The organism is Bdellovibrio sp. MYbb2 (assembly GCF_056175685.1).
In genome coordinates this window covers 287,598-514,549 of record NZ_JBJKJI010000002.1, presented here as the reverse complement: position 1 = coordinate 514,549, position 226,952 = coordinate 287,598, and the positions used below count along the sequence as shown (strand labels likewise).

Sequence of the window (226,952 nt, the reverse complement as noted above, 5' to 3'; positions counted from 1 at the left end):
TCGTCGCTTCCACCTACGCCTTCGGCTACGGCGGAGGGCCATCCAGGCCCCGCGAAGGCCGCCCTCCGGCCGGGCAAGGCCTTACTGCCCGGCAAATCGGCTTCGATCAATTAGGGCAGGGGAACTTGGGAAGCTTCTCTTCAAGATCCACGCTTCAAAAACAAAACTTCAAAAGAAGAATTTCCACAAACTGACAATCGACGTCTGCGCCGCGAAGAAAAATTCAGTACAAACATATTTAATGACTTCTTCCGCGCGAATGCGCATCTGCAAATAGAAAAGAATCTTAGAAATTAACGACGAACCCTTTCGAGGTCGCGCAGCGACTCTTCGAATTCTTTTTCTTAAATGTTCCTTGGTAGTTACGAAATTGGGAACAAGGCCGGGGAAGCCCGGCCGGAGTTCGGCCTTCGCGGGGCCTGGATGGCCCTCCCACCGCAGGTGGGAGGCGACGAGGCAGGATGCCGTGCCGAACGGAGCGCCGGGATTCACCGGCCTTGCTCCCAATCCCCGCATCCCGCACGGACCATCACCAGAACGAAAAGGAATTAGAAGAGCGAATCTCCCCAGTCGATGAGCGTGGAGTTGATCCACCCAATCTTTTCCTGGGCCGTGATTCTTCGGCCTTTACTGATATAGTCCAGGGCTTCTTTGCGCATTTCTAGTGCGGTGGGGCCATGCAAAATCAACACTCCGCTTTCGGTGTCGTGGATGAAGCTTCGGCGGTTCATGTTGACGCTGCTGATGAAGCTTAGCTTTTTGTCGATCACCAGGATTTTCGAGTGCATGATCGAATTTGGCTGGGTCCACTCGAAGATTTCCACATTTTTCAAATGCCGGTTGATGCCTTGTTTGTTCACGTCTTCGGCGATCTTTGGTGTGCCATCGCCCGCCAGATGAATACGGGTGATGATCTTTACTTTTACTTTGCGTTGAACGGCGCGGTCCAACGCTGCGCTGATTGCCACGGACGGGCGGAAGTAGGGCGTGGTCAACAGCAGTTCAGACTGGGCTGAATCAATCATGTCGATATAGAATTTTTCCAGCTGATAACCGTCAAAGTAAGGCATCGAAGTGATGTGTCGAACCAGTGGTACGGCATAAGGAAGTGAGCGCAGGCGCGTGACCTGATCTGCGGTGGCTTCTTTAGGCACGTTGATGTTTGTGGACCGGTGGCGCTGGGTTTCTGGATCACGCATCCAGAAGGCCAGCATCTGGGCCATCACGGATTTTACGAATGCATAACCACGGATTTCGATTTCGAAATCGTCATAGTAAACATAAGCCTCTTCGCCGTCGCCGTAGTTCTTCAGGTATTTGTAGGCCTTATAGAAAGGTGTATCACTAAATATATAAGAATCGCGAATGTTGCGACCACCGGTGATCAGGAAGCTGTCTTTGGTGTTGGTGCTGGAATGACCAATGATCAGTTTCGTGTGATTCACACGGTGGAACTTGTCAAACCAGCCGCCGTTGTTTTCATCAGACAGCACATACTTATAGTACTGCACTTTGATGTTCGGCAGGCCCTGTTGCAAGCGATCCAGAATCGCTTTGTCTTTTTTAGTCATGGTCACTTCAGGAACCAGAATGCGAATTTGTGTTCCTTGCTGCCCGTGATAGCGTAGAGCGCTGGACAGCACCATGCCATAGAAATCCGCCGAGAAATTCAAAGAAGAAACCCAGATGATGTCAAACTTCGGAGCTTTCGAAAAATCCAGCTCTGCCAATGGGTTTTTGTTGTTGAAGTCCTTGCGGCTTAACGGGGAGCCGGTCAGTGCCAGGATCTTTTGATTGATCGACACATAGGGATCACGCAAGTTCACAAGTTTATCGAAAGTCTGTGGGCAGGTTGTATAGTTGAAATCCTGCTTCCAGAAGAACGCGGTCACGTCGTTGCCGAAGTTTCCGTCGGGACGAGCACAGATGTCGATCTGATTTGTCAGCTTGATCCACTCTTTAGAGGCGCGCCCCAGATCCACCAGTTGCACACCGTTGGTCCACGTTTTTGATTTTTCTGGATCGTAGAAGGACAGTCGGCAATAGTTGACTCGGGGAGTGAACTTCACCCGTACCCTCTGGCCGTTTTCCTGATTATAGTACCAGTTGAATTCATAGACGCGGCTTTGCTGTTCACTTGAAAAGATCCAGCCACCCGGGTGAATGATGTCACCATCGCATTCAAGGCGTGCCTTCAGAAACTTCTTTCGTGTGTTTTTTTCTTCGCGGAAAGGAGAGTCCGGTACGGGAATATCATTTTCAAAACGCAAGATATAGGTGCCATAAAACTGATGTTCGATGGGAAATGATCCTTGATGTGATGATCCGAACTTAAAATCATCCATGGAACGAATTCTTAGTACCTCTTCTTTTTCAAACAGACGCGGGCGGAAGGTGGCTTCAAACCACGGACCCAGGCCGGACCATTCACGCAGGTAAAGTTTTGAGGACAGCTGGCTGATTTCGGCGTTGCGTTCACTGAGCAAGGCTTCTACGCGGGGCCAGTTTTCATTGGCGTGATCGAGGTCTTTTTGGAATTTCGCGTTTTGCTGGCCTTTTTGGAAAAGTTCCTGGTTGTATTTCCAGTCCTTGTTCCAATAACGGGAAAGCTCGACGTCGATTTCCTGAATGCGGTTGGCGCGTTCATCGTCATACATAACAGAGCTCGGTGCGCGCTGCGGGCCCGTGCATGAAGTCAGTAATGTTATGGCCAGTGCAAGGCCTCCCAAGAGCTTATTCATCAAGTACTAAAACGGCTCGTCACAGCGAAAAGTTAACGATTTTCCTTAAGAAATTTCCAAAAATTAACAACGACCCGGTTTCGTCTCCTGTTAAAAGTTTATACAGGTCCCTGGGGGTTTTGGTTGAGGGCAGGGCGGACCGGGCTTTGCTTGTGTTTAAGGTATGGAAAACACAAGAGCTTCGTCTCAAAATGAGATCCCCGTGAAATGGCTGTCGGTCTTTGTGATCGTAAGTCTGGTGGTCGCCGTACTTAGTTTCGGCTACGAAGTTCACCGTGCCAAGGATTCTGTCCGTCAGTATGTTGGGATCTGGGAAGACGACATCGCCCGCGCCAAATTATTCCAAGGCGACCCAACCCTGCAAAATAAGATTCTGAAGCAGCTTAAAGAAGTTCACACCGCTGTTGTGAAAAGCGAAGTTCAGAACCCTGAATCTTTGCAGTGTCTGGTTTCCACTGAAGTTCCAATCACTTTGAATTCTTTGCCGGCCGGTAAAATGGCGGTGTGTTTTGGTCCGTCTGAACTGGCGGTCAAAGCGCTGACTTCACCGGTTTTCATGCTGGGTGTGGTGCTGGGTTTGATCCTGCTGGGCTTTGGCTATCGCCGTGAATTCCTGGCAAGATTGCACGAACAAAAACTTGAATCCGAACTGGCACGCAATAAGGAAATTTCTGAAATCTCGCGGCAGGTGGCCCATGACATCCGTGGTCCTTTGATGGCTCTGACGACTTTAAGTCAGTTGTCCCATGATATGAGCACGGAAAAGAAAGAACTGTTTGATCACGCTGTGGCTCGCATCAAGGGCATCGCCGAAGACCTGCTGGCCAAGGGCCGCAAACAAAATGCAGGATCCAGTGTTTCCGTCGTTAAAGCATCACAGCAGGATCTGACGACCTTGATGGATTCTTTGTTGAAAGAATATCGTTTCTCGCATCCTTCTGTGAATTTCACATGGCACAAGCACATTCATTCCGATGCGGTGAAAGTGAATCTGGAATCCGTGAAAGTCCAGCGTGTGGTCAGCAACCTGCTGAACAATGCCCTGGAAGCGTTGCCGGAATCAGAGGCCTCGATCAATCTGACATTGATGGAGCGTCAGGATCACTGGCTGCTTCAGATCATGGACAATGGCAGTGGCATTCCAGAGGACATTTTGCCTAAACTGGCTCAAGAAGGCGTGAGCTTCGGCAAAGACAACGGCAATGGACTGGGTCTGTATGATGCCAAGAAAACCCTGGAATCTGTGGGCGGTGACCTGCAGATTCGTTCCCGCGTCGGTGTGGGGACCCAGGTGATTCTGCGATTCCCCAAGACGGTCGAGGCGGGGCTTGACCGCGCGGTGGCGACTCATCATCCTTAATCCATGTACCGCACATGGAAATATCTCGTCGTAAAAAATGAACAGGATCTGAAAAACCGGGCGCGCCTGCAACGGCTGGCAAGGCATCGCGGGCTTCCGGGCTTTTTGATGGTCGTTGTTTTTGCGGCCTGTGCCCTGATCAGTCTGGGACTGGCCGGTTTCTTTGGGATGATGGCTTATTCCCATCAGCTGCCGATGTGGTCTTCGGTGGGAAGTGCGCTGGCGATGCTGCTTTTGGCGGGAACTTTCGTGTTTGGCTCTCGCGTGTTTTTGCGCGAGCGGCAGATGGATGTTTTAAGAAAATTTCTGCGTCATCCGGACAGTGGCAGCTTCGTTGTCGGCAAACTGACTTCTTTCAATTATGTGGCGGGCGATAGCCGCAAGCTTTCGCGCTATTTCGTGGAAGGGGAAGCGGAAGGCCCACAAGGGCAGACTTTGTTTGTCGGGGAATTCTTTGATGCCGACATCTGGCCCTTCACCACGGAAGAAGGCGACCGTCAGATTCAAAAAGACGATGACTGGTATGACCTGAAGGGCAAACGCAGAACTTTGCCGATTCCTGCTTATTTTATCTGTGAGGCGAATGATCCCAAAATCGGGGTGATGGTGGGCATCGATCAGGCGTTGCTGAATGATGCCCTGAAGCGCAGTGAAATGAAGACTGTCTAGTTGTCGATCTCGATTCCCAGAACATTTTCGATGGTCTTTTCGTAAATGTCTTTTTTCTTGGCTTTGACCGGAGCCGTTTCGCGACGGCGTTCGCTGCCAGCACTTGTCGGGAAGGCTGCAAACAGATCGCGCTCTTTGCCGTCCGCGGTGATTTCAAACTTAAATTCACGGTCTTTGCAAATTGCCACCAAGGAAGCGCTGCCACTGAAGGTTTTTGCCGCCGTGATTTGCAGTTCGCTGATATTTAAAGTCGTGATTTTGATTTTCAGATCCTGTTCGCGCGGGTTTTCGATGTTTTCAATCGCGCAGGGGAAGGTCAGCAAAGTCGGATTCTGATGACTTGCAAACACCCGGGCAGGGAAGGACGGTTCTTGTGGATTGGTGCCGGTGAATTTCATTTCACTGACCACCAGGCCCCACGGGTTTTCCAAACTGCGTTCCGTGGTGTTCAGACGGATCTGAGTTGTGGCGAACAGTTGGTTTTTTTGCGTGTCTTCGGTGATCTGAAGTTGCAGCAGGGCCTTATAGCTGCCATCCGCCAGCAATTTCAAGCTGATCAGGCGTCCGATCTGGGACATGTTTTTCTGCTGCACTTTTTCACGCAGACGGCTGACTTCGCGGATGCGTTCTTCGCCCAGTTTAGGTGCCATCAAAAACGCCAGCGACGTTTGCGATTGCCAGAAGTTGTTAGAGTCATAGTTGAAGAAGCGTTCCAGGTACTGGCGCAGGAAGGTCATGCGTTCCATTTCGCCCATCTGGATATTCTGCAGGGATTCTTTCCCGGCATCAATGGTCACGGCAACAACACGCGGATTGTTCTTAAGCTGCCAGTACAGGTAAGTGACGACCGAAGCCCATATCACTGAAGCGGCCAGCAGTACCGACAAGACCCGCGTTTTCATTATTCACCTTTTTCCAAAGGCAGGATTTCGATCATCTGATCGCGGTGGTATTTTTTGTTCGGGCCTTCATCAACCCACTGGTCGATTTTGTAGAGTTTGATTTTGGCTTTGCCGCTTTGGAAGTATTTTTTGTCGGCTTTGCCGGTGGTTTCTTTCAGCAACGTCGCAGGCCCGTTCTGGAAGAAATCCAGTTGTGCCTTCATCTTTTCAGTTTCAAGGCGCATCAGTTCCATGTCTTTTTCATCGTTATAATAGTAATTGGCAGCCACAGCAGAAACGACACCCAGAATCCCACCCCAGTAAAGGGCATGCAGTTCAGGACGTTCATCTTCAGGGGCGGTGGCAGCACCCAGCGCAGCTCCCACACCGATACCGACACCGGTGGCAGCCAGACGGCTTTTTTGGTTGGTGGCACAGGCAGACATCAGCAGGCAGAAGCCAAGAAGCAAACACATTGATTTCATGTAACCAATGTTAAGTTTAAAACCGGGATCAGGCAAACCCTACTTCATGAGATGTTTGTAAAGAGGCAGGTACATGTCGTCTTCCGGAGCAAACTGCAGATCCTCACGACGGGGATTTTCGTTGAAGGTCACCGGAGCATTATAGATCAGGGCCAGCGGACAGCGTTCAGCGGCTTCACCCATCATCAGGACTGCTGAAACAGCCAGACTGTCGGCGAGATTGATCTGGGTCATTTTCAGCTCTCGACCAAAGATGTCTTTTTCACCCACCATGCTGCGAACTGGATCAAAGCCTGCAAAAGACAGCGCAATCCCGGTCACTCCATTACGCAAAGGACTGGTGTGTGAATCCGTCACGATGATACCCAGGTTTTTAAGTCCTGTGCGCTCGCAAAGGGACTGGCGCAGTTTTTCGGCAGAAAGATACGGATCATGCGGGTACAGGATATAATCGCCGTTTTCAGAATTGGATTCATCAATGCCGGCAGCTGGTAAAAGCAGACCTTCTTTGATGGTCAGGGACACGCCGTGACCGATTTCACCCAAATAGTGATCAGCCTCGCGGCGGATCAGGTCTTTTTTGTCGATGCTGTTTAAAGGCACCAGGCGGTTTTCCGCCAAAGAGATGATCTTGGAAGTGATGGCAAGAAGGATCCCTTCCTGCCATTGGGATTTTTCGACATGAGCCAGGATGAACTCCGCCAGATTCCCACCTTGATGGAAGATCGCTGTGCGAACTGGAGAGATCATCAACTGTGTCATATTAGTGGCCCAGGCGCTGGATGATAGCGTCGGTGAAGGATACAGTCGTACCTTTACCACCCAAGTCACCAGTTCTTGCATTAACGTCAGAAAGAGCAGCGATCAAAGCCTTCATGATTGCATCGGCTTTGGCATTTTCGCCCACGTGCTGAAGCATCATCACAGCAGATTGCAGCAACGCAGTTGGATTGGCTTTGTTTTGACCGGCGATATCCGGTGCAGAACCGTGAACCGCTTCAAAGATCGCGTGATTCGCACCGATGTTTGCACCCGGAACCACGCCCAAGCCGCCGACAAGGCCCGCGCACAAGTCAGACAAAATGTCGCCGTAAAGGTTTTCAGTCACGATCACGTCAAACTGCTGAGGTTTGGTCACCAGCTGCATGCAGGCGTTATCAACGATAACGTCTTTGGTCGTGATGGTTGGATACTGCCAGCCCACTTCCTGCGCCACTTTCAGGAACAGACCATCAGAAAGTTTCATGATATTGGCTTTATGAACGATCGCCATGCGAGGTTTGCCGGTTTTTTGAGCCAGATCATAAGCGTAACGGGCAATGCGCTCAGAACCTTTGCGCGTGATGCGTTTGATGCTTTCCGCAGTGTCTTCATCGACCATGCGTTCGATACCCGCGTAAAGGTCTTCGGTGTTTTCACGCACGATGGTCAAATCCACGTCAGAACAAACACACTGAACACCAGGCAAAGAGCGAACCGGGCGCACGTTGGCGTACAGGTCGAACTTTTGTCTCATGGTCACGTTGATGGATTTGTGACCGCCGCCCACCGGAGTGGTCGTTGGGCCTTTGATTGCCAGTTTGGTTTTGTTGATGGAATCAATGGTGGTCTGAGGCAGCAATTCGCCCAAAGAATTCAGAGCCACTTCGCCAGCTTGGTGCTCTTCGTATTCAAACGGAGCGTGTACGTGTTTAAGAACGCGAATGACCTGAGCCATAATCTCAGGGCCGATACCATCACCGGGAATCACTGTCAGTTTCATCATTGGGGAACCTTTCTGGTTGAAAGGTTTTTACTTATCAAAGATGCGGTCTTTTTCCAAGGATTGAACGTCGCGCGCGCGGCTGGCGGGAGGAGCTTTTCTTCAGCTCACCACCAGGGAAGGTAGGATGTGGGATGTGTTGTGTGGACCACTAAGGTTTCCCCGATTGGGGTGGGGTCCGATTGTCTCTATTTGAGACATACTTCCTACTAAAGCAATCGGCGGGCCAGTTTGTTTGGGATCCTTTTGCACCACACTTTGCGGCGAAGGGGTGTTCAAAGCTTATACAGAGAAAACTGCATATAAAATCAAGCACTTAGGCTAAATCCAAGGACCTGTCGCTAAACCTGACGGCTTTTCCTTGGCGTTGGGTGGTTTTAAGGCTGATTCCTGACTCCATTGAATAGGTCAATAAAAGCAGCGGCTTAGGGTGATTCTTCGGTGCCGGCCAAGGTGGCCCTTTCCTTGTAATAGATCAAGGCAGAGGAGGTCGCTCGCATGTGGAAGTGGCTTGGGACCGCATTGGTCCTATCAATAGCATTAGTGGTACAAGCCTGTGCGCCGAAATCCCAGGAAGACTGTGGTTTCGTGCAAAACGTGTATGGCGAACGAATCTCCTGGAAAAGCGATGCTCCAGTGACGATGCAACTGCATACCTCTATTCCGGATTCTATGGTGCCAGCGATCATGCGTGCAGCAGAAACCTGGGAACGCACCGCCGGACGTAAACTTATCAATATCATTCAATACCCGCGCTATAGCGGACCGATTGTTCCCCACAAAGACGGACAGAACATCATCTATTTGATGGATGCATGGGAAAGCAACCGCGCTTCGGAACAGGGCCGGACAAGTGTTTACTGGATCGGGGACCTGATCAAGGAAGCCGACATCCGTTTGAACGGCTATGACTTTAATTTCTATTGGAATAATCAACGTCTGACGACGGCTGTAAACCCCGCACGAAAGTCATCTGGCGAGGTCAATATTGAAGCCCTGGTGCTTCACGAGATGGGACACGTCCTGGGCCTGAAACACAAGGACGGCGCGGGTTCTGTGATGGCGACCTATCTGTCCAGTGGTGATGATCGGGTGAATCTGGCTGAGGTGGATTCGTCAGCCCTGCAGTGCGAGTACTAGCGCCGAGCAGTGTAAAATGTCCATGTAAGTTTATTTAAGTTGTTGGAATTGAAAGAAGCTAACTAGACTTTGATTTCGCGCCTGAGAACGCAGGTGAAGGAGAACAAGATGAGAGTGATCACATTGGATAAAAACGCACAAGTTGAAGCTGTGGTGACTGAGTCTGTTGTTGAATCCTTCTCTCCTGTGGCTCACAAGGCTTACCATGAAATGGCGGATAAACCGGTTGTTGAAGTCGATGCTTTGACTCAGTTGCACGCCAATCTTGAAATGCTTCAGGATCTGCAAACACGTCTTGCGTTTGTGATGCGTGAAGTTCGTTATTTGATGAAAGTCTAAGGAACACCCGTTCCAGCTGATTCCTTCTCTCCACCCCGGGGAGAAGAAAATATAATTTCGTACTGCGTACTTCTGTATGATGACAGTTTAAACAAATTCCGATTAAATTTCGGATATGAAACAACATCCTGAAGAATTTCAAGCTTACTTCAAAACTCATTTCGATAAATGGGGACTTACCAAAACTGAATGTGAAGTCGGTGGTTTGATTCTTCTTGGCCTCAGCCTGCGTGAAATCGCGGACAGAAGGGGCACTTCTGAAACGACAACTCGTCAACAAGCACTGAGCCTTTATAAAAAAGCTTCAGTGGAAGGACGTCATCAGTTGTCGGCTTATTTCCTGGAAAATCTGCTGGCGGCGCAAACGATTGTTAAGCCTTACGTTGAAAGCGGGTCGGGATCCCTTTAGGGATGTGATAGACAACCCAGTCACCATCGCGCTGGCGGGTCATGCCCTCGGTGATGACGGGCTTGTCGAAAGCAAACTCTTCCCGGAATGTCTGGAAGTTAGAGCTGCTGACACTTTTGTTATCTTCTTCAATCTTGTCCTTGAAAGAACGCTGACCTGAAACGGTCGCGCGATCATTCTGAATCGTGACCTTTACGGAATCCTTTTCATGCTCTGGCACAAAGGCGCGCAGAATATAGAAATCAGGATTTTCCTTCATCTGACTGCCACGGTCTTCAACCTTGTAGAACGGGTCAGCTTCTTTTGTCGAATACTTGCTGGCGGCCTTCACAAAGTCTTTGCGGGTTTCAGCCAGTTCACGCACATAGCGTTGCTTTTGAATGTTCAAGGATTCGCGGTTGGCATCTTCCGTGTGCTGGTAAGTGCTTTGGAAGCGGTCGTTCTGGTTGTCCAGAGCGTTTTCGTAAGCGACTTTCTGGTGTTGCAGACGGGAAGAGTACTGCTTGTTCAGATTCCCTTCGCGGGATTCCCATTGGGTCTGCTGCTGGTCATAGCGTTTGGCATAATCACTGTCCTGACGAGCCAGTTGTTTTTGCTGCTTTTCATTTTCAACAACCAGAGCCTTTTCACCGCGCGCACGCAGTTCGCCGTATTCTTTTTCATTGCGGGTGCGCACGCGCTCTTGCACGTTGCGGCCACGATCCACTTCGTTTTTCAGGCTGGCATCGTTCTGGGTGCGCTGCTGCTCCAGGCGGCGGTCGCTGAATTCATTCAGCTGGGACATGTCCTGGTTGTATTTTTCTTTGGCGCCTTTGATGTCATCAGCACTTTTGGTGCGGATGTATTCCACGCGTTCGCTGGCATCTTTTTCAATGCTGGCCACTTTCTGACGGGAATCGGTCTGAGCCTGGGCAATCTGTTCGGTGCGCTTGTTGCGGGTGGAGTTCAGTTTGTCGTCATAGCTCTTTGCCAGTGCCTGGGTTTTGGAATTGTATTTATCAGTCAGGCGCTGGCGGTCTTCCACGGCTTCGGCGGCGGCCTCTTGCTGGCTTTTGCGAATGTGATTGATAGCGGCGTTGTTTTGTTCTTGCAGACCGGACTTCTTGTCGTTGTAGTAGTCTTTAAGATCAGCAAGCTGGGCTTCATTCTCTTTCACGAGCTGCTTTTTTTTGCGCGCGTGATCGGCTTGAAGTTCACTCAAATCCGCTTGCTGGGCTTTTCTCGTGGAATTGTCAATTGACGACATGAAATCAGTGTATCAAATCGACACACAGGTTTTAAGGTGCCGGGTTGGGCTCGGCAGGAATCTGGCCTTTCGGGTTGGGGCAGTGGGGCTGGAAATCACTGGTGCGCCCATAACAGCGCCAAGTATCGATGTAAGTGACCTCTTCATCGGCGGCCACCGGATAGTAATAGCGGTATTGGACGTGATCCAGGGTGCTTTCGACTAGACGGAAGTCTTGCGTCTCGGGTTGTTGTGCCTGAGGGTTGGCGGATCTTTTTGTGATCTTCAGAACAAAGACCCGGTACTCGGCCTGTGCAAAGGCCGGCAGCAGAACAAATAAGAAAGCCGATAAGAAGATCCGATATTTCACAGTTCTTCCTATCGGCTTTGCGGTGGGAATCTTGAAAGACACCAAATCCGACCTCTTCAGAATAGCACTCTGTCGGCACATCGCATTAAATAAGCGCGGTGATGTCGAATTAATACTCTAAGCTTTAGACGAAATATCGAAGATCCCAAATTGGCCGAAGCAAGTCGGGGAAAGTGTGCAAACTTTAAACGAAAAAACGGGAATTTTTAGTTCCCGTTTTCGTTAGTGTGCGTGTTCGTGATTGGCGCGGACCGTGTTTTCCACGATGTGGAAGTAGGCCCTGACCAGCATCTGGTAGGAATCCTGATCCAGTGCCTGCAAATAGGCCATTTTTTCGAAGTAGGTTTTCTTGGCAATCAGCTCTGTCATGACATCCTGGACCTTCTTCATCTTATCAAAGCTGTAGAAGTCCTTATCGTCTGCCACTTCCTTAAGGACCGTGGCGATAGACTTGTTGTCAAAAAGAACATGAACACCCATGGCGGAATGAGACAGCAAAGCTTCCATTCGTTCCAGACTTGTTTCTTCTATGTTGACCAAGAGCGCCTCCTGCTGACGTCTTAAGTTGAATGGTGAGGAATATTGTCCACAGTTGCAAGACCAAAAATGCTTCTATGACAGGGGCCGTCGAGAGTGTCTTTTTTCTAGTTGTTGGCAGAACGGATTGTCTCAATAATAAAAAGGTGAAGGATACGAAACGAATGGCGAAAACAAAGACCCGCGCAAAGAAGAAACCAAGCACCTCCTCTGAAAAAGAACTCATCTTGGTTGATGAGGCTGCTGGACTGATTTTTGAGAATGAAAAAGACCTGTTTGGCTATTTCCAAAGCGCCATCGATAAGCTGGAAGAAGAGTATATTGCTCTGCGTTCGGCCGAGGATTTCACTGACGAAGAGCAAATTGAACGCGAGCATTATTTGGAGTCCACATTGGACGAACCAGATGAAGTTTGGATGGATGACAAGACTTTCGAAGATTTTGCCATCTATCACTTCATTAAAAGTTTCGAAGAAGGTGTAGATGCCTTCAAATATGTCGCTGTAGCTTACGTATCCAGTGAAGACGAGTACCCTTCATTCGTGTTCATCCATTTCCCATCCAAAGACAGCCGCGTGTGGCAGAACTATCAGCGCGGTGAAATGGTTTACGATAAAACCTTTGAAGAAGTTTCCGCTGGATCCGTCGAAGGCGATGCGATGGGCGAGGGAGATCCTTTGGCCATGGGTCTTTACTCCGCCATGCTGAAAGTGCGTGGCGAAAAAGACATTCCGCAGGAAAATTTCAAGGACTTCGCTGAGCTTCGTGAAGAAACCATCGAAAGCGCGGATGAAATCTGGCGCAAGAACGATCTGGATGGAAACATCCTGGTCAGCTTCATCCGCGAATTCCCGGATCACGAAACCACCAAGGATTTGATCTATATCGCGGTCACTCAGGAAGACGAAGACTCCAATGTTCATTCATTGCTGTTCTCGTTCCCAACGACCGACAAGACGCTGGCCGACCGCTACCGCCAAGGCGAAAACCTACAGGCCGAAGAAGTCAGCCAGGAATCCGCCCACTGACGGTCGGTGAAAAAGGCCCATCTGACTGCGTTGTCGGCGGGGCTTCTCGCTTCGACGTGCAGGAGCACGCCTGCGCTGCGAGGACCCACCTCCGCCTTGCATCTGAACCTTTTTGACCAACCGTTAAAATTGCCGTTTTTAAAAACGAAAAAAGCCACTCTGGGGGAAGAGTGGCTTTTTTGCGTTTGGGGGGGGTCTAATTAGAAGCAGTAGTTGTTTGCCATGGACTGGAACTGGGAAGTTGTGAACTGACCAGACTTGCCATAGAACGGGTGCAGCTTCTGCAGAACACCGGCGCGGGTAGAGCCGCCGTCGTTAGCGTAGTCTGCTGGGTTTGCAGAGAACAGTGGCAACAGACCGTCAACTGTGTTGATCGCTTTGTTGGTGGAAGCATCGTAGTTAGAGATCTTCAAAGCATCGTATTCACCATTTGGATCTTTCAGATCAACCAGGATGTTTACATTGTTGAAGAAAGTCTGTGGATCGGTGTAGCCCATGCCGGAAGCAACAGTCACAACATCAGACCATTTCAAAGTCGTCTTCCAGCCAGTCAGGTATTGACCGTTAGCCGGGTTCATCAAAGCGAAGTTCAAAGCGGAAGTGTCCAGGTTTGTGTAACCGGATGGGTTCGCCAGCCATTTCCACAAAGAGATATAAGAGCCACCAGTTTTGAAAGTCGCTGGCAGTGAAGTCAGGCGAAGGTAAACGTATTCCATGCGAACATAGTTGCTGGAATCAACGAAGACCTTCATTTTACCGATGATGTCGTTGCCCGAAGCCTGATTGCAATAAGCCAAAGCTTTAGAAGATGCAGAACCAATATCTGTTACCGGTGTGCGGCTGGAAGAATCCGTAGAGCCTGCTACCTGCTGGCTGGATCCGCAAGCTGTCAACATGGACAGTGCACCGAGTGTAAGAAGAGTTGTGAAGATTTGTTTCGCATTTTTCATAAAGCCCCCTGATGCCAATCTATAAAGCAACAGCGGTGCCATAGGTCAGACTGAGACAAAATAAAAAACCACCTGATTTCAGGTGGTTGCAGATTCCATCATTCTCATGCTGAAACGTTCCCAGAGTGAAACGTCAAACTTCTAAGGGGGTGCCGCGCAACGCGTGTCACTTTGCGCGCACAAATCTCAATTTAATTCAGAGTTACGGTCCCTAAGCAGGTTCGCCGGTTCCATCATCCCTGCCAAATACGGGGCCGTAGGATCCTGAGTGAACGCGTTCCCACCACTGGCCATTTTGGCGCAGGTCTTTGAATTCGCTGAAGCGGTATTCGTATCGTTCAAAACGCAGGTATCTTGGTGAGGTTCCTTTGAAGGGATCCTTGCTGAACAAGGCCATCACGTCGGGGGATTGTTCAAATACGCGGGTTGCGAGGTTCTGCAGCCACATGTTTTCGTTGAAATTTTCAAGAGCTGCAAACCACATCTGCCAGTCCATGCGCGGCTGGTGTGGGGCACACACCGGGGGGGCTTTTTTAAGGCCGCCAGGTTTGAACTGGAATTCATAGTCTTCCCAGTGAAGTCCGTCGTTACTTCCCTGCAGAACCACTTCCGGACGGGTCTTTGTCATCACGGCGAACAAACCATAAGGATTGTTGATGCGGAAAGGGTAAAAGAAGCGCATGTACGGAAGCATGAAGTTTAGCTTCGTGCTGTTTTCAGAAAGTGTTTTTAAAATCCAGAACAGCGATGACGGAACCAAGATCAGAGCCGGAATCACCATTATTGCTGTCGGCAGGGTGGTGGCTTCAACCCAGTTAATTCTGAACCCCCACTCAGAATCCGGCAGTACTGACAGACACAGCCCCAAAGTCAGCAGGTTAAAGAAACCATAGTTGCCCGTCAGTATGATTAAAAACTGCAGAAACAACAAAAGGCCGACAGCGACGATCTGGGTCTTTCCGGGCACCAACATCAGGAACGGGCAGGCTAGCTCGATAAAGAACATGATCACAGTGCTCATTTTTTGGAACCAGCGGGGCATCTTGTGGGCGAAGTAAGCCACGGGTGTTGGCAGCGGCTGTGTCCAGTAATGATAGGTCAAAGCCGTCAGATCCTTCCAGCTGCCATCCTTATGTGTAAGCTTCACTACGCCAGACAAGAACATCAGTTTGAACAACAGGAAAATCACCAACCCCAGCATGATCGGGTGCAGATTGTGCGCCGCCAGCGGAATCCATTCCCACTGCCACGGAGCGAAGAACAGTCCCAGGAAACCAAGTTCCAGCAGCAGACTGTCCCACTGATAACTTAAAAAAATCTGCCCGCAGCTGACAAAAGAAAGATAGCAAATGAAACAGGTCAGAAACATGAAGCTTTGGGAAAACCCCAGAAACGCCAGTGAAGACGCCGTCATGCCGACAAAGCAGAAAAATTTCAAAGTCAGATCGCCAGAAGAAAACCAGAACAGACTGGGAACATGATAGAAGCGTTCGGCTTTTAGTTCTTTGTCCAAAAGATTTAAAAGATGATCAATCGACAAAATGCCTTGTGAACCATAAAGGCCCAACACCTGCGGCAGCAAAGACAAAAAGGCGACAAAGTAAGACAGCGCCAGTGTCTTTGAAATGATCCAGCTTGCGATGTTGTAGTCTTCAATTAACATATTCATTCTTTCTGTCGCTGATTTCCGGCACGCCGATCTGAAATCAATAGCAAGTCCAAGGTGCTTCCTTTTAGCCTGATCCCGGATCGCATACATCAATCATAACCCAGGAGAATATATGAAAGCATTCGTTCTATCTCTCTTTGCAGTGGTGGCCTTGTCAAGTGCCACGTCTTTTGCTGCTGAGGAAGTGGTCAATCTTCAGGAAACTCAAGAAAACTTCGTGGTGGAGCCTATTTTTGAGGCCAATCGCCTTAGCTGCCCATCCGACATGATGCCGATTGCGAAATACTGCTGGAACACCGGCCGGGGCTGTTTTGTGAAGTGTGGAGTGGTCTGTCATCCCAAGCGTGAAACTCCGCCACCAGTTCCAGAGCCTAACTTTGTTGAATAAATAAAAAAAAAGCGCGCCTTTTAAGGGGCGCGCTTAAGTTGCGTCAATAAAGCCGACGTATCGGCTAGGATCTTGTGACGACCCGGTTCACCAGAACCAGAATCACGGCGCCACCAATGCCGATGGCGATGCCTTCCCAACTGAAGGCGTTGTACTTGGGCCAGTGAAAAACCTTGGGCGTCAGGAAGTTCCCAATGAAAGATCCCGCCAGCCCCAAAAGAATTGTCCGAATCCATCCCATGTTTTCGCTGCCGGGGATGATGATCTTGGCAATCACGCCCACACCCAGTCCCAACAGGGACCAAAGCACAAACAGATTAAACCAAGGGTGATTCAAAACCATATTCACGTATGTCATAAAAGGTCCTTATGCTTCGCCGATTTCAACCCACGTGATGCCGTCGCCGCCACCTTCTGGTGAACCTGCCTTCCATTTTTTTACGTAAATGGAACGGGACAGGTACGTGCGCACAGCTTTCTTCAAGGCTTCGGTGCCGTGACCGTGGATGATCTTAATACGATCTTCGCGGGCCTGAGCGGCTTTGTCCAATGCCAATTCAAGTTCCTGCAAGGCATCCTCGACCGTGCGACCGCGCAGATCCAGCGTGCGATCATCGTCAGCCAAAGCCACGGTGATGTTGGAACTTTGACGGATCAGCTGGGACGTCGGATTGGACGGTTTACCCGCAGGCTTCAGGATAGTCCATGGCAGTTGCAAGCGCACAGAGCCTGACAAAATCATGACCTCGCCCTTGGAATTTGGCGTGCTCTGAATAATGCCGTCCTGATTTAAGGTCGGCACATACACTTTGGATCCCGGTGGGAACTTCTTGCCAAATTCTTCGGCGGTTTCCGGGGCGCCTGGTTGCGTGATCGGTTTTGCTTTTACGATCTCTGGCAGTTTGTATTTGATCTCCTGCAAAGCGGTGTGACGTTTGAAGGTCTCATCGGCTTTGGCGTGGGCAATGGCTTCTTCTACTTTGCGTTCGGCTTTTTTCACCGTGCGCTGCAACCATTCGTCCTTGTCCTTGTTGAATTGCTCAAGCATGCCTTCATACTTGCGCTTCATCTCGGTGGCTTTCTTGGTTTCTTTTTTCAGGTGGTCCTGCAAAAGATTGATGTCAGCCTTCAGTTGTTCGATCTGTTCAAGACCTTCCAGACGCGCCCGCGTGGCTGGAGCCAGCACATCCAAAGCGCGCTGAACGATGGTCTGCGCAACGCCCACGCGTTTCGCGGTCTGAATCGCCATGGAATCACCGGGGATACCCGCCAGGAATGAATAAGTCGGGCGGCCGGTTTTCGGGTCGTATTCCAGGCTTCCGTTGTAAACACGGCTTTGCTCGTCCCAGCCGGATTTCAACGGCCCCAAGTGGGACGTGATCACGGCAAAGACGTCGTTGTTAGAGAACTCTTCGATGAAGGCGCGACCCAGGGCGCTGCCTTCTTCCGGATCGGTGGATCCGCAGATTTCATCAATCAGAATCAGGTTGTCGCGGCCTTTGACAGACGCGGCTTTGCCTAAAATTTTCAAGTGTGCCGCAAACGTGGAAAGCTCTTCATCCACACTTTGCGCATCCCCGATGCCGATCAGAACATTTTTAAAGAACGGCAGTTTGGAGGTTTCGCTGGCACAAATTGGCAGACCACAGCGGGCCATTTGCGCCGCCAGACCGATGGATTTCAATAGCACGGTTTTACCGCCGGCATTGGGACCACTTAAAAGCAAAATACTTTTGTGACCTTCTAGCAGCACCGTATTGGCGATCACTTTTTTGCCAGACAGTTGCAGCAGCGGATGGCGAACTTCGATCAGCTCCATGCTGTCATCAGAAAACTCAATCGGGTGGGCTTCCACCTGATTGGCAAACTGGGCTTGGGCAAAACGCACGTCGGCGTCTTTCATCAGCACTTGCGAGCTTTCAATGTCCAAAGACTTGGAAGACAGATAACGGGAAAGTTCCGTCAAAAGTCTTTCGATCTCGTCTTCAATTTCCACCTCGATCTGGCGCAGGCGGTTGTTGGACGGGATTACTTTTTCCGGTTCAATGAACACGGTCTGCTTGGTTTGTGAAGACCCGTGGATCACGCCCGGCAGGTGGTGCTGCATGCCGCTTCGAACCGGCAAAACCCAGCGACCGTCGCGGGTGGTGACGTACTTGTCCTGAAGCACGTTTTCCATCTGATGATCTTTCACCAGACGATCCAAAGTGCTTTGCACTTCGCGCGCCAGACGTTCTTTTTCGCGGAAAAGTCGGAACAGGGTTTCGCTGGCGTCAGATCTGATGTCTCCGCTTGGGGTCAGAATCTGGTCAATGGCGGATACGGGTTCCTCGGCCTTCATCAGGCTTTGGTGAATTCGCTGGGCCCAGTCGTTTTGCACCGGGTGCAGGGCTTCTTTCAAAGCCAGCGCTTCCAAACAGAAGCTTCTGACGTCTTTCATTTCCAAAGTTTTTAGGACCGCATTTTTTTTCAGGCGCAGAATCCAGGTCGAATAAAGATCCAGACTGGTCATGAACGGGCGGATGCCTTGGTTTAAGACTTCCGTGGCGTTGTTGATTTCCTGAAAGCTTGCGTGAGCCTCTTGCGGAGTTTTTAGCGGCTCCGTCTGCATGATGGCTTCACGACCCATGTCACTGGTGGCGTGGGATTTGATTTTTTCTAGAATTTCTATCCAGTCAAGAACGACGAGATCTTGCATTAAGGGCTCCTCGGCCAATCACTGCTCCCAGCACAAGCAAAATAACAATCCAGTCCCAATGACCCCATTGGACAAAGAAAGTAAGGGGAGCGTTTTTAAGATACTTTATCACGAACTGTCCGCTCCATTCTTCATGGAGTGGTGATTTTTGTAGAACGTCACCGTTTGCCAAAACAGCGGTGCTGACCCCGGTGTTAGTTGAACGCACCAAAGGACGGCGCACTTCAATCGCACGAGCCAGAGTCATGTACAGGTGCTGTTGCGGCTCAAAGGTTTTTCCAAACCAAGAGTCGTTGGTCACGTTCACCAGAATATCAGCGCCTTTTTCAGCAAGGCCGCGGGTGAAGGACGGGTAAAGGCCTTCATAGCAGATCTGCCCACCCCAGCGAATTGAACCTTGTGCAGTTTCCCACTTCATCACTTCCGGGCCATGGCCGCGGCCGAAGTTTGAAACAAACGGCAAAAGCTTCAGCAGGAACGGGAACTGCTCGCTCAGTGGCAGATATTCGCCAAACGCCAAAAGCTCGGTCTTGCGGTAAGGTTTGTCCAGATTGTTACCCAGTGGATCCACCAGGAAAAGGGCGTTGTAAGTGGACGTGTCTTGTTTTTCATCGGCCTTGGGATCTTTGGAATAAGCGCCGGTAATCAATGGACGGCCCAGCGGCTGCAGCCCTGAAATCAGGATCTGTGCGTGTTTGCGGTCCAAAAGATGCTGATCCAGATAATCCGGGAAAGCCGTTTCCGGCCAGATCAGGATGTCGGTTTGCGGGTGCTTTTGCATAGCAGCAAAAGACAGATCCAGGAACTTGCGGGTGATGACTTCCTGATAGGCGCGGCCCTGTTCCGCATAGATCTTTTCCAGATTGCCGATGTTGGCCTGAACCACGGTGGCCTTGGTTTCGCCGTCAAACTTGTTCCAGGCTTTGCCGTGCCAGAAGCCCCAGCCCACCAAAGCAGCAAAAGTCAGCGCCAGCAGTGACAGGTGACTTAAGGCTTTTTTGACAAAGCTTTGTTTCAGCCACACGTAACCCATCCAGGCGTTAAAAAGCAATACCACAGCGGAAAGCCCGTGGAAGCCGACCAGATCCGCCAGATGATATATCGGAATTTTCGACCAGATCAGAGTGTAGCCAAGATGCCACTCAAAGATCACCGGCCAGGTTCGCTCCAAAAGTGCATGCAAAAGAGCGATCGTAAACAGCGTCTGTCCGCCGGAAAGCTTGAATCTAAGGCGCAGCCAGGTTCCCGCGGCCACGGCCACCGGGATATACAAATGCATAAACGCACAAAAAAGCAGCAGCGCCAGATAGGACACAGCCCACGGAAGCTGACCGAATTCATGCGCAGTGTAGGCAATCCAATGAAAGCCGATCAAGGTCAGAATGAATTGTGTGATCCATCCGGCCCAGAAAGATTTCTTCACCGACGAGGATTCTTCGGTCACGTAAATCCACAGAGGCGTGTAGCAGAAGATCAACGCCCAAGGAGGAAACGGAATGTAACTTGTGCCGACGAGAATTCCGGAGAGAATCGCCCAACGAAAATCGTAGGCTTTATGCTTGAAAAATTGAAACCATCTCTTCATCATGGTATTAGTAACATAAAGAGTGAGTGAGTCCACGTGAAATTGAAGATCAGATGCCCATCATGCGCGAAATTGTACGAGGTTGAAAACGACGACATCCAGACGGAGTCGCCGCTGTTTCAGTGCATTTCCTGCGAGGGCAGATTTAGTTTCGAATATCCTCCTCAGGATCCGGCGAATGTGATCTGTTTTGCAGTTTCTCTTGAAGCTGAAGAGGCATCACCTGTCGAATCCGCTCCAGAATTGGAGAAAAGCGAGCTCGTTCTTGCTGCTAAGCGACAAGATGACATGGCGATGGAGCCGGGTGCTCAAGAGATGAAGGGCTGCCCGAAGTGTGGGGCTTTGAACGGTCGTCGTGCGAAAGAGTGTTACTCTTGCCATGTGATCTTTGAAAAGCTGGAAGGCCTGCCAAAGGACCCTTCCCTGAAAGCTCAGCCAAGCCTTGTGCGCAAGTGGAAGAACCTGGTTGAAAACTTCGACAACGAAGAGCTTCATGACGAGTTCATCCGTTCCTGTCATGAGCTGGATGCTTTGCGCTTTGCTATTTTGAAGTACGAAGATCTAAAGACCGCGCAAGGCGGGGATCCACAGTGCGATCAGATGATCGCGCGTATCAATTCTTTGATGATGGTGGGTTTGAGCCAAAAGCCGACGGCGAAAGATGCTGGCGTGAAGCCAAAATGGAACAAGTACATGTACTGGGGTCCGTTTGGTCTGAGCGCACTTTTGATTTTGTTGGGCATGATCAATCTTGGTCACCGCAACCTGATTGGGGTGGGCGTGGCGCTGGCGTGTATGGCGGCCGGCCTCATTGTAATGATTAAGGGAAAGATTTCCGCATCCGATTTCTTAGACTGAAACCGTTGAAAAAGGCCCATCTGACTTCGTTGGCGGGCCTTTCGCTTCTCTTCGACGTGCTTGAAGCACGCCTCCGTTTCGCGAAAAACCCTTCGCCTTGCATCTGAACCTTTTTGAACGGTTTTTGTTATAAAGATCGTTCTACAAGCAGTAGTTGTTTTCGTTGAAGTAACGGCGACACATTGATGTGCCGTTTTGGCAGTCGGACGGCATGTTGGATGTGTAGCTGCCGTTTCTGGAGCAGTTTTTTGTGCCGCCGTCTTTGATTTCGGCGATGAATTCCCCAGAGGCTGTCACTTTGCCGTTGGATGTGATTTTGTATCTGACAGTGTTTGTGCCCGGATCCAGAAGCGGGCGTTGTAGTAAGGTTGCGATCCACAGATTGATGGATTTCTTGCTTTGGCCTTTGGCGCTGTCGTAATCAACAGTTTTAGTTCTTTGAGAACCATCCTGGTGCAGGGCTGTCAGTGTGACCGAGTCACCTTTAACTCCCGCAGGGCCAACGAAGAAGTCATATTCCCCGGCTGTTAGAATCTCTTCGCGGCAGACGAAGGAACCATAAGAAGGTCCTCCGGGATTGGAGCCATTGCCGAAGCAGTGGACGACGATTCGGCCTTGAGCAAGAACAGCTGTTTTTTGATTTCCGTTTTTGAAGCCGACTTCGGCGTGGGCAGACAGACCTAGCAAGAAAATGAATACTGAAAATACCGATTTCATAAAGTTCCCCCTGTGCAATCAAGTCTGGCACGATCCAGACTTGAAATGCAAGGCAGGAGAGACTTTTACGGCACAGGGCAGAGATTGTCTTTTTGGCAGTGGATGATTCTGTCGCGCAACTGGGTCATTTCATCCAAGTTGTGCTCAAGCTCTACATCAAAGCCCACGGCCTTTCCGCCTTTTTGCGATACAGAGATGAAATCACGCACATATTGGAATTTGTCATAAGCGTACTTTTCACCAGTGGAAGTGTTGATGAACTCCAAAGGTGCGCCGGATCCCAAATGAGTCAGGAAGCGTTTGCGCTGTTGTTTGGCTTTGGTCAGGCCGTTCTTCAGGTTGCTGTAACATTTTACTTCGCCCACCATCGCAACTTTTTGCGTATTGTGATCCATCAAAACCATGTCCAGTTCGCCCACGGTGCGACCTTTCAGGTTGTAGGCAATTCCCACGATCACTTCGTATTGGGGCGCAGGGTATTTTTCAGAAAACTCAGCACGAGCGACCTCTTCGCAAACCGCACCGGGGTCACGATAGTGGCGGGCCTGATTGCGGATTTTTTCGAAAGTTCCATCCAGGTCCGCAAAGGCAGAGACTGAGGAAAGAAGAAGAACAGCTAAAATAACAAATTTATTCATGGAATGCCCCCGAATGGCGGGGAGTGTGCCACAAGGTAGGGGCTTTTCCCAGCAGCGCAAGACCCCTGGGAAAAACCGACAGGTCTGTCAAGATTCTAGACAGCGGCAGAAGGGCTGGCTTGTGTTTAATTCTTTCTATTGCCGTTTTAAGATCAACGCACTCCGCCCTCGTAGCGAGGGCGGAGTGCGTTAGTTGAGCAGTTCGTTTTGACCTATTTTTTTGGATAAAAAAAAGAGCCTTTGCGGCTCTTCTTTTTTAACAGATGGGAAGGTTTGTATTAGAAGCCTTCGTTCTCTTGTTTTGTACCGAGTTTGCTTGGGCGAACTTTGGTGCCCATGGCATCGATCAGAGACCGGCCAAAGTGGCTCATCTCTTTGGCGGTGGCGTCAACGCCGTCTTCCGCCGCGCGGGAATTCTTGTCGTTAGGGTCCCCACTGAAACTTTTCATATTCGCCGTATTCACGGCAATCACACCTGTGGCGCCCACACCCTGATCCAAGATGGTCAGTGCTTTGTACAGATTCAACTGACGGGAGGTGCGGGTTTTGGAAGCCAGCTGAGACTGGGCATCACCTGTTGCCAGGATGTATTTTTTCACATCGCCCGCCATAAAGGACTGCTTGTGGGCCATCACCAGGGCGGCGGCACCGGTTACAAACGCCGTGGCTTGGGAAGTCCCGGTCATATAACCGTAAGAGTTCCCCGGTAGACAGGACAGAATGTTCTGGCCCGGAGCCGCGATATCCACGGTCTCGACACCATAGTTGGAAGACGCCAGGACTTGCGTGCTTGGGTCAATCGCGGTGACCGAGATAATATTGCTCAGTTTATAATCGGCCGGGTAGTAGTGATGCTGATCCGAGTTCGATCTTTCATTCCCCGCAGCCGCGACAAAAAGGATGCCCTTTTTCTCGGCTTCGGCGATGGCATCATGTTCTTCCTGTGAAAATTCGGTACCACCACCGGAATAGTTGATGATGTGGGCGCCCATTTTCACCGCATAGCGAATGGAGGCGACAGTGTTTTTCAAGTTGTCTGTGCCTGGAACCTTTGGGTCATAGTATTTCAGAATCATCAGGCTGACTTCCGGAGCAATACCAGTGATGCCTTTGCCGTTTCCAGCTTCTGCACCAATAATACCGGCGATATGCGTGCCGTGTCCGTGGTTGTCATCCAGTTTTGGATTGTTGGAAACAAAGTTCCAGCCATAGACGTCATCGACGAAGCCATTGCCGTCATCGTCGATGCCATTGGTGGCTTTGTCGCGGCCCTTGGAATCTTTGCCGGTTTCGCCAGGGTTGCGCCAAAGGTTGCTGGCCAAGTCTTCGTGTTTGATGTCGATGCCGGTGTCGATCACGGCAATCACGATATCACGACTGCCTTTGGTGACGGACCACGCGCGGGCCGCATCGGATTTTTTCAAACCCCAGGCCTGACTGATTGCGGGGTCGTTGAAAAGAGCACTGGGTTCATCGATGACTTTGTCAGTCTGGGAAGTGATGAAGGATTTTTCCAAGGCACGCGTACTGTCTTTTTTGGAGCTTTGAGAACGGGAAGGGGAATGTTCTTCAGAGGAATACAGGTATAGACCCAGTCCACCAAAAAACACCAAACCGGAACAGCCAGCTGCAACAATCATCTTGCGAGAAAACATGAAGTATTCCCCTTTCTCCACAAACACTTATCGGAATTTAAAGGGCTAGCATAAGCACGAAAGGGTTTGATCTCATCTTGAGACAGTCGGTCGGGCCAGTGTAGGCATACATTATATAGATACTGCCGGAATGGTTTAAACTAAAGCCTGGAGGCCCTTAACCGAAGAGAAGAACATGAAAAAGTTTAGAATGTTTCTGACCTTCAGCGCTTTGTTCCTGATCTCGTGCAACCAGACCGTGGGATCGGGCGAATTGGATTTGGGAAGCCTGAGCGAAGACGCCACCTTCCACAATCAAACCGAAACCGGTACTGACACCGGCAGCGAATTTCATTACGTTAAAATGGATCTGAAAGCCAACGGCGACTTTGAACAAACCGAGGCCTTGTTTGACCAGGCCGGTGTCGGCACAAGTTGCGTGATTAAAGGCACTTGGGCCATAGAGCCGGGCGCCGTGGATTCCGAAGTCGGCAACGAACTGGTTGTCACAGTGACTGAGCTGAATGGCGGGGCGGTGACGCTGGAAAAGCGTTACGATCTGCGCGAGCTGAGCTATCAGAGTCTGAAATACAAATGGAATGAAAATTCCGACCTGTTGGATTTGACTAATACCATCTACGCAGACTATCCCGAATACACAGCAGCCCAAGCCGGTCTTGTGGCCAACACATTCTGCAATCGCTAAGTAATTATCAATCTACGATCCTAAGACGGGCGGCACAGATGTTTTCAAAAGACCTTGGGGATGGCTTTTCGGTGAAAGAGGTTTCTGCGGCGGAGCTAAACGCCTGCTTGGATCAGCACTTTGCTTCGGTCTATTCGAACAGGCATGACTCGGGTGCGGTGCCTTTTGATGATCCCCACGCGCAGGTGAAAATAGATGAGCGTCGCAAGTCGGATCAGAGGTACAGACTTCGCTTGGCTGTTTTCTTTGAGGGAAGTATCGTGGGGTGGCATTATGGTCACGCGACTGATGCTGAAACCTATTATATGCAAAATTCAGCGGTGCTGTCATCCTTCCGGGGTAAGGGTCTTTATTCTCAACTCCTGACATGCACGCTTGATAAGCTTCGCGAGGAGGGGTTTCAGGTTATTACAAGCATTCATCACCCCAACAATCCGTCAGTCCTGATTCCGAAATTAAAGGCGGGATTCATCGTAACGGGAATGCAATTTCATGAGCGATTTCGTTCATTGATAGAACTGAAATACATTTTTAGTCCGGAACGCCGAAAGCTGTTTTGTCGGAGCTTGGGATTGGATATCTAAATAAAAAAAAGCCACCTTGTTGGGGGGCTTTTTTATTTTAAGCTATTTGGAAAGCTTCAGCAGTTCTTCCGGGAACAGCGAGCCTTTGTCCTGATGAAGCAGTCTTTGATAGAAGACGTAATTTCGCATCGTCAGTTTGATATAAGACCTTGTCTCTTCGTACGGGACCTCTTCAATAAATTCGACAGAATCATCACGGTAGCGGGTTTTTAGCCAGCCGCGGATCGCACTGTCATTGGCGTTGTAGCCGGACACTGCCAGAATGTACTGATCCTTATATTTGCGCATAAGGTTTTTTAATTCAAAAGCGCCCAGCGGGACGTTGATTTCAGGCTTGTACAGATCAAGAGCTTCTCCATAAGGCAGGCCGTTTTGTTTCGCCAGTTGCTTGGCTACGCTTGGCAGAAGCTGCATCAAACCGAAAGCGTCGACAGGACTGCGTGCTTCCGGATTGAATGCGGATTCTTGGCGGATGATCGAGAAAATAAATTCCTGCGGCACGCCACTTTTCTTTGAAGCTGTAGCTATGATATCGCCGTAGGCTTGAGGGAACAGCAGATCCGGGTGGTCGTTCAAAAGACGATCCTTCACCTGCGGTTCCAAGGCCCCTATGGCCGAGAACAAAGGCAGGTAAAGGCCTGAGCGGGCATAGCCTGAAGATACCGCAAGCCAGGTCTTTTCAGCAGTGACATTACGTTTTTTAAGATCATCCACGGCGATGTTCAGGATCTTTTCCGCAAAGGGCTTTTCGTTCACCGCAATCAGCCATTCGGTTGTCATGCGTGTTTGCACATCCAGTTCTTCAATCGAAAACAGGCTTAAACCCTGCAACTCGTTCACATCCACTTTTAGTGGGGGGAATTCCCAACCCAGTTCGCGGTAAGCCAAGACACCATAGTAACCCAGCGGATCTTCTTTGATCAGGGTTTGCAGTTCGACTTGGGCTTCCGGGGCTTGATCAAGCTTCTTCAGCGTTCGAGCCAGCCAGAAACGGGCGCGCGCCTTGTCGGAAGAATCCTTCACCAGGTCCTTCATTTGCTCAAGACTGCTTTTGGCCTCAGGCCATTGGGAAAGTTTGTAGTAGTTCCAGGATTTCAGCCACGCAATCTTGTCGCGTAATCCAGCAAAGCTGACGGGCTGCTGATAGCTGGCTTCGAAATATTCCAGGGCTTTTTTGAAATCACCTTTTTCTTCGTCGATGCGGCCCAGGATGAAGTAAACCTCATCCATCGGGTAGGACCCACGAAGCAGGCGGTGAGTTTCATTCAATACTTTCACCGCACGCGATGTTTGATCCTCCGTCCACAGGGTTTTTGCAAACAGCACTTGAGAATCATGGAAGCGAGCAATCGAACGGCGGTCTTTTTTGTTTTTCTGGAACTGAGTTTTGGACCAGTTTACAACATCCGCCGTCGCGTTGATGTATTCTGTGCGACGCTGGGCCACCTTGTAGGTTTGGCGGATGTTTTTCAAAGCCTGAAACTGTTCGTCTGCCGTGGCTTCTTTGGACGCTAGAATTTTTTTGTAGGTCGCAAGAGCCTGATCAAATTCACGGTGGAAACGATAATCCGAAGCTACTGCACTGAGATCCTTGTAAGCCGGCAGCGGGTTCAGGCGCGGAGAGTTTTTATATAATTGTGTCTGAATGCTTTGAATGTCCTCTTTTAATTCGAGCTTTTGCGCGATCAAAAGGGCTTTCATGTAGTATTCTTCTTTTTTCTTTTTATTGCTTTCCGCGCGGGCTTTTTCAATGTACGCCGGCAGATCATCCTGAAGTTCTTCGGAAGCCAAAGCCTGTTTCAGTTTGATGTCGATATAAAGCTCGCGGTACCACGGCGCCACGTTTGCGGGAAGTTCTGCCAGGGTGTTAATGCGTTCACAGGACTCGTAGGCACGTAGCAAAGCCAGATCATGCAAGGGGAATTCCGGAATCAAAGAAAGGCGCGTGAAGCCGGCGCAGGCCTGTTGGGGCTGTTTTTCTTTTTTGGCCATGGAAACGGTGTAGGTCTTCCACCACAGAATGTTGTTTTCGTTGGAACCAACTTCCAGTTTTTCCAGGTCTGAAACAGGAGCAGATCTCCATTTAGCCATAAAGTTCGGCAATGGCGGAGTCAGACGCTTGTCGATACGGGAATCAAAACGCGAGGTGGTCGCGCAACCAAGAATCACAGAGAAGAATGTCAGGGCTAGTACTATACGAGGCATACGAAAAGGGTATGCGCATTCAGAGGAAGAAACAACCCCGCAGGGCGGAAAGCCATTCTAAAGTTGGCCTTCCGCTGCAGGCGGTCTTGCTGGTCGTCTTAGAAGCGACCGCGCTGAAGAGCTTCGATACGAACTTCCAGCGGAGGGTGAGTCATGAACAATTTGGCGATTCCACCTTTGTCGCGGTTGGAAATCATCAAAGTGGCAGTCTGACCTTCTTCCGGTGGAATTGGCAGATCATACACAGAACGCAGTTTTTGCAAAGCTGCAACCATGCTGTCGCGGGAAGAATACTTCGCGCCCCCGGCATCCGCACGGAACTCACGTTTGCGAGAGTAGTAATTCACCACGATGGAGCCCAGCATAGTGAAGGCAATATCACCCAGGATCGTCACGGCAAAACGAACGATCTCGCGGTACTTCTCATCCACGTTGGCAGCCACAAGGCCCGCCAGGATACGGGAGAAGAACATCGCAAAGGCATTCACGATACCCTGGATCAGAGTCATGGTCACCATGTCACCGTTGGCGATGTGGGCCACTTCGTGGGCCAGAACGCCGTCGATTTCTTTTTCATTCATTCTTTGCAGAAGGCCTGTGGAAACCGCAACCAAAGAGTTCTTTTTGGAAGGACCTGTCGCAAAAGCGTTGATGTCCACGGATTCGTAGATACCAACCTCTGGCATTTTAGGGAGTTGAGCGCGTCTTGCGAACTCATGAACCTTGTTAACCAGATTGCGAAGTTCCGGATTTGGATTGTTGGCGTCGATGATTTTCACGCCATGGAACATCTTCGCCATCCACTTGGACATCAGCAAAGAAATGAACGCGCCACCCATACCCCAAACGGCACAGAAAGCCATCAGGAACGGAATATAGGAATTCAATCCCGCCATACCCAGGAAGCGGCTGACGATAGACCAAACAATCCCGATCGTGACGATCACAAGGACGTTCGTTAGAACAAATAGACCAATACGTTTCAAAAATGCCATTTATGCACTCCTTCTAGAGTCATCACTAATAATGATAACTCTAAAAGGAATGTCAATGCCATCACGTTGTGACAGGTTGTTTTTGATTTTTTTGACCGCTGCCGCCAGTAGGGGTGGTGCTAAAATGGAACTTGAGCAAATCCTTTTCTAGTTCAACACTTACGCGTCCACCGTCAACAAGACGGCCGAAAAGAAGTTCGTCCACCAAGGCTTTCTTCAGATTTTCGTCCACGCAACGAGCCAAAGGACGCGCTCCGTAAACCTTGTCATAGCCCTTTTTCATTAGCCACTTAATGACATCTTGAGAAACGTTCAGTTCCACTTTTTTCTCAAGCAAAGTCATCTTCAGTTCGTCCACAAATTTCTGAGTGATACGGATGACCATATCTTCAGACAGATCGCGGAAGGCCACCACGGCATCCAAACGGTTGATGAATTCTGGTGCAAACGCTTTTTTGATCGCATCCATCGACAAAGACCCGCGGTTTTCATCGATCAACCCAATCGTGCCACGGGAAGTTTCAAGCGCGCCGGCGTTGGAAGTCATCACCAATACCACGTTTTTGAAATCAGCCACGCGACCATTGCTGTCGGTCAAACGACCCGCATCCATCACTTGCAACAAAATGTTGGTGATGTCCGGATGCGCTTTTTCGATTTCGTCCAGCAACAGAACGCAGTAAGGATGCTTGTTCACGGCTTCCGTCAACAAACCACCTTCTTCATAACCCACGTATCCCGGAGGCGCGCCGACCATACGGGCGACGGCGTGTTTTTCCATGTATTCGCTCATGTCAAAGCGTTCAAAGTGAACACCCATGATCGTCGCCAGCTGTCGACAGACTTCGGTTTTACCGACACCCGTAGGGCCTGTGAACAGGAAGCTTCCGATCGGCTTGTTCGGACGACCCAGGCCGCTGCGCGCGTACTTGATGTTCGCGACCAGGCGGTCAATGGCTTCGTCCTGACCAAAGATAAGGGCTTTTAGTTTTTTATCCAGATCACGCAACTGCGTTTTTTCACTGGAAGAAATGCTTGCCACCGGAAGACCGGTCATTTTGGCAATGACTTCTTCGATTTCAGGGACGCCGATTTTGATGTCTTCCGCATTTTCGTATTTCAGGCGGAAGTACGCCCCAGCTTCGTCCAAAACGTCGATGGCTTTATCTGGAAGCAGTTTTCCGTGAATATGTTTCTGGGAAAGTTCCACAGAGGCCTGAATGGCTTCATCCGAATAAGAAACCTGATGGAATTCTTCATAGGATTTGCGCAGGCCTTTCAGGATTTTCACGCAGTCTTCTTTAGACGGTTCGTGAATGTCGATTTTTTGGAAGCGACGGTTCAGCGCACGGTCCTTTTCAAAGTACTGGCGGTATTCCGTGTGGGTGGTGGAGCCAATGCAGCTGATATCCCCACTGGCTAAAGCGGGCTTCAATAGATTGGAAGCATCCATCGAACCGCCACTGGTCGCGCCGGCACCCACGATGGTGTGGATTTCGTCGATGAACAAGATGGCGTTGGGGTGTTTTTCGATTTCTTTCACGACGGCTTTCAGGCGTCCTTCAAAGTCACCGCGGAATTTGGTTCCCGCAAGCAGGCCGCCCAGATCCAAAGAGTAAATAACGGCATTTTTCAGCTTTTCAGGAACCTGGTTTTGCACGATTTTTTGCGCCAAACCTTCCGCGATCGCGGTTTTGCCCACACCGGGTTCGCCGATCAAAAGCGGATTGTTTTTCGTGCGACGGCAAAGGACCTGAATGGTTCTTTCAATGACGTCTTCACGGCCAATCAAAGGATCTAACTTTCCTTGTTTGGCGCGTTCGTTCAGGTTCACGCAGAAACTTTCAAGCGGGGAGCCACGGGTTTCATCCATGCCCTCGGCCTGATATTCGCCTGAACGTGGAGCCGAAGCCGGTGGGATCTCGTGATCTTTGCCGTCTTTGGTGATCCCGTGCGAGATAAAGTTGATGATGTCAAACTGGGTCAGGCCCTGTCTGGCCAGAGCGAAGGCTGCGTGGGAATCTTGTTCATAGAACAAAGACACCAGCAGGCTGCCTTCAGAGATCTGATTGCGTCCGGCGCTTTTCATTTGGATAGCCGCACGCTGAATCAGTCGGTGGCAGGCGAGGGTGAACTCAGGGGTCCAGGATTCAAAACCTCCATAGGATCCCAATTGTTCATCGGTGATTTGCGGGATGCCGACCTTCAGGTGATCTCGTAAATCCTGTTTTAGTTTCTGCACATTGACTGCGCAGGCTTCCAGGATTTCCACCATGACCGGGGATTCGGACAGAATCAGAAGTATATGTTCCAGAGTCACAAATTCGTGTCGGTTGCGTTTGGCGAGTTCAGTGGCTTCGGCGAGCTTGCGCTCAAGTTCTCGGCTCATCATGCTTCCTCCTCCAGTGTGCTCTTTAGGGGGTACTGATTGAGTTGCGCGAATTGGTTGACCTGCATCACCTTCATCTCGGCAATCTCAAGGCTGAAGACCCCTGCGACACCTGCACCCTTCTTATGAACATCTAACATTATTTCAGTGGCTTGCTCTTCTGTTTTCGCAAAAAAGCGACGCAATACAAGGACGACAAAGTCCATGGGCGTATAGTCATCGTTAAGTAGGATCACCTTATACATCTTCGGAGTGTCCAGTTTTGGGACAAGCTGGACGCCCGCTTCCCCCTCGGGAGATGCAAAAGGATAGTTGCTGTTGCTGTCTTTTTTATTGTTACCCATGTGTTTATTCTACCTTATGACTCAATTTGAGCACTCTTTCGTATCTGGCAAGTCTAGCAGAGGGAAAAAAGCTGGTAATAGGTCGAGAGTGCTATGTGTCCCTTACATAATAAACATGAAACAAATTAGACCGTCTTATTCGAGACAGGACCTTGCAATACTAATTCACTTTTGACACACTTATGTGGGTAAACAGTTAGTAAAAGAACCATGGAGGTCTTTAAATGTTTTCAGTTAAAAGAAAATCTCAAAGCGGTTTCTCGCTTGTAGAGTTGATGGTCGTTGTTGCGATCATTGGTATCCTGGCATCAATCGCCATTCCGTCTATCAACAAGTATATGTCAAAGGCTCGTCAAGCCGAGGCGAAGACAAACTTGTCTTCTCTGTATACTGCTGAAAAAGCATTCGTGGCTGAATTCAATTCATACACTGGTGGCTTTCAAGTTGTAGGTTATAATCCGGAAGGGCAATTGAGATACAATGTTGGTTTCACAGCTGAAGGTGTTGCTTGTGCTACATTGAGAACCTCATACGGATACACTGCGGCTTGTCCAACTTTGCAAACTAATACGAATGCTTATTGCGCAGCCAATACAACCAGATGCTCGCAATTGGCAGACGGTTTGAATGCAAATGGTACGTTGACAGGTGTAGCGAATCCTACAACGAATGCTTTTACAGCGATCGCGTCAGGGAGAATTCGTAATAACGGTCAGCCAGACAGATGGTCAATCAACGAAACTAAGAACTTGATCAATACCAATGATGGTACTCAGTAATCATTTTTCAATTAGATCTATTTTTGTGGGAGTTCCAAGTGTAATACTTGGAACTCTTTCTTTTTTTCTGATCATCAGTACGCAGACTTTCTTTGTTGGTAAGCAACTTGAGGCAAAGGCCTTGATTGAACCGCCTCCGATGATCGAAAAAATGTCTTTTGGCTATGCAGAGGTGATGGCAGATCTTATGTGGATCCGTGCTCTTCAGGATTTTGACTATTGTGATTCTGAAGTTACCAAAGGTATATGTCGTAATAATTCATGGCTTTATAAAATGCTTGATTCTGTGACCGATCTGGCTCCAAAGTTCAGGATGGCTTACGCTGCTGGAGCGTTGGCTTTGACAATCATCATTACAGACGTAGATGGGGCAACAAAGATATTTGATAAAGGCGTTAAAGAGTTTCCTAATGACTGGCCTATTCTTTATCGAGCAGCTTATCACTATATGTATGAGGTTAAAGATAATAAGCGTGCGGCAGAGTTGCTGATTCGTGCCGCGAAGAATGGTGCTCCGCCTTGGTTATTTGCTTTGGCAGGCCGTTTGTATTCGGATTCGGGCAGCACGGAGCTTGCTGATGCTGTTCTTCGTGACATGATTGATACTGAGCAAGACCCAGGGCTGATCAAACGCCTTCAGGATAAGATTGAATCCATGAAGAAGACACAGCCTGCTAAATAATTCAGCGACTATCGCAAGCACAGCCTGGCCCAACGTGGCAGGTTTTGTAATTGGCAATACATGAATCTCCACAAGCTTTCCCTTTTCTGCAGATCTTGCAGCAGTACTGAGCCGGAGACCTCAACGGTTGAGCTTCAATAAGTTTCGCGATATTGAAAACAGGCGAAGTCGACGAAGCCATCTGCGCAGAACTGATAGAACAAACGCCAAAGATCAAAATAAAAATCAGTAACACCCCACGCATACCACCTCCCGAATAATACTCTTCGGAATAATGTAAACATTCTTTAGTTAACTCTATCTCCGCACTTAGACGCTATGCGCACCCGAAAAACCACCGTCAGGCCCCGGGGAGGGCTTCCCTTGCTGCCTGCAAGTTCCGCAGCGAAGCGAGGACTGTCCGAAGCGGGCAGCAAGGGAAGCCCTCCCCGGGGCCGTGTCGCACAAGGTTTTTTCGAGGAAGCCTTGACGGGCGTGGTTTTGACACCCTATTTTGTCATATTCATCACGAAAAATAGCGCACAACGTTAGGTTCCATAAACTATGGCTGGCAAAAGAGATTACTACGAAATTCTGGGCGTCGAAAAAGGCGCTGATCAGGACACCATCAAAAAAGCTTATCGCAAACTGGCGATGCAGCTGCATCCCGACAAAAACCCCGGCAACAAAGAGGCCGAGGAAAAGTTCAAGGAAGCCGCTGGAGCTTATGAAGTTCTGAGCGACGCACAAAAACGCGCGCAGTACGATCGCTTTGGTCATGATGCCTTCACCCGTGGTGGTGGCGGCGGTGGTTTCACGGATGCGGAAGACATCTTCTCGCATTTCGGGGATATTTTCGGTGATCTGTTTGGTGGCGGTGGCCAGCAAAGACAGCGCCGAAACCGCAATGAACCGCGCCGTGGTTCTGACCTTCGTTATGTGACTGAGATCACGTTGAAAGACGTCATCACTGGCATTGAAAAAGAAATCGAATTTGATACCGACAAAAACTGTGACGAGTGCAAAGGCACGGGCGCCGAAAAAGGCTCGCAAGTCAGCACTTGCGGTACGTGCGGCGGCTCCGGCCAGGTTGTGCGTCAGCAGGGTTTCTTTGCGATGGCTTCCACATGCCCAACCTGTCATGGGCAGGGCACGGTGATCAAAAATCCATGCAAGCCGTGCAAAGGCAAAGGCCGCGTGGCTGAACACCGCAAGATCCGTCTGAACATCCCGGCAGGGGTGGACACGGGCACGCGCCTGCGTGTGGCGACGGAAGGTGAGGGCGGTTACATGGGTGGTCCCGCGGGCGACCTGTATGTTGAAATCCGCGTAAAACAACACAACAACTTCGAACGTCGCAACGAAGATCTTTTCGCAGAGCTGTCACTGCCGTACGTGCAGATGCTTCTGGGTGCGGAAATCGAAGTGCCGACGGTGACTGGCAAAGCCAAACTGGAAGTCCCTAAGGGCACTCACAATGGTGACAACGTGAAACTTGCGGGTGAAGGGTTGCCATCACTAAGAGGCAACCGTCGCGGTGATATCTACTTCACTGTGAACGTGCAGTTCCCCGAGAAATTACATAAAGACGAAGAGAAGCTTTTGCGAGAAATTGCAAAGGCACGCGGTCTGAATGTGACATCGGAAGGTGGCTTCTTCGGCAAGAAGAAATAGGATCCCGCAAAAAATTGCGGCCCCGGCGCAGAAGGGTTACGCCAGGGCCTAGAGGGGTCTTGTTTTTGTTTTGTTTTAAGAGAGGAGCGAGGTCACATCATGCCTTCAGCTGCCTCATAACACGAGTTAAAACCCTGTAAGATATTGATATTATTCGTTAAATAATTGTCATAAAAAAGTGAGCCCGTAAGCTTGACGAAATCAGGGTCGGACACACATTTAAATTGCTGAAAACAGCTAATTTTAAGGAGATTTAGGTATGGGTAAAATTATTGGTATCGACTTAGGAACGACGAACTCATGCGTCGCGATTATGGAAGGCGGAGAGCCTAAAGTACTCGTGAACGAAGAGGGCGCTCGTACCACTCCTTCAGTTGTCGCGTACACCAAAGACGGTGACCGCTTGGTTGGCCAAATTGCCAAACGTCAGGCTGTAACCAATCCTGAGAACACAATCTATTCTGCGAAACGTTTCATCGGTCGCAGATTCGAAGAGATTTCTGAAGAAATCAAACTGGTTCCTTACACTGTTGTTGCCAAAGGCAATGACTGTGCGTTCAAGGTTCAGGGTAAAACCGCTTCTCCGGAAGAGATCGGTGCTGCGGTTCTTGCGAAACTGAAAAAAGTGGCAGAAGACTATTTGGGTGAACCGGTGACTGAAGCCGTTGTCACCGTTCCAGCTTACTTCAACGATGCGCAAAGACAGGCGACAAAAGATGCCGGTCGTATCGCGGGTCTGGAAGTAAAACGTATCATCAATGAGCCGACAGCGGCCGCATTGGCATACGGTATGGATAAAAAGAAAGACGAAAAAATCGTTATCTACGATTTCGGTGGTGGTACGTTCGACGTTTCCATCCTTGAAGTGGGTGACGGTGTTGTTGAGGTTCGCGCAACCAACGGTGACACGCACCTGGGTGGTGACAACTTCGATACAGTGATCCTTGAATGGCTGATCACAGAGTTCAAAAAAGATCAGGCTATTGATCTTAAGAACGACAAAATGGCTTTGCAGCGTCTGAAAGAAGCCGCTGAAAAAGCGAAGATCGAACTTTCTTCCGCTCAGGAAACTGAAATCAATCTTCCGTTCATCACGGCGGATCAATCCGGTCCTAAGCACTTGCAGACTCGTCTGTCTCGCGCGAAATTTGACCAGATGACTGAAGATCTTGTGAAACGCTCTATGGAACCTTGCCGTAAAGCTTTGGCCGATTCCGGTTTGAAAGCTTCTGAAATCGACGAGGTTGTCCTGGTTGGTGGTTCCACTCGTATTCCGGCGATCCAGAAAGCCGTTAAAGACTTCTTCGGTAAAGAGCCAAACCGCTCTGTGAATCCGGATGAAGTTGTGGCGATCGGTGCCGCAGTTCAGGGTGGCGTTCTTGCCGGTGACGTGAAAGACGTTCTGTTGCTTGACGTGACTCCACTAAGCCTGGGTATTGAAACCCTGGGTGGCGTGATGACGACTTTGATCGAAAGAAACACGGCGATTCCTTCCAAGAAATCCCAGGTGTTCTCGACAGCTGCTGACAATCAACCTGCTGTGGACATCCACGTATTGCAGGGTGAGCGTAAAATGGCTGGTGACAACAAAACTCTGGGCCGTTTCGAACTGGTAGGCATCCCACCAGCTCCACGTGGTGTTCCGCAAGTTGAAGTTACTTTCGACATCGACGCCAACGGTATCCTGCACGTATCTGCGAAAGACATGTCTTCGGGCAAAACTCAGCAGATCAAGATCACGGCTCAGTCCGGTATGTCAGAGGACGAGATCAAACGCGCAGTGAACGATGCTGAAGGTCACGCAGAGGAAGATAAACGCAAGGCCGAGGCGGCAACACAAAGAAACAACCTCGACAACCTGGTTTATCAGACTGAAAAACTTCTGAAAGATTCCGGTGCTCAGTTGCCAGAATCCGAAGTGAAGTCTGCGAACGAAGCGGTTGCTGAAGCCAAGAAGATCCTTGAAAACAAAGCCGCTTCTGGCGACGAGTTGAAAGGTGCTTTCGAAAGACTTCAGAACCTGACGCACAAACTGACTTCCGAGCTTTACAAAAAGCAAGGTGGCCAGCCGGGTGCTGAAGGTCAACAAGCTGATGCTGGTCAAGAAGGCGAAGCTTCTGCCAACAAAGGCGGCGACGACGTGATCGACGCTGACTACAAAGACGTAAACTAATCAGGGTTCCCTGAAACTAAAAAGCCGGGTTGGAAACAGCCCGGCTTTTTTTATGTCCAAAATCCGGTTTTGTGATTTAATACCAGTATGGAATTCAAAGATCTGTTTTCTCAAGCCGTCGCAAAGAACTTCCGCCGCGGCGACGTGGTGTATCGTGCTGGTGAAACACCCCAGAATATTTATTTTGTCGAATCAGGCCTGGTGGGTCTGGGGCTGTGGGGTGAATCCGGCAAGGATCATCTGGTGCGTCTGTTTCGCGAGAGCCAGATCTTCGGGCACCGCAGCCTGTTTGCCAATGAACCCTATCATGCCACCGCCACGGTGATTGATGACAGTGTCCTGCGGGTCATGAATAAAAATGAAATGCGCCAGCAGATGAAGGGCAATTGTGACCTTGCGGAAAAGCTATTGGAGACTTTGGCAATTGAACTGCGCCGGGCTGAAGCCAAACAACTGACGTTGAGTGAAAAAGACGCTCCGGCGCGTATTGCTGAAGCGGTGGTATATTTAAAAGAACTTCACCCCGATTATTCGTGGACCCGGCAAGAGATCGCCGATTTCTGCGGGACGACCACGCCGACGGTGATCCGCACTCTGGCCCGCTTCGTGGAAGACGGGCTGATTGAGCAGCGCGGACGGGAAATCATCATTCTCGACAAAAAGAAACTACTGGCGCAGGGGTAACTTCAAATACCGTGTGCCATTTTCCTCTGCCGCTGGCAATTGGCCTGCGCGGATATTCACCTGAATGCTGGGCAAAAGCAGCTTCGGGGCCGCCAACGTGGCATCACGCTCTTGGCGGAACTTCACAAAGTCTTCCTTGCTGGTGTGACCCTTCAGTTGGATGTTCTGGTTTTTTTCTTCATTGACGGTTGTTTGATACATCAACGCCCGGCCATTGGGTTGATAGTCATGACCCACAAAAATCCGGGTGTTTTCCGGAAGGGAATAAATTTTTCCAGTGACCGAGTCGTAAAGATTTTCAGCACTTCCCGCCGGGAAGTCGCAGCGGCCCGTGCCGGAATCAGGCATAAACAGGGCATCGCCGGTAAAGATCGCATCCTCAATCAGATAAGACGCGCACGCAGGTGTGTGCCCCGGAGTGAACAGGGTTTTGATTTTCAATGATCCCGCCTGCAGCACTTCGCCTTCTTTTAACAGGATGTCAAAGTCAGAGCCCGATGTGTTCAGGTCATTCATATTGAAGACCTTCTTAAACGTTTTTTGCACTTCAGTGATGCGTTCGCCGATGGCGATCTTGATGTCCGGGAAGAAGTTTTTAAAAAGTTGAGAGCTGGACAGGTGATCCGCATGGGCATGGGTTTCCATGACATAGTGAGGATGCAGTTTCATCTCTTTTACAAACGCCACCACCGGGGCCATGGACTTTGTAGAAAGTTTTCCAGACGCTGGATCGTAATCCCAAACCGGGTCAATCACCACGGCATCCCGTGTGTCCTGATCATAGACCACATAGGTCAGGGTCGAAGTAACGCTGTCAAAGAAGTGCTGAATTTGCAGTTTCATGGAAAACCTCCTGCTGAAAGCCTGTCTCAGGTTTCTGGCTATGATTTATTATAGAACAAAGACCTGCCCCTGAGTTATGTCCTCGGGCATAAGAAAAGGCCTTTCTTTATGTCCCCGGGCATAACATCCAGACCGAGGATAGCCTTAGGATGAAGTCCTGTGAAGCCAAATAAGCGAGGACTGCTATGCGTGAAATAAGCTGTGAACAACTGAAAGAAAGAATGAACGAATTCCGTTTGGTGGATGTGCGCACCCTCGAAGAATACACCGGGGAGCTGGGGCATATTGCGGGTACAGAGCTGCGCCCGCTCGGCCCTGAACTGCTGGAATTTTTGAAAACCCTGAACCCGTCCGAGAATATTGTCTTTGTTTGTCGGAGTGGGGCAAGATCGGGGCAGACCACACTTCTTAGTGAAGAGATGGGATTCACCAGCACCTACAACATGGTGGGTGGAATGTTACGCTGGAATGAAATGGGATATGCAGTGACTAAAGGAGCAGGAAAATGATGAACAGTATTTTGATGGCATTGGCTGGTGGAGCTTTGATTGGTCTTGCGGCCTCCTTGATGTTGGTTCTGAACGGTCGAGTCACCGGGATCAGTGGCATCGTGAATGGATTTATCGGCGATGTTCGCAAAGATCTGTGGCGAGGCGCCTTTATCCTGGGCCTGGTGATCGGCGGATTGGTATTGGGAGTTTTGCAGCCAGAGATGTTTGTGAACACCTCTGGCCGATCTGTGGGCATGGTTCTGATGGCCGGTTTGATCGTGGGCTTTGGCACGGTGATGGGCAGTGGTTGTACCAGTGGCCATGGTGTTTGTGGAATAGCGCGCTTTTCGGTGCGCTCGCTGGTGGCGACGGCGACGTTCATGATCATGGGAATGATGACGGCCACACTCTTTAAGGCATTGGTGGGAGGCTGATATGAATAAAACATCTCTGAAACAGACTGCGGCGGCTTTTGTGGTGGGACTGATATTTGCGATCGGACTGGGGGTTTCGGGTATGACTCAGCCCCAGAAGGTCATCGATTTTCTGCAGCTGGGTGAGGGCTGGGATCCGTCACTTATGTTTGTCATGATCGGAGCCATCCCGGTTCATATGCTGAGCTATCGTTGGATGAAGGGGCATCGCACACCTTTGTTGGATACTCAATGGCATGTGCCTGCTTCCAAAGAAATCACGCGGCCTTTGGTGGTCGGAAGTGCTTTGTTCGGTTTGGGCTGGGGCTTGGGCGGATTTTGTCCGGGGCCGGCACTGACCTCGGCAGGGGCTGGTCAGGAGATGGCAATCTATTTTGTGATCGCGATGTTTGCGGGAATGGGGCTTTATCGCCTGTACGCCCGCTTCACTGTGAAAGGGTGAGATGTTTTATGGAACTGTTGGGTTATTTCGGTGCCAGTCTTGTCGGGATTTCTTTAGGCCTACTGGGCGGAGGCGGTGCAATTCTGGCAGTTCCGTTGTTTGTATACTTCTTTTCGCTGCCGCCGTCTTTGGCCACGACTTATTCACTGTTTGTGGTGGGGGTGTCGAGCCTGATCGGCTTTGTCCGGAATTTTCGTCAGGGGCAGGTGGATATCAAGGCCGGTGTCTATTTTGCGGTGCCTTCTTTTATTGGTGTGCTCTTGGTGCGTCGCTGGCTGTTGCCCGTCATTCCGGATCAGTGGATTTGGGGGCCGGTTTTGTTTAATAAAGAAGTTGTGATCTTAAGCTCTTTTGCTGTGGTCATGGTGATGGCCGCTTTGGCGATGTTGTTGCCTAGAGCTTCTTCGGCGCAGGAGCCGGTGGTTCCCGCTGTGTTTTCTTTGAAGGCCTTGGGTGTCGGGGCCGTGACAGGATTTGTCGGGGCCGGTGGTGGTTTTCTGATCGTGCCTTCCTTGGTAAGAATGTCGGGACTTGGTATGAAAGTCGCCGTTGGTACATCCCTGGGAGTGATTGCCGCCAATTCACTGCTGGGGTTCTTTGGCGATCTTTGGGCCCGGACCCCGATGGACTTCGCTTTGCTCTTCAGGGTCGGAGCCCTGGCTGTGGCGGGAATTTTTGTTGGTTCTTACTGGTCGCAGCACACTTCCGAGGCGCGTTTAAAGCCGGCCTTCGGGATCTTTGTTCTGATTTTGGGTGGAATTATCATTGTGCAACAGGTGCTTAATTAACACTTTTAAATACTTTCCTGGGCGTTAACGTTTGACCTCATTCTCAGTTGATTTACGATTAAATCATTAAGAGGTGAGTATGCACAAAGATCTTTATCCGGTAGACGCTGAAGTGGCCAAAAACGCCCTGATCAACGAAGCAAAGTACAAAGAAATGTATGAGCGTTCGATCAAGGACAACGAAGCCTTCTGGGCCGAACAAGCTGAGCGACTGGATTGGATCAAAAAGTGGGACAAGGTCAAAGAAGTCAGTTTCAAGAAGCCTGTCAGCATCAAGTGGTACCTGGGTGGAAAGCTCAATGTTTCAGTTAACTGCGTGGATCGTCATTTAAAAACCCGCGGCGATAAGACGGCTTTGTTGTGGGAAGCTGACAACCCATCCACACCTTCACGCAAAATCACTTACAAAGAACTGCATCTTGAGGTTTGCCGCTTTGCCAATGTCCTGAAAAAAATGGGCGTGAAAAAAGGCGACGTGGTCACGATCTATATGCCGATGATTCCGGACACGGCCGTGGCGATGCTGGCTTGTGCGCGCATCGGGGCCGTTCATTCCGTGGTGTTTGCCGGTTTTTCTCCGGATTCTATTTCGGATCGTATTTTGGACGGGCAGTGCAAATTTGTTATCACCGGTGATGCCGGCTATCGCGGCAGCAAAGTGGTGGCGCTGAAAGAAAACATCGACAAAGCGCTGGTGAAAACACCGGACGTGGAAAAAGTTCTGGTGGTGAAATACGCTGGCACCTCTGTTGATATGAAGCCGGGCCGTGATCTTTGGTATCACGAGGAAGTAAAAACCGTCAGCGATCAGTGTGAACCAGAGCCAATGGATGCGGAAGATCCATTGTTTATTTTGTACACGTCCGGATCCACAGGAAAACCCAAAGGCGTGATGCACACCACGGGTGGTTATCTGGTTTATGCCAGCATGACCCATCAGTATGTTTTTGATTATCACGAAAACGATATTTACTGGTGTTCAGCGGACGTGGGTTGGGTCACCGGGCACAGTTACATTGTCTATGGTCCACTGGCGAATGGCGCGACCACCTTGTTCTTTGAAGGGGTGCCGAACTATCCAACACCCAGCCGTTTCTGGGAAGTGGTTGATAAACACAAAGTCACAATCTTCTATACTTCTCCCACCGCGATTCGTTCGTTGATGCGTGAAGGGGATGGCCCGGTCAAATCAACTTCAAGAAAGTCCTTGCGCTTGTTGGGCTCTGTCGGTGAACCGATCAATCCCGAAGCTTGGGCATGGTATCACGACGTTGTCGGTGAAGGACGCTGTCCTATTGTGGATACGTGGTGGCAGACAGAAACCGGTGGTATTCTGATCACTCCGCTGCCGGGCGCGATTGCGCAAAAACCGGGTTCGGCGACCTTGCCTTTCTTTGGTGTGCAGCCAAAGCTTCTGACCAACGAAGGTCAGGAAATTCAAGGGGCAGGCGAAGGCGTGCTGGTAATTGCGGATTCCTGGCCGGGCCAGATGCGCACGGTGTATCGCAACCACGAACGTTTCGAAGACACTTATTTCTCGAACTATCCAGGATACTATTTCACCGGCGACGGCTGTCGTCGTGATGCTGATGGGTATTATTGGATCACGGGCCGCGTGGATGATGTGATTAATGTTTCCGGGCATCGCCTGGGGACGGCAGAAATTGAATCCGCGCTGGTGGCTCATCACAAGGTGGCTGAAGCCGCGGTGGTGGGATACCCGCATGATATTAAAGGGCAGGGGATCTATGCCTTTGTGACCTTGAAGGCCGGGGAAAACGCTACGGACGAGCTTAGAAAAGAGCTGATTCAGACCGTGCGTAAAGAGATCGGGCCAATTGCGACTCCGGATCTGATTCAGTGGGCGCCACGCCTGCCTAAGACCCGTTCGGGCAAGATTATGCGCCGAATCCTGCGTAAAATCGCCGAGAACCACCCGGATCAATTGGGGGATACGACAACCTTGTCCGAGCCAGCGGTGGTCCAAGAACTGGTGGACAACCGAATGAACCGGTGATAGCTTGCGCGTCATGAACACACGTATGATGACCCTGATTTTGATGGTAGTTGCAGCGGCTTTCAGCCGTTTGATCCCTCATCCTTGGAACTTCACCGCGATTGGTGCGATGGCTTTGTTTGGTGGGGCTTACTTCCCATCCAAAAAACAATCTTTGTTGATCCCGCTGGCAGCGCTGTTCATCAGTGACTTGGCTTTGGGTTTCCATAACACCATGTTGTTTGTGTACCTGGGCTTCACTTTGGTGGTGATGCTGGGTTGGGCTTTGCGCGATCAAAGAAGCGTTTTCAAAGTGGGCACTTCCGCTTTGGTGACAAGCTCTGTGTTCTTCCTGGTTTCTAACTTCGGTGTTTGGGTGATGGGTACAATGTACGCTCCGACCTTCAACGGTCTGGTGCAGTGCCTGGTTGCTGGTATCCCTTTCTTTGACAACCAGATTTACGGAGACTTGTTCTTCTCTGGTTTGTTGTTCGGTGGCTATGAAGCCGTCAAAAAATACGCGCCTGAATTCGTGGGCGCGGCTGTAAAATAAATAAACCAGTGAAACTGGGTCTGCATCGTCCGGTTCTGGACGGTAAAGTGAACTTCCCGTTGTGTCTGGCCCCGATGGTGGGCCTGACTCACGTGGCTTTGCGCGAAGTCATGCGCGACTATCTTCCGGCGGATGCTTACACCATCTGGCCGACCGAGATGCTGAACTCCCGCCGTATTCCTGGCGAAAATCTGCAAACAACTCCTGAAACCATGCGCGCGGCTTACGAGCCGGGCCTGGTTCCTCAAATTCTGGGTAACGAAGAAGACGCCATCACCGAAAGTGTCAAACGTCTGGTGGAATGGGGTGCGGAAGCCATCGACATCAACATGGGCTGTCCGGTACAAAAAGCTTTGAAGCACAATTACGGTGTGGCGTTGATGGGGGATCCGGCGTATGCCGCCGAAGTGGTGCGCATGACCGTCAAAAATTCCACGGTGCCTGTCAGTGTAAAACTGCGCGCCGTGGGCAGCACCAAAGAGTTCGACGAACTATTGACGTTTGTTTCGGGGCTTCGCAACTCGGGCGCGGCCTGGGTGTGTCTGCATCCCAGAACAGCGGCGCAAAAACGCCGGGGCGCTGCGGACTGGGAACAGATCAAACAACTGCATAAGGCCGTCGACTTTCCGGTCATTGGTAACGGAGATGTTCAGACAGTGGAAGACGCCATCAACATGCTGAAAGAAACCGGCTGTGATATGGCGATGGCGGGTCGTGGCCTTGCTGCTCGTCCGTGGATGATGTGGCAGTTGGGTGAAGAGCTGGGCTTTGCTGCTCCGGCTGGTAAAGAGGGCCAGAAGGCTCCACGCACGTCTGAAGAAGAGGGCGCTGAATACGGTAAATGTCTTTTGAAACTGATTGAACGCTGTCGTTTTTATTTTGGTGATGATCTGGCGATGCGCAAAGTGCGTTTCTATGTGCGCACGACAAGTGTGTGGCTGCCATTTGGTAACACGCTGGTTGGTGTTTGCGCCAAAGCCCGCACGGCGGATGAAATGGTCGAAGGGGTTGCAAAGTTCTTCGAAGGCTCCGTCGAGATGAGTCTGCGCACGGAGCTTCGACAGTAATTCTTACGGACGCCCTGGGAATGGCGGCGTCGGTGGACGAGGGATGTTTCTGAACGGATCTTCCTCACCCCAGGCAGACACCTGCACTTTATAATTCTTGTCAGAAGTCCATACTTTCAAAGTTCCGCTGGCAGGGCCCGGGAACGTATTCCAGTAAGTCACAAAGATTTTGCAGGCTTTGCCCGGAACAAGCTCTTTCGGGCAGTTGTCCTGAGCGCTGAAACCCATACCAGAAATATCCCAAACAATTTTAGTCAGGTTTTTTTCGCCGGTGTTTTTCAATTCCAGTGAACCACGAGTCACACCGTTGTAAGGTGCGCGGCCCAAAGACATATAGATGATTTCATCCTGAGGGATGGCGGCATCGATGACTTCCGCTTGTGCGGCAAATCCGGTGAACAGTAAAGCAGTCAGTACCAAAAGCTTCATGAGGACTCCTTTTATTAACTTTATCAAGTGAAAGGGGCTTACTCTGCCAGCATGGGCATCAGTTTGCCTTCTTCATCCAAAGCTTTCAAATCCGTGTAACCACCGATCAGTTTGCCATTGATCATGATGATAGGGACGGTTCTCCAGCCGGTTTCGTTTTTGATTTTTTCAATCTCTTCAGGTTTGTCGGTCAGATCGACGATATCAAAGGCAATGCCTTTGTCTTCCATAAAGTGGATCGCGCGATCGCAATAAGGACACGGGTTTTTCTTGTAGATTAATACTTTTGCCATAATTCTTTTTGACATAGCTGGGTGGGGGAGACAAGGTTTCATCTAAGATGAACTGCCTGCTCTGTCATTCACCTCATTCAGCGCCCTTCAAAGTGGATAAAAAGCCTGTCCGCAGCTATTTTCATTGCGCAGAGTGTGATTTGATCTTTATGGATCCCGCAGAGCGTCTTGGCCCGCAGGAAGAAAAAGCGCGTTACGACGAACATGACAATTCTCCGACGCCGGCTTATCTGGCTTTCTTCGAACCCCTGATCAGTGGCATCGAACAGCACTTCAAAGCTGCCGGTGTGATGAATCAGCCGCTGACATCTTTGGATTTCGGTTGTGGTCCCACTGCAGTTCTGTCGCAGCTGCTGACGATGCGTGGATTTAAAACTCACGATTACGATTTGTACTATCGTCCGAATCAGGATGAACTTCGGAAGACTTATCATCTGGTGACTAGCACCGAAGTGTGGGAGCACTTGTATAGTCCTCGTACCGAAATCGAACGAATGCTGCGCCTTTTGAAGCCCGGAGGACTGCTTGGAGTGATGACTTCCGGTCATCGTGGTGAAGCTGTCTTCCATGATTGGCACTATCGCCGGGATACGACTCACGTCGTATTTTTCTCAGAGCAGACCATGAACTGGATTGCCCAGACTTATAAAATGCAGTTGATAAAATCCCGAAGCCCGTACTGGATATTCCAGAAATTGTTCTAGCCTTAACGGGTGATACAATAGTTGCCGACTCAAAATGAGAATTTTTTGATCGGCTTTTGACCAAAGACCCATATTCCGAAGAGTTAGGTGAGGAATATGAGTTGGGTCTTCACATAATTGTCACCATCTTAACAATAATCTGGGCCAGTCCTGGCAAAGCGATGCCGAATGTGGCTTTGGCGATGGCTTGTATTAATCAGTCGCAATGCACTGATCAGATAAAAAAAATCCAAAATCAACTGCAGTGGAACTGTGAAGTTGAAACCAAATCCCAAAACTGTGTGAAGCTTTCTGAAGAACATCCTGACTGGGCGCCGTTGATGCGCAAGTGTGATCTGGCTTCGCAGTGTCAGGAACAAAAAGAGTACATGCAAAAAAAATCCCTGGCCTGTCTGCGCGGATATAAAAACGCGATGGTGGATCTGGGAATTTCCTTGAAAGACATGACCGTGTCACTGGCGGGTTTGGTTGAAGACAGCTGGGAATCCATCAAGAAAAACAGTCGTGAGCGTGCAGCGTTCCTCAAACAATGCAACAGCTCCATAGACTGCAAAAAAGATCTGGTGAAAGACGATCACCGCTACAACAAGCTTTCCGATGAAGACCTGAATAAGTTACCGGCGTCCTTCCTGTATGTGCAGGCTCAGGATATGAAGGCTTACATGTCCACGCTGGAACGTATGCGCCCGAAACCTTATGTGCCCATCGCTGAGCGCGCTCGTGATGAGGTCACGCTGACCCCCGAGCAGACGCAGAAGCTGCAAAGTCTGATGAGCATTGCGGGCTCCAAAATCAAAGAGCAGTACGATCGCTACATGTGTTACAACGCTTTGGCGCGCGAAGAGCTGGAGTGTTACGCGGTCGGCACCGTCGTGGATCCGACCCTGCTTGCGGGCTACTTCGTTAAAGGCGCCAGAGCCGCCACGGCGGCCGGTCGATTGATGAAGGCTGAAAAAGAAGTTCAAGCCGGGGCGGAAGTTGCGGCAGCTTCGGCAAAGATTTCCCGCAGTGAGCTGACGGGCCGTTATATCAGTTATTCGCCGACCAGTGTGGAGCAGAACACGGCGTGGATGGCACGGGCTGAAAAAGGGGCTGATTCCAAGGTCACTTTCCTGGATGTTGAAAACAGCCAGATGAAATATCTGAATGACAGCTTGAAAGACAAAAACCTTGTGACGGGACTGACCAACTATCACAAGGAATTGCTGTTTGATAATATCAAGGCGCTGGAAGCCGCGAATCCGGGGCTGGTCATTGATAAGTATTCGGACTTTAAATCCTCGCGTTTTGCGTTCTCGGGGAAGGTGCCGAAGGATATTGATGCTCAGCTGAAAGCCGTTTTTGATAAAACCAACGCCGATTTCAATAAAAAGCTGAAAGAGTCTGACGCCCTGGCGGCAGGTACAAAGACCGAAGACTGGTTCCGGGCCGGAATCGGGAATTCAGCGGATGAAGCCAATATGGCGGCACGGTATTCCAGGCAGCTGGATAAAAATGAAATGCAAAGTTTCAGTCAGGGCGGTTTAAAAACAACCATGCAGCAGAAACTGACAGGCCTTGAAAAACAACGTGTCGAACTGCGACGTGAAGTTGGTGGCACATCCATGGTGGATGGAAACACCTTTGATCAGGATGTGTTTGATATCGTCCGTAAAGGTAAGGGCGACACGGCTCAAGTGCAGCAGGCGCTGAAGAACCGCTATGCTTTAAGTGAAGTTTCCACAGGCACTGTGCAAAAACTGCAGTCCTATGTGAATGCGACAGACGAGTTTTCGCCGGGAATCTATATCGCCAAACGCGAGATCGCGCACTTAAACGCCGCCGATCAGGGTGGTTTGTCGGTGGATATCATCGGACTTGGTTCGGCCAATTTAAAAGGCACGGCCGAAGCTTTGGCCTCCTCATCCAACGTGAACAAAGCCCTTGAGTCCACCCGTGCGGCGGAAAAAGCCGTCACCAGGAAATTCAATGATCAGAAAAAACAGTTCGAAGATGTGCTGACAAGGGCTGTACCATCCGGAAAGCTGAAATCCCTGTGTTCCGGGGATGACTGCGTGGCGGTGGCGGTGAAGCCGCTGAATCAGGCGGAAAAGCAGGACATCCTAAAAGGTCTGGCGAATACAGATTATTCGGGCAGTTACCGACTGGCATTCATCCCGGATGGCGTGCAGAATGTGTCTGCCCGCAATGCTTTGGCCAATCACGGGGAATCGGTTGAAAAAATCCTGCGCCAGTCCTTGGGCTCTGAAATGGAGCCACGAAAACTCAAAGGCCTGACATTCGGCGTGGACATGCGGACTCAGAACTTGAACGAAGGCAGTGTCAAATTGCTGATGGGCGAAGCCAATGGCGTCAACCTGACTGCCCACGAACGCAAACGCATCCAGGAAGCCTTCAAAGCAGCCATCCAAAAATTCAACACCACCACCTCCACCAACTACAACGCCCTCCCTTAAAAGGTGCCTGGTTGTTTTTTCTGGCTACAGCGCAATATCTTGTTTGAAATACATTTATCCTGACAACGGGGACTGAGCTATCGTGAAGGCCTGAGGCCGTGATGAAAAGACTGATCCTGTTGTCCTTTCTTGTTGTGAATATATTTTGCCCACTGGCTGGGGCCGAGGACATCACGTGGATCCGCTGGGATGACCCGCCGATTTTTGTTTTCAGTGGTCCGTTCAAAGGGCAGGGGGTGCTGGACACCGTGGAAGATGAGCTTCGTAAAAAACTGCCCCAGTACCAGCACAAAACTTTGGAAGGCACCGTGCCTCGGGTTTTGAAAGAGGCTGAGAGCAGAACCCACATCTGCAACGCCGGCTGGCTGGCTACACCCGAATGGTCCAAGCTGTTTTATTTTTCAACGCCTGTGTTTGTGATTCCCGCCAACGGCATCTTACTGCCAAAAAGCCGACTGGGCGAAGTTCGAAATTTGGCGCCGTATTCGTTGCAAAAGTTCCTCGATGCCAAGAAATCCTGGAAGCTCGGGGTCGGTCGCCTTTATGGCGAGGGCATCGACGAAGTGCTGACCAAGAACAACTATCAGAAAAACCCTCAGGTGATCACCATTGCCACCAGCCTAAGGGTTCACAAGATGCTTCACGCCAATCGTATTCAGTACACGTTGGGTTATCCATTCGAGGCGGTTTATTACAACGAACTTCTGAACAGCAAGGCCGATTCAGTGGTGCACATTCCGGTGACCGAAAATTCCGCGCGGGTGGAAGTGGTTGTGGCGTGTCCTAAAACACCATGGGGAGCCAAAGTGATCGCCGATGTGGATCGGGCCCTTCAAAACAAAGCATTGCTGGAAAAATTTGAAAAAGGCGTGGATCGCTGGCTCAGTGCCGAGGACCAGGAAAAACTGGCTCCGGCCCGTAAGGAATTTTATCGAAAGAACTATCCTTCACTCAAGTGATCGATACCGCACAAAGCGTGCAGCTTGGCTTTGAATTCTGTTGGTTTTTTAAGAACCTTGATTTCATCAAAGATCGCCTTGGCTTCCTGATTTTTCAAAGACAAAGCCTTCAGCCATTGTTTGGAGCGGGACACAGCGAAATAGTCATTGATGTACAAAGTGCTGGATTCAAAGAACTGCGGCAGCAGGGGACGGGCGCGTTCCCAGCTCATGTCTTCCACGGGCTGTTGATTCAGGCTTTGTTTGATCTGGCTGAAGATGAAGGGATTGCTCATGACTCCGCGGCCGATCATATAGTCTTCACACTGGGTGACTTCCACGCAGCGGTTGAAGTCCGCGACATTCCAGATTTCACCGTTGGCGATAAGTTTAATTTTGGTCTTTTCTTTGATCTTCGGGATCCAGTCCCAGTAAGCCGGTGGTTTATAGCCATCAGTTTTGGTGCGGCAGTGAACCGTCAACCAAGTGGCATTGGCTTCTTCCACGGCCTGGGCAATTTCCAAACACCTGGTCGGATCGTCAAAGCCCAGACGGATTTTTGCCGTCACTGGAACGTCTGCGGGAACTGCTTTGCGAACGGTGTCGACAATGTTAAACACACGATCGCAGGATTTCAGAAGACTGGCGCCGCCATCGTGACGATTGACGGTTTTTGCCGGGCAGCCGAAATTAAGGTCCACACCCAAGGCGCCCAGTTTCACGGCACGCTGGGCATTCAAAGCCAAAGGTTCGGCCTGACCACCCAGAAGCTGCACAAAGACTGGCGTGCCCCAGCGGGTGCGCGATCCGGTTTTCAGCTCGGGGCAGTTTTTATAGAAAACACTTTCCGGGTGCAGACGGTCGGTGACACGCAGGAATTCGGTCACGCACTGATCAATGCCGCTTAAGGAAGTGAGAGTATCACGCATCACCCAGTCGACAACGCCTTCCATCGGAGCCAGAAACAGTTTCATTTCTAAGCGCCACCCAGTTTGGTCAGAATATCAAAGTGCTTTTTTTCGACAGGCTGAATGGAAAGGCGAGAGCCTTTTTGCAAGACCAGCATGTCAGCCAGCTTGGCGTTGTCGCGCAGCTCAGGCAGACTGATGTAGTTTTTAAAGTGCGATACATATTCGACCTGCACGCAGAACCAGATTGGTTTTTCTTTGGTCGCCTTGGCATCAAAGTATTCAGATTTTTTGTCGAACTGCTCTTTGTCGGGCTCAGCCACTTTGGAAATACGGGCAATTCCAGCCACGCCCGGCGGAGTCGCATTGGAGTGATAGAACAGCACTTCGTCGCCGACTTGCATGTCTTTCATCATGAAGTTGCGCGCCTGGTAGTTGCGCACACCGGTCCACCAGGTGGTTTTGTCTTTCTTCAGTTGATCCAAAGAAAAGACATCCGGTTCTGATTTCATCAGCCAGTACTTCATTTGGTTTTCTCCGCTTTGATTTTTCCGGATTTGAAGAACCATTCGCCCGCTTGTTTGCGGAAAAGGCTGACTTCGTGATGGATAAAGTCTTCATCATCGACGTTGTAGTAGGCTTTGAACTCGACAGTTCCTTTGGTGCCCTTTTCTTCGGCGTGAACAATCTCAAGCTTCAGGAATTTTGCACGCTCAGCCCATTCGCGGTTGGCCTCTTCGTCGATTTGATCCAAAGTCTGAGGATCTGTCGTATCCTGCAGGTACTCCATTTGATTCTTGGCAAAAGCGCTGTAACGAGAGCGCATCAAAGCTTCGGCGGTTGGCGCTAAAGCTTTGCCAGAGTGATAAACACCACAACATTCAGAATAAGTTTTCTCAGAACCACAAGGACATGTCATAGCCCGCGAAACTACCAGAATTCCCCCTAAAAGGTACCTGCTTACTTTTTCCGAAGCGTTGCGTTAATTGGCTTGCAGGGGTGCCCTTCCAGAGGGGGGCTGCTATCGTTTTGGGGTGAGGTGAAATGATGGCTAAATGGGCTTTGATTACTGGGGCAAGTTCGGGAATTGGCTGGGCAACGGCGGAAGCGCTGGCAGCGCAAGGATTTGATATTTTCGTGACCGGACGTCGCTATGAAAAACTGCAGGAACTGGAAAAGTCCATCAAAGCCCGTCATCCCGGGATTCAAGTGAAGCTGGCTTGTTTTGACGTGTCGGACCGTTTCGAGGTCAGTGAATTCGTCAAAGCTCACAAAGCGGAAATTTCCGAGGTGGAAATTCTGGTCAACAACGCGGGCCTGGCTCGTGGGGTTGAAAAAATGCAGGACGCCTCTTTGGATGATTGGGAAGTCATGATCGACACGAACATCAAAGGCTTGCTGTTCATGACCCGCGCCGTGGTGGAACACATGGTGAAAAAGAACTCGGGTCATATTATAAATTTAGGCTCGGTGGCGGGCCGCTGGACTTATCCAGGCGGCGGCGTTTACTGCGCCACCAAATTTGCTGTGCGCGCGCTGTCTGAAGGACTGCGTATGGATTTGCTGGGGACGCGCGTGCGTGTGACCAACATTGAGCCCGGCATGGTGAACACGGAGTTTTCCGTGGTGCGCTTGGGGGATCAGGCCAAGGCCGACAAGGTCTATGAAGGCATGACTCCGCTGTCAGCGCAGGATATTGCAGACACTGTTGCATGGTGCGCCGCCAGACCGGCCCATGTGAATATTCAAGAACTCGTTATTTATCCCACAGACCAGGCCCATGTCGGCCAGGTCGCTCGCAAAGGAGTGTAGTGATGGCAGAGGGCGGATTCAGAATCGAAAAAGACACCATGGGTGAAGTGAAAGTTCCCGCAGACAGGTTCTGGGGGGCGCAGACCCAAAGGTCCACGGAAAACTTCCGCATTGGGGGCGATCGTTTCCCACGCGAAATGATCCGGGCCCTGGGGATTTTGAAAAAATCCGCCGCCATCACCAACGAAAAATTAGGCTTGCTTGATCCGAAGAAAGCCACGGTCATTGTGAAGGCCGCTGATGAAGTGATCGCGGGGAAGCTTGATGCGCACTTTCCATTGGTGGTGTGGCAGACTGGTTCCGGCACACAGACCAACATGAATGCCAATGAAGTGATCGCCAATCGTGCGATGGACATGATGGGCATCAAACTTCCCAGCAAGGAAGTTCATCCCAATGATGATGTGAACAAAGGCCAGTCGTCGAATGATACCTTCCCAACGGCGATGCACATTGCCGTTGGCGAGCAAGTTCATCATCGTCTGATTCCCATGCTGGAAAAGCTGCATAAAGCTTTGGAAAACAAACAGAAGGAATTCAAAGACATCGTGAAAATCGGTCGCACCCACTTGATGGATGCAACCCCGTTGACACTGGGACAGGAGTTTTCCGGTTACAGCACCCAGGTAAAACACTCGATCCAAAGAGTGAAAAATACCTTGCCGCATCTGTATGAGCTGGCACTGGGCGGGACTGCCGTGGGAACTGGTTTGAATACGCATCCGAAGTTTGCTGTTGAAGCTGCTGCTGAAATCGCCCGCGAAACGGGGATTGCCTTTGTTTCTGCGGAAAACAAGTTTGAGGCTCTGGCAGCACATGACGCTTTGGTGGAAGTCAGCGGAGCGCTGAACTCGGTCGCGGTGTCCCTGATGAAAATTGCGAACGACATCCGCCTGCTGGGTTCGGGCCCGCGCTGCGGGATCGGAGAGCTGCATTTGCCGGAAAATGAACCGGGAAGTTCCATCATGCCGGGCAAGGTGAATCCCACTCAGAGCGAGGCCATGACCATGGTCTGTGCCCAAGTGATGGGAAACCACGTCGCTGCCACAATTGGCGGGGCGACCGGGCACTTTGAGCTGAACGTATTTAAGCCCGTTATCGTGTTCAATGTTCTGAATTCCGTGCGCTTGCTGGCGGACGCCGCAGAATCCTTTACCGATCACTGCGTGGGGGGCATTGAAGCCAACCGTAAACAGATTCAGAAGCATCTGGAGCAGTCTTTGATGCTGGTGACGGCACTGAATCCTCACATTGGCTATGACAATGCAGCCAAAATTGCCAAAACTGCCCATAAAAACGGCACAACACTGCGCGAAGAAGCCATCAATCTTGGACTGCTCTCTGGCGAAGAATTTGATAAGATAGTAAAACCGGAACAGATGGTTGGCGCCGCGGACGCGGGCAGAGGCGCGTAGGCGCACAGAGTGCAGCGCCCACAGGTGCGGAACTGGAGTAACTTAGAATGAATTCTCTTTTGGCAAAAGCGGACTGGATGAATCGTGACGACATCAGACCCTATGTCTTTGTTCGTCCCGAAAATCAGATCGCCCAGCCCGGATCAGCGCACCGCTTGGACTGGTTCACTCAAGCTCCAGTGATCAAAAATCCCCTGGACGTGAAAGAGCTGGCTTTTGCCGATCGTATTTACTCTTTGGAAGAGCGTGCCTTTGGACCGTCAAACATGGCCATGCCTCGCTGGGTCTTTTATGACTGTGCGGTGATGCCGGGGTTTGTGGCGGGCTTTGCGGCTCGTCCATCGGCTCTTTCTAAGGCGGCGCGTGAGGCGCTGGACCCCAAAAAGTTCCCGGCCAGCCTTTCTCCGATCAAGTCCTCCGGGGTTCTAAAAGAAGTTGAGTCCCTGGATGACATGGACTGGATCCCATTGTCCCTGTTTATCATTATCCCGACGATGCATAAGGGCGAGTGGGTGGCGCACAATCTGTGTTCTGTGAACTCTCTGTTGCCTAAAGAGGAGCAGTTCTACGGTCTGGGTTTCATGTCCAAGGCCTTTGGTCTTTGGTACGCCAACGTGGAGCAATGCTCCGGGATGACCCAGTGGGGAAGTCCGGCTTTGAAGCTGCACTCGCATTATGGTCATTTAGAGGTAATTGGGGCTTACGCTCCGGTGCATTCTCATGCTAAAACTATTACTTACCGCGTACAGGTAAATACCCAGTGCTGGGAAAAGTTCTTCAACAAAGAACCGGATCTGGCCTTCCTGGAAAACTACGGACCGACGGGCACGTTCATCGATCCGAAACAGGAAGTGAGTATGTTGAACTTCCAGCAGCGCATTGAGCGCGGAGAGGGCCCTTTCTACCTGAGTGCAGGGGAGATTGCCCAGAAGAAGCTCGACGAACAATTGATGATTTATAGTTTGAAACAACAATACTAGATAGGAAGATACACATGTCCATGAATGCCCTGCCACCGGTCGCGAAGTCCTTTTTTGCGTTCTGTAAAAAATGTGATGCTGACAGATACCATGTAGTTCTGGCTCACACGACGGCGACTTCCGCAAAGATCAAATGCGAGATCTGCGGTTCTCAGAAGACGTATTCTCTTCCTAAAGCTCAGACTAAAACAGGCAAGCCTTTGACAGGTGCTGCAGCGAAAAAACGTGAGCAGACAATGAGCTCCCGCAAGTCCAGCCACCGCAATGAATACGAAATGCTGATGTCCAACGACGCGGCAGCGACGGCGACTTACAACATGAAGGGCAAGTTCGAAAAGAACACCAAGCTGCAACATCCTAAGTTCGGCCTGGGCTTCATCAAGGACGCCTTGACTGATAAAATTGAAGTTGTGTTCGAAGACGAAGTTCGTACTTTGATCCACAACCGTCAGTAATTTTTTATAGAATCGAAAATTAATGGATTGGTTTAAGGGGCTTAACCCCGAACAACAAAAGGCCGTGAAGCACAACTTCGGGCCTTTGTTGATTTTGGCGGGTGCCGGTTCAGGCAAAACGACGGTTCTGGTTTCCAGAACAGGACGACTGATTTCAGAGCGTGTGGCACAGGCTCAGGAAATCTGCGTGCTTACTTTTACCAACAAAGCCGCGCGCGAGCTGAAACATCGCGTGGGCGCAAAGCTGGGAAGTTCCGGGTCGGGCATGTGGGCAGGGACTTTCCACTCGTTCGGATTGCAGATTTTGCGCCGGTTCCACAAACATGCGGGTCTTTCCCCGTATTTCGGCATTGTCGATCAAAGTGACTGCAATGCCATCGTCAAAGACCTGATCAAAGACATCAAAAACTCGGGCAAAGACAAGTTCGATGCCGACAAGATCCTGAACATGATCAATGACCGTCGCACGGGCATGGCCCCGCAGACGGAAGCTTTTGACGAATACCACGAGATGGTTGAAGTCCTGACGCCGAAATTCACCAAACGCCTGGAACATCTGGGGGTCGTGGATTTCGAAGGTCTTTTGATCAAACCAATTACTTTGTTCAAAGAAAATCCCGAGATTCTGGAAAAAGTGCAGGGCATGTTCACGCAAGTGATGGTCGATGAGTTCCAGGACACGAATCGTCTGCAAATGGACCTGATTGCGCAGATCGTGAAAAGCCACAACAACATCGCGGTGGTGGGTGATGATGATCAGTCGATTTACGGCTGGCGGGGGGCGGAAGTGAAGAACATCCTGAACTTCCCGCAGGAATTCACACCGTGTGAAGTGATCAAGCTTGAACGCAACTATCGTTCCTCCGCCGAAATTCTAGCGGTGGCGAATGCGGCGATTTCCAAGAATAAAAACCGTCACGGCAAGGTCCTGCGCCCGCAGGTTGCTGAAGACACCGGTCAGTTGCCAGAGCTGTTCATTCTGGATCGTGAAGAGGACGAGTGTGAATTCGTCGTCACTGAAATTCTGAATTTCCAAAGACAGGGCTATTCCTATAAGGACATGGCCGTGCTTTATCGTTCCAACACACAAGGGGGCTTGATTGAGTCCTCGTTGCGTCGTGCGAACGTGCCTTATCATATCTCGGGCGGCACTTCGATCTTTGACCGTCGAGAAATCAAGGACCTGATGGCTTATTTAAAACAAGCCCTGGCTCCGAATGAAGTGTCTCTTCGTCGTATCATCAACGTGCCTTCGCGCGGGATTGGTGACACTTCAATCGAGAAATTGAGCGAATTTGCACTGAAAAAACGTATCAACTTTGTCGATGCCTGCCGTTTCTGGCAAGAGGCGGGTGTGCAGGATAAAGCCGGCGCTGCGATCGATGATCTGATGATGTTCATTGAAAATCTTCCGAAAAACATCCTCGATTTCCAGGTGGGTTCAACCCCTGGGGCGAAGATGGTTCAGATCTTCCAGGATATTGGTTACCGTGAATACGTTTATGGAACGGCCGCAGATCCGACCAGTGCCGAGAAAAAATGGATGGTCGTGGAAATCCTGGGACGCATCCTGGATTCATTCCTGGGTCGTCGCTCTTATGACGTTGAAAACATCAAGTCCTTCGTGGACTGCATGCTTTTGCGTGATGATTTGTCCGAAGAAGAACTGGAAAACAAAGTTCAGCTGATGACCTTGCACGCTTCCAAGGGGCTTGAGTTCCCGGTGGTGATTTTGGCGGGCCTTGAAGAAGACCTTCTGCCGCACAAGAATCTGGGTTCTGACATCGATGAAGAGCGTCGTTTGTTCTATGTGGGCGTGACCCGCGCGAAAAAACGTCTGGTGATGTCACGCTGTCAGCAGCGTAAGAAAAACGGCGCTGTTCGTCCGGTGGCACCGTCCCGATTTCTGCTGGAGCTTCCTAAAGAGCTTTACACTGAATTCCCTCTGGGGGCTCGACCTGTGGTCGGGCAGGAACGTGAGGATTTAGTGGCAAGTTTCCTGTCCAAGCTTGATAGTAAACTTGGGACCGCAAAGAAATAAGCGGTTTCCTCTCAAGATCTGAGTATTTTTTAATTTAATGTCTGAGCATCTGTCACTTTCGTCACTGAGAGCTAAGGATGCTCAGTAAAATGCCGATCAAAAAAAGTAATAGTTTTTTTGAGAGGTTCCCATGAAACGTCCAACGCCCACTCAGTCTGAAAGCCCCTTTGGCTTCGATGAATTCTTTTTCTCCACTACCGACAAACGGGGCGTGATCAGGTACGGAAACGATGTCTTCGTGCGTGTCAGCGTTTATCCGAAAGAAACCATGCTGGGGGCCCCGCACAGTCTGATTCGTCATCCTGACATGCCACGGGCCGTGTTTAAGGAATTCTGGAATTTCCTGAATCAGGGAAAAGCGGTGGGTGCTTATGTGAAGAATCTAGCCGGTAACGGCAGCTATTACTGGGTCTATGCTTTCGCGTTCCCGATTGGCGACGGATACCTGTCCGTGCGCTTTAAGCCATCATCCGAGCTGTTTTCGGTCGTGCAGGGGCTTTATGCCGACGTTCTGGCTTTTGAGCAGCAAGAGCACAGCCTGGAGGAATCACATCAGTATCTGCTGGCGAAAATCCAGAAAGCTGGCTTCACGGACTATGAAAACTTCATGATGAAAGCCGTCATGGAAGAACTGAAGTCCCGCGCCGCGCAGGTGCTTGAATCAGAAACCCGCTCGTCCTCGGCTCACGGTGCCGGACAGATTACCGCCGTCACCAGTTCCACCACTCGTAAATTGAATGATGTCTTTGATAAGCTGCGGGATTTTCAAGGCGCTAATCAAAGCCTTGATGGTGCCATGGGCCGACTGGATCAGGGGTTTCAACAGCTGAAGTTTATTTCTATTAACATGAAAATTGCCGCAGCCAAGTTCGGTGAGATGGCGGCAAGTCTGGGCGTGGTTTCTCACGAGTTTTCGGTTTTGTCCGGTACGATTGAAAAACATCTGGGCGGACTTGCGGGCTTTGTCCAGGAGCTGTCGGGTGTGATTCAGAAGTGTGTGTTGCGGGCGGCGGCCTTGAATGTGCAGATGCTGATGGTGGACTTCTTTGTCCGTGAATCGATCGCGAAGCTGGCTTCTTCAGAAAATGCCTTTGACGAAATGCTGCAGAATCAGAAGGCCTTTTCAGATATGTTTGCCCAGTATTGCCAAAATCTGGATAAAGAGTTTTCTGAATTGAAGAAAAGCCTGTCTGCGATTTCCTTTGAAATGCTGGAAGTCGCCAAGTTTGTTACCGGCCTTGAAGTGGTTCGTCAGATGGGGGCGATTGAATCAGCCCGCACGACCGAGATTAAAAACAGCTTCACGCACTATCTGGAAGCCATGGATGATTTTATTCATCTGCTGCGCGAAAGCACCGGCGAAATCGGCCGGGGAGTGACATCGCTGACTTCAAATTCCGAATTCATAGTGTCCTCGATTCGAAATATTTCTGGCAACGTGGATCAGATTTTTGCTCTGGCCTCTTCGTCGCAAGAGCAGCAGAAGGCCGGCTAATCAGCCTTTCAGCGCTTCTTTGAATTCCGGCGGCAGCGGGGCTTCAAAGGAGTGCTTGTACCCATTAATCATGACAGTCATACGTGCAGCGTGCAGAAACATGCGCTTGGTCTGATAGATGTTGGCCATGCGTTCGTTGTACTTGGGATCGCCATAACGAGTGTCACCCACAATGGCATGACGGATCAGAACACTATGCTTGCGAATCTGATGCTGACGTCCGGTGATCAGACGAACTTCCACGAAAGAAAAATACTTGTTGGCTTCAAGGACTTTGTAAAGTGTGCGGGCTTCCACACGGTCTTTTAAAAGGCCTTGTGGATTCTTGCGTCCTTCGGCCTTGTCGGAAATAGGTGTGTTCCATTCCTGCCAATCGGTGCTGACGGGCAGTTCGCCGCGCAAAAGTGCGTAATAAGTCTTTTCAACTTTGTGTTCCTGAAACTGCCCGGAAAGATTGGCAGCAGTTTCGGCATCCAGGCCCACCAGCAACAAGCCGCTGGTTTCCTTGTCCAGGCGATGCACGGGGTGAATGTCCTGATAGGTTCCCGGTGTCAGTTGTTTTTTTAAAAGCGTGCGCACATCGGGTGGGTCATTGTGAACAGAAACGCCCGAAGGTTTGTTGATCACCAGCCAGTGTTTGGATTTTTCAAGGATGGGGATTTGGATCGGTGCAGGCGGGCGGCTCATGGGATCTCCTTCAGGATATCCTGCACCAATTCCTTGGGCAGATCCTGAGTGCTCAGTGGACTTTCAAACAGGGCTCTTTCTTTACGGGAGATCGCCAGTGAATGCACGGAAATTAAAACAATCAGATTGAACAGGAATCCGCCCCAGCTCAAAAACAGGAAAAAAGTTCCCATCAGCAGGATGTTCTTTTCATAGGCTTTCAGATTCTGCTCTTCGGCACCCTCAATGAAGGGCTCGACATCCGAGCGGGACTCGCGCCAGTAAAGTCCGACCTTTTGCAGGTTGTTTTGCAGCTGTCGGTAGGCAGGGGAATTGACCTTTTTTCGGTGCATCCACAAGTGCAGTCCGGTGACGGATGCCGAGGGAATCCAACCGATGACATAGGCGGCGGCAAGTTCGGGTGCCATAGAGGTCCTTTCAAGAGCTTTTAAAGCATATTCCTGTGGTTGATTCTTAGCAAGTCTGGGCCCGGGGGTTTGAGGCAGCAATGGGTTGCGGGGCAAAATACAACAAGGGAGGTTTCTATGAATCCGAACATCAATGAGTTCCTGAATTTCCTGGATAAAGAGGACGACACGGATTATGGCGACTTCAAGCGCGAGGTGGATCTGCATTTAATGCAACTGGCAGAGTCCATGCGCCCCCTAACTAACGAGCAGGTCCTGCAATTGCGCCGAATGCGCGAGCAATTACTCTGGTCTTATAAAGACGATATCGAGGAAATGCGCTCCCTGCTGAAGCAGGAGGTCAGCCACCTTGAGGATTTTGGACCTTCCTAGGTTTTTCGCGCTGCGTGTTTCCAAGCGGAAAACCCCCTTGTACGCTTGAAGGACTGACGGAGGTCCTTCATGTCCACTTTGGCGCAACAGGAGTTTTGCATTACTCTCAGCGATTTGGCCTCGTTCATGGAGATTCCTCCAAATCAAATCAAAGCCAAGGCTGAAAAAACTCTGCAACGAAAAATTAAATCCCCGTGGCTGCTTCCCGAAGAAGCCCGTCAGTTGTTGCTGGCTGAAGGTTACAAATATCCCCACAAGGTGATTTCCATCCAGATGCTCAAGGGTGGGGTGGCGAAGACCACATCCGTGCTGAACATGGGCCTGCGAGCCGCGATGTACGGAGCACGCGTGCTGTTTGTGGATTTGGATCAACAGGCCAATTTGAGTTTTGCTTTGGGTGTCGAGGACGAATCCCTTCCTGTTTGGGTGGATGTCGTCGAAAAAAAGAAAAGCATCGACGAGTGTGTGCGCTTTATCGAGCCGCATGTTGATTTGATTCCGTCCAGCCTGAACAATTCAGTTTTGGACCGGGTGTTGCTGAACTCCAACCGTAACTGGTCTTTGGCGGTGAAATCTCCGCTGGAAAAAATCAAACACCGCTATGACCTGATCCTGATCGACACGGCTCCAGCCCTTAGTGCCACGAACACGGCCGTGACTGTGGCTTCGGACGAGGTGATTTTGCCGGTGAATCCGGACAAGTTCGCCTTTATGGGGCTGCAAAAGAACCTCAGCGAACTGGAAGACATCCGCAGCGACTTCAGTCTGGAGTTCTCGCGTAAAGTTCTCTTTACCAAGTTCGATGGACGTGAGAAGTTCAGTCATGAGCTTTTACAAAAGTGCATAGAGTCTTTTGAGGACTCGCTGATGAAAGGATATATTCGAACATCAGCCGAGGTGAAAAATACCGTGCGCTCCGGTAAAAGTCTTTATGCCGGAAAGTCTCCGATCAAAGCTGACTATGATTTTGTAACCCGCGAAATGTTGGGATTTGTTTAAAAGGAAGTAAACATGCCAGAGATCAAACATTACGACGCAAAGAAAAAGCATCATCATCCAAAAAAACGCCGTCCTCATCACGAGGCTCAGGCTGAAATCGACGAAGCCGCTGAAATTCGTGGTGACGCCGAAGAAATCATCGACGAGGCCCACGCTTCTATGAACGAAGCCCATGCCACAATGGAAGCCGCGGATGAAATCAACACCGAAGCACAAAACGAAGGTGTGAAAGTGGACGAAACCATGCGTGAAGCCAAAAAAATGGTTTCCGAAGGTGCGCCGATTTACTCGGAAGACACTGTGGATTCTGACATTCACCATGCAGAAGAAAAAGTTCACTTGGAATTCTATGGCAGTGAAGTGATCCGCCAAAAAGCCCCCAAAGTGATGGAAATCGCCGACACCGTGGCTGACGAGTGGAAAAAAGACGGGCAGTTTGAAGGTTTGCCAGTCGGAAACCCGATCGCCCAGATGGCCGCCGCAAAAGCTTTGCGCACAGCCAAGGATGTTGATAAGAAGCTTGAAGAAAAAGGCGTCTATGCCATGGCCAAAATGGGCATCGACCTTATCAAATCCAAGATCGAGAAAAGAAATCATTAGAACATGTCCCGAGAGACCCGTATCCGCGAAATCCTAAACCAATCCCTGGCTCCAATCGAGCTGGGGGTTGAAAACGAAAGCCACATGCACTCGGTGCCCCCAAACAGCGAAACTCATTTCAAAGTGCTGGTGGTATCAGAAGCCTTCGAAGGCAAATCCCGCATCGACCGCCAACGTATGGTGAACGATCTATTGAAGTCGGAACTTCAAACAGGCCTGCATGCTCTCACGCAAAAGGCTCTGACTCCGACTGAATGGGCGTCCCAAAAAGACACTCTGAACTTTGTCTCCCCAGAATGCCTGGGCGGCAGCAAGGACGACAAAAAATAAGCACGCAGGTTCATCTGCGGAGCTGTTAACAAGCTCTTCTTCGAAATTAAGACAAAACTAAATCATTTAAGAAGCGAACCCATCCGAACGAAGCAAATGGCCTTGAGGGCGGGATGGGGATGTTTGCTGCGGCAGGGGCCTTTGCCGGCGCCACGATGGCGCGAACTGCCGAAGGCGGCGGCAACTGAGCCCGGACGGCGTGCCCCAGAGCTGCAAGCAGCCCCAGCCCGTCATCAAGGCCATCCCCGCATCCATCGGGTGCCAGTTCTATTCGTCGAATTGATTCAATTTGGATTTAAGCTCGCCAAGAAGACGTTTGACTTCCTGCAGCTGTTCTTCGTCCGGAGAGACCTTGTTGGCCGCTTCTTCAGTCAGAGTTTCCCAGGTGTTCAGGGCGTGCTTCAGGTCAGAGTTCAGGTTGCCGAACAGGGACTTTTTGGACGACGGCTCACGCTTCTCCGGTTTTTCCGGGGAATTCGGCGTGTCAGTATTCGAATTTTGCTGCCGCTCTAGGTTGCCGCCACTCATTAAATGCTTATTTCTGTCCGTAATTTAAGCTCAGTGCTTATTTTTTGTGCCGGAAAACCGGCTTTCTATCAGAAGCGCATCCTGCGCTAGGGGCGATAGTGTGATAAATGGAACTCCATTTGACAAGCGTTTTCGGGCTGGTAAATTACTTCGTTTATAGACGAAGTCAGGGCCGAATCCGGTCTTTTTAGGAGTGTGACGTCATGTCTCAAGAGATTATCTACACAATGAAGGGCGTAAGTAAAGTATATCCTCCACAAAGATATGTGTTGAAGGATATTTATCTTTCTTACTTCTATGGCGCCAAGATTGGTGTTTTGGGTCTGAACGGTTCTGGTAAATCCACTTTGCTCAGAATTATGGCAGGCGTGGACAAGGACTTCCTGGGTGAAGCTTTCCCTTCCAAGACAATGAAAGTCGGCTATTTCGAGCAAGAGCCTCATTTGGATGATGCACTGACAGTGAAAGAAAATATCTTCGCTGGCATGGGCGAACTGCCGAAAGTGATGAAAGAATACAACGCGATCAACGACAAGTTCTCTGACCCGGATCTGGATCCGGACGAGATGAACAAACTGATCGAAAAACAGGGCGCGCTTCAGGAAAAACTGGAAGCCCTTGGTGCCTGGGACGTCGATCAAAAGATCGAAATCGTGATGGACGCTCTTCGCTGTCCAGATGGTGATCTGGCGGTGACAAACCTTTCCGGAGGTGAAAAACGCCGTGTGGCTTTGGCCCGTTTGATCATGTCTGAACCAGATATTTTGCTTTTGGATGAGCCAACGAATCACCTGGATGCCGAATCGGTAGCGTGGCTTGAACAATATCTTTCCAAGTTCCCGGGAACTGTTATCGCAGTTACGCATGATCGTTACTTCCTGGACAACGTGGCAGGCTGGATCCTTGAGTTGGATCGCGGTGAAGGTATTCCTTGGAAAGGGAACTATACCTCCTGGTTGGAACAAAAAGACAAGCGTCAGGCGAACGAAGCCAAAGACCAGGCTCGCAAGGCCCGTACTTTGGAAAAAGAATTGGATTGGATCCGTCAGGGCGCAAAAGCCCGTCAGGCAAAATCCAAAGCTCGTATCTCTAACTACGAAAACCTGTTGAAAGAAGCAACGCCTGAAAAAATCCAGGAGATGTCCATCTACATCCCGCCAGGACCTCGTCTGGGCGATATCGTGGTGGAAGCTCATGGCATCACCAAAGCCTACAACCACAAAGTTCTTTTGGATGACGTGAGCTTCACGATTCCAAAAGGGGCGATCGTGGGTGTGATCGGGCCGAACGGTGTGGGTAAATCCACTTTGTTCCGCATGATCACGGGCAAAGAACAGCCTGATTCCGGCACATTCAAAGTCGGTGAAACCGTGAAGATTGCTTACGTTGACCAGACTCGTGAAACCTTGGATCCGAACAAGTCCATTTACGAGGAATTGTCCGGTGGGGCTGATGTGATCCAGTTGGGCACGCGTGAAATCAATGCGCGTCAGTACGTTTCCTGGTTTAACTTCTCGGGTTCTGATCAGCAGAAAAAAGTCGGTCAGTTGTCCGGTGGTGAACGCAACCGTGTGAACATGGCAAAAATCCTGAAAGAAGGCGCGAACTTGTTGCTTCTGGATGAGCCGACGAATGATCTGGACGTAAACACCATGCGTGCGCTGGAAGAAGCGCTGCTGGAATTCGGTGGATCTGCCGTGGTGATCTCGCACGATCGTTGGTTCCTGGATCGCGTGTGCACGCACATCATGGCGTTCGAAGGTGATTCCAAGATTGAATTCTATCCTGGAAACTTCACCGAGTATGAAGAAGACCGCAAGCGCCGTCTGGGCGAAAATGCGGGACCAAAACGTATCCGCTTCAAAATGGTTTAATATCTGATGAAAAATCAGTGGGTGAGGGCAGGGTTATTCCTGCTCTTTCTTTTTGGCGCATCGAAGGTGGTACCGGCCGGTTCCATCGATCCCTGGGGGCTGTTCCGCCCCCAGAAGATTCTATTTATGTTCTTTGCTCTTTCAACACTGCAGGTGATGGGAAAGGTGTTGTCTTCCTTTGTCGGTCACCGCGCCGGAATGCTGATGACTGGTTTTCTTGGAGGCATGCTTTCAAGTACGGCCACCACGGTGCGACTGGCCAAAGACAGCCATGACACCGAAGGCTCCCAAAGTGTCAGGATGGCCGCAATGCAGGCGGCGATTCTGGCTATGCTGCTGCAGGCGATTGTGCTGGTCGGTGCAGGCAGTATCGCGGCCCTGCAAGTGGTGTCAGTGCATTTCCTGGCACTATTTGTAATAACAGTGGTGATGATCATTGTTCTATGGCGACGACAAAGCCGCCCGCGACATATTGCGACCGGCCCGGAAAAAATTCTGGATGTCTGGGAGTCACTGAAGCTGACTGTCTTTATCGTTCTGATTTTAGCCGCCAGCCGGGGGGCTCAAGCCTGGATGGGCAACGACGGTTTGATGGCATTAACCTTTGTGGTGTCGTTGTTTGAAGTTCATGGGTCATTGATTTCCACAGCCCAGCTTTTGGCAGCGGATCAGGTGGGGCTTGCTCAGTACGAGCGACTTGTCGAGATGTCCTTGCTGGCAAGTTTTGTATCAAAAATGTTTCTTATCTCCATCATGTCCAGTGCCCCATTTAAAAAGAGGGCACTTTTAAGTCTGATGCCCGCTGTACTGTTTTTGGTTTTGCATCTTTTTGGCTGGATTCATATTTAGTTCTGGCACATATATACGACACGAATATCGTAAATGGCATTCCCCGCGGCAGCGACGTCCGTAGAGAAGCCAAATCCACCATTCGCATTGGCAGAGCATGATCCGGGGCATCCCGGATAGACGGATTCATTTGGACCTAACGCAGAAACGTTACTTTCCATGCCCGTAAGAACACTTTTTGAGATGTACCCAACACAAGTTGCATTGGGAACCCCGTCGGTACATTCCGCGGTAATCCAGTTATGAACGTTGTAAGCTGCGACAGTTGTCCCTGTCTGAGTGGCGTAAGAGCAGACGGTCATTCTTCCAATCGGAGCGCTGGTTCCGATTTTGACGGCACCATTGACTTCAAGTTTTACAGTCGGGTTCGTCACTCCAATCCCCACATTTCCATTGTGGTTGATCACCATTTTTTCAGAGGATCCCGAAGAGCCATTGTTCGTGGTCTGGAAGGTGATTTTTGCACCTCCGGCTGATGCCGTGTGAGTCTCTGTCGCATAGAAATTGACAGCGGCATTGCCGCCACTCTGGTATTGTGTGCCGTTATAGGCAAAAGCTGTCAGGCTGGTGATTCCCTGTCCGCTGATGACAGCCGTGGGAGATGCCAGCGTCCCGGCGCTTTGGTAGCCCGAGAATGTAGCCATTTCTATTGCGCTGGAAACAAGGGCGGCAACGCGGCCGCCGACATCGGTGCCTTCGCCGACGGCTTGAATGCCTGCTCTATGCGGATGAACAGTCGACGAAGGTACGCGGGTTGCGACCTGTAAAGGCACGGTGGGCGCGGTCGTTCCGATTCCCACGCTTCCAGAGCCAGTGATTCGCATGCGTTCGGAATCAGTTCCGGCGGCCGCTGTATAAAAACGCAGATTCCCGTTCACCGCGGTTGCAAAGTCCGTTTCCGCACTGGAAGAAATTCGTGCACTATAAGCATGGGTTGCGCCGTCGTAAGCGCGGAAAGCCAGCGTACCGATGGTGTCATTGGCAAGCGCCGGATTTCTGGTGGTGGTGGTGCCGCGTGAGCGGGCCAGACTGATCTGGGGCACAGCGGTTTCAGAGTTCACGGCCTCCATAAAGATATCATCGCCATAATCAGTGCCATCACCAACGATGTGCAGTTTGCGGGTCGGCGCCGTCGTGCCGATCCCCATCATGCCCGAGCTGTCCATGCGCATGCGTTCAGTGCCGTTCACGCTGAAGCCCAGAATGTTGGTGGCGGAGAACATTCCCGTCGTGGTGTAGCTGCCGAAAGCATATGTTGGGTTGGACGCTCCGTAAACCCCACCACCCAGGCGCATGTACGGAGCATAGCTTCCGTTAAGTTGCATGACGTTGTTGCTAAGATCCATGACAAGACTTCCGCTGGAAGTAAATCGCATGATCCCGCCGTTGTTCGAAATCCCGGTGTTGGTGTTATTGGCGAAACTGATGGAAGGAGCACTCCAGGTGCCATCTCCGATAAGCAACTTGCCAGACCCACTGATGTTGTAAGTGGCCATGTTCAAGTTTGCGGTGGCCGTGTGATTTCCCAGATTGTCACCCACAGACGGAAGCAAAGCTGCCGGAACTTTCCCGGTGCCATCAAGTTCCACCAGATTGCCGGCCGCAGTGCCAAAGTCCTTCGCTGCGGCGGTTCCCAGTCCTGAAACCTGCGTGTTGCTGATTGCGATGTCGGCACAAGTGAACGTGTCGGTGATTGCACTCCAGTTCAGGGTTTTGTTTGCGGTCGCACAAGCTGCGGGCATTTGGGTGTTGCCAGTGACGGTTGAGCGCAATTGGCCAAAACCCACGTATTGCACTTTCCATTTCGTGGCATCATGAACCAGCATCTGGCCGGTCAAAGGAGTTGTCGTGTCTATCGCCACACCTTGGATTTTTTCAACCTTGGTGTTGCTAAGACCCGCAGTTGAGGTCACATCGCCGGCGACATTGGCGTAATCTGCCGCGGCCATATTCGAACCACTGGTCACAAGACCTTTGGCGCTGACCACAACGCGGTTGTAGGTGCCAGCCGTCACTCCCGAATCATTCAAAGAAATAGCCGGGGCTGTGCCTCCGGAGCTGGCCAACGGGGCGGAGGCGGTGACGCCGGTCACGGTGCCGCCACTGGTGGTCACGGTTGTCCATGACAATTTGCCAGTGCCGTCGGTTTTCAACAGCTGCCCATCGGTGCCGTCGGCCGCAGGTAATTCGTAACTGGAATTTGCGCTTAAGGCCGGGGCTTTCAGTTCTACATAATTCGAGCCGGAATACACGCGGATCCCGCTGGAAGTCTGAATCAGGCCGCTGGTGTTGATGGCCGTACTGCCGCCGATGGTGCCCGATGTGATGGCACCGCCTGACACTTTGCCGGCTGTGGAAATAGTCGCAAGCTTGGAATCTGCAATCGCCGCCGAACCGGAAATGTCCTCGTTCAAAATCGTGCCGTTCACGATTTTGGCCGTGGTCACCGTGTCGTCGTTCAAAGTCACAGTGGCAGCAGGGCTTCCAGAGGAAGACACTGCACCTGTCAAAGAGGTGATCGCACCGGCAGTGCCGGCATTGTCATCTGCCGGTGCCCAGTTCGTACCGTCAAATTTCAGTACTTTTCCCGAAGCCAGGCCGGAGTTCACCACCGGTGTGCCTTTGATGCGATCCACAGAGGTCGCACTTTGAGTGCCTGAAACATCCCCAGTCAAATTGCCGGTGAAACCCGCGGCACTGCCGCTGATGTTTCCGGTGACGTTGCCTCCGGTGACGGTGGGGGCCGTGCATTCAAAAGTGCCGGCAGGGGCGATGTGACGCAAATAGCTGCCAGCTCCGCAGAAAGGCAAAGAGGCTTTGGCGACAAAGTCACTGGCAACTTGAGTTCCCAGTTTCTGCGCGGTTTGTGCGATTTTGGCGTGACCGGCATAGGGGACGGAGCGGATTTCATTGTCCGGTGTGATCAGTTTCCAACCAGTTCCGTCATGGAATTGCACGCGCAGCAAACGTTTGTCGTCAGCAACCGGAGTGTAGGATCCGCCGCCTTCGCATGGAATTGCCGCCGAGTTGTCAAAGCTGTCCAACAATTTAAAACCAGCCGCGGCAGGATAGTTTTTTGTGCCGGTGCCGATGGGAACGTCAAACACTCCGGAAGAGTTGCGCATATCAATGGCGCCGGAAGTTTCCCGGTAAAGGACGCAGGTGCCGTTTGGATTGGTCACCGAAAACTCAAAGCGAACGCCATTGACCTCAAGTGCATCCCCTTGAGCATTTCTGATGCGTCCTTGATAGGTGAGTGAACCCGGTGTGGCGAAGGCCCCCGACGAAAGAAAAAGCAGGGTGAATACCGTTACGTACAGGTGTTTTTCCATACACGACTTATCGGCATATTACGGGGTCCCATTCAGTATTTTTGCGCAATTCTTTACAAGGCGAGGGGGGCTAGAGTCTTGAATTGAGACGTTTACAGGACGGTCTTGACCAAAGGCATCTTCAAAACCACCCGGGTGCCGCTGGGGTCCGACGAGCTGGTTTCTTCACTTGAGAATATCTCAATGGATCCATTCATCATCTGCAGATACTCGCGAACCAGCGGCATGCCATAGCCTGTGCCTTTTTCCCCTTGGGTGCCCGGACGGGTGGTCTGGGCGTTCAGGTTGAAGATGTTGGCCAGGATCTCTTTCGGGATGCCGATTCCATAGTCGCGGATCTCGATGATCACTTCGGTTTCAGTTGGGTAGGCGCGCAGATCAATGCGTTCGCCGGGGTGAGAAAACTTGATGGCGTTATTGATAAGGTTCTGCAGCACAACACTGCTCAGGATGGTTTTTTCGCCATTGATAGGCATGCGGTCGCGCGAGATATCCAGCTGCATCTTGATGCCTTTTTGCTGGGCCGTGGCGACGGTGTTTTCATAAACCTCGTTCAGCACCATGGTCAGATTCAAAGGTTTCAAGGGCATGGCCGCCTTGCCGTCCTTCACGGACTTCAGATGTCGCACCTGCGCCAGCAGATTGACGATGTCATCCACGGCGCGCTCAATCTTGTCCAGCTCTTGCACGCCGGACAGGTTTTCCTCGCGGTCCTCTTTGGCCTTCACCAGATTGTAGGTCATCGAAGACAGGGTGTTGGCGATATCATGGATCAGAACGCGAAGCAGGTTTTCAACGTCGAGGTTCTTTTCCTCGAGGTTCTTCATCAGAGTCTTTTCGCCGCGGATATAGTAGTGGGTGTTAAAGGCCGAGAACAGCAGGAAGACAACGACATTAAAGAGCTTTTCACGGTTATAATCGCCGTATTCCGCAATGACGTTCGGGCCGAACCCTTGGGTGCGGGCGAACCAGAAGAACCACAGGATCGCAAAGACGATCAGATAGCCCCCAATCGCCCCGGGAACGCCGACCAGGATGCCGCAGACCAAAGGGATGGCCGTCAGCCAGAAGATACCCGGCGCTTCAATGCCGCCCGATAGGTAAAGCAGATAGGCCAGGATCAGCGAGCACATCGTGCCCATAACACAGGCAGAGATCAGATAGTTTTTAAGGAACCTTAGGCAGGCTTGCGGAACAATCAGCAGCACCACCCAGATCGGGATCAGGGCCGAGTTGTAGTCGGCGACCTTATATTGGAAATTGAATTTCACTATATAGACAAGCGAGACCAGGAGGGTCAAAGAATAGATGACCTTGAAATAAGTCAGTCGTTTCTTGTAGGCATCCTCAGATGTAAAAGTCAGGTCTCGCATGGTGCTTTATATTCCTGGTTGCTTCCATTATGCAATATCGGCGATGAAACAAAAGGCCTGAGGGTATTTCAGCAATGTAATCTATGTTTAGCTGAAATTTGTTCGTTCTAGAGTGAGACAAGCGGGCGCAAGGTCTCGTAGTGTGCTTTCAACTCTACGAATTGCGGGGCGTTCCCGCCGTGGTCGGGATGCAGAATCATGGCAGCCTGACGGAAGGCCTTTTTCAATTCGCTTGCGGTAAAGCCGGCGGGAAGGTCAAAGATCCAGCTTTTCAAAAACTCGTAAGCCTGCTGTTGAGACGGGGAAAAACTGTGAGCTTTGCGTTGTGGACGAACTTTAGGGGCAGGATATTGTCCACGTGGGGAGTTGAATTCTTTGCGACCAACCTGACCCATCAAGAAGGCAAGGTGGGAGGGGTCGGCATTTAATAAGCTTTCTTCGGAGGCGTTCACGAAGGTTTCGGAACCCATTTTCTCTCTGAGAATTTGCTTGAAGCTTGCCTGAAAACTCATGCCTTTCTTATCGGTACAAGGGGTAAAAGTCTCAGTCCAGAAGGTCGTTTCCCAGTGAAAAATGGACTTTTTTAGAGGGGAAAAGGGGCCTTTCCCTAGGGGAAAACACCGTTTCCCGAGGGGGGAGGGGGTGGTTTTAGAGGGGAAAACGGGGTCTTTTCCGCTTCCCGTGCGAAAAAAAATGATTTCCCCTGCATTTTTCTTTAGACAAACGACTGGACTTGGATACACACTAAGCTCATTCGAGATAAACAAGACTAAAAACCTAACGGAGGAATTTCGAATGGCAAAAGCAAAAGCTACAAAAAAAGCTACAACTAAGAAAGCAGCTCCTAAAAAAGCAGCAGCAAAAAAAGCAGCTCCAAAAGCAGCTAAAAAAGCCGCTCCTAAAGCAGCAGCAAAAAAAGCAACTCCAAAAAAAGCAGCAGCTCCTAAAAAAGCTAAAACTGCTCGTAAACCAAACGCAGCTTTCATGAAAGCGTTGACTCCATCTGCAGCTTTGGCAGCAGTTGTTGGTGCTTCTCCACTTCCACGTACTGAAGTTGTTAAAAAACTTTGGGCTTACATCAAGAAGAACAACCTTCAAGATGCTAAAAACAAAAGAAACATCAATGCTGACGCTAAATTGAAAGAAGTTTTCGGCGGCAAAACTCAAGTTTCTATGTTCGACATGACTAAATTGGTTTCTAAGCACCTTAAATAGGTCTTAGCCAGTTCAGTTTTTGAACGACGAAAAAGCCTAGGATTATACCTAGGCTTTTTTTTTGCCTTTTTTTCGGGGCTGGTGAAAAAGGCCCATCTCCTGCGTTGTCGGCGGGTCTTCTCGCTACGACGTACCACATGGGTACGCCTCCGCTGCGAGGACCCACCTCCGCCTTGTATATGGACCTTTTTGACCAGCCCCTCGTCCCGTTGTGGGTGGGCTTCCGCTTCGCGGGATCGCCGTTTTGTGGGCTCGACTTCGTCGTCGCCTTTGGGAGGGGTTTGTTAGTTCGATTTTATAGGGGAAACGGCGGCTTTTATCTAAGGTGGGCTTGGATTTTCCCTGCTCGGGGTTTGGGTTTTGGTCTGTTCAAGGGTGGGGGGCTGTGCTATACCATCCTCTATGGGAATTAAGCCGCTTTCTTTGGAAGAAATCAAAAAGATGACTGTTGCCTGCCGTATTGCAGCCGACACTCTGACCTACCTGGATAAATATATTAAAATTGGTATGACCACGAACGAGATCGATGAGCTTTGCTTCGATTTTATGGCTACCAAAGGTGCCAAGTCGGCATGTCTGGGTTATCACGGCTATCCTAAGTACACTTGTACTTCCATCAATGAAGTTGTCTGCCATGGCGTTCCTGATGACAAAACAATCTTGAAAGACGGGGACATTATCAATGTCGACGTGACGGCCTGGATTGATGGTTTCTTTGGGGACACTTCCAAGATGTACATGATCGGCAACGTTTCTGATGATGCCAAAGATCTTATCGAAACCGCCCGTATGGCTCGTGACGTGGGTATCGAGGCCATCCGTCCGAACGGTTATACCGGGGACATCGGTTTTGAAACGAACAAGCTTGTGACTCGCAAGGGTTATGTCGCCGTGAAAGAGATCGGCGGCCACGGGGTGGGCCGTAAGTTCCATGAAGAGCCTTTTGTTCCATCCTATGGCAAAAAAGGCAAAGGCGAGCGCCTGGTGCCGTTCCACTGTATCACCGTCGAACCGATGGTGAATCAAGGGACTGACGAAATCATCGAATTCGACATTCCAGGAAGCAGCATTAAGTACTATCATACTGCAGATAGTCTACTGTCCGCACAATTTGAACATACCGTGCTTGTGACAGATACTGGCTATGAAATCTTGACGCTGCCTTAAGCGGCGAAAGCCGGCAGAGCTGGAGTGCCGGTAGGCACGCAAGCTGAAGCAGATTTGAATTTAGAAACATAACAAGACAAGGACTTCAATCAAATGTCATTGACTACGACGAACGGAAAAACCGCTATGAAGAAAAATGCTAAAATGAAAGCTCCTGCAGCAACTAAAGCGGCTGCTAAAACTCCTGCTGTTGACTACAGAGTCAGCAAAGAAGCGATGGAAAACCCAGAGGTTTTCGCAAAGCTTGCTAAATGGGGTCGTGAAGAAATCAAGATTGCTGAAACTGAAATGCCAGGTTTGATGGCTCTTCGTAAAGAATACAAAAAACAGCAGCCTTTGAAAGGCGCTCGTATCGCTGGTTGCCTTCACATGACTATCCAGACTGCGGTTCTGATCGAAACACTTGTAGAGCTGGGTGCGGAAATCCGCTGGTCTTCTTGCAACATCTTCTCCACTCAGGATCACGCAGCAGCAGCTATCGCGGCAGCGGGTATTCCAGTATTTGCCTGGAAAGGTCTGACTGAGGAAGAGTTCAACTGGTGTATCGAACAAACTATCGTGGGTTGGGGCAAAGAAGGCTACAACATGATCCTTGACGATGGTGGTGATTTGACGAACATGATGCACGAGCCTCGTTTCGCCAAAGAAATGAAGAAAATCATCGGTATCTCTGAAGAGACAACTACCGGTGTTCACAATCTGGAAGTCCTTGTAAAACAAGGTAAACTGAAAGTTCCAGCGATCAACATCAATGACTCTGTTACCAAATCCAAATTCGACAATCTGTACGGTTGCCGCGAATCTTTGGCTGACGGTATCAAACGTGCAACTGACGTGATGGTTGCCGGCAAAATCTGCGTTGTTGCAGGTTACGGCGATGTGGGTAAAGGTTCTGCGCATTCTTTGCGTGGTCTGGGTGCTCGCGTTCTTGTGACTGAAATCGATCCAATCTGCGCGCTTCAGGCGGCAATGGAAGGTTTCGAAGTGACGACTATGGAAGATGCAGCTCCACTGGGTGACATCTTCGTAACAGCGACTGGCTGCTGCGATATCATCACTGACAAGCACTTCATGAAAATGAAAAACAACGCGATCGTGTGCAACATCGGTCACTTCGATATCGAAATCGACATGGCTTGGTTGAACAAGAACTCCAAAATGCGTGAAGTTAAACCACAAGTGGACATCCACACTTTGAAAAACGGCAAACAGGTTATCATCCTGGCTAAAGGCCGTCTGGTGAATTTGGGTTGCGCTACGGGCCACCCAAGCTTCGTTATGTCCAACTCCTTCACCAATCAGGTGTTGGCACAAATGGAATTGTTCATGAACCGTGACAAGTACCAAGACATCGCAGTTTACCGTTTGCCTAAACACTTGGACGAAAAAGTGGCGGCATTGCACTTGGATAAATTGGGCGTGAAGTTGACTAAACTTTCCTCCAAACAAGCCAAGTACCTGCACATGAGTCCTCAGGGTCCATTCAAACCTGAGCACTACCGTTACTAGTCAACCCGCAAGGGAAGAGGGGCTGCCCGAGCCGGAAACGCCCAGACAGTCCTCGCGCTAGGGAGCCTTCGTGGCTCCCTTTTTTTATTTCGAAGGTGCCTGGTTGTTTTTTCTGGCTATGGTGCGACAGATGGGGGAGTAGAGTAGAAGTTCTTTTGTGTTGTTAAGAATTTTTGTGATGTTTTGAATTTGGATTTTTTTGAGGATCTTGAGTTTTTCTTTTTTGAAATCAAGATAATTTAACGGGGTTCTGCCTTAGGTTTCTTTACTGAGGGCCCGATAAATTCTCCCATTAAAGGGAGAATCATGAACGTACGCAGTTTGAATTTTAAAGTGTCGATGATTGTTGGGATCCTTGTGTTTTGTTCTGCTCTCATTGCAGTGATGAGCTGGCGCAGTCTTGGGGATTTGAATTCTACTCTGACTCATATTACTGACGTCACTGTGCCTCGAATTGATCGGGATCACATGATGAAAGAGGTCTTCCTTACTCAGGTCATTAATGAGCGAAACTTTGCTTTGAATCCGGCCGGTAGTCCTGCTCGGGATGTGGCTCGTAAGTTTATTGGTGAACGTCATAAAGAGATGGCCGGGATTCTTGAAGAGCGCAAAGCACTGGCGGATGAAGCCGGGCTGAAGCGTATCGCTGAATTTGAAGCCGTCTATAAAGAATGGACCGACCTGAATCAGCAAGTCACTGAGCTTTATGATCAAGGCCATGACAAGGAAGCTCTTAACATCCTTGTCACCAAAGGTCGTGACGTGCGCGTGCGCGGAACTGAAATTGTCGACAGCATGGTGAAAAGCAATAACGAACGCATGCTGGTTGAGCAAAAAGCTGCGGAAGTGGCCTATGCGCAATCCCGCAATATCCTTGTGGGCACGGTTTTGGGGGCTTTGCTGTTCGGTATTGCCTGTGCATTTTTGGTGTTGCGATCTTTGAGTTTCAGTATCAACCGCGTGATTTCCGATCTGACCGAAAATTCCACACAAGTGTCCGGGGCTTCCCAGCAGATCTCTGTATCTTCAGAACAACTGGCCGAGGCGTCCTCTGAACAGGCGGCTTCTTTGGAAGAAACCGTGGCTACGCTGGAAGAGCTGACTTCCATGATTAAGATCAATGCGGACAACGCTCGCGAGGCGGCTCGTCTTTCAGGTGAAACCAGTCAGGTGGCCAGTCGTGGGGATAAAGAAATTCATTCCCTGATGGACTCGATGCAGGCGATTTCCCAGGACTCCAAACGCATTGAAGAAATCATCAACGTGATTGACGATATCGCGTTTCAGACGAATTTGCTGGCCCTGAACGCGGCGGTCGAGGCGGCGCGTGCGGGTGAGCAGGGGAAAGGCTTTGCTGTTGTGGCGGAAGCGGTTCGCAATCTGGCTCAGCGCAGTTCTTCTGCGGCGAAAGACATCACCGAGCTGATCAAAGGCAGCGTCGAGAAAATCGACCGTGGTGCCAACCAAGCTCAACAAAGTGGCAAAGTGCTGGGTGAAATCGTGCAGTCCGCGCAGAAGGTGTCCAGTCTGAACGCTGAAATTGCCAGTGCCAGTGAAGAGCAATCCAATGGGGTTACTCAGATCAGCAAAGCCATGAATCAATTGGATCAGGTGACTCAAGTGAACGCCGCGACTTCGGAAGAAGCTGCTGCGGCTTCTCAAGAATTGTCCGCCCAGGCTCAGCAACTGGATAAAGTCGTCGACTTGTTGACCTACACCATCAAAGGTGTGCGCCGTGAAATCTCCGCCGCGGTCAGCAGCGTGCAGGCCAAGGGTAAGACCATCGACATCAAGTCCGCCCAAAAACGCCCGGCCCCGGCAGCAGCCCCACGCAAAACCCCAGCAGCTGATTCCATGGACGACTGGGGCAAAGTAGGAACCACCGACGGCTTCTAAAAAAGGTGCCTGGTGACTTTTTACATCTACGCCGCAGCATGAGCGGCGTAGGCATTGTTATCTGCCTTCGCCGTGATAGGGTTTTAAGATATTCAGGAGGACTTATGAAGGTTCTTGGTTTTATCTTAACCCTGTTCATTGCGGCATCCGCATTCGGTCGTCTTTCGGACGGCAAAGCCTCATTCACCGTGAAAGACGGAAAGATTGTCGGCGCCATTCAAAAAGGTTTTCATTTCAATAAAGAAGCCCCTGCCGCTTTCGCTATGAAAGGTGTAGAGATTGCGCCTCTTGTTAAAGAGGAATCTCAGTTGGTCTTTGCTATGCCGACAAAAGAAAACGAAGGCTTTGAGCTTGGCTTCTATGTCTGCGACGACAAAAAAACCGTGTGTGAAGAGCACCGGATCACTTACGTGATTTCTGGCGGAAAGCTAAAACCTGCTAGCGAAGTCAAAAAAGCCGAAGTCGCAAAGCCGGAAGTGAAAGCCACCGCGGGCAAAGTTCACAAGAATAGCCATGGCTTTATCGAAAACGACCTGGATGCTGCCAAAACTTTGGCGGCAAAGCTTAAAAAGAATCTGCTGGTTGATTACGGCGCCCCTTGGTGCCCGGCCTGTGTTCGTCTTGAAACGGAAGTCTTTGGCACCAAGGCCTTTAAAAACGTCACGAAGGATTTTGTGCTGGTCGCTTTGAATGCGGATATGAGTGTCAATAAACCGTTCGGCAAACAATATAATATTAAAGCGATTCCGACAGTGTTGATCTTAAAACCTGATGGCACTGAACTTTATCGCGCCCTGGATTTTGCGCCGGCGGATGTTTATGCCAAACGCATCAAGGATGCGAAAAAGAACCTTCAATCCGCGGCGGATCTTGAAAAGCTGGCACAAGCCGGTGATCAAAAAGCCATCGAGGCTTTGGCCGTCAGTGCCTACAATGCTCTGGATATGGAAACGTCCGTGAAATGGTATCGTCAGATCGATTCCAAGTCCGATCGTTTTGCTTCAGCTGAAACTCAACTGGCGTCTCAGCAGGCCCGTGCCGACAAAAAGTCCGATGAATACCTGGCCATTCTGAAAAAGTGGGCTGATCTGAAGCCGCAAAGTTTCACCAGTGTGACGGCCACCAATGAATGGGCTGAACTCCTGAAAAGTGAAAAGAAGGACCTGCCCGCGGATTTGAAAGAGCGCCTGAAAGCCAATACCGAGTTTTTGCAAAACCTGACCAAGTCCAAAGCCGACACCATCAAATGGGTCGAGGCTTGGGATGTCAGCCCCATGGCCCCGGTGGAAAGAGCCGAAGCCCTTTCCATGTGGAAGGCGTCAGCCGAAGCGCTGGGGCAAAAGGAAGAGATCGTCAAAATTCAGCAGGAACTGCAGGATGAAGTGCGTTCTTTGAAGCTTTCAGAAAAGCGTCCGGGCGAAGTGATGGCGACCCTGTTTTACTTCCGTCAGGCGGGACTTCCTGAAATTGAAGAGTCGTGGTTGCTGAAGCTTGAAAAGGAAAATCCTGACAGCTATGTGCCGCACATGAAGCTTGCCAGCTACTATGTGCGCAACAAGGCCTATGACAAAGCCCTGCCACAGGCCCAACTTGCCGTAGAGCTGGGCGAAGACCTTCGTCTTCATAACTTGAAAACTTTGGCCGAGATCCAGAAGGAACTGAAACAAAAGGATGAAGCCAAAAAGACCATCGAAATCGCTTTGGCTCATCCACAAGTGAAAGAGGATCGCTTCAAGGAAGTTCTAAAGTCCCTGGAGCAAATGAAGAAAGACCTTTAGTCCTTCAAAAGGAAAGTGGCCTTTCTCAGGCTCTTTCCATTTACGAAAATTTCTACGACATGAGAGCCCGGATAAAGCACTCGTGTTGTCACCGGGCGGAAGGAATGCTTTTTGGTGAATTCCATCCGCTCTTTTGCTTTCAGCTCTTTGTTGGCAAGCTTAAAAACTTTGGCTGAATTCGTGCCATTGGCCTTTTTATAATGAATCGCATAGTCCACCACAACCGTGGCGTCCTTGGGGCTTGAAAGGCCAAAGGACATTTCAAGATGACCGCCGGTTTTGACGGTTTTAGGTTTTAATGCCAGATCATGCAGCTTCACCGTGGCCTCAGTGTGATATCCCAAAAGCTTCAAAGCTTCAGGATTGCCAGCCTTCACCTGAGTTCTTAAGGCGTGACGGGTGATCCAGTCGATCTTGGCTTTATGTTCTTTCGGAGCTTCCTTCTGCCAGCGCTTCAGGGTTTTGATCACCACATCCGGATGGGTTTTGGTGATGTCATTCAGGTGATTGGCAACGGACTTGCGTACGTAAAGTTCTTCGTCGTATTTAAGCTCTTCCAAAAGCTTCAAAGTCGGTGCCGGGTCTTTGATGAATTCACGCAGCAGCTCGCCCCACGGCAGGCGGGGACGCGAACCTTCCGAAACCCAACGGCGCACGTGGTGGCTTTCGTCCTGAGTCCAAGCCATCAGTTGTTTCAGAGTTTCTTCCTGACGGTGGATCAGGAACGGACGCACGGCCCATTCAGCAGTGAATTTTTGTGTCAGTGCGTGCAGGCCCTTCATGGATTCATCAAAATGTTCCAGTCCATACACTTGCACAAATTCAGTGAACGCCCACAGGTCAAAACCGGACAGAGGTTCAACGCCGGGTTTGGGTTTGCTGACAGCTTTCAGCAGAATGTTTAAAGCCTTGGTGTAGTCTTTTGGAAGGTGTGATTGCAAGCGACCGCGGATCAGCTGCACGCGGGGTTTCATCTCAAGTGCGGAAAGCTCGCGGGCAAGCTTTTGAAAACTTTTGCTGTCAAAATCAGCGTGGTGATATTGCAGGTGCTCAGCTATGCGGCGTACGAGCGCCTCGTTAATCCAGTTTTTGAAAGCCGATTCGTTTTCAGCGGTTTTTTTCTGCGGCATAAAGCAGCCTTTCCGTCTGATCCGAATCTATTTGGTCGGATCAAACCACAGCTTCTTATTGTCGAAGGGAACCGTTGTTGGCAACAGCGGATTATCAATTCTGAACAGTTTTCTGTTCTTAAGGTTCAGATCCGCGATGACTTTGCCATAGGCCTTGTTAAACATCCGGTCAAAATCACCTGATTCGATCAGTTTTTCCAGGCCGTCTTTAGTTCGGCGTGCAAGTTTTTTGCCCTCGTCCGTTTGTGGGAACCAGAAATAGGTCGGCAGGGGATAGTACAGCAAAATGTTTTCTTCAATCATCAGCTGGGGCAGGCGCTCTTTGCGCGCGTTGAATTCTTCCAGCACTTCCGTCACGCCGCGGGGGAAAGCTGTGGTGTGCGCGCTGAACACAAGGTTTTCAAAGATACGGTCGTAATAAACCTCTTCCAGCACGCGAAAGCCCGCGCTTTCCAGAATGGCATTGTCGCCCCAGCCTTCGCCCTGGCGCATGGGGATTTTTTTCAGCTGATCCAGGGTGGTGATTTTGTCAAAGACGGCCTTGTCTTTTTTATTGATCAGCAGAACGCGATAAGAAATCAGACTTTTATCGATGGGGATGCGAACAGTTTCTAACTGGCGTTCGCGTTTGATCGAGGTTTCACGAATCATCACGGTCAGTTTTTGCGAGTTCGACAAAAGCTCGCGCATCTGACGGTCTTCCGTCATGCGCACGCTGGGCTTTAGAACGTAAGGCCCATATTTATCTTTGGTGATTTCCAACGCCGCCTTCAGAAGATCCCAGTGGTAGGCGTAACGACGATCTATTTCGGACTCTGGCGGATGGTAAATGTAAACCATCTCGGCATTTGGGGTGTTACCACCCAGGCCGGCCAGAGGAAGAAACAGACATAGCAAAAACAGCAGACTTTTGCGCATCATTCAGCTCCTGCTCATGAAAGTAGGGGCCTTTGATTTTCGAGTCAAAAGAAATGAGCATGCGTCCGCTGCCGTAAGATCTGCAGTGGACGCATGAATGCGCTACTTGGTGAAGTGCATTTTATCGGTATAGTGGCGCAGTTCCTGGATGCTTTCGCGGATGTCTTCCAGGGCGCGGTGTTTGTTAGCCTTCTGATAAACGTATTTGAATTTGTTATTGATGATCACTTTCCATGAAGACACATCCACCATGCGATAGTGAAGTCTTCCGGCAAATTCCGGCATGTACTTGTTGATGAAAAGACGGTCTTGCATGATTGAATTCCCCGCAAGAACAGGTTTGTCCTTGGGATCCGGGAAATGCTTTTTAACCATGTCCACAAGCTTGGCTTCAACCTGATCAGCGTCCATTCCGTTAGGCACCTTAGCGGTCAGGCCGGATTTTCTGTGATGTTCCGTGTTCCAGGCGTCCATGCTGTCCAGATACTTCTGGGGCTGTTTCACTACGGTTTCAAATGTTTCCAGTTCTTTGAAGTTCAGATCCGTGACGATGGCCGCCACTTCGATGATCACTTCCTTCTCGACATCAAGACCGGTCATCTCCATGTCGATCCAAAAGAGCTTGTTCATGAGAGTTCCTATTCTAGGGCGCCGTGCGCCCGGATGCTCTCTATGATGATGGATTTGGAAGGGGGAGACAAGACCTTTAGGCCTTCTTTTGCTCCATCCCAGTTTTTAGGGCGCGTTCCACGGTGGAAATCAGCGAGTTTTCATCCCACGGCTTGTCAATAAAGGCATACACGCCCAATCTTTGAGCTTCCAGCACCATGTCCTTCTGGCCATAACCAGTGTGAATGATGAACGGGATCTGCAGGCCGTTTTCACGCATCCACTTTAAAACTTCCAAGCCTGATTTTTTTGGCATCTTTTCGTCAGAAAGGACGGCGTCAAATTGCTGGGTTTTCAGCAGATCAATGCCTTCAATCCCGTTGTTGGCGCGGTGGATTTCAGAGGTGCTGTCTTCAAGGATGGCCGCCAGGACTTCAAGCAGTTCAAATTCGTCATCGATAATAAGCAGGCGACCCTTAGAGGATGCGGAAACTGTGTTAATCATGGGATCATTATGCCAAAGAAGTGCGGTCAGGTCATCGCGCTCGATGGTCAATTTTTTTTAATCGAACCCCCTGAACAGGGGATCCGATGATTCCACAATCTTACTTGGACTTTGAAGAGTTGATGATCTTGTATTCACCGGCTTTTGAAATCGCCGCTTGAATCTGATCTTGAGAAATCGTTGAACCGGCTTTAGGTGAGACAATCACTTTACCGACAGTAACATCGCACTTTTCCAGGCCATCCATTTTGCATACCTGAGCCTTGATGGAGCGGGCGCAGGAGGTGCAGTGCATGCCTTCCACTTCGTAAGTGATTGTTTCCGCCAGGGCGGTTTGGCACAGTAGCAGGGCGGTCGCAGCCAAAAGTTTCTTCATTTTGGGGTCTCCTTGATGGTGCAAAGACAGTATACCCTTCAAAACCGTCCGGCTAGGGCTTTATTTGCTCAAAAAGAGGGCATAGGACGCCATGATATTAAGTTTTTTTAAAAATAATGTTGTCAGGGGTGTCCGACTTGGCTATAAATGATTCTCCGAAACGCCACTGGGGTGGTAGTTAAGTTGGTTATAACGTCCGCCTGTCACGCGGAAGGCCGCGGGTTCGAGTCCCGTCCACCCCGCCATTTTTTCCTAAAAATGGCCAAAATCACCGAAGCTGAGTCTTCGGTTTTTTTATGCCTAAAATCTGCCAAAACCATCACAAAATCTTACTCGCAAGCGATTGCTTGCATCTAAGGCACATGTCGACAACACTATCTGCTATATGGGATTTATCACGGATCGAATGCCTACCTATATGCCAGTTATTGGAATTTCATTCGATCTTCCGGGGCAAAAGCGGCGAGTGAAGTCGCTTCTTCTTATCTTCTTCGTGTTAACCATCAGCCTATGCGCTCAGGCTGAAGATAAAATGATCATTCGAGCCTCCATTCCTGCCGGATTGGCCCCACCTTTGCTGATTGAAAAGGGCGATAAAAAAGAGGGTCTCATTGTGGACTATACCAACGCCCTCGCTGAAATCCTGGGTCGTAAAGCTCAGTTTAGCGTCGTCACCCGCTATCGTCTGCTTGGATACTTGTTAAAAGGGCAAATGGATATCCTCTGCTACACGTCCCCCTTGTGGGACAGTAGTCAGGACAAAATGGATTTTTCAAAAACGCTTTTTATAAAACGGGAGATAGTCATTGGTCAGGCCCCCATGCCCAAGACGGTCGAAGGCCTCAAGGGAAAAACTCTGGGAACTATGCTTCAATATGTCTACCCAACTCTGGATCCTTATTTTTCCACCGGAAAGATAAATCGCGAGGACAACGTCAGCGAGGAAGCCAATTTAAAAAAGCTTCTTCATGGAAGAATTCAATACGTCGTCACCGATCAGATCTTTCTGGATTATTTTCGCTTGAAAAACCCGGACATCACAAAAAATCGGCAGACTATTTTTCTTAAAGACTATCCGATCATATGTTCAACCAGTCGCTTGGGACGAGTCACTAAAAAGGACCTGGACAATGCGATCACAAAGCTAAAGTCTTCAGGGAAGCTTGAACTGCTGTTTAAGAAATATGGCAGCACCATGATTAATGGTGAATAAAAAAAGGGTGTCTGGAAGTTCCCAAGCTCGTCTCAATTTGCAACAAGGCTGCGTATTTCAAATTAAGACATAACAGATTTGGTTGGCGTTTTTGGCGCCTTCGACAGTTCTGACGGCGTGGAATCAAGTTTATCCCACCTGGGGCTGGAATGACCTTGGCAATGTAAATGGCCAGAGGTGCCTTATGAAAAAAGTCTTGTTGGCAACTGTCTTAATTTTGAACTTCTCTGCCTTCCATGCTCATGCGAACCTGCTGCCATTCGCTCAGGATGTCAGTGTAGGTGATTACTCTGTCGCTGTTTCAAAAATTAAATTCAGTAAACGCGCTGACGCCGGTTCCTTTTGTCACACTTTGGGTAAACAACTTGGCTTGAACTTGAAACTGGCGGACCTTGAAGAGGTCATTCAAGTTGCAGCTTTCGGTAAACCGCAATTGGACAGCATGATGGTGCAGATTAAGAAGCAAGATGGCTCTGTTGATACGGCTATCGTCGCTTGGGATAACAAGAAAAAAATCAAAATCGACAAAGAGAATCCAGCGAACGTTGATACTCACCTGGTACTTAGAATTCGTGGCGGCGACGGAGTCGTCAGAGAAACAACCCTCAAAGAACTGAAAGAGCTAGGGGCCGTCGATTATCAGAATAGACCCATTGATAAGCTTCCGGCCTTTTGCATTCACGATATTAAAAAACAATAGTCAGGCTATTTGCAGCGAGCCTTTGAACTAAGAACAAGCGCCCGTGCTTGTTCTTCTGTACTGGCAGTGCCGATCGAGCAGGTATCCGCCCCATCCAAGCGAACCGCATACACGACTTCCACATCTGACGTTCCATCTTCCGTGGCTTCAGACAGGCGATAGATAAAGCCAATCCACTGCAACGATCCGCTGCCGTCTTCCAAAGAATTCGTTTTACGGTACATCCATTCCACTTTAGGTGAAGCCAGGTCATGGAACGAGTACGGGTTATTCAGTGCAATCTGCTGACCACCGTAAGCCAATTCCGGATGATAGCGAAGGTCGCCGCCAGCGATGTTTAGTTGATACCCGCCAAAACCCTTGCATTCAGCATCATAGAAATCAATCGGGGACTGCTCTGTTGCCGCACTGATTTCAACGCACTCGGTGGATAAATTAGTAAACACGCTGCCAACGGAGACCTGACGGCCTTCCTCAGCATAGGCCGTCAAAGTGGTCATTGAAATCATCGAAATCATCGCAATTGAAGAAAGAAACTGTTTCATCGTCCGATCCTTTACTGTTGGTAAGTCACTGACGAACTATTTATTGCGCCCGCTAAGAAAACACGAGCGGAACTTTAAGCTCCTGCCGAGTGACAGCAACATTTTGTATGCTTTGAACAGACTTCAACGGGGGCTTTTTATTTGTCTTCTGGTAATGGTGTCGCTAGAATCCTTCCCAATTAGACCCGTCTAGTAAAGGACCGATATGGAAACGCCCCACGATACAGAGATGGCAGAAAAAGAAGTACGTCGCAAAACCCTTTGGGTGCTTGGCTTGACGTTTATTTTGCCGGTACTAATCACTTTGTGCGGCATCTATTACATCGTGTCCACAGGAAAGTAATTCGCCGGATCATTTCAGGCGTTTCAAGACAGCTTCATTGTTCCACGCTCATTAAAGCTTTGGTGCCATGCAAAGGCCCGCTCAATCACATGAGGTGTATGCCCCCCGCGAGCCAGGGCTTCTTTATAGTAAGCTTTAAGCTGGTCGCGATATTCGGGGTGAACGCAACTTTCAATCACACGTAAAGCACGCTCTCGTGGCGCCAGACCGCGCAAATCCGCCAGTCCCTGGTCGGTGACCAGGATGTCCACGTCGTGTTCGTTGCTGTCGACGTGAGTCACCATGGGAACAACGTGGGAAATGTTGTTATTCTTGGAGGCAGACTGAGTCACGAAAATACTTAGATATGAATTTCGGGCGAAGTCTCCGGATCCACCAATCCCGTTCATCAGTTTGTTGCCACCGATGTGGGTGCTGTTGACGTTTCCATAAAGGTCAAACTCGATGGCTGTATTGATGGCGATGACGCCCAGACGGCGAATGACCTCGGGTGAATTGCTGATTTTTTCCGGGCGCAGCAAGACTTTGCCACGATATTGATCCAGATTCGCAAAGAATTTTTCATAGCAGCCTTCAGTCACGGCGAAAGAACAGGCTGAAGCGAATTTCATTTTGCCGGAATCAATCAGTTCAAAGGTGCTGTCCTGCAAAACTTCGGAATACATCTGCAGATTTTCAAAATTTCCTTTCTTGAAGCCGCTAAAGACGGCATTGGCAATATTCCCAATGCCTGTCTGCAGCGGTGGAAGATTCATGGACAAGCGGCCTTTTTTTACTTCCTGATTAAAGAAATCCATCAGGTGATCAGAGATTGCCTGGGTTTTGACGTCGACAGCACTGAGATCCACCGGGCTGTCTTTGATGTCAGAGATAACAATGCCCGCGATTTTCGCCGGATCAATATCCATTGTTTCAGTCCCGATACGAGAGCTGGGTTCTGTCACTGGAATGATCTGGCGGTGTGGCGACAGACCCGTGGCAAAGATATCGTGGAAGCCGCGAATCTCAAGTGGGATGGTCGTGTTAACTTCCAAAATCACGGACTTGGCGTGCCGGGCATAGGTCAGATTGTTGCCAACCGAAGTCGTTGGCAGGATGGAACCGTCCTCATAAATAGCAGCCACCTCAATAACAGCAATGTCCACTGACGGTAAAAAGCCATAAGCCAGCAGTTCGGCAGTTTCCCCCAGATGAGGATCGGTGAACATCACGTCGCCGGTATTAATTTTTTTGCGCAGCAGGGGATCGGCTTGAAAGGGCATGCGTCGGGCGATCACATCGGCCTCGGCCAGCAAACCGTCCAGATTGTGGCCCAGTGATGCTCCGGTCATTAAATTTATTTTCAGGGGATTCTTTTTTGCTTTTTCAACCAGAGCTTTCAATGTGGCTTTGGCATCGCCTGCTTTGGTGAATCCGCTGGCGCCCACGACCATTCCATCCTTGATAAGTTCAGCAGCTTGTTCCGCAGATATGATTCTATTTCGGTACTTTTCGGCAATGCGGTCGCGGTGCATGGAGCGTTCTCCCAAGTGACGTGGTGAAGGAACCAGTGTCTCATCTTGACATGGTTTTTCAAGCGGGAAGTCTTTTGTTGCTGAACTGAATACGTATTAATAAAAAACTGAAATCTCCACCTATGTGCGATATTCCATGGGTTGCTATTATATCAGCCATGAACATAACCAAGACTCATGGTGCCTTTGTTCTTTCGCTGTTGATTTTGACCGGGTGGAATGTCGGGTGCTCTCCGGCGGCAAGTTTTCATGCGCAGGGGGTGTCGGATGTGGGGAATGCTTTGGCGCAAGCCTCGGTCACCTGTTTGGCTCCTGCAGGGGTGTCGGCAAGGCCTTCCACCATTGAAGACGTTGTCGTTCTGATAAATTCACTGCCAAAGCCCGTCACGCTCAGTTGTTTTTTGGAAAGCCTGGAGCGACCCTTGAACATTACTTTGACCAACAGTCAAATGAGCGCGCAACCGGCGGCAGGCAATCGCAGTCCGCGCGTCTTTATCCTGAACGAAAAGCTTTATATGTCGGTGGTTTCCGAAGGACGGGGTCGCGACTATCTGGAGTTGAGCTATCAGACGACGGCAACGACATCGGTGAAGGCTGAGATTGAGTTTCCCATCATGCAATCGATTTCCAAAAGCAAGCCCTACAGCGGTGTGCGCTTTGGGAACGGTACAAACTGCAGTTCTTGCCACCGCGCTGAAAAACAGATCGGCACCATTGAGGGCGCACCCATGTTTGAATCCTGGGCCTATCAGCCGGATAAAGAGACCCTGGTGGACTTGCAGCAATTTGAAAATGAACTGAAGATCTGCAATTTTTCCAAAGAACCTGAACGCTGCGAAATTATCAGGGCCGTCCTGGGACACGGCGAAGTGCAAAGTCAGGATTTTCCGAAAAGCATGTATTTTAATTTTTCGGTGTGGTGATTATAAAACGCGTTTAAAGGACCGTATAAATCACTTCCAGACAGGTCTCACCATGCTGACGAATTTCTTTGATTTTAAAAGCGGTGTCGGTTTGACGGGCGAAAAGCTTTTTGCCCTGATTTAAAAAGACGGCCACCGTTTGAATGTGCATCTCGTTCAATAGACCCTGGTCGTAAAATTGCCCGGCCAGATCACCACCGCCCACAATCCAGATGTTTTTTCCCTGAGCTAATCTCTGCATTTCCTGATGATGGCTGGCAACGTCGCCCTGAACAAAGCGAATGTCAGCGCCGGCGTAAGGTTTAAGGTTCTGATGGGTGAAGACAAAGCAGGGGACTTTATACGGCCATTCTTCAGCATGCTGTTGCATCCACTTGTAGGTCGATGTACCCATGGCGAGGGCACCCACGGTGTTTACAAAGGTATCTATGAAGCTGATATCCGTGGGGCCATTTTTAAACAACCATTCCAAAGAGTCGTTGGGGTCAGCAATATACCCATCCAAACTAGCCGCAGTGAAATAAATGGTCTTCATCATTGATTGATAACATCCAGAATCTGGTTGTTGCCGTTGATTTTAAGTTTCAACGGCACGCGACCTTCCTGAGACTCTGTCAACAAGTGCAGTTTCGATTCAGGAAAGCTCATTAAATTCTTGATGATCAGAAGCTTTGGCAGACCCACTAGCTTAACCATGGCTTCGTTTTCAATGGCTTCGACGTGTTCAACCACGCCGGTCACGTATAGTTGTGAAGACGCGCCGGCGCTGACCGTGGCGTTCGCCTGTGAGGTCACAACGTTGAAAGCAGTGAATAGAACTACGATTAAAAGATACTTCGCCATAATTACCGTCCTAATCCTTTTACTTGAGATAAAATTAACTGATTATGTCCATAAACGTCTTCCACAAAACGGATAACACCATCCGAGTTCATTTGGGAAGTTACAGGTACTAAATAAACCGGCATGGGTTCTTTCAGATCCACACGGGTTTCCTGATCGACCAATTGGCCTTCTTTAACCACGAAGTTTTCAATCTGCGGTCGGGACCATTGCGTTCCGGCAAGAAGGTATTCGGCCAGATCCAGCGGTTTTTCCAAACGCACGCATCCTGAGCTGCGCAGGCGCTGGGCTTCGCCGAACAAATCGCGCTGGTTCGTGTCGTGCAGATAGATCGCATAGGGATTTGTCATCATGAACTTTACAACACCCAATGCATTGTTATAGCTCGGCTTCTGTCTGATGTAAAAATTCACGCTCGAAGACTTAATCGACTTCCAGTTAATGCTGGTGGGGTCAATGGTTCTGCTGAAATCAGCGGTGTACACTTCAAATCTGTTGTCTGTGAAATACTTGCGAATGCCTTTTGTGTCGAGCTTCTTCAGGATTTCAACCTTATCGTTCAGGAATACCGTGGGCGGAATGGTCCATGTCGGGTTCATCACCAGAAATGTGATACGATCCCGCAGTGTCGGAGTTTTTCGTTCCGCGGTGCCATTGATCGCTTTAAAGCTCATCGAGACATTGTTCTTTTTGTCCGTCATCATGAAGTGTGAAAATGCCGTATTCACGAAAATATGACGGTCTTCAAGATTCTGTGGGAACCAGCGCAGTTGTTCCATGTCCGCCTGCAACTGACTGAGTCGATCTAACAAAGACACGCTGAAGAACTTCCAGGTGCGACCGCCGGGTGAAATCACTCCATCCGGTTTCATTTTAAGGTTCATTTGAATGTCGTTGATCGCAATTAACATGTCCTGATCAAAAGTGTCATTCATGCTGTCGATGCGATAGCCCAGCTGACTCAGACGTTCCTTCAGCTTGATGATGACCGGATCTTTTTTACCCAGGGACAAAGGCTTTTTGGCCGGGGTGATTGTTTCCCACAATCCGGTGTCCTTTAATGGATACAGCTTTTGCATTGCCATTTTTAGGGACTGATAAACGGAAAACTGCGGGGCCATTTTATCAAGGGCCTGTCTTGCGTTGCTTTGGCTGCTCAGGACGACAAGGCGAACTTGTTCGGCCGTCAGGAGGTCCTTCTTTTTGACTTTGATATCTGAAGCCAAGCCCGTCGGATTGACCGAGCCGGCATAAACATCGCGCAGAGCCTTCACATAGACGGCCAGAATCTGACGTCGGTCGAAGTCAGCATCCAGAGTTCCGCGCAGGAAGGACTGCTCAAGATCGCTGCTCCAATAGACCGAGGGATTCAGTCCATGCTGCCACACAGACAACAGAGCTTCGCGGATGGAAGCCGCACTAAGGCTGTCGACAGCGGTTAGATAATCAATCGCACCGGGACCCTGTGTGGGCACCGCTGAAAAATAGGGAGGACTTTGAGCCTTCGCCGTCGAAAGCCCGCCTGCCAAAATCAGGGATGTGATCGCAAGAAATAAGCGAACAGGTTGTGTATCCATTTCCAGTCACCTCGTGGCAACGGGTACTACAAGAACTTTGCCAGCGCCGGAAAGAAACTGAATGTGATTTGGATACTATTTGAGAAATATCTTCATATCAGGCTGTCAGGCAGTGACACTTCTGGTGCCTCGCTCAGTCGCTGGACAGCCGGGGTCAGCTCCAGGCGGCTTATAGTTCTTCTAAGGTTCTGTGGCGTAGGCATAAGACTGGCAAGGGTGTTTAAAGCCTTATGAAAAGACTGTTAGTGCTTCTTTCACTTCTATTGATCAACTGCCAGGAAAGCCCGGAAAGCCTTCAAGGGACAGCCGTGGATTCGGCACAAGGGCAAGGGATTATCGGTGGGGCGACGGTTCCGGTTCAAAGTGATCTGTCGCAGATGGTTGTCAGCGTGCGGACCTACTACAACACCCGTGTTGAGATTATTAACGGCCAGAAGGTCGAAATCAATGACGTGTTTCAATGCACGGGAATTCCACTGAGCAGACAGCTGATTTTGACGGCGGGCCATTGTCTGATGACTCCAGATGGGTATTTACGCACGGTCGAATTTAAAACCAAAGCCGGAGAGCATCTGGCCTATGCAGAAGAAACGTTCGTTTTGCCTGAACAGTACAAAGCCGGAAATCAGGATTTTGATTTTGGGATTTTGAAGTTAAAGAAACAGCTGCCCCAGGACATCATTATCACGCCCCTGATGGATCACTCGGTGGGGGACTTGCGCTCTGTTCTTGCGGCCGGTTATGGGCGCACCAATGGCGTCTGGTCTGATATCAAGGGCGATGGTGCTAACACCCTGCGGTCGGTTCAGTTGAGGGTGTCAGCCTTCTCAAAAAATGAAAACCGTTTCCGTGTCCAGCAGACCCAAGGCAAAGGTTTTTGCCAGGGGGATTCTGGTGGCCCTGCATTTGCCCGAATCAAAGGGCAGACCTATGTGGTGGGGATTGCCTCGAAAACCACCCGTAGCTCGGGGGAACCCGCTACGGCTGATACTGAACGCTGCACCGATGAGGGCATTTATATCAACGTTCAAAAGCAATTTGGTATGATCCTAGAGCTGGCCAGGTCGTTAACCCCGGTACAGGATTAAAGCTGCGTTTAAGCTACGGGAAAGTCGGCTTTTTGCTGGCATCCCATGCCGGATTGGATTGATGGTCGAACAGAGTGGGGTCGACCCCCTTTGGCAGCACCCAACCACTGATATCCTGAACAAACGAATCAGCGCTAAAGAACATCTGTTCCATCGACAACAGACCCGGTGTTGCAAAGATCCAATTTGAAATGTCATGGTTAAAGGCGTCTGCATTCTGGAACATCGAAGACATGTCGGTGACTTTTGATGTATTCCAGTAGTTTCCATTTCTGACCAACGGTTGATCGAAGACCAGGGCCCCCATGAACATAAAGCTCATGTCTGTGACTTTGAAAGTATCCCATTCGCTGATGTCCTGATTGAACGCTTTGGCGTCGCTGAACATGCTGGCCATTGTTGTGGCATTTGCAGTATCCCAGCCGCCGACCGGCTGATTAAAGGCTTCGGCTCCCATAAAGATGTTGCTCATGTCCTGAACATTGGAGGTGATCCAATGATCCACCGGGCTGTTGAAAGCCTTCGCGCCCATGAACATGCCTCTCATATCCGTGACGTTGCTCAGGTCAGGACGATCGATTGCTGAAACCTGCAGGTTCTCGCAGCCGGCGAACATCATCTGGGCAGTGCCCCACTGATTGGTTCCCCATTGTTTGACATCCAGAATTTTCAAGCGGTCGCCACCGCCACCAAAGCGGAAGTAGGGCATGGCTCCTTTGATTTTGATTTCATAGACATCAGGACCTGGATAGCTGTGAATGATGGCTCCCATGCCAGGATTCCAGGTCGCGGATTCAATGTCCTGCCAATCGCCGTCACCCCAATATACGGTGAAGTCATGGCCAGCCCAGCCGGTCAGGGGCAATTCAAACGTGTCGGTTCCATTGCCTTTCGTGGTGTCGACGGTGAAGATAAAGGAGTTTTGGATCGAGGTGTTTGCAGAAGGCCCATATGCCGGAGCCAGCAGGCCGTCGGCGTCTTCGGCTGTGTCAGCCGCGATGGAAATATTTAAAAGACCGTCTCCTGCGCAATCATTGATGGTTACGGTCGGAGTCATGGTCGTGCCATTCGTCACTGCGATGGTGCAGCCAGCCGTGTCGGGCCCACCCAGTGTGATGTCGGTGTCTTTTAAATCGACTGTGGTGGCGTCGTTATAGGTGACTGTATAAACAAAACTTGTGGCGACAGAACCATAGGGCACAGATGGTGCGCTGATGGTCAGTGTCGGACCTGTTGGAGCGGGTGGTGTTGAAGGTGATGGGGATTCTGAAGATACATCAATGCCGGTAGGGACGAGCTGCAGATCCAGCGTGCAGCCCGTTAAACAGAGCGTGGTCAGCAAAAGCATGACGTTCCAGAGTGAGACACGTACCAGTGTTATCATGATGTATATTTCGGAATACTATGAACGACCCTTAAATACATCTTGGTAACAATTGGCGGTTTTACCGTGGATAACGTGGAAATCTTTAAAAAACGAGGTCTGCTCTTTTTTGAGTTGTCCCCCAGCGGGGGGAAATTTTATTTTTCTGAATAGCAGACGCACGGGCTTGCGAATGAAATCTCATGCACGGTCATTTCGCCGGCACCGACTTTTGCCATTTCTTTTTTATGAGCCCAGGAAAATGAATGCATGTGGACCTTCCTTAAAGAGGACACGAAGGTCAGGTGAGAGTGTATTGACTGCCAATTGTTCTGGTCATTATAGTAGGGCTGTGGTCAACTGATTACAGATGAAATAACCCATAGGAAGAGACAATGAAAAATAAAAAATGGTTCGCCGTTAAGACCCTTTATGTAACTCGTGCTGTGGGTAAATCCAGCGCCAAAGGCAAACAAGCCTTCGCGGAACTGCTTGAAGAGCGCGTTGTATTGTTCCAGGCGGCAAATCCGAATGCAGCAGTGAAAGCCGCTGAAAAAGACGCAAAAGAATACAGCCAGTACACTTACACAAACTTCGAAGGTCAGGCCGTACGCACTGAGTACCTGAAGGCTTGTGATGTATTTGAGCTTTATGAAACTCTTGAAAGCGGTGTGGAGCTGTTTGCTTCCACAGAAGTTTTGACGAAGAAAGTTTCCAGCAAAGAGCTTATTTCGCGCAGACTTGGCGTTTTGGAGACAAAAAGCACAATCAAAATGCGCAAGCGTTTCATGAGCAAAGAACTGGGTTCTTACGTTTAATAGCTCAAGCTCGCAGGCCCCGGCAATCGGGGCTTTTTTTACGGAAAGCTGCCGATCAGTGTCCGACAGCGCCTTCAGTGTGCTTAAGTTCGGTAATTTGAAATTTCGCAGACAACAGTAGCGATACCAGAACAAAGATCGCACCGACATAGCCCACAGAGCCAATATGGTTGGTGGACGAAATGCTGCCCAGCAGAGCCCCGCCACCAATGCCGATATTGAAAATCCCCGAATACAGCGACATCGCCACATCCTGCACGTCAGGGGCCTCTTTCAGCACGGAAGACTGGAAGATCAGACACAGAATGGTTAAAGCTGTGCCCCAGATAAAGGCCAGCGCCATCAGCCAGACCTGCGAATGCACGGCCAAGGCCATCAGCAGCAGGCTGACAAACACGACCGCCAACGCGATCCACAGCGACTGCTTGGGATGTTTGTAAATGATCTTGCTGCCCAGGATGCTGCCAAAAATTCCCGAAGCCCCAAAAACTAAAAGTAGAACCACGACAAAATCTGTTGAAATGCCACCAACGGCCAGCAGGAAGGGTTTGATGTAAGTGAAGGCGGTGAAGTGGCCGGTGACGGTCAGGGCGGTCATCAGATAAACCAGCACCAAAGATTTTCGTTTAAACAAAGACGGTACATTTCTGAACGTGGTCACGCTTTGACTCGGCAGCGGCGGAAGCATGCGATACAAAATAATGTAAATGACAAAAGCCACCAGGGCGATCACTGAAAAAGCCATGCGCCAGCCAAAGCTTTGCCCCAGGAACGTACCAAAAGGGATCCCCAGGATATTTCCCAGCGAAGCTCCCATCGCAATGATCGACAGGGCCTTGGCTCGGCCGCCTGCCGGCCCCAGGCGAATTGCCAACGGAATCGCGATGGACCAAAAGACGGCATGGGCGAAGGCCACGATGATCCGGCATATCAGCAGCATTCCGAAGCTTGCCGCAAGACCCGAAGCCAGGTTCGCGACGACAAACGTGCTCAGCAGAATCAACATCAGGCGACGTCGATCCCAGTGAGAACTGACGACTGTCATAGGCAGTGACATGGTCGCAACAATCCAGGCATAGATGGTCATCAATAGGCCCGTGAAGGCCTCGCTTTTACCAAGACCTGCGGAAATTTCTGGAAGCAAACCGACGGGAATAAACTCGCTGGTGACGAAGATGAAACTGGCCAGACTGATGCTGACAGTGGGAAGCCAGGATTTGAAAGAATTTGTGTTCATGACGAGCGCCACCTTAGGGGAATGCGCTCTAGTATGAACCTGTTAGAAAAGACTGGAAAGGGAAAAGCGCAGCCAAAACACAAAACTGACTTTGGCTACGAATCTTAATGAGGGTTACTTAGGTTTTCTGTACTTGTTGCGTACGGCATAGGCGCCATCAACAGAAGCCTTGGCATTAATCAGACCTTTACCGGTCTGATTCGGGATCTCTGTTTTAATTGGAGTCGCTGTGCCTTCCATGATCTGGCGAATTTTCCAGGAAGTGATGCCTGGGACCACGGATCTCATCAAAGCCACAACGCCCGCCACATATGGGGATGCCATGGATGTGCCGCTGAATTCGGCATAGTCTGCCGCCTGAACTTCAAACTGCACAGTCAGATCCGGGTTGTTTGCAAGTTGTGTGATCAAATCTTCACCGGCGGTTTTTTCAACCATGATGACCGGAACTTGAATGTCGTTAGGGTCTTCCGTCAAGGAACCACTGGCCAGGGCTGACTCATTATTGCAAATGATCAAAGCTGCCGCGCCCGCAGACTTTGCATTTTTGATTTTTTCAAGCAGCGGCAGATTGCCACGTTTCACGACAAGAATTTTCCCAGTGGCATTTACTTTCGCCAATTCATCAATGCTGCCGAATTCTGCATAAACGGCAGATTCGTGCAGGGATGCCGTTGGCACGCCGATAAAGGTCACAGAAGGCAGATTTTTGAATGTGCCGCCTGCGGATTCAAAACCAGCAAAGGCATTGCGACCCATCCCCAGAGGAACCGCGGAACGGATGCCTACGCCCGGCGCCATGACGTCCAATGCATGGGACCAATTAGAAAACGCCGCACGCTGGCCGGTGAAATCAACCGCACCAACGCCTGTCACCCCAGGGTAGCCCGCAGGCATTGGAGTGACTTCCTGACCGTGATTTCCCATCGCCGCAACCACAGGCATCTGTGCGCCATCCAGTTGTTTGATCATGAAACTTTCAGTGACACTGCCACCGCCGCCAAGGGACATGTTCACGACATCGACTTTTTCATTCAGGGCCCAGTTCAAGGCTCTGGCAACGGAATCAGTTTTACAGCCTTTTTTTCCGCAGACTTTGGCCACCAGGATTTTTGCTTCTGGAGCCACACCCACGGCTTCCACCGATGCTCGTGCGGCAACAATGCCAGCCACGTGCGTGCCGTGTCCGTCATAGTCTGTTACGTCCAGAACATCTCCGTTGGCATCATCAGTGAAGTTTTTGACTTTTTCGATACGGCCTGCGAATGCCGGGTGCTTTTGGTCGATACCGGAATCAATGATCATGACGCGAGCCCCGGCTCCGCGGGTCATAGGCCACACTTGCGGTGCTTGAATCATTTTCAAGCCTTGGGATGCCGGCAACAAGGCGTTCATAGCAGTCATGCGCACAAAGCCTGAAGAAGGCGTCGGCACGATCTGCACGCGAGGCGGGGCAAAGGTCGTCTGTTTTTCAATGAAGTTGATATCTTGGGCCTTCACAAGATTTGAAAGCTGATTGTGGCTTGTGGCATCAACGATCAGAATTTTAACTTCTGGCAGTTCTTCTTCCAGATGAATGTTCAAAGACTTTTGATTTTTAATCAGAGCTTTGAATTCCTGGGCTGCTTTGGATTCTTTGAAAGACATCATATAAGTGGCGGCGTTCGCGGCAGAAGCGAACAAAGACAGGGCAACGGCTGCGATCCAGATGTTGTGTTTTTGGCAGTTCATTTTTTAGTCCCTATTTTTTAGTGCAGATAAATTTATGACGAACGTTCATTGGAGCTTTGTCGGGGCAAAGAGCGATTGTGATATCATCCATTTCGATTTGATTGCCCACCGGGGTGAACAGCGAGATGGAATCAATGGACAGTGGCAATGAAGGACAGATCGAAGATGAAACTTGAGTCTGAATGCGCGCACGCAGGGTCTGTCCTTCGCAGCTGGTGGTGTAAGTTGTCGGGAACGCGTCGCCTCGGCGGCGGGTTTCAGGAATCCCGTTGGCGATCAGTTTCGTCCCGTTAATGTAATAGACAACCTGGCCTTTTTCTGTGGTCGTTGAAATGGTGAAAGAGTTCACCGGACCGGTTTCGGCGGTGCAGTCAAAATTGCCAGAAAGTTGTGGGCATGACACGGCTGGAACAGCGGAAAACACGATAGACAGAGTGATAAAATATTTAATCATGCGCAGGGACTAAAGGTTTGGCGAATTGAAGTCAATATGTGCCAGCAGAATCCGTGGGATTGAGAAGCAAATGGCAAATGACCGCAACCAAATGTTGCCAGAAATGGCATTGTGAAACTACGCCGCGTTAACGCAGGACTTGATGGAACAGGGAAATGGCGGGATCATTATGTTTTCAGTTAGGGTTCGGGGAGGTTCCGTATGAAATATTTGATGTCGGTTTTGATGCTTCTTCTGGTCAGCGTGTCCTTTGCCAAGGACAAGGAATACACCAAACCTTCCGATGCCGAACTTAAGAAATCCCTGACACCGATGCAGTACCAATGCACACAGCAGTCCGCCACCGAAAAGCCTTTTGACAATGCCTATTGGAACAACAAAAGAGAAGGCATCTATGTCGATATCGTCAGCGGCGAGCCCCTGTTCAGTTCAACCGACAAATACGATTCCGGCACCGGCTGGCCCAGCTTCACCAAACCTATCGATGACAGTTCGCTGGTGACCAAGCCCGATTATGAAATGTCAGTGGAGCGCACCGAACTGCGTTCCAAGAAAGCCGATTCGCACCTGGGGCATTTGTTTGACGACGGCCCCAAAGACAAAGGCGGCAAACGCTATTGCATCAATTCTGCTGCTTTAAAGTTTATTCCCCTGGAAGAGATGCAAGCCAAAGGTTATGGCAAATACCTGTCGCTTTTCCCCAAAAACAAGAAGGAAAAGAAAAAATGACGAATGAAGAAATTGTCCGTGAAGTCTATGCGGCACTTAATCGCGACGACATCCCCGCACTTCGTCCTTACTTTGATTCCGAGGTTCAGCGAATTGAACCCGAGGGTTTTCCCATGTCTGGAACCTATAGCGGCATTGACGCCATGATGAAGCACTTCACCGAAGCCCGTAACACGTGGGCTGAAGGGACGTGTGAGCCGGAGCAGGTGAGGGTTGCCGGGGACAAGGTTTTGGTATCAGTGACCGTTCATGTGCGTCTGAAAAACCGGGAAGACTGGGTCGATGGAAAGGTCATGGATGGTTTCATTGTCCGCGAGGGCAGGATTGTTTATATGCGCACTTTCACCGAGGCACAGAAGGCACTGGAGTGGGCGGGACTGTGAATCTGTGATCTCAGCCTGAGACAGCCCGGGATTGTCCAGGTGTTGCTCAAGGGCGGGCGCAGAATGTCGTTTCACCCGGATCAATCATTCAAACCGTTCTATATTCGAATATGCCGCACTTTCGTTGGCTGCAACCTTGCTTAAAACAGCAGAAGAGGTGGCTATGAAATCAGTTGTGGCATTTTGTTTCCTAGTGGCACTCACCGGAGCAGTACAGGCGCAAGAGTCTTCTGAGCAGGGAACCGTCATCCACTGGAATGCCGACAACCTGCAGTCTGAAAAAGAATGCTTGTTAAAAATTGTGCGAAAGAAAATGGGAGTCACTGATGTGGCGCCTTCTCCACGCTTGCGCATTGAAAGTCAGACGCCGCTGATCGAGTTTCAGGATGCGATGGATAAATGGTGGGGCTTTCGGCCGGATGTGTTCCTGAACGTCTTTGATGCCCCAATGAATACTGTTTATCTGATGACCAATATGAAATACTACAGTGCCCCTCGTACGCCGGTGGATTCCTTGGTGCATGAACTGACTCACTTTGTTCAAGTGAAAGATCTGGGTAAGGACGCCGGCGGAGATGGTGATCAGCTTGAAAGTGAAGCCGTTCAGATTCAAACGTGGTTCCGCGACAACTATTCCCAACATATTATCGATGAAAAATACACTGGACCTTGTGAATAAGGCCCTACTTTTAACACAAGATGCGTAAAACTTCTTAATTCCGCCTTTCACTTCTATAGACTGATTCGTGAAGATCACTTTAACGAAGGAGTCAGCATGGAACTTTCCAAAGGCGGCAGCCAACAATCTGCCAAACACAAAGGTTCAACCGCGCACTCGAAACTGCTGGTGATTGATCGCCAATATAATGTGTCCCTGGAAAAACTGTTTGCTGCGTTTAGCAGCCCCCAGGCGTTGAAAGAATGGTGGTGGCCGGATGGTATTTACACGGATCATGTTGATTGGGAATTCCGCAATGGGGGAAAATACTTTATCAACATGAAAGGGTACGAACAGGGCGGCAGCGGAATGGCCGGGCAGATTGAAGAGGTCGTAAAAAACGAACGCATCGTCATGACTGATCAATTTGCCAATGAAAAAGGTCAGCCGATTTCCGCCAAAGAAGCCAACATGCCCGGACAGTGGCCTGAGAAAGGTTATATTACTTTCGAATTTTATTCCGAGGGTGATGAACGCAGCGGATTTAAACTTTCTCAGGAAGGTGTCCCCAACGAGCTGCAGGCCGACTGCATTCAGGGCTGGTCCCAATCTTTTGACAAGCTTCAGAAGTATCTCGAAGGCGGATCCGCCAAGCATTAATGTGTCTTTTAATTTCCAACTCGCAACACACTGTCACTCGCCGTGAAGTGTGTTTGCGTCACATGCATTTAAGCAGCTGTCTTTTTTATTAGTCGTGATTTCGCGTTCCTCGATTCAGAATCTCAATTCGGGCTAAAGTCATAATTCAAAACCACGAGAGAAAGGAATCTCAATGGAACGTTATTGGTCACAACGAATAGTTGCTTCGGTTCTGGCGCTGCAGTTTGCGGCCGTTGCGCATGCGGAAGTCCAGTTCCCGGCATACACCAGCGGTGCGGATCTGTTTAATGAAACTCAGAACAAACCTCCGTTTGAAGGCATAGGCCGCATTGGGGATGTAACCCGTCAGACGGGTGGCAGTTTATACAGACTTGATCTGGTAAAAGCTCTGCCGCTGACAAGTTTGAAGGCGAAGCCAAGCGCCGGAAAAGTAAAAATCATTGCGGTGACTTTGGTGACCGACAAAGGGGATCGCATCCCGGTGAAGGCGTATAACAATGTTATTATTGCCAGCACGGATCAGCCGCTGGCATCAGAGCTTTTGAACAATCCGGCACCGATCTCTGTTATCGAGGTGCAGGCCGAAGCCATGGGCGGCAAAGCGGGTCTGGATATCAATGCTGTTTCCAACAGCGAGATTCCAAAATTGAATCTGCGTGTTGACGAAGTGGCCTGCAAAAAGAACATTGATGCGACTTTGAAAGAGCATCTGGAAGTGGTGCAGGTCTGGGCCGGTCGTGCGGAAGTCAGTGCGCCAGGCTCCATCCAGGAAAAATACGCCACGAAAGAGTTCAACCGTTATGTGAGCGAATTCATCTCGGTTCTGAAAGCGGACAAAACAGCGTTTGCTTCCACTGAGTACACCGTGACACTGCTGAACTTCTTCGCGGAACGCCACAATACAGCCCGTGCAGAAAGTCCTGCTGATGTGGCTTACAAGAACATGGCGATGGAAACATTCAATTCATTCCTGCTGGCTTTGCAAAGCGATCAGTCCTGCTACAACATTGGCAGTGACGGCCTGATCCGAATTGCAACGGACTTCCAGAAGCGTCTGGAAGGCAACAAACCTGACAGCCGCGCAAGAAGACTGTATGAGGTGTTTGTTCTTGGTGTCGGCAAGCTGATTCCAACTCAGTACCGCAAAGAGCTGGCGGCAAAAAGCCTGAGCTTCCGTAACGCGGATGCCGAAGGCCACAAGTACTATAAACTGGTTACAACCAGCAAGCCGGATAATTTCCTGAAAGGAACTCATCAGGACATGAGCGCTTCGGCTTATGCCGTGGCAGAGCAGGCGCTGGTGCGTGAGGTGAAAACCATGACCAGCGATCAGCGTTATGAGCTGATCGTAGAGTATCAGGCAAAATACAACGATGCTGCCAACTATCCTTCAGAGATCATGATGAAATATCTCGTCATTCTTTCTGAAAGCGGTACTTTGTTCCGTATCTATCGCTAGATTGCAGAATGAAAAAGGCCCGTCGTCGTGACGGGCCTTTTTTTTATTTCTTCTTCAAATATTTTCCGTGAACTTCCTTATAGGCGGGCAGGGCGCCCAGGGCCGAGGCCTCATAGACCCCGCGTGCCACCGCGCGAGCCAGAACGTCGGCTGCGACTAAACCAATACGATTCACGAGATCTGCACGGTTTTCGATATCCTGCCCCCAGGCTCCTGTAGCCACGGCAAACACCGTGTCGCCATCAAACGGCGTGTGCACCGGGCGAATGGATCTTGCATAGCCATCCTGGGCCATGATCGCAATGCGCTGAGCTTCGGCTTTTGTCAGGCGGGCGTTCGTCGCAACAACGCCGATGGTGGTGTTTTCTCCGGCTCTAGGGATCAAGCTGTCCAGAGGTGATCCTGTCCAGGCTTCCTGGGCAGAATTGAAATCAATCGCGGAAGTCGGGATCGGTTGTCCACCCATTTCATTGTTTTGTTCAAATGGCCATGCCCAGAAAGCGGATTGCCCGGGCATGATCGGACTGCCCACGCAGTTGACCGCAACTAAAGCGCCGATCTGCAAGCCGTCTCCAGAAATTGAGGACGCCGTGCCCAGTCCGCCTTTCAAGGGGCCTGCCTTGGCGCCAAAACCGGCTCCGGCATTTCCCAGTTTGAAATCCAAAGAGGCATTGTTCAAGGCCGTGCGCCCCAGTTCCCAGTAAGGGGATTTGTCACCCCAGTTTTTATCGCCACCATTCAGAAGGTCAAACAAAACCGCGCTGGGAACAATCGGTGCGCGCGCAGGACCAATCGGAAAACCAATTCCCCGTGAAGCCAGAATGTCCGTCACCGCGGACGAGGCCCCCAGTCCAAACACCGAGCCACCACTTAAGACGATCGCATCGATGCGATCGACCAGGCAGCTGGGACTCAAAGCATCGGTGTCGCGAGTGCCAGGAGCACCCCCGCGAACATCCACTCCGGCGACGGCGCCATTGTCCAGCAGCATCACAGAGACCCCGGTCCAGACTTTGGAATCTTCGGCCTGACCGACACGGATCGAGTCAATGTCCGTGATGCTGTTGCGCGGACCCGGTTTAAAATTGAATTTCATAGAGTGCTCCTTGGTTGAAACTAAAATCCTAGGGTAAATAACAATTTGTTAGCTGTGAAGTCCGGCAGCAGTGCGTTTATTTCATCATCTCCCATACACATGGACCGTAGGTGGGCAGGCGAGGCACGTTGATATTAAGGCTGGAAGTGTCTTCAGTGTTCCCCACTTTGTCAGTAGTGTGAAAAACCACAGAAGACAGGGGGCGGTTCTGGCTGGGTGTGAATTCGCCGATGAGGTTGTTTCCGTTGCTGGTCAATGAAAAGGGTGATGTTAGGCCTTGAAGCTGGCTGTTCTGCAGTTTCAGGATGAATCCACCCACGACAGCGCCGTGATTTTCTTCAGAACGATTGCGGTCCACCTGCACGTCGACCAGTTTCATGAATGATGAAGAGTGAATACTTCCCTGAAGTACACCCTCGTTGTCATTGACTGAAACACGATTCAGATCCAGGCATCCAGTGGCGCTCCAAATAGCAGCGCCGTCACCGCTATTGTGTTCGAATACGGTATCAGTGGCTTTTACAGAGGTGCCCCACTGGAATAGGGCCGTGCCAGAACCAGCGGCAGTGTTGTTGTGGAAGGTGACATGATTCAGAGTCAGCACGCTATAGCGAGGAGCTGCAGGTCCTGTGGCTTCAATAGCTCCACCGTGAGTCGAGGATTTATTTTCATAGAAGTCTGCATTGGTGATGCCGATTCTGGAACCCTCACTTAGAATATTGATGGCTCCGCCAGCAGGGTAGTCTGTCAGGGTGGCTTTGGTGGAAAATCCGTGAGTGAAGTTGATATTTGAAATATTCACGTTCAAGTTGGATCCGTGGATCATGAAGATGCGGCTTTTGTTTTGAGCATCCACAACGGGGCGGGACACTTTGTTCGTCCCTTGCAGGCTCAGACTTTTATGAATAACGATTTCGTCGTCATCCAAAGTCAGCAGCGTCACATTTTCATCGATTTCGATGGTGTCGCCGGATTGGGCTTCAGAAATCACGGATCGCAAAGATCCCGGGACCGAGTCCTTGCCGGTGGTGACGTGAAGAACATTCGCCATTGCCGCGGTGTTGGACATCAGGATCATCAGGGTCAGAAGGGTGGATTTTTTCATTGTTCACTCCAGTTTGATTGTTATGCCTGAATGTAAAAGCATCAGCCGTGCCGAGGGAAAGCGGAGCCCTAGGGGCATTTATTTCGAGCTGAGCCGGTCTTTGCCGGAATTTCGGCAGGCCCGCTTGCCGGAGAGTCGGTGGCTGCCGAAGGCCCGGCAGGGTGAGTTCCGCCATTCTGGTGTCCTTTTCGGGGGAATTAAGCTATATTGGGCCGTCGATTTATCCCGGAGTTCCCATGAATACCTTTGCTGATTTTGAGCTGCTACCTTCTCTTTTGAAAACCCTAAAGACCCTGAAAATTTCCAAACCCACGGACATTCAAAAGCAGGCCATTCCGTTGATCATGAGTCATCAGGCGGTGGTCGGAGTTTCTGAAACGGGCAGTGGTAAAACTTTGGCGTACGTGTTGCCGATTTTGAATTATCTAAAATCTTTGGAAGACGCCGGCGACCCGGTGAAAGAGGAAAACGCACCTCGTGCTGTGGTCATGGTGCCTTCCCGCGAATTGGGCGAGCAGGTAGCAAAAGTGTTTAAATCCATGACCCATGATACACGACTGCGTGTTCGTCCGGCCTTGGGTGGTATGAGTCTGGAACAGGCCCGTCGCAACACCTCCGGAGCTTTTGAAGTTCTGCTGGCAACGCCGGGTCGTTTGGTGCAGATGCTGAACAAGGATCTGATCAGTTTGCGGGATGTGCGTTTCCTGGTTTTTGATGAAGCCGATCAAATGCTGGATCAGGGATTCCTGCCTGACACCAATCGTATTGTGGACTGCTGCCCCGAGGACGTGAATCTGGCGCTGTTTTCCGCGACAGTTTCAAAAACTGTGGAAAAGCTGATGAATGATTTGTTCGCGAAAGCCGAAGTCATTCGCAGCAAGAACAGCGGTAAAGTGGTGTCCACTTTGAAAACCAAAAATCTGACAGTGGAAGACGGCAAACGCTGGCCGTTGTTTGAAAAAGTTCTGGCGCAGAAAGTGGACGGGGGCACCATCGTTTTTGCCAACACCCGTGAACAATGTGACAAGATCGCCAAGGAATTGACGGACAAGGGTCATGCTTGCGTGGTCTATCGCGGGGAAATGGACAAAAATGAGCGTCGCACAAATCTGAAGAAGTTCCGTGACGGTCAGGTCAGTCTGCTTGTGGCCACCGATCTGGCGGGGCGGGGTTTGGATGTGTCCAATGTCGCCCGTGTGATCAACTATCATCTGCCGAAAGAGATGGAAAACTATCTGCACCGGGCCGGTCGTACTGCACGGGCTGGTCGTCCGGGGTTGGTGGTGAATCTGGTCACGGAACGTGATGGTCGTCTGATTGCGGCTTTGGAAGGCAATAAGCCTCCGTCATTAGAGAAAAAGACCGATCATTTGGGCAAACCGCGGGTTGGTTCCACAACTCGTTTTAAAGATGCCAAAGGTAAGTCCGGATACGCGAAATCCATGGGACAAAAGAAGCGCTAACTTGCGCATAGCAGCAGGGGGTCTTTCGGGCTTTTTCAGAGCCAGTTAAGACCCTCCCAGACTTGACAGAAATCAGGGCGAGGAGTGTACTGGTACACTATGAGCAAGCCCAATAAAACACCTGTAGACGCACCCAATTTCCTGAAGCAAATCATCGAAAAAGACCTTGAGACTGGCAAAGTCAAAGGCGAAGTGGTTACACGCTTCCCGCCAGAACCGAACGGATACCTGCACTTGGGTCACGCCAAGTCGATCTGTTTGAATTTTGGTCTGGCTCAGGAATATCAGGGTCGCTGTCATCTGCGTTTTGACGACACCAATCCAGAAACTGAAGAAACCGAATACGTTGAATCCATCCAGGAAGACGTCAAGTGGCTGGGCTATGACTGGGGTGTTCATCTTTACTACGCGTCTGATTACTTTGAACAGATTTATCAGTGGGCTGAGCAGCTGATCAAAGACGGTAAGGCGTATGTTGATTCCCAGAGTGAAGAAGAAGTGCGCAAGAACCGTGGCGATTTCACAACTCCGGGCAAGGATTCTCCTCATCGCAGTCGTTCTGTCGAAGAAAACCTGGATTTGTTCCGTCGCATGCGTGCCGGTGAATTCGAGGAAGGTCAGCACATTCTGCGTGCGAAAATCGACATGCAGTCTCCGAATATGAACATGCGTGACCCGTTGTTGTACCGTATCCGTAAGGCGCATCACCACCGCACGGGTGACAAGTGGTGCATCTATCCGATGTACGACTATGCTCATCCATTGTCTGATGCGATGGAGCACATCACTCATTCCATCTGTACTTTGGAATTCCAGGATCATCGTCCGTTCTATGACTGGTGTGTTCAGAACGTGCCGGTTCCTGCAGAGCCTCATCAGTATGAGTTCGCGCGCATGAACATGACCTATCTGGTGATGAGCAAGCGCAAACTTTTGCAATTGGTCAGAGAAAAACTGGTTTCTGGCTGGGATGATCCGCGCATGCCGACTATTTCCGGTGTTCGCCGTCGTGGTTACACTCCGGAATCCATCCGTCGTTTTGCAAAACGCATCGGTGTGGCGAAATCTGAAAGCATCATCGAATACGACATTCTGGAAAGCTGTGTGCGTGAGCACCTGGATGAAACAGCTCATCGTGCGATGGCGGTTTTGGATCCGATCAAAGTTGTGATCGAAAATCTGCCGGAGGGTCACAAAGAGCTGATTGAAACTTCTGTGCATCCGAAAAACACGGAACTGGGGAACCGCTCTTTGCCGTTCACCAAAGAAGTGTACATTGATGCGGCGGACTTCATGGAAAATCCGCCGGATGATTACTTCCGTTTGTCTCCGGGCAAGGAAGTTCGTCTGCGTAATGCTTATGTGATCAAATGCAAGGAAGTCATCAAAGATAACTCCGGCAAAGTGGTTGAACTGCGTTGTGAGTACGATCCAGTAACTTTGGGTGGCAAGCCGACAGCGGATGGTCGCAAAGTGAAAGGTATCGTTCACTGGGTTTCTGCAACGGATTGTGTGGATGCGGAAGTGCGTGTGTACGAGCGTCTGTTCAAAGTGGCAGATCCGGAAAATGTGCCAGATGGTCAGGACTTTAAAGTGAACCTGAATGCAAACTCTTTGAAAGTGATCAAGAACGCGAAACTGGAAAAAGGTTTGCAGGATGCAAAACTTGAAAACCGCTACCAGTTTGAACGTGTGGGTTACTTCTGCCTGGACAGCAAGGATTCCAAGCCAGGGGCGCTGGTGTTCAACCGGGTTGTTGAGCTGGCATCCAGTCACTAAGAAATTGAAAATTCAAACGATGAAGGCAGCCCCCGGGCTGCCTTTGTTTTATAGGTGGTCGCTATGTTGTTTGCTGAAAATGTATATAAAACCCGTCAGGGTAAAGTGGCTGAAGCGTGGAAAAGCCTGCTGGGCCCGCAGGATCTGGTTCTGGTTCACAGTGGTGAAGCGGTACAGAAGCCAGGCGGTTTGGATCAGACTTATGATTTCCTGCCTCATCCTTCCTATTTCTGGCTGACCGGACATCGTCGTGACGAAGGTGTCATGGCTTATTCTGTTTCAGAGGGATGGATTGAGCATCAACGTCCGCTCAGCCCCGTGGACATCGTCTGGGAGGGTGCGGAAGGAAATTTTGAATGCGAACACACACTGGTGGATCTGCAAAAGAAACTGCAGGGCGGGGCTTACAAGCGCGTGTTTCATTTGGGCCAAACTTCTGAAAAAACTTTTACAGCTGAGACCTTTGAACTTTCCATCAAACTGGATCAGGTCCGCCGCTGCAAGGATGCTCAGGAAGTTCAGCTGATTCGCCAGATTGCTGTGATGGCCAATAAGGGCTATCAGGCTTTGCAAAATGCCCTAAGACCGGGAATCACCGAACGCGAACTGCAGCTGCATTATGAAAACGCCGTATTGATGGCAGGTGCTGACAAGATGCCTTATGGGTCGATCGTTGGTAGTGGTGAAAATGCGGCGATCCTGCATGCAGTTCCCAGCAAAAAGAAAGTCGAGGCAGGCGAATTGGTTCTGGTCGATGCGGGCGCTGACGTTGAAGATTATTGCGTTGATATCACCCGCGTGTACGCGGTGGATGGCAAATTCACAGAGCAGCAAAAAGACGTCTATGATCTGGTTCACGAAGCTTACAAGGCTTCGGTGGCCATGTGCCGTACGGGCATCCAGTGGCGTGATGTGCATATGAAATCTGCGCGTGTGATCGCGGAAGGTTTGCAGCAGTGGGGGATCTGGAAAAGCTCCGTGGATGCGGCTTTGGAATCGGGCGCGATTTCCGTGTTTTATCCGCACGGCGTGGGGCACTTGGTGGGTTTGAAAGTGCGTGACACTGGCAATCCGGAAAACGTAAATCCACAACGCTATTATGGCGCTCGTCTGCGTGTGGATCTGGAGTTAAAGGAAAACTATCTGATCACGGTGGAACCAGGTTGTTATTTCGCCCGCGCGTTTATCGAAGACAAAGAGATCCGCGAAAAATACAAGGACCACATCCAGTGGTCCGAGGCCGAAAAGTGGAAATCCTTTGGCGGGGTTCGTCTGGAAGATGACATTCTGATCACGCAAGGTGAGGCCGAGAGCCTCACCAATGTCGTGCCGAAATAGTTCTAGTGCCCCAGTTTTTCAAGCCGGCTTTCAATACGTTCCAAACGTTTTTTTAAGTCGGCATTTTCAGCTTTCACCGAAGCCAGCTCTCGGCTCTGTTTTTCCAGCAGGGTCTTTGTTTTTAGAGTGTCATCAAACCACAGACGGTACAGATCCTTGATCGCATTCACCACCGCCCAATGAATCGGGTCGACGTTCAGCTCAAGATAGCCGTCTTTACGCTGTTTCACGGCATCTGGAATGACCTTTTTTACTTCCTGGGCGATGAAGCCCGTTTTTTCAAAGTCAGAACCCAGACCCAGTGGATTGTCTTTTTTATAGCTGTAACGAACCGTGTGCAGCTTTAGAACTTCATTCAGGCCATATTCATAGTCGCCATGAATGTCTTTAAGACGAACATCTGAAGCATTCGTCCATGCCGTGCCCGTGGATAGACCTGCTGTGCCAACTACGTGCAGAGTATATCCCGGATTCGTGATCCCGAGGCCGACATTTCCATCTCTGAAGACAATATCTTTTGGCGATGTTGTTCCTTTGAAGATGAAGTGTCCACCTGACGGGGCGCCGATTGCGCTTAAATCTGCGGCAGTTGAATGTTTGAAGTACATCGCGGCCCCGGTTCCGAGGCCCCCAATGTCTTCAGCCCCCACAAAGCCGATCTGTGCTTGGGATGATCCATTGCCACCACCGATGGCGCTGAAGTCTCCGACGACTTTCATTTTAAGTACAGAGTGTTCTCCGTCTCGAGGTGAGCTACCCAAATCCACGACAAGTTTGCTGTCTGGAGTGGTGGTTCCAATGCCGACGCTACCACCGGCGGCCTGCATACCGATGTGGGCGTAAGTGCCGGCGTTATTTCCAGTTTGAAGCAGAATCGGACCAGCTACTCCTGCGCCAGTGGCGTTGCCCGCAGTCATGCTGATCGAACCCGCATTTCCACCTTGAGCTCCCGATCCCGATGAAACCGCAACGTTACCGCCAGTTCTCGCTGTTGCTGGGCTGGCACCATTGGTGGCCGAAATTGAAATGGTTCCGCCATTGCCGTCTGTAGGAACTCCGCCGTACATCAGAATATTTCCGCCGGCTCCACTGGTGCTACCGCCAGTTCCTCCGCGGATAAAGACATTGGTCCCGCCCACGGTAGGCCCTGCGGATCCACCATAAACCAAGCGTGGGATGGACGGAGCGTCACTACTGCTTTCGCATACGACGCAAGTTGCGCCATTACATTGCGAACCTGGTGACACATTTCCAAGCGGTTTCCAGTTTCCAGGGCAGGAGCCAGATCCTGAAACAAAGGCCACGCCTTCGGGGAAGCCCACGTCATAGGCTGGTGCCTGGCAGGCGACCATTGTGACGGTCAGGCCGCCCAGCGCTATGCCTCCGCCTGTAACAAACCCCAAACTCGTCCACGAAGCAGGGCAGGCCATCATTGGAATAATTGAATTGGCGGGAATCAAAGCCGGTGTCGTCGGGCTTTGACAAAGCTTTGCGCTGCCACTGCCTGCGGGGGCCTGAATAGTGGGACCAGTGGGGCCTGCTCCGATTTGCTCTGTCCAACCAGTAGGGCAAGATTGGAAAACCATTTGTGAATTTGCCGGAACCGGAAGTCCGCTTCCCACAGAAACCCAACTGCCTCCGACGCAAACCTGAGCCTTGCCTGTGGCGGAGTGATATTGGATTGTACCTGCACTTGCGGCATCACAGGAACCTGCGGCGATACGAATCGAGCCGTTGATGTCCATAGTGGCTTTCGGATTTGTGGTCCCGATACCGATCGCACCGCTATAATCGATTCTCATTTTTTCGGTAAGTGTGCCGCCAATTCCCGTGCGAATGATATAAGCTCCGCGCTCGTTACCTGCGGTCGCGGAACTCCAGACAGCGCCGGCATCAGCGGCTAATGTTGAAACTCCCGCATCGTTGGTTAAGTGGAACTGCTGAACAGCTCCGAACCCAGTATCAGCAGTGCCGCCACTGGCGGTGGCAAAAATACGAATCGGACCTGTTGAAATCGAGTTGTTGGTGCTGCCGGTGGTTCTGACATCAAAACCTGTCGGGCTGGTTGATGCCACTTCAAGCTTCACCCCGGGATTTGTTGCGCCGATACCGACGTTACCGTCGGGAAGGAGGGTCATTGCTGCTGTGTTGTTGGCTTTTAATGTCAGACTTTGATTGTCGTTGGTGCCGATGGACGCGGCCACACCAAAATTGTTGCCACCATTGGAGTAAAGACCTGTGGCACCTGTGATCGGAAGATCCGAAGAAGCGATCGTTCTGAATGTCGGAGTTGCTGAGCCGGTTGTCGGGCCCGCCAGGAAAGTATTGGCAGACTGCGCGGCAAAGTTGCTGCCCGAAATCGTGATGCTGGAACAAGCAAACGAATCAGATCCGGAAATCCACACTACCGCCTGGCCCGCCGTACAACTGCTGGAAGGCCATGGGCTGAGCGAGTTCACATTCAGTAAGTCAGTATAAACAAGTTTGTTCGCGGTCCAAGCCCCGGCATTCCAGCGCAAGGTCTGACCATTTACAGTTCCGTTAGTGATCGAAATCGCCGGAGTTGTAGACGCAGTTGCAACAGCCAGTGGGGCTGAAGCCGAAACAGTCGTCACCGTGCCCGCATTGGGAGTGATCCATTTTAATCCTGTAGCTTCGGCGTTGTCTGCTGCCAGAATCTGTCCATTGCTGCCGACACCCAAGCGGGTGGAGCCTGTGGCATCCCGGGCAATGATATCACCCTTGGTGGTTAAAGGACTTAAGGCGTTGAATCCCGCGGTTGCCGTGGTTTGGCCCGTTCCACCTTTGTTGACAGGAACCGCAGCCGAAAGATTTGCAGGATTGAGATTGGTCACAGCAGATCCATCGACATTCAGGGTGACAGCACCCGAGGTGCCACCACCGGTCAGGCCGGTGCCAGCGATGACGTTGGTGATAGTGCCAGAGTTGCTGGTGTCTGCGGCAGGAGTCCATTTGCCACCAACGAATTTCAGGACCTCGCCCGCCGTTGGCGCAGTTGCATCGACTTCGACACCTTTGATTTTATCCACCACGGTGGCACCTTGAGTGCCGCTGACATCACCGACCATCGCGCCGGTGAAGCCCGCCGCATTTCCGGTGATGTTGCCATTGATCTTGGCGCCTGCGATAGTGCCGGTGATCTGGCTTTCTGTGATCTGGATATTATAGCAATCAAACTTGTTGGCCGGGGTGACGAACACCAGGGATTGTCCCGCGGTACAACTGGTCGGGAACATGGTTGTATCGACTTTGTTTGTGAGCTGGGTTGAAAGGCCCGCAACATCCGTGATGGCCAATGAACTTGGCACCCAGGAACTGGTGCCATTGTATTTAAGGACTTGATTGGCTGTTGGCGCTGTCGCGTCCACCGCCACGCTTTGGATTTTTGTGGCATCGCCAAAGCGCGCATCATTTCCGGCAGCGACACTGCCAGCACCGGTGCCCACCGTGATGCTCAAGGCCGGGATGGAAGCCGTGCCACCCTTAACTAGGGGAGCCGACACATTGATGTCACTGATGGTGCCAGCACCGCCGGCATCATTTTGACACGCAAAGCTCGTCCCATTGTAAGTCAAATACTGCCCCACGGTGCAAGATGCCAGGTTGTCTTTTAAAACAAAGTCAGTCGGCAGACTGTCGCCAAGGCGGGCTGATGAATAAGAAAAAGAAGCAAAAGGCACAGAGCGGATTTCGGAAGGTGGAGTGATGGCTTTCCAACCGGACCCGTCATGGAATTGGACTTTTAAAATGCGTGTTTCATTTTCAGCTGGAGTGTACGTGCCCCCGGCCAAGCAGGGTAGAGCCACTGAGTTTTTGAAAGTATCCTGAATGCTTGCGGTGGGCCCCGTCGGGAAGCTGCGGGTTCCTGTTCCAATCGGCACGTCGAAGACACCGCCAGAGCCCTGCATGTTAATGCCATTGCGTTGTTCCTGATAGAATGTGCAGTTGCCGGACTGATTTGTGATTGAAAAGGCAAAGCTGACATTGTTGTATTCCAAAGCAGTTCCATCCACCTTCAGGATGCGTCCCTGATAAGTGAAAGAATCCGGAGCACCCCAGGACTTTGAGCCCGCGAAGACAGTAACGAACAATAGGCATATAGTTGATGGCTTCATGTTGATGAGATCGGGCTAACATGAAGCTTTCTTGATTCGCGAACGCCGATTAGTGCTCGTGATTACTTAAACAAGAGCAATTACTGACGAGTCTCCATTATAACTCGAAGTCTTCGGAGGCTTTAAGCCACGAAGACCATTTTTTAGAGTCATATTCCACGTCTAAATGTGGGACACTTTCATGGGCCTCCATGGAAGTGTCAAAGCCGTTGGCCTTTTCATCGCCCTCGCGCAAAGGCGCATGTTCGATGGCAGGGGAGCTGCCTGAAGCAGAACCTCTTAAGTCAGATTCCACATTCCATTTTGGACGAGTCAGTATTATTGCCACAATGAAAGCTGCGACGATCAGCACGATATAGCGTTTACGCATGCATCCCCCTCTCCCCAGGAAAGTCCTATTGCAAGGGTGTGCCGAGTGCTTCGGGGAATATAGCGGGACTACGGGAGCAATAAATTAGACAGTCCCCAGTCCCTAGACAAGACGTGGGTAATTGCCTGATTCTACGCTGGAAACATCAATGATGGAAAAGCAGATTGACCACTATTTGAACACAGCCGCGACGGAACCAGTCAGTACCGGTGTCACGGATGTAGTCATCCCGTTTGTCTTTTCATCGCCTTCTTTTTTGCAGATGGATCGATTCTTTTTAGGCTTCGTGTTCATTCTTTAATTCACCCTATACAAGTCAACGTTCAAAAAACAGGTCAATCAAAGCTGCGCCGATAGCGGCGATCAGTGTTGCTAGACATAAAGAGTGTCGATGACTGATACAGTTGGCAAGTGAAATGTTCCATGGGCTAGGAAAAAGGAACGATGTTTAGATACATATTTGTTTAGTTTGGGAGCAGGAGGATCATAGATCGCACTAATTACGTAGGAGGAACTATGGAAACAAACGCAACAATGAATGTTGGAAAGAAGTTGGTTGAGCTTTGTAAGAAGGGCGACAACATGCAGGCCATCGATGAGCTCTATTCGCCCGATATTGAAAGTCATGAGGCGATGGATATGCCAGGCATGCCTGCAAAAATGCGCGGCCTGGAGGCGATTCGCAGAAAGAACAAGGACTTTGACGAACAAATGGAAATGCATGGCATCGAAGTGGAAGGTCCTTTCCCCTTCGGAGATCGTTTTGCCGTTCACTATAAAATGGACGCCACGGAAAAAAAGTCCAACAAGCGCATTCAAATGGAAGAAGTCGCCCTGTACACGGTGAAGGACGGCAAAATCATCAAAGAAGAGTTCTTCTATACGATGTGAGTTTATTCATGTTTTGATGAAAACACACTGAGTATCAGCAGTGTTCCCGATTAAGTTTGCGAAATCATCAAGACGTCCCAGAGGTGAGAGCTGGTGGATTTGATTCTGCATTTATAGAATCAATCTGTGAACAAACTAGCTCTTTCCTTTTTCGTATTTCTTATTCTGACTGCCGGGGTCAGTCAGGCCCGCACATACAACGTGGCAGTTCTCTATTGGAGCATGAAGATTCCGGGCCAAGTGGCCATGCGCGAAGGATTTGAAGAAGAAGTCACTGCGTACAATAAGGCTAATGAAGAAAACAAAATTAAATTGACACCCTACGTGGCCGGCGAAGGTCGCGAGGGGCTGCTTAAGCAAATCGAACAGCTGGATCTGGCGGTGAAGTCGGCTCCCGATGCTATCGTCATTCAGCCCGCAGATATCACCATCCTTAGCCGCGGTGTGCAGGATGCCAACAGTAAAAATATTCCGGTCTTTGTCTATGACCAATACATCATTAATGCGAAGATGACATCGTACATCAGCAGCGACAATTATCAGGCGGGCTGGGACAACGGTCTTTATATCGACAGTCAGTTTCCTCCGGATAAAGTTTTAAGAATCGTGCCCTTTGAATACTTCCGGGTGTCTGCAACCGTAGAACGCATGGACGGTTTCTTTGATGCTCTTCGCAGTCGGGACCGCAAGTTCACGGTGCTGGGGCACTTCGAAGCGGTAGAGCCTGTGGGCGGGTTGAAGGCCGCTCAGGAATACATGAAAAAATTCAAGCGGGGCAGTGTGGATGTGATCTTCACCAATAATGACGGTGGGGGATTGATCATCGTCAAAACTTTGTGGGATGACGGGCGCAAGAAACTGATTCATGCCACGGTCGACGGGGATCCTGCCTCTATTGAAAACATCAAGAACAAAAAAATGACGGTGATTGATTCAGCTCAGTTCTGTGGTGAGCTGGGGCGCGAAACTGCGCGCACGATGATTCAATTTTTCCAAAACGGTAAAGTTGAGCCGGTGAAATTCATTCCCACATTCCCGGTCACTTTGGAAACCCTGAAAAACTATCCGGGCTGGATGGGGCGTCCGACTGAAAAAGTTCGCTTCCAGTCCTTACGTGATCTTCATATCAAAGAGGCCAAGCCAGGCAAACTCAAACGCGGGGCCGTTATCAAAGTGGGGCTGACACCGTCGTGTCCTTATTTATGTGAAATGGGGCCCGCGGGGTGGTCGGGGTATCTGTACGACATTCTTGAAAGCGCCGCCAAAGCAAACAATCTTAAATTCGAGATCGTCAAGCTGCCCAGTGAGAAACTGTTGTCGGCTTTGCAGAACCAGCAGGTTCACTTTGTGATCAGTCCTATTTCCAAGGTTCGTTATACTCCGGATGTGCGTATCGTGGGCCCCAAACTGGGGATGAGTCTTGCGGGGGCGTTGTTCACTCCGGGAGTAAAACTGCAATTGGTGGATTCTGATTCTTTAGCGGACAAACGCATCGTCTTTGCTCAACTGGCCCATGAAAACCCCATGCAGCTGCCGCCATCTGATTTCAACCGTTCACTAAAGATATCAGGTGGCGAGATCGGCGACCGCATGACCAAATTGATCGCCGAAAGACGCGTGGATCTTGCTTTGGGGGACTATAATGTTCTTCGCTACAATATGTTGCGCCGCCAACTGCTCAGTTTTGAAATTCAACCGACGTCTTTGGCTGGTTATAATGCCCTTGTTCTGGTGGGGCATCCTAAAGATCCTGAGTACGGCGGGCTGCCGCTGATACTGAATCAATGGTTCGATACTCACCGCGCGTCAGGAAAGTTGGAAAAAATTCTTAAGAAATACAACCTGAAGGACTGGAACATCTTTGCTTTGTAGCAGTTTTTCGACATATGATTTTCATGGAAAATGGAGTTTCTATGAAAACACTGGGATTGTCTTTGTTCTTTCTGGCAAGTTCTTCCTGGGCTTTGCCGTCCTATCAAGCGCCGGAAATGCAGGTGCGCGCGCACTATCGCAATGCCTACAATCTGCCGCCTTTGACTTACCTGAGCAACACGTCGCCTTCCATCAACAATCACGGTGATGTGACCTTAAAGCTGATGGCCGTGGACGGAACCCCGAATCAGGCGGTGTGGTTCAAAGCCAAGAATCACAGCAAATGGCAGATCGTTTTTGTGGCGCCGGAAGATCGTTACGTCTCAGATCCCACCGTGAATGATCGCGGCGAAATCACTTACAGCTCTTACACGGAAGTGATGAGTGACGGATTGTATGTGTTCGATACAAAATCTGGAACAACTGTCGAAAAACTTTCTGGTCCTGCCAATAAAATGGTCTACATGGCCTATGTGCAGACGTTGAATGACGGGACCTCTGTGTTCCGCGGCATGGGGACGGAGTTTGACCGTGGCTTCTATGAAGTCAACGGCGGCCTGAAAACCATCGCAATGGAAGGTCAGAAAAACTTTGGCACACCTTCAGCGTATTTATTCAAACCAGCCGTGAATGATCAAAAACACTGGGCCTTCAAAGTTCGTGTGGGTGAGCGCGGTGAAATCAGCAATGAACAATCTGATCAGATCCTGCTGGTGAAGCCAACACCTCAAGGGTATGACAAGATCATCGTGGCTCAGGACAATAAAGGTGATGTGACTTCTCCGTTCACCGGATTTGGCAACGGAGTGACCATGGCACAAAACGGCCTGGTGGCTTTCGTGGGGCATGACCAGAGCAACATCAAGTCGCTGATTCTTTGGGAAAACGGCAACCTCACAACCCTGGTCCATGAAGGACAGAACGGAATTTCTGAACTTGAGCTGTTTTCGCCGAAAGTGAATTCCAACGGTGTGGTGGCGTTCCGGGCAAAGAATGAAAAGGGCCTGCGTGGAATTTACGTAGTATCAAAGGACGGCATCAAACGCCTGATCGGTGAAGGCGACAGCATCCCGACAGATCTGGGGCCGGGGCAGATTCTGCAAAGAAAAGACTTCCCGGGCTTTGCCGGTGATGTCGACATCAATGAAAAGAATGAAGTGGTCTTTGCCTGCGTGGTGGCGACCACCGACAATCAGATCACCGGGGATGCGGTTTACCGCATTTCCCCGGCGGGTCTTTAACGGGCACATTCCCGCAACAGGCGGGCACAACGATCCAGAATGGTGGCGCGGATTTTTTCGCGCTGCTCTGAAAATTCGGGATGCTGGCTGGTTTGCACGATTTTATAAAGGCTGATAGTTCTGACCAGATCTATCAGCCTTTGTTTTTCCGGCCCCCGTGACAGCGGATACTTTGGGATCTCGCGGTTCAGGGTCACGGCTTTTTCGACGGCTTCCGTCCAGTCAATCTCGGTCTGGGTTAGATAGATGGTCGGGACAAAGCCGTTTTTTTTGATCGTCTGTTCTTCGTTTTTAAGCTGAGTGTTCAACCAGCGCAGTTCATTGACGATGGCAGTGAATTCAGCATCATGTTTTTTTCCAAACAGGCCGAATACGGTTTTTTTCCAGGCCGCGCAGAAATCTTCAAAATCAATGTTTTCGGCTTTTTCAAAATAAGAAGGGTGTGTGATGGAGTGCATGGTTTTGCTTAAGACATCCATTGAAATCACGGCGCTGTCGGTTTTATGCCCCAAGCGCATCAGATTGTGGGCCCAGCTTACAATGTTTGTGACCGAATGGCTGTTGACCAGGCCACTGCGGAAATTCAGATGAAAACCCTCATAGACGGCCATGCTCATCGGGCGATCCAGCAGTTGATCCATGTGAGATTTGCGGCGTTCGCTGCGAGCCATCGCAAAGAAACTTTCCAGATGGTCCGAGAACTTTTCAAAGGACTCGTTCCACAGGCCTTCATTCTGACAGGTTTTATAAAGTTGAAAGGCTTTGGCAGGAGTTGGCTCGGCCTCTTCCAGAAGGGCATTGATTTTTTGTTCCAGTAAACGTGGGAATGAATGCCATAGTTCCTTGATCATGGACTAAAGAATAGCACGTCTCTGACAGAGATACTGATTTCCATTTTTTGTCGAAATATTTGACGATTCCCCTCTGAAAAGCACTTAATGCCACTTCACAAATTACTGCGTGGATCTTTGCCGCTCTTTGATGGGGGATTTAGTATAATAGTACTGAACAAGGAGGTTGCTCTATGTTGTTTTCTAAACCTTTTAAATCAGTTTGTGCGCTTTCCATGGCGGCATTCATTTCTCAGGCACCCGCAGTGGCTTTTGCTGAAGTTAACCGCATGATTCCCACCACGACGCTTATTGAAGAGCTGAATCGGGAAGAGGCCACGGCCCAGGTACAGGATTTTTTAAGCCGTGATGATGTGCAGGCAGCCCTGATTCAGCGCGGACTTTCACCGGCAGAAGCTTCTGAACGACTGGCCAGCCTTTCGGTGGCCGAGCTGAATGACCTGTCAAAACAGGTCCAGGAAGCCAAAGCCGGGGGCGACATTCTGGTGACCATTCTTATTGTGGTTCTGATCATCTTCCTGATTAAGCGAATCTAAGATGAATTTTATCTGGCAAATAACTGGAATAGCTTTAATCACTGCGGGGTGTGCCAGCACAACTCCGCAGGTGGATTCGTTGAATCTGTCTTCAGTGATTCCGCAGAAAACAGAAATTTCCGGCGTGCCGTTCATTGAACAAAGTGAAGGACACTGTGGTCCGGCCACATTGACGATGGCTTTGCAGTGGGCGGGTAACAGCGTCTCGCTGGCGACAGTGACTTCGCAGGTCTATACTCCTGGCATGAAGGGCAGTCTGCAAACTGACATGATCAGTGCGGCTCGACGCCAGGGGATGGTGGCTGTGCCGGTCACGGGTGTTCAGAACCTGTTGCGCGAAGTGCGCGGCGGGCACCCGGTGATTGTTTTTGAAAACCTGGCGCTCAGCTGGCTTCCGCAGTGGCACTATGCCCTTGTCTATGGGTTTGATCCCGCCAGCGAAGAAGTGATTATGCACTCAGGTCCTGAATCTGGAAAGCGCTGGGATATCCGCAAGTTTGAACGCTCGTGGAAGCTGGGGGACTATTGGGGGCTGGTGGTGCTGCCTCCGGGGCAGTTGTCGGTCACAGCATCAGAGCGAGCGCACGTGACGGCCGCCGCAGCCTTAGAGTCTTTGGGAAAAAACTTGGAAGCTGAAAAGGCCTATCAAAGTATTCTTGCGCGCTGGCCGCAAAGTCTGGCGGCCTATGTGGGGCTGGGGAATATTCATTTTTCTCGAAAGCAATATTCGCAGGCGATCCGCAACTTGCAGAAAGCCACCTCTTTGCAGCCAGAGTCGGCTGTGGTTTGGTATAACTTAACGATGGCTCAAGCTGCTTTGGGGCAGATTTCAGAGGCGCGGAAGAGCGCCAAGCAGGCTTTGCGCTTTGCTGCGCCAGAATCAAAAAATCTTTACTCTCAAAATTTGCGGTCCTATTTGGATAAATAGTGATTGTTGACAGCCTTTCCGGGGGGCGATGACGGTTTCAGGAAGCTCTTTTACCATGGTGGGGGGAGCTTTCATGCCAGCAGAACAGGAAATGAACAATCAGCTGTGGCGTCGTTACAAGACCATTTTTGAATCCAAAATGGTGGGTATCCTTTCGACTGATATGAATGGCCAGATTCTGGATGCAAACGACTATTTTTTGGAAATGGTCGGTTATGGTCGCGACGATCTGAAAGCCGGAAAATTGAACTGGAAAACACTGACTCATCCCAAGTATCTAGCGCAAAGCCAGCACGTGGCCGAGCTTTTAAGAACCACGGGATCTGTGCCGGTATTTGAAAAAGAATACATTCACAAAGATGGTCATCTGGTACCGGTGCGGCTGGGCCTGACAATGTTTGAAGACGGAACCGTGATCACTCTGGTTCAGGACGTCACCCAGCAAAAAGACAGCGAACGAAAGCTTGAAGAGGCCAAAGCTCAATTGGAGGAACGCGTAGCCGAACGCACCCGGCAACTGGTTGAATCAGAATCATTTCTGGCGGCGATATTTGAAAATATGCCCACGATGGTTTTTGTTAAAGATGCCCAGGATCTGCGTTTTGTCCGGTTCAACAAAGCGGGTGAAGATCTGATTGGTATTCCACGGGCGCAGTTGATTGGAAAAAATGACTATGATTTTTTCTCGAAGGAACAGGCGGACTTTTTCACCTCCAAGGACCGCGATGTTTTGAAAGAATCCCGCGTCGTGGATATTCCTGAAGAGGAAATCAACACCACACGCGGTGTGCGCTATTTGCACACCCGCAAAATTCCAGTTTTTGACAAGGAAGGCCGTGCCCAGTATTTGCTGGGGGTTTCTGAAGACATCACCGAACTGAAGATGGCGGAAGAACAGCGGGCCGTTCTGGTCAAAGAGCAGATCGCACGCAGTGCTGCTGAACAGCGCGCCCAGCAGATGGGCTTTTTGTCAGACCTGACCTTTGCGATGACGCAGTCTTTTGATCTGGAAAATATTCTAAAGGCTTTCACCGAAAAATCCATTCCGACACTGGCGGATATCTGCATTGTGGATTTGATGGATGAAGAGGGTACAGAGATTTCCCACACTCAGGTCGCCGCTAAAGAGCGGGAAGATACCGAGTTCATTCAGCGCTGGCGGGAGCGCTTCCCCATGCGCTGGGATGCTCCGTATGGGGCCGCCGAGGTCATGCGCTCCCGCAAAACTGAAATTATCAATGATGTGAATCTGGATCAGTTTTTGAAAGCTGCATTCGGCCCTGAGGCAGCCATGACTGAACGGCCCATTCACGCCGAAGCCTTTATGACCGTTCCGATTTTACTGCGCGATGAAAAGCCTCTGGGGGCCATCAGTCTGATTTCGACTTCCGCCACAAGGCACTTTTCCGCGATAGATCAAAGCATGGCCGAGGAAATCGGTCGTCGTCTGGCGGTATTGATTGAAAACTCGCGGCTTTATTACCGGGCCCAGGAAGCCAGTCGCGCCAAGACCGCATTTTTAGCCAACGTCAGTCACGAAATTCGCACTCCGTTGGGGGCCATGCTGGGTTTTGCCGAGATTTTGAAAGAGGATGAAAGCCTGCGGGAAGAACAGAAAGAGGCCGTCGAAACAGTGTTGCGCAACGGACAGCAACTGCTGCACATCGTGGACGAGATTTTGGATATTTCGAAAGTGGAGTCTGAACGGATTCAGATTGAAAGCATCGTTTTTGATCTGCCGGATCTTTTGCGGGATGTGATACACCTGCTGCGCGGGCGCGCCGAAGAAAAGGGCATCGAATTAAGGCTTCGTTTGGGGGATTTGCCGAAAAAGATCAAGTCTGATCCCACAAGACTTCGTCAGATCCTGATCAATGTGATCGGTAACGCCATCAAGTTCACGGATACGGGATACGTCGAGATGGAAGCTCGCTCACGCAATGGCAAACGTCGTGACGGGCGTCAGCGCATCGAGTTTCTGGTTACTGATACGGGAATTGGGATTTCAGCCGAACAACGCAACAACCTGTTTCAGCCTTTTTCCCAAGCGGACAGCTCGACCACGCGCCGCTTTGGTGGAACGGGCCTTGGCCTGTTTCTTTCTCGCAAGCTTGCACGGCTGTTGGGCGGGGACGTGATTTTAAACACCAGCTCCGCCGGGATCGGCAGCAGTTTCCTAATTTCAATTTTAGGCAGGGAAGTGACTGGAATTCAGGGGACAGATCATCGCAAAAAGAGCGAAGACGCGGTGGTCGTGTCGGCCAAACAGGTTGAAGGCATTTTGGTGGTGGACGATGCCGTGGACAATCGCGAGCTGTTCAGACGATTCATTGTTCGCGCCGGAGTTCCGGAAAACCGTATCGAGACCGCAGAAAATGGTGCCGAAGCCGTGCGCAAGGCCCTGGACAAACCCTACAGTCTGATTCTGATGGACATTCAAATGCCCGAGATGGACGGATTCCAGGCGCTGAAAAAACTGCGCACACAAGGTTATCGGGGACCTATCGTCGCGTTGACTGCCCATGCGATGAAGGGCGATCGCGAAAAATGCCTGGCTGCGGGGTTTGACGGCTATTTGCAAAAACCTTTGGATCGGACAGAATTGAAGCGGGTGTTAAGTCTGGATTTTCCAAAGCCGAAGTCGCCTGAGGCCGAGCTTTAGTTCAGCGGTCCCTGCACTCGGGTCAGAATATCATTCAAGAGATTCATATCAACGGGCTTGCTTAAGTATCCGTCAAAGCCATACTCCATGGACTTTTTCTGTCCTTCAACGCTTGCTTGGGCAGTCAAAGCCACAATCGGTCGCTTGTAGCCCTTGTTGCGCAGATGGGTGGTGGCCTTATACCCGTCCATCACAGGCATTTTAATATCCATCAGGATCACATCAAACGGGCGGGCCATGGCTTTGTTGACGGCCTCTTCGCCGTTTTCCGCGGTGTCGACATCGGCACCCTGCTTTTGCAGATAGCGGTTCATCAGCAGACGCAGGTCTTCTGAATCATCCACCACCAGCACACGACGGTCTTTCAGGAATCCGGTTTCTTTGGCGATTTTCACGCGGTCTAAAGTCTGAACTTTTTGTTTCGAAGGCGCCACCAGTTTCAAGTCGTGAACTGGTCCCACATTCAGGGACAGTTCAAAGGTGCTGCCTTTACCCGGCGCGGAAGTGACCAGTCGCAAACGTCCGTTCATCATGCGCGCGAGACGTTCAGAAAGCGCCAGTCCCAACCCCGAGCCCTGCACCCGTTGAACTTCCGCGCTTTCACCACGCACAAAGGGCTGGAACAGATTGTTTTGTGTGGCTTCGTCCATCCCCATTCCGGTATCAGTCACACAGATCGTAAGATGTCCGGTGTTGTTCGTGTCGGAATAAAAAGCCACGCGCACCGTGATGGTGCCTTGATGGGTGAACTTCACGGCGTTGGACAAAAGATTGATCAGCACCTGCCGAAAGCGGACAGAATCAGAATCGATGATCTCGGGGATCTGGGATTCATAGTAAATCTGGATGTCATGTTTTTGATCCTCCAGCGCCGAACGAATGACACTCAAAGAGTCCTCCAGTTCACGCGCCGGATTCATCGGGGCTTTTTGAATATACAAACGATTGGTTTCGATCTTGGAAAGATCCAGCAGATCATTAACCAGCGAGGCCATGAAATTTCCCTGACGGTGAATGGACTGCACATCCCGGCGGCTTTGATCATCCAGATGAGGGTTGCGCAACAGGGTGTCAGCAAACCCCAGGATCGCAGCCAGTGGAGTGCGAATTTCGTGGCTGGCATTGGCAAGCAAAACGGATTTGGCGTTGTTGGCAGCTTCGTGCAGGTCACGTTCACGGCGCAAAAGTTCTTCGTTGCGTTTGGTGGTGATGTCCCAGGCGATCCCGGTGGCGCGATAAGGCACATTGTCCGAGTTGCGATAGAAGCGGCCTTTCAGGGCCACGTGACGGGCAGAACCAAACCTGTCGGTCAGGATGGCTTCCGTATCCAGCTCCAGGGTGGTACTGCGGTTTTCTTTCAGCAGGGTCTTCAGCTGTTCGGTACCCTGCGGGAACAAAGCCGCGTTGCCTTCGCAGTGCAAGCTGTCGGTGACCATGTCCCAGTCCCAGGTCAAAGCATCGGAAGACGCCATGGACATGCGCAGATGCTCTTCATTTTTTTGCAGCTTCGTATCCAGAGTCAGAAGCTTGATGATCGCCTGATTCAGGTTTTTACCCATGACAATCATCAGCCCGCAGTAGACCATCACCAGCATGCCCACCAGCAGATGGTGCTGCTGTCCTGAAGTCACGTAGCCAATTCCCCAGCCCAGCATCGCGGGCGCCACAACACACATCATTGCCACGCGGGATGACACATAAGTGATCATGGCTCCAGCTGACATGGAGCACACCAGCAGGGCTGTCAGAATTTGCTGAGTGGTGGATCCGTAGGGCGCAACCAATCCCACAGCCGCCCAGCAAAGACCCGACACCAGCAGCAGTCCGCACATGGTGCGATGCCAGAAATGGGTTTCATCCACATGGCGCAACGTGGGTTTCACCCGGTTCCAGCGATACAGCATCGACAGGCGGATCAGCACCGAAGTGAACAGCACAGACACCCAGGTGATTGAAAACGCATGGGAGACATTGTTCCAGGAGATATACAAAAAGGCCGCGGCATTGGCGAAAATGACGATCACGCCATTGATGTTCTGGCGATAGATAAGATCAATCTTGCGAACAGCCAAATCCAGGGATTCGTAATTCGAATTGTTCGAAGTGAGGGATGGAAGATCCGTTTTGTTCGCCATTTGACTGTGATATTACAAGGGCGAGGTTTTTTAGGCAAATTGCATCGGCTTCATGTTGGCGGTTGCCAAGAGAACAGCTTGTGAATTTGATCCCATTTCTCGCAGGGCGGAGCTTCGATGACGACTCTGTTTCCGTTCCACGGACTGTCCATTTCGATCTTGGTCGCCTTTAAACACAGTCCTTTGATGTCTAAAGTGTCTCTGAAGAAGCGATTGTGGTGCGAATCACCGTGTTCGATGTCCCCCAGCAGAGGGTGCGCAATGCGGTCAAAATGACGTCGAATCTGATGCCAGCGGCCAGTGACAGGATGAGCCTGCACCAGAGAGTAGCGTGAAGTCGGATATTTTTTACCTACCGCATAGGGAAGTTCCACCTGCGCCAGACTGTGGAACACCGTTTGGGCTTCGACAATGCTTTGTCCTTCGTCGACTTCCAGAGGCAAATCAATGCTGCCGGATTCAGGCACAAAACCGCGAACCACGGCATGATAGGTTTTGTGCATGCGGCGTTCAGCAAAAAGAAAATTCAGCTCGCGCGCGTCCTGGCGGCTCATGGCAAACAGAACAATCCCGCTGGTCGGCGCGTCCAGACGGTGCACCGGAAAGACATCTTTTCGGAACATCTTGCGCAGATGCCACAGACAAATACGTTCTTTGGGAACGGGATAAGGGGACAGTTCGGGCGGGTGCACGAAGAATCCAGACGGTTTGTCGATCGCAAAAAAGTTTTCATCCTGATAGATGATTTTCAAGGGGCTTTCACTGCTCATGCCGGGTCTTTCAGATAATACCTTTTGAATTCCGTATTCAGAATTTCTTCACCGCGGGTGACGGTCAGGGCCCCCTCCTGCACCATCAGGCTGAAACGAAACTCGCGTGAACTTTCTTCGCCCAGGGCCGTCAGAAATTTGTCATTCAGCTGATAGATTTCAATCTTTTCGGGCTGGTGCACATTTTCTTTTTCGCAGTCGCGCAAAATCTGGGTGGCATCTTTGTAAGTGTAGATTTTCACGGCTTGCGAGGCCTTTGAAGCTTTGTGCAGTTTTTTCGGACTGGGATTTCCGATTTCAATCCACAAAAGTGTTCGGCCGCTGGTGGCATCGCTGTGGCTCAGGGCCGCGGACTCAGGATCGCCCAAACCCTGTGCTGAAAACTCCAGGGCTTCTGAATAATTGCAGGCATAAGCCAGCGCACGCGTTAGCATATAGGGCATGGACTCGGACGGATGCATCGCCAGACGGAAATCAAGCTGTTCATAAATGCCGCGGTCGATATCGGAAAGATCAATCCGAAACCGGTACAGTTTAGAGGGTTGTGCCATGGGGCGTAGCATAGGGGTTTTCCCCAGTGAAAGCGAGAAAAGATTGCCCCGAAAGCGGTTTTTTTGCTTCAATGGCGCTATGAAAATGATGGGACATCGCGGGGCTCGGGACCGGGCACCAGAAAACACTTTGCGTTCTTTTGAGTTTGCTTTGCAATCCGGCGTAGCCGCCGTGGAATTCGACATTCACGAATCCCAGGACGGGGTGTGGGTGGTTCATCACGACGACACTTTGGATCGCACCACCACCAGCACGGGCCGGGTGGATGCCTGCACATGGGGCGAGCTTTCCAATGTTCGCACCAAAGAGGGCGACCCGTTGCCGCGCTTGGAACAGGTTTTGGAACTTTTCAAAAGTGCTCAGACCGAGTTGCAGATCGAGGTGAAATCGTCGGGGAACTTTAAGGTTCTGGCTGAAATTTTGAAAAATAATTTCCCGTCAGAACGATTGACCGTCATTTCTTTCAATCATCGGTGGCTGCGTGAATTCCGTGACCATTCGGCGATCAAGACCACATGTTTGCTGTTTGGTTTGCCGCTGAATCCGGTGCAAATAATGGAAAGTGCCGGGGCGCAGGGAATATCGCTCAGTGTGAACTGGATTGATCAGCAGTTGGTGGCTGAATGCCATGCAGCGGGATTCACGGTCACGGCGTGGAATGCCAATGACGAAGCCACGTTCCAGAAAATGAAGCGCATTGGCGTGGATTGTCTGGGAACAGACGTCCCATTTACCGCCGCGTCGTGGTCTTAAGACTAGAGCTTTCCTTCAATTAGAACCTGTGCTCTAGTGATCCCCATACAATTTGTGGGGATCCAATGACCAAGAAAAAAGCGGCCAAATCCAAGTCACCAAGAACTCAAGCCATACACGGAGAGTTCCTTTCAAAATCATGGGAGTTCTCTCACCATTTGATTCCGCCGATGACGGCGTCGACGACTTTCCGTCTGGAATCCCTGCAAAGGGGCGCAGAAGGTTTTAGTACTTTCGGTGCCCAGAAAGGCGAAGAAAAGCCGATCTGGATCTATGACCGTCTGGAAGAACCAACAACAAAAATGCTGGAAGACCAATTGGCACTTCTGGAAAAAGGCGAGTGCGCAGTGACCTTCGGCAGCGGTATGGGAGCGATCGCTTCCACCCTGATGTCATTGCTTTCTTCCGGCCAAAAAGTCATTGCCCATAAAACTTTGTACGGTTGCACTTACAGTCTTTTGACGAACTGGCTGCCGCGTTTGAATATTTCCACGCATCTGATGGACGTGAATGACTTTAAAAATCTGGCACTGCAGCTGACGGACCCGGCCACACGCGTGGTGTACTTTGAGTCCGTATCGAATCCTATCCTGGAAATCGCCGATCTGGAAAAGATCACGGCGCTGGTGAAAGCGGCCAACAAAAAACGCGGTAAAGACAATCAGATCTACACCGTCGTGGACAACACTTTCGCGACACCGTGGGCACTTCGTCCGGTGGAATGGAACGTGGACTTTGTGATTCAGAGTCTGACCAAAAATATTTCTGGTTTCGGTACTGAAATGGGCGGGGCGGTGATTGCCCCAAGATCGCATGAAAGTATTCTGCGCGTGGCCCGCAAGGATTTTGGCGCGATCATCCACCCTTATTCAGCTTGGCACATTCTGGTGTACGGTATTTCCACTCAAGCGATTCGCTTTGAACAGCAACAGGCTTCAGCAACGGCTGTGGCAAAATTCCTGGAAGCTCATCCGAAAGTGGCCAGCGTCACTTATCCGGGCCTGAAAAGTCATGCTCAACATAAACTGGCGAAAAAATACCTGAAATCACCAGAAGGAAAGTTTGCTCCGGGCACGATGATTTCCTTCCAGCTTAAAGGTGACATGAAAAAGTGTCAGAAGTTTGTCGACGATATCGCCAAAAATTCTTATTCGATCACGTTGGCCGTCAGCTTGGGGCTGACAAAGACTTTGATTGAGGTACCTGGGTTTATGACCCACTCGGCGATCCCGGATGACAAACGGGGCGACAGCGGTATTGACCCGCGCGCCATCCGTCTTAGTATCGGTCTTGAAAACGTGAATGACATTATTGAGGACCTGCACGAGGCCCTCAAAAAAATCTAGAATTCGCGGGGAGGACGCTGAGATTCGTCCTTCACATCCAGAGTATAGCTGGTGGCAGTGTCAGAGATTTGGTAGCTCATCTCTGGCAGGCCGTCGGCGACATGGCAAAGGCCAATCTCAAACTCGGATTCGAATTCACAATAGATAGTACCGATTTTTTCAAGCGGAGTCACCGGATCCAGTTCTGTGACGTCAGACAAAGCGTCGCGGGTTTGCTGGATTTCTTTTTCCGTGGACAGGCTTAGGTTCTGACTGACTTTGGCGTCATTCAAATCCAGATAGACCGAAGTTAATACATACGGGCATGCGCCACGCTGACCTTTCGTCGGAACTTTCACAGCATAGCGGCCGTCTTCCTGGCGCTGGGCCTTGATGACCAGTGTGCGATCGTGTCCGGCCGGGCTCATGCGGTCTTCAGCAAATTTACAAACAGAAGCATCCAGCTTTTTATTGAAGGTGAACGCCGGGGAATAAAAGGCCATGGCTGAAATTTCGGTTGAAACCGGAGCTTGCCCCTGAATCAAGTGACCCTCGGCACTGGGTTGCAGGCGTGTTTCTGCCGCCATTGCGGTGCAGGTCATTAGCAGGGTGAACAGGGTTGGCAGCATTACGGGCAATTTCATGTTTCATCCTTTGGGTGAAGCCTTAAAATTCATCATGAATGGGAAATGCCAAGGCCATGCCACCGGCAGAGTCCTTCCAGTTGGAATTAGAGCCCGGCTCAGGGTTTTTTTGCCCCATGAGTGTGTCAATTTGTTGATCACGGCGGCCTTTGCGGGCAGGGTGAGGTGATGATCCAGCAACGAAAACGCAAAACCAAAGACCCTTGCCCTGAATGTTTCCTGCACCGGGATTTGTGCCTTTGCAGTTTGATACCTCAACTGGAATCCCGCACCCGTTTGTGTCTGGTGATTCACGCCAAAGAACTAAAGCGCACCACTAACACCGGTCGTCTGGCGATCAAGTCTTTGCTTAACAGCGAGATGCGTGTGCGCGGAGACAGTCAGGAGGCTTTGGACCTTTCTGATTTGCTGGTGCCTGAATACCGCACGGTTTTGTTTTTCCCCGCGGAAGATGCGCGCGAACTGAATGCCGAATTTATGGCCGAAGACCCGCGTCCTTTGCAATTGATTGTGCCGGATGGGAACTGGCGCCAGGCCAGCAAGGTCAACACCCGCCATCCTGAAATTGCCGGGATTCCGCGAGTGATGATCAGTGCGCCCAATAAATCCCAGCACCACTTGCGGGCGGAAACGACCGAAGAAGGTATGGCGACATTGCAGGCGATTGCGCAGGCTTTTATGGTGGCGGAAGGCCCCGAAGTCGGTGGGGCCCTGAGGGATTTGTATCAGGAAAAATTAAAAAGAACCTTGATGGGACGGGGAGTTCTGCCGAAGCCGACTTAGACGTCGGCTTCCATGATCCAGGTGTCAGTGTCATTGAAGAGCTGCTCCAGGATCTCATCTTCAAACAGATGATCCCCTTTGAACAATTCAAACAGTGACAGGGAACGGCTGGTCAATTCTTGATAGGACTTCAGTTTGCCGAAGTATTCTTCCTTGCTCATTTCCGGTGCGGCCAGAGGTTTGTGAACTTCTTTTTGTCCGAAAATTAAAGTGTCATAACTGTAGCTGTTAAAGACCAGTGCCTCTGTCGCCGTGAACTGAGAGTTGGATCCAAAGTTCCCTGCGCTTAGAGGTGGTCTTTGATTGAACAGGTCCATGATGGTTTGTGCGTGTCCGATGTTGGTCTTTTCACGGCAGTGCTTCCAGAACGGAGTGTCCAGTTTCTTGTTGAACTTATAGTGCATGCCCACAAACCAGCGGAAAGTGTCCCACGTCACCGCGATTTCATTGTTGATACCCGAGATGGAAATCTGATCGTCCAGGGTTTTAGGCATCAAACGGCACAAAACATTGATGCTGTGAACAGCCGTCTGAATGGCAGTGGATTCCAAAGGCTCAATAAACCCGTAAGAGTTCCCCAAAGAAAACACGTTTTTCACCCAGGCTTGAGTATGACGACCCGAACGGAATTCAACCATTTTGTATTTTTCAAAATGACCGAAGCGGGCGCGGGCTTCAGCCAAAGCAGTTTCCTCGTCACAGAACTTGGACGAGAACACATAACCATAGTGGTCTTCAGTGCGCATCGGGATCTTCCAGCACCAGCCATTGTTCATGGTAATCACAGATGTGTAGCAATCCACGACATCTTTGTTGGGCAGATCAAAGGTCAGTGCGCGGTCCGTGACCAAAGTGTCTGTGAACGGTGTGAATTCCGTTTTTAGCGCCTGACCCAGAATCTTGGAGCGGAAGCCAGAGCAGTCGATGTACAGATCATAGGAAAGACTGTGACCTTCCTTTGATTCCAAAGATGCCACATACCCACGGTCATCCAGTTTCACTTCGTGAACTTCGGCATCCAGAATGTCAATGCCGCGGCTTTTGACCTCCTTGTTCAGGAAGCGGATCAGGTTCTTGTTGTCGATGTGGTAGGAAAACGGAATGCTTGCCAGGAATGAAGTCAAAGTTCCGTTTTTGTTGCGAATGATCGGAATTTTATTTTCATTCATCAACACCGATGGCCAGTTGGAATTCTTGATGTCGTTTTCATAGTAGTAGGACTCGTACTGGTGTCCGGCAAAGAAGCTGAAATTGAATTTGTAATCACCCGGGCAGCCCCAGTCAAAACGAATACCGAACTTCAACGTCGGCTGGACTTCACGGAAGAAATCCGCCGGGTCGATCTCAAGGCCGCGGTGCAGGAACGGCACGATCTCGGTGGTGGTGGATTCGCCGACGCCGATGACTGGAATTTTGCTGGACTCAATAACGGTGACTTCAACTTCGGGGTGATACTTTTTAAGCGCCAGGGCTGCGAGATATCCGGCGGTGCCGCCACCTAAAATGCCGATGGTTTTGATGTCCGTCGGCGGGCATTTTGGAAAGTTCAAATAGCTTAAATCAAAGGCATTGTCGATATGGTCAGAAAGTGTGTTCATGGGTCGGTAATCTGCCTGTGAATTCAGTGATTTGCAACTTCAGAGATAAAGGCCCCCGGTGCAGGTAAAATGTACCGACACTGTCTTAAAATAGAACAGGCTTTTAGGACCTTCGCCCGTGATATTACCGGACCGAAATTCCGATAAAACACCAATGAAGAAAAGTCCTTACTGGGTTTACCTCCCTGTTGCCACGTTGTTGTTTGCTGCCTTTTTCTGGGCAGGTAAAAAAAGCCGGTCCGTGCTGCCACCAGCCCGTACCGAAATCCCGCAAGCCGGGGTGAAGGCAACTGCCGCAAAGACACCGGTGACGGTAGCAGCTTCAACCCCACAGCCTGTGAAAATGGCAACCCCAACCCAATGGCAGCCCCGCGCGGTGGAAACTCTGAAGGGCGGAGCCCTGTTCAGCGCGCTGTTTGATAAAAAGGTGCTTCAAAATCTGAACCCACAGGATTTGCAAAAAATCAGCGGTCTTTTCGCCAAACCATATCCTCGGGTCGAAAAGCATCACCGCGCCGTGATGGTGGAGCGTCTGGGAATACTAAAGGCCCTGGGTCAGCAGGCCCCCCTGCGTCGGGCACCCAGCTCGGTGATGGCACCGGAGCTTCGCACTTTCTATCGCCAGGTTCTGGAAAATCCGCAAGAAAACTGGATCGTCAAACGTCAGGTGTTTCGAAATCTGAAGTCGGCTCTGACTCCGTCAGAAAAAGAAGCGTATTACCGCCGTCTGGACACCCGCGTGGTGGCCCTGTCGATCAAATCCGAAGCTGAAATTGTCGAGGAGGTTCTGCGTGAAAAACGCTAAGTGGCTTTCTTGGGGACTATTTGGTTTGGTGATAGTGGCGGGCTTTGTTTTCGGTCGCTGGATGCCGGAAGCTTCAGAATTCAGTCTGGATCTTTCATCTGAATCCGTGCCCAGTGTGAATGTTATTGAAAACCTGGCTTGTCCATCCGAGGAAAAATACCACGAGATGGCGCGCAAGGTGTCTTTGGTGATTCCAGAAGGCTCCGAGGCCTGTGATGATTCCTATCGGGCGAAACTGGGAAAGATTCTTTTGTTGATGGATCAATTGCGCATCGAAGCCCCGGCAGACTGGCTGCCCAGTTTTCAGCACGACCTGGGGGATTTGCTTGGGTATGTCGCCAAGAATTCGCGCAGGTTGAATTTGGATCTGAATCAAACAGGCTCCATTGCCTATAACATGTCTTCGGAGCAGTCCATCTATCTGGGCGGATACTTCTTTGGCTCTGAACCGCTCGAAGCCATTTCGACTCTGATTCATGAGGCCCGGCATTCTGTCAGCTATTCTCCACGACATGTGCAGTGTCGGGGTGGGGACATTCCGTTTTCAACCGGGGGCTGTGATGCCCGGTTTGGCACGACTGAAAAAGATGCCGGTGCTTGCTCTTACGAAGTTCTGTTGCAAGCCGGTCTTGCGATGTACGGCAAAGGCCTGAGCCCGGCTGACAAAGAATTCATGATGTCTTCGGCACTGACCGTACTGGCCAGCCGCTTTAACGAACTGCCGGTGGAAGTCTCGCAAAAAACCGACGTTTTGCTGGCCCTGGGGCGTCAGGGGCAAGTGTATGTGGTTGATGCCACCGCAAAATCTTTCAAACCGATTGAAATGAAACTGCGCTCAGCCGGTGAAAAAATTCAGCGTCTTGGATTTAGTCCGCGCAATAGCGGTTTGATTCTGTTTTCAGATAAAGCGCATGTCTATAGCTGGTCGATCCGCGAAGGTTTCAAGGACTACAACCCCGAGCTGATCGCGGATATGCCGGTGTGGGATGCCGCTCGAATCACGATTCCAGGCGAAATCAATCGCACCCGGCATACGTTTAAAACGGACGGTGGTATTTACAAAGTTTCAAAACTTTTAGCAGGCAAGATGAAATTTGAATTGGTGGATATGATTCCCGCCAAAGACATGACGAATTATCCGGCGTTTGAAAGCTACTTCCTGGCGCAGTACGGGGACAGTGTGTTTCTGGGGGCTGACGGGGGTGCGTGGCTTTTGGCCCATGATACTTTCTCGTCTGACTGGTTTAAAAAACCGGAAGGACTGCAGGATTCCCGGGGCTGGCAGCAGGGAACCGGCGGAGTGTTGTATGAGGACTTGTTCCTGCTGACTCGCACAGGCGAACTTCGCGTGGCCAAGTCTTTCTATGAAGAGCTGGATGAATACAATTCCCGCACGACATACACGACCGAGGCGGTGGACTTTAAGATCCCGGGACGTTCGGTCAAGTATCTGCAAGGTTTAAAGATTCATGGTCAGTTGAATGACGACGGGCACCTGTTCCTGCGGCCGTATGGCAGGGCAGAGCAAATCGAACTTCAGGGGCCGGACATTGTCGACTTTGCGATCATCCATAATCCGGCTTTGAAATCCCCGGTCGTTCCTCACTCAAGCCAAAAATAGGCTCTACGTCAGGTCTTGGGCAGGCGGGGCCTTGTCAGAATTCCTATATCCGAGCTGGCGCCTGTTTTGCGGGGCAAACAATTTGCTTAAATCCTCGCAAAACCCAGGTGAGGCCCATGAGCAAGTTGAACGTGGCAGGACATTTTAATCTTCCGACGGTGTTGATGGCACTTCTGACGGTGCTGTCTTTTCCGGCCTTTGCCCAGCATTCCTGGGATCAAATTGATTATCGCGCCAATCTGTATGACCTGCGGGATTCTGAAATCCGCCGCGGTGACAACATCGATGAATCCAATCGTCAGTTGATGGAAGAAATCCGCAACTTCAAGCCCACAACCAATGGCCGCGCCGAGGGTGTCACGTACGAGCAGGCTTTGAGGATTGTGCAGATGACCAATCAAAATGACATCACCGGCAATCGTGGGCATTCCAAGTATGATCCCGATGGCATTCGTGGTTTCTGCTTCGGGCGGGCCCTGTATGCACATTTGGAACTGCTTCGCCATGGCGTAGATTCGCAAGCGATAAAAAAAGTCTTTATCGTGGGCCCGATGAAAAACGGGGTGGACTGGCAGTTCCATGTGACGACTGTGGTTCGTGCGAAGGATAAAAATGGCTGGTATGCTGTAGACACATTCACTGGCAAGCCGATGCTTCTGGAAGAATGGTTCTCGCGCTTCACGGGATATTCGACTGACAAAAAACTTCGCATGTACGTTACTCGTCCGGCCAAGATCGGCCCAAGCTCTTGGGAATACAACACCAAACGGGGTGGATTGTTTGATCCTTTTTATAATAGCTACTTCAAAGACATGTTTGAAATGTTCCGTAAAACACGCGTCAGTTCGTCTGATAAGTTCGTTCAGCGCTGCTCTCAATTGTTCCTGTAAACATTAACTGAAATTAATACTGTCCAGGAATTTGACACGGATCAATTCCTAGGAGTTTTCATAACTCTTTGATAGATTCCCCAGCGGCGATTGATGCCGTTGTAAGGGGAGTCCCTGTGTTGAATTCAAAGCTGTTGCTGTCATCCTTGCTGCTTTTGTCCCTTGTTGCTTGTACGAAGAATGAAGAAACCAATAATGTTGAAATGAACGGTCAAGAGACCTCCATTATTGGTGGCGAAAAGGCCGATGCCGCGAATCCAGTGACGGCTTCCACGGTGTCTTTGATTTATAACTATCAGGGAAAACCTTACTCCATCTGCACGGGCACATTGATTTCAAAGAATCTGGTTTTGACTGCGGCTCACTGTCTGGTGGATCTTCAGGGCGCAGAGATCTTCGTTCATATGGGTGAGGTCCTTCCGACAACGGTTGATGAAACAAAACTTTTGCGAGTGGCAGAATACGAAACTCACAAGGACTATCACCTGGTCTATGATGACAACGGTTTCCCGGTGACAGGTCGTAACGACGTGGGTTTGATCAAGTTATTGTTGGAGGCTCCGGAAAACGCCGTTCCGGTTCCCATTCTGGATGAGTCCGTCGAGCTGAAAGCGGGCGAGACCCTGTTGCTTGCCGGTTATGGATTGCTGCATGAAATTGAAAATCCGATTCCAGCAACAGGTCTGAACTTTGTGCGTGTGCCATTGGCTAAATTGTGGGAATCGATTCTGGTGACCGATCAGAACAATGCCAAAGGTGCTTGTTCTGGTGATTCCGGTGGCCCGGCTTATTTGGAAACTTCCAAAGGACTTGTTGTTGTCGGGATTACTCGCGGGCCGCACGATCTTGCACCAGACTGCCGTCATTTCGGTGAATACACGAACGCCACTATGTTCAAGACTTTCATTCTTGAAGAAGCTGCGGCGATGGGTGCTGACGCCCCCGTCTTTACGAGCGAGCGTCAGTAATCCGTCCTAAAGATTCGTCTGCAGTGTCAAAAAGACGCTGCGGACTTCCCCTGGGTACAGATAGATGTGCCCATACTGAGTCGGGGATTCCTTCCAGTATTTTCCGTCCGTCAGATTTTCAACAGCCAGGCGCACGACGGTTTTTTCATCTTTCTTCCCAAATTCATAAGAAGCTCCCGCATCCCAACGGGTCCATGCTGACAGCATCATGGAATTATCCGCAGTCACCGCACGCTCACCTTCATAGGAAATGCGCGAATTCACTGACAAGCCCTGAAGGCCCGGGATCAGATAATTCACATGGGCACGGAAAGTATGCTCAGGCAGATTCGTTGGACGCTGGTCATTGACGGCGGCATTCAAAGTGCTGTCCAGGCGACGGGCCTTCAGCCACATTGCTGATGCTGTCCATTGCAGACGTCCTGCTTCACCACCCAGTTCTGCCTCAACGCCCTGATGGCGGCTGAGGCCGTCAATTTTATAGTCCGGTCTTTGATCCTCCACCTGAGGTCGTTCAATTTGGAAGGCCGCAAGATTCCAAGTTACAGCTTCACCACCGCGCACACCGACTTCGATTTGTTTGCTGATCACGTCCGGCACAAATTGTCCGGGGTTTGTGTAGCCACTGCGGTTCGGGGTGACATAGGTTTCAACACCTTCACCATAGCTGACATAGGTCATCCAAGTCGGGAATTGGTAAGAAAGGGCCATCCACGGCAGCACAAAGTTTTCGCGATAATCAGTGGCTCGGGACGCATCGGTGCGAACACTGCTGCGATGAACATCACTGAAGCGAAGCCCCAGCCACGCACCCCAAGGCCCAAATTTGGCGGAATCAAAGGCAAACAGTTCGTTCACTTCAGAATCTCTGTTGGTATTTTCATCTGTCAGGGCAGGATCTGCCGGAAGCTTCGCCGTGCCCTGCACATTGCCCACACCCACTGGGTTGTAAGCCTGTTTGTCATAGCGTTCACGGGATACATGTCCCAGATATCCGATATTGATGTCGTGGGAAACAGACCCTGTTTCCGCTTTGATTTGCAGGGAGGTCTTGACGGCCTGAGTGCTGCGGCGTTCGTTTTCACTTCGGAAGTCGTACATGTCGAAAGTGCCGTCAGAACAATAGCGGTCATAATTGTTTTCAGCCGAGCAGCCAAACGGGTATGCCAGACGGTCGTCGGTGTGCAGTTCTTGTGCGCCCGCGGCAGTATGCCAGATCAGATTCTGGTTAAATCGGTGAGTGTACTTCAAGCTGCCGGTCAGACCGGTGAAAACCACCGGCTGGGACCAGCTTTGATTGTTCAGGTTCAAGCGCGGATCAGATGCAGATGGCAGATCATTGCCCAAAAGACTGAACGCCGCTTGGGTCGGCTGGGATTTTTTGGACCATTCGATGTCTGACTCAAATAATTGACCTTCGGAAATGCGCCAGCTGTTGGCCAAAGCCAGGACACTTCGTTCACCTTTGCTGTCTTCCAGTGCGGGGCTTAAGTTTTCATGGGCCACATTCAGGCGATAACCGAACTGTTCAGAGCCTTTGACCGGGCCAGCGGCATCGGCGGCGATCAGCCAGTCCCCATAGCTTCCAACTTCGGTTTCAAGCAGCAGTTGGCGACGCGCAGTCGGGCGTTTGACGACATAATTGACCATGCCTCCGGGGGAGCTTGCGCCGGTCTGCAGGCCATTCAGTCCTTTCAGCACCTCAAGACGCTCTTTGTTTTCCAAAGGAATGGATGTTTGCGCATTGATCGGCAGGCCTTCACGCAGGAAGTTTGCGCGATTGTCCAGGGTAAACCCGCGAATGGACAGATAGTCCCAGTATCCCGAAGCGTTGTAGCTGTCGGTGACGGACGCTTCAATGAGAGTGATATCAGACAGACGGTGAATGCGGTTTTCACGCAAAGTCTTGTCACTGATTTGGGAGGAAGAAAGCGGCAGATTTTGTGCGGGAACATCGGGGAAACCAAAAGCCTCCAGAGGTTCCTGAACCTGATCATCCTGAACAGTGATGGTGTTGATCTCGGTCGGTGCGTTTTGTGCGTGCAGACCCTGGCTGGTCAGCAGAGCTGTCATGGCAGTGAGGATTGATACGTGCTTTTTCATGGCCTTCCTTTGGCAGGTCGGCAGGATAGAAAGGGGCCTTTTGGGGATGGGCCGGTTCTTTCTATTCTTGCTTCCCTGCGCGAGCATTATCTCTATCAGGTTCAAAGGGTTATTCTCAGTCGGTGAATTCACCAACACCCCTAGCGTCAGGTCAGCGTTATGATTGAGGAGTCCGCCCAGGTCAAATTCTTTTTGGAAACAGCGGAGGTCGGGCGTTATTTTCATTAATTCCGTTTATTTCCACGAACCCATGCTAAGCTTTATATATGAATATAAATCAAAGCCTGCTTCGCGAGTTCGTTATCAAGGGATTGGTCTCTTATAAAAAAGAATTGCGCGGGCCTTTCTTGCAGGATTTTCGGCAGCAGTTTGCCAGCCTGAATCCGGAAGAAGTGGCCGAGGCTTTTATTGACGTCACCTTTCTGGGATCCGCTTTGACCTTTCTGCAAGGGGAGCAGTGGAATCTGAAAAAGGATCCGGCCACCAGTTCCGAGAACTATCATCGCTTCACAGAACAGACCTTTGCCTCCAATCTTTTGTCTTTGAACTATCTGCAGGACACTCTGCAAAACATGAATGAAAAGGAACTGCGCCGAACGGCCGAGCTTTGCGAAGAGCTGGAGCGTCTGTTGTTGTCCCACGTTCAGTCAGGAAACCAAGAACATCAAAACCGCTTTGTGGCCAGATCCCTGCAGTTGATGGAAAATGTCTTTGCTCATGAAAACGCACTTTCATTGCAGGGAAATACGCAGGCGCGGTCCCTGGCGCTTTCTCTGTATCGCACCTTCGATGGCCTGGATCAGATCTTTGGTTTGAACTATAACGCCGATGTGGGAATGAAGACGGACGTGAACGGCACCGAAAGACTGTATGAAGGCGCGGGCCTGGGTGTGCAGTCTTCCTATTCAACTTTGCTGACGGCTTTGCGGGAAGTGCGGGCATCACAAGGAACACGTTTTATTGATCTGGGATCTGGTTATGGACGGGTCGGTCTGGTTGTAGGCGTGTTAAGGCCGGATATTGATTTTATCGGATACGAGTACGTCAAACACCGCGTGGATATTTCCAACGAATCCACGGCCAAATTCGGTTTGCAGGATCACGTGCACTTTTTCACGCAGGATCTGTCCGAGAAAACCTTCCGCATTCCTGATGCCGAGGTCTATTACATGTTTGACCCCTTCAGCAAGGACACCTATCAGCATGTCTTGAGTCAATTGGTGGAAGTTTCGCGCCGTCAAAGAATTGTCGTGGTCACCAAGGGCAACGCGCGACTGTGGCTGAAAGAAATCGCCGAACGCGAAGGCTGGTTGCCGGGTCAGGAATTTGACGGCGGCAATCTGTCGTTGTTCCGTTCGCGCGAATAGTTACTTTACAAATTTAACCTGGAACTTTTGACCTTTGATGCGACCGTCACGCAGCTTTTGCATGGCGCCGTCCGCAACTTTCGCAGACACCGCCACGAAAGAAATCTTGTCCTGAATTTCGATTTTACCCACATCCGCAGAAGTCAAACCACCGGCAGCTCCGGTCAGGGCCCCCAGAATGTCGCCGGGACGCAGCTTGTCCTTGCGGCCTCCCGAGATCGAGATGGTTTTCATCGGAGCTTCTTTCAGGGTTTTGTTCAAACCATACTGATTTTTAAAACCCAGGGACGGACGGGCGAATTTGCCACCGGTCAGTTCTTCAAACTGGCCCAGTTTCAGCGTGTCTTTAGGGTGAGCAATCGTGACTGCCACGCCGGTTTTGCCAGCTCGGCCGGTACGACCGATACGGTGAACATAGATTTCCGGGGACAGAGGCAGGTCAAAGTTAATAACCAGTTCCAGATTGTCGATATCAAGACCGCGCGCTGCCACGTCGGTGGCAACCAGTATACGGTGGGATCCGTTGCGGAACATCGCCATCACGCGATCACGTTCACGCTGTTCCATGTCTCCATGCAGGCAGCCGCTGGCAGCTCCCAGGTCATTCAGGCGTTCTGCGATTTCCGCCACGGCATTTTTGGTGTTGCAGAAGATGATGGTGGAATCGGACGGATGCTGTTGCAAAATGCGCATCAGCACATTGGTTTTGTCATCGTCTTCGCTGTCGTAAACCAGTTGTTCGATCAGGTTTTGCTCTTCATCCTCGATGATCACCTGTTGGGCGTGGCGCTGGTACTTGCGGGAAAGATGTTCGATAGATTCCGGGAAGGTCGCAGAAAACAAGACGGTCTGGCGTGATCCTGGCAGGTCGCGCATCACGGTTTTGATTTCATCGGCAAAACCCATATCCAGCATTTTGTCAGCTTCATCCAGGACCACGGTTTTCACCGCAGAAAGATCAATGCGGCTGCGGCCGACAAAGTCGGCCAGACGGCCTGGAGTGCCGACGACAATCTGCACACCGTTTTCCAAAGCGTCCGCTTGTTCACGGCCGGATTGGCCTCCGGTCATCGCCAGAACTTTCAAGCCCGGCAGACGACGGCCCAGTTTGCGGATTTCGGTGACAACCTGACTTGCCAGCTCGCGGGTCGGGCACAGAATCAGGGCTTGCAGTTCTGGCAGGTCGATCTGGATTTTGTTCAGGATCGGAAGTGAGAACGCCGCGGTTTTTCCACTGCCGGTTTTGGCCTGACCGATCAGGTCCTTGCCCGCCAGAAGCAGCGGGATGCTTTCCTGCTGGATGGGTGTCAGTGTCTCAAAACCCAGTTCCTGAACAACAGCCAGCAGTTCGGGGGACAGGGGAAGAGATGAGAATTGATTTTGCGACACAGGCACCTCGGGAAAATGAAAAATATTTAGGTAGCAGGCAGGGCATTTAATGTCGAGTCCTGAATGGAAATACGAAAAAATGACCCGCCCCAGATTTAGGTATCCCCTCCTGCAGTTTTGTGGCATCACTGCGCCATGGTTCAAATCGGTCAAATCAATAAACTTAAAGTCGTCAAAACAATGGAATACGGGGTCTTTCTGGATGGTGGAAGTGACGGGGAAATCCTGTTGCCGGCGCGCTATCAACCCGAAAAATGTGAAGTCGGTGACGAATTGGAAGTTTTTGTCTGCTTTGACTCTGAAGACCGTCTGGTGGCCATGACGGAAATTCCGTTTGCGATGGTGGGAACTTTCGGTTTGCTGAAAGTGAAATCCATTGAGCGTGTCGGCGCTTTTTTGGACTGGGGCCTGCCGAAGGATTTGTTCCTGCCATTCAGCGAACAAACCCGTGATCTGAAGATTGGTCAGAACGTGCTGGTGTATCTGTATCTGTATCTGGATAACACTGACAGAATTTCTTCTTCCATGCGACTGGATCGTTTTATCGACAAAGAATCCGGAAATTACGAAGCCGGTCAAAGTGTGGATCTGCTGATCGCAGCCAAAACGGATTTGGGATACAAGGCCATCATCAATGGTCGTCACTGGGGCATGCTGTATGCGAATGAAGTATTTCAGCAGCTGGAATACGGCCAGCGTCTGAAAGGTTTTATCAAGCAGGTGCGTGACGATGGCAAAATCGATTTGCGTCTGAACGAAGCCGGTCACAAAGCCACGGCTGATATCGGCGAACGCATTATGGAGTTGTTGAAATCCAAAGGCGGCTTCCTGCCGATCACCGACAAAACAGATCCGGAAGCCATCTATGACCTGTTCGGAGTCAGCAAAAAGAAGTACAAAATTGCTCTGGGCGGGCTGTATAAAAAGCGCCTGATCACGGTCCATGATGACGGCATCCGCCTGGTGGATGACCGCTAAACGGCCGCCACGGGGCTTCCGGGCCCCCTGATAGGTCTAGACCTCTTACAGGGTGGGTTTTTACAGCCCAAACCCATCTTTGCCACTTAAGTTATTGATTTCACAATATTTTGTTTGTTTTTGCGCGCTGCCGCCATTGCCTGAGTGTTCGCAGCTTTCAACGAAATAATGCTCATTTAGGTTATTCTCATTTTAATTGCTTCCCCTTTTCCGAGAAATTCGCTAGAAATTCTCTAGCAAGAATTTAGTCTCTGGAGAGTTTTCGGGCATAGGGCCCAAGACCTCTTAAGAGCTTCCCAAAAGCAAATCTTAGGAGGTTTATATGGGTAAAAAAATCTACGTTGGAAATCTTTCTTATTCTTTGGATGATCAGTCTTTGGCTGACACTTTCGCTGAATTCGGAAATGTTGAATCTGCACGCATCGTGATCGATCGTGAAACTGGTCGTTCTAAAGGTTTCGCTTTCGTTGAAATGTCTACTGACGACGAAGCAGCAACTGCAATCGCTAAATTGAACGGCGTTGAGTTGATGGGTCGCGCGATGAACGTATCTGAAGCTAAACCAATGGCTCCTCGTGAGAACCGTGGTGGCTTCGGTGGCGGTCGCGGCGGTGGCGGCGGCGGTAACCGTGGTGGCGGCTTCGGCGGCGGCAACCGTGGTGGTCGTTTCTAATTTAAGATTTTAATCTTAGTGAAAAGGGCGGAAAGAAATTTCCGCCCTTTTTTTATTTCTGAATCCGGTCTTTTCTGTCGACGCTTCAGTCAGCTTACACTTTCCCCTGAATTCACAAATTCCCCCTCCACTCTAAGTTCCCGATTTCAGTCACCTCAGCAGTTTTGATTTATTGGCGCTGTCTTTGCTTTAAAACCTGCAGGAGGAACGGCATGACCACACTGGGTATTCGTGTCTCATTTTTGTTCTTGTTTGCTCTGGCGCTGGCGGCCTGTGGGGGCGGCGGTGCGGGCGGTGGGCTGCCGGCCGGGGGTGATTCCAGCGAACAGGAATCCTCTGGAGAAAGCAACGGCTCCGAATGTGGAACCATGGTGGACATGGCCTGCGAAGTCCTTGTGGCGGTCAACCAAGAACGCACCAGCCGCGGTCTGAATGCGCTGGCGGCCCTGCCAGCCTGTGTGGCGGAAGCCCAGGCCCATGCCGATGATATGGTGGCGCGAAACTTCTTCGCCCATGACAGTCCGACAGAAAGCACCTCGCAGCGTTTTGCACGGTTTGCTCTGTCGGGAAGTTATTGGGGAGAAAATATCGCGGCCGGGTATTCAACCGCCGCTCAAGTGATGGCGGGATGGATGAGCTCCACGGGGCATCGTAATAACATCTTAAGTTCTAACTTTCGCACCATGGGTGTGGGGATCGCTGCTAATTCACAAGGCATGCTTCACTGGGTTCAATGTTTTTCAGGTAAGTCCGCGCTCTAAATCTGGAGCCAAAATTTCTGGCACTCTTCTTGAAATGATTCTCTCATGACTTCCGTTAAGAAGTCCTCTGGTGGCAAACGGGCCCCAGTGAAATTTCCGGGGGGGAATTATGATCACACACACTTTGTTGGCAGCTTCATTCACCTTTATGTCTTTGGCCGCTTCGGCTGCGGCAGCGGGATTTGTCGAAACTGCGGGCAACGCCTGTGAATGGACTCCGGGGCGCTATGAACTGAGCGAAACCGAAGGCCGTGTGCGCATTCCCAACGGACTTTACGTCAAGAAAGAAGAAACCAGCAAGATCGCCCGTGGCAGTTGCACATTTGCACTGACATTGAAGGCCCCGGCTGGAAAAAAGATTGTCGTGCGAGACAGTCAGCAGTTGATCAGCCTGCGTGCCTATCCTCAACAAACCCGCGTAAAAGCGGAAGTGGAAATCTTCAAAGCCGGCAGTCAGGGCGCGAAACAGAGCCTGGAAATCGTGTCGGCGGAAAAGGCTGAAAAAACAACCCAGTATGTGGGGCAGAAAGACGTCTTGCTTGAAACCGCCTGTGGCGGATCTGATATCCTGCGTGGAAACTTGTCAGCGACTATCATTGGTGAAGGCAAGGGTCGTGCTTTTGCCAAAAATGTGACCCTCGACATTCAAGAGGTGGATTGCAATTAAGGATTGCACCACGGACGTGGTGTGATGATTTTTGTGATCTCGTTGGCTCGCATGTACAGGAACTCCGAACCCACCGCCAGTCGGGCGCGCTCGCGGCGCTGGGATCTTGGAGACACCGTGCGAATCTGTCCATAACCCAGACCATCGGTGATGGTCGTTCCGGTCATGCCTTTTAAACTCCATTTCACAGTCTTGCCAGCAATCGGTGTTACGTCCGATTCTGTCAGGATTGTCGAGATGGTGCCTTCAGAATCCCGGCACTGCAGACGAAAATGCAGCACCACAAAGACTTCCTGGCGACAATTTTGCGAGCGAGAATAGCCATAACCAGCATCACAGGTGTTGAAAGCTCTTTCCGTGAAGCCCAGCTCTTCCGGTGCGCGATCCAGCCCCAGAAAAGTCTGCAAAGCGACGTAGTCGATACTTGAAGGAGCGGCTACATCCGGAACGACAGTTGTCGGTGGCGGGGATTCTTTCTTGGGTGGGGTGGTGCATCCGGCAAGTGCGGCGACAAGAACAGCCAAAATCCATTTCATAATTTTCCCTCGAATAGATGTATAACTAAGCCTAGGTCAAATCTGGTAAATTACAAGGTATTCTATTTTGGAGATTCCTCAAAACCGCCTTAACTTAATTTGATATTTTCGCGGGAGGAATTTTATGTTTAAAGCCCTTAGTAAAGCACTGGTACTAACCCTTGTGGGGGCCAGTTCTGTGTATGCACAGCAAGACCCGGTGGCTATCATCATCCGCAACGCCAAGGGCGAGCAGGTGGGGAATGCGACACTGACGGATGTAACCAACGGGATGCGCATTCAGATGGAGCTAAAAAACCTTCCGCCCGGGGAAAAAGCCTTTCACATTCATGAAAAGGGCCTCTGCACGGCTCCTGATTTCAAATCAGCCGGTGCCCACTTTAATCCGGACAAAAAGAAGCACGGCCATAAAAGCAAAGGCGGGCCGCATGCCGGGGATTTCAATAATATTGTGGTGAAAGATGACGGAACGGCCTCAGTGGATGTTGTTAACCCGATGCTCACCGTACGTGAAGGAAAACATTCGGTGATCTCCAAAGAAGGGACCTCGATCGTGATTCATGCTAAGGCGGATGATTATAAATCCCAGCCCGCAGGCGAAGCCGGAGACCGGATCGCCTGTGGAGAGATTAAAACTCCGCCGGATACAAAACCTGTTATCAAATAATTACTTGGCAAAGGCGTAAATCAAACTTCCACCTTTAAGCATGCCAATGACTTTGTCACGCAGATGGTTGGCCACGGCCGGGCAGCCCCAGCTGCGACCTTGAATCACACTTGATTCTTTCACATAGCTTGCTCCGTGAATCACCACGGCGCGAGCGCGGGCTTTGGAATTCGTGCTGGAAAGACCATCCAACTTCAAAGACAAACCATGTTTGCCAGTGTAAGTTTCTGCCGCCAGGTAGTAACCCAAAGAGCTGGCATTGGAGCCGGACTTGTTACTGAATTTGTCAGCGTAGCCGTCGTGGTTGGCATCAGATCCTTTGCCGTGAGCTGTATGGATCGCGGTCACTTCACCCGTGGACATATTAATGATAAAGAAGCGGGCTTGAGTTGAACGTTTGCCGAAATCGATCAGGGACATGTACTTTTTGTTTTTGATACGGGATTGGTTTTTCTCGAAGTAAACAACGGCTTCTGCCAATGCTTTGGAATTGATCAGTCTTTTTGGATCCAGATGATCATAGTTTTTTAGAATCGCTTCGCTTTCAGTCACCGTGGTGGTGTCTTCGTTTGTTGCCGTTTCAGTTTCTTCGGCTGTGGATTTATCAACTGTGTCTGTATCAGGAATTGTCTGCTCCATCTCGGTGTCGTCCGGAAGGACTTCGGCGGAGCTGTAGTCTTGGCCTGCGCAGGCGGTCATGGAAAGGAAAGCGGCCAATACCAGGGATTTTTTAGAGATTAGATTCATCGATCCTCCGTGAAAGATGCTGTGTGTTCTTCGACAGATGCTAGCTGACACGAGGTGTTCGTCGGAAAAATTGTTACCGCGACATAATTTTTAGGACCTTGTGCGTGGGCGAATCTGGAATGGATTCGGATTTCTCAATTCCTTCGTTCAGTGAACAAACGAAAGTGAACTTGTAAAGTCCTGCTGGGGCTTAAGATGCAGTAAGGGAGCGGGTTTGCGGTTTTCTTATTTTTTTGAAGGAGTACTATGAGTGTATGAACTCTGGATGAATGAAAGTTAGAAATAACCGAAGCATCAAAGAGTCCAAAGAGGACCGTGAATAGGATCAATTGAATTGATCCCTCACTAAAAGGAGCTCAAACAATATAGTTGTTTCTTAGATGAAAAAAATAGAGTGTGCTTTTGAGTGACTCTGATTCTATTCAAAAAAGAACAATTCGTTTTTCTCCAGATCCTCTGTGCCCATGTGTTTTACACGTGGGCATTATTTTTTTAAGCATCTGCCTTTACAATGGACTCCGTCGTCACAAAGGAGTTCTTATGCATATCTGCGGTTGGTTTGAAATTCCCGTCAAAGACATGGGGCGCGCCATGAAATTCTATGAACAGTCTTTTGATGTCTCGTTCACGTTAAGTGAAATGGGTCCAGTAAAGATGGCGATGTTTCCGATGAAGGAAAAAGAGCCGGGGGCCACGGGGGCTCTGGTGCAGGGGGCCGATTACAAGCCTTCCCATGACGGCTGTTTGCTTTATTTCAGTGTGAACAGCATCGAAGACTGCCTGAAAAAGATCAAAGACAAGGGTGGTAAAACCCTGACCGATAAAAAGAGCATCGGCCAGTACGGGTTTATTGCGACCTTCGAGGACACTGAAGGCAATAAAGTGGCTTTGCACGCTAAAAACTAGCTTAATTGAAAGCCAAGTAAGACTGGCTTTTATGACACTTGCAAACGGTGAGGGGCTTCGGGTAGAAGTCCCCTCATGAAAACACTTTTGATTTCTGCTTTTATTCTTTCCTTGTCCCTGAATGCAGGGGCTGCCGTTTCTAAACTTGTCTGCGTACCGGGTTACGAGCCAATGCGTGCCGAAGCTGTGATTGAAGTCATCTTCAACCGTGCCATTGATCCGCTGAAGCCTGTCATCGGCAGCTATAATCTGGGTGCGGTATTGAAGCTTCATGACAAAATCACGGGTCAGACTTACACGCGTTCTGATGTTATGCTTGTTCCAGCAACATCCATGGATGATGTGAATCTGCGTGGTGGCGCTGCCGGCATGGTGCACATCCGTGTCAGCCCGGTTTTGAAAAACGGCGCATTCATGGGGCGTTACACCGGCGATCTTTTCATCAATGATCTGGATTCCCGCAATTACTACAATCTGACCGGCACCACGCAAGAGCCGGGAATTGTTTGCGAAACCCGTTAAAAGTCCGCTAGAGCGTCCTGTTCCGGGATGGTTCCATTCTGCCTCCATAGTCCTTTTCTATTCTTGAAAAGGACGAGGAGGTCCTTATGTTTAAAACTCTGCAAAAACAATTGATCGCGACTCTGATGTTGGTGGCTACCACTTCCGCACACACCACGTGGGCACAGGAAAAGTCCCACGAAGCCCTGCGCGAGGCATTCCGTGCCTGTCACGAAGAGCTGGGCATTGAACAGCCTGAACCCGGCCAAAGACCTCAGGCCCCCGATGATGAGACCCGCGCCAAGATTGATGCCTGCCTGAAAGAAAAGGGCTTCGAAGCACCGCCTAAGTTTGGCCGTGGTGGCGGTCCGGGCAAAGGCCGTCCGGAGCGTTCTGCTTCCACCGGTGTTCAATAGTCAAAATGAGACCGTGAAGGGATTCTTGGATTTTTGTGGGTTACACTAGGGTCCAAGAGTCCACAGGAACTTTTTGGGAGGGCTTATGAAAACACTGGATAGATGCTCACTGCGCGTGGGGCAGGAATTGGTGATCAGGGAATCTGAGCGGGGCGATGATCTGCATCGCGGGGATCGCCTTCTGGTGTGGCCGGAAGAAACCTCTAACGGCCACTTTGATGTCCAGTATCTGCGCTAGTTGCCGCAGACCTCATCCAGGGTCACCTGATATTTTTCAGGGTTGAATACGCGGCCCAATTTGCCTTTGATGCCGCCAGAACCACGGCGTTCGATTTCACAGTCTTCCACTTTCGCAAACTGTTCAGAAATCATGATACGGTGAAGGCTGATACGCAAAGTGTTCAAAGCCGTCTGGGCTTTGATTTTGTTTGTCACAGAGCTTGTCAGGCCGTTGGAAGCCTCAAGCACGTGCAACAAGTCGGTCATGCCCAGTTTATAGCGCAGAACTTCTGCATCATAAACTTTCACCAGATTGGCGTGGGCCAAAGCTGCGGCATTGTACTGCTTTTGGGCTTCCATCAAAGAACCCAAAGTCACTTCAATCAGGTTGGCTTGTTCAAATTGCAGCTCTTGCTTGCGCAATTTCAGCTGTTCGATGTTCAAGTTGCTGATTTTCAAGTTGGGGAAGTAAGCAAAACCAAAGTTCACAGAACCCGAGTGCTCAAGACCGCCCATGGATCCATTCATGCGGGATGCGCCCAGGGAATGGCCACCCAGGAAGCTGAAAGCCTTGCTCCATTTGTTGTATTGAGCAGAGGTAATCATGGCAGCCATCTGGCGGCTTTCCGGGGATTTTTCGTGCACTTGAGTCAGCAAAGACTGCGGGGACCAGTTTTCAACCGGGGAAACCGCAACCGCCGCGTCTTCAAAAACGATTTCGGTTGTCAGGGACAGGCCCAGCAATTCGCGGATCGCCGCTTTTTCCTGAAGAACCAGTTCGTCCACTTGAGACAACTGAACCAGAGCCATCTGGGTTTGAGCTTGAGCTTGCAGGTATTCTTCTTCGCGGATCATGCCCAGCTGAGCGGGCAGGCGCAGTTGTTCTTCGATGGCTTTCAGATTTTCATATTGCAGAGCCAGGATGCCACGCAGTTCGATATCACCCAGAATCGTCACGTAGATGGAGTAAGCGGAAGAATAGCCGTTCAGCTGAGCGATGTAGTGAGACATGCCCTGTGCTTTCAGCAGGTAGGTATTTTCTTTCAGGTCCATCCAGTTGGAAGGCATCAGGAAAGGCAACAGGAAAGAAACCGTGTTCAATGCAAATGAAGGCCCGCTGGAAATAGCGCCCCCCAGATTCACGGAAGGCAGCAGGTTCCCACGCGCCACATTCACGCGCTCTTTGGCCTGGTGAACGTTGTTCAGGGAGATCGCGATTCCCACATTGCGATCCAGGAACATGCGGCGAAGGGTGTCGGGATTAACTTTAACAACGGTGTTGTTTTGAGCCGTGGTTTTGGGTGCGGCAAAGGCCGTTGAAGATGTAACAAAAACTGCCAGCAAAAGTGCTGCAAATATTTTCATGAATCCCTCCGAAATGAACCCTGAAAGATGTATTTCCAGGCGCAATCCTTGTCAAACGGAGTGTTGTATGGAGTACGAAGTAGCCTCGGATTTGGGGTGATTTGTTTATGGTTGGCACGCTGCCCCGACAGGATCTCGGGTTTCTCGGCTCAAGTTGATATGGAAATTTTGGAAAAGTTTAATGTTCGGACCCATGTGCTACCATAGGGAAAATAAAGAAGCCGATTTCTAGGAGTTGTACGTTGGAAGATCAGAAGTCGTTTCAGTATAGTTTTAACCAGAAAAATAAAATGCTGGTGGTGAGCTTCTCTGGCGAGATCAACACCCCGGTGTTGCCAGCCCTGGAGGCTTGCCGTCAGGAGCTGCTGGCCAAACGCGAAGTCAGTTGTGTCGTGCTGTACTTTCAGGATGTCGAGTCCATCAGTGCCGACGCCATCCCGTGGCTGGCGCAGGTGCAAAGGGAGATCCGCCTGAAGCCTGCCGAAATCAGGTTGTGTTCGTTGCGTGAAAACCTGCGCGAACGCCTGGTGCGCATGGGAGTCATCCGGGGGTTGGAAGTTGCTGAGGATTTGAAGACCGCGCTTTTGTCCTTCAGCCGCGCAGGCTGACGTGCTAGTGTGAGCTCATGAATAACTACAGCTTCAAAAAGTATCAGCCATTAAGTTTGCGTCTTTGGCACTGGTTCAATGCTCTGGTGATTCTGGGGCTTTTGGGGACCGCATTTTTGCGCAAATCCTTTCTTAGCTGGCGCACGAACGCCGCTTTAATCGAAAGTAAAATGCAGGAGGCGGGCGCCGCCATCACGCCGGATCTGGCCAAGGATATCGCCATTGGCATTCGCACGCCTATGTGGGACTGGCACTATGTGCTGGGATTCACTTTGGGGGGGCTGATGCTGATGCGGGTGTTGGTGGGGATTTTTGCGGTTAAAAAATGCCCGGCCACGCATGCGGCGCAAAGCGCCTGGAATCTGCGTAAAGTCCCGGCAGGGCAGAAGGCCAATGCACTTCACTATACGATTGTTAAGACGGGTTATGCGCTGTTTTATCTGGTCACCGTTTTTATGGTGGTGTCTGGTGTGGTGATGTACTTTAAAACCGAGCTGGGTATCAGCAAAGAAGCTCTGAATCCGGTTAAAGAAGTCCATGAACTGATGATGTGGTTCTTTACTGCATTTGTTGTTGGGCATATTCTGGGTTTGGTCATCGCGGAAAACCGTCAGGACAAGGGACTGGTTTCAGATATGATTCATGGTGGTCCGAAAGACTGATTTTCTGTTTCGCGGGTTGCAAACACTTAAGGTTGCGCACCCGCACTGTGATTGCCTTGCCGATCAGCGCCTGATCTGATCTTGGCATGAACACCAAAAACTTTGTCGATGTCCTGAAAGATCACTACAAAGAAAAACGCGCCGGTGACCGTCATTTTTCCCAGCGGGCTTACGCTCGTTATATCGGGATTGATGACTCCCGCCTGTCAAAAATTCTGCACGGCAAACGCCCCATCCACCCTGAACTGGTCGAAGCCATTGGCCGCAAGATCCAATTGAGCGATCAGGCCATTGAAAGTTTTAAAAAAGCCGAATTGCAGAAATACCGACGCCACACCCGCCGGGCGAAAAACAACATGGTGAAGCTTCAAAAAATTCCTCTGGAGACCTTCAAAATCATATCAGATCCCCAGCACTATCACATTTTGGAATTGCTGAAACTGAAGACCTTTCAGCCGGATGTGCAGTGGGTGGCTTTGGTGATGGGAATCCCAGCGGCTCAGGCGCAGGAATGTGTGGATCGTCTGCAGGCTGTTGGCTTGTTGCGAATCGAAAACGACGGCGCCTGGATCGACACTTCGGAAGGATTCACCACGGATATTTTAAGTGATGTGGCGGCGTCCGAAGCGCACCGCCGTTTTCAGAAGGCGGTGTTGTTGCGTTCTGTACAGGCCTTGCAGGACCTGTCACTGGGGCATCGTGATCAGTCTTCGATTCTGGTGGCAACAGATTCGCGCAAATTGCACGAAGCCAAACAAATGATCAAAGCATTCCGGCGCAAGCTGGGTCTTTTTCTGTCCGAAAGCGAAACCAAGGATCAGGTGTTTCAGTTGAGCCTGTCGTTATATCCGCTGAACAAGGAGGAATAGTGAAAGCCCTGCTGGTACTTGCCATTTCTTTGACGCTGTTGAGTTTTTCCGCTCATGCCTATCGCGAAAGCAATGGCGGCAAGGGTGTGCTGACAGATCGGGGAGTGGTGCTGCTGGATCTTTATGAAGCGTCCGTTGATCAGCCCTTCTTTGGCGGTTCTTATTCTGAAAAAACTTATTGGGACTTGCGCGTGAATCTTCCCAAGGACTTTCCGGTACAGTTGATTGCGCGGAAGCTGGCGGACCTGGAGCGATTTTCCCCGGAACTGCATTTGCTGCTGGTGTTGTCTTTGAATGATTTACGCTGGGAATTCACCCGAAATGAACTTCAGATGACGACGGATCTTGAAAAACTTCCGGACGTGGATCCGGCGAAGCTGGTTCAACTGGCTGTGCGGAAAAAGAATCAGATTTTTATCCACCGCCCATTGTGGAATATCATGTCGACGGATCAACAGGCAGCGCTGGTTGTGCACGAGATACTTTATCACCACTTTGATGCGCGGTCGGCCAGCACGGTCAGTCTGCCGGTGCGAAAGTTTGTAGGGGTGCTGTTTTCAGATCGTTCCTACAGCCAGTTGATGCAGGATCCGGAACTTCAGCATCAGTGGCGTAAGATTTTGTTATTTGCAAATTGATAGTTCACTGACAATTTTTTTGGTCCACTTGTATTTCTGTTTGCGGCCTTGAGGTCGCAGAACCTCCCAGTGGGATGATCTGCTGAACAATTCGCCTTTGCCGGCAAACTGCATATCAAGCAAGTGCAGGCCGCATTTCAAAGAACTTTCCGGTTTTTCGCCGTCGCCATTTTTACAGCCGATTTCAGGGCCATGACCGTGTCGACCTTCACTTTCGTAAGAGGCTTCCGCGCCGCGATGAAGCTGCAATATACCCACGGCGGTTCCATTGGGACCCTTCGCGGTGTGAGAGCCCACTCCGCACGTGCTTTCACCCAGAACCATGACATTCATGATGGCGACAAAGATCACTTTCTTTTCCTCCGGACCCAATTGAGGGAAGGCCGGGCACAGGCTGACCAGGTCAGGGGTGCCGTCAAACAAGTTCGGATACTCGCGTTCATTCAGGATGTTCAGAATATGCTGACCCCAGCGGCCATATCCCGCATTGGTGACCATGTTGCTGCAGGCCTCGGCAACCTTGCGGTCTTTCTGTTTGTTGTAGTTGTATTTGTAGATGTCTTTATAGGATTGATCGCCGCCCACGGCGGAACGAAGGGCGCGGATCTGATCCACGGATTTGTCGCCACGGTCTTCACAGCCAAGGCAGACGCCCCGGGCTCCGTCGGATCGCAATGTCTTGCGGGTCTCCGCAAAGGCCGGCAGTCCCAGACTAAATATGATTAGTGCCGTTAAGAATTGTCTCATAATGTCTCCGAAACATTGCAAAGCAAGCATGATGCCGGAGTCTCAAAACGAAAAGAGCAGACTCTTAGAGTCTGCTCTTGTTCAGAAATATCACACTGTCGTGACAAAACTGCGCTGTCTCAGAACGAGACAATGATGTTATTAGTCGCGGAACTGACGTTTAGGACCACGGAAGCGTTTGATGCCTGGGTGGTCACCACGACGCTCTGGACGGTCTGTCTCGGAACGCTGAGGGCGCTCAGAACGCTCACTGCGTTCAGCGCGAGGCGGACGAGAGTCGCTGTTGCCGGAAGCACGGTAAGAACGCTCGGAACGCTCTGCGCGTTCAGCACGTTCGCTGCGCTCAGGACGTTCAGTTCTTTCCGGGCGGTCACGGAAAACCGGTCTTTCGGTTCTTTCTGCGCGCACTTCGCCTCCGTTGAACTCAGCGCGAGCACCTTCAGAACGGAAGCCACGGGCAGGGGCGCTGGCGCCACGGCCGCCACCGAATGGACGGCGGGCACGGGAATCATCACGGTCATCACGACGATCACCACCACGGCCGCGAGAGAAGCGGTTGTCGTTTGGATCACGTGGCAACAATTCACGAGGAACGCGGTCGCCCATGTAGTCCAGCATCAGATCTTTCTTCACGAACACGTTCGGGAAGTAAGCCGCGATAAAGCGACCCAGAAGCTCTTCTTTGGAAAGCTCTTTGAAGTTGATGTCTTCAGCCTGGATCAGATCCTGGATCAGGTCCATCGCCAGTTGCAATGGCACGGATTCAGCGTCCATTGTGCTGACTTTATCCATAACGTCTTTGATTTTCAGACCAGCCACTTCATCAGCAGAAGGAACAACACCTTTGGTCAAAACGGCTTTCGTGTTTTGCATCACACGGCGAAGAAGAGTCAGTTGCTCTGGATTCACCAAAGTGATTGCAGTTCCTTTTTGACCATTACGACCGGTACGGCCGATACGGTGAACGTAAGATTCAGAATCCCAAGGCAAAGAGTGATTCACAACGTGAGTCAGATCCTTGATGTCCAGACCGCGGGCAGCAACGTCTGTTGCCACGATCACTTTCACCTGACGCTGTTTGAATTTCTTCAAAGTCGCTTCACGTTCCTGCTGGGACTTGTCACCGTGCAGAGAATCCGCCGGGAATCCACGCTGGGTCAGAATGTCAGCAAGCTCTGCCACTTCCATTTTCGTCTGGCAGAAAATGATGCCATAGAATTCCGGAGCCGTTTGCAACAGACGTGCAATCACTTCTGTTTTGTAGGAGTTTTTAACTGTGTAGTAGATCTGCTCGATAGTGTCAGCAGTGCCGCCCACTTTGTTCACAGATACAGTTTCAGGGTTTTCAAGGTAAGTGGAAGTCAAACGACGAACTTCAGAAGACATGGTTGCAGAGAACAACCACGTACGGCAAGCCGCACGTACAGAGTCAGAATCTTCCGGCTGAGTTGCAGAAAGAATTGTTTCCAGAGCTTCTTTGAAACCCATGGAAAGCATTTCGTCAGCTTCATCCAGAACGACAGTTTTAACGCTCTGAAGTTTGATCATTTTCTGTTCAAGGAAATCAACCAGACGGCCCGGAGTCGCCACAACAATGTGCGCGCCACGTTTAACACCGTCGATCTGTGTGCGGTAAGAAGCGCCACCGTAGATGGTTACTACGCGAACGCCTTTTTTCTTACCCAGCAAAGTCAGCTGTTCTGCTACTTGCAGAGCCAGCTCACGCGTTGGGCTCAGGACAAGAGCCTGAGTGTCTTTGGTGGTGCTGTCGATGTTTTCAATCAGCGGGATACCGAAGGCAGCGGTTTTACCCGTACCAGTGGATGCCAGACCGATAAAGTCATTGGCACCAGCCAGCAGAATCGGCAAAGCCTGACGCTGGATCGGAGTTGGAGTGGTGAAGCCCATGTCTGCCATCGCAGCCATTACGGGTGCACTCAGTCCAAAGTTTTCAAAATTATCTACGGTTGTTAACGGAGTCATTAGAGACCTTTCAGGTAATAGGAAGTGGTCTCAAATAAAAAACACCATATGTGCATTGATACCGCACTGCTTGCGGCAGATCCAAGCCCACTTCAAAAAGATGCGCCAAGATAGTCGATCTTGGCGCGAAAAGCTTTATATATTTTTAATATTTCCGAATTTCCGAGAATAATGAACTATTTGCACAAGGGAAGGGTCTTGACGATAGCCGCGATGTTGTTGATTTGTTGGTACTTTCCGCCGGATTTGATCACCGCCCAATACACCCCTGAACTTACGACAATACGACCTTTACTTTTGATTTGGCCGGCCATGATGCCGACTCCGCAGTGCAGGTTGATATAGGGATCCAAAATGGTTTTCTTTGGATCGGTGGCAGCCAGGTTTTTATCCTTTTGCCAGTCGAATTTGCAATAGCGCGCCCATTGTACGTCTTGATAGGAAAGCTGCAAAAGCCCCTCGGAATACACCGCCTTGCCGGTAACCGGGTCCGATCCCATGGTGGTTTCCTGCATGCGCGACACGGGACTGTAGGCGCTCTCATATTTTGCGATGGCGACAAAAAGCTGAGCCCAGGCATTGGCTCGCTGGTTGTTGTCCAGAGTGTTGTATTTCGGGCAGAACGTGGTGATGTCATCAGCACCGGGAAGCAGGCTGCTCCATTCGTTCAGGATAAGCTCTTGCAGAAATTTGGACCATTCGGTGCGCTCGGGGTATTTGGTGCTTTCCCAAGCCAGGGCCTGCATCTTGTAGCCGGGCTCTGGTTCAGGCTCTGGGGTCGGCGTTGGTGTGGGTGTCACACCGGTGTCTGTATCATCACCCGGATCGGTGCTGCCGGGATCAGTGACCCCTGCACTTTGGTTTGAATCATCCAGACTGGTGACTGGAAATTGACTGGAATTTGCACAACCTGTGAACAGAACAACGAGTGAAATCAAGGCGGCACCGATTGTATTGTTTTTAACTGCTGTGTGGTTCTTTGTTGCGATCATGTGTAACCCCCGCAGCCTTACCAGAGCAACGTCGGGACCATGTGAGGCGGGTCTATATTTGGCGAAGTCCTTGATATCTCTTAGGGATTTGGACCAGAAAATTCCCGAATTTGTGATTTTTTGTGTAGACTCTGAGTGGTGCTAAAAAAGAAGGCAGATTTTCCCGAAATTTTTGAAGCCTTCAGAAGCAAAAAAAGTTATACGAAGGACCTATGATTCATTTATCAAATATCACCAAGCAGCAGGGTAACAAAGTCCTCTATCGCAACGGATCTTTCCAGATCAATGCCGGAGAGAAAATCGGTCTGGTCGGCCCCAACGGCGCCGGTAAAACCACCATCTTCCGCATCATTATGGGCGAAGAGGGCATCGACGGCGGCACTATTTCCAAATCGGATCGCACTGTGATCGGTTACTTCTCCCAGAACATCGAAGAGATGAAGGGGAAGTCCGCTATCGAAGAAGTCAAATCTGCGGTGGGCAACATCGGCGACATGCAAGTGCGCATGCAGGAATGTGAAGCCAAGCTTGCGGACCCGGATTTGGATCCGGATGAAATGATGAAGATTCTGGAGGTCTACGGTGAACTGCAGGGCGAATTCGAACGCCTGGGTGGTTATGACCTTGAATCCCGCGCTGCGGAAATCCTGACCGGTCTTGGTATCGGTCCGGATGATTATCATCGCCCCAGCGAAAGCTTCTCGGGCGGTTGGAAAATGCGTATTGCTTTGGCAAAGATCCTGGCATTGAACCCAGAAGTTTTGCTGATGGATGAGCCGACGAATCACTTGGACGTGGAATCCATCGTCTGGCTGGAAGAGTGGCTGGTGAACTTCAAGGGCGCGATCCTGATGACAAGTCACGATCGTGACTTCATGAACCGCCTGGTTGGCAAGATCGTCGAGATCGCCAATAAAACCATCACGGTTTACGGTGGCAACTATGACTTCTACGAAAAAGAGCGGGACATCCGCAAAGAACAGCTGATCGCCGCAGCGAAACGCCAGGAAGACATGCTGGCGAAAGAAGAAGAATTTATTGCCCGCTTTGCAGCCCGTGCTTCCCACGCCGCACAAGTTCAGTCGCGTGTGAAGAAACTTGAAAAAATTGATCGTATTGAAATTCCGGAAGAGGAAAACGAAATTAAATTTGAATGGCCGGTGCCTGCGCGTGGCGGGGACGAGGTTGTGAAGCTGGAAGGTCTTTCCAAAATCTGGACACGTGATGACGGCAAGGAAAAGCTTGTCTTTTCTGGTGCCAATGCGCTGGTGAAACGTCAGGACCGTATTGCGGTTGTAGGTGTGAACGGTGCGGGTAAATCCACATTGCTTAAAATCATCGCGGGTCACGCTGAAGCCACCGAAGGAAAAATGACTTTGGGTGCTTCTATCAGTCTGGGGTACTTCTCTCAGAATTCTTTGGATGTTCTTGATCCGAAAATGACAATTGTTGATGAAGTTCACTCTCGCATTCCGAATGCCGGTATGGGCACGGTGCGAAGCCTGCTGGGTGCTTTCAAATTCTCGGGTGAAGAAGCCGAGAAAAAGATCTCGATCCTGTCGGGTGGTGAAAAGTCCCGTGTGGTTCTGGCCTGCATTCTGGCGCAGCCGGTGAATTTGCTTATTCTGGATGAGCCGACGAATCACTTGGACATCAAATCCCGTGAATTGCTTCTTGATGCGATCAAGAAATTCCCGGGCACAGTGATGATCGTATCGCATGATCGTCACTTCCTGCGCGAAGTGACCACCCGAGTGTTTGAAGTCGACAAGAATCAGATTCGCATCTATGACGGCGACTACGAATACTATCACCACAAAAAACAGCAAGAGCAGATGGCTTAATGACTGGCAAAATCCTGGATCTGAAAAGTTTCAAAATCCCGCTGGGAAAACTGTCCCCGCTTGAAACTTTTCGCACTCGCCAGGGGGATGTTCTGTCTTATCGTGTTTACCCCGCATGGTCGGACAATTTGATTGTTCTGTATCATGGGGTGGGCAGCGACAGCCGGTACATGTGTGTGCTGGCTTCCGCCATGGCTCAAGCTGGCCTTGGAACCGTTGTGACCCCGGACCTGCGCGGTCACGGTGCCAGCTTGAATGCGGAAGATCCCCAATCGCAGCATCAATTTGAAATCGATCTTGAAGAGCTTGTCATTCACATTAAAATGACTCGCGCGGTTTCGCGCATAGGACTGGTCGGGCACTCGTTGGGTGGCGGCTTCGTATTGCGTGTGGCGGTGTCTGACATCCGCAAGCAGTTCGCCAAATTCCTGGCGATCTCGCCGTATCTGCCGCCAAGTTTGAATGTTTTCCGTGAGAACTTCGGCGGATGGATTTCGCCAGACAGCACTGGTGGCTTTAAAGTCAACATGCCTGCGGAATTCATCAGTGGTCAGGAAAAGCTGACTTACAGTGCGGCTTATCTGGCGGCAGTGGCGCCGTCGGAAAATATCATGGCGGAACTTCAGAAGATGCAGCCGCCGGTGCAAGTCGTGGTGGCCGATCAGGATGAACTCATCATCCCGCAGCGCCATGTGGATCTCTTTACTGAGGCCGGAGCGAACATTCGTAGGGTGGAAGGCTTAAATCACCTCACAATTGTCTCGAAACCGGATGTCTGGCTGTCACAAATTTCACTTTGAGCCGTCAGTATTACGATTTATCCCCCAGGTGGGGAATTTACTGCAACCCCCTTTAGCTCTATCAAAGTCCTGCCGAAAAGTTATACGAAATAACCAAAATAATTGAACGTAGGTGGTGGTTATGAATACGGAGCTTGGCGCATTTGCGCTCAGGCAGGTGCTTGCCTCAACAGCAGTGTTAGGCCCGATCCTGATCTTGATCGGCCTTTGTTACTTCCTCTTTAACCAAAGCAGAAGAAGCGTGACCTTATACATAGGCACGGGCTTGATTCTGACCGTCATCGGAGTCGCTTGTTTGTACTCCGAACTTCGCAGCGAAGACTCAAGAGTCCACAACGATGCGGCCATCGAACAGGTCGAAGTCATCGCTGAGGAAGCTGTTCGGAAGTAGTTCCTGAATTGCCTTGTCCGTCTTAGCGCGGGGATTTGCTTGCGAACTTGGCCAGTCCCAGCGCTGCGGGGGACGCCGTCCGGGCGCCGACAAAGCCCCCTTCGCGCTGGCACTGTCCAAGCTCACCAGCAAATTTGCGTTGTCCCAATCAATTCAGAAACTACTTCCGAACATCTCATCACAAAGAAATCGGTTCAAAGGCATATCGTCGTTTACCTGCGCTCAAAAACAATGCGCTTCGAAGTTCTGCCGTACTTGGCACCGAACATCGCGTGCCTGCGCAGTTAAGAATCCACTGATTGTTAGATATTTCCGAATGGAACAATTTGGATGGGGACTTGAGGGAGCCCGCCGCAGCGGTCTTTGCCGGCGCCCGGATGGCGCGAACTCGGCCCCGAAGGGGACGAGCGGCAACTGAGTCCGGATGGCGTACCGTGGAGGCGGGATCCCTCAAGACCCCAGCCAAACCCCGCGCCACCCGGCAACTGACGAACCCACAATCAGTGAGTTTTAATTTCTGTCCAAGAGTCTTCGAAGAGCTTGTTTTTCTCGCCTTGGTCCTGGATTCGTTCTAGTTTTTTTAGAGTCGCTTCATCCGGGAACAGTGCGCTGTTGTTTTGCATTTCTTTTGGCAGGGATGCTTTGGTGTTTTTCAGGACAGGACCGCCCAAGATTGTTTTTACTCGGTTGATTTCTGCCTGTTCACTTAGCAGGAAGTTGATCAGCTTGTGGGCGGCTTCGGGGTGTTTGGCGCCTTTGATGATGACCAGGTTGTCGATGGCGAAGGTTCCGCCTTCGGTAGGGATGATGTATTCGATTTTGCCTGGGGACTTGTCTGCGGCTTGAAGGGCGTCCGAGGAATAGGTCTGGGCGGCAGCGACTTCCTTGTTGTTCAGGATGTCGATGGTGTCAGAGGCGAACATTTTTACGTTCTTTTTTGCCTTCAGCAGTGTGTCTTTGGCTTTTTTGATTTCTTCCGGGTTGGTGCTGTTCACGCTGAAGCCGTTCATTTTCAGGGCGGCGCCCAGGGTTTCGCGCACGTCATCCAAAAGGGCGAATTTGCCTTTCAGCTGTGGGTTTTCCAGAAGATCTTTCCAGCTTTTGATCGGGCCTTTGTAAAGATCGCGGTTCACGGCGATACCCGCAGTTGTCCAGATGTACGGTAACGAAAACTTGTTCTCGGGATCGTAGTTCTGTTTCAGGAACTGAGGATCAATCAGGGTTTTGTTTGAAATCTGATCTTGCTTCAGTGTTTCCAGCAGATTCATTTTGGACATGACTTCAACCATATAGTCGGAAGGCACGGCCACGTCGATGCCGGAAGAGCCCATCTGAACTTTTGCCAGCAGTTCTTCATTCGAGGAATAGTTGGAGATATTGATCTTGATGCCGGTTTCTTTCTCGAACTGAGCCTGCAGTTCCGGGGAAAGATAGTTGCCCCAGATGGACAGGTTGACTTCTTTGGCTTCAGAAACTTCAGCAGACTTTTTTGTACATCCCGCCAGCAACCCACAAAGAGCCAGGCCGGCCATCAATATTCTCGACATTTTTTTATTTCCTTCTTATTGTTAGAAGCATGTTGGAACTTCTGAATATCGGCAAGAGTTTTTCCAGTCAAACGGCCCTGAAGGGAATCAACCTTTCCATTGGGGAAGGGGAGTTCTTTTCTCTGTTGGGTCCAAGTGGATGTGGAAAGACAACACTTCTTCGTATCATTGCCGGTCTTGAAGGCGCCACTTCCGGGCAGATTCTGCTGGATGGTCAGCGCGTGGATCATCTTCCCGCTCAAAAACGTCCCTTTAACATGGTCTTTCAGCGCTATGCTCTTTTCCCGCACATGACGGTGGGGGAAAACATCGCCTATGGTCTGCGCCTGAAAGGTTTGGGTAAAGATCAGATCGAGGCCAAGGTGGCTGAAGTGCTGGCCTTGGTGGACATGGGTGAATTCCGTGACCGCAAGCCTGAAACGTTGTCCGGCGGGCAGTCCCAGCGCGTGGCCGTGGCCCGAGCTTTGGTGAATGAACCCCGCGTGCTTTTGCTGGATGAACCTTTGTCGGCGCTGGATTACCGCATGCGTGAACACATGCAAAAGGAACTGCGCGCTTTGCAACAAAAGCTGGGTTTGACCTTCATCTGTGTGACCCACGATCAGGAAGAAGCTTTGGCGCTGTCCGACCGTATCGGCATCATGAGCCGTGGGGTTTTGGAACAAGTCAGTTCACCGCGCGAGATTTACGAAAATCCTGAAACCATCTTTGCCTCTCAGTTCGTGGAATCCACCAGCTTGTTGCGCGGGGAACTGGTGGAGGTCAGTGAGGATCTGGCCACCATTCGTCTGGGTGATGGCAGTCTTATCAAAGGTAAAATCAACGTGCCACCGGATCAGATCCGTCTGGGCATGAGCATCGAAGCCTACGTTCGCCGTGCCATGGTTTTTGGCGAGCGTGAAAAGTGAAATTAAGAGATTTGTTCCTTCTGCCGGCGGGGTTGTGGCTTGTGGTCTTTGTGCTGCTGCCGCTGATCATCGTCGGCATTGTGAGTTTCGCCACCCGTGGAACTTACGGTGGTATTGAGTGGTCGTGGACCATAGCGAACTATGTGCGTGCTTTTTCACCGACCTATCTGGGGATTTTTGCTGAAAGCTTCAAGCTGGCCCTGATCACGACCGGGATTTGTCTGGTTTTGGGAGTGATGGTTTCCTGGTCCATGGCGACTTCTTCCACACGTTTGCGCCAGCTTTATGTCATGGCCATCGTCCTGCCGTTTTTGACCAATCTGGTGATTCGCATTTATGCCATCCGTCTTTTTGTCGGAGCCGACGGCCCGTTGCAGGCCGGGCTGACATTGCTGGGAATTCCCTTTGATGCGTTTGCACTGACTCAGAACAAGTGGCTGGTGCTTTACGGGATGGTCACGACTTATTTGCCGTTCATGGTGCTGCCTTTGTACGGCGCTTTTGAAAAGTTTGATTTTTCATTGGTGGAGGCGGCTCAGGATCTTGGGGCCGATGTCTGGAAAATTCTTTTCACGGTGATTTTGCCGAATCTGAAAAAAGCCCTTTGGGCGGGATCTTTGCTGGTGTTCATTCCTTCATTGGGTGAATACGTGATCCCGGATCTTTTGGGTGGCGCCAAGAATATGCTTTATGGAAATCTGATCACCGAGCAATTTTTGAAAGCCCGCGATTGGCCTTTCGGGGCGGCGTTGTCGGTCCTGATGATGGTGCTGTTGCTGGTGCTGGCATTGGTGTTCAGAATGTGGGAGGCGCGCCGTGCCCGCGATTGAGCGAAGCCGTCCTCAGGCGCCCAGACTGGCGAAAATCGTTTTGTGGGTGACGCTGCTTTTGCTGCACACGCCGATTCTGGTCATGATTCTGGGGGCGTTGATTGAAAAGACGCCTGAATCCTGGAGCTGGACACTGCGCTGGTTTAGCGAAGTCGTCAATGATCAGGCCTTGATGGATGCCTTGCAGAACAGCGTGCTGGTCGGTGTGACGGCAAGTCTGCTTTCAACGGTGATTGGCACCAGTGCCGCGGTGGGGTTGCACCGTTCAGCGGGGGGCTGGCGCTGGGCAGTCGAAGGATTGTCGGTGGTTTCGCTGGTATTTCCTGAAATCGTTTTTGCGCTTTCATTGTTGTCGTTGTTCTTTATTTTGCAGTTTGAGCTGGGGCTGACAACGGTGGTGATTGCCCATGTCAGTTTCAGTATTTCCTATGTGATGATGACGGTCGGGGCACGGCTTGCGACAATGGATCGCAGCCTTGAAGATGCCGCCCGCGATCTCGGGGCCACCGAGTGGCAGACCTATCGTTCGGTGGTGTTTCCGTTGCTGGTGCCGTCGATCATCGGCGGCGGGGCTTTAAGTTTTCTGTTGTCCTTTGATGACTTCCTGATCACGTATTTTGTGAATGGAGTGGGGCAGGACACGCTGCCCGTCAAGCTTTACACGGCAATGAAACTGGGGGTCAGCCCCAAGCTGAATGCGCTTTCCAGCCTGATGTTTGTTATGACTTTGCTGGCGCTGATTTTCTTCTTCCGTTCTTCCGCGTTCCGTGTTTTCTTTGAAGCGCGGGGGAAGCATGAATCCAAATCAGAAAAAGAAAATCCTTAGCTGGGCCTTTTATGACTGGGCCAACAGTGGTTACGCGACAACTGTTATGGCCGCTTTTTTTCCGGTCTTCTTGAAACAATACTGGAGCGTCGGTACGGACGCCGTTGTTTCCACAGCCCGTTTGGGTGTCACTATTTCCGTTTCAAGTCTGGCCATTGCACTGCTAAGCCCCACTCTGGGGGTGATCGCGGATATGAAGGGTTATAAAAAGCTTTTCTGCATGCTCTTCACTTTGATTGGTGTTGTGGGATGCGCGTGGATGGGGTTCATTCCGCAAGGGGACTGGGTCAGTGCGCTGTGGGCCTATGGTATCACTCTGGCGGCTTTCAATGCAGCCAGCGTCTTTTATGATTCGCTTTTGCCTTACGTGGCTGAACACAAGTACATGGACTTTGCATCCTCACTCGGATACTCGCTGGGTTATTTGGGGGGCGGGGTGCTGCTGCTGCTGAATGTGCTGATGGCGCTTTATCCTCTAAGTTTTGGTATCCCGGATGCGACCGTGGCGACCAAGCTGTCGTTCATGATTGTGTCTGTATGGTGGCTGGCGTTTTCTTTGCCGTTGATGAAGAACGTGCCAGAGCCTGCAGGTGAAAGATCCGTGAAGGGTATCGGAGCATTGACGATGGAAAGCCTGCGCACGTTAAAGGCGACCCTGAAAGCCCTGATGAGAGAGCGCAATCTGTTTATGTTCATGGTGGCTTATTGGTTGTATATCGACGGAGTTTACACCGTGATGACCATGGCTGTGGATTATGGAATCTCGATCGGTTTTGAATCCAAGGATTTGATTGCAGCCCTTTTGATCACGCAGTTTATCGGCTTCCCTTGTGCGTATTTCTTTGGGACTTTGACCAAGCGCTGGGGCGCGAAGATGCCTATTTTGGTTTGCATCGTGGTGTACGGTGTGACCGTGATTGCCGCCACCCAGATGAAGACGGCGACGCATTTCTATCTGCTGGCGACCGTGATAGGTCTGGTGCAGGGTGGGGTGCAATCGCTCAGCCGTTCCATGTTTGGTCGTATGATCCCGAAAGAGGCCAGTGGCGAGTACTTTGGGTTGTTCAACCTGGTCGGCCGCTTTGCCTCTATTTTGGGCCCTCTGGTGGTGGCAGCTGGCGCCATGCTTAGCGGCAGCTCCCGCTGGGGCATGGTCGGATTGTTGATCCTATTCGTTTCTGGGGGCATTCTGCTGGCCATGGTGAAAGAGCCTCGCGAAGCTTAATCCTTTTTACCGAGGCCCCAAAAAGGGGTGGACTTTGACGGGGGTTCGCTGGATAACCCTCCGATATGACTTACAATCCTCGCGATCATTACTTCAGAAAAGCAAAGCAGGAAAACTTTGCGGCTCGTTCCGTCTTCAAACTTGAAGAGATCGACCAGAAATTCAAAATGTTCAAGCCCGGTCAGGTGGTACTTGATCTGGGGGCTTCTCCGGGATCCTGGTCACAGTATGCTTCCAAGATGGCAGGCGAAAGAGGCCGTGTCCTGGGTGTGGACCTGAGCCCCGTGACCGTGAAATTGAAGAACGCTGTTTTCATCCAAGCCGATCTTCGCGATTTGAATTTGGAAGACATCTTCAAAGAACATGGTTTCGTACCTCCCTTTGATATCGTGATGTCAGACATGGCACCAAAGACCACGGGCATTCGCATGACCGATCAGGCCAGGTCCATGGAACTTTGTGAGCTGGCTTTGGACGTCGCTCGTCGCTTCCTGAAAAAAGACGGGCATTTCGTGTGCAAGCTCTTCCACAGTGATGACTTCGGCAAACTTCGTGATGAAATGAAAAAGACCTTCGCCAAAGTTGAAGCGGTGAAGCCGGACTCCACCCGCAAGATTTCCAAAGAGATCTTCCTCGTAGGCCTTAGTAAAAAATGATTCAGATCGTATTTGAGAATACTCACTTTATCATCTGTGACAAACCGGCAGGTGTGCTTTCCACACCCAGCCGCTTTGAAGAAGATGATGCCCGTCTGTGCCTGGGAACAGCGTTGCAGAAGGAAAAGGGGATTCAGATTTATCCGGTGAACCGACTGGATTTCGAAGTGTCAGGCCTGGTGGTTTATGCCAAGACCGCAGACGCCCATCGCAACGCCAATGCGTGGTTTGAACACAAGACCGTAAAAAAAACTTATCGCGCTTTGACCACCGGTCAGAGCTACGCGCACATTCCCGCCAACGTTCCGAATGAAAAACTGAAACTCAGCCCGCAAGTGGGGAACACATTTGAGTGGCGCTGTCGTTTGCTGCGTGGAAAGCGTCGGGCGTATGAAAGCCCTCAAGGCAAGGAATGCCTTACTGTCGCGGCTTTCCGGGGCATGCAGGGTGAATATCAGGTCTGGGATTTGAATCCTGTTACTGGACGTTCGCACCAATTGCGTTTTGATTTAAGTCGCCATGGGTTTCCGATTGTGGGCGACACACTTTATGGATCAACTGTGGAGCTTTCTGCCAATCGCATCGCTCTTCGCTCGTACAGAATTGATTTTGCGAACGCAAATGGAGCCGCAGCTCTAGGCTTGCCGGAGTTCATTGAGATCTCTTCGTCGTAGTTTCTGTGTGGCTTTGCAAAATGTCATGTATGGCAATACATATAAAAATCGTTTGCACGATCTCTACGAATAGTACTTAATTGATTTCATGAGTAATACTTATTCCGAGTACAGGTCCGAGGTGGGTGAAGTCATGGACTATATCCGCCATATCTTCAAAGCCCTTCGCGTGTCTTCCAGTCAGTTCGAGAAAGATCTAGGTTTGAGTGCCGCACAGATTTTTGTGATGAAGAAACTCAAAGAAGAACCAGGGCTTTCCATCAATGACCTGGCATTGAGGACCACCACCCATCAAAGCTCCGTTTCTGTGGTGGTCAAGAAGCTCGAAGAGCAAGGCCTTGTATCCCGCACTATCTCGAAAGAAGACTCCCGTAAAGTGGTTGTATCGCTCACTCCCTCCGGTCTGGAAAAACTCAGCGAAATCCCCCGCACCATTCAAGAACACATGATTGAAACCCTTCAGAATATGCCACCGGAAAAAACCGCGTCTTTGGCAATTCTGATGCGTGAATTCGTCACCGAAGCCGGTATTGTGGAAACACCAGCGCCGATGTTTGGTGAAGACAACGGCCGCTAGATTTCCCTTTTGATCTGATCCAGATATGTTCTGATGAAGGCGACACGATGTTCGCCTTCTTTTTTTGCGGTGGGTGTGTTCAGGTGATCCACCAGTTTGAACAGTTTCAAAAAGAAATGATCAATCCCATAACTTTTGTCATCCAGTTCGCGGCCTTCAGCCCACGGGTCTTCTTCGGCATAGAAGGGGCGGCTGAGCTGGGTCGTCACGGCAAAGCAGCGAGCGATGCCAATGGCCCCCAGGCTGTCCAGACGGTCAGCATCCTGAACGATGCGCGCTTCCAGGGTTTCGGGCTTAATGGCGGCGCTATAGCTGTGTGCCTCGATGGCGTGGCGGATGTCATTGAAGTATTCTTCCGGGTATTGCACCGACTTCAGATATTCAATCGCCGCTTCTCCGGAAAGCTTTGAAGCGTACGGCCTGCGCGGGTCATTTTTGGGAACGTTGATATAATCATGAAAGAACGCTGCGGGCATCACGACTTCCCAGCGGGCGTGTTCGGCCTGACACAACTGCTTGGCAGTGTGTACGACACGCATAATATGAAGATAGTCATGCGCAGGATCCGAGCTCGGGTAAAGAACCCGGGCCTTGTTGCTGAACATGTGATGCCAGTGTTTTTCCTGAAATGCACTCATGGCTTGAATTTTAAGCTAGGGTTCGGTGACTCTCACCATGGGACCGGTGAGTTTGTCAAAATACGCTGTCAGTGGTTGATCTGAATAACCATCAACGTGATCGAAGGTCACAAAGCCATATCCCTGGTTGCCCCATTTTGGACCCCACGAGTTTTTAAACATAAACACTTTTTGTTCGTCGTCATATCCAACAATCAAAACAGCGTGGCCGCCGCAGTTGATTTTACCGCTGTCACAGTCAGCATTGATTTGCGGGCTGAACGTGAAAGTGCCTTTTTGGTCGTTGATGTGGGACAGGGATACCTTCAAAGTCACAACCACCGGGCGCTTGGCATCCAGTTCCTGGATGAAAAGTTCTGACCAGGGTTTGCGCACCCACATCTGGGTGATGATTTTGGTGCGAATACTGCGATAGTCGACACGGGTGACTTGTTGCTGGCGCAGATCAAAGAAGCTGGTTTGCTCGGGAGTGAAGGGCTTGGTGAAATCCAGGCTGCTTTCCTGATAAGGCAGGTCTTTTTCCAGATACAGGTTGTTGCCGTTGGAAAAATTCAAAAGCAATTGATAGGTGTTACCGAACTCCACCTCAGGACGCCACGGGGACTGCACCTTGTGGCGATAGATTTCGTACTCTTCCGAAATGTCATAGTCCTGGCCGGTGAAGCCTTTGATGGTGGATTCAATCAATGCCGACACGGCAAAATACGCACAAGTGTCGCGGCGTTTTTGATCTTTGACCTCGGTTTGCAGTGGGCGCAGGTCCACTTGTTTGGCCAGGGCCATTTCCAAAAAGAATGAGCACAGCAGGCCCAGCGTCAACAAAAGACGGGTTACTAACAACTTCACAATCACTCCGGTGTAAAGGGATTCAACCCCGATTGCCAAAGCAAGCCTCCTGCCAGCTGTAAAGCGCCACGGTGCAGGGGATGCCCTTTAAATCACCCCTTTAGAGTAAAAACGACAGGATTCACCGCTTTTTAGACACTGAATTATGGTCTGTATTTGTCTTGGGTTTGTCCCTGATATCACCGGGTTGGAGGGCAAAAACAGTTGATCATTTGGCAATCCAAATACATGCTGAGTCCCAACTCTTTTTGTACGTGTAGGTTTATGAGTATGTCCCGCTTTTTGGTATTGCTGGGGGTGTGGTGGTTTGCCATGTCGGCCCGGGCAGAAAAAATTGTCTTTGCCACCTATGATGATATTCCGCCGAAGGTTTATCGCGAAGGAACGGAGCTCAAAGGCACCTACATCGAAATTATCCGTGAAATCTGCAAACGCATGAATGTCGAACCGGTGTTTGAAACTTACCCCTGGCCCCGGGCCGAAGTGATGACTGAAACCGGCAAAGTCGATGCCTTGTTTCCGCCATTCATGACCGACGAACGCAAAAAAGTTTATTACTTCACCGAAGAGCCGGTCACATACACCCGCAACATGGCTTTCGCTCTGAAAAAGCGCAAGGTGAAGGTCACCGGCCTTGAGGACTTCAAAAAACTGACGGTCGGGGTGAATGACCGTTATTCCTATGGGCCGGTCTTTGATGCCTTCAAGAAAAAGCTGCGCCTGGATCACAGCACCACTCAAGAGATGCTGGTGAAAAAGCTCAGCGCCTCAGATGTGAAGCGTGTTGATGTGGTCATCGCATCTGAAGAAGCCTTCTGGTTTCTGGTCAAGAGGATGGGGTACAAGGACGTGTTTGAACAGGTTTATGTTGTTTCGGAAAACCCGTCCTATGTGGTCTTTTCAAAAGCGGCGGGCAAAAGCCATCAGCAGATGGCAGAGCGATTCAATAAAACTCTGGTACAGTTTAAAAAAGAAGGCGGAGTCAAAAGGATCAATGATAAGTATCTGAAGTGATTTCAGTCCGGCTCGGGCAGATTGATCAGATTGTTCTGCCAAGGGGCGGGTTCCCACAATTCGACCCGCTGGCCCTGGGGATCCTGAATCCAGGCAAAAGATCCAAAGTCATTTTCTATCACCTGATCCTCGATTTGAATGCCCTTTCCGGCAAGTTCATTCAAGAGCACCTTCAATCCGTCGACCTGAAAATGCACATCCGAGTCTTTGGCTGACGGCGTGAAGTCACGCGTGTCAATGTCGCGGGCGTTGCTGGTGATATGTCCGCCGAATGTGGATCGGTGCCAGTCAGAAATTCGCTGTGTTTGAGATTCATGTGCCATGGATTTATTCTGGCCAAAGCACCAAGCCCCCGCAATGACGAGGGCGGGGGTGTGCGAACAAGCACTAACTAGTTGTTGGCCGGCTGCCGCAAAGACTTGCACCAGTCTGGATGACTTTTAGTACCACCGTCATAGGCGTAAGCAAGATTGTTCTTTAGCAGGATGTCTGCCAGGGATCTGCCGTCAACCATCACGTCTGCCAGAATGCGGAAATACTTGTCGCGCTGAACATTGTGCAGCTCAACGTTTTTGGCATTTTTCAGGGTGCTGGTCACAAGGTTACGGGCAATGCGCCCGGCTTCCTTTTCGCATTTATTTTTCGTTTTCACTTCGGGTGTGTCGATGCCAAAGACGCGGACGCTGATCTTTTTTCCGATCAGGGCCGGGACGTTGGGAATATTCACGGTCAGGGTGTCGCCGTCATAGTTCTTCAGAACCTCCACACAGCGGAAGGTCTTTTCATCATGTTCACAGGAGGCTTTGATGGTCGCGACCTCGCGGGCTTGAAGACGTTCAGAGCAGGCGGTGATCATCAGGGGCAGAAGCAGAATCAATGCAGGTTTCAACATGGGTTTATTGTAGCGTCCTTTTGTGATCGCTAGCAACTATTCCAGATTCAATTCCGCCTGCAGGTTTGAAATGCGAGTCTGAGAACGGATTTTCCTGGATAGCTGGCGATCTTTGACACCACTTTTCACCAGGGCTTTTTTAACGCCTTCCGGATTCAGGGCTTCCCAGGGGCGGTTCAGCATCAACGAGGCGGCAAGGCCACTGACCCACGCTGTCGCCTGGGATGTGCCGCTCATATAGCCATACTTGCCTCCAGGAAGGGCTGAAAACACATTCTTTCCCGGAGCCGCGATATCCACCGATCCCGTGCCGAAGTTGCTGGAGGCCAGCAGGCGTTTTTGCGAATCCATGGCGGCCACGGAAATAATGTTGTTCAGCTTGTATCCCGCAGGATAGTAGCCCACCAGGTCGGTATTGCGTCCTTCATTGCCGGCGGCAGCGACAAATAGAATGCCCTGTTCCTGGGCGTCGCGAATGGCTGCCTCTTCCATGGGGCTTCTTTCGTCGCCACCGCCGGAATAGTTGATAATATCCGCTTTCATCTTTATGGCATAACGAATGGCCTTTACAGTGTTCATAAGGTTGTCGTTTGCCGGAATCGACGGATCATAATATTTCAAAATCATGAACTTCACGCGCGACGAACGGGTGCGCTGCTGGATGATACCCGCCACGTGGGTGCCGTGGCCGTGGTTGTCGGTCAGGTCATTGTTATTGGAAACAAAATTCCATCCATGGAGGTCATCGGCATATCCATTGCCATCATCATCTTTCATATTGTCTTTTTCGCGGGGGTTCACCCACAGGTTATTGCGAAGCAGAGGATGGTTTACATCCACGCCGGTGTCGATGATCGCCACGACAATATCCTTTTCTGAATTCTCTTGAGAGTATGAATTCATCGAGGCCCCCAGAACTGTAGTGATTAAAAACAGAATTGCTTTCATGCTGAAGTGCTAAAGCAAGCATGAAGCCAACACGGGGAGTGTGTTGATTGAATCTGAACTGGAAATTCGCTGCGAGTGTTCAGAAAAATCTGAACATAAAAAAAGCCCGAACAATTGTTCAGGCTTTTCTGGTCACCACAGTTCTATTGACGACTGTCTAAAAGTTGGACAGCCCCTTAGGCCACACGTTTGATCTGAGAACCCTTGGATACAGTGTATTTGTTGCGTCCGGTTTGCTTGGATTCATACAAGGCCTCATCCGCGCGCTTGTACAAAGCATCGGCCTTTTCGCCCGGCAGCACTTCGGCAATGCCCAGGGAAACGGTGAAGCGGATTTCAAACTTTTCGTGAACAAAGACCTCTTTGCGGATGCGGTTCATGGCTTCCTCCGCCATGCGAACGGCGGCCTGGGCATCACAACCCGGCAGGATCACCGCGAATTCCTCACCACCCAGGCGGGCAATGAAGTCCTCTTCGCGCGAGAAGCTTTCCTGGATCAGACGCACGCATTCCTGCAGGACAAAGTCACCAATGTCATGGCCGTAGGAATCGTTGATCTTTTTAAAGAAGTCGATATCCATAATGATCAACGTCATCGGGTCTTTGTCGATTTCATGCAACTGCAGATAACGGCGGATTTGCTCGTCATAGCTTCTGCGGTTGTGAGCCCCGGTCAGGTGGTCTTTTCTCATGGTGGTGTTGGCCTCCATAAGCTGTTTTTTGACCGTGGTCAGGTTCTTTTTGATCGCCTCCATGCGTTTGGAGCGGCGTTCGTTATGAGTGCTTTGATGCTTCAGATAGAAATTGATGAATTCGCGCGACTTGGCACGCAGCTCTTCAATAGAGTTGGACTCGACCGCTTCACGCAGCTGTTCCAGACTCTGGTTGATGTCACCGCTGGCCGAAGCTTCGGCGTCGACCTCTTCGCTTAGGTGGTCGGCAAATTCCCAGATGATGCGTTTAAAATCATCAAAGGTGTTTTGTACATAGCTGTATTCATCAATGCGATAGCTGGAAATAAACTGACGGATTTCAAACAGCACACGCTCGGTGTCCGCATGATCCTGCTTCACCAGTGATTTTGAGAAATTATCCAGCTTGTTGCGCACTTTGCGCACCGAGTGGTTTTGAATTTCAAAAAGGTGCTTGTTCATAACGTCGAGAATGAAGAGCAGTGTCGCGCGCTCTTCGCTCATGGCTGGAACTTCCTTGGGCTTTTCAGTGCCACCATTGTTCGAGCCCCAGTCCATGTCAAACTGATCAACTAGTTTTTTCACCCACTGTTTCAACTCAAGCCTCCTGGCCACGGATACAACACTTTATTATCGGACTTATTGGGCGTTGTTTGAAGATGGGAAGGGTGTTTTTTGGTGGTTCTGTCTCACCTTGAAACACGAAAAAAAACATTTAATTCTATTTACATTGCAACTGTGTTGCTTTTTAGCATTTTCGTCGAGGTCCTGCTCCAGCCTGAAGCGGAAAATTACTATGATATCCGCATTCAAAGGAGCTGTCTTATGGGAAGAAGTGCAGAGTTGAGCGGACCGAATCTAAGCAGAGGCGTGGACTTAAACGAGCTGCGCGAAGATAAAAGTCTGCTGGGTTATGTGGGTGAAGATCCAGTGATCCTGGTTCGCCACGATGAAGAGTACTTTGCCATTGGTGCAACCTGTTCCCACTATGGGGGGCCTCTTGCTGAAGGTTTGGTGGTTGGAGAAACTGTACACTGTCCCTGGCACCATGCCTGTTTTGACCTGCGCACCGGCGAAGCGCTGAAGGCGCCGGCTTTGAATCCCGTTTCGGCCTACAATGTGGAAATGCGAGGCGGTAAGGTGTTCGTCACTGGAAAAAAAGAAAGCACCGTGCGCCCGCGCGAATGGAGTGAATCTCAGCGATATGTCATTGTGGGTTCGGGCGCTTCGGGGACCGCAGCCGCGATCATGCTGCGCAAGCAGGGCTTTATCGGATCCATCACTATCATCAGCGAAGACAAGTCTTTGCCGTATGATCGTCCGAATCTGTCCAAGGACTATCTGGCCGGGAATGTGCCTGAAGACTGGGTGCCTTTGGAAACAGAGGAATTTTATCAGACCCACAAAATTCATTTTGAACTTTCAACGAAGGCGGAAAAGATCGATGCGCACCGGCGCAGTGTGTTTCTTTCAAATGGAAAGACTTTGCGCTATGACCGGCTGCTCTTGGCAACGGGTGGGGAGCCGATTCATCCACCGATTCCAGGTATTAAGCAAGATCATGTGTTCTATCTGCGCACTTTGCAGGATTGTCAGCGCATCATCGGTCGCACCTCGTGGGCGCAAAAAGTGGTGATTGTGGGTGCCGGTTTTATCGGTCTTGAAGTCGCCGCAGCTCTGCGCCAGCGTAATCTGGAAGTGCACGTGGTGGCGCCAGAGGAAATGCCCCTGTTAAAGGTCGTCGGTGTTCACGTCGGAAGTGTGCTGCACAAACTGCACGAAGAACACGGCGTAATCTTCCATCTGGGGCACACGATAAAGGAAATTCGCCAGCGCAGTGTGCTGCTGGATGATGGCCAAAGTGTGGACTGTGACTTCGTGATTGTTGGAACGGGGATTCGGCCCAACACCCAGCTGGCCGAGCAGGCTGGGTGCTGGGTTGAAAATGGTGTGCTGGTGAATGAGTACCTTGAAACCAGTGTGCCTGGAATCTTTGCTGCCGGTGATATCGCAAGGTGGCCCGATCCCCACAGTCAGCGCTCGATCCGGGTGGAACACTGGGAGGTCGCTGAACGCCAGGGTCAAACGGCGGCCCTAAACATGATGGGCGATCGGGTGAAGTTTCAGGATGTGCCGTTCTTCTGGACACAACACTATGATCTGAGTCTGGGATATGTCGGGCATTCGGATCGCTTTGATCGAATGGATGTGATGGGTGATCTCGGTAGCCGGGACTTTGCCGTGGCCTATTATGAAGATCAGAAGGTGGCGGCGGTGTTAACTCTGGGACGGGATCGGGAAAGTCTTTTGGTTGAGGAAGCTATCGGCCAGTTTGACGAAAAAAAGATCCATGAAATCTTTAATCAGCACGAGCGCAATCATCATCCCTAAAAAAGAAACCCCCGGGATCTCCGGGGGTGTTTAGCAGACTAGTGTGCGGATGCAGAAGGGGAGCGAAGCTCGTGGAAGTCGATTTCTAAAGAAATTTCTGCCTTGAGCACCTTTGAAACCGGACAGTTGGCCTTGGCATCCTGAGCAATGGTTTCAAAGAGTTTGCGATCAATGCCCGGCACCAGCGCACGCAGCTTCAGCTTGGAAGACGTGATGGAAAATCCTTCGCCGGACTTTTCCAGGCTCACTGTCGCAGAGACATCCAGCGATTCCGCATTGAATCCTTTTTTGGCGAGGGCTCCAGAAAGGGCCATGGAAAAGCAGCCGGCGTGAGCTGCGCCAATCAGTTCTTCGGGGTTGGTCCCCATGCCATTTTCAAAACGATCCGAAAAGGAATAGGGAAGATTCTTAAGGGCGCCGCTTTCTGTGGACAGTTCGCCGCTACCATGTTGAAGATTTCCCTGCCAGTGAGCTGAACCTTTGCGTTGCATTGCAACCTCCTTTGTTCGAGGAAAGCATAAGATGTTTAATCGTCCTTCGCCTAGTGCTCCGACAAAATGCATTTTTACGATTGTTAGGTGACAGAAGGATTCCCGCCACGCATAGTGGATCTATGAACAAAACAAAAATAGCAAAAATTGCGTTTCCGATAGCGGCACTTTTGTGCTTTTTCCCCTTTGTCTCTTCCGCAGCGGCCTTGGTTCTGGGCGTCTTGCTGGCTGTTTTTTTGGGTAATCCTTATGTCGATAAAACCCGCAGCTATACTCATCATCTGTTAAGTCTTTCTGTGATCGGTCTGGGGGCCGGGATGGATTTGATGGTCGTGGGTCGAGTGGGTTTTCAGGGCATCGGCTACACTGTGGTGGGGATCTCTTTCACTTTGCTTTTGGGGATGGTGATCGGGCGCATGCTTAAGATCGAACGTGATACTTCTACATTGATCACGGTGGGCACCGCGATCTGTGGGGGCAGTGCGATTGCGGCGGTGGCTCCTACAATTCGCGCCAAGTCTCATGAAGTATCCGTGGCATTGGGTACGGTGTTCATGCTGAATGCCTGTGCATTGGTGATCTTTCCTTGGATTGGTCATTTGCTGAATCTGACGCAGACCCAGTTTGGTCTTTGGAGTGCCTTGGCAATTCACGACACCAGCTCTGTGGTGGGTTCAACATTGCAATATGGGCCAGAGTCTTTGCAAGTGGGAACCACGGTAAAACTGGCACGCGCGTTGTGGATTGTTCCGGTGACGTTCTTGATTGGTTTGTTCTATTTCCGCGGTCAAAAAGTGGAAGGTGGTGCCGGCAAGGCGAAAAAGCCCTGGTTCATTCTGGGCTTTTTGATCGCAGCCGCCCTGGTGACCTGGATTCCTGAACTGCGCCCGGTGGGCCACGTGGTTGAAACCGTGGCGAAACGCGCTTTGGTAGTGACGTTGTTCCTGATCGGTGCCAACCTGACGAAGGAAACCCTGAAAAGCGTCGGCATCAAACCGTTCCTGCAAGGGGTGGGGTTGTGGATCGTGGTGGCGTCCTGCACGCTGGGTGCGATTTTGATTGGATGGATTCACTAAAATAAAAAAGGCGCTGGTGACAGCGCCTTTTTTATTATTCCGTCAGGGCTTTCGACCACTGACCAGATTGATGACAAAGCTGATAATGGCCAAAGCCAGGAAGACGAACAGTAAGATTCGTCCGATCTCCACCGACAACCCCGCTACGCCGCTGGCACCGAAGATGTAGGCTACAATCGCTAGAATAAAGAAAGCTATCGCGGCTCTAAGCATAAGAGCTCCTTTCAGTTGGGGCGGGGGGTGAGTGCGGGTGCAGATAGAAGTCCTCAAAGTTATCCCTTGAGCTGTTCATCTGTGAAGGATACGGGACGGTTTCGCGCTGATGGCGTTTGGATGCCCTTTGCATCTCGTCCAGTTCCCAGATTCGGCACAGTTCATGGATGTGTTTTTCAGACTGATCCATTGGCTCCTGCATGATTCCTCCCACGCATGTGGTGGTTTATAGGATCGGCGCAGAAGATTTGAAAGGCCAAGTTTTTAAAGGAAATGTTTTAGAAAACAAAAATACGGTGCGGACCGGGCGCCCCCCGAGGGAAATCAGAGCGACGCCCGACCGTCTTGTTACTTACAGAAGGATAATTTTTTAACCATGCCAGAGATCTCGGTGATCTTCTGATATTTGCCACCGCTTTTTAGCACAGCCCAGTACGCGCCGGAACCCACCGTGATCAGACCTTTGTTTTTGATCTGTTTGGCCATGATGCCGACTCCGCAGTAAAGGTTCTTGTACGGATCCAGAATGGTTTTCTTGGGATCTTTCGCGGCCAGGTTTTTGTCTTTGCTCCAGTCAAACTCACACCAGCGAGCCCACTGCACATCCTGATAGGACAGTTGCAACAGACCTTCAGAATAAACCGGATTGCCGGTCACAGGATCAGTCCCCATGGTTGTTTCATGCATGCGTGATGTGGGGCTGTAAGCGCTTTCATATTTCGACATGGCCGAGAACAACGCGGCCCACACATTGGCCCGCTGATCGTTGTCCAAAGAGCTGTAGCGGGGGCAGAATTTGCTCATGTCATCTGCGCCACCCAGAAGGGTGTTCCAGTCATCCAGGATGATCTTGTGCAGGTATTCAGACCACTGTCTGCGCTCTGGATTTGTGGATGTTTCCCAGGACAGGGCTTCTATTTTGTAGCTGTTGTCAGGGACAGACGGCACGGATGGTTCAGATGGGTTGGCGGGTTCAGTGGGGGTTTGTTCGCCCGTATCCGGTGTGCCCGCGCTGCCGTTGCCATCTTCAATGGTGCTGGCCAGATCTTTCAGGGAAGTAGAGGAAGGGGAACAACCAGCCGCCATCAAAAATGCAATAGCAATAGCAGCGAAAGAAACAGCTTTCGTAAGATGCTTAGGGTTCGTCAAAAGACCTCCAAAGTGTCGGGGGCTCCTGCTGAAGAACGTGCGAACGGTGCCGGGTAAACTGTTATGGGTTCAAAATCATGTCACCGGTGTAAGACAAAGCTGTACTTTCAAAATACAAGAAGGCTTCCGAAGTATGTTAACTTTCACACTGAAACATAAAAATTCAGGACGATGGGTTTGAAAATGCCGACGGAGGTCTGGTAAAAAATGAATTTGATGATTCTTTAAATCAGAGATTTTTCATGTTCCAATACGGATATGAGTTTGGAGAAGTATTTTAAAGACATTATTGCCCGAGTTGAAGCCTCAGACGAGATCACCAACGCTGGCAAGGACAATGAAGGTTTTTACAAACCCACACGCACGATTCTGCTGCGGCATCTGAATCTGCTCAAAGATCTGCATGCAAAGCCCTTGGCTAAAAAGATGTGTCAGCAGTCCTGGGACTATGTGACCGAGCATGTACCACCGGAATGGCTGATTGCGGGGGATGATGAAAAAGACCAGCTAAAGAAAATGCTGGAATAAAAAAAGCCAGGAGGACCCTGGCTTTTTTGTTTTTGAAATTAATCGTTACACTGAGCAAAGCTGAAGTCGGAATCTTCCAAGCGGTCCATCCACCAGTCAACACAGCCACCAGAATCATATTCGCTGCATTTGATCACAGAAGTGGAAAGCGCGCCATCGATGCAAGTGCGTGTGCGGGCAGTGCTGTTGCAAGTGTAGTTAGGGCCGATTTGTTTTGTCGGTTCAGCGCTGTAGTACATACGAACAGTTTTACCGTTCGGGATGATCAAACCATCAGCAGAAACGCAGTTGTGAGCTTGAGCTGTTGCGGAAACGCCCAGTGCCAAGGCAAAGATAAGTGCTTTCATTCTATCTCCTATGTTTTCAGAACCGGGACTATAGCCAAAATGTTCCGCGAATGTTGTCAGGAGATTGTCAGGGAATGGTTGGGATTTGTGAATTACCGGTTATTCACCAGTTTTCTTTCGGTGTACCAATGAAATCCAAAGCGGCCCTTGTGCATGTCATACTGGAGTTGAGGCTTTTCGCCGCGATTTCGGATTTGATCAATTATTTCGCAAACCGAAGGGGCCAGGTCATTTCCTTCGGCGCGGTGTGATTCAATCGGATCGGGACTGACCACATGGCACACCTGACGGCGTGAACGTTTGGATTTGCGCACTTCAATCCTGTTGGAATGAATGTCCATGGACAAGATCTGCTCAGGCTGGGATTTTGTATAGTTCAGAAACTTAAATGTGGAATAAGACCAGGCCGGAGCGGCAATAATCATCAAAAATAAGAATGGGAATAAAAAGTGCGGCGCCCAGGCCGAACCCTTCATGCTGACCAGTCCTCCGGTCATCAGGGCAAAGAACAGAGCCAGTGACGGTATTAATCCCCAGGCAAAGAAGGGCATTCCTTCGTGAATTAAGCCCAGACTTCCACTGAAGTAGGCATGGGAATAAAACATCACTCCTGTCAGCGTCAGGGCCAGGCCCATCAGAGTCAGCTTCAGGCCCCGGCGAAAACCGATTTGATCCCAATTGATAGGGTCCGTTCCCCATTTATCCAGAAGCAGATTTTTCAGTTTTAGCAGGCTTCCCGAAACTGTGGTGAAATCCTGAAGAAACAGCGCCAGATCCTCGGTCTTCATCTTTTTCATGAAGGATCGCTTGAAAGACAAATCTGTGCGATAGGTTTTCAAATGCACAGAAATCTTTCCGTTTTTAATCTGGATCTTTTTAATTGCTTCGTCGGTCAAAAGTTCCTGAATCACAGCGCGAATGGTGTGCTCGGATTTCAACAGATTGTGAATCGTGCGGCTGTCGGTGTTGATATAAACCAGATCATCGAAAGTGCGATCACCAGTCTGGCATTCGCGGGCAACGGAAAGTCCCTTCAGCATTTCAGTCCACGAGGACTCGCGATGGAAATCCAGGTGAACGTTGTGGTGGGGAAAGTCCATGATGAAGTGCAGATAATAACCGGAGGCGCCGTTTTTTTCAGAAAATGCCTGTGCTGTGACTTCCCAGTTTTGTCCCAGATACTGAGTGGGTTGGCCACTGTCTTTACGAAACAGCAGCCAATAGTAATAAGCCGCCAGCGGGATAAAGATCAGTAGCAGGGCAATAATCAACTGCACAGGGTAAGACCTTTCTAGCGCGTGTAAAGTTCGGACAAGGCCGAATCCAGGTTTTTAAACAGCAGATTCAGGGCCTCTTCATAGGCCTTGGTGATGTCAGTGCCCATTTTGAATCCAAACGGGTGTTTGGTTTCAAAGCAACTGGAAGCTTCGGCTTTGACTTTGGCTTTATTTGGAATTGTCAGAATGCCGGACACCTTCACGCAGCCTTCTTTGAACTGGCCGGTTTGGTAATCTTCAATCGTCAGCAGCATTGAGTTAGCGCCCGGAGTTTTCACCGCCACACCCTGACGTTCCAGAGCTTCGGCAACGGCCCGGCGCACTTCGGAACGCAGTTCATCGCTTTGGGCTTTAACTTCTTCTTTGCGGGCATCCACCACGCTGATGGTCACTTCCTTTTTCGGAAGGTCACGCAGGGGCGCTTGAATATTTTGTGAATTGATAGTGGGAACATCACGAATGCTTTGCCCCTTCATCGCGCAAGAGGAAAGAAGTGCCAAAGCTGCCAATACCAGAAGTTGTTTCATAGCCACCATCCTTGAAAAGAAAAAGGGGGACTTGAGGTCCCCCTGTAAAGTTTATGGATGTTGACGAAAATTTCAAACTAAAATTAATTTTCGTCGCTGAACGTGGCTGGAATCAGCTGGGACTGGTTGTCCTCAAGCAGAACGTCACGAACCGAGCGATTCTGAGGCGCGTAAAGGATCAGGTCACCAGCGCCGTAACCTTTGATCAGGTTCACGGTTGTGCTGGATTGAGCATCCAGTTCGATCACTTCAGGGATCTGGGTGTAGGCTTGAGCATTGGTGTTCACAGAAACCTTTTCCCACTGAGAGCTGTGCTCGCCCAGATAGTCGTCATATTCAATCGCGCCGTTGTCACCGTGGGTTGTAGAAACCTTCAGGCTGATTTCCCCAGTTTCTGCAAAGGACAGCAACGAGATATCAGCCTCGATGATCGCCAGGGTGGAGTTATCGAACACACCCATTCCGCGAATATCCAAAACCGCACCACTGTAGTCTTCTTTGGCTTTGCTCGGATCAGTGGCAAAGTCTGTTTCATACTGACGACGCATTTCACGGGCCTGGTTGCCATCCAATAGCAGGCTGACAAAGTCATCGCCAGTCATGCCCGGCAGGTCGGACGCCGGCAAGCCTGCCAGCTCCTGATCTGCCAAGCCGTCACCGTTGGAATCAATTTGCACGTTCACTTCGCAACGCTGCCAGGTGGTCATGCCTTCATAAAGCTTCAAAGCCACTTGAAGTACGCGGCCTTTGTCGGACTCAATCACACGGTAACCTGCAGACTGAAGGTCACAGTTGCGGTTGTGAACCAGGTCCTGTTTCGGAGATTTCTTGCGACCGTCAGCACCCAAAAGGTTGAACAGGTAAGCTTCACCCGGATTTACGCTGTCATTTTTCAGAACGATTTCCGCCAGACTGCCGGCGCTGTCTGCTTTGGAAGAAGAATGAACCACAACAGGGGACGCCGAGATTTTAGAAATCTTGCGAGTCACCGCCAAAGCCGGCAGTTGCGCCAAAGTTTTGTCCTGAGCCTTGAAGGTCAGGAATCCATCCAGCTCGTCGGTAGAGTTTTGCATCAAAGAGCCGTTGATTTTGCCCTTAACCAGAACAGTTTTGGATTCGCCGGCCGCCAAGGTTACAGTTGCTGCCGTGATTTGCAAAGCCTCAGAGCCAGTCCACTGAGCTGTCAAAGTCACAGTCTCGTCGCTGATGTTTTTAACAACGATTTCTTTAGCCAGGGTCTTTTGTTTTTCAACGTCGGTAATACCAAAAGAAATCACAGACGGAACCGTCACGATTTTGGCATTCAAAGATTCTGCCACCTGGACACGTCCAGCACCCTGACGGCTGACGGAGTAAACCTTTTTGTCCGCCGCGTGGATCACTTTTCCGTGTGCCAGCAGTACTGATTTCAGCTCGGCCGGGCTTAGTGTGCTGTATTTTTGTTTCAGCAACGCCATCACCCCTGCGATGTGCGGGCTGGCCATGCTGGTTCCAGTCATCGTCGCACCTTTGTCACCAGCACCGCGAGCCGCAGAGATGATGTTGGTGCCCGGAGCAGAGATCTCAGGCTTGATGATACCGTCTTCAGAACGGGGACCACGGGAAGAAGACGGGGAGATGGTGTCTGCCATCCACGGTTTTTCAATCTGAGCCGTGGTTTTAAGGTTGGCTTCAACCGGGCCTTGCGCCAATGCCGCCTTGATACGTTTTGCAGATGTCAGGTCAATCATGATGGCTGGGATGTCAAATTTCCCGTCACCACCCATAACGATCGGTGCACCTTCAGCATTGTTGGCAACAACAACGCCGATAGCGCCATTTTCCTGAGCCACTTGAATTTTCACGGAGAAGTTCACTTCACCACGGTCGATGAAGGCGATTTTACCCTGCAGACGAGCTTTGGTCGCTTCATCCAAAGGTTTGGCTGCTGTACCGATATAAACCAGCTCGCCTTTCAAATCAGTCACTTCAGCCAATTGTTTGGTGATGGCGCCTTCAATGGCTTCAACAACCAGGGCTTCGCCGTTAACTGCAAATTCTGCCGCTGGGAAAAGCACGTTTTGGTTCATGTTGTCGATGCTGTTAGCCACGGAAATAGCGTCATCAGAAACAGACGGGGCACCCACGATGTATGGCAAATCACCACTGTTACCCGCGGCCGCCACAACAACAGTTCCCCCGCGCACCAGATTTTTGATTGCGTGATTGTACATGATGTGAGGATTGCCGTAACCGCTGCCCAAAGAAAGATTCACAACATCCAGTTGTTTCTGGAAAGTCAGGTCACCCGTTGGATCTGCCGCATATTCCAGGGCCGCGATCACAACTTCATCACTGGTGGATCCTTTAGCGCCGAAAACTTTGATCGCATAAAGATCCGCATCCGGAGCGACACCATCATACGTGTTCACGCCGTCACCCACACCAGCCACAGTGCCGGCCACGTGGGTGCCGTGAGTTGCTTCGTCCAAAGGGTTCGCATCCGGAACCGGAATGCGCTTCACTGGATTTGGTGCGCCGGAGTTGTACTCAGAACCCACGATGTCGATACCGCCCACAACCTTTTTGTTCGGGAAAGACGGGTGAGTTTCGTTTGGATTGACAGCTTTGTAGGCCTCTTCTGTGCCTTCGCCACCCAGCATTTTATGAGTGTAGTCGACACCTGTGTCGATCACGCCCACACGCATGCCCTGACCACGGATGTTCTGGGCATAAGCGGCTTCAGAACCGATGAATTTCACGGACGTGTTTTTGCCAACCAGGCCTTTCAGGTTGATTTCATCTTCAGAAGGGCGGGCGAAAGAACCCGCTTTTTCAGAAAGAGTGATGTTTGGAACGGCCTTGATCTTTTCATAGACGTTCGCAGGTGCCCAAACCGCAAAACCATTCAGCACCAGTTTGTAGCGAATAAGAACTTTGATATCAGCAGAGATCTTTTTAAGTTCTTCAACAGTGGCTTCCTGTTCCGCCTGAATCGCGGCAAGAAGTTTTTTGTCGATAACCAGTTTGCCGTCTTTTCTTTGCGCTGTTTCCAGCAAAGCCGGATTGGAAAGTTTGACGATAAAGATATACGGATCTTCAACAGTCGGGCGGTTGCTGTAAAGGCCTTCCAGGAAATCTGAATTGAAGATCTGACCTTTCGGAGCTTGAGCCGACGGGCTGCAGGCCGTGAACAACAAAGCTGAAATCAGCAGGGATGAAAAAATTCTTGGTGTTGTCTTCGGTTTAAACGTTCTCATTTAGCGCCCTTTGCTCTCAAGTTGCATTTCAGTGCCATAGCGACACCGAAAAACGGGTTTTGGAATTCCAGTGGGGAATATTCCAAGATCCGTGCCGGGAAAAATGCCACCAGTTTCGGCATTTTTTCTAGTGCTTCGGAGGGCTTAGAGCAAGCATATTGTGGGGATTTGGGGACTATTTGTAGACGCGCAGATTCCAGCACTGACCGCGAAATGCGTGCAGAATCTGGTTGGCTCTGGGGCTCTTCTTAAAGTAGCGTGAATGGATTAAATAGGATTTATCTGTGGAAACGTTGTCGGTTCATTCGTTCTTTCATTTGGTGGCTTTGTCTTTTCTGGCGCTTTTTCCGCCGGTGAATCCCGTTGGCAGTTCGTTGGTAGTCGGGCCCTTTTTTATGGGGCATTCCGCAGAGGTTCGCCGCAAGGCCGCTTTGTCCATTGCGACCTTTTGTCTGGGCCTTTGTTTTGTTGTTGCGATCTTTGGGGTTTACTTCTTCCGTTTGTTTGGAATTTCGACGGCGGTGGTGCAGCTGGCGGGGGGATTTATTATCGCCCGGATGGCCCTGCAAATTCTGTCGAAGTCTGATGAAGAAAGCGACCCTGAAAAAGCTGTGAAGCCTTCTGATCCGGCTCAGTCTTCGTTAATGAGACATTTGTTCTATCCACTGGCTTTTCCTACGACCATGGGTGGGGGGACGATCTCGGTTTTGCTGGCATTAAGTGCCAACAGTTATCATCCCGATGCCGAGATTCATTTGTTTCAGGTCGTGGCCGTTCTGGTGGCCAGTGTGCTGATGTGTGCGCTGGTTTTTGTTTGCTACTATTCGGCGCCGACGCTACTTGCAAGACTCAGTCCCCAGGCGATGCAGGTTTGTAATAAACTGGTGGGTTTTCTCACGTTCTGCGTTGGCTTGCAGATCATAGTCAACGGCGTGATCAGCCTGATAAATATTTACCCTTCGTTGAAACCATAAAAGTCCTGAAAACAACCTTCGGTTTGCGGTCGAGAAATGGATGGGATCCATCGTCCTCGACTTGAGCAAATTGCTTCGTCATACTTACTATGGAACTTCATGAGGTGATTATGATGAAGTTCCCCGTTGTCGTTGGATTGTTTTCTTTAATCCTGACTGCCACTGCATCGGCAGTGGAAATTCCGGTTCAGGCAAGGCTCTTTGCCGGGATGACTCCGGTAGCTCCCGGGCCTCTTAACGACAATCTTGTTACCCAGAATATGAAAAAAATTGAAGGTGTCACTCAGTTGGGAGTGGAGATTACGTATCCAGTTATGAAGTATTTGGATGTCGGGGCACGGTATGCCAAAAAACTGGCAGACAGTGAAGAAAATCCGGCAGATCCCAACACCGATTACACTGCCAAACTTGATCAGGATGCATTCCTGCTGATGGCGCGCGTGCCATTTGTTCGTACCGACATCTATCGTATTGACGGATTTGCCGGGGTGGGCGGAACGAATACCAAAGTCACCATGAAGTCTGCTGCACAAAACGGCGATTACTCCAAAAGTGTGGGTGACAACTGGTACGCTTCACCTTACGCGGCCGCCGGGATTTCTTTGGCTTTGGGTTACAAGCGTTTTTATTTCGTATTCGAAGGTGGAATCGAACACAACAAAATCGAAGATCTGAAACGTTCCGGTACAGTCAGCAGCAGCGTGGATTCGCTGGATCTTTCAGGTTCCTACTTCACAGTGGGAATCATGTTTGACGGGATTCCCGGCACGGTCGGGAAATAGATTCTGAAAAAACAAAAGGCCGGGGAAACCCGGCCTTTTTTATTAGAAGAATGTCAAATTTGTTCCAAGGAAGAATTCCCCTTCGCCTTCAGCCGGGTCGACCTTCTGAATGTAACGAAGTCCGAAATCGATCGGCAGCAAACGGAAGACCACGGTCTGCGCAATCAGCTCGGCCCCGTAACTGTTCAGGTTCGCATCCACGGAAGACAGCATAACTTTGGTGTGATCCAAGTACAGATTTCCATACACGCGTTTGAAATAGATCCATGCGCCCAGGTTGTAATCGGGGTAAGACAGCGGGAACAGATATTCAAAACTGCCTTTCACAAATCTATCCGCCGGAACATAGTCAAAACCGCGGGAATAGATGTATCCCACGGGATTGAACGCGGGTGTCGGGAAGATATAGTTGCCGGTTCCTTCACGGTTTTCCTGACCGTTTCCAGTCAGGCGAATGCCGTTGTTTTCCATAAAGCCTGGCAGATAGAAACGGAGCTGACCGTAGGTGCGATAAGACCCCGGAGCTTCCTCGTCAGACACGCCACTGGCATCTTCATAGAACGCCTGAATGTCCATACCCAACGGCGGCAGCAAGGCACGCGCTTGCGCCTGTTTGGTATAGGCAAACAACACGCCCACTTGCTGATCCACGTAGGTCGAGGCTTGTGAACCTGGCACGGACACTTTGTCCAGGCGATAGCTTTCGGTTTTCAGGATCTTTGCGGAATAATCCAACTGCAGGTAACCGCTGTAGGTTTTGTTTTTAAATGCATAGGGCAGGGCCACACCCAAACCGTAAGAGCCTTCACGCCAGGTCAGTTCCTGCGTGTTGCCGTTGACATCCGCGGCACGATTGCGGATGTCACCCAGGATGCTGAACACCGGCCAGTAGCGCTTAAAGTCGATTTTTACGGAAGTAAACGGAGTGTTTTCCTCGCCATCAGATCCGATGGTGATCATCGAACCAAAATCATGCAGATAGTTGTCCGTCATCAGCGTCAAAGACATCCCGCGGCCGCCAAAGAAGCTCCAGGAATGCGGTGTGAACCCACGGGTGTCAAACATGCCATAGTCGGTTTCAGAGTACTTGTCGGCATTGGCAGTGTAGAATGACTGCTGATCATTCAAAGACACTTGCGGGAACTTGTTGTAATTATCGCTTGGGTTTTCACCCAGATAGTTAAAGTCGACAAGATCGGTGGCAGGAAGCACTTTGCAGGAATTCAAAGGCGCTTTTTGAGTTCTTGCACCATAAGGCGTTTCTTCAGAATACAGGAAGCTTTCGCCATCAAAGGTCGGTGCGTAAGATGAAATTCTGCTGTGCGTGCACTGGGTGAACTGCGTGTTGGCCAAATTCAGGTGAATGATTTCGTTGGCACCCTTGTATTGGGCTTCAAACAAGGCGGCTTTTCCGTCGCTTTGAAGTCCAAACATGTTGTTGCGTGAAAACGGCAGCAGCACTTTGTATTCGGCAGAACCAAAGCGCGCCTGAATCAGGGACTTGTGCCCGGTGTTGTTGGAAGCAATCGCAATGATTTCATCCTGATTGATGGCCACAGCTTCCAGCAGATCCAGGCCTTGCAGCGACAGGGTGCGAAGGGTTTTTCCTTCCAAACTGATTTCATTGATATTCCAGACCATTTTGTCTGTGTATTCCGCTGCCAGAATGGTTTTGCCATTCAGGCTGAATTTCGGATTGTACAAACGCTGAGGTCCGGTGATGTAAGACTGGGATCCATTATCCAAATCCACCAGTACCAGACTTGCCGCCCCTTGATAGCCGTAACGGGGATGAGGCACATAGTCCGTGTAAACTGCGTGGTTTGCAGAGAAATCAATACGACTCAGGTCCTCTGAATACGGAACATCGGTGATTTTTTTATCGCCTTCCGCTGTGGCCTTGTAGATCGCCGGGATGGTGTTCATGTCAAATTTAACAAAATACAGATTCTTGCCAGTCACCTTCGGATTGAAAGTCACCGCATAGTCTGTTTTTGGCAAATCAGGGAAGGCATCTTTTTTCCACGTTTCACGCAGTTCGCTGAAAGTTTCATAGTAGAAAGTTTTAAACTCTGTGCCGGTCAGTTCTTTGAACGCAGATTCCAGACGGAACGGGTGAGGCCCATGAGTGATCTTGTCGGTCAGCTTTTCCCAGAAATCATCACCATATTTTTGATAGGCGCGGGAAATCAGCACATAACCATAAACGTACTGGTTCACCAGGACGTCGCGGTAAGTGCCGTTCACGAATTGATCGTAAGTCGGAGTTTCTCCGCCCAGCAAAATACCCTTCAGGCGAGTCAGGAAACGCGGTGAACGGCCGCGGCCGGCATCCGTGTATTTGGTTTCAGCGTAAACCGCATCCCCTTCTGCCATCCACGGTTTTTTCGAAAGGGCGTCGGCCAGATTCAGGCCCAGGTCCCCGAAAAGGTAATCAAAATAGCGAACGGTGTTTTTGTTGAAATCATCCATTTGTTGCACGTGGCGGTATTCATGGATGGACAGGATCTGCAGCCATTCCAAAGAACCCACGATGGGGCTGTAGGCACCGGCATTAAACCATTCAGTGCGGCGCGGGGCACGGGCCACAAAGCCATTGGGAAGGGCCACTTCGTTTCGGATGATCAGGGTGATTTTCTTGGGTTTGGTGATGCCATAGCTTAAACCCACCACCGAAGAATAGTGCTGAATCAGATTTGCCACATAGATTGCTTTAGGGCGGAACTCTTCCGGATAGATGACTTTTACAAACTCATTTTCAATGCTTTTCCAGTTGTGCGGGGGGCTTTGGGCGTTGTCCAGAACCTGCGCCATCGCAAATCCGGGGAGCATCAAAACACACGTCATCAGAGCCAAAAGAACCTTCATACAGTCACCTCTTAATCCCCCTGTTTTATGGGGGAGAAAGGGCTTAAGCAAGAAGGTGTTTATTGATGCGCAAGGTCGTTTAGCTGAGACTAATTCGGGAATGGGCCCATGGACACCGGCGCCAGGCGGAATGGCTTTCTGTTCGTTCCAAGCTCGCTATTGGTGTCGATACCAGAGCAGTACCAGTTGGTTCCCACTTTACCGCAGATCCCATAAGAGCCTCGAACTTCCAGGTCAGTGACCGTTCCAAAAGCGTTGAGACTGGTAAGTGCGGTGGGTGAATAGTGATATTCATTTGTCTGATAGTCGTTCAGGCCGTGTTGGTCATAGCGGTTGAAGCCCCAGCAATAGGCGGCTCCATTGTTAATGGCACAGTGGTTTGTATAACCGCTGACCAGTCTTGTTACGTTGGTGAAGCTTCCAATATCAATCGGAGTTTTAGCGCTGGTCGTTGTTCCATTTCCGGTAGTTTGCCCCCAGCATTTTATGGAGGTTGTGCCAATACGGGCGCAGGTTCCGTAACTGGAAGCCTGCAGTTCATCAACATTCGTCAAACCGGCAACTTGATGCAGACCAGGTCGGTCCGTATTGTCGCCCATGCCCAGCTGTCCTTGAGAGTTGTATCCCGTACACCAAACAGTTTTGTCAGCCTTTAGAACGCAGCCATGATGGCGACCCATGGTGACAGATACGTTGTTCGTCCCCGCAGAGGTGATCTCTACGGGCGCGTAATAGAAGTCCGCGGCAAGATCAAAGTAAGGAATTATATCCACTTGGCCCCAGCAGTAAAGTTTTCCACCAGCGACGGCGCAGACGGTGCTTCCCATGCTCATCGCGAGTTCAGTGACCCCGGAAGACAAGCCGGCTGGTACATTGGGATTTCCAGATGTGGATCCAGAAGCACGGATATAGTTGCGTCCCCAACATTGAACACCGCCGGAAACGATGGCGCAGGAACCTACGCTGGTGGTCACAATTTTAGTGGCACCGGAAGTCAGATTTTTTACCTGAGTTGGCGCTTGATAAATACGGTCGGTTAGCAGATTTCCAGTTTTGTTATAGTAGCTGTCCCCCAGACACTTGACGGCACCACTGAAGATCCCGCATGCATGCTCTGTGAAAAGGGAAATGGAGCTTGCGCCGCTGAATTTTGGACTGAGAACATGAGCATTGGACTGCAAAGTCTGGGTGTCGCCATGCTGACCGAAACCAGAGAAGCCTGTGCAATAAACCTGTCCGCTGCGCACGAAGCAAGTGTGCGCACCCGTGGAGCCCGCGACCGCGGTGACTCCGCCAGCACCACCTACAACAGGCGTCAAAGGTATGACAGAAGTTCCGGTCGGCTGGTTGATGCCGGCTTCACCAAAGTAGTTTCTGCCTCTGCAGTGTAGATCGCCCGCGATAGCAGCACAGAACTGAATGCCATAGTAAATATCGGTGGATCCGGCCAGTTCCGCCATGAGCAGCGGTGAGGTGACGTCGGCAGTGGTATTACTGACCAGTTGATTGTCTGAGTTGTTACCCCAGCAATAAACCTGATTGGAACTGTTTTTGGCGCAAGTGCCATAATAACCCGCCCAAACATCAGTAACTGTTCCCAGTCCGGCAATGGCAGTTGGAGTACTAACCACAGCAATAGAACCGACACCCACTTCACCGTTGGAGTTTTGACCCCAGCAGTAAAGGGCGCCTGCCTTGATCGCACAGGCATGGAACTGACCATTTACGATTTTTGTGACGCCGGTGTTCAGACTTGGTATTGCCACCGGCACCATCGTCGCTGAGGCCGTTGCAGGATCACCAAGAATGCCGCCTTCTTTTATACCCCAGCAATAAACCGCGCCATTTTGGATGGCGCATGAATTGCCCCAGCCCACGCTGACCTGGGTGACACCGGAACTCATTCCCGTGACCAAAGTAGGCAACAAACGAGTGGATAGAGAGTTTGTCCCGGTGAATCCGCCACCAGGATAGGTGCCGTGATTGCCCTGACCCCAGCAGTACAGAGCGCCGGTGTTTAGCGCCGCACAAACGTTGTTATAGTGAGAGGCAATGGACACAGCTGGGGCCGGCAGGGAAACCTGAAGGGGTGAGGAACTTGGGTAGTAATTTCCTTGTCCCAGTGCACCCGCGCCGTTGTGGCCCCAGCAATAGACATTTCCATTGCTTGTAACGGCGCAGGTATGATTGTCACCGATCACAACATCGGTGGCGTCTTTACCTGCGGGACTGTCGTTGTCGTTGATATAAATATCTGCATTGGAGATATAAGATGTACCACCGGTGATGCCAGTGATTTTAATTGGAATGCGTTTATACAGCTCGTCCGCCGCATTGTTGATGGTGGTCAGACTTCCAAAGGTGATGGACGTCGATCCCGACGGAACCGAAGCTGTACCGGAAGTCACAGCCATCGTATAATCAGTCCCCGAAGTCGCACAATCTACACCCGCGCAAGTGTCACGAGTCCAGTTGATTGCCACAGCACCTTTGTCTGTTGGATGCGACAGGGTTGCCATCAAGCTGGTGGCTGCACCTTCCACAACATAAACATCCTGAATGGTCACCAGCGGTGGAGCTTCGTCATCAGTGATCGTCACAGTGTGAACGGTATTGGCCCCCAAAGAACCGCCCACTGGACCGCTCAACGTAATCTTAAATGTTTCATCATTTTCTTCCGTGCTGTTGTCCAGAATCGGAATTGAAATATTCACTGAAGTACTGCCCGCAGCAATGGTCGCCGTGCCATTCACCGCGGTATAGTCATTGCCCATAGTTGCGGTTGGAGCCGAACCATTGGTATAAGCATAGCTGACGCTGACGGCGATATCCACTGCCGTTGGAATGCTGACCGCCACGGTGTGGGTAGGGTCGTTGTACTCTGAAACAGAGGACGTGGTGTTCGTAAACTGAATCGCCGGAGAATTCTTCGTCCACGTCGCCGTCGTCGCAGCGGCATAAGTCTGCCAATTGCCCGCAGCATCTTTACCCACCACGCACACTTTGATACTGCCATTGGCAACGCCCGCGATATTGTCGGTGATATTGGTGGTGTGAACAACCTCAGAAGAAGAATAGCCCGAAGCCACCGTACAATCCGTGGAACCTGCAACACCCAGTTTGTATTTATATGCAACGACACCACTGCCATTAACGTCAATATTCAGAAGATATTTTGAACTTGAGCCCGTAGGCTGCCCGGAAAGGGTGGCCGTCGGAGGTGTATTGTCAAAGGTGATGGAAGCAGAACTTGCCATCGCACTGACGTTGCCCGCAGTATCTTTCACCCAGGCATACAGGGTTTTTGCCTCATTCACCGTTGTGACTGTGAATGTTGTCGGCAAGGTGGCCCCCGCCGTCCAGGTACAGGACGCCACGGTGGTGTTGTTTTCCATAATACAATAAGTTGTCGGTGAACCACTGACCGTGGAAGTGATATTGAAGGTCGTGCTGTTCGTCGGTGTCGCATTGGTCACGGTGAAGGCCGTGATACTTGGAGCCGTCGTATCAATAACGATATTTTTGTTCGTGCCCAATGATCCCGCCGCGGCAGTGCCAGGCAAAGTCAGGGTCGCATTGTTTGCCGCCGCATCGCGGATGGTGGCTGAACTGATCGTCAACGAATTCGTGGCAGCATAGTTCAGGTCCGCCGCGGTGTCTGTGGCTACAACCGTATAGTTAAATACCAAAACCGTGGTGCCAGAACCCGAGGCATAGGAAGCCGAGCGGGCGGGGGTCGTATTCAAAGCAATCAGCGGGGTGCCCGTGACAGTCACGTTTTCACTGAAGGTCACACGCACGTCGATCACTTCACCCACAGTATAGGAACCATTGGTTTTATTGGAAGTCACATTCGTCACCGTAGGAACGGTCGTATCAACAACCAAGGCACTGGAACAAGCCGACGTGATCGAATTTCCGGCCGTGTCGGTGGAAATAACCTGATAGGTGTAAGTCGTGCCGTTCGCTCCGGTAAAGTTGGAAGTGGTGGCAGCACTGGTCGCAGCGTTTTCAGTGCCGGTATAAGTGTTACAAGCAGTGCCCGTATAGAAGCGCACTTTTTGTGAAGCCAGATCCGTACTGGTTGATTTCGTCCACTGAGCCACAAGGGATGTGGTATTGGTCGGTGTTGTCTGCTGCCAAGCCAGGGAAGCCGCATTCACCGGGGCCGTGATATCGTAGGTCACTGTGGCATCGGTGGTGGATGAAGCGTTGTTCGTGTTTCCGGCAGGGTCACTGACTTTACCGGCTGTGATGGACGGGATCAATGTACCTGCAGTGGTCACCGCGGTGGCTTCCAGGGTCCAAGTGATATTGTCGGCTGTTGTCAGACTCCAGGTGATACCGGATGCCGTACCACCTTGGGTGATGTCGGCGGCAACAAAGGTGCTTGGATTGATGGCTTCCGTAAAGACCACGGTGAATTCAATTGGCAATGCATTTGTCGGGTCGGTTTGACCAGCGGCCTGATTGATCGTCAGGGACGGTTTTGTAGTTTCATAGGTGATCTGATTGTCGGTGCTGGTGCTGGCAGTGTTGTTATTGCCCGCCACATCCGTCAGTTTATTGGCGGTGATGGATGGAATCAGAGTGCCCGGACCCGTGATCGCCGTTGCTTTCAAAGACCAGGTGATATTGTCCGAGGTCGTCAAAGACCACGTAATACCAGTGGCAGATCCGGACTGAGTAATGTCGGCGACGGCAAAATTGTTAACGGCCTCGCTGGCTACGATCGTGAATTCCAGTGGCAGGGTGTTGGTTGGATCGGCCTGACCGGATTTTTGGTTGATGGTCAAGGTCGGCGCCACAAGATCCTGAGTCCAAGTGACACTTGTTGCTGATGTCAAAGCCTGCTCTACAGCGGCAGAGTTCTTACCGATCACGCAGACCTTGATATCTGTGTTACCCAAACCACTGACAGAATCAGTGATATTGGTTGCCACTGGCACGTCGGCAGAATAGCCCGTCGCGACCGCACAATTCGTGGAAGCAGACGTTCCGACTTTATAGCGATAGGTCTGAACATCTGCGCCCGCAACATCAATATTCAAAGTCGTTTGATTGGTTTTACCAGACGGCTGACCAGTGACGGTTGCAATCACCGCGGACGTGTTCACATTAAAGATAAAGTCGTTGTTAGTGGCATTTGTAAAGTTGCCGACAGCATCACGGGCAGAAACGCGGACCGTGTACTGAGTGCCATTTGCCAGCGTGCATCCGGTGAAGGTGTGGGACGTCGTCGCCACCGTTTGTTGCGCGCAGACGGAGGCCGAGGCATCGCTATTGCGAATTTCCACCAGATACTGGGTGCTGCCCGTGGCCGCCGCCCAATGAGCCGTGGCCGTGGATCCGTTGGTCAGCCATTCATCCTGAGTGGAATCAGTTCCACCAGTCACGCCGCCGATAACAAAGGCGTCAGGAGCAAGCGTATCGATAACGATATTTTTATTCGCAGCCAAGGATCCCGTCGTTCCCGGAGCGGGCAGAGTCAGAATCATATCGTTGCCGAAGCTGTCTTTCAGGGTGCTGCCATTTAAATTCAACGCATTGATGGACTCATAATCAAGATCAGAAGAATTGTCGCCCGCTTGAACGGTGTAGTTAAAGACCAACGTGTTGGTGCCGCTGCCACTGCCACTGACATAGGTCGCCACTTGATCAGTGGATCCGGTTTCAATCAATAATTCAGGATTTCCACCAGCCACAGTCACAGCTTCGGTGAACTGCACGGATACCGGAACAACCTGGCCTGCTTTATAGCTGCCGTTTGCCAATGACGAAGTCACTGAAAGCACGGTGCCTGGAAGATCTAGAGTGTAAGAAACTGTTCCGGCCGCGGCCAGAGCATTTCCAGCAACGTCGGTCAGGGTTGCTTTCGCCGTCAAGGTGCAGACCTCGGCATTTGCCGGAGCTGTAGATACGGTCAAATTCACAACGGCCGAGGTTGCGGAAGCAGCAGAAACACCCGCCAAAGAAACCACGCCGCTGCCAGAGCAAGCGATGCCCCAGTTGCTTAAAGACTCCATCGAAGAAGCCAGCATGTCTTCGTTAAAGGTCACTGTCACAGAGGCCGGCAAGCTGGAACGAACGCTGGTGACGGGGCTGAAGGACAGCAACGTTGGCGCTGTGCGATCCATCAGCAGGGCCGTTGAACACGCTGAAACCGAAACGTTGCCAGAGGTGTCGATCACCGTGATGTTGTAACTGTATGTTTCACCATCGGCGCCCACGAAGCTGCGCGAAGTTGCAGAGGTCGTAAGAGCCACCGCAGACCCATCCAGCAAAAGACAGCTCGCGTCCTTATAATACTGGATCTTTTGTTCGGCGATGTCGGTGGATGCGGAAAGACTCCACTGAGCGGTCACAGGGCTTGTTTTGGTCGGGGAGGATTGCTGCCAGGTCAATGAAGTCGGCAGGGCCGGAGCCATCGTATCATAAGTAACCTGATTGTCTGTGGCGGTGGATAAAGTGTTCAGATTGCCCGCAAGGTCAGAGAACTTATCCGCATTGATCACCGGCTGGATCACGCCGTTGTTATCTACTGCTGATACGGTCAGGTCATAGTGAGTGCTGTCGATTTTAGTCAGAGTGTGGCCACTGACCAGGGCTGAGCCCGTGAAGTTCACATCTGAATCCGTCAAAGTGGATTCTGCAATGGGTTCACTAAACACCAACGAAAAACGCACTGGCAAAGCGTTGGTCGGATCGATCTGACCGGTTTTCTGGCTGATCACCACTGCGGGGCGAAGGGTGTCATAGTTCCAGACATAGCTTGTAGCCGACGTCACCGGCTGCCAGAAGTTATTAGAGTCTTTACCGATCGCGCAGATTTTCAAATTCTGATTCGCAAGGGCGGTCAGGCTGTCTTCGATTTTAGTGTTGATTGCGGTTTCAGCAGAATAGCCGGCAGCCACCGTACAATCAGTGCTGGATTGCGGGCCGACTTTGTAACGATAGTGAGTCACGTTGGTACCTGATACGGTGATATCCAGATCATCCACGTTGCTTGGATTTGCAGGGCGACCGCCCAGCACGGCAGCGACCTCAACCCCAAGACCTGTAATGCTTAAGGAATCACTGTCTGCCAGATCGGGATTGGTATAGTTCCAAGTCAAAGTCTGGGAATGAGTGTTCACTTCAGTTGGACTGTAAGTCACCACCACGGTACAGGTTGCGTGTCCGTTCAGGGTGCTTGAACACGTGCCACCGGAACCCGGGAAAGCGCCGCCCTTAAACCCAAAAGGAGCAGACAAAGCTGCCGGTGCAAACCCCTGCGCTGCCGCATCGCCAGAATTTGTGAAGGTCACGGACCTTTCAATGACGGTGTCTTTCAACTGCGGACCGAAATCCAGACTTGCAGCCGAGGCAATTTTCGCGCGGGTGGTTTTGTCTTTTACGACAAAAGTGATCACGCTGCTATCAAGGTTTTCGAATTTTTCACCGGAAAAGCGCAGTTGGAAAGTTTCATCGGCTTCGATTTCGCCGTCGCGCAAAGGTTTGATGATAAAGCTGATCGAGGTCAGGCCTGGTTGCACAATCAGGGTGCCTGCGGAAGCTTCAAAGTCGCCGTCTTCGTCGTTCAGACTCCATTGCAGGTCTTCAGGTTTCAGGGTGATACCGGGAACAGACGGGGTTTCCACCGCCAGTGTGATCTGATGGCCAATGCCTTCATCCAGGTTGATGGTTTTGCCGGCAGCTTCAACGATGATTTTTCGAAGAACTTGATTTTCGCTGAGCAGAGGGGACAACGAAGCATCCATACAACTTGTAAGCAAGAGTACGAGGAAAGCCGTTGAGATGTATTTTAGGTACGTGCTGGCGTGAAACATCTTAAGGTTCTTTTCGGCAGATTTGGTTGAAATGTTAAGTGATTTTTACTGGAAAAAGCCCAGTCCTTTCTGAGGTTTAGTTCTCGAAAATATGAAACATTTTGGGCTTTTTGGGAGCAGACGGGCTGTTTGGCCAGCAGAGTGTCTGATTTTAGGTCGAGTGCCATACGTCACAACAGGACTTTACATATCAGATTCTCAACATTGATCACTTTATTTAGTTCTCGAAACCCGAGGGGACTTTCTATTCTTCAGAGGCAGGAAAAACTAAACATGGAGGAGTAATGGCTTGGCTGTCACAGCTTGTCTTCTTGGCATTCGCCTTGGTTTCATTGTCCGTTCATGCCGCGGGCACGGACCCACTGCCATCCTGGCAGGACGGTAAACTTAAAAAATCAATCATCGACTTTGTTTCTGAAGTCACCCAGAAGCAGGGCTCCCGTTTTGTCCCGCCGGAGGAACGCATTGCCACCTTCGATAACGATGGCACGCTGTGGTCGGAAGTTTCAACTATCGAAGTGGAGTTCACCAAAAACCGGCTGCAAGAGGCGTTGAAAAAAAATCCCGCCCTTAAAAAGCAGGAACCTTATGTCAGTCTTTTAAAAGGGGTTCCGGTCACGCAGCTGACTCAGAAGCAGATTCTGGAGATATTCTCCCTGACCCACGCAGGTATGAGCGAAGAGGAATTTTCGCGCGAGGTGCGCGAATTTTTCAAGACCGCGCTTCATCCAAAACTGCAGGTGCCTTACACGCAGGCCGTGTATCAGCCCATGCTGGAGCTTCTGGCATATCTTCGCGCCAATGAATTCACGCTGTTTATCAGTTCGGGCGGAGAGATTTCTTTCATGAGGGAAGTCGCCACCACGATTTATGGCGTGCCCTCGCAGAATATCATCGGTTCCTACTTTGTCGACAAACTGGAGGAAAGAAACGGACGACTTGTCGCGGTCAGAACATCGGCACTGGCACTTGTCAACGACAAGGAAAACAAGCCCATCGGAATTTTACGCCACATCGGCAAACGCCCTATTTTTTCTGTCGGCAACGAGCGCAATGGCGGGGACATTGCCCATTTGCGTTTTTCCCGGGAATCGGCTTTGCCGAATTTTCAGATCATGATCAATCATGATGATGAGGCGCGCGAAGCTGCTTATAGCGAAAAGGACAATGCTTCACTTGCGGCAGCCAAAAAATTCGGATTCAAAGTCTTAAGTATCAAGAATGACTGGAAGCAGGTCTTTCCGTCACAGAAATCAATTGCGAAGGATTTTTAGCTGACTCACTAACACATGGAAAAGGAGTTCCATTATGGTTAAGTCCCAGGAATCTCAAAAATCTCAAAGAAAAGAAAGTGGCGACGGCAAGGGCAGGAAGCCCAATATCCTCGTCATCATGGGTGATGATATCGGTATCTCGAACTTAAGCTGCTACAGTCGGGGAATGATGGGGTATCATACCCCGAACATTGATCGTATTGCCAAAGAAGGAATGATGTTCACGGATTCCTATGGCGAGCAAAGTTGCACCGCGGGACGCGCCGCCTTTATGACGGGACAAAGTGTGTTCCGCACGGGGCTGTCCAAGGTGGGTCTGCCCGGGGCGCAAGTGGGAATCAAAAGTGAGGACCCTACTATTGCGGCTTTGTTGAAGCCACTGGGGTACGCGACTGGACAGTTTGGTAAAAACCATTTCGGCGATCGCAATGAATATCTTCCAACCGTGCATGGGTTTGACGAATTCTATGGCAACCTTTATCACCTGAATGCCGAAGAGGACCCGGAAGATCCTGATTATCCAAAATCGGAGGCTTTCCGTTCCCGCTTCCTGCCGCGCGGAGTTTTGCGCTGTAAGGCAACGGATAAAGATGATTCAACCGTGCATGAACGTTGGGGCCGCGTGGGCAAGCAAACCATCGAAGACACCGGCGCGCTGACTCGGAAGCGCATGGAAACCTGTGACGATGATTTTGTTGATGCTGCCAAAGACTTTATTTCCCGACAAAATTCTGACGGAAATCCGTGGTTTGTATGGCTGAACACGACGCACATGCATCTGCGCACGCACACCAAACCTGAAAGCCGCGGGCAGGCCGGGCCTGCGCAGTCTGAATATCATGACACTATGATTGATCATGACAAGAACGTCGGACAGATGCTGGATCACCTTGATGATTTGGGCATCACCGAGGACACGATCGTGTTGTATACGACTGATAACGGACCTCATATGAACACATGGCCGGACGGGGCGATGACTCCTTTCCGCAGCGAGAAAAACACGAATTGGGAAGGGGCTTTCCGCATTCCTTTGTTGCTTCGCTGGCCGGGGCGGGTGAAGGAAGGTACAGTTTCAAATGAAATTGTACAGCATCACGATTGGTTGCCGACATTCCTGGCTGCCGCCGGAGAACCCGATATCGTCAATAAACTGCTGCGCGGTCATCAGGCCGGAGAAAACAAATACCGTGTGCACATAGACGGATATAACCTGGTTCCATATTTAATCGGCGAAGAAAAAGAAAGTCCCCGCAAAGGATTTATCTACTTCAGTGATGACGGAGATGTTGTCGCCCTTCGCTTCCAGAACTGGAAGATGGTGTTTATGGAACAGCGAAAGGCCGGGACATTGGGTGTGTGGGCGGAACCGTTCACACCGCTTCGTGTGCCGAAGCTCTTTAATTTGCGAACGGATCCATTTGAACGGGCCGACGTGACCTCCAATACCTATTGGGATTGGTACATGAGCAAAGCCTATATCATTATGGCAGCTCAGGCCATTGTCGCAAAATTCCTGGAAACTTTTGCCGAGTATCCGCCTCGTCAAAAGGCGGCCAGCTTCACCATTGATCAGATCATGGAAAAAATGAGCAACGCCGCTGGCTATGCCCATCAGGATTCCACAGGAAAAAACATCAAAGAATCCCCCGAGTCCCATCGCGAAGCGGGGCAGGGCATGCCGCCTGTAAAAGGCAGACAGGATGAAGGTGAGCAACGCAGAAGTACTCATTAGACCTGAGCAGGAAAAGGGGCCCTCGGCCCCTTTTCCTGATATGATCTGGATCCCCGGTGGTATGTTCACCATGGGCTCCGATAATCATTATGCAGAAGAAGCACCGGCCCACCGGGTGAAAGTCGATGGTTTCTGGATGGACCGCCATCCCGTGACCAACCGGGATTTTTTGGCCTTTGTTCAGGCCACGGGCTATCGTACATTTTGTGAAAAAGAACCCGATCTAAACCTGTATCCGGGCGCTTCTGAATCCATGAAAGATCCCGCGTCGGTGGTGTTTGTTAAGCCAGCTTCACCTGTGGATCTGCGAAATCCGTATTTATGGTGGCAATTTATTCCCGGGGCGAACTGGCGCTCTCCGCAAGGCCCTGGCAGTTCTATTGAAAGCCGGATGGATCATCCGGTGGTGCACGTATCGTGGCAGGATGTTCAAGCCTATGCCAAGTGGATCGGCAAAAAGCTGCCGACCGAAGCTGAATGGGAATTTGCAGCGCGCGGGGGGCATGAGGGGCGCGAGTTTGCGTGGGGTGAAGAGCTTGAACCCGAAGGCCGTCATCAGGCCAACATCTGGCAAGGGGAATTTCCCTGGCAGAATCACAGCGGCGATGGTTTCGAGGGGACTTCCCCGGTCACAGCCTTTCCGCCGAATGACTACGGATTGTTTGATATGATCGGCAATGTCTGGGAATGGACGGTGGATTGGTACAGCCCGCGGCATCCCGATGAAAAACTGAAAGCCTGCTGCATTCCGAAAAATCCCCGCGGAGGGGCCGAGGCAGACAGCTTTGATCCTCGTCAGGCTTTAAAGATCCCCCGTAAGGTGATGAAAGGGGGATCGCACCTGTGTGCCCCCAATTATTGCAAACGCTATCGGCCCTCGGCCCGCATGGCTCAACCCGTGGACACTTCGACATCTCATCTGGGCTTTCGCTGTGTTGTTCGAGGAGAACGAAGTTAAAGGAGACTTTCATGGAAGAAGCCGTCCGGCAATGGACTGAAGTCATTTCAATTTGTCTTGAGTTCTTTGCGGCTTTGTTGATTGCCGTGGGCGCATTGGAAGGTCTTTTCAGGCTGGCCAAGTTTTCCATTTTTGGTCAAAGAGGTCTGGGCATCAGAAAGGACATCTGGCTGGGGTTTGCGCGGTGGATTGTTCTGGGGCTGGAATTCATGCTGGCGGCAGACATCGTATCAACCATTGTTTCGCCGTCGTGGGATGCGATCGGCATGCTCGCCGCTATTGCGTTGATCCGGACTTTCTTAAGTTATTTCCTGGAAAGAGATCTGGAGGCCGCCTCCAGAAAGGAGTTGGGCGATGGAGCCTGAACGTTCATCAAATGAGATGTCGCAGGAAAGAACAAATCTTTCAGAACATAGAACCGATCTGTCGGAACATCGCACCGGACTTTCTGAGCATCGAACAGAATTATCCGAACACAGAACTGACCTGTCCGAGCATAGAACCGAGTTGTCGGAAGGTCGCAGTGATCTGTCGGCAGTACGCAGTCATTTGGCGAATGAGCGCACACATTTAGCTTACATGCGCACTGGAATTTCTTTGGTCAGCTTGGGAATCACCATGAACCGATTCAGCTGGTTTTTGATGGAAAACAAAGCGATCTCCCGGCACGGGGGGCGTCCTTTTTTGGATGACGCCAAAAATACGGGTCTGGGAATGGTGATTCTGGGCAGCGCCATGCTGATATGGTCGCTGTATCGTTATTCGCACACGGCCAAGCAAATCGATGCGCATCACTATTTGCCGGCGCATCGGTCGGTGCGCGCCTTCACGCTGGCTTTGATACTAATTGGTATTGTGTCTGTATTATGGATGATTGTGGGGTAAGTAATATGGAAGGCACTTATGTTTTAGGGGCAAGTCAGCTCTTCACTGTTTTCTTTATCATGCTGGGGCCTTTTCAGGTGATCCAGCCCTTTGCCAAAGCGACCAAGGACATGTCCCAGCCGCAGGTGGTTTCGCTGGCTACGAAAACCACCTTACTGGTGATACCGATTTTAATAGTGCTGGGGCTATCAGGCCGAGTTCTGATGGAAAACTGGCAGATCCCCCGTGCCGTTTTAGAGCTGACGGCCGGATTGATCTTTGCCTATGTGGCTTTTTCCATTGTCCTGGTGGGAAAGCAAAAAGCAGAACCCAAGTCTGAACAAGCCCAGGATCCCGTACCGGTCACGCCGTTGGGAGTGGCTATGAAAATGGTGGTCAGCGCCCATGGACTGGCAACGTTGATTGTGCTGCTGGCGGTAAGTCAGGATCACCAGCGAACGCTCTTGATTTTCGGTGTCCTGATTGCGGTGATGATTTTGAATTTACTGGCGATGATCTATAAGAAAATATTCTTGGGTAAGACGGGTGTCGTGGCCATGCAGGTCTTTGGCGTCGTTTTGGGCGTGATGCAGGCGGGGATGGCGCTGGCGATCATTCACATCAGCCTGATGGAGCTGCATAAAGGGTTTCTTTAGTTAAAATCCTCAGGCTTAAAAATTCGATGACTTGATCGTCTGAATGATTCTTTTGCTGACGGTGTTGTTGTGCTTTTCGGGACGGTACACCAGACAGATTTCGTCTTTGAACACCGGGGCTTCTTTTAATTTTTCAAGCTGCTTGTATTGGGCGGCGACTCTTGTCGGCAAAAGACCGTACCCAAACCCCAAAGACGTCAGTTTCGCCACGACCTCAAGGTTGCCTGAACTTAGCACGCCATTGAAGCTGGTCCTTTTGCTGATCTTTTTCAGAATGTATTGGGACTGGGCCAGGTTCTGATCATAAATCAATTTGTCCTGGGCGTTTTTGGTGTGGAAGATCGTGACCTCATCTGTGCACAGCTTGTGAATAACAAGATCCGGGTGCTTGATGGGATTCACGACAATGCCGAAATCCGCTTCCCAACTGATGACCTTTTCAGTCATTTCCCTGGAAAGACCATGAATAAAATTGAAATCAAGGCCCGCAAAATCGGACTGCAAAGTCGGCATGAACGCCGCTAGGGTATAAAGCGCGACCGAGGGGTGAACCGCAATGGTATAACTTCCCTGAATAAGACCCGAATCAGGATTTGCCAGATTCTGGGCCTGCTCCCATTCATAAAGCAAACGGCGAGAGCGCTGTTTGAATTCTTCCCCCAGCTTGGTCAGCTGAATGCCGTTTTTAAGCCGGATCAGCAGATTTCCGCCCAGTTCAGTTTCCAGTCGTTTGATGGAATAGCTCAGGGCCGGCTGGGAAATGCCAATGATTTCCGAAGCCCGGGTGACATTCAGGGTTTCGCAGACAGTTACAAAGTATTTTATGTCATCCATCATTAAAGACATAAATAGTTTTTATCACAATGAACTAAAAGGGTCATTTTATTTATTTCTAGAAATTCGCTAGTTTCCGCTTTAGGAGGAAACCGAGTTTATGAAGCCTGCAGCCCTTGAACTAATTTCAATACAGAGTCATTCCCTTGAAAGTTTTGATCTAAAAAGGTCCCCCGCTGCCGACACAGCCATGGAAACGGCCCGAAGAATGTTGGCCGAGGTCATGAACTATCGCCGTGTCCCGGGGGCTCATGACCGGTGCGACAATTCCGAATGCCAGGCTTGCGCCTCTGTTCACCTGCCCAAGATCATTTCGGCCGTTCGCAACAATATGCCTGTCACCTTTGTACTTCCGGCTTTTCCCGGTAAATCTCCGAATCCGGAAAAGGTTCTGGGGCCTTTGCCAGACTATGCAGAACAGCTGGCGCTGGAATTCCTGGGCCGCCTGGGTCAGAGGATTAAAAAGTACTACTCTCCGGGGATTAAAATCATCCTGTGCTCTGATGGAAGGGTTTTCAGCGACCTGGTGGGTATGAAAGAAAGCAACGTGACGGCTTACCAGTCCGAACTTTCGGTGCTTAAGGACAAACTATCCCTTGCAGATATTGAGACCTTCAATCTGGATGATTTTTATGGCGAGCTTAGCTTCAATCAAATGCGTGATGAGCTGATGAAGCGCTATGGCAGTTCCTTGGATTTCTTAAAGCACAAAGTTCGCAATGGTGCCGGGGATCAGGCGACCGCCGACGAACAAGATGCCCATCGTATGTATTGCGGAATCACGCGCTTTCTGTTCGAGGATTCTTTGCACTCGGGGCAGACCAAAAGCCGTTCTGCGATTCAGAAAGAATCCCGTTTGAAGTCCTATGAAGTCATTCGCCGAAGCAACGCCTGGAGCGATCTGATCGCCGAGCGCTTTCCTGAAGCCGTCAGGCTGTCCATTCACCCACAAACCTGCGGGGCTGCGAAGCTGGGTATCCGCCTGGTTGGAAATGAAAGTTGGATGACACCATGGCATGGAGTGGCTGTTGAAACCAAGAACGGCCCCGTTCTGCTGAAACGTTCTGAAGCCGAAGCACTGGGGGCCGAGTTGATTTATTCATCGGACGGACGCCCCAGCCACTACAAAATGGGAGGTGTCCTGTGAATTTTAAAGCAACTTATATGAAGCCCTTTGGCGTTATTGTTGAACCCTTGGTTCAAGGCACCAGTGTCAGGGATCTGGATTTGAAGTCCTTGCACGACTTTTTCCTGCAGGAACAAATCGTGGTGCTAAGAGGATTTTCCACCTTCAGGGATTCTGCGGATTTTGCTAAGTATTGTGAGCTTTGGGGCGAAATCAGCATCTGGCCTTTTGGAAAAGTGCTGGAGCTGATCGAGCAGGACAATCCTCAGGATCATATATTTGATCACCGCTATGTTCCGATGCATTGGGACGGAATGTATCGTCCTCAGGTTCCGGAATATCAGATCTTTCATTGTGTAAAAGCACCACTGCCGGGGCATGGCGGGCGAACCACTTTTTCAAATACCGTGCTGGCCCTTAAAAATGCGACGCCCCAGCTGAAAGATCTTTGGAGCAAAGTCACAGGGATCTATCAAAGAAAGATGGAGTTTTACAACAGTAAGACCGTGTCGCCGATTATCACGAAGCACCCGCAACGAGATTTTTCTGTAATTCGTTACAATGAGCCTCCTTGTGAAGGTAAAGAATTTGTTAATCCTCCGGATCTGGAGTTCGCTGGTGTCGCGGGCGGAAAAATGAAGGAATTCCATCAGGGGTTGCAAGACGCCCTTTACTCGCCCGAAAATTTCTATGCGCACGAATGGCAGGACGGGGATGTGGTGATTACGGATAATTTCTCTTTGCTGCATGGACGGGAAGGTTTTACTTCAAAATCGCCACGTCATCTGCAGCGTGTGCAGGTGCAAAGCAGTCCGCCCTTTAACAACCCCGGTCTGGAGTCTTACAAATGACGCCTCAAGTGGTGGATCTTGTTGTTGTCGGGGCGGGGCCCGTGGGGCTGATGTGTGCCTATCTTGCGAATCTTTGCGGGATCAGCACCGTGATCGTCGATAAATCCGCGGCACCATTGCAGGTAGGGCGCGCCGATGCCCTGAACGCCCGAACTTTGCAGCTGCTGGAAGTAGGTAAGTTATTTGACGAAGTTTACCCTTTGGGAAAGTCCTGCAACACCAGTTCCGTGTGGGCGGATGGAAAGTTTATTTCGCGCCAGTCTTCGTGGTGGGACGAGCTGGAAGGGTGCCTGCACAAACATTTTCTGATGCTGGGGCAGTCTTATGTGGAACAGCTATTGGACGGGCGGCTTGCCGAACAAGGCGCTGCGGTTCGTCGTTCGACCGCGATTGCGAATATTGAGATTATTGAAAACGGGTGTCTGACCACTTTGGCGGACGGTCAGGTGATTCAGTCCCGTTATGTTGTTGGAGCTGATGGTTCGCGGTCTTTTGTCCGTGAAAAAATGCAGGTGCCGTTTGAAATCGTGAGGCCGCAGATTATTTGGGCGGTTATTGATGGGGTCGTTGAAACGGACTTTCCAAAAGTGCCTGAAATCATCGTCTTTCAGGCGGAAACCTCGGACGTGGCGTGGATTCCCCGGGAAGGAAATATTGATCGTTTCTATGTTCGTATGGACGTCAGTGATTTCACCCTGGAAGAAGCTGTTGCGAAAATCAATCGCGCGATCAAACCCCATGTTTTGGGGTTTAAAGAGGTCGTGTGGTTTTCCCAGTTTTCGGTGAAAGAGTCTGTGGCGGAAAAGTTCTCAGTGCAGGATCGGGTGTTTTTGGCGGGTGATGCCAGCCACATTCATTCGGTCAACGGCGGACAGGGACTGAACACGGGCCTGGCGGATGCTTTCAATCTTATTTGGAAAATGCATATGACTTTGCATCACGGGGCTTCGGATGGCCTTTTGCAAAGTTATGAATCTGAACGGAAACCCGTAGCTTTAAGTGTCATTGAGTCTTCAGGAGAACTTGTTCGTTCAACCAAATATTCTGCGAAGGGGACGCATGCCGAAGATTACGTTCGGATTGTGCAGAAGCGCGCGGGGAATATTACCGGGATGGGGATTCGTTATGCGGGCGAAGGTTTGGTGGGATCGCGACTGTTTGATTTTGAGGTGAACAGCGGGGCGGGGACAGTTCGGCTTTATTCTTTGCTGGATTATACGAAGTTTACTTTGTTTGTCTTTGGGGATGCGCAGCTGGAATTTGAGCTGCCGAGGTATGTTCAGCTTGTTGTCGTTGATGCTTCTGATTCTGTGTATGCGGGGCAGGCGGTATTGGTGAGACCGGATTCTTATATTGAATTCGTGGTCCCACTGGCGCGGGTTGGGGAACTTGTGGAATTGGTTTTTGGTTAAAGGTCTATTTCCAGTTCGTAGATGCCTCTTGCGGCGAGGACTTGTTGGGTGGAGTTTAGTTTTCTTACTTCGGTGAGTTCCCAGGAATAGTAGCCGGGTTCCCATCGGGTTGCGCAGGCGGCGGGGATGTCTTTTTCTTCGAAGGGGCGAACGGATTTGATTTTTACGATTGCGACTGGGATGCCGATGTCGGTTTCGCCTTCTTTGAAGAGGAAGTTTTTGTTTTCTACGATGAGCAGGTCACCGGTGAGGTCGGTAGGGGGAAGCCAGCGGCGGACTTCGATGGTTTTTTCGCCGTTGGCGATGCGGGTGCCGTTGGGGTGGACTATGGAGAGGGTTTTGTGTTTCATCATTCTGTTCCCGGTTTTGACTGGCTTGTTTCTCGCGTTGCTTGAAACTCGCTTGGGTTCTGGGTTTGCGGCGGGGGGTGGGGCTCGTCGCATCACGCTCCTCGGGGCGTTGCCCTGCGCTTTCGCGCACCCTCGCGCTAGCATCCTGCTAGGGCGAGGAACCCCTGTGCCGGCGTCGCCGCGTGCTGCGAGCTTTGTAGGATTGTTTTTGCGCCGGCGCTCTAAGTTCTAAGCCCCTTGAAAACTAAGCTGTGAGTAAAAATAAAAAACCCGAATCTTTCGATTCGGGTTTTTTATTTTTAATTACAAATTGGCGTTCGCTGGTGCCGGGTCTTAGAACTGCATTGTTGGGCGATTCTTGTTGAATTAAGGTTTTTTGCAGTTAAGTCTGCGCTTTAAAATACCGCGATGCAGCACGGTCGTCGCTCATTTGATAGACAAAAAGCAACCCAGTGAAATCGGGCGCAAGAAGAAGCTATAGAAATGTTCAGATTTTTGACATATCTATCTCAAGGTGCCCATATGGTTTTAAAGGAGGTTTTTTGGAACTGTGGAGCTATTTTTTGCTAGCCGGATTACTTACGCTTGGGTTGTTTGTGTTTCTTTTGTTTGTACCTAAGTATCGTGTTGATGGACCCACAGTTGGGCTATTGACGGTAGGTTGGCTTTTGATCGGCATTTATGTTTTTAAACCTACAACAGTAAAGTTTCAGGGGTGGGAAATTTTGAAACGTGTAGAGAACGTTGAGAGAAATTTGAGGCCTTTCGCTATCATTGATATTTCTACAGATGATAAGCCAAGTAGAGGTTTGTTGTTTCAAACCTTTAAGCCTGGCCAAATTCAATTTTCTTCTTTTGAAGCGAATATTTCTGAATACTCTTTTACCCTGAAACCCGAGCCAAAATACGTAGAAATTAGGTGTGTGCATGTTGATGCTGCGATCGTCTCGGAAAAGAAGGTAAGTGGTGGTATGAAGTATACTTATCAATTTACTAGCTCATGGGGAATAAGAGACACCAATCGATGTATTGTCGAAGCATTTTTCTGATAGGCTAGGTGATGAATGGCTCTGGAATTGTCTCAGTCATGTCGTTCCATTTCATGATGTGGCGAGTAGCTATTTAGCTTCGTTCTAATATTTTTATAAATATAATGAAAATAGAATAAATTTTGTTTATCCTGTGATTCGCGCAAAAATGAATGGGAGAAAGTAATGACTGTACAGGAAGAGCCTAGAAAATTTGCCTTCAAATACAATTCGATGACTGGAGAGGCGAAGGAAATTTATTTAAATTCTGGAGAGATGATATTTGTTCTCGGAGCAAATGGCGCTGGGAAGTCAGGATTGATGACTCAATTTTTTGCACAAAATAGCAAGTTTTCTAAAAGGATTTCCGCACATCGGCAAACATGGTTTAATTCGAACTCATTGGATTTTACTCCTGCAACCAAAAGTCAGTATGACATCAATATTAGGAATGTTGATACGAATATAAATTCCCGCTGGAAAGACGATTTTCATGCGCAGCGCTCTCAAGTCACTATATTTAATCTTATTAATGCCGAGAATGTGCTGGCCAGAAAAGCTCTAACTGCGCTTAGAACCAATATAGATGAAGCGAAAAAGATAAGTAAAAATAAGACGCCAATTGAGTTGTTAAACCAATTACTTACTATTTCAAATATTCCAATTAAGATATCTGTACAGAATGATGAAAAAATATTCGCTACAAAAAATGGTGGTCCCGAATATAGCATCGCTCAACTATCGGACGGCGAAAGAAATGCAATCCTAATTGCATCTGATGTTTTAACAGCAGAGCCGAACACGTTGTTCATAATTGATGAACCGGAAAGGCATTTACATCGGTCGATCATTTCCCCTCTGCTCACCGAACTGTTTCAATATCGACGTGATTGTGCATTTATGATTGCTACCCATGATTTGGGTTTACCATTGGATAATCCAGACGCTAGTGTATTGGTTGTTAGGAATTGTAAATGGAATAGTACTACAATTACGGGCTGGGATACCGACTTGATTCTAGGTGGCGAAAGCATTGACTATCATGTCAAGCAAGACATTTTAGGTGCTCGGAGAGTCATTTTATTTGTTGAAGGTAGTCAGGATAGCTTAGATCAGCACATTTACAGAATACTGTTCCCTGAGGTATCGGTAGTTCCCCAAGGAAATTGTGTCGCTGTCGAGCAAGCGGTTAAAGGTATATCGGCTACGGCGTCACTAAATTGGGTAAGGCCATATGGACTTGTTGATTCAGATGACAGGCAAGAAGCAGATCTCAAATCGCTCGAGGACAATGGTATTTATGCGTTGCCTTATTATTCCGTAGAGTCTTTGTATTATTGTGAACATGTCGTGAAGTATATTTCCAATAGTGTTGCAAATCTTCATGGTGGAAGTGCGGGAGATCTTCTTGCGGCGGTTGAGAAGTCGATAATTGAGATTGCTCCAAAACATAGAGAACGTCTATGCGCTCGATTGTCGGAAAGAAAAGTTAAAGAGAAAATTCAGCTACCCTCGTGGAAGGATATAATGGATGGGAAGGATTTTTCTTTAACGATTAATTTAAAGTCAGAGCTGGACAAGGAGATAGATATTTTTAATTCCTATATTCAAGCATCAGACTCAGATGGCATTATTAAAAGATATCCTGTTAGGGAGACTCCGATTCTTACTGAAATTGCAAAGACTCTAAAATTTCAAACGCGTTTAGACTATGAAAACTCGGTGAGAAAGGCTCTTATTGATGACGAGGAGTTCAGGAGGTCAGTAAAGACGCTTTTGGGGAAACTTTCTGCGGCGATTGAAACTTAGCCAAACTAGGGGACTACGATTAGATACAATAACGGCAATCCCCCTACCCTAAGAAGAGAGCCGCGCACTCTAGGAATATTGATTACTAGCGCGAATCTTCAAATTTAACCCTCTGGCCAGCGCTACTCATGGAACAACAATAAGTAATTCCATCAGTAGAACTCGCCAGTTAATAGTGGCTGCCGTTACCCATCCACCAAAGTATTCAGTCGTTATCTGAAGGCGAAGAGTGATCCTCTATATTCAAAATCCCTTTTAAGTCGGCTTGAGAGTAAATCCCCCTTCAGTCTTGATCGTCCTGATGCTACTGAAGCCCAACTGTGTCACCTATGAATGCATCCGCACCCGTCCCCAATGACTACCTGACACCTAAAAGAAATAGCGTTGAAGACTCCCAGTGGGTTTAAGACTTCTTCAAGAGCCTTTGTCAGTCCTTATTAGGTAACTGAACCTTGCCTAATTTTACGTCTGATAGGCTACGCGTTGACGGAAAACTTGCGCCTTCCCCAAAAGCAAACACCGCTAATTCTAAGAAAAAAAGGTAGAAAGCGTCGAGTCGTGAACAATTATTCAGCCTGGTTTGGGGTTCCGGAGGAAAGGAGGCTTTTCACAAAGAAACGACGCTGTAATAAGCTCGTGGCACAATAAGTACAGGTCGCCGCGGCCAACCGGCGGGGGCAGTCACCGCGCAGCTCCTGAGGCGGATCTGGAGTTTACTCTAATAGCAGTTAAAGAGTTTTCCTTCTTGGAGGTGTTATGTCCATTCCGTCCCGAAAGAAGATAGATGTTGAAGCAAACAAGGCAATGAATAGCTACAGAGCGGGTAGGTCGCTCAGGGCAAAGGTGACGAATGCATCAGCGTTGATGCTGTTAGGAGTCTTGCCATTGATTACCGATGACACCAAGGCGGCTAGGCTTCTAAAGGTGATTTCCCAATTAACGAAGGATAAATAGCAAGCCAGCGTTTTCCAATGCGGGGTAGCGGTGCTATATGGCCCTCTTATTTAAGAATTTATATACCTACTTTATTCTTCTGACTGAGTAATGCCGTTTTGGACAGCCTGTTCTCTCTGTCTTAGGGCTTCTTCTTGAGATTCTGCTTTGTACTCCATTAGCCGTGCAGTAATAGGCTCAGACTTGAAGTCCTTTGGGTAGTAGGCATCAACTAGTTTTGTTACGGCCTCATCCCAGGAGGCGACAGTGCCCCAGTCTGTTTTTACAGTATTCTCTACAGCGGTAATAACTTCCCCTGTGGAAGTGTCCATCAAGTTAATGGATTGCTGGCACTCGTGTCCCATTCCAGTCCAATAAGAAATATCTCGGCATTGAACATTGGCCACTACGACGGCACCTGCTCCATACAGTTTGCCATAAAGTGCAAACTTTTCTCGATCTTCAAAGCGATCAATAGACTTCCGGTGAAGCATATCTTGTTCTTCTTTGATTGCCTTCAATCCTTTTGATCTATCAAGAACAATGAAAGATCCATTTGCCACTAGAGCTGTTTGGAGTTTCGCATATTCTTTTGCTGAAATAGAAGCACTATCAATCATGATCCTCATGGACTTATCTGAAAATTTAGTTCGCTTCTCTTTTGAGGAGCACCCAGTAGCCAAAATGAACAAAGAAAGTATCAGAATAGCATTTTTCATAGAATCCTCCTGGCCTTGATTGAAGTGCCTATTTACCTTTTGATTTCTTCATATCCATCAGTCCCTTGCTCTTAAGGCCTTCTTTTAGAGGATAGAGAATATTGGGAAACAGAATTTGTGGAATATCCTTCCCATCAATAACAACTCTCTGAATATCCAAGATGTCTTCTTTCTTTACCGTCTTTTTCTTAAACAGAAACTTGGAGACCGTCACGTTGTCCGTCATTTGATCCACGGATTCATTGGTTAAGATCCAACTATCGCTGCCCACGGCAGTCCATGAAGTTTTACCATTTGAAAAGAGCTTAACAAAGGACTTCAGAGATGTTTCAAAATTAATAAGTCCTCCCTGCGAATCTGAGATGACTCTTAGGGACTGGTTTGGGCTCTCAGCATTTGCTGTAGATGCGGTTAAAAACAACGCTAATAAGATGGTTTTTAGTGTATTTGACATAATAAACTCTCACTTCCCTGATTTTGTCTTAACTTTCTTAATAGTGATTTCGTATAGACCGGTATGAACCTCGGTCTTGTCGATGAGGCTTATAAATTCCTCTCGTGGATCCTGCTCTCCGAACAACAAGTAATGTGTGCTAATGCCAAAATAGTTCGATAGTGACTTGATTGTCTCAGCTTCCCGAGGAATTCGCCCACCGGCGCCTAGCCACTCCTGTACAGTTCGGTATGGAATGTTGAGATCTCTGGAAAGATCTTTTGCTGTTAGGCTCTTTTGGCTTAAAAGCGTCTTCAATGTATTTCCGAAAATATTCTTTATTTGTTTCACGCTATTATCCTTCGTCAAATAACAGAATTTGCTTTAGATAGTTGCTTAATAGTGTGTACAATGCGTGCAACAACGTGCTTCGTCTGCACATATTCATGTGTATTCATCCTTTCTTTCAGATTTGAGATCTTTAACTTTCCCAATAGATAGGCGAATAGATGATTTGCTGGATGGAGATTGTTTAAGTAGAGGGTTCTGTTTAAGAGTGGTGATGAGATCGTAGTCCAAATCATCCAGAAGTAGGTAAACGTGCGACTCTTCCGAGATCTCTAGTAAGTCAGCGCTTCTTATTAGTGCTTCATGGGCTGATTCAGCAATCTTTCTAAGTTCACTTGAATCTATTTGAGCGCAATATCTGCGAGCTTCGCGTAGCAATATTGAAAGATAGATGCATTCTTGTCTGGCTCTTGAGGGAACTAGTGTTGAAGCGGCTTCATGAATAATAGACTCAGTGGTCATGCCTTCTCTTATCTGTCCGTATCCAACACTAATGATGGGGGAAGCTTTGAGTGTAATATGTTCTTTCCTAATCTGGCTGAGAATCTTGTTGGCATTTTTAAAGACAATTTCAAGATCTCGTATCTTCAATCATTCTCCTCTGTAACGAATTTTAATCGGCCGATTTCGTTCTCTCGAAAATGACAAAAATCCAGAAGCCGTAACCCTTCGTAATCACTTGTTGTCATTACCCTCTGAGGTGTGTTTTTCGGAAAACGATTTAGCTGCGCCCTTCAAGACACGTTTTATGACTGTATTGGAACAGCCTAACTGCTCTTCGATTTTCCGATAGGACATACCCTGTTCTCTTAATCTTAATATTTCTTGATCTAACTTAAGCGGTGGTCGTCCTAAAGTTTTTCCTTGGGACTTGGCATAGGCAAGACCAGCGATAGTCCGTTCTCTAATGAGGGCTCGTTCAAACTCAGCAAATGAGGCAAGTAACTGGAATTGCAATTTACCGATCGCCGTTGAAAAATCTATATTGTCTTCAATACTGATGAACTTGACGTTATGGTCATCGAAAAGAATCATCATATCCAATAGGTGCTTGAGAGAGCGGAACATCCTATCGAGTCGAACGACGCATACGACACTTACGACGTTACGACGTACAAGTTTTTGGAGTTCAGCAAGGCCAGGGCGAATATCCGTTCCGCCGCTGTAGCCTTGATCCACGATCTCCACTGTGTTATTGAGTTCTACATGGTGGGCGTAGTCCCTTAGAGCTTCAAGCTGCACTTCTGGCTGCTGTAGTTCTGTCGAACATCTCGCATAAAGAATAGCTTGCTTGTTAGTTTTTTTATTCTTTTCCACCTTTTTTAAAATTTTGCCTGCGTGAATCAAAATAAAAAAGGGAATAAGTTATGAATGAGAACATTAATTTGCCGTTGGCTCTGCCATTTGGTCTTAAGAATAAGTCCCATGCCGAGGAAACTATACTAGATAAGTTTAATACCCTCTACAATAGCAGAGCATTCTCCGAATATATCAAGTTTGGAAAGACCCTTGAAAAAGAGGAACAGGATGCAAAGAAAGAAGGAAAATGTCTGGATCTAATTCCTGACTTTCATAGAGGGCTTCTTTGTCTTTTTCAGAAGATGCTTGAAAATATAAATCTACAAATAATCTGTGATTGTCTTGAGAAGGATCTACAATCTAGACAGCTAATTTATGACATTGTTAATGCACTTCAAGTTTTCAGAAGCCCTTACTTTGGAGAAATGTTTGGCGAATATACAAATCGTAGGCTTGTTAATTATGTCGCCAATAAAAATGGAGACCCAAGACTATTCAACAACGCCGGTGATGTTAAGCCTCCAAAGGAGCTCAATGGTATAAAAAATATTTTTTGGTACTTATTAAGAAATCTTCAAGCGCCTGATAGTACGTTCAGAAGAAGCATTAAGAATTCTGCATACATTAATGAGAAAATGAAAAACGAGATCATTAATTCATTTAAAGTGTCGTCTCTAAATACAAAGTCTTCTAAACTTACCTTGGCAGATCAACTAAATGATTTTTTTAGTAAGGACAAAAAGTCACAGGAGATGCATTCAAGAATATTGGCAAATGTTGAACAGGAAAAATTTAGATTAAAACATGAAGTCATTGCTGACATCTTGAACTGGCGATTCAACTTAGATATGGAGTATGATCATGACCTCCAATATCCTAAGTTTAAGCCGTTAATATATTTTTCGAAGGATAACATTGAGGTGTACCTTAACCCTCGAAAAAAGTAGTCTCAAATCGAATATATGCGACTTTCGGCCCCCTTAGAGTGCTTTTTTAAGGTATGACATAAGGATCTCACTTAAGCGGAATCAACCGCACAAACCCTTGAAAAGGGAGAAGGTGAGGTCCATCTTGGACATTCTAAAACCAAACTACAATAATTCAATAGAGCAAGTACCTGCGGGCATTTATACAGCCGCCATTGTTTCTGCAACTCCGATTACAACTAAGTCTGGCACTACGGCTGTCAAAGTTGAGAGTAAAATCACAGAAGGTCCTTATAAAGATAAGGTCATTCCAGTAACTCTTCCTTTGGAAGGAAAAGCTGCCGGATTCTTTAAGAACTTTGTTTTAGCTGTCAAGCCAGACTACCAAGGTCGTGAAATTGCAACAGAAGATCTTATTGGGAGGCCTCTAAAAATCAAGGTAATGACTTCGACTTATCCAAATGGTGCAAGGTCATATCTAAAGATAGCAGCCTTCCCTGCTTCTTTCGATGAGGGTCAAAATACTACTCAGTCGCAAGAGGGGATTCGCAATGAAATGTAATGCGAAAATCGTTGGACTTAAATTCCTTAGTTCAAGAGCCATTATCTTAGTACTCCATCTTCGCAGTGAGGATGGGATTGAGACAACAAAAACAGCCTATTGCCCAATCGATAGCAAAGGCTTCTTCCTGATAACACGTCCCATTTTGGAGAAATACCTTTGCGATGCAGATGGCTGGATCAATGGTAGAAGTTTTGAGACTGAAATTCAGAACATGGAATTTGAACTGTATGCCAACAATGACAATTACATCAACATCAAGGGATTTGAACGTGGCATTAGTAAATAGTATTAACGTATCTGGTTTTGCGTTTCACGGACTTTGGAGAAACTCGAGTGGCGAAGGAATTGTATCCATCGCCCGTGGTAGTGCGTTGGATGTTTACCCCACTCGCTCAATAGAGTTGCGTCGGTATTTAAGGCAAAAAGCATATCTAATTGACGGTGAGAATGAAAGAAGTCGAATCCTGAACGACAACGCCTTGGATTCGATCATTGGCACTATTGATGCCCTTTGTGATCTGTCTGACAATGAAGTTAATTTATCTGTTAGAGTCGCGACTGGAGCTGGCGGCGAAATTCTTGTTGATGGCATTAGCAATATTTATTCTATTTCTGCTGATGGCTGGAATATAACTAGTATTGACAGGCCTATTTTTAAGAGATCTTCCGGAATGAAGCCTTTGCCGGAGCCTGTTCCTGGTGGAGATATTCACAAAGTGTTTGAATATCTGAATATTAAGGACAAGTCGGATAGGCTGCTATTCTTGACGTATTTGGTTTCGTCATTTGTTGCGGATATTCCTCATCCATTTGGGAACTTCTTTGGATCTCAAGGCGCTGCGAAGACTACAGCGATGAAAGTCTTTACAGCTATTGTTGATCCAAATACGGTGACTGATATCCACTCAGCCTCGGAGAATGACTTTCAGATTGCGGCCAGTCAAAGATGGGTTGTTTGCTTGGATAATGTTCCGGATTTTACAAGAAAGTTTTCCGACTACATCTGTAAGGTAGTAACTGGGGCGTCTTTTATTAAAAGACGTCTCTACACAGACGACTCAATGATGGCCGAGCGATTCTTACGTGTTGTTGTTGCTAACGGAATCACAGTCCCTGCTCAACGCGCTGATCTTTTAGACAGATGCCTCTTATTCCAGTTAGAAAGGATTGAAAGACATCTGCGCAAGGATGAAAAAACTCTTTTTGCAGATTTTGAAACTGACCGAGCACAGATTCTTGGTGGGTGTTTTGATGCGCTATCAAAGGCCATGGCGCTCCTGCCCACAATTGAAGGATCTTTTAACACTCGAATGGCTGACTATGGAAAATGGGGGTGTGCGATTGCTCTTGCTCTTGGATATTGCAGAAGTGATTTCGAGGATGCCCTAGAGAAAAATAATCAGAGGCTGAATGAAGAGTCCTTGGATGCATCACCTATTGCAACAGTGCTGGACTATATTTTTCTCAAAGCAGGAAGCTCTGGTTTTAGAGGTTCTGCAAGTGATTTGCTTAGTGGAATAAGAAGTTGTGCAGAGTCTGCGGGAATAGAGCCAAGGTATTTGCCTTCGAGTCCTCATGCAATGGGAAAGAAGCTGGTAGAAATAAAAGCAAACCTTCAGAGTTCACAGTATTTTATTGAATTTGTCAGAGGGAAGGAGCGTATTTGGACAATTTGTCCTCCTCCGAGCTACGCAAAAGACCGTAGTAAATATTTAAACAATTCTTTGTCGTCTATATCGTCCGGAGTCACAAGAGCTTTTTCTTACAATGATAAGATGACCGATTTGTAGGTAGGGCATGACAAAATTAGTAGAGTCATTAAAGAAAGGTCTGAGTTGTTCGGACTCCTGTTCTGATGATGAGTTTATCGAAGTTGTCACGCTCTTCAAACTTCTGGTAGAGATCAGTAAAAGAAAAAGACCGCATGAGTCTCAAGATGGCTAAGATCTTCTCTTTCTGAAGCCATCGAGTTAAAATTATGTTTGGGGTATTAAATGTTACCAAAAAAAATAAGAAATAGAAAAGCCATCGCACTACTGCGTGTATCTAGCAAAAGGCAAGAAGGCAATAACTCTCATCAAGTTCAAGAAGAGAAAGTTGTAGAATATTGTGGGGAGTTTGACCTTGAGTTGGTCGACACAAGAAGGATTGTTGAATCCGCGAAAAGATCGGATCTTCGAAAGAAATATGCTGATGCTATTCAGACGGCACTAAGAAATGATATTTACAATGTTCTTTTCTATATGAACGATCGCGAGGCTCGTAATCTTACAGACAATGAGAACAATGAAAGGCTGGTTAAGGAAGGAAAAATCTGTATTCACTATGTGAATGACCGGAAGGTTCTTCATTCAAAAAGTCCTGCTTCTGATTTTTTAATGAGAGACTTCTATGCTGTTCAAAATAAGAACTACAGCCGTGTCTTGAGTGAAAAAGTGAATGATGCCATGAGATTCAAAGCAGAAACAGGCTGCTTTCCTGGGAATCGTCCCCCATTGGGATACATTCATCAAAAGATAAAAAGCGCTTGCGGAAAAGAGATGAAACGAGGGACTGTTGTTGTTCCAGATACGAATGAAGGAAATCTACGTTGGGTGCGCCGAGAGTTTGAACTCCGCTCTCAAGGCATGACGATTGAGCAAATTAGAGATCGAATCTTAAGTGAAAACTTAGTTCCTCCCTCGAAGCGCTATAGCTATTCTGTTCATGGAGTGGAGGAGCGGCTTAAAAACAAATTTTATTGGGGCTCATTCGACTGGCAAGGGATTGAATACAAGGGCAATCATGATCTTATCATCGACAGGCAGACACTTCAGTTGGTGAAGGCAAGCTTTGGTCTTAAGGGTACATACAATCGCACCAAGCATCTGCAAGCATTGTTTTCAGGTGGCTGGCTTCGTTGCTCCCATCCGGAGTGTGGTCTTCAGATTGTCTATGACCCAAAGGAAAAGAAAAACAAAAAGAAGGGCACAGTTCGTCGTTTTGAATACTATCGCTGTGCTAACTCCAGAAAGCTCCATAAAAGCTTAAAGTACGTCACTGAGGGGCATTTGTGGGAGCAGTTTGAGTCTGCCCTTGGTGGGCTTTCTATGACTCCGGAAATGGCAGAGAGAGTATCTTTGGCATTGAATGAGTATGACCTAGCCGCTAGGAAGAATGTAGAGGTTGAAGCCCGTAGGGTGCAGGTATCAATTGCAGAGCTGCATGAAAAGAAAGACAAGCTAATGGATCTTTACCTGGCTGGAGGTTTGGACTCCCAGGAATACAAAAGGCAGTCTCAAAGATTCCAAGATGAAATAGCAAAGAACGAGAAGCTGTTAGAAGAAATAAAGCTGTCTCAAGACGATTCTTGGAAGATAACAGCCCAACGTGTATTCGAACTCGCTATCAATCTGAAATCACTTTGGAAACAAGGAAGTGAGGAAGAGCGACTGCAAATACTGAAAAAGCTCTATTCGAACCCAAAATTGAACGAGAAAGAGCTTTTGTTAGAACCACGGCGTCCGTTCCTAACTCTCAGTAATATAAAGGAAAAGATGATTGAAGAAGAGGTTCAGAAAAAACAAAACCCAGAGCTTTTAGACTCTGGGTTAGTCGATAAAACAAATTGGCGTTCCCAAGGGGATTTGAACCCCTGTATCCTCCGTGAAAGGGAGGTGTCCTAGGCCCCTAGACGATGGGAACGTTTAGAGAAAACAAACGAACTAAAAATGGTGGCTCGCGATGGATTCGAACCATCGACCCCTTCATTAAAAGTGAAGTGCTCTACCAGCTGAGCTAGCGAACCACTGTCCGTTTGAGGAAGTGCTAATTTGTAGTAAGAGGGGTCCAAAGTCAATACACTTTCTTGCAGTTTTTTAAATATTTTTGCGATTTTTTGATAAAAAAAAGGCCTTTGCTCAAGCTCTGAGCAAAGGCCCCCTAAAAACTGCTAACTCTGCTTAATTGTTGAACAAAGGCTTGACCCACAGTGTCTGTTCTCGGCCCGGTCCGACGGAAATTACGTCAATCGGTGTGCCCAATTGTGAGCCCAGATAGTCAATGTAGTTCGTTGTTGGGCGCGGAAGATCCGAAAGTGTTTTTACTTTCGTCAAATCTTGAGTCCAACCAGGGATCCATTCGATCACGGGTTCCACTTTTTCCAGTTCATACGGTGACGTTGGCAGATCGGTGATGATTTCGCCGTTTAGTTTGTACGCTGTGCACACGCCGATGCGATCGTGGCCCGTCAGTACGTCTAATTTCATCATCGCCAGATTCGTAATACCATTCACACGGATTGCGTATTTCAAGGCAACCAAGTCCAACCAACCACAACGACGGCTTCTGCCCGTGGTGGAACCAAACTCGTGACCGTCGGTTTGGATCTTTTTGCCGATTTCATCATTCAGTTCAGTCGGGAATGGACCGCTGCCCACGCGAGTGGTGTAGGCTTTGAACACGCCGATGACTTTCTGAACGCTGGCAGGGCCGATACCGGCACTGGCGCACGCGTTGGAGGCCAGAGTGGAAGAGCTTGTCACAAACGGATATGTTCCGTGCAGAATATCCAGCATCGTGCCTTGCGCGCCTTCGAACAGAACTCTTTTTCCGGACTTCAAACTTTTGCTGATAAACAGCGAAGTGTCCTTCGTGCGGTACGGAGCCAGTTCTTCAGCCACGGCCAGAAGATCCTTGATCAGATCATCGGCTTTGAACGTTGGGCCTTTGTAGTAGTTCTCCAGCATGAAGTTCTTTTCAGTCAGTGCCAGTTCCAATTTCTTTTTCAGATTGTCTTTGTCGAAAAGATCACCGAACAAAATCGCGCGGCGGGAAGCGCGGTCTTCGTAAGCCGGGCCGATGCCTTTGCCGGTGGTGCCGATCTTGCCATCGCTTAACGCGGCTTCGCGAGCAGCGTCCAGAGCTTTATGATATGGCAAAATCAAAGTCGCCGTATCCGAGATTAAAAGTTGTTTTGGGTTTTGTAAAAAGCCTGTGTCTTTCAGCTTTTTGATTTCATCGCGGATTGAGAAAACATCGATCACGACGCCGGAGGCGATCACACATGTTGTTTCCGGGCGCAGGATGCCGCTGGGAACAAGATGCAGAACGGTTTTTTGTCCGTTCACTACCAGGGTGTGGCCAGCATTGGCTCCGCCCTGATATCTCACAACCATGTCCGCTTTTTCAGCGAACACATCGATCAGTTTACCTTTACCTTCATCGCCCCATTGAGCACCGACAACAACAACGCCTGACATAATACGTACCTCTTAAAACAGACCCTAGAACTGTCTCTCAAAGAGGGGATATCAGGCAAGTTTATTCGCCCTTAAATGGAGCCGCCCCATACCAAGGGGCCCTTGGCGGGAGGGTGTCAGACGTCGATCCGTCCACAAAAAAGGCCATAAGCTTATTAGCTGCAATCTGGGAGGCTTTAAAGAACGCGTCCTCTGTATTGGCTCCAATGTGCGGAGTCAAAACCAGGTTCGGGTATTTCAGCAAATTAGAGTTTCTGTTCAAGGGCTCTTTTTCGTAAACGTCCAAACCCACCGAGCGCAGCCAGCCTTTTTCCAGGGCTTCGCACAGATCGTTTTCGTTGATGACCGATCCTCGGGATGTGTTGATCAGAACAATCCCGCGGTGGATGTATTCAAACTGCGAGCGGTTCAGCATGTGCTCGGTTTCAAGTGTTTTTGGCACGTGGAAGCTGATGACATCGGCGGTTTTTAAAACCTCTTCGTAGCTGAGGCGGGGAATGTGCAGACGTTCAAAGACCTCGTCTTCCTGATAAGGGTCGTAAGCGACAACATTCATCCCGAAGGCTTGCGCCAGTTCGGCCACGCGGGATCCAATGCGTCCCAGGCCCACAATGCCATAGTTTCTGCCGGCCAGTTCAATGCCGGTGATTTGATCGCGGTTCCATTCACCAGCCTTCACCATTTTGTGCGCGGCCTGAATGTTGTTCACGCACGACAAAACCAAGCCCCAGGTTAACTGAGCGGCCGATTCAATGTTCGCCGTCGGTGTGTGCATGACAGTCACGCCCCATTTTTGCGTGGCTTCCAGATCAATGTGATCAAAGCCGCTGGTGCAAGTCACAATCAGCTGCAGTTGGCGGGCCTTTTTCAAAAGTTCTTCGTCAATTTTAGTGCGGCTGCGAATGATCAGGGCGTTGGCACTGACCAGATGTTCCAGTGGCAGGTGCTGGGGGTTGTCGCTGCGAACAACTTCAAATTGGCTGTGCTGCTGCAAGTACAGGAAGCTGTCTTGCGCGAAGCGGTCGGTGATCAGGATTTTTTTCTTCACGGATTTTGCTCCAGCCAGTTTTTTGCCTCGGTAGTGATATTGGAAATATGTTCCAACGACATAAAGTCCGAATCAAAGTGGCGCAGGGTGTGTCCCAGGCATTCCACCAGGCGAATCAGTTCGTGGTCCTGGATGTAGCCCATGTGACCCACGCGGATGATTCTGCCTTTGGCCTGATCCTGTCCGCCCATGATGGTGATGTTGTGAACTTCCTCCAGATGCAGGCGGATTTTTTGTCCGTCCATCTGTGGTGGCACTAACAAAGCAGTCACCGAGTTGCTGGGGGACTGTGCATATAAAGTGAAACCCAGTTTCAGACCAAAGATGCGGGTGAAATCTGCGCGGCGATGAATATCGTGGAAAAGTTTTTCCAAGCCCTGCTGGGAAATCATGGACAACACCACATCCAAAGCACGGATCAAAGCGACGTTGGAAGAATAGAAGGTTTCACCGGCAGCGTTGGCATTTTGTTCTTTGCGGATGTCAAAATAATATCTTGGTGATTTGGCATCGGGGATGAATCTCCACGCCTTTTCCGAAAACGAAAGCAGCGACAAACCTGTCGGCAGCATAAAGGCTTTTTGCGATCCCGCGACGATCCCGTCAATGCCCCAGGCGTCCATCGGCAGCGGGTAAGCACCCAGTGCGGTGATGGCATCCACCAGGAACAAAGTGTCGGGGTACTTTTGAATGATTTTACCCAAAGCTTCAATCGGGTGGGCGACGGCCGTGCTGGTTTCGCACGCCTGGCAAAGCACGGCGCGGGTGTCAGGATTTTTCTGCAGCAGTTCTTCCACTTCAGAAACTTTGACGGCTTCGCCCCAAGGGACGTTGATGGTCAGAACTGTGGCGCCAAAATGCGCAGCCATGTCGGCCCAGCGCTCGCCAAATTTGCCTGAAACAATGGCAATAACTTTGTCGCCGGGTGACAAGGTGTTGACCAGTAAAGCTTCCATCCCGCCAGATCCGGTGGAGGTCAAAAGATAGACATCTTGTTCGGTTTGAAAAACAGTTTTGATCTGAGCCAGAACTTTCTTAAGGATTTTATCGAATTCCGGAGTGCGATGGTGAATCATCGGCAGTGCCAGCGCTTTGCGCACCTCAGGATGAATATTGACGGGTCCCGGAGCCAGCAAACTGTAATCGTCTTGAGTTGCCATATTTCTTCCTTGATTGCGTCGCGCAGTCACCATTTCTGTGATGACTTCCTGCTAAATTTATACTCAACTGGGGCCGTGGACGCAATATTTAAAGCTTTTCGCATCACTCTGATTCTGTCGCTATTCCTTTCGGGATGTGCTTATCGTCTGGGCAGTGGCACGCGCAGTATTCCGGGCGGCTACAAGCAGATTTCTGTGCCGATTTTCAAAAATAAAACACAGGAAACCGGGATCGAAGTGGCGTTCACAAACACACTGATTCAGGAATTCCAGCGCTCGCGAGTTGCCCGAATTGTGGACAATTCTTTGTCGGAAGTGGCAGTGATCGGGCAGATTGATTCTGTTCAGTATCTTCCTGGTGCAAAACGTGTGGCCGGGGACTCTTCCGCGCCTTATTTGCCCAATGGAACTGTTGTTGCGTCAGAGTATCGTATCTTGCTGAATGTGACGGTGAAAGTCGTGCGTCAGGCAGATGGAACAGAGCTGTGGAGTGGGTCCTTCAGTGGAGAAAGAACATACGCAGCACCTCAGGTAACGCTGGCCGGTGTTAACTCTATAAATCCGCTTTACAATCTTTCTGCGCGAAGGCAGAACATTGACCTCATGGCTTATGACATTATGTCCGAGGCCCATGATCGTATCACTGAAAACTTCTAGAAGGATATTCAACTCGTGGCACTCATCGATGCGCAGAAATTTTATCGCGATCTTGAAAAAGGTCAGACTGCGCCATTGTATTTCCTTTTCGGTGAAGAGCCTTACCTGTTGAACCAATCCGTTGAGCGTTTCAAGTACTCTGTCCTGACTGAAGGGGCGGTGGATTTCAATTACAGCCTGTTCTATGCCTCTGATGCCGATGTGGTGTCCGTGCGTGATGCCGTTGAAACTTTGCCGATGATGGCTCAGCGTCGTCTGGTGATCTTGAAAGAAGCTCAGGAACTTACCGACAAGGAATGGGCCGAGCTTGAGGCCCTGTTTGAATCCCCGGTGGACAGCACCGTTTTTGTGATTCTGGCGTCCCGCGTGGACAAGCGTAAAAAACAGATCCGTCTTTTGCTCGACAAAGCCGACTGTGTTGAATTCAAAAAGCCTTACGAAAATCAGATTCCTTCCTGGATCAACTACATCGCCCAGTCCCTGGGTTTGACGATCAGTAACGATGCCATCCTGCTTTTGCATAAGCTGGTGGGGCATCACCTGACGGAAATCGAAGGGGAGCTTAAGAAGCTGGGCGAATTCGTGGGCGAGCGCCGTATTGAAGTGGCAGACGTGGCTCAGGCTGTGTCTCGCTCCAAGGAAGAAAACGTTTTTGATTTTACCAAGGCCATCGGCGAAAACGACCGTGTAAAGGCGCTGGAGCTTTTGGTTCACTTGCTGGATCAGGGGCAGAACGAGATCGGGATCGTGTCTTTGGTGGCCCGCCACGTGCGTATCCTGCTGACTTTGAAGCGGGGAATGGAAGAAGGCCTGCATGGAGCGAAGCTTGCGCATTTCGCTCAGGTGCCGCCTTATTTCCTGGAAAGCTATCTGGATCAAGCCCGACTTTGGACTGCTAAAAAGCTGGAACAAACCCTGGTGGTTCTGTCTGAGACAGACAAGGCTTTGAAGTCCTCACCATTGTCCAGTCACATCTGGCTGGAAAACCTGGTTTTAAAGACCTGCGGCACTCAATACGCCATGTGAACTACTCCAGCGAAGCTGGAGTGCAGACAATTTCAAGTTGATAGCTGAATAGACCGATAAGCTTTGTGATGAACAAAGCCAACTCTGCATTTGAAGATAAAGGTTATTTCCGCCGCCAGTATCCGCGTCGTGCGATGAAACGCAAGATCGGTATCCTGTGCGATGGGACTTACTTTGTCTGTGAATCCGGAGAAATCGGCGAGGGTGGTATGTCCATTGTCACCGATTACGTTCTGACCGAGGGCCACGAGGTGGTGGTCAGTTTCCAGGTGCCGGGTGGGGACTTTGTCTTCCTTCGCGGCGTGGTTCGTTCGACGCAAAAAAAAGAGGGTGACCATAAAGTCACCCACGGATTGAGCTTCAATCAGATCGCGTTTTCTACAAAACGACAAATTCGCGCCTTTGTATCAGCGCGAACCCAATCAGAGTTGAATTAAACCCAATTACTTCGTTGCAGAAGCGCGAGTAGAAAGACGGCTGATCTTGCGGGATGCAGTTTCTTTCTTGATAACGCCAGTTTTTGCAGCTTTCATTACTTGAGAAGAGAAGTTCTTCAACAATTCAGGAAGAGCTTTCAGATCTTTCGCTTCGATAGCTTTAACAAGTTTTTTCTCAGCGGTTTTTACAGTGCTTTTACGAGCATTGTTAACAGCAGTTTTACGGATAGACTGACGAGCTCTTTTTGCTGCAGACTTATGATTTGCCAAGGGATAACCTCCACAGTAACTTTTATAGACGAACCAAAGGGATTAACATAGGGTGTCTCACGAAGCAAGTGGATTAAAAGAAGATCGCAAAAAGGTCCTCAAAAGCGCCTTTTTAATGGCCTCCGGGACGTTAACGAGCCGCATCTTGGGCCTTTTCCGGGATATTGCCCTGGGGGCTTTGTTCGACCGGGCGGTCACTGACGCGTGGACCGCGGCTTTCCGTATCCCTAATCTGTTCCGCCGCCTGTTCGGGGAAGGCTCCCTGGCTGTGAGTTTTATTCCCGTTTTCATGCAAACTCAATCGGAAGATCCCACCGGTCAGCGGGCCCGAAACCTGGCAAATGCCTTTTATTCGCTGCTTTTGGTGGTTTTAGGGGTTTTGACCCTGCTGGGTATTGTCTATGTCGAGCCGCTTTTTCGTCTGATTCTTTCTTCAGAGTACGCTCTGGATGCCGCCAAGTGGGAACTAACCCTGCGTATGGGGCGGATCATGTTTGGGTTTGTCTTCTTCGTCTGCACTTATGCCTTCTATATGGGGATTTTGAACGCCCTGGGCAGTTTCGGGCTGCCCGCTGTGGCGCCAGCGCTTTTAAATGTGTCTATGCTGGTCTTCACCTTTATGCCGCCGCAGTGGTTTCCCGTGCATGGGGATGGTTTGGCGTGGGGCGTGCTGATCGGGGGGCTGTTGCAGGCGCTGCTGTTGGCGGTGGCTTTAAAACAGCGAAACTATCTGCCGCGATTGCAGACGATGATGTGGACCCCGGAAGTAAAAACCGTGGTGCGGGGAATGCTGCCGGGGTTGATCGGTATGGGGCTTTTGCAGTTTTCAACACTGGTGAATCTGTACTTTGCAAGCTCCCTTCCGGAAGGGTCGATTTCTTATATCTATTGGGCGGACCGATTGCTGGAGCTTCCGTTGTCATTGATTTCCGTCAGCATCGGGGCGGCGCTTTTGCCTAGTTTAAGTGATTTCGCCAGTCGGGGACTGAAAGAAAAATTCCAGGAAACGGCCGAAGAAAGCTTCCTGATGAATCTGTTCCTGGCGTGGCCAGCGGCACTGGGGCTTTATATCCTGGCGGAACCGATCATTGAGGTTCTTTTCCTGCGGGGCAAGTTCACCGCGCAGGACGTGCAGATGACGGCGGCGATCTTGCGTATCTATGCTGTCAGTTTGTTGCTGGTGTCCTGCAGTCGCGTTTTGATGCCGCTTTATTATTCCGTCAAAAACACGAAAGTTCCCATGGTGCTGGCTTTGGTTTCATTGGCGGTGCATGTGGCGCTGGCTCCGGTGCTGATGCGACAGTGGGGGCTTGAAGGGCTGATGATTTCAGGTGTGGCGGCGGCATTAATAAATGCGGTGCTGCTGATGGGACTTTTGAAAAAGTATTCCCCGGGAATCAGGATGTCTGTGCTGTTTCGTCCGGCATTGAAGTTTGTTCTGGCCGGGGCGGGGATGGTGATATCGCTGCAGGCTTACGAACTGCTGATGGCCCAAACAGGAAGAGGGCTGCAGATTCTGGCCCTCTTTATCACGATCCTGCTGGCGGTTGTCGCCTATTTCGGTCTGGCTTACGTTTTGGGTTGCGAGCAGATTTCTAGAATCCGTCGGTCGTCCCCACCTTAGCTCTTTCATCGTCATCAAATGGAATCACATCCTGGGAAGCGGACTTTTTCGGAGCCACGGCCTTCATCGGAATAACATTGGATTTTTTGTTCAAAGCCGGTTTGGTTTTCGGCTTGGACTTCGTAGTTGCCTCTGGATTTGAAGTGGCCTTGGCCACTTCGCTCGTGCCGACAACAACCTCGTTCAGTTCCACGGTCAGATTTAAGGAAGTCGTTGCCAGATTGTTGATCTCGCCACTGGTTGCGGCAATCTCTTCAGCGGATGCGGCGTTGCTTTGTGCGGCCTGATCCAGCTGGTTCATGGCTTTACCGATTTGCTGGATGCCGGTGGTCTGCTCAGAGCTTGCCGCGGCGATTTCGTTGTTCAGGTCAGAAACTTTTTTGATCGAGTTTACAATGTTCGTCAGAACAGCACCGGACTTGTCCGCTGTCGCGCTGCCTTCTTCGATCTGAGCCACGGAATCTTTGATCAGGGAAGAGATGTCCTTGGCGGACGCCGCACTTCTTTGTGCCAAAGTTCTGACAGCTTCCGCCACCACCGCAAAGCCTTTACCTTGCTCACCGGCACGGGCGGCCTCAACCGCGGCATTCAGCGCCAGCAAATTGGTCTGGAAGGCGATATCATCGATCACATGAATGATCTCTTCGATCTTTTTGGAAGACTGGGAAATCGAAGTCATGGAGGTGATCAGGTGTTGAATTTCTTTTTCACCCTGTTCAGCGGAATCACGCGAGCTTGCAGACAAAGCGGCTGCTTGTTTGGCGTTGTCCGAGTTCATCTGAACCATGGAAGTCATTTCCTCCAGGGCTGCCACAGTTTCTTCCAGGGAAGCGGCTGCTTCAGTAGAAGACTGAGACAAAGAGTTGCCTGCTTCGTTCAGCTGTTCAACTGCGGATGCCACTTGGCCGCCGGCGGTTGTAAGACGATCTGCGACCGATCCTACGGAAGAAGCAATCTTGGCTGCAATCCACAGAAGGACCGCAAAAACGGAAATGCCGGTGGCCGCAGACACCAAGTAAATCAGATTTTTAACGTAAGCTTCAGTGGAGCTGGCCTGCTTGACGCCATCTTTTGCCATTTGCGAATAGATGTCCGTGACAGCGATATTCCAGTCACGCACCTTTTTGCCGATTTCCACAAATCGTCCGTCCAGAAGAAGTTCGGCCTCTTTGGCTTTTGCGGGGTCAGCTGAACCGATCAAAGCCAGAACTTTGTCCATCGTTGCATAGTATTCCGCAAAAAGAGGTTTGACGGTTTGATATGACTTGTCTTCTTCCGGCGTTCTTGGAATTGGATCGTACACTTCCTGCGCTTTGCGGAACTCATCAACGCCTTCGCTGGCGGCTTTCAGATAGGAAGCAAGTTTTTCCGGCTCGTCCAGATGCTCCATCGCGGCCCAGGAACCATACAGGAATTTATTCCGGGCGGCACGCATGTCACCGACCATTTCGAAAGTGGGGATGACTTGTTCATTGGCTACATCCAATAGCTGCACGACATTCGTGATTCCGTTGATGGCGATGGATCCCAGGATCGCAAAGCCGACCACAGGCATAAATGCTGCCACGAGCAGTTTGCCCTTAATTCCTTTGAACCAGCTGGATAATTTAAATTCCGACATAGGTAGAGTCTCCGTAAAAGTCTTTAATGGTTTCTTAACAGATAATTATTCGGAATTTAAAAGAGTGCTTAGTAGTCCAGAATTAAAAATACGAATAACGGGGGAGAAAAAATAAGAAACCCCACGGAGGTCGTGGGGTCTTGTTAACAAATCTTGATGTGTTTGCGAGACTAGAATCCGTCTGTTGTTCCGACCTTTGCACGGTCATCGTCATCAAATGGGATCATGTCTTTGGATTCTTTGCGGGCCGGAGTGGCCTTCATCGGGATGACATTGTTCTTCTTGGCCATCGGTTTGTTGAAGGCCGCGGCTTTTTTTGTCGCCTTTGCCGTCGTTTCAGCAGGGGCTTCAGCCAACACGCTGCCGCCACCCAGGATGATGGTGTTCAGTTCCAACGTCAGATTCTGATTGGTTGCTGCCAGGCCGTTGATTTCACCGCTGGTCGCCGCGATTTCTTCCGCGGAAGCGGCATTGCTTTGGGCTGCCTGGTCCAGTTGGTTCATCGCCTTGCTGATCTGCTGAATGCCCGTGGTCTGTTCAGAACTTGCGGCGGCGATTTCATTGTTCAGATCAGAAACTTTTTTGATCGAATTCACAATATTGGTCAAAACCGCACCGGACTTGTCAGCGATCTCGCTGCCGCTGTCGATCTGCGATACGGAATCCTTGATCAACGAGGAAATATCTTTGGCAGAGGCCGCACTTCTTTGCGCCAGCGCGCGAACTGCTTCTGCAACTACTGCAAACCCTTTGCCTTGTTCACCGGCACGGGCGGCTTCCACCGCGGCATTCAGGGCCAGCAGGTTTGTCTGGAAGGCGATATCATCGATGACGGAAATGATTTCTTCGATCTTTTTGGAGGACTGGGAAATTTCAGTCATGGAATGAATCAAAGACTGGATTTCTTTTTCACCCTGTTCGGCGGAATCACGCGAGCTTGCTGAAAGGGCCGCGGCCTGTTTCGCATTGTCAGAATTCATCTGCACCATAGAGCTCATCTCTTCCAAAGCGGCCACGGTTTCTTCCAGTGATGCGGCAGCTTCAGTGGAAGACTGGGACAAAGAATTGCCGGCTTCATTCAGCTGTTCAACCGCCGAGGCCACTTGACCTCCTGCCGTGGAAAGACGGGAGGCGATAGAGCTGACTGAATTTGAAATGCGGGCGGCGATCCACAGCAGGATTGCCAGAATGGAAAGGGTGGAAGCCACCGTCACAAACAGTGTCAGGTTGTTGATGCGGATGGAAGCTTCTTCAGCGGCTTTGTCATCTTCAGCCGCCAGGTTGTTGTAGTACTTCATGGATTCAGAACTCATCTTGTGCATGATGGTGCCGATTTCCCAAAGACGGCCGTCAAGTTGGGATTCAGCCATGGCAAAACCTTCCGGAGTGCCTGTGCCAATTTCTTCAATCACCAGATTCAGAAGCTTTTCATATTCTGCACGGTTTTGTTTGGCTGGTTCAAAAGCTTTTTCCATTTCCGGAGTGAACGGGGTGGAGGCATAGTTATCCAACGCGGCCGTGAACTCTTTCACCGCTTCTTTGGCGATGGCAAGGCGCTCGTTGCGTTTTTCAGCGGTCTTCACACTCATCGCTGCGAAGACCTGATAGCCGTACTTATTGCGAGCCTGGCGCATTTCTGCAAGGGCCTGCAGATTCGGGATGATGTTCTTGTGGGAATTTTCCAGATAGGCTTCAAAACCTTTCATGCCCTGATTTGAAATCGTATAGACAATTCCGAAACCAATGACGGGCAGGGCTGCAGCGATAAGTAGTTTTCCTTTGATCCCTCTGAACCAGGATCCGATACCGGTGGCGTTCATTTTTACTCCTCAATTTTTTATTTAGTATGCTAAAGAAATATTGACCGAGAATTTTTCGGACTTCTTAATTCCGGGGTGGAGTCCAGTTTTTCATTACCTTTGCAACGAAAGTGGATGAACGTCAGGCATAAAAAAAGGGACTCTTCCGCGGGCGGAAGAAGTCCCTGGGTGGTTCTTGAATTTATTCGGATCTGACTATTTCACTTCAGCCAAAGAGTTGTAGCTGTCGCTGATCTTCTGCTGTCTTTCAACTTCTTTGCTCCAGCGTTTGACTTCGCCCTGGTAGCCGCGCTGTTTGGCTTTCCATTCGTTTTCTTCGCTGGCCAGGCCGCGAAGTTTCTGGTTCACCTGTTCGTTTTGCTCTTTCAGATTTGCAGCGCGGGAATTCCAGATTTTCTTTTCTTCCGTCAACTGGGACATCTGCAACTGATAGTCGTTGATGTTCAGCTCACGCTTTTTCTGGTTTTCCTTGATTTTGGCAATCATGGCTTCCAGTTCGGCGATCTTCTGGGTTTCCTGCGCCATTTTGTTTTTTTCATCGTTGATCAGACCCTGAATTTCTTTTTCCTGACCACCGATGCGGCCCATGGCCTGATTGTTTTCTTCAGCCTGCTGCAGAACCTGCTTCTGCTGGTTTTCCACCTGGGATTTGGCTTTGGCCACTTCTGACAGATTTCCATCCACGGTTTTCAGGTTCTTTTCGTATTCCTGAAGGTTGGTTTTTGAATTGTTCAGATTGCCTTTGATTTTCTCAAGGCCCTCTTTGGCGGAGTTCTGCGCCATTGCGGTTGTGCCAAGACTCATCAAAACACCTAGGGACAAAGTCGTCATTGCTTTAGCGAATTTCATCTTGAAAATCCTTTCCTTATTGTTCAGACAAGCCGGCCACACTGCCGTCCTGACCTTCTTGGGCACAAACATTTTTCAAAGAAGAACGATAGTGACCCACTTCGTCCTCCCAGATTTCACCTTTAAACTTCCAGTTCAGGGATTTTTCCTTCTGAACTTTCAGCTCTGGACGCTCTTTTTCGTTGATCTCTCCACCAGCCATTTGATAGCGGATGTGTTCACCGGCGCCAGAATACAGCTCGTACTGCAGAACATCGTTCTGATCCAGAACCTTGTCCAGACCTGCCAGCATCTCGTCAAAGCGGCCTTTCAAAGCCTGGGAAGCCTGGGCACGCAGCACAGTTTTTTCTTTTTCAATACGGGCCATGCCGGTTGCACGCAGATTCTTGATGGAAGTGCGGGCTTTCTTGGCAATGTGGAACTGGATGCGATAGCTGAGCAGTTTCTGCTCGGCCTTTTGCACTGCCGCCACTGTGGATGCAGAAGGGCTGTCGCCTTTCAGTCCTTTTTTAGCGTCAGCCAGTTCTTTGTTGGCTTCGTTTTGTTTCGCAATCAGCTCGCGCTCTTTTTTTACCAGCGTCAGTGCGATGCGGTTGAATTTCACGATTTCGTCTTCATAGGCGTTGATCTGCTTTTGCACACTCATGTAAGCAGGGTGGCGCGCCAGTTCCACGATGAAGGAACGAGGCAGACCGTCAACTTCCTTCAGGTCCGAGTTTTTCAACCAGCCTTTGACAGTTTCATAGTACGCAGATGTGTCCTTGTGCGAAGTGCTGTAAGCAGCCAGTTTCTGCTTCCAAGGAGCGTATTTCTTTTTCATTTCATTCAGCACCTGCACACCGTCACCGTATTGGCACAGGTTCAGGTAGCCCACCGTACGAACCACATAGGATTCCGGAGAAAACGCGTTTTTGAAGAAATCCGTGTGCAGCGAGAACATGTTGCCGGCAGCACCTTCATAGTCCTCACCCAGGATCTGGGTCCACGCACTTTCCACCATGGCCTGCAGCCACAGAGGATTGGATTTGTCGACTTTCAGGTAAGACTGGAAGGCTTCTTTATATTGGCTTTTCTGGAACTGCATGCGCGCCAGAGTCAAAGCACCCACAGAACGCAGCTGGGATGTCTTGTCAGCATCCGTTGCCGCCATCAGCTTTTCCAGATAGATGGTCGCTTCCTCAACTTTGCCCTGGCGATAGTTGAACAGGGCATTCAGCAGCAGAGCCTCGGGATAACGCGGGGACTTTTCGCCGATAAAGATCAAAGCGTCTTCCATCAGACCCAGTTGGCCTTTGTCAGAATAATACTTTGCACGGGTGATCTGATAGTCATCATTTTTAGTGATGTCCATTTCATACTTGATCACCAAAGGATCGATGAACGCGATGTCCGTGGTTTCCAGAGTATTGATGTTCTGAACCAGAGCTTCCGTGGCTTTTTGCTGCCATTCTTTGGCTTTGGTTTCTTGCGCCACCTGAATCATGTACTGACGGAATTCTGAGTTCAGACCCAGGCCCTTGGCAGTCATGGCATAGTGGTACAGGGACTCGATGCGATGTTCCGGATCCTCGATCAGTTCCGAGAACAAACCCATCGCCAGTTCATAGTTTTTCTGGATTTCCAGGAAGATCAAAGCCTGCAGCAGTTTGTAGTCGTTCGGCTGCATATCTTCAAGTTTCGCCAGTTGCACCAGAGGATCCTTGGTCACCGGATCTGCCACCGGATTCAGAATTTTTACATCCGGAATCTTGTTAAAGGCATCAGCTGATGTCAGGGATTTGGCTGGATTGACCACGTCGGTGTAAGGCTTCAGGACAAAATCAATTGCCACTGGAGATTCACGGCGACGAGTGTCTTTCAAAGTGACTTCGCGGGAAGCGGGGAGGCGCAGCGGGCTCATGTCTGAGGCCTCAAGTTCGCGCTCTTCGCCGACATCCAGCAAAGGAATGTTTTTAACCTTAAAGACCTCCACTTTGCCTTTCACGACTTTCTTTTGATAGACATCAAAAGTCGGGACCAGACTGGATTTGACCTTCAGGCTGGCAGCCGCCGGGCGGCCGCCTTTTTTAACTTTCAGTGCGGGCTCAGCCAGAGCCGTGCCGCAAAGAAATGGAATAGTAATCAAAATGCTTAATGACTTGTTCATAAATCCCCCCACCCTGGAGAAAATTAATGCCAGTACGTGATACCAATCATCAGTGATGTATCGTTGATCGTTTCACTGCCCAGATCACGCTGACCGCCCACAACAGTACCGCCCACGTTAGTGCCGGGAGCATAGTACTTCATCTTTTCCTGAGTGGACCAGGTGTTGACCAAATCCGCTCTGATCGCAAAGTGCTCAGAGAAGAAGATCTGCTGGAACACGCCCAGTTTGTAGGCCATGGTGTCTTTGGATACGTTTCCTTCAGCCTGGGTGATTTCATAGTTCAGTGACCCCACACCGAACGAGATACCCATGTCGAAATAGATGATGGCTTTATCAACCACGCTCATTTTCGCATAGAAAGGAACCCAGATACCGGAAAGGAAATAGGACGATTTGAACACGTTGTGATCTGGAATCACGCCATAGGTGTCAACGAATTGTTTTACCGCATCGTTGTCCTTCAGGCTTGCTGAGTTGTAGGTACTCTCAAGACCCCAGCGTTCATTGAAGAAATACC

Annotated in this window: 214 protein-coding genes, 3 tRNA genes, 1 pseudogene and 1 riboswitch (1 of these 219 only partly in view); of the genes and pseudogenes, 120 read left to right on the top strand and 98 right to left on the bottom strand. The window is 50.1% G+C overall.

Annotated features, from left to right (window positions below):
• Positions 1–548 precede the first annotated feature (548 nt).
• Entirely contained in the window at positions 549–2,741 is a 2,193-nt protein-coding gene (locus AC04MQ_RS12410; protein ID WP_475392197.1) for a phospholipase D-like domain-containing protein, read from the bottom strand.
• 202 nt (positions 2,742–2,943) lie between these two features.
• Between AC04MQ_RS12410 and AC04MQ_RS12405 the strand changes: the two genes are divergently transcribed.
• Together AC04MQ_RS12405 and AC04MQ_RS12400 are read left to right on the top strand one after the other, a co-directional pair.
• Positions 2,944–4,101: a sensor histidine kinase gene (locus tag AC04MQ_RS12405; protein WP_475392196.1), complete on the top strand. Its 1,158-nt coding sequence runs from the start codon at positions 2,944–2,946 to the stop codon at positions 4,099–4,101.
• Between the two features lie 3 nt (positions 4,102–4,104).
• Positions 4,105–4,770 (top strand): hypothetical protein, encoded by a 666-nt coding sequence (locus AC04MQ_RS12400; RefSeq protein WP_475392195.1) that lies wholly within the window; start codon positions 4,105–4,107, stop codon positions 4,768–4,770.
• On the opposite strand, the gene AC04MQ_RS12395 is transcribed toward AC04MQ_RS12400, so the two are convergent.
• The 4 genes from AC04MQ_RS12395 to AC04MQ_RS12380 are packed head-to-tail and all read right to left on the bottom strand — an operon-like array spanning position 4,767 to position 7,901.
• Complete coding sequence (locus AC04MQ_RS12395) at positions 4,767–5,672, bottom strand: hypothetical protein (RefSeq protein WP_475392194.1); 906 nt, start codon at positions 5,670–5,672, stop codon at positions 4,767–4,769. The two genes, AC04MQ_RS12400 and AC04MQ_RS12395, sit on opposite strands and share 4 nt — an antisense overlap.
• Positions 5,672–6,136 (bottom strand): hypothetical protein, encoded by a 465-nt coding sequence (locus AC04MQ_RS12390; protein WP_015090408.1) that lies wholly within the window; start codon positions 6,134–6,136, stop codon positions 5,672–5,674. The genes AC04MQ_RS12395 and AC04MQ_RS12390 overlap by 1 nt, the downstream gene beginning before the upstream one ends.
• A gap of 39 nt (positions 6,137–6,175) precedes the next feature.
• Complete coding sequence (locus AC04MQ_RS12385) at positions 6,176–6,898, bottom strand: coenzyme F420-0:L-glutamate ligase (protein WP_475392193.1); 723 nt, start codon at positions 6,896–6,898, stop codon at positions 6,176–6,178.
• Between the two features lies 1 nt (position 6,899).
• The gene (locus AC04MQ_RS12380) at positions 6,900–7,901 is read right to left on the bottom strand and encodes an isocitrate/isopropylmalate dehydrogenase family protein (RefSeq protein ID WP_041577255.1); all 1,002 of its coding nucleotides are present in this window, start codon (positions 7,899–7,901) and stop codon (positions 6,900–6,902) included.
• A 495-nt stretch (positions 7,902–8,396) separates the two neighbouring features.
• Here AC04MQ_RS12380 and AC04MQ_RS12375 point away from each other — a divergent pair, with 495 nt between their 5' ends.
• From AC04MQ_RS12375 to AC04MQ_RS12365, 3 genes are all read left to right on the top strand, one after another.
• Entirely contained in the window at positions 8,397–9,038 is a 642-nt protein-coding gene (locus tag AC04MQ_RS12375; RefSeq protein ID WP_041577257.1) for a matrixin family metalloprotease, read from the top strand.
• 108 nt (positions 9,039–9,146) lie between these two features.
• Positions 9,147–9,377: a hypothetical protein gene (locus AC04MQ_RS12370; RefSeq protein ID WP_041577259.1), complete on the top strand. Its 231-nt coding sequence runs from the start codon at positions 9,147–9,149 to the stop codon at positions 9,375–9,377.
• Positions 9,378–9,492: 115 nt separating this feature from the next.
• Entirely contained in the window at positions 9,493–9,786 is a 294-nt protein-coding gene (locus AC04MQ_RS12365; protein ID WP_015090414.1) for a helix-turn-helix transcriptional regulator, read from the top strand.
• Here the strand turns inward: AC04MQ_RS12365 and AC04MQ_RS12360 are convergent.
• The 3 genes from AC04MQ_RS12360 to AC04MQ_RS12350 all read right to left on the bottom strand — a co-directional run bounded on the left by AC04MQ_RS12360 (position 9,749) and on the right by AC04MQ_RS12350 (position 11,921).
• Entirely contained in the window at positions 9,749–11,032 is a 1,284-nt protein-coding gene (locus tag AC04MQ_RS12360) for an Hsp20/alpha crystallin family protein (protein WP_015090415.1), read from the bottom strand. The genes AC04MQ_RS12365 and AC04MQ_RS12360 overlap by 38 nt on opposite strands.
• Before the next feature lie 31 nt (positions 11,033–11,063).
• On the bottom strand, positions 11,064–11,381 hold the full coding sequence (locus AC04MQ_RS12355; protein ID WP_015090416.1) for a hypothetical protein: 318 nt from the start codon (positions 11,379–11,381) through the stop codon (positions 11,064–11,066).
• Between the two features lie 222 nt (positions 11,382–11,603).
• On the bottom strand, positions 11,604–11,921 hold the full coding sequence (locus AC04MQ_RS12350; RefSeq protein ID WP_148278738.1) for a hypothetical protein: 318 nt from the start codon (positions 11,919–11,921) through the stop codon (positions 11,604–11,606).
• A 161-nt stretch (positions 11,922–12,082) separates the two neighbouring features.
• On the opposite strand from AC04MQ_RS12350, the gene AC04MQ_RS12345 reads away from it, so the two are divergent.
• The gene (locus AC04MQ_RS12345; protein ID WP_015090418.1) at positions 12,083–12,946 is read left to right on the top strand and encodes a PBECR2 nuclease fold domain-containing protein; all 864 of its coding nucleotides are present in this window, start codon (positions 12,083–12,085) and stop codon (positions 12,944–12,946) included.
• Positions 12,947–13,146: 200 nt separating this feature from the next.
• Here AC04MQ_RS12345 and AC04MQ_RS12340 read toward each other — a convergent pair whose 3' ends face one another.
• Together AC04MQ_RS12340 and AC04MQ_RS12335 are read right to left on the bottom strand one after the other, a co-directional pair.
• A complete protein-coding gene (locus AC04MQ_RS12340) occupies positions 13,147–13,896 on the bottom strand; it encodes a hypothetical protein (protein WP_148278740.1) in 750 nt (249 codons plus the stop codon).
• A gap of 211 nt (positions 13,897–14,107) precedes the next feature.
• Positions 14,108–15,565, bottom strand: coding sequence for a lipase maturation factor family protein (locus tag AC04MQ_RS12335; RefSeq protein ID WP_015090420.1), 1,458 nt, complete (start codon positions 15,563–15,565; stop codon positions 14,108–14,110).
• Positions 15,566–15,677: 112 nt separating this feature from the next.
• Between AC04MQ_RS12335 and AC04MQ_RS12330 the strand changes: the two genes are divergently transcribed.
• Positions 15,678–15,953, top strand: a complete 276-nt coding sequence (locus AC04MQ_RS12330; RefSeq protein ID WP_041577263.1) for a hypothetical protein — start codon at positions 15,678–15,680, stop codon at positions 15,951–15,953.
• 64 nt (positions 15,954–16,017) lie between these two features.
• Here the strand turns inward: AC04MQ_RS12330 and AC04MQ_RS12325 are convergent, their stop codons facing one another.
• Genes AC04MQ_RS12325 through lnt form a run of 3 tightly spaced genes read right to left on the bottom strand, consistent with a single transcriptional unit; the run spans position 16,018 to position 20,239 of the window.
• Positions 16,018–16,311 carry a GlsB/YeaQ/YmgE family stress response membrane protein gene (locus AC04MQ_RS12325; RefSeq protein WP_051026278.1) on the bottom strand — a complete coding sequence of 98 codons (294 nt, stop codon included), beginning with the start codon at positions 16,309–16,311 and terminating at the stop codon, positions 16,018–16,020.
• A 9-nt stretch (positions 16,312–16,320) separates the two neighbouring features.
• Entirely contained in the window at positions 16,321–18,651 is a 2,331-nt protein-coding gene (locus AC04MQ_RS12320) for an endonuclease MutS2 (RefSeq protein WP_475392192.1), read from the bottom strand.
• Positions 18,629–20,239 carry an apolipoprotein N-acyltransferase gene (gene lnt / locus AC04MQ_RS12315; protein ID WP_235046283.1) on the bottom strand — a complete coding sequence of 537 codons (1,611 nt, stop codon included), beginning with the start codon at positions 20,237–20,239 and terminating at the stop codon, positions 18,629–18,631. The genes AC04MQ_RS12320 and lnt overlap by 23 nt, the downstream gene beginning before the upstream one ends.
• A 33-nt stretch (positions 20,240–20,272) precedes the next feature.
• Here lnt and AC04MQ_RS12310 point away from each other — a divergent pair, with 33 nt between their 5' ends.
• Positions 20,273–21,094, top strand: coding sequence for a hypothetical protein (locus AC04MQ_RS12310; protein ID WP_041577267.1), 822 nt, complete (start codon positions 20,273–20,275; stop codon positions 21,092–21,094).
• Between the two features lie 141 nt (positions 21,095–21,235).
• On the opposite strand, the gene AC04MQ_RS12305 is transcribed toward AC04MQ_RS12310, so the two are convergent.
• The 3 genes from AC04MQ_RS12305 to AC04MQ_RS12295 form a co-directional block, all read right to left on the bottom strand.
• Positions 21,236–21,811: a hypothetical protein gene (locus AC04MQ_RS12305; RefSeq protein ID WP_041577269.1), complete on the bottom strand. Its 576-nt coding sequence runs from the start codon at positions 21,809–21,811 to the stop codon at positions 21,236–21,238.
• A gap of 65 nt (positions 21,812–21,876) precedes the next feature.
• Positions 21,877–22,449: a hypothetical protein gene (locus AC04MQ_RS12300; RefSeq protein ID WP_015090427.1), complete on the bottom strand. Its 573-nt coding sequence runs from the start codon at positions 22,447–22,449 to the stop codon at positions 21,877–21,879.
• Positions 22,450–22,727: 278 nt separating this feature from the next.
• Positions 22,728–24,104, bottom strand: coding sequence for a S8 family peptidase (locus AC04MQ_RS12295; RefSeq protein WP_235046284.1), 1,377 nt, complete (start codon positions 24,102–24,104; stop codon positions 22,728–22,730).
• A gap of 175 nt (positions 24,105–24,279) precedes the next feature.
• On the opposite strand from AC04MQ_RS12295, the gene AC04MQ_RS12290 reads away from it, so the two are divergent.
• Entirely contained in the window at positions 24,280–24,789 is a 510-nt protein-coding gene (locus AC04MQ_RS12290) for a hypothetical protein (protein ID WP_015090429.1), read from the top strand.
• Positions 24,790–24,827: 38 nt separating this feature from the next.
• The gene (locus AC04MQ_RS12285; protein WP_051026279.1) at positions 24,828–25,373 is read left to right on the top strand and encodes a GNAT family N-acetyltransferase; all 546 of its coding nucleotides are present in this window, start codon (positions 24,828–24,830) and stop codon (positions 25,371–25,373) included.
• A 42-nt stretch (positions 25,374–25,415) separates the two neighbouring features.
• On the opposite strand, the gene AC04MQ_RS12280 is transcribed toward AC04MQ_RS12285, so the two are convergent.
• The 4 genes from AC04MQ_RS12280 to clpS form a co-directional block, all read right to left on the bottom strand.
• Positions 25,416–27,578, bottom strand: a complete 2,163-nt coding sequence (locus AC04MQ_RS12280) for a lytic transglycosylase domain-containing protein (protein WP_148278742.1) — start codon at positions 27,576–27,578, stop codon at positions 25,416–25,418.
• Positions 27,579–27,676: 98 nt separating this feature from the next.
• Positions 27,677–28,573 (bottom strand): protease HtpX, encoded by an 897-nt coding sequence (gene htpX, locus AC04MQ_RS12275; RefSeq protein WP_041577271.1) that lies wholly within the window; start codon positions 28,571–28,573, stop codon positions 27,677–27,679.
• A 61-nt stretch (positions 28,574–28,634) separates the two neighbouring features.
• Positions 28,635–30,965, bottom strand: a complete 2,331-nt coding sequence (clpA, locus tag AC04MQ_RS12270) for an ATP-dependent Clp protease ATP-binding subunit ClpA (RefSeq protein WP_015090432.1) — start codon at positions 30,963–30,965, stop codon at positions 28,635–28,637.
• Positions 30,962–31,306: an ATP-dependent Clp protease adapter ClpS gene (gene clpS, locus AC04MQ_RS12265; protein ID WP_011163787.1), complete on the bottom strand. Its 345-nt coding sequence runs from the start codon at positions 31,304–31,306 to the stop codon at positions 30,962–30,964. Before clpS ends, clpA begins: the two co-directional genes overlap by 4 nt.
• A 224-nt stretch (positions 31,307–31,530) precedes the next feature.
• Between clpS and AC04MQ_RS12260 the strand changes: the two genes are divergently transcribed.
• The 5 genes from AC04MQ_RS12260 to AC04MQ_RS12240 all read left to right on the top strand — a co-directional run bounded on the left by AC04MQ_RS12260 (position 31,531) and on the right by AC04MQ_RS12240 (position 37,277).
• A complete protein-coding gene (locus AC04MQ_RS12260) occupies positions 31,531–32,085 on the top strand; it encodes a type IV pilin protein (protein ID WP_475392191.1) in 555 nt (184 codons plus the stop codon).
• Positions 32,069–32,767 (top strand): hypothetical protein, encoded by a 699-nt coding sequence (locus tag AC04MQ_RS12255; RefSeq protein ID WP_475392190.1) that lies wholly within the window; start codon positions 32,069–32,071, stop codon positions 32,765–32,767. Before AC04MQ_RS12260 ends, AC04MQ_RS12255 begins: the two co-directional genes overlap by 17 nt.
• Positions 32,768–33,310: 543 nt before the next feature.
• Entirely contained in the window at positions 33,311–34,420 is a 1,110-nt protein-coding gene (dnaJ, locus tag AC04MQ_RS12250) for a molecular chaperone DnaJ (protein ID WP_015090439.1), read from the top strand.
• Positions 34,421–34,679: 259 nt separating this feature from the next.
• The gene (gene dnaK / locus AC04MQ_RS12245) at positions 34,680–36,593 is read left to right on the top strand and encodes a molecular chaperone DnaK (protein WP_475392189.1); all 1,914 of its coding nucleotides are present in this window, start codon (positions 34,680–34,682) and stop codon (positions 36,591–36,593) included.
• 87 nt (positions 36,594–36,680) lie between these two features.
• The gene (locus tag AC04MQ_RS12240; RefSeq protein WP_475392188.1) at positions 36,681–37,277 is read left to right on the top strand and encodes a Crp/Fnr family transcriptional regulator; all 597 of its coding nucleotides are present in this window, start codon (positions 36,681–36,683) and stop codon (positions 37,275–37,277) included.
• Here the strand turns inward: AC04MQ_RS12240 and AC04MQ_RS12235 are convergent.
• Positions 37,260–38,120 (bottom strand): MBL fold metallo-hydrolase, encoded by an 861-nt coding sequence (locus AC04MQ_RS12235; RefSeq protein WP_475392187.1) that lies wholly within the window; start codon positions 38,118–38,120, stop codon positions 37,260–37,262. The two genes, AC04MQ_RS12240 and AC04MQ_RS12235, sit on opposite strands and share 18 nt — an antisense overlap.
• Before the next feature lie 185 nt (positions 38,121–38,305).
• On the opposite strand from AC04MQ_RS12235, the gene AC04MQ_RS12230 reads away from it, so the two are divergent.
• The 7 genes from AC04MQ_RS12230 (at position 38,306) to AC04MQ_RS12200 (ending at position 43,891) form a co-directional block, all read left to right on the top strand.
• Positions 38,306–38,629, top strand: a complete 324-nt coding sequence (locus AC04MQ_RS12230; protein WP_475392186.1) for a rhodanese-like domain-containing protein — start codon at positions 38,306–38,308, stop codon at positions 38,627–38,629.
• Positions 38,626–39,045 (top strand): YeeE/YedE family protein, encoded by a 420-nt coding sequence (locus AC04MQ_RS12225; protein ID WP_475392185.1) that lies wholly within the window; start codon positions 38,626–38,628, stop codon positions 39,043–39,045. The genes AC04MQ_RS12230 and AC04MQ_RS12225 overlap by 4 nt, the downstream gene beginning before the upstream one ends.
• A gap of 1 nt (position 39,046) precedes the next feature.
• Positions 39,047–39,487, top strand: a complete 441-nt coding sequence (locus AC04MQ_RS12220) for a DUF6691 family protein (RefSeq protein WP_475392184.1) — start codon at positions 39,047–39,049, stop codon at positions 39,485–39,487.
• Between the two features lie 8 nt (positions 39,488–39,495).
• A complete protein-coding gene (locus AC04MQ_RS12215; RefSeq protein ID WP_475392183.1) occupies positions 39,496–40,275 on the top strand; it encodes a sulfite exporter TauE/SafE family protein in 780 nt (259 codons plus the stop codon).
• Between the two features lie 79 nt (positions 40,276–40,354).
• On the top strand, positions 40,355–42,292 hold the full coding sequence (gene acs / locus AC04MQ_RS12210; protein WP_475392182.1) for an acetate--CoA ligase: 1,938 nt from the start codon (positions 40,355–40,357) through the stop codon (positions 42,290–42,292).
• Positions 42,293–42,305: 13 nt separating this feature from the next.
• Positions 42,306–42,824 (top strand): DUF6580 family putative transport protein, encoded by a 519-nt coding sequence (locus tag AC04MQ_RS12205; RefSeq protein WP_015090445.1) that lies wholly within the window; start codon positions 42,306–42,308, stop codon positions 42,822–42,824.
• A gap of 8 nt (positions 42,825–42,832) precedes the next feature.
• Complete coding sequence (locus AC04MQ_RS12200; protein ID WP_015090446.1) at positions 42,833–43,891, top strand: tRNA-dihydrouridine synthase family protein; 1,059 nt, start codon at positions 42,833–42,835, stop codon at positions 43,889–43,891.
• A gap of 3 nt (positions 43,892–43,894) precedes the next feature.
• Here AC04MQ_RS12200 and AC04MQ_RS12195 read toward each other — a convergent pair whose 3' ends face one another.
• Entirely contained in the window at positions 43,895–44,320 is a 426-nt protein-coding gene (locus AC04MQ_RS12195; RefSeq protein WP_015090447.1) for a hypothetical protein, read from the bottom strand.
• A 38-nt stretch (positions 44,321–44,358) separates the two neighbouring features.
• A complete protein-coding gene (locus AC04MQ_RS12190; RefSeq protein ID WP_041577284.1) occupies positions 44,359–44,613 on the bottom strand; it encodes a glutaredoxin in 255 nt (84 codons plus the stop codon).
• A gap of 47 nt (positions 44,614–44,660) precedes the next feature.
• On the opposite strand from AC04MQ_RS12190, the gene AC04MQ_RS12185 reads away from it, so the two are divergent.
• From AC04MQ_RS12185 to AC04MQ_RS12175, 3 genes are all read left to right on the top strand, one after another.
• Positions 44,661–45,317 carry a class I SAM-dependent methyltransferase gene (locus tag AC04MQ_RS12185; protein WP_041577285.1) on the top strand — a complete coding sequence of 219 codons (657 nt, stop codon included), beginning with the start codon at positions 44,661–44,663 and terminating at the stop codon, positions 45,315–45,317.
• 101 nt (positions 45,318–45,418) lie between these two features.
• Complete coding sequence (locus AC04MQ_RS12180; protein WP_235046286.1) at positions 45,419–47,773, top strand: hypothetical protein; 2,355 nt, start codon at positions 45,419–45,421, stop codon at positions 47,771–47,773.
• A 101-nt stretch (positions 47,774–47,874) separates the two neighbouring features.
• Entirely contained in the window at positions 47,875–48,732 is an 858-nt protein-coding gene (locus tag AC04MQ_RS12175; RefSeq protein WP_041577287.1) for a TIGR02285 family protein, read from the top strand.
• On the opposite strand, the gene AC04MQ_RS12170 is transcribed toward AC04MQ_RS12175, so the two are convergent.
• From AC04MQ_RS12170 to AC04MQ_RS12160, 3 genes are read right to left on the bottom strand one after another with little or no spacing between them, the layout of a single operon-like run.
• Positions 48,714–49,685: a tRNA dihydrouridine synthase gene (locus AC04MQ_RS12170; RefSeq protein ID WP_015090452.1), complete on the bottom strand. Its 972-nt coding sequence runs from the start codon at positions 49,683–49,685 to the stop codon at positions 48,714–48,716. The two genes, AC04MQ_RS12175 and AC04MQ_RS12170, sit on opposite strands and share 19 nt — an antisense overlap.
• Positions 49,686–49,687: 2 nt before the next feature.
• Positions 49,688–50,146, bottom strand: a complete 459-nt coding sequence (locus tag AC04MQ_RS12165) for an EVE domain-containing protein (RefSeq protein WP_475392181.1) — start codon at positions 50,144–50,146, stop codon at positions 49,688–49,690.
• Positions 50,143–50,538 carry a YchJ family protein gene (locus AC04MQ_RS12160; RefSeq protein ID WP_475392180.1) on the bottom strand — a complete coding sequence of 132 codons (396 nt, stop codon included), beginning with the start codon at positions 50,536–50,538 and terminating at the stop codon, positions 50,143–50,145. Before AC04MQ_RS12160 ends, AC04MQ_RS12165 begins: the two co-directional genes overlap by 4 nt.
• Before the next feature lie 125 nt (positions 50,539–50,663).
• On the opposite strand from AC04MQ_RS12160, the gene AC04MQ_RS12155 reads away from it, so the two are divergent.
• The 6 genes from AC04MQ_RS12155 (at position 50,664) to AC04MQ_RS12130 (ending at position 57,817) form a co-directional block, all read left to right on the top strand.
• Positions 50,664–51,431, top strand: coding sequence for an SDR family NAD(P)-dependent oxidoreductase (locus AC04MQ_RS12155; RefSeq protein WP_475392179.1), 768 nt, complete (start codon positions 50,664–50,666; stop codon positions 51,429–51,431).
• A gap of 2 nt (positions 51,432–51,433) precedes the next feature.
• The gene (fumC, locus tag AC04MQ_RS12150) at positions 51,434–52,846 is read left to right on the top strand and encodes a class II fumarate hydratase (RefSeq protein WP_475392178.1); all 1,413 of its coding nucleotides are present in this window, start codon (positions 51,434–51,436) and stop codon (positions 52,844–52,846) included.
• A 47-nt stretch (positions 52,847–52,893) separates the two neighbouring features.
• Positions 52,894–53,826: a hypothetical protein gene (locus tag AC04MQ_RS12145; RefSeq protein WP_015090457.1), complete on the top strand. Its 933-nt coding sequence runs from the start codon at positions 52,894–52,896 to the stop codon at positions 53,824–53,826.
• A 14-nt stretch (positions 53,827–53,840) separates the two neighbouring features.
• Positions 53,841–54,281: a hypothetical protein gene (locus AC04MQ_RS12140; protein WP_015090458.1), complete on the top strand. Its 441-nt coding sequence runs from the start codon at positions 53,841–53,843 to the stop codon at positions 54,279–54,281.
• Positions 54,282–54,303: 22 nt separating this feature from the next.
• On the top strand, positions 54,304–56,322 hold the full coding sequence (locus AC04MQ_RS12135; RefSeq protein ID WP_475392177.1) for an ATP-dependent helicase: 2,019 nt from the start codon (positions 54,304–54,306) through the stop codon (positions 56,320–56,322).
• A 130-nt stretch (positions 56,323–56,452) separates the two neighbouring features.
• The gene (locus AC04MQ_RS12130; protein ID WP_475392176.1) at positions 56,453–57,817 is read left to right on the top strand and encodes a PAS domain-containing protein; all 1,365 of its coding nucleotides are present in this window, start codon (positions 56,453–56,455) and stop codon (positions 57,815–57,817) included.
• Here AC04MQ_RS12130 and AC04MQ_RS12125 read toward each other — a convergent pair whose 3' ends face one another.
• Positions 57,818–58,504 carry an RluA family pseudouridine synthase gene (locus AC04MQ_RS12125; RefSeq protein ID WP_475392175.1) on the bottom strand — a complete coding sequence of 229 codons (687 nt, stop codon included), beginning with the start codon at positions 58,502–58,504 and terminating at the stop codon, positions 57,818–57,820.
• A complete protein-coding gene (locus AC04MQ_RS12120; protein ID WP_015090462.1) occupies positions 58,501–58,911 on the bottom strand; it encodes a hypothetical protein in 411 nt (136 codons plus the stop codon). The genes AC04MQ_RS12125 and AC04MQ_RS12120 overlap by 4 nt, the downstream gene beginning before the upstream one ends.
• A 117-nt stretch (positions 58,912–59,028) precedes the next feature.
• Here AC04MQ_RS12120 and AC04MQ_RS12115 point away from each other — a divergent pair, with 117 nt between their 5' ends.
• The 4 genes from AC04MQ_RS12115 (at position 59,029) to AC04MQ_RS12100 (ending at position 61,212) form a co-directional block, all read left to right on the top strand.
• A complete protein-coding gene (locus AC04MQ_RS12115) occupies positions 59,029–59,283 on the top strand; it encodes a hypothetical protein (protein WP_015090463.1) in 255 nt (84 codons plus the stop codon).
• Between the two features lie 69 nt (positions 59,284–59,352).
• Complete coding sequence (locus tag AC04MQ_RS12110) at positions 59,353–60,282, top strand: ParA family protein (protein WP_015090464.1); 930 nt, start codon at positions 59,353–59,355, stop codon at positions 60,280–60,282.
• A gap of 12 nt (positions 60,283–60,294) precedes the next feature.
• On the top strand, positions 60,295–60,882 hold the full coding sequence (locus tag AC04MQ_RS12105) for a hypothetical protein (RefSeq protein ID WP_015090465.1): 588 nt from the start codon (positions 60,295–60,297) through the stop codon (positions 60,880–60,882).
• 3 nt (positions 60,883–60,885) lie between these two features.
• Complete coding sequence (locus AC04MQ_RS12100) at positions 60,886–61,212, top strand: BolA family protein (RefSeq protein WP_475392174.1); 327 nt, start codon at positions 60,886–60,888, stop codon at positions 61,210–61,212.
• Positions 61,213–61,479: 267 nt separating this feature from the next.
• Here AC04MQ_RS12100 and AC04MQ_RS12095 read toward each other — a convergent pair whose 3' ends face one another.
• A complete protein-coding gene (locus tag AC04MQ_RS12095) occupies positions 61,480–61,740 on the bottom strand; it encodes a hypothetical protein (RefSeq protein ID WP_011163826.1) in 261 nt (86 codons plus the stop codon).
• 203 nt (positions 61,741–61,943) lie between these two features.
• On the opposite strand from AC04MQ_RS12095, the gene ettA reads away from it, so the two are divergent.
• Entirely contained in the window at positions 61,944–63,614 is a 1,671-nt protein-coding gene (gene ettA / locus AC04MQ_RS12090; RefSeq protein ID WP_475392173.1) for an energy-dependent translational throttle protein EttA, read from the top strand.
• Positions 63,615–63,620: 6 nt separating this feature from the next.
• Positions 63,621–64,463 (top strand): DUF4010 domain-containing protein, encoded by an 843-nt coding sequence (locus AC04MQ_RS12085; protein WP_051026280.1) that lies wholly within the window; start codon positions 63,621–63,623, stop codon positions 64,461–64,463.
• On the opposite strand, the gene AC04MQ_RS12080 is transcribed toward AC04MQ_RS12085, so the two are convergent.
• The 3 genes from AC04MQ_RS12080 to AC04MQ_RS12070 form a co-directional block, all read right to left on the bottom strand.
• A complete protein-coding gene (locus AC04MQ_RS12080; RefSeq protein ID WP_475392172.1) occupies positions 64,460–67,795 on the bottom strand; it encodes a beta strand repeat-containing protein in 3,336 nt (1,111 codons plus the stop codon). The two genes, AC04MQ_RS12085 and AC04MQ_RS12080, sit on opposite strands and share 4 nt — an antisense overlap.
• A 92-nt stretch (positions 67,796–67,887) precedes the next feature.
• The gene (locus tag AC04MQ_RS12075) at positions 67,888–69,168 is read right to left on the bottom strand and encodes a sensor histidine kinase (protein ID WP_148278745.1); all 1,281 of its coding nucleotides are present in this window, start codon (positions 69,166–69,168) and stop codon (positions 67,888–67,890) included.
• 107 nt (positions 69,169–69,275) lie between these two features.
• Positions 69,276–69,911 carry a J domain-containing protein gene (locus AC04MQ_RS12070; protein WP_475392171.1) on the bottom strand — a complete coding sequence of 212 codons (636 nt, stop codon included), beginning with the start codon at positions 69,909–69,911 and terminating at the stop codon, positions 69,276–69,278.
• 52 nt (positions 69,912–69,963) lie between these two features.
• Here AC04MQ_RS12070 and AC04MQ_RS12065 point away from each other — a divergent pair, with 52 nt between their 5' ends.
• The 5 genes from AC04MQ_RS12065 (at position 69,964) to AC04MQ_RS12045 (ending at position 76,733) form a co-directional block, all read left to right on the top strand.
• Positions 69,964–70,383 carry an SWIB/MDM2 domain-containing protein gene (locus AC04MQ_RS12065; protein WP_475392170.1) on the top strand — a complete coding sequence of 140 codons (420 nt, stop codon included), beginning with the start codon at positions 69,964–69,966 and terminating at the stop codon, positions 70,381–70,383.
• Positions 70,384–70,785: 402 nt separating this feature from the next.
• Positions 70,786–71,550 carry a type I methionyl aminopeptidase gene (map, locus tag AC04MQ_RS12060; protein WP_475392169.1) on the top strand — a complete coding sequence of 255 codons (765 nt, stop codon included), beginning with the start codon at positions 70,786–70,788 and terminating at the stop codon, positions 71,548–71,550.
• A gap of 126 nt (positions 71,551–71,676) precedes the next feature.
• Positions 71,677–73,059, top strand: coding sequence for an adenosylhomocysteinase (gene ahcY, locus AC04MQ_RS12055; RefSeq protein WP_268742070.1), 1,383 nt, complete (start codon positions 71,677–71,679; stop codon positions 73,057–73,059).
• Between the two features lie 306 nt (positions 73,060–73,365).
• Positions 73,366–74,955 carry a methyl-accepting chemotaxis protein gene (locus AC04MQ_RS12050; protein ID WP_475392168.1) on the top strand — a complete coding sequence of 530 codons (1,590 nt, stop codon included), beginning with the start codon at positions 73,366–73,368 and terminating at the stop codon, positions 74,953–74,955.
• Positions 74,956–75,059: 104 nt separating this feature from the next.
• A complete protein-coding gene (locus AC04MQ_RS12045) occupies positions 75,060–76,733 on the top strand; it encodes a thioredoxin family protein (RefSeq protein ID WP_475392167.1) in 1,674 nt (557 codons plus the stop codon).
• On the opposite strand, the gene AC04MQ_RS12040 is transcribed toward AC04MQ_RS12045, so the two are convergent.
• From AC04MQ_RS12040 to AC04MQ_RS12020, 5 genes are all read right to left on the bottom strand, one after another.
• On the bottom strand, positions 76,730–77,863 hold the full coding sequence (locus AC04MQ_RS12040) for a DNA alkylation repair protein (RefSeq protein ID WP_015090479.1): 1,134 nt from the start codon (positions 77,861–77,863) through the stop codon (positions 76,730–76,732). The genes AC04MQ_RS12045 and AC04MQ_RS12040 overlap by 4 nt on opposite strands.
• A 27-nt stretch (positions 77,864–77,890) precedes the next feature.
• On the bottom strand, positions 77,891–78,784 hold the full coding sequence (locus AC04MQ_RS12035) for a hypothetical protein (RefSeq protein ID WP_015090480.1): 894 nt from the start codon (positions 78,782–78,784) through the stop codon (positions 77,891–77,893).
• Positions 78,785–78,883: 99 nt separating this feature from the next.
• Positions 78,884–79,411, bottom strand: coding sequence for an oligoribonuclease (orn, locus tag AC04MQ_RS12030; RefSeq protein WP_015090481.1), 528 nt, complete (start codon positions 79,409–79,411; stop codon positions 78,884–78,886).
• A gap of 76 nt (positions 79,412–79,487) precedes the next feature.
• Positions 79,488–79,895: a response regulator gene (locus AC04MQ_RS12025; protein WP_235046288.1), complete on the bottom strand. Its 408-nt coding sequence runs from the start codon at positions 79,893–79,895 to the stop codon at positions 79,488–79,490.
• A gap of 100 nt (positions 79,896–79,995) precedes the next feature.
• Positions 79,996–80,271, bottom strand: coding sequence for a heavy-metal-associated domain-containing protein (locus AC04MQ_RS12020; RefSeq protein ID WP_475392166.1), 276 nt, complete (start codon positions 80,269–80,271; stop codon positions 79,996–79,998).
• Positions 80,272–80,439: 168 nt separating this feature from the next.
• Between AC04MQ_RS12020 and AC04MQ_RS12015 the strand changes: the two genes are divergently transcribed.
• The 3 genes from AC04MQ_RS12015 to AC04MQ_RS12005 all read left to right on the top strand — a co-directional run bounded on the left by AC04MQ_RS12015 (position 80,440) and on the right by AC04MQ_RS12005 (position 82,184).
• Positions 80,440–80,516 (top strand) — tRNA-Asp (locus AC04MQ_RS12015).
• Positions 80,517–80,656: 140 nt separating this feature from the next.
• A complete protein-coding gene (locus AC04MQ_RS12010; protein ID WP_475392165.1) occupies positions 80,657–81,484 on the top strand; it encodes a substrate-binding periplasmic protein in 828 nt (275 codons plus the stop codon).
• A 184-nt stretch (positions 81,485–81,668) separates the two neighbouring features.
• Entirely contained in the window at positions 81,669–82,184 is a 516-nt protein-coding gene (locus tag AC04MQ_RS12005; protein WP_148278746.1) for a hypothetical protein, read from the top strand.
• A 5-nt stretch (positions 82,185–82,189) separates the two neighbouring features.
• Here AC04MQ_RS12005 and AC04MQ_RS12000 read toward each other — a convergent pair whose 3' ends face one another.
• Positions 82,190–82,729, bottom strand: coding sequence for a hypothetical protein (locus AC04MQ_RS12000; RefSeq protein ID WP_015090487.1), 540 nt, complete (start codon positions 82,727–82,729; stop codon positions 82,190–82,192).
• A 205-nt stretch (positions 82,730–82,934) separates the two neighbouring features.
• Between AC04MQ_RS12000 and AC04MQ_RS11995 the strand changes: the two genes are divergently transcribed.
• A complete protein-coding gene (locus AC04MQ_RS11995; RefSeq protein ID WP_235046289.1) occupies positions 82,935–83,072 on the top strand; it encodes a hypothetical protein in 138 nt (45 codons plus the stop codon).
• A 23-nt stretch (positions 83,073–83,095) separates the two neighbouring features.
• On the opposite strand, the gene AC04MQ_RS11990 is transcribed toward AC04MQ_RS11995, so the two are convergent.
• Positions 83,096–84,586 (bottom strand): acetyl-CoA hydrolase/transferase family protein, encoded by a 1,491-nt coding sequence (locus AC04MQ_RS11990; RefSeq protein WP_015090489.1) that lies wholly within the window; start codon positions 84,584–84,586, stop codon positions 83,096–83,098.
• A gap of 158 nt (positions 84,587–84,744) precedes the next feature.
• On the opposite strand from AC04MQ_RS11990, the gene AC04MQ_RS11985 reads away from it, so the two are divergent.
• Positions 84,745–85,509: a hypothetical protein gene (locus AC04MQ_RS11985; RefSeq protein ID WP_041577294.1), complete on the top strand. Its 765-nt coding sequence runs from the start codon at positions 84,745–84,747 to the stop codon at positions 85,507–85,509.
• Between the two features lie 13 nt (positions 85,510–85,522).
• Here the strand turns inward: AC04MQ_RS11985 and AC04MQ_RS11980 are convergent, their stop codons facing one another.
• Genes AC04MQ_RS11980 through AC04MQ_RS11970 form a run of 3 tightly spaced genes read right to left on the bottom strand, consistent with a single transcriptional unit; the run spans position 85,523 to position 87,929 of the window.
• Complete coding sequence (locus AC04MQ_RS11980) at positions 85,523–86,047, bottom strand: dihydrofolate reductase family protein (RefSeq protein ID WP_015090492.1); 525 nt, start codon at positions 86,045–86,047, stop codon at positions 85,523–85,525.
• Entirely contained in the window at positions 86,044–86,352 is a 309-nt protein-coding gene (locus tag AC04MQ_RS11975) for a hypothetical protein (RefSeq protein WP_041577296.1), read from the bottom strand. Before AC04MQ_RS11975 ends, AC04MQ_RS11980 begins: the two co-directional genes overlap by 4 nt.
• Before the next feature lie 2 nt (positions 86,353–86,354).
• The gene (locus AC04MQ_RS11970) at positions 86,355–87,929 is read right to left on the bottom strand and encodes a L,D-transpeptidase family protein (RefSeq protein ID WP_235046290.1); all 1,575 of its coding nucleotides are present in this window, start codon (positions 87,927–87,929) and stop codon (positions 86,355–86,357) included.
• Positions 87,930–88,159: 230 nt separating this feature from the next.
• On the opposite strand from AC04MQ_RS11970, the gene AC04MQ_RS11965 reads away from it, so the two are divergent.
• The gene (locus AC04MQ_RS11965; protein WP_041577298.1) at positions 88,160–89,017 is read left to right on the top strand and encodes a trypsin-like serine protease; all 858 of its coding nucleotides are present in this window, start codon (positions 88,160–88,162) and stop codon (positions 89,015–89,017) included.
• Positions 89,018–89,030: 13 nt separating this feature from the next.
• Here the strand turns inward: AC04MQ_RS11965 and AC04MQ_RS11960 are convergent, their stop codons facing one another.
• Positions 89,031–90,401, bottom strand: a complete 1,371-nt coding sequence (locus AC04MQ_RS11960; protein WP_475392164.1) for a BspA family leucine-rich repeat surface protein — start codon at positions 90,399–90,401, stop codon at positions 89,031–89,033.
• A 374-nt stretch (positions 90,402–90,775) separates the two neighbouring features.
• On the opposite strand from AC04MQ_RS11960, the gene AC04MQ_RS11955 reads away from it, so the two are divergent.
• Positions 90,776–91,198 (top strand): DUF4288 domain-containing protein, encoded by a 423-nt coding sequence (locus AC04MQ_RS11955; protein ID WP_015090498.1) that lies wholly within the window; start codon positions 90,776–90,778, stop codon positions 91,196–91,198.
• 55 nt (positions 91,199–91,253) lie between these two features.
• Here AC04MQ_RS11955 and AC04MQ_RS11950 read toward each other — a convergent pair whose 3' ends face one another.
• From AC04MQ_RS11950 to AC04MQ_RS11940, 3 genes are all read right to left on the bottom strand, one after another.
• The gene (locus AC04MQ_RS11950) at positions 91,254–92,435 is read right to left on the bottom strand and encodes a sugar transporter (protein WP_475392163.1); all 1,182 of its coding nucleotides are present in this window, start codon (positions 92,433–92,435) and stop codon (positions 91,254–91,256) included.
• 114 nt (positions 92,436–92,549) lie between these two features.
• The gene (locus tag AC04MQ_RS11945) at positions 92,550–94,166 is read right to left on the bottom strand and encodes a S8 family serine peptidase (protein ID WP_475392162.1); all 1,617 of its coding nucleotides are present in this window, start codon (positions 94,164–94,166) and stop codon (positions 92,550–92,552) included.
• Positions 94,167–94,176: 10 nt separating this feature from the next.
• On the bottom strand, positions 94,177–94,620 hold the full coding sequence (locus AC04MQ_RS11940) for a hypothetical protein (protein WP_475392161.1): 444 nt from the start codon (positions 94,618–94,620) through the stop codon (positions 94,177–94,179).
• 201 nt (positions 94,621–94,821) lie between these two features.
• On the opposite strand from AC04MQ_RS11940, the gene msrB reads away from it, so the two are divergent.
• The 5 genes from msrB to AC04MQ_RS11915 all read left to right on the top strand — a co-directional run bounded on the left by msrB (position 94,822) and on the right by AC04MQ_RS11915 (position 98,509).
• Positions 94,822–95,349, top strand: coding sequence for a peptide-methionine (R)-S-oxide reductase MsrB (gene msrB, locus AC04MQ_RS11935; RefSeq protein WP_475392160.1), 528 nt, complete (start codon positions 94,822–94,824; stop codon positions 95,347–95,349).
• Positions 95,346–95,732 (top strand): nuclear transport factor 2 family protein, encoded by a 387-nt coding sequence (locus AC04MQ_RS11930; RefSeq protein WP_475392159.1) that lies wholly within the window; start codon positions 95,346–95,348, stop codon positions 95,730–95,732. Before msrB ends, AC04MQ_RS11930 begins: the two co-directional genes overlap by 4 nt.
• 163 nt (positions 95,733–95,895) lie before the next feature.
• Positions 95,896–96,411 (top strand): hypothetical protein, encoded by a 516-nt coding sequence (locus tag AC04MQ_RS11925; protein ID WP_475392158.1) that lies wholly within the window; start codon positions 95,896–95,898, stop codon positions 96,409–96,411.
• A 96-nt stretch (positions 96,412–96,507) separates the two neighbouring features.
• Positions 96,508–97,050, top strand: a complete 543-nt coding sequence (locus AC04MQ_RS11920; RefSeq protein WP_475392157.1) for an SRPBCC family protein — start codon at positions 96,508–96,510, stop codon at positions 97,048–97,050.
• Positions 97,051–97,222: 172 nt separating this feature from the next.
• On the top strand, positions 97,223–98,509 hold the full coding sequence (locus AC04MQ_RS11915) for a beta-sandwich domain-containing protein (protein ID WP_475392156.1): 1,287 nt from the start codon (positions 97,223–97,225) through the stop codon (positions 98,507–98,509).
• A 43-nt stretch (positions 98,510–98,552) separates the two neighbouring features.
• On the opposite strand, the gene AC04MQ_RS11910 is transcribed toward AC04MQ_RS11915, so the two are convergent.
• Complete coding sequence (locus AC04MQ_RS11910; protein ID WP_475392155.1) at positions 98,553–99,605, bottom strand: P1 family peptidase; 1,053 nt, start codon at positions 99,603–99,605, stop codon at positions 98,553–98,555.
• Between the two features lie 76 nt (positions 99,606–99,681).
• Positions 99,682–100,710, bottom strand: coding sequence for a hypothetical protein (locus AC04MQ_RS11905; protein ID WP_475392154.1), 1,029 nt, complete (start codon positions 100,708–100,710; stop codon positions 99,682–99,684).
• Between the two features lie 236 nt (positions 100,711–100,946).
• On the opposite strand from AC04MQ_RS11905, the gene AC04MQ_RS11900 reads away from it, so the two are divergent.
• The 3 genes from AC04MQ_RS11900 (at position 100,947) to AC04MQ_RS11890 (ending at position 105,290) form a co-directional block, all read left to right on the top strand.
• Positions 100,947–102,173, top strand: coding sequence for a DEAD/DEAH box helicase (locus AC04MQ_RS11900; RefSeq protein WP_015090509.1), 1,227 nt, complete (start codon positions 100,947–100,949; stop codon positions 102,171–102,173).
• A 99-nt stretch (positions 102,174–102,272) separates the two neighbouring features.
• Positions 102,273–103,952: a glutamine--tRNA ligase/YqeY domain fusion protein gene (locus AC04MQ_RS11895; protein WP_475392153.1), complete on the top strand. Its 1,680-nt coding sequence runs from the start codon at positions 102,273–102,275 to the stop codon at positions 103,950–103,952.
• 63 nt (positions 103,953–104,015) lie between these two features.
• Entirely contained in the window at positions 104,016–105,290 is a 1,275-nt protein-coding gene (locus tag AC04MQ_RS11890; protein WP_475392152.1) for a M24 family metallopeptidase, read from the top strand.
• A gap of 2 nt (positions 105,291–105,292) precedes the next feature.
• On the opposite strand, the gene AC04MQ_RS11885 is transcribed toward AC04MQ_RS11890, so the two are convergent.
• The 3 genes from AC04MQ_RS11885 to AC04MQ_RS11875 form a co-directional block, all read right to left on the bottom strand.
• Positions 105,293–109,426 (bottom strand): tail fiber domain-containing protein, encoded by a 4,134-nt coding sequence (locus AC04MQ_RS11885; RefSeq protein WP_475392151.1) that lies wholly within the window; start codon positions 109,424–109,426, stop codon positions 105,293–105,295.
• 97 nt (positions 109,427–109,523) lie between these two features.
• Entirely contained in the window at positions 109,524–109,796 is a 273-nt protein-coding gene (locus AC04MQ_RS11880) for a hypothetical protein (RefSeq protein WP_015090513.1), read from the bottom strand.
• A 171-nt stretch (positions 109,797–109,967) separates the two neighbouring features.
• A complete protein-coding gene (locus AC04MQ_RS11875) occupies positions 109,968–110,090 on the bottom strand; it encodes a hypothetical protein (protein WP_015090514.1) in 123 nt (40 codons plus the stop codon).
• 222 nt (positions 110,091–110,312) lie between these two features.
• Between AC04MQ_RS11875 and AC04MQ_RS11870 the strand changes: the two genes are divergently transcribed.
• From AC04MQ_RS11870 to AC04MQ_RS11860, 3 genes are all read left to right on the top strand, one after another.
• Positions 110,313–110,687 carry a nuclear transport factor 2 family protein gene (locus tag AC04MQ_RS11870; protein WP_051026281.1) on the top strand — a complete coding sequence of 125 codons (375 nt, stop codon included), beginning with the start codon at positions 110,313–110,315 and terminating at the stop codon, positions 110,685–110,687.
• 126 nt (positions 110,688–110,813) lie between these two features.
• Positions 110,814–112,559, top strand: coding sequence for a substrate-binding domain-containing protein (locus AC04MQ_RS11865; RefSeq protein WP_015090516.1), 1,746 nt, complete (start codon positions 110,814–110,816; stop codon positions 112,557–112,559).
• A 41-nt stretch (positions 112,560–112,600) separates the two neighbouring features.
• Positions 112,601–113,800 (top strand): DUF7453 family protein, encoded by a 1,200-nt coding sequence (locus AC04MQ_RS11860; RefSeq protein ID WP_475392150.1) that lies wholly within the window; start codon positions 112,601–112,603, stop codon positions 113,798–113,800.
• On the opposite strand, the gene AC04MQ_RS11855 is transcribed toward AC04MQ_RS11860, so the two are convergent.
• Entirely contained in the window at positions 113,797–114,651 is an 855-nt protein-coding gene (locus AC04MQ_RS11855; protein ID WP_475392149.1) for a hypothetical protein, read from the bottom strand. The genes AC04MQ_RS11860 and AC04MQ_RS11855 overlap by 4 nt on opposite strands.
• A gap of 173 nt (positions 114,652–114,824) precedes the next feature.
• On the opposite strand from AC04MQ_RS11855, the gene AC04MQ_RS11850 reads away from it, so the two are divergent.
• The 3 genes from AC04MQ_RS11850 (at position 114,825) to AC04MQ_RS11840 (ending at position 118,777) form a co-directional block, all read left to right on the top strand.
• Positions 114,825–115,187 carry a PA2779 family protein gene (locus AC04MQ_RS11850; RefSeq protein ID WP_015090519.1) on the top strand — a complete coding sequence of 121 codons (363 nt, stop codon included), beginning with the start codon at positions 114,825–114,827 and terminating at the stop codon, positions 115,185–115,187.
• Between the two features lies 1 nt (position 115,188).
• Complete coding sequence (locus AC04MQ_RS11845) at positions 115,189–116,115, top strand: PA2778 family cysteine peptidase (protein ID WP_475392148.1); 927 nt, start codon at positions 115,189–115,191, stop codon at positions 116,113–116,115.
• A gap of 73 nt (positions 116,116–116,188) precedes the next feature.
• Positions 116,189–118,777, top strand: coding sequence for a PAS domain-containing hybrid sensor histidine kinase/response regulator (locus AC04MQ_RS11840; RefSeq protein ID WP_475392147.1), 2,589 nt, complete (start codon positions 116,189–116,191; stop codon positions 118,775–118,777).
• On the opposite strand, the gene AC04MQ_RS11835 is transcribed toward AC04MQ_RS11840, so the two are convergent.
• Genes AC04MQ_RS11835 through AC04MQ_RS11825 form a run of 3 tightly spaced genes read right to left on the bottom strand, consistent with a single transcriptional unit; the run spans position 118,774 to position 122,233 of the window.
• Entirely contained in the window at positions 118,774–120,912 is a 2,139-nt protein-coding gene (locus tag AC04MQ_RS11835; protein WP_015090522.1) for a hybrid sensor histidine kinase/response regulator, read from the bottom strand. The genes AC04MQ_RS11840 and AC04MQ_RS11835 overlap by 4 nt on opposite strands.
• Before the next feature lie 50 nt (positions 120,913–120,962).
• Positions 120,963–121,682, bottom strand: coding sequence for a pseudouridine synthase (locus AC04MQ_RS11830; RefSeq protein WP_015090523.1), 720 nt, complete (start codon positions 121,680–121,682; stop codon positions 120,963–120,965).
• Positions 121,679–122,233, bottom strand: coding sequence for a YaeQ family protein (locus tag AC04MQ_RS11825; RefSeq protein WP_015090524.1), 555 nt, complete (start codon positions 122,231–122,233; stop codon positions 121,679–121,681). The genes AC04MQ_RS11830 and AC04MQ_RS11825 overlap by 4 nt, the downstream gene beginning before the upstream one ends.
• 79 nt (positions 122,234–122,312) lie before the next feature.
• On the opposite strand from AC04MQ_RS11825, the gene AC04MQ_RS11820 reads away from it, so the two are divergent.
• Positions 122,313–122,987, top strand: a complete 675-nt coding sequence (locus AC04MQ_RS11820) for a glycerophosphodiester phosphodiesterase (RefSeq protein ID WP_475392146.1) — start codon at positions 122,313–122,315, stop codon at positions 122,985–122,987.
• A 65-nt stretch (positions 122,988–123,052) separates the two neighbouring features.
• On the top strand, positions 123,053–124,333 hold the full coding sequence (locus tag AC04MQ_RS11815; RefSeq protein WP_475392145.1) for a trans-sulfuration enzyme family protein: 1,281 nt from the start codon (positions 123,053–123,055) through the stop codon (positions 124,331–124,333).
• Here AC04MQ_RS11815 and AC04MQ_RS11810 read toward each other — a convergent pair.
• Positions 124,330–124,956: a hypothetical protein gene (locus tag AC04MQ_RS11810; RefSeq protein ID WP_475392144.1), complete on the bottom strand. Its 627-nt coding sequence runs from the start codon at positions 124,954–124,956 to the stop codon at positions 124,330–124,332. The genes AC04MQ_RS11815 and AC04MQ_RS11810 overlap by 4 nt on opposite strands.
• Positions 124,957–125,124: 168 nt before the next feature.
• Between AC04MQ_RS11810 and AC04MQ_RS11805 the strand changes: the two genes are divergently transcribed.
• Positions 125,125–125,739, top strand: a complete 615-nt coding sequence (locus tag AC04MQ_RS11805; RefSeq protein WP_475392143.1) for a tRNA-uridine aminocarboxypropyltransferase — start codon at positions 125,125–125,127, stop codon at positions 125,737–125,739.
• On the opposite strand, the gene AC04MQ_RS11800 is transcribed toward AC04MQ_RS11805, so the two are convergent.
• The gene (locus AC04MQ_RS11800) at positions 125,736–127,337 is read right to left on the bottom strand and encodes a tryptophan halogenase family protein (RefSeq protein ID WP_015090530.1); all 1,602 of its coding nucleotides are present in this window, start codon (positions 127,335–127,337) and stop codon (positions 125,736–125,738) included. The two genes, AC04MQ_RS11805 and AC04MQ_RS11800, sit on opposite strands and share 4 nt — an antisense overlap.
• A 154-nt stretch (positions 127,338–127,491) precedes the next feature.
• Between AC04MQ_RS11800 and AC04MQ_RS11795 the strand changes: the two genes are divergently transcribed.
• The 4 genes from AC04MQ_RS11795 to AC04MQ_RS11780 all read left to right on the top strand — a co-directional run bounded on the left by AC04MQ_RS11795 (position 127,492) and on the right by AC04MQ_RS11780 (position 131,621).
• Complete coding sequence (locus AC04MQ_RS11795; protein WP_015090531.1) at positions 127,492–128,142, top strand: hypothetical protein; 651 nt, start codon at positions 127,492–127,494, stop codon at positions 128,140–128,142.
• A complete protein-coding gene (locus AC04MQ_RS11790) occupies positions 128,129–129,763 on the top strand; it encodes a hypothetical protein (protein WP_475392142.1) in 1,635 nt (544 codons plus the stop codon). Before AC04MQ_RS11795 ends, AC04MQ_RS11790 begins: the two co-directional genes overlap by 14 nt.
• A 116-nt stretch (positions 129,764–129,879) precedes the next feature.
• Positions 129,880–130,653, top strand: coding sequence for a hypothetical protein (locus tag AC04MQ_RS11785; RefSeq protein ID WP_015090533.1), 774 nt, complete (start codon positions 129,880–129,882; stop codon positions 130,651–130,653).
• Between the two features lie 116 nt (positions 130,654–130,769).
• Complete coding sequence (locus tag AC04MQ_RS11780) at positions 130,770–131,621, top strand: S1 family peptidase (RefSeq protein WP_475392141.1); 852 nt, start codon at positions 130,770–130,772, stop codon at positions 131,619–131,621.
• Between the two features lie 6 nt (positions 131,622–131,627).
• Here AC04MQ_RS11780 and AC04MQ_RS11775 read toward each other — a convergent pair whose 3' ends face one another.
• Positions 131,628–133,724 carry a TonB-dependent siderophore receptor gene (locus AC04MQ_RS11775; RefSeq protein WP_475392140.1) on the bottom strand — a complete coding sequence of 699 codons (2,097 nt, stop codon included), beginning with the start codon at positions 133,722–133,724 and terminating at the stop codon, positions 131,628–131,630.
• A gap of 55 nt (positions 133,725–133,779) precedes the next feature.
• Positions 133,780–133,876: riboswitch (TPP riboswitch) on the bottom strand.
• Between the two features lie 114 nt (positions 133,877–133,990).
• Here AC04MQ_RS11775 and AC04MQ_RS11770 point away from each other — a divergent pair.
• Positions 133,991–135,091, top strand: a complete 1,101-nt coding sequence (locus AC04MQ_RS11770) for a class I SAM-dependent methyltransferase (protein ID WP_475392139.1) — start codon at positions 133,991–133,993, stop codon at positions 135,089–135,091.
• On the opposite strand, the gene dbpA is transcribed toward AC04MQ_RS11770, so the two are convergent.
• The gene (gene dbpA / locus AC04MQ_RS11765; RefSeq protein ID WP_475392138.1) at positions 135,092–136,480 is read right to left on the bottom strand and encodes an ATP-dependent RNA helicase DbpA; all 1,389 of its coding nucleotides are present in this window, start codon (positions 136,478–136,480) and stop codon (positions 135,092–135,094) included.
• 135 nt (positions 136,481–136,615) lie between these two features.
• Here dbpA and AC04MQ_RS11760 point away from each other — a divergent pair, with 135 nt between their 5' ends.
• The 4 genes from AC04MQ_RS11760 to AC04MQ_RS11745 all read left to right on the top strand — a co-directional run bounded on the left by AC04MQ_RS11760 (position 136,616) and on the right by AC04MQ_RS11745 (position 139,559).
• Positions 136,616–137,458 carry a CvfB family protein gene (locus AC04MQ_RS11760; protein ID WP_475392137.1) on the top strand — a complete coding sequence of 281 codons (843 nt, stop codon included), beginning with the start codon at positions 136,616–136,618 and terminating at the stop codon, positions 137,456–137,458.
• Between the two features lie 322 nt (positions 137,459–137,780).
• Positions 137,781–138,131 (top strand): RNA recognition motif domain-containing protein, encoded by a 351-nt coding sequence (locus tag AC04MQ_RS11755; RefSeq protein WP_011163890.1) that lies wholly within the window; start codon positions 137,781–137,783, stop codon positions 138,129–138,131.
• 212 nt (positions 138,132–138,343) lie between these two features.
• On the top strand, positions 138,344–138,892 hold the full coding sequence (locus AC04MQ_RS11750) for a CAP domain-containing protein (RefSeq protein ID WP_475392136.1): 549 nt from the start codon (positions 138,344–138,346) through the stop codon (positions 138,890–138,892).
• 109 nt (positions 138,893–139,001) lie between these two features.
• Positions 139,002–139,559, top strand: coding sequence for a hypothetical protein (locus tag AC04MQ_RS11745; RefSeq protein ID WP_015090540.1), 558 nt, complete (start codon positions 139,002–139,004; stop codon positions 139,557–139,559).
• On the opposite strand, the gene AC04MQ_RS11740 is transcribed toward AC04MQ_RS11745, so the two are convergent.
• Positions 139,556–140,095, bottom strand: a complete 540-nt coding sequence (locus AC04MQ_RS11740; protein WP_015090541.1) for a hypothetical protein — start codon at positions 140,093–140,095, stop codon at positions 139,556–139,558. The two genes, AC04MQ_RS11745 and AC04MQ_RS11740, sit on opposite strands and share 4 nt — an antisense overlap.
• A 124-nt stretch (positions 140,096–140,219) precedes the next feature.
• Between AC04MQ_RS11740 and AC04MQ_RS11735 the strand changes: the two genes are divergently transcribed.
• Positions 140,220–140,762 carry a superoxide dismutase family protein gene (locus AC04MQ_RS11735; protein WP_041577305.1) on the top strand — a complete coding sequence of 181 codons (543 nt, stop codon included), beginning with the start codon at positions 140,220–140,222 and terminating at the stop codon, positions 140,760–140,762.
• Here the strand turns inward: AC04MQ_RS11735 and AC04MQ_RS11730 are convergent, their stop codons facing one another.
• Positions 140,763–141,509, bottom strand: a complete 747-nt coding sequence (locus AC04MQ_RS11730; protein ID WP_475392135.1) for a murein L,D-transpeptidase catalytic domain family protein — start codon at positions 141,507–141,509, stop codon at positions 140,763–140,765.
• Positions 141,510–142,049: 540 nt separating this feature from the next.
• Here AC04MQ_RS11730 and AC04MQ_RS11725 point away from each other — a divergent pair.
• The 4 genes from AC04MQ_RS11725 to AC04MQ_RS11710 all read left to right on the top strand — a co-directional run bounded on the left by AC04MQ_RS11725 (position 142,050) and on the right by AC04MQ_RS11710 (position 143,570).
• The gene (locus tag AC04MQ_RS11725; protein ID WP_015090544.1) at positions 142,050–142,415 is read left to right on the top strand and encodes a VOC family protein; all 366 of its coding nucleotides are present in this window, start codon (positions 142,050–142,052) and stop codon (positions 142,413–142,415) included.
• Positions 142,416–142,490: 75 nt separating this feature from the next.
• The gene (locus AC04MQ_RS11720; RefSeq protein WP_475392134.1) at positions 142,491–142,937 is read left to right on the top strand and encodes a hypothetical protein; all 447 of its coding nucleotides are present in this window, start codon (positions 142,491–142,493) and stop codon (positions 142,935–142,937) included.
• Positions 142,938–143,023: 86 nt separating this feature from the next.
• Positions 143,024–143,332: a hypothetical protein gene (locus AC04MQ_RS11715; protein WP_475392133.1), complete on the top strand. Its 309-nt coding sequence runs from the start codon at positions 143,024–143,026 to the stop codon at positions 143,330–143,332.
• Between the two features lie 85 nt (positions 143,333–143,417).
• Entirely contained in the window at positions 143,418–143,570 is a 153-nt protein-coding gene (locus AC04MQ_RS11710; protein ID WP_475392132.1) for a hypothetical protein, read from the top strand.
• Here AC04MQ_RS11710 and AC04MQ_RS11705 read toward each other — a convergent pair.
• On the bottom strand, positions 143,567–144,916 hold the full coding sequence (locus AC04MQ_RS11705; RefSeq protein WP_015090548.1) for a TolC family protein: 1,350 nt from the start codon (positions 144,914–144,916) through the stop codon (positions 143,567–143,569). The genes AC04MQ_RS11710 and AC04MQ_RS11705 overlap by 4 nt on opposite strands.
• 242 nt (positions 144,917–145,158) lie before the next feature.
• Between AC04MQ_RS11705 and AC04MQ_RS11700 the strand changes: the two genes are divergently transcribed.
• The 4 genes from AC04MQ_RS11700 to AC04MQ_RS11685 all read left to right on the top strand — a co-directional run bounded on the left by AC04MQ_RS11700 (position 145,159) and on the right by AC04MQ_RS11685 (position 147,693).
• Positions 145,159–145,524: an STAS domain-containing protein gene (locus AC04MQ_RS11700; RefSeq protein ID WP_235046292.1), complete on the top strand. Its 366-nt coding sequence runs from the start codon at positions 145,159–145,161 to the stop codon at positions 145,522–145,524.
• A gap of 17 nt (positions 145,525–145,541) precedes the next feature.
• Entirely contained in the window at positions 145,542–146,186 is a 645-nt protein-coding gene (locus tag AC04MQ_RS11695) for a cytochrome b/b6 domain-containing protein (protein ID WP_475392131.1), read from the top strand.
• An 86-nt stretch (positions 146,187–146,272) separates the two neighbouring features.
• On the top strand, positions 146,273–147,055 hold the full coding sequence (locus tag AC04MQ_RS11690) for a TIGR02147 family protein (RefSeq protein WP_475392130.1): 783 nt from the start codon (positions 146,273–146,275) through the stop codon (positions 147,053–147,055).
• A complete protein-coding gene (locus AC04MQ_RS11685; RefSeq protein ID WP_015090552.1) occupies positions 147,055–147,693 on the top strand; it encodes a hypothetical protein in 639 nt (212 codons plus the stop codon). Before AC04MQ_RS11690 ends, AC04MQ_RS11685 begins: the two co-directional genes overlap by 1 nt.
• Here AC04MQ_RS11685 and AC04MQ_RS11680 read toward each other — a convergent pair.
• From AC04MQ_RS11680 to AC04MQ_RS11670, 3 genes are all read right to left on the bottom strand, one after another.
• Positions 147,679–148,440 (bottom strand): hypothetical protein, encoded by a 762-nt coding sequence (locus tag AC04MQ_RS11680; protein ID WP_235046293.1) that lies wholly within the window; start codon positions 148,438–148,440, stop codon positions 147,679–147,681. The two genes, AC04MQ_RS11685 and AC04MQ_RS11680, sit on opposite strands and share 15 nt — an antisense overlap.
• Before the next feature lie 141 nt (positions 148,441–148,581).
• Positions 148,582–150,423, bottom strand: a complete 1,842-nt coding sequence (locus tag AC04MQ_RS11675; protein ID WP_148278751.1) for a DEAD/DEAH box helicase — start codon at positions 150,421–150,423, stop codon at positions 148,582–148,584.
• A gap of 176 nt (positions 150,424–150,599) precedes the next feature.
• Positions 150,600–151,415 (bottom strand): hypothetical protein, encoded by an 816-nt coding sequence (locus tag AC04MQ_RS11670; protein ID WP_015090555.1) that lies wholly within the window; start codon positions 151,413–151,415, stop codon positions 150,600–150,602.
• 212 nt (positions 151,416–151,627) lie between these two features.
• Between AC04MQ_RS11670 and AC04MQ_RS11665 the strand changes: the two genes are divergently transcribed.
• From AC04MQ_RS11665 to AC04MQ_RS11655, 3 genes are all read left to right on the top strand, one after another.
• Positions 151,628–153,259: an ABC-F family ATP-binding cassette domain-containing protein gene (locus tag AC04MQ_RS11665; protein WP_475392129.1), complete on the top strand. Its 1,632-nt coding sequence runs from the start codon at positions 151,628–151,630 to the stop codon at positions 153,257–153,259.
• Positions 153,259–154,059 (top strand): alpha/beta hydrolase, encoded by an 801-nt coding sequence (locus tag AC04MQ_RS11660; RefSeq protein WP_475392128.1) that lies wholly within the window; start codon positions 153,259–153,261, stop codon positions 154,057–154,059. The genes AC04MQ_RS11665 and AC04MQ_RS11660 overlap by 1 nt, the downstream gene beginning before the upstream one ends.
• A gap of 121 nt (positions 154,060–154,180) precedes the next feature.
• Positions 154,181–154,450 (top strand): hypothetical protein, encoded by a 270-nt coding sequence (locus AC04MQ_RS11655; protein ID WP_041577309.1) that lies wholly within the window; start codon positions 154,181–154,183, stop codon positions 154,448–154,450.
• Positions 154,451–154,950: 500 nt separating this feature from the next.
• On the opposite strand, the gene AC04MQ_RS11650 is transcribed toward AC04MQ_RS11655, so the two are convergent.
• Positions 154,951–155,997, bottom strand: a complete 1,047-nt coding sequence (locus AC04MQ_RS11650) for a polyamine ABC transporter substrate-binding protein (RefSeq protein WP_475392127.1) — start codon at positions 155,995–155,997, stop codon at positions 154,951–154,953.
• A gap of 29 nt (positions 155,998–156,026) precedes the next feature.
• Here AC04MQ_RS11650 and AC04MQ_RS11645 point away from each other — a divergent pair, with 29 nt between their 5' ends.
• The 7 genes from AC04MQ_RS11645 (at position 156,027) to AC04MQ_RS11615 (ending at position 161,693) form a co-directional block, all read left to right on the top strand.
• Positions 156,027–156,905 (top strand): ABC transporter ATP-binding protein, encoded by an 879-nt coding sequence (locus AC04MQ_RS11645; protein WP_015090561.1) that lies wholly within the window; start codon positions 156,027–156,029, stop codon positions 156,903–156,905.
• Entirely contained in the window at positions 156,902–157,735 is an 834-nt protein-coding gene (locus AC04MQ_RS11640; RefSeq protein WP_475392126.1) for an ABC transporter permease, read from the top strand. Before AC04MQ_RS11645 ends, AC04MQ_RS11640 begins: the two co-directional genes overlap by 4 nt.
• A complete protein-coding gene (locus AC04MQ_RS11635) occupies positions 157,722–158,561 on the top strand; it encodes an ABC transporter permease (RefSeq protein WP_475392125.1) in 840 nt (279 codons plus the stop codon). Before AC04MQ_RS11640 ends, AC04MQ_RS11635 begins: the two co-directional genes overlap by 14 nt.
• Entirely contained in the window at positions 158,530–159,786 is a 1,257-nt protein-coding gene (locus tag AC04MQ_RS11630) for an MFS transporter (protein ID WP_475392124.1), read from the top strand. Before AC04MQ_RS11635 ends, AC04MQ_RS11630 begins: the two co-directional genes overlap by 32 nt.
• Before the next feature lie 65 nt (positions 159,787–159,851).
• Entirely contained in the window at positions 159,852–160,442 is a 591-nt protein-coding gene (locus AC04MQ_RS11625) for an RlmE family RNA methyltransferase (RefSeq protein ID WP_015090565.1), read from the top strand.
• A complete protein-coding gene (locus AC04MQ_RS11620) occupies positions 160,439–161,116 on the top strand; it encodes an RluA family pseudouridine synthase (protein WP_475392123.1) in 678 nt (225 codons plus the stop codon). The genes AC04MQ_RS11625 and AC04MQ_RS11620 overlap by 4 nt, the downstream gene beginning before the upstream one ends.
• 88 nt (positions 161,117–161,204) lie before the next feature.
• The gene (locus AC04MQ_RS11615) at positions 161,205–161,693 is read left to right on the top strand and encodes a MarR family winged helix-turn-helix transcriptional regulator (protein WP_475392122.1); all 489 of its coding nucleotides are present in this window, start codon (positions 161,205–161,207) and stop codon (positions 161,691–161,693) included.
• On the opposite strand, the gene AC04MQ_RS11610 is transcribed toward AC04MQ_RS11615, so the two are convergent.
• A complete protein-coding gene (locus tag AC04MQ_RS11610; protein WP_015090568.1) occupies positions 161,690–162,331 on the bottom strand; it encodes an HD domain-containing protein in 642 nt (213 codons plus the stop codon). The two genes, AC04MQ_RS11615 and AC04MQ_RS11610, sit on opposite strands and share 4 nt — an antisense overlap.
• Before the next feature lie 15 nt (positions 162,332–162,346).
• Positions 162,347–163,216: a C1 family peptidase gene (locus AC04MQ_RS11605; RefSeq protein WP_015090569.1), complete on the bottom strand. Its 870-nt coding sequence runs from the start codon at positions 163,214–163,216 to the stop codon at positions 162,347–162,349.
• Positions 163,217–163,447: 231 nt separating this feature from the next.
• Between AC04MQ_RS11605 and AC04MQ_RS11600 the strand changes: the two genes are divergently transcribed.
• Positions 163,448–164,191, top strand: a complete 744-nt coding sequence (locus AC04MQ_RS11600) for a substrate-binding periplasmic protein (RefSeq protein WP_015090570.1) — start codon at positions 163,448–163,450, stop codon at positions 164,189–164,191.
• Positions 164,192–164,193: 2 nt separating this feature from the next.
• Here AC04MQ_RS11600 and AC04MQ_RS11595 read toward each other — a convergent pair whose 3' ends face one another.
• The 4 genes from AC04MQ_RS11595 to AC04MQ_RS11580 form a co-directional block, all read right to left on the bottom strand.
• On the bottom strand, positions 164,194–164,514 hold the full coding sequence (locus AC04MQ_RS11595; protein WP_015090571.1) for a VOC family protein: 321 nt from the start codon (positions 164,512–164,514) through the stop codon (positions 164,194–164,196).
• 68 nt (positions 164,515–164,582) lie between these two features.
• The gene (locus tag AC04MQ_RS11590; RefSeq protein WP_015090572.1) at positions 164,583–165,083 is read right to left on the bottom strand and encodes a thermonuclease family protein; all 501 of its coding nucleotides are present in this window, start codon (positions 165,081–165,083) and stop codon (positions 164,583–164,585) included.
• Between the two features lie 36 nt (positions 165,084–165,119).
• Positions 165,120–166,031 (bottom strand): S8 family peptidase, encoded by a 912-nt coding sequence (locus tag AC04MQ_RS11585; protein WP_015090573.1) that lies wholly within the window; start codon positions 166,029–166,031, stop codon positions 165,120–165,122.
• Between the two features lie 176 nt (positions 166,032–166,207).
• Positions 166,208–167,320, bottom strand: coding sequence for a GGDEF domain-containing protein (locus AC04MQ_RS11580; RefSeq protein ID WP_015090575.1), 1,113 nt, complete (start codon positions 167,318–167,320; stop codon positions 166,208–166,210).
• A 228-nt stretch (positions 167,321–167,548) separates the two neighbouring features.
• On the opposite strand from AC04MQ_RS11580, the gene AC04MQ_RS11575 reads away from it, so the two are divergent.
• The gene (locus AC04MQ_RS11575) at positions 167,549–169,114 is read left to right on the top strand and encodes an FAD-dependent oxidoreductase (protein WP_041577313.1); all 1,566 of its coding nucleotides are present in this window, start codon (positions 167,549–167,551) and stop codon (positions 169,112–169,114) included.
• Positions 169,115–169,152: 38 nt separating this feature from the next.
• Here the strand turns inward: AC04MQ_RS11575 and AC04MQ_RS11570 are convergent, their stop codons facing one another.
• On the bottom strand, positions 169,153–169,605 hold the full coding sequence (locus AC04MQ_RS11570) for an OsmC family protein (protein ID WP_015090577.1): 453 nt from the start codon (positions 169,603–169,605) through the stop codon (positions 169,153–169,155).
• Positions 169,606–169,727: 122 nt separating this feature from the next.
• Here AC04MQ_RS11570 and AC04MQ_RS11565 point away from each other — a divergent pair, with 122 nt between their 5' ends.
• Entirely contained in the window at positions 169,728–170,681 is a 954-nt protein-coding gene (locus AC04MQ_RS11565) for a YeiH family protein (RefSeq protein ID WP_015090578.1), read from the top strand.
• Between the two features lie 42 nt (positions 170,682–170,723).
• Here AC04MQ_RS11565 and AC04MQ_RS11560 read toward each other — a convergent pair whose 3' ends face one another.
• Both AC04MQ_RS11560 and AC04MQ_RS11555 read right to left on the bottom strand, forming a co-directional pair.
• Positions 170,724–170,894: a DUF1328 domain-containing protein gene (locus AC04MQ_RS11560; RefSeq protein WP_041577316.1), complete on the bottom strand. Its 171-nt coding sequence runs from the start codon at positions 170,892–170,894 to the stop codon at positions 170,724–170,726.
• Between the two features lie 348 nt (positions 170,895–171,242).
• Positions 171,243–172,043, bottom strand: a complete 801-nt coding sequence (locus AC04MQ_RS11555; RefSeq protein WP_041577320.1) for a hypothetical protein — start codon at positions 172,041–172,043, stop codon at positions 171,243–171,245.
• Between the two features lie 258 nt (positions 172,044–172,301).
• On the opposite strand from AC04MQ_RS11555, the gene AC04MQ_RS11550 reads away from it, so the two are divergent.
• Entirely contained in the window at positions 172,302–172,571 is a 270-nt protein-coding gene (locus tag AC04MQ_RS11550; protein WP_015090581.1) for a hypothetical protein, read from the top strand.
• 38 nt (positions 172,572–172,609) lie between these two features.
• Here the strand turns inward: AC04MQ_RS11550 and AC04MQ_RS11545 are convergent, their stop codons facing one another.
• The 4 genes from AC04MQ_RS11545 to AC04MQ_RS11530 form a co-directional block, all read right to left on the bottom strand.
• Entirely contained in the window at positions 172,610–172,918 is a 309-nt protein-coding gene (locus tag AC04MQ_RS11545) for a hypothetical protein (RefSeq protein ID WP_015090582.1), read from the bottom strand.
• A 92-nt stretch (positions 172,919–173,010) separates the two neighbouring features.
• Positions 173,011–174,195: a hypothetical protein gene (locus AC04MQ_RS11540; RefSeq protein WP_015090583.1), complete on the bottom strand. Its 1,185-nt coding sequence runs from the start codon at positions 174,193–174,195 to the stop codon at positions 173,011–173,013.
• Positions 174,196–174,209: 14 nt separating this feature from the next.
• Entirely contained in the window at positions 174,210–174,722 is a 513-nt protein-coding gene (locus AC04MQ_RS11535) for a hypothetical protein (RefSeq protein WP_235046297.1), read from the bottom strand.
• A gap of 83 nt (positions 174,723–174,805) precedes the next feature.
• On the bottom strand, positions 174,806–177,961 hold the full coding sequence (locus tag AC04MQ_RS11530) for a S8 family serine peptidase (protein WP_015090585.1): 3,156 nt from the start codon (positions 177,959–177,961) through the stop codon (positions 174,806–174,808).
• Positions 177,962–178,245: 284 nt separating this feature from the next.
• On the opposite strand from AC04MQ_RS11530, the gene AC04MQ_RS11525 reads away from it, so the two are divergent.
• Positions 178,246–178,935 (top strand): MarC family protein, encoded by a 690-nt coding sequence (locus AC04MQ_RS11525; protein ID WP_041577322.1) that lies wholly within the window; start codon positions 178,246–178,248, stop codon positions 178,933–178,935.
• Between the two features lie 110 nt (positions 178,936–179,045).
• The gene (locus tag AC04MQ_RS11520) at positions 179,046–179,717 is read left to right on the top strand and encodes a hypothetical protein (RefSeq protein WP_475392121.1); all 672 of its coding nucleotides are present in this window, start codon (positions 179,046–179,048) and stop codon (positions 179,715–179,717) included.
• 42 nt (positions 179,718–179,759) lie between these two features.
• On the opposite strand, the gene AC04MQ_RS11515 is transcribed toward AC04MQ_RS11520, so the two are convergent.
• Both AC04MQ_RS11515 and AC04MQ_RS11510 read right to left on the bottom strand, forming a co-directional pair.
• Entirely contained in the window at positions 179,760–182,585 is a 2,826-nt protein-coding gene (locus AC04MQ_RS11515) for a BamA/TamA family outer membrane protein (protein WP_015090590.1), read from the bottom strand.
• Between the two features lie 89 nt (positions 182,586–182,674).
• The gene (locus tag AC04MQ_RS11510) at positions 182,675–190,345 is read right to left on the bottom strand and encodes a Calx-beta domain-containing protein (protein ID WP_015090591.1); all 7,671 of its coding nucleotides are present in this window, start codon (positions 190,343–190,345) and stop codon (positions 182,675–182,677) included.
• Positions 190,346–190,698: 353 nt separating this feature from the next.
• On the opposite strand from AC04MQ_RS11510, the gene AC04MQ_RS11505 reads away from it, so the two are divergent.
• From AC04MQ_RS11505 to AC04MQ_RS11480, 6 genes are read left to right on the top strand one after another with little or no spacing between them, the layout of a single operon-like run.
• The gene (locus AC04MQ_RS11505) at positions 190,699–191,688 is read left to right on the top strand and encodes an HAD family hydrolase (protein WP_475392120.1); all 990 of its coding nucleotides are present in this window, start codon (positions 190,699–190,701) and stop codon (positions 191,686–191,688) included.
• A 34-nt stretch (positions 191,689–191,722) separates the two neighbouring features.
• Positions 191,723–193,423, top strand: a complete 1,701-nt coding sequence (locus AC04MQ_RS11500) for an arylsulfatase (protein ID WP_475392119.1) — start codon at positions 191,723–191,725, stop codon at positions 193,421–193,423.
• Positions 193,424–193,463: 40 nt separating this feature from the next.
• Positions 193,464–194,381 carry a formylglycine-generating enzyme family protein gene (locus AC04MQ_RS11495; protein ID WP_148278755.1) on the top strand — a complete coding sequence of 306 codons (918 nt, stop codon included), beginning with the start codon at positions 193,464–193,466 and terminating at the stop codon, positions 194,379–194,381.
• Positions 194,382–194,392: 11 nt separating this feature from the next.
• Complete coding sequence (locus AC04MQ_RS11490; protein WP_015090595.1) at positions 194,393–194,746, top strand: DUF1622 domain-containing protein; 354 nt, start codon at positions 194,393–194,395, stop codon at positions 194,744–194,746.
• Positions 194,736–195,266 carry a YidH family protein gene (locus AC04MQ_RS11485; protein ID WP_051026282.1) on the top strand — a complete coding sequence of 177 codons (531 nt, stop codon included), beginning with the start codon at positions 194,736–194,738 and terminating at the stop codon, positions 195,264–195,266. The genes AC04MQ_RS11490 and AC04MQ_RS11485 overlap by 11 nt, the downstream gene beginning before the upstream one ends.
• Before the next feature lie 5 nt (positions 195,267–195,271).
• Entirely contained in the window at positions 195,272–195,901 is a 630-nt protein-coding gene (locus tag AC04MQ_RS11480) for a MarC family protein (protein WP_015090597.1), read from the top strand.
• Positions 195,902–195,916: 15 nt separating this feature from the next.
• Here AC04MQ_RS11480 and AC04MQ_RS11475 read toward each other — a convergent pair whose 3' ends face one another.
• Positions 195,917–196,747, bottom strand: a complete 831-nt coding sequence (locus tag AC04MQ_RS11475) for a LysR family transcriptional regulator (protein WP_015090598.1) — start codon at positions 196,745–196,747, stop codon at positions 195,917–195,919.
• Positions 196,748–196,943: 196 nt separating this feature from the next.
• Between AC04MQ_RS11475 and AC04MQ_RS11470 the strand changes: the two genes are divergently transcribed.
• The 3 genes from AC04MQ_RS11470 to AC04MQ_RS11460 are packed head-to-tail and all read left to right on the top strand — an operon-like array spanning position 196,944 to position 200,124.
• Positions 196,944–197,882, top strand: a complete 939-nt coding sequence (locus tag AC04MQ_RS11470; RefSeq protein WP_015090599.1) for an L-tyrosine/L-tryptophan isonitrile synthase family protein — start codon at positions 196,944–196,946, stop codon at positions 197,880–197,882.
• Positions 197,879–198,712, top strand: coding sequence for a TauD/TfdA dioxygenase family protein (locus AC04MQ_RS11465; RefSeq protein ID WP_041577331.1), 834 nt, complete (start codon positions 197,879–197,881; stop codon positions 198,710–198,712). The genes AC04MQ_RS11470 and AC04MQ_RS11465 overlap by 4 nt, the downstream gene beginning before the upstream one ends.
• Positions 198,709–200,124, top strand: coding sequence for an FAD-binding protein (locus tag AC04MQ_RS11460; protein WP_015090601.1), 1,416 nt, complete (start codon positions 198,709–198,711; stop codon positions 200,122–200,124). The genes AC04MQ_RS11465 and AC04MQ_RS11460 overlap by 4 nt, the downstream gene beginning before the upstream one ends.
• Here the strand turns inward: AC04MQ_RS11460 and AC04MQ_RS11455 are convergent.
• A complete protein-coding gene (locus AC04MQ_RS11455) occupies positions 200,121–200,477 on the bottom strand; it encodes an ASCH domain-containing protein (RefSeq protein ID WP_015090602.1) in 357 nt (118 codons plus the stop codon). The genes AC04MQ_RS11460 and AC04MQ_RS11455 overlap by 4 nt on opposite strands.
• A gap of 539 nt (positions 200,478–201,016) precedes the next feature.
• Between AC04MQ_RS11455 and AC04MQ_RS11450 the strand changes: the two genes are divergently transcribed.
• Both AC04MQ_RS11450 and AC04MQ_RS11445 read left to right on the top strand, forming a co-directional pair.
• Positions 201,017–201,523 carry a hypothetical protein gene (locus tag AC04MQ_RS11450; protein WP_475392118.1) on the top strand — a complete coding sequence of 169 codons (507 nt, stop codon included), beginning with the start codon at positions 201,017–201,019 and terminating at the stop codon, positions 201,521–201,523.
• Positions 201,524–201,688: 165 nt separating this feature from the next.
• Complete coding sequence (locus tag AC04MQ_RS11445) at positions 201,689–203,311, top strand: AAA family ATPase (protein ID WP_475392117.1); 1,623 nt, start codon at positions 201,689–201,691, stop codon at positions 203,309–203,311.
• Positions 203,312–204,336: 1,025 nt separating this feature from the next.
• On the opposite strand, the gene AC04MQ_RS11440 is transcribed toward AC04MQ_RS11445, so the two are convergent.
• The 4 genes from AC04MQ_RS11440 to AC04MQ_RS11425 form a co-directional block, all read right to left on the bottom strand.
• The gene (locus AC04MQ_RS11440) at positions 204,337–204,963 is read right to left on the bottom strand and encodes a CsgG/HfaB family protein (RefSeq protein WP_475392116.1); all 627 of its coding nucleotides are present in this window, start codon (positions 204,961–204,963) and stop codon (positions 204,337–204,339) included.
• Positions 204,964–204,991: 28 nt separating this feature from the next.
• On the bottom strand, positions 204,992–205,417 hold the full coding sequence (locus AC04MQ_RS11435) for a hypothetical protein (RefSeq protein WP_041577343.1): 426 nt from the start codon (positions 205,415–205,417) through the stop codon (positions 204,992–204,994).
• A gap of 423 nt (positions 205,418–205,840) precedes the next feature.
• Positions 205,841–206,335, bottom strand: a complete 495-nt coding sequence (locus AC04MQ_RS11430; protein WP_427722871.1) for a hypothetical protein — start codon at positions 206,333–206,335, stop codon at positions 205,841–205,843.
• A gap of 84 nt (positions 206,336–206,419) precedes the next feature.
• A complete protein-coding gene (locus AC04MQ_RS11425) occupies positions 206,420–207,061 on the bottom strand; it encodes a recombinase family protein (protein ID WP_051026284.1) in 642 nt (213 codons plus the stop codon).
• Between the two features lie 50 nt (positions 207,062–207,111).
• Here AC04MQ_RS11425 and AC04MQ_RS11420 point away from each other — a divergent pair, with 50 nt between their 5' ends.
• The 5 genes and pseudogenes from AC04MQ_RS11420 to AC04MQ_RS11400 all read left to right on the top strand — a co-directional run.
• Positions 207,112–207,990: a hypothetical protein gene (locus AC04MQ_RS11420; RefSeq protein ID WP_475392115.1), complete on the top strand. Its 879-nt coding sequence runs from the start codon at positions 207,112–207,114 to the stop codon at positions 207,988–207,990.
• Positions 207,991–208,114: 124 nt separating this feature from the next.
• Positions 208,115–208,531: a DUF669 domain-containing protein gene (locus AC04MQ_RS11415; protein ID WP_475392114.1), complete on the top strand. Its 417-nt coding sequence runs from the start codon at positions 208,115–208,117 to the stop codon at positions 208,529–208,531.
• The gene (locus tag AC04MQ_RS11410) at positions 208,521–208,820 is read left to right on the top strand and encodes a hypothetical protein (RefSeq protein ID WP_041577351.1); all 300 of its coding nucleotides are present in this window, start codon (positions 208,521–208,523) and stop codon (positions 208,818–208,820) included. The genes AC04MQ_RS11415 and AC04MQ_RS11410 overlap by 11 nt, the downstream gene beginning before the upstream one ends.
• Positions 208,804–210,324 (top strand): hypothetical protein, encoded by a 1,521-nt coding sequence (locus AC04MQ_RS11405; protein ID WP_475392113.1) that lies wholly within the window; start codon positions 208,804–208,806, stop codon positions 210,322–210,324. Before AC04MQ_RS11410 ends, AC04MQ_RS11405 begins: the two co-directional genes overlap by 17 nt.
• A 204-nt stretch (positions 210,325–210,528) precedes the next feature.
• A pseudogene (locus AC04MQ_RS11400) lies at positions 210,529–211,350 on the top strand (recombinase family protein); the annotation flags it as partial.
• Between the two features lie 792 nt (positions 211,351–212,142).
• Here the strand turns inward: AC04MQ_RS11400 and AC04MQ_RS11395 are convergent.
• From AC04MQ_RS11395 to AC04MQ_RS11375, 5 genes are all read right to left on the bottom strand, one after another.
• A tRNA-Glu gene (locus AC04MQ_RS11395) sits at positions 212,143–212,218 on the bottom strand.
• 27 nt (positions 212,219–212,245) lie between these two features.
• Positions 212,246–212,321: transfer RNA gene (locus tag AC04MQ_RS11390), tRNA-Lys, on the bottom strand.
• A gap of 154 nt (positions 212,322–212,475) precedes the next feature.
• Positions 212,476–213,774 carry an adenylosuccinate synthase gene (locus AC04MQ_RS11385; protein WP_475392112.1) on the bottom strand — a complete coding sequence of 433 codons (1,299 nt, stop codon included), beginning with the start codon at positions 213,772–213,774 and terminating at the stop codon, positions 212,476–212,478.
• Between the two features lie 61 nt (positions 213,775–213,835).
• Positions 213,836–214,822, bottom strand: a complete 987-nt coding sequence (locus tag AC04MQ_RS11380) for a D-2-hydroxyacid dehydrogenase (protein WP_015090611.1) — start codon at positions 214,820–214,822, stop codon at positions 213,836–213,838.
• The gene (locus tag AC04MQ_RS11375; protein ID WP_475392111.1) at positions 214,819–215,982 is read right to left on the bottom strand and encodes a pyridoxal-phosphate-dependent aminotransferase family protein; all 1,164 of its coding nucleotides are present in this window, start codon (positions 215,980–215,982) and stop codon (positions 214,819–214,821) included. The genes AC04MQ_RS11380 and AC04MQ_RS11375 overlap by 4 nt, the downstream gene beginning before the upstream one ends.
• A gap of 75 nt (positions 215,983–216,057) precedes the next feature.
• On the opposite strand from AC04MQ_RS11375, the gene AC04MQ_RS11370 reads away from it, so the two are divergent.
• The 3 genes from AC04MQ_RS11370 to AC04MQ_RS11360 all read left to right on the top strand — a co-directional run bounded on the left by AC04MQ_RS11370 (position 216,058) and on the right by AC04MQ_RS11360 (position 218,102).
• Positions 216,058–216,639: an LptE family protein gene (locus tag AC04MQ_RS11370; RefSeq protein WP_015090613.1), complete on the top strand. Its 582-nt coding sequence runs from the start codon at positions 216,058–216,060 to the stop codon at positions 216,637–216,639.
• 15 nt (positions 216,640–216,654) lie between these two features.
• Positions 216,655–217,665, top strand: coding sequence for a DNA polymerase III subunit delta (gene holA / locus AC04MQ_RS11365; RefSeq protein ID WP_015090614.1), 1,011 nt, complete (start codon positions 216,655–216,657; stop codon positions 217,663–217,665).
• 68 nt (positions 217,666–217,733) lie between these two features.
• Positions 217,734–218,102, top strand: a complete 369-nt coding sequence (locus tag AC04MQ_RS11360; RefSeq protein WP_015090615.1) for a PilZ domain-containing protein — start codon at positions 217,734–217,736, stop codon at positions 218,100–218,102.
• Positions 218,103–218,108: 6 nt separating this feature from the next.
• On the opposite strand, the gene rpsT is transcribed toward AC04MQ_RS11360, so the two are convergent.
• Positions 218,109–218,372, bottom strand: coding sequence for a 30S ribosomal protein S20 (gene rpsT / locus AC04MQ_RS11355; protein WP_011163955.1), 264 nt, complete (start codon positions 218,370–218,372; stop codon positions 218,109–218,111).
• Between the two features lie 145 nt (positions 218,373–218,517).
• Between rpsT and murJ the strand changes: the two genes are divergently transcribed.
• Positions 218,518–219,996 (top strand): murein biosynthesis integral membrane protein MurJ, encoded by a 1,479-nt coding sequence (gene murJ / locus AC04MQ_RS11350; protein WP_475392110.1) that lies wholly within the window; start codon positions 218,518–218,520, stop codon positions 219,994–219,996.
• Here the strand turns inward: murJ and AC04MQ_RS11345 are convergent.
• The 5 genes from AC04MQ_RS11345 to AC04MQ_RS11325 all read right to left on the bottom strand — a co-directional run.
• Positions 219,968–221,617, bottom strand: a complete 1,650-nt coding sequence (locus AC04MQ_RS11345; protein ID WP_015090617.1) for a HAMP domain-containing methyl-accepting chemotaxis protein — start codon at positions 221,615–221,617, stop codon at positions 219,968–219,970. The genes murJ and AC04MQ_RS11345 overlap by 29 nt on opposite strands.
• Before the next feature lie 170 nt (positions 221,618–221,787).
• A complete protein-coding gene (locus tag AC04MQ_RS11340; protein ID WP_475392109.1) occupies positions 221,788–223,437 on the bottom strand; it encodes a methyl-accepting chemotaxis protein in 1,650 nt (549 codons plus the stop codon).
• Between the two features lie 195 nt (positions 223,438–223,632).
• Positions 223,633–224,286: a hypothetical protein gene (locus AC04MQ_RS11335; protein WP_041577356.1), complete on the bottom strand. Its 654-nt coding sequence runs from the start codon at positions 224,284–224,286 to the stop codon at positions 223,633–223,635.
• 16 nt (positions 224,287–224,302) lie between these two features.
• A complete protein-coding gene (locus AC04MQ_RS11330; protein WP_015090620.1) occupies positions 224,303–226,432 on the bottom strand; it encodes a tetratricopeptide repeat protein in 2,130 nt (709 codons plus the stop codon).
• 23 nt (positions 226,433–226,455) lie between these two features.
• Positions 226,456–226,952: the 3' portion of an outer membrane beta-barrel domain-containing protein gene (locus AC04MQ_RS11325; protein WP_475392108.1), read on the bottom strand. It continues 268 nt past the right edge of the window; only the last 497 of its 765 coding nucleotides appear in the window; its start codon lies off the right edge, out of view; its stop codon occupies positions 226,456–226,458.

Excerpts from the sequence above, each read along its gene's own strand:
- AC04MQ_RS12410 (WP_475392197.1), bottom strand. The coding sequence starts at position 2,741 with ATGAATAAGCTCTTGGGAGGCCTTGCACTGGCCATAACATTACTGACT.
- AC04MQ_RS12400 (WP_475392195.1), top strand. The coding sequence starts at position 4,105 with ATGTACCGCACATGGAAATATCTCGTCGTAAAAAATGAACAGGATCTG.
- AC04MQ_RS12395 (WP_475392194.1), bottom strand. The coding sequence starts at position 5,672 with ATGAAAACGCGGGTCTTGTCGGTACTGCTGGCCGCTTCAGTGATATGG.
- AC04MQ_RS12390 (WP_015090408.1), bottom strand. The coding sequence starts at position 6,136 with ATGAAATCAATGTGTTTGCTTCTTGGCTTCTGCCTGCTGATGTCTGCC.
- AC04MQ_RS12385 (WP_475392193.1), bottom strand. The coding sequence starts at position 6,898 with ATGACACAGTTGATGATCTCTCCAGTTCGCACAGCGATCTTCCATCAA.
- AC04MQ_RS12380 (WP_041577255.1), bottom strand. The coding sequence starts at position 7,901 with ATGATGAAACTGACAGTGATTCCCGGTGATGGTATCGGCCCTGAGATT.
- AC04MQ_RS12375 (WP_041577257.1), top strand. The coding sequence starts at position 8,397 with ATGTGGAAGTGGCTTGGGACCGCATTGGTCCTATCAATAGCATTAGTG.
- AC04MQ_RS12370 (WP_041577259.1), top strand. The coding sequence starts at position 9,147 with ATGAGAGTGATCACATTGGATAAAAACGCACAAGTTGAAGCTGTGGTG.
- AC04MQ_RS12365 (WP_015090414.1), top strand. The coding sequence starts at position 9,493 with ATGAAACAACATCCTGAAGAATTTCAAGCTTACTTCAAAACTCATTTC.
- AC04MQ_RS12360 (WP_015090415.1), bottom strand. The coding sequence starts at position 11,032 with ATGTCGTCAATTGACAATTCCACGAGAAAAGCCCAGCAAGCGGATTTG.
- AC04MQ_RS12345 (WP_015090418.1), top strand. The coding sequence starts at position 12,083 with ATGGCGAAAACAAAGACCCGCGCAAAGAAGAAACCAAGCACCTCCTCT.
- AC04MQ_RS12340 (WP_148278740.1), bottom strand. The coding sequence starts at position 13,896 with ATGAAAAATGCGAAACAAATCTTCACAACTCTTCTTACACTCGGTGCA.
- AC04MQ_RS12335 (WP_015090420.1), bottom strand. The coding sequence starts at position 15,565 with ATGAATATGTTAATTGAAGACTACAACATCGCAAGCTGGATCATTTCA.
- AC04MQ_RS12330 (WP_041577263.1), top strand. The coding sequence starts at position 15,678 with ATGAAAGCATTCGTTCTATCTCTCTTTGCAGTGGTGGCCTTGTCAAGT.
- AC04MQ_RS12325 (WP_051026278.1), bottom strand. The coding sequence starts at position 16,311 with ATGACATACGTGAATATGGTTTTGAATCACCCTTGGTTTAATCTGTTT.
- AC04MQ_RS12320 (WP_475392192.1), bottom strand. The coding sequence starts at position 18,651 with ATGCAAGATCTCGTCGTTCTTGACTGGATAGAAATTCTAGAAAAAATC.
- lnt (WP_235046283.1), bottom strand. The coding sequence starts at position 20,239 with ATGATGAAGAGATGGTTTCAATTTTTCAAGCATAAAGCCTACGATTTT.
- AC04MQ_RS12305 (WP_041577269.1), bottom strand. The coding sequence starts at position 21,811 with ATGAAATCGGTATTTTCAGTATTCATTTTCTTGCTAGGTCTGTCTGCC.
- AC04MQ_RS12300 (WP_015090427.1), bottom strand. The coding sequence starts at position 22,449 with ATGAATAAATTTGTTATTTTAGCTGTTCTTCTTCTTTCCTCAGTCTCT.
- AC04MQ_RS12295 (WP_235046284.1), bottom strand. The coding sequence starts at position 24,104 with ATGTTTTCTCGCAAGATGATTGTTGCAGCTGGCTGTTCCGGTTTGGTG.
- AC04MQ_RS12290 (WP_015090429.1), top strand. The coding sequence starts at position 24,280 with ATGAAAAAGTTTAGAATGTTTCTGACCTTCAGCGCTTTGTTCCTGATC.
- AC04MQ_RS12285 (WP_051026279.1), top strand. The coding sequence starts at position 24,828 with ATGTTTTCAAAAGACCTTGGGGATGGCTTTTCGGTGAAAGAGGTTTCT.
- AC04MQ_RS12280 (WP_148278742.1), bottom strand. The coding sequence starts at position 27,578 with ATGCCTCGTATAGTACTAGCCCTGACATTCTTCTCTGTGATTCTTGGT.
- htpX (WP_041577271.1), bottom strand. The coding sequence starts at position 28,573 with ATGGCATTTTTGAAACGTATTGGTCTATTTGTTCTAACGAACGTCCTT.
- clpA (WP_015090432.1), bottom strand. The coding sequence starts at position 30,965 with ATGATGAGCCGAGAACTTGAGCGCAAGCTCGCCGAAGCCACTGAACTC.
- clpS (WP_011163787.1), bottom strand. The coding sequence starts at position 31,306 with ATGGGTAACAATAAAAAAGACAGCAACAGCAACTATCCTTTTGCATCT.
- AC04MQ_RS12260 (WP_475392191.1), top strand. The coding sequence starts at position 31,531 with ATGTTTTCAGTTAAAAGAAAATCTCAAAGCGGTTTCTCGCTTGTAGAG.
- AC04MQ_RS12255 (WP_475392190.1), top strand. The coding sequence starts at position 32,069 with ATGATGGTACTCAGTAATCATTTTTCAATTAGATCTATTTTTGTGGGA.
- dnaJ (WP_015090439.1), top strand. The coding sequence starts at position 33,311 with ATGGCTGGCAAAAGAGATTACTACGAAATTCTGGGCGTCGAAAAAGGC.
- dnaK (WP_475392189.1), top strand. The coding sequence starts at position 34,680 with ATGGGTAAAATTATTGGTATCGACTTAGGAACGACGAACTCATGCGTC.
- AC04MQ_RS12240 (WP_475392188.1), top strand. The coding sequence starts at position 36,681 with ATGGAATTCAAAGATCTGTTTTCTCAAGCCGTCGCAAAGAACTTCCGC.
- AC04MQ_RS12235 (WP_475392187.1), bottom strand. The coding sequence starts at position 38,120 with ATGAAACTGCAAATTCAGCACTTCTTTGACAGCGTTACTTCGACCCTG.
- AC04MQ_RS12230 (WP_475392186.1), top strand. The coding sequence starts at position 38,306 with ATGCGTGAAATAAGCTGTGAACAACTGAAAGAAAGAATGAACGAATTC.
- AC04MQ_RS12225 (WP_475392185.1), top strand. The coding sequence starts at position 38,626 with ATGATGAACAGTATTTTGATGGCATTGGCTGGTGGAGCTTTGATTGGT.
- AC04MQ_RS12220 (WP_475392184.1), top strand. The coding sequence starts at position 39,047 with ATGAATAAAACATCTCTGAAACAGACTGCGGCGGCTTTTGTGGTGGGA.
- AC04MQ_RS12215 (WP_475392183.1), top strand. The coding sequence starts at position 39,496 with ATGGAACTGTTGGGTTATTTCGGTGCCAGTCTTGTCGGGATTTCTTTA.
- acs (WP_475392182.1), top strand. The coding sequence starts at position 40,355 with ATGCACAAAGATCTTTATCCGGTAGACGCTGAAGTGGCCAAAAACGCC.
- AC04MQ_RS12205 (WP_015090445.1), top strand. The coding sequence starts at position 42,306 with ATGAACACACGTATGATGACCCTGATTTTGATGGTAGTTGCAGCGGCT.
- AC04MQ_RS12195 (WP_015090447.1), bottom strand. The coding sequence starts at position 44,320 with ATGAAGCTTTTGGTACTGACTGCTTTACTGTTCACCGGATTTGCCGCA.
- AC04MQ_RS12190 (WP_041577284.1), bottom strand. The coding sequence starts at position 44,613 with ATGGCAAAAGTATTAATCTACAAGAAAAACCCGTGTCCTTATTGCGAT.
- AC04MQ_RS12185 (WP_041577285.1), top strand. The coding sequence starts at position 44,661 with ATGAACTGCCTGCTCTGTCATTCACCTCATTCAGCGCCCTTCAAAGTG.
- AC04MQ_RS12175 (WP_041577287.1), top strand. The coding sequence starts at position 47,875 with ATGAAAAGACTGATCCTGTTGTCCTTTCTTGTTGTGAATATATTTTGC.
- AC04MQ_RS12170 (WP_015090452.1), bottom strand. The coding sequence starts at position 49,685 with ATGAAACTGTTTCTGGCTCCGATGGAAGGCGTTGTCGACTGGGTGATG.
- AC04MQ_RS12165 (WP_475392181.1), bottom strand. The coding sequence starts at position 50,146 with ATGAAGTACTGGCTGATGAAATCAGAACCGGATGTCTTTTCTTTGGAT.
- AC04MQ_RS12160 (WP_475392180.1), bottom strand. The coding sequence starts at position 50,538 with ATGACATGTCCTTGTGGTTCTGAGAAAACTTATTCTGAATGTTGTGGT.
- AC04MQ_RS12155 (WP_475392179.1), top strand. The coding sequence starts at position 50,664 with ATGATGGCTAAATGGGCTTTGATTACTGGGGCAAGTTCGGGAATTGGC.
- fumC (WP_475392178.1), top strand. The coding sequence starts at position 51,434 with ATGGCAGAGGGCGGATTCAGAATCGAAAAAGACACCATGGGTGAAGTG.
- AC04MQ_RS12145 (WP_015090457.1), top strand. The coding sequence starts at position 52,894 with ATGAATTCTCTTTTGGCAAAAGCGGACTGGATGAATCGTGACGACATC.
- AC04MQ_RS12140 (WP_015090458.1), top strand. The coding sequence starts at position 53,841 with ATGTCCATGAATGCCCTGCCACCGGTCGCGAAGTCCTTTTTTGCGTTC.
- AC04MQ_RS12135 (WP_475392177.1), top strand. The coding sequence starts at position 54,304 with ATGGATTGGTTTAAGGGGCTTAACCCCGAACAACAAAAGGCCGTGAAG.
- AC04MQ_RS12130 (WP_475392176.1), top strand. The coding sequence starts at position 56,453 with ATGAAACGTCCAACGCCCACTCAGTCTGAAAGCCCCTTTGGCTTCGAT.
- AC04MQ_RS12125 (WP_475392175.1), bottom strand. The coding sequence starts at position 58,504 with ATGAGCCGCCCGCCTGCACCGATCCAAATCCCCATCCTTGAAAAATCC.
- AC04MQ_RS12120 (WP_015090462.1), bottom strand. The coding sequence starts at position 58,911 with ATGGCACCCGAACTTGCCGCCGCCTATGTCATCGGTTGGATTCCCTCG.
- AC04MQ_RS12115 (WP_015090463.1), top strand. The coding sequence starts at position 59,029 with ATGAATCCGAACATCAATGAGTTCCTGAATTTCCTGGATAAAGAGGAC.
- AC04MQ_RS12110 (WP_015090464.1), top strand. The coding sequence starts at position 59,353 with ATGTCCACTTTGGCGCAACAGGAGTTTTGCATTACTCTCAGCGATTTG.
- AC04MQ_RS12105 (WP_015090465.1), top strand. The coding sequence starts at position 60,295 with ATGCCAGAGATCAAACATTACGACGCAAAGAAAAAGCATCATCATCCA.
- AC04MQ_RS12100 (WP_475392174.1), top strand. The coding sequence starts at position 60,886 with ATGTCCCGAGAGACCCGTATCCGCGAAATCCTAAACCAATCCCTGGCT.
- AC04MQ_RS12095 (WP_011163826.1), bottom strand. The coding sequence starts at position 61,740 with ATGAGTGGCGGCAACCTAGAGCGGCAGCAAAATTCGAATACTGACACG.
- ettA (WP_475392173.1), top strand. The coding sequence starts at position 61,944 with ATGTCTCAAGAGATTATCTACACAATGAAGGGCGTAAGTAAAGTATAT.
- AC04MQ_RS12085 (WP_051026280.1), top strand. The coding sequence starts at position 63,621 with ATGAAAAATCAGTGGGTGAGGGCAGGGTTATTCCTGCTCTTTCTTTTT.
- AC04MQ_RS12080 (WP_475392172.1), bottom strand. The coding sequence starts at position 67,795 with ATGGAAAAACACCTGTACGTAACGGTATTCACCCTGCTTTTTCTTTCG.
- AC04MQ_RS12075 (WP_148278745.1), bottom strand. The coding sequence starts at position 69,168 with ATGCGAGACCTGACTTTTACATCTGAGGATGCCTACAAGAAACGACTG.
- AC04MQ_RS12065 (WP_475392170.1), top strand. The coding sequence starts at position 69,964 with ATGGCAAAAGCAAAAGCTACAAAAAAAGCTACAACTAAGAAAGCAGCT.
- map (WP_475392169.1), top strand. The coding sequence starts at position 70,786 with ATGGGAATTAAGCCGCTTTCTTTGGAAGAAATCAAAAAGATGACTGTT.
- ahcY (WP_268742070.1), top strand. The coding sequence starts at position 71,677 with ATGAAGAAAAATGCTAAAATGAAAGCTCCTGCAGCAACTAAAGCGGCT.
- AC04MQ_RS12050 (WP_475392168.1), top strand. The coding sequence starts at position 73,366 with ATGAACGTACGCAGTTTGAATTTTAAAGTGTCGATGATTGTTGGGATC.
- AC04MQ_RS12045 (WP_475392167.1), top strand. The coding sequence starts at position 75,060 with ATGAAGGTTCTTGGTTTTATCTTAACCCTGTTCATTGCGGCATCCGCA.
- AC04MQ_RS12040 (WP_015090479.1), bottom strand. The coding sequence starts at position 77,863 with ATGCCGCAGAAAAAAACCGCTGAAAACGAATCGGCTTTCAAAAACTGG.
- AC04MQ_RS12035 (WP_015090480.1), bottom strand. The coding sequence starts at position 78,784 with ATGATGCGCAAAAGTCTGCTGTTTTTGCTATGTCTGTTTCTTCCTCTG.
- orn (WP_015090481.1), bottom strand. The coding sequence starts at position 79,411 with ATGAACAAGCTCTTTTGGATCGACATGGAGATGACCGGTCTTGATGTC.
- AC04MQ_RS12025 (WP_235046288.1), bottom strand. The coding sequence starts at position 79,895 with ATGATTAACACAGTTTCCGCATCCTCTAAGGGTCGCCTGCTTATTATC.
- AC04MQ_RS12020 (WP_475392166.1), bottom strand. The coding sequence starts at position 80,271 with ATGAAGAAACTTTTGGCTGCGACCGCCCTGCTACTGTGCCAAACCGCC.
- AC04MQ_RS12010 (WP_475392165.1), top strand. The coding sequence starts at position 80,657 with ATGGGATTTATCACGGATCGAATGCCTACCTATATGCCAGTTATTGGA.
- AC04MQ_RS12005 (WP_148278746.1), top strand. The coding sequence starts at position 81,669 with ATGAAAAAAGTCTTGTTGGCAACTGTCTTAATTTTGAACTTCTCTGCC.
- AC04MQ_RS12000 (WP_015090487.1), bottom strand. The coding sequence starts at position 82,729 with ATGAAACAGTTTCTTTCTTCAATTGCGATGATTTCGATGATTTCAATG.
- AC04MQ_RS11995 (WP_235046289.1), top strand. The coding sequence starts at position 82,935 with ATGGAAACGCCCCACGATACAGAGATGGCAGAAAAAGAAGTACGTCGC.
- AC04MQ_RS11990 (WP_015090489.1), bottom strand. The coding sequence starts at position 84,586 with ATGCACCGCGACCGCATTGCCGAAAAGTACCGAAATAGAATCATATCT.
- AC04MQ_RS11985 (WP_041577294.1), top strand. The coding sequence starts at position 84,745 with ATGAACATAACCAAGACTCATGGTGCCTTTGTTCTTTCGCTGTTGATT.
- AC04MQ_RS11980 (WP_015090492.1), bottom strand. The coding sequence starts at position 86,047 with ATGATGAAGACCATTTATTTCACTGCGGCTAGTTTGGATGGGTATATT.
- AC04MQ_RS11975 (WP_041577296.1), bottom strand. The coding sequence starts at position 86,352 with ATGGCGAAGTATCTTTTAATCGTAGTTCTATTCACTGCTTTCAACGTT.
- AC04MQ_RS11970 (WP_235046290.1), bottom strand. The coding sequence starts at position 87,929 with ATGGATACACAACCTGTTCGCTTATTTCTTGCGATCACATCCCTGATT.
- AC04MQ_RS11965 (WP_041577298.1), top strand. The coding sequence starts at position 88,160 with ATGAAAAGACTGTTAGTGCTTCTTTCACTTCTATTGATCAACTGCCAG.
- AC04MQ_RS11960 (WP_475392164.1), bottom strand. The coding sequence starts at position 90,401 with ATGATAACACTGGTACGTGTCTCACTCTGGAACGTCATGCTTTTGCTG.
- AC04MQ_RS11955 (WP_015090498.1), top strand. The coding sequence starts at position 90,776 with ATGAAAAATAAAAAATGGTTCGCCGTTAAGACCCTTTATGTAACTCGT.
- AC04MQ_RS11950 (WP_475392163.1), bottom strand. The coding sequence starts at position 92,435 with ATGAACACAAATTCTTTCAAATCCTGGCTTCCCACTGTCAGCATCAGT.
- AC04MQ_RS11945 (WP_475392162.1), bottom strand. The coding sequence starts at position 94,166 with ATGAACTGCCAAAAACACAACATCTGGATCGCAGCCGTTGCCCTGTCT.
- AC04MQ_RS11940 (WP_475392161.1), bottom strand. The coding sequence starts at position 94,620 with ATGATTAAATATTTTATCACTCTGTCTATCGTGTTTTCCGCTGTTCCA.
- msrB (WP_475392160.1), top strand. The coding sequence starts at position 94,822 with ATGAAATATTTGATGTCGGTTTTGATGCTTCTTCTGGTCAGCGTGTCC.
- AC04MQ_RS11930 (WP_475392159.1), top strand. The coding sequence starts at position 95,346 with ATGACGAATGAAGAAATTGTCCGTGAAGTCTATGCGGCACTTAATCGC.
- AC04MQ_RS11925 (WP_475392158.1), top strand. The coding sequence starts at position 95,896 with ATGAAATCAGTTGTGGCATTTTGTTTCCTAGTGGCACTCACCGGAGCA.
- AC04MQ_RS11920 (WP_475392157.1), top strand. The coding sequence starts at position 96,508 with ATGGAACTTTCCAAAGGCGGCAGCCAACAATCTGCCAAACACAAAGGT.
- AC04MQ_RS11915 (WP_475392156.1), top strand. The coding sequence starts at position 97,223 with ATGGAACGTTATTGGTCACAACGAATAGTTGCTTCGGTTCTGGCGCTG.
- AC04MQ_RS11910 (WP_475392155.1), bottom strand. The coding sequence starts at position 99,605 with ATGAAATTCAATTTTAAACCGGGTCCGCGCAACAGCATCACGGACATT.
- AC04MQ_RS11905 (WP_475392154.1), bottom strand. The coding sequence starts at position 100,710 with ATGAAAAAATCCACCCTTCTGACCCTGATGATCCTGATGTCCAACACC.
- AC04MQ_RS11900 (WP_015090509.1), top strand. The coding sequence starts at position 100,947 with ATGAATACCTTTGCTGATTTTGAGCTGCTACCTTCTCTTTTGAAAACC.
- AC04MQ_RS11895 (WP_475392153.1), top strand. The coding sequence starts at position 102,273 with ATGAGCAAGCCCAATAAAACACCTGTAGACGCACCCAATTTCCTGAAG.
- AC04MQ_RS11890 (WP_475392152.1), top strand. The coding sequence starts at position 104,016 with ATGTTGTTTGCTGAAAATGTATATAAAACCCGTCAGGGTAAAGTGGCT.
- AC04MQ_RS11885 (WP_475392151.1), bottom strand. The coding sequence starts at position 109,426 with ATGAAGCCATCAACTATATGCCTATTGTTCGTTACTGTCTTCGCGGGC.
- AC04MQ_RS11880 (WP_015090513.1), bottom strand. The coding sequence starts at position 109,796 with ATGCGTAAACGCTATATCGTGCTGATCGTCGCAGCTTTCATTGTGGCA.
- AC04MQ_RS11875 (WP_015090514.1), bottom strand. The coding sequence starts at position 110,090 with ATGAACACGAAGCCTAAAAAGAATCGATCCATCTGCAAAAAAGAAGGC.
- AC04MQ_RS11870 (WP_051026281.1), top strand. The coding sequence starts at position 110,313 with ATGGAAACAAACGCAACAATGAATGTTGGAAAGAAGTTGGTTGAGCTT.
- AC04MQ_RS11860 (WP_475392150.1), top strand. The coding sequence starts at position 112,601 with ATGAAAACACTGGGATTGTCTTTGTTCTTTCTGGCAAGTTCTTCCTGG.
- AC04MQ_RS11855 (WP_475392149.1), bottom strand. The coding sequence starts at position 114,651 with ATGATCAAGGAACTATGGCATTCATTCCCACGTTTACTGGAACAAAAA.
- AC04MQ_RS11850 (WP_015090519.1), top strand. The coding sequence starts at position 114,825 with ATGTTGTTTTCTAAACCTTTTAAATCAGTTTGTGCGCTTTCCATGGCG.
- AC04MQ_RS11845 (WP_475392148.1), top strand. The coding sequence starts at position 115,189 with ATGAATTTTATCTGGCAAATAACTGGAATAGCTTTAATCACTGCGGGG.
- AC04MQ_RS11840 (WP_475392147.1), top strand. The coding sequence starts at position 116,189 with ATGCCAGCAGAACAGGAAATGAACAATCAGCTGTGGCGTCGTTACAAG.
- AC04MQ_RS11835 (WP_015090522.1), bottom strand. The coding sequence starts at position 120,912 with ATGGCGAACAAAACGGATCTTCCATCCCTCACTTCGAACAATTCGAAT.
- AC04MQ_RS11830 (WP_015090523.1), bottom strand. The coding sequence starts at position 121,682 with ATGAGCAGTGAAAGCCCCTTGAAAATCATCTATCAGGATGAAAACTTT.
- AC04MQ_RS11825 (WP_015090524.1), bottom strand. The coding sequence starts at position 122,233 with ATGGCACAACCCTCTAAACTGTACCGGTTTCGGATTGATCTTTCCGAT.
- AC04MQ_RS11820 (WP_475392146.1), top strand. The coding sequence starts at position 122,313 with ATGAAAATGATGGGACATCGCGGGGCTCGGGACCGGGCACCAGAAAAC.
- AC04MQ_RS11815 (WP_475392145.1), top strand. The coding sequence starts at position 123,053 with ATGACCAAGAAAAAAGCGGCCAAATCCAAGTCACCAAGAACTCAAGCC.
- AC04MQ_RS11810 (WP_475392144.1), bottom strand. The coding sequence starts at position 124,956 with ATGAAATTGCCCGTAATGCTGCCAACCCTGTTCACCCTGCTAATGACC.
- AC04MQ_RS11805 (WP_475392143.1), top strand. The coding sequence starts at position 125,125 with ATGATCCAGCAACGAAAACGCAAAACCAAAGACCCTTGCCCTGAATGT.
- AC04MQ_RS11800 (WP_015090530.1), bottom strand. The coding sequence starts at position 127,337 with ATGAACACACTTTCTGACCATATCGACAATGCCTTTGATTTAAGCTAT.
- AC04MQ_RS11795 (WP_015090531.1), top strand. The coding sequence starts at position 127,492 with ATGAAGAAAAGTCCTTACTGGGTTTACCTCCCTGTTGCCACGTTGTTG.
- AC04MQ_RS11785 (WP_015090533.1), top strand. The coding sequence starts at position 129,880 with ATGAGCAAGTTGAACGTGGCAGGACATTTTAATCTTCCGACGGTGTTG.
- AC04MQ_RS11775 (WP_475392140.1), bottom strand. The coding sequence starts at position 133,724 with ATGAAAAAGCACGTATCAATCCTCACTGCCATGACAGCTCTGCTGACC.
- AC04MQ_RS11770 (WP_475392139.1), top strand. The coding sequence starts at position 133,991 with ATGAATATAAATCAAAGCCTGCTTCGCGAGTTCGTTATCAAGGGATTG.
- AC04MQ_RS11760 (WP_475392137.1), top strand. The coding sequence starts at position 136,616 with ATGGTTCAAATCGGTCAAATCAATAAACTTAAAGTCGTCAAAACAATG.
- AC04MQ_RS11755 (WP_011163890.1), top strand. The coding sequence starts at position 137,781 with ATGGGTAAAAAAATCTACGTTGGAAATCTTTCTTATTCTTTGGATGAT.
- AC04MQ_RS11750 (WP_475392136.1), top strand. The coding sequence starts at position 138,344 with ATGACCACACTGGGTATTCGTGTCTCATTTTTGTTCTTGTTTGCTCTG.
- AC04MQ_RS11745 (WP_015090540.1), top strand. The coding sequence starts at position 139,002 with ATGATCACACACACTTTGTTGGCAGCTTCATTCACCTTTATGTCTTTG.
- AC04MQ_RS11740 (WP_015090541.1), bottom strand. The coding sequence starts at position 140,095 with ATGAAATGGATTTTGGCTGTTCTTGTCGCCGCACTTGCCGGATGCACC.
- AC04MQ_RS11735 (WP_041577305.1), top strand. The coding sequence starts at position 140,220 with ATGTTTAAAGCCCTTAGTAAAGCACTGGTACTAACCCTTGTGGGGGCC.
- AC04MQ_RS11730 (WP_475392135.1), bottom strand. The coding sequence starts at position 141,509 with ATGAATCTAATCTCTAAAAAATCCCTGGTATTGGCCGCTTTCCTTTCC.
- AC04MQ_RS11725 (WP_015090544.1), top strand. The coding sequence starts at position 142,050 with ATGCATATCTGCGGTTGGTTTGAAATTCCCGTCAAAGACATGGGGCGC.
- AC04MQ_RS11720 (WP_475392134.1), top strand. The coding sequence starts at position 142,491 with ATGAAAACACTTTTGATTTCTGCTTTTATTCTTTCCTTGTCCCTGAAT.
- AC04MQ_RS11715 (WP_475392133.1), top strand. The coding sequence starts at position 143,024 with ATGTTTAAAACTCTGCAAAAACAATTGATCGCGACTCTGATGTTGGTG.
- AC04MQ_RS11710 (WP_475392132.1), top strand. The coding sequence starts at position 143,418 with ATGAAAACACTGGATAGATGCTCACTGCGCGTGGGGCAGGAATTGGTG.
- AC04MQ_RS11705 (WP_015090548.1), bottom strand. The coding sequence starts at position 144,916 with ATGAAAATATTTGCAGCACTTTTGCTGGCAGTTTTTGTTACATCTTCA.
- AC04MQ_RS11695 (WP_475392131.1), top strand. The coding sequence starts at position 145,542 with ATGAATAACTACAGCTTCAAAAAGTATCAGCCATTAAGTTTGCGTCTT.
- AC04MQ_RS11690 (WP_475392130.1), top strand. The coding sequence starts at position 146,273 with ATGAACACCAAAAACTTTGTCGATGTCCTGAAAGATCACTACAAAGAA.
- AC04MQ_RS11680 (WP_235046293.1), bottom strand. The coding sequence starts at position 148,440 with ATGAGACAATTCTTAACGGCACTAATCATATTTAGTCTGGGACTGCCG.
- AC04MQ_RS11675 (WP_148278751.1), bottom strand. The coding sequence starts at position 150,423 with ATGACTCCGTTAACAACCGTAGATAATTTTGAAAACTTTGGACTGAGT.
- AC04MQ_RS11670 (WP_015090555.1), bottom strand. The coding sequence starts at position 151,415 with ATGATCGCAACAAAGAACCACACAGCAGTTAAAAACAATACAATCGGT.
- AC04MQ_RS11665 (WP_475392129.1), top strand. The coding sequence starts at position 151,628 with ATGATTCATTTATCAAATATCACCAAGCAGCAGGGTAACAAAGTCCTC.
- AC04MQ_RS11660 (WP_475392128.1), top strand. The coding sequence starts at position 153,259 with ATGACTGGCAAAATCCTGGATCTGAAAAGTTTCAAAATCCCGCTGGGA.
- AC04MQ_RS11655 (WP_041577309.1), top strand. The coding sequence starts at position 154,181 with ATGAATACGGAGCTTGGCGCATTTGCGCTCAGGCAGGTGCTTGCCTCA.
- AC04MQ_RS11650 (WP_475392127.1), bottom strand. The coding sequence starts at position 155,997 with ATGTCGAGAATATTGATGGCCGGCCTGGCTCTTTGTGGGTTGCTGGCG.
- AC04MQ_RS11645 (WP_015090561.1), top strand. The coding sequence starts at position 156,027 with ATGTTGGAACTTCTGAATATCGGCAAGAGTTTTTCCAGTCAAACGGCC.
- AC04MQ_RS11630 (WP_475392124.1), top strand. The coding sequence starts at position 158,530 with ATGAATCCAAATCAGAAAAAGAAAATCCTTAGCTGGGCCTTTTATGAC.
- AC04MQ_RS11625 (WP_015090565.1), top strand. The coding sequence starts at position 159,852 with ATGACTTACAATCCTCGCGATCATTACTTCAGAAAAGCAAAGCAGGAA.
- AC04MQ_RS11620 (WP_475392123.1), top strand. The coding sequence starts at position 160,439 with ATGATTCAGATCGTATTTGAGAATACTCACTTTATCATCTGTGACAAA.
- AC04MQ_RS11615 (WP_475392122.1), top strand. The coding sequence starts at position 161,205 with ATGAGTAATACTTATTCCGAGTACAGGTCCGAGGTGGGTGAAGTCATG.
- AC04MQ_RS11610 (WP_015090568.1), bottom strand. The coding sequence starts at position 162,331 with ATGAGTGCATTTCAGGAAAAACACTGGCATCACATGTTCAGCAACAAG.
- AC04MQ_RS11600 (WP_015090570.1), top strand. The coding sequence starts at position 163,448 with ATGTCCCGCTTTTTGGTATTGCTGGGGGTGTGGTGGTTTGCCATGTCG.
- AC04MQ_RS11595 (WP_015090571.1), bottom strand. The coding sequence starts at position 164,514 with ATGGCACATGAATCTCAAACACAGCGAATTTCTGACTGGCACCGATCC.
- AC04MQ_RS11590 (WP_015090572.1), bottom strand. The coding sequence starts at position 165,083 with ATGTTGAAACCTGCATTGATTCTGCTTCTGCCCCTGATGATCACCGCC.
- AC04MQ_RS11585 (WP_015090573.1), bottom strand. The coding sequence starts at position 166,031 with ATGAAAGCAATTCTGTTTTTAATCACTACAGTTCTGGGGGCCTCGATG.
- AC04MQ_RS11575 (WP_041577313.1), top strand. The coding sequence starts at position 167,549 with ATGGGAAGAAGTGCAGAGTTGAGCGGACCGAATCTAAGCAGAGGCGTG.
- AC04MQ_RS11570 (WP_015090577.1), bottom strand. The coding sequence starts at position 169,605 with ATGCAACGCAAAGGTTCAGCTCACTGGCAGGGAAATCTTCAACATGGT.
- AC04MQ_RS11565 (WP_015090578.1), top strand. The coding sequence starts at position 169,728 with ATGAACAAAACAAAAATAGCAAAAATTGCGTTTCCGATAGCGGCACTT.
- AC04MQ_RS11560 (WP_041577316.1), bottom strand. The coding sequence starts at position 170,894 with ATGCTTAGAGCCGCGATAGCTTTCTTTATTCTAGCGATTGTAGCCTAC.
- AC04MQ_RS11550 (WP_015090581.1), top strand. The coding sequence starts at position 172,302 with ATGAGTTTGGAGAAGTATTTTAAAGACATTATTGCCCGAGTTGAAGCC.
- AC04MQ_RS11545 (WP_015090582.1), bottom strand. The coding sequence starts at position 172,918 with ATGAAAGCACTTATCTTTGCCTTGGCACTGGGCGTTTCCGCAACAGCT.
- AC04MQ_RS11535 (WP_235046297.1), bottom strand. The coding sequence starts at position 174,722 with ATGAAACAACTTCTGGTATTGGCAGCTTTGGCACTTCTTTCCTCTTGC.
- AC04MQ_RS11530 (WP_015090585.1), bottom strand. The coding sequence starts at position 177,961 with ATGAGAACGTTTAAACCGAAGACAACACCAAGAATTTTTTCATCCCTG.
- AC04MQ_RS11520 (WP_475392121.1), top strand. The coding sequence starts at position 179,046 with ATGATGAAGTTCCCCGTTGTCGTTGGATTGTTTTCTTTAATCCTGACT.
- AC04MQ_RS11515 (WP_015090590.1), bottom strand. The coding sequence starts at position 182,585 with ATGAAGGTTCTTTTGGCTCTGATGACGTGTGTTTTGATGCTCCCCGGA.
- AC04MQ_RS11510 (WP_015090591.1), bottom strand. The coding sequence starts at position 190,345 with ATGGATGCTTCGTTGTCCCCTCTGCTCAGCGAAAATCAAGTTCTTCGA.
- AC04MQ_RS11505 (WP_475392120.1), top strand. The coding sequence starts at position 190,699 with ATGGCTTGGCTGTCACAGCTTGTCTTCTTGGCATTCGCCTTGGTTTCA.
- AC04MQ_RS11500 (WP_475392119.1), top strand. The coding sequence starts at position 191,723 with ATGGTTAAGTCCCAGGAATCTCAAAAATCTCAAAGAAAAGAAAGTGGC.
- AC04MQ_RS11495 (WP_148278755.1), top strand. The coding sequence starts at position 193,464 with ATGATCTGGATCCCCGGTGGTATGTTCACCATGGGCTCCGATAATCAT.
- AC04MQ_RS11490 (WP_015090595.1), top strand. The coding sequence starts at position 194,393 with ATGGAAGAAGCCGTCCGGCAATGGACTGAAGTCATTTCAATTTGTCTT.
- AC04MQ_RS11485 (WP_051026282.1), top strand. The coding sequence starts at position 194,736 with ATGGAGCCTGAACGTTCATCAAATGAGATGTCGCAGGAAAGAACAAAT.
- AC04MQ_RS11480 (WP_015090597.1), top strand. The coding sequence starts at position 195,272 with ATGGAAGGCACTTATGTTTTAGGGGCAAGTCAGCTCTTCACTGTTTTC.
- AC04MQ_RS11475 (WP_015090598.1), bottom strand. The coding sequence starts at position 196,747 with ATGTCTTTAATGATGGATGACATAAAATACTTTGTAACTGTCTGCGAA.
- AC04MQ_RS11470 (WP_015090599.1), top strand. The coding sequence starts at position 196,944 with ATGTTGGCCGAGGTCATGAACTATCGCCGTGTCCCGGGGGCTCATGAC.
- AC04MQ_RS11460 (WP_015090601.1), top strand. The coding sequence starts at position 198,709 with ATGACGCCTCAAGTGGTGGATCTTGTTGTTGTCGGGGCGGGGCCCGTG.
- AC04MQ_RS11455 (WP_015090602.1), bottom strand. The coding sequence starts at position 200,477 with ATGATGAAACACAAAACCCTCTCCATAGTCCACCCCAACGGCACCCGC.
- AC04MQ_RS11445 (WP_475392117.1), top strand. The coding sequence starts at position 201,689 with ATGACTGTACAGGAAGAGCCTAGAAAATTTGCCTTCAAATACAATTCG.
- AC04MQ_RS11440 (WP_475392116.1), bottom strand. The coding sequence starts at position 204,963 with ATGAAAAATGCTATTCTGATACTTTCTTTGTTCATTTTGGCTACTGGG.
- AC04MQ_RS11435 (WP_041577343.1), bottom strand. The coding sequence starts at position 205,417 with ATGTCAAATACACTAAAAACCATCTTATTAGCGTTGTTTTTAACCGCA.
- AC04MQ_RS11420 (WP_475392115.1), top strand. The coding sequence starts at position 207,112 with ATGAATGAGAACATTAATTTGCCGTTGGCTCTGCCATTTGGTCTTAAG.
- AC04MQ_RS11410 (WP_041577351.1), top strand. The coding sequence starts at position 208,521 with ATGAAATGTAATGCGAAAATCGTTGGACTTAAATTCCTTAGTTCAAGA.
- AC04MQ_RS11385 (WP_475392112.1), bottom strand. The coding sequence starts at position 213,774 with ATGTCAGGCGTTGTTGTTGTCGGTGCTCAATGGGGCGATGAAGGTAAA.
- AC04MQ_RS11375 (WP_475392111.1), bottom strand. The coding sequence starts at position 215,982 with ATGGCAACTCAAGACGATTACAGTTTGCTGGCTCCGGGACCCGTCAAT.
- AC04MQ_RS11360 (WP_015090615.1), top strand. The coding sequence starts at position 217,734 with ATGAACAAAGCCAACTCTGCATTTGAAGATAAAGGTTATTTCCGCCGC.
- AC04MQ_RS11345 (WP_015090617.1), bottom strand. The coding sequence starts at position 221,617 with ATGTCGGAATTTAAATTATCCAGCTGGTTCAAAGGAATTAAGGGCAAA.
- AC04MQ_RS11340 (WP_475392109.1), bottom strand. The coding sequence starts at position 223,437 with ATGAACGCCACCGGTATCGGATCCTGGTTCAGAGGGATCAAAGGAAAA.
- AC04MQ_RS11335 (WP_041577356.1), bottom strand. The coding sequence starts at position 224,286 with ATGAAATTCGCTAAAGCAATGACGACTTTGTCCCTAGGTGTTTTGATG.
- AC04MQ_RS11330 (WP_015090620.1), bottom strand. The coding sequence starts at position 226,432 with ATGAACAAGTCATTAAGCATTTTGATTACTATTCCATTTCTTTGCGGC.